This window comes from Xenorhabdus thuongxuanensis, assembly GCF_001908095.1.
Lineage (GTDB): Bacteria > Pseudomonadota > Gammaproteobacteria > Enterobacterales > Enterobacteriaceae > Xenorhabdus > Xenorhabdus thuongxuanensis.
This window is the reverse complement of record NZ_MKGR01000001.1, coordinates 57,672-238,020: the sequence shown is the minus strand read 5'-3', so window position 1 is coordinate 238,020 and position 180,349 is coordinate 57,672. Positions and strand designations below refer to the sequence as shown.

The 180,349-nt window shown below is 42.6% G+C and carries 158 protein-coding genes, 2 tRNA genes, 2 pseudogenes, 1 riboswitch and 2 other annotated features (1 of these 165 running past the window's edge); of the genes and pseudogenes, 92 read left to right on the top strand and 70 right to left on the bottom strand.

The annotated features are described in order from the left end of the window. Positions 1-116 precede the first annotated feature (116 nt). Entirely contained in the window at positions 117-902 is a 786-nt protein-coding gene (locus Xentx_RS01085; protein ID WP_074018422.1) for an AraC family transcriptional regulator, read from the top strand. 112 nt (positions 903-1,014) lie between these two features. Here the strand turns inward: Xentx_RS01085 and Xentx_RS01080 are convergent, their stop codons facing one another. Next, positions 1,015-2,298, bottom strand: a complete 1,284-nt coding sequence (locus Xentx_RS01080; RefSeq protein ID WP_074018421.1) for a citrate synthase — start codon at positions 2,296-2,298, stop codon at positions 1,015-1,017. A gap of 619 nt (positions 2,299-2,917) precedes the next feature. Here Xentx_RS01080 and sdhC point away from each other — a divergent pair. The 24 genes and pseudogenes from sdhC to Xentx_RS00960 all read left to right on the top strand — a co-directional run. After that, positions 2,918-3,307: a succinate dehydrogenase cytochrome b556 subunit gene (gene sdhC / locus Xentx_RS01075; protein ID WP_074018503.1), complete on the top strand. Its 390-nt coding sequence runs from the start codon at positions 2,918-2,920 to the stop codon at positions 3,305-3,307. Then, positions 3,301-3,648 (top strand): succinate dehydrogenase membrane anchor subunit, encoded by a 348-nt coding sequence (gene sdhD, locus Xentx_RS01070; RefSeq protein ID WP_074018420.1) that lies wholly within the window; start codon positions 3,301-3,303, stop codon positions 3,646-3,648. Before sdhC ends, sdhD begins: the two co-directional genes overlap by 7 nt. Further along, positions 3,649-5,415 (top strand): succinate dehydrogenase flavoprotein subunit, encoded by a 1,767-nt coding sequence (gene sdhA, locus Xentx_RS01065; RefSeq protein ID WP_074018419.1) that lies wholly within the window; start codon positions 3,649-3,651, stop codon positions 5,413-5,415. Between the two features lie 37 nt (positions 5,416-5,452). Then, a complete protein-coding gene (locus Xentx_RS01060; protein ID WP_074018418.1) occupies positions 5,453-6,169 on the top strand; it encodes a succinate dehydrogenase iron-sulfur subunit in 717 nt (238 codons plus the stop codon). A 334-nt stretch (positions 6,170-6,503) separates the two neighbouring features. Continuing rightward, entirely contained in the window at positions 6,504-9,311 is a 2,808-nt protein-coding gene (sucA, locus tag Xentx_RS01055; protein ID WP_074018417.1) for a 2-oxoglutarate dehydrogenase E1 component, read from the top strand. A gap of 14 nt (positions 9,312-9,325) precedes the next feature. Further along, on the top strand, positions 9,326-10,537 hold the full coding sequence (gene odhB, locus Xentx_RS01050; protein WP_074018416.1) for a 2-oxoglutarate dehydrogenase complex dihydrolipoyllysine-residue succinyltransferase: 1,212 nt from the start codon (positions 9,326-9,328) through the stop codon (positions 10,535-10,537). Between the two features lie 157 nt (positions 10,538-10,694). Further along, on the top strand, positions 10,695-11,861 hold the full coding sequence (sucC, locus tag Xentx_RS01045; protein ID WP_074018415.1) for an ADP-forming succinate--CoA ligase subunit beta: 1,167 nt from the start codon (positions 10,695-10,697) through the stop codon (positions 11,859-11,861). Then, positions 11,861-12,730, top strand: a complete 870-nt coding sequence (gene sucD / locus Xentx_RS01040; RefSeq protein ID WP_074018414.1) for a succinate--CoA ligase subunit alpha — start codon at positions 11,861-11,863, stop codon at positions 12,728-12,730. Before sucC ends, sucD begins: the two co-directional genes overlap by 1 nt. 644 nt (positions 12,731-13,374) lie before the next feature. After that, positions 13,375-14,946: a cytochrome ubiquinol oxidase subunit I gene (gene cydA, locus Xentx_RS01035; protein WP_074018413.1), complete on the top strand. Its 1,572-nt coding sequence runs from the start codon at positions 13,375-13,377 to the stop codon at positions 14,944-14,946. A gap of 14 nt (positions 14,947-14,960) precedes the next feature. Continuing rightward, complete coding sequence (cydB, locus tag Xentx_RS01030) at positions 14,961-16,100, top strand: cytochrome d ubiquinol oxidase subunit II (protein WP_074018412.1); 1,140 nt, start codon at positions 14,961-14,963, stop codon at positions 16,098-16,100. Between the two features lie 11 nt (positions 16,101-16,111). Then, positions 16,112-16,237, top strand: a complete 126-nt coding sequence (cydX, locus tag Xentx_RS01025) for a cytochrome bd-I oxidase subunit CydX (RefSeq protein WP_074018411.1) — start codon at positions 16,112-16,114, stop codon at positions 16,235-16,237. Further along, positions 16,227-16,514 carry a cyd operon protein YbgE gene (gene ybgE, locus Xentx_RS01020; RefSeq protein WP_074018410.1) on the top strand — a complete coding sequence of 96 codons (288 nt, stop codon included), beginning with the start codon at positions 16,227-16,229 and terminating at the stop codon, positions 16,512-16,514. Before cydX ends, ybgE begins: the two co-directional genes overlap by 11 nt. Before the next feature lie 113 nt (positions 16,515-16,627). After that, entirely contained in the window at positions 16,628-17,032 is a 405-nt protein-coding gene (gene ybgC / locus Xentx_RS01015) for a tol-pal system-associated acyl-CoA thioesterase (protein WP_074018409.1), read from the top strand. Beyond that, positions 17,029-17,718 (top strand): Tol-Pal system protein TolQ, encoded by a 690-nt coding sequence (tolQ, locus tag Xentx_RS01010; protein WP_074018408.1) that lies wholly within the window; start codon positions 17,029-17,031, stop codon positions 17,716-17,718. Before ybgC ends, tolQ begins: the two co-directional genes overlap by 4 nt. Positions 17,719-17,742: 24 nt before the next feature. Next, positions 17,743-18,174: a colicin uptake protein TolR gene (tolR, locus tag Xentx_RS01005; protein WP_074018407.1), complete on the top strand. Its 432-nt coding sequence runs from the start codon at positions 17,743-17,745 to the stop codon at positions 18,172-18,174. 35 nt (positions 18,175-18,209) lie between these two features. Next, positions 18,210-19,223 carry a cell envelope integrity protein TolA gene (gene tolA / locus Xentx_RS01000; RefSeq protein WP_083600839.1) on the top strand — a complete coding sequence of 338 codons (1,014 nt, stop codon included), beginning with the start codon at positions 18,210-18,212 and terminating at the stop codon, positions 19,221-19,223. A 168-nt stretch (positions 19,224-19,391) separates the two neighbouring features. Beyond that, positions 19,392-20,699: a Tol-Pal system beta propeller repeat protein TolB gene (gene tolB / locus Xentx_RS00995; RefSeq protein ID WP_139292405.1), complete on the top strand. Its 1,308-nt coding sequence runs from the start codon at positions 19,392-19,394 to the stop codon at positions 20,697-20,699. A gap of 42 nt (positions 20,700-20,741) precedes the next feature. After that, complete coding sequence (pal, locus tag Xentx_RS00990; RefSeq protein WP_074018404.1) at positions 20,742-21,242, top strand: peptidoglycan-associated lipoprotein Pal; 501 nt, start codon at positions 20,742-20,744, stop codon at positions 21,240-21,242. A gap of 9 nt (positions 21,243-21,251) precedes the next feature. After that, on the top strand, positions 21,252-22,028 hold the full coding sequence (gene cpoB / locus Xentx_RS00985; RefSeq protein ID WP_074018403.1) for a cell division protein CpoB: 777 nt from the start codon (positions 21,252-21,254) through the stop codon (positions 22,026-22,028). A gap of 157 nt (positions 22,029-22,185) precedes the next feature. After that, positions 22,186-22,261 (top strand) — tRNA-Lys (locus Xentx_RS00980). 32 nt (positions 22,262-22,293) lie between these two features. After that, a tRNA-Lys gene (locus tag Xentx_RS00975) sits at positions 22,294-22,369 on the top strand. A gap of 289 nt (positions 22,370-22,658) precedes the next feature. Continuing rightward, on the top strand, positions 22,659-23,360 hold the full coding sequence (gene pnuC, locus Xentx_RS00970; RefSeq protein WP_074018402.1) for a nicotinamide riboside transporter PnuC: 702 nt from the start codon (positions 22,659-22,661) through the stop codon (positions 23,358-23,360). 267 nt (positions 23,361-23,627) lie between these two features. Then, entirely contained in the window at positions 23,628-24,680 is a 1,053-nt protein-coding gene (aroG, locus tag Xentx_RS00965) for a 3-deoxy-7-phosphoheptulonate synthase AroG (protein WP_074018401.1), read from the top strand. A 268-nt stretch (positions 24,681-24,948) separates the two neighbouring features. Then, positions 24,949-25,104, top strand: a pseudogene (locus Xentx_RS00960) (IS1 family transposase); the annotation flags it as partial. Between the two features lie 56 nt (positions 25,105-25,160). On the opposite strand, the gene Xentx_RS00955 reads toward Xentx_RS00960, so the two are convergent. Further along, positions 25,161-26,045 carry an endonuclease/exonuclease/phosphatase family protein gene (locus Xentx_RS00955; RefSeq protein ID WP_074018400.1) on the bottom strand — a complete coding sequence of 295 codons (885 nt, stop codon included), beginning with the start codon at positions 26,043-26,045 and terminating at the stop codon, positions 25,161-25,163. A gap of 219 nt (positions 26,046-26,264) precedes the next feature. Here Xentx_RS00955 and Xentx_RS00950 point away from each other — a divergent pair. Next, positions 26,265-26,448: pseudogene (locus Xentx_RS00950) on the top strand (IS4 family transposase); the annotation flags it as partial. Between the two features lie 106 nt (positions 26,449-26,554). Here the strand turns inward: Xentx_RS00950 and gpmA are convergent. The 4 genes from gpmA to modE form a co-directional block, all read right to left on the bottom strand. Continuing rightward, the gene (gpmA, locus tag Xentx_RS00945) at positions 26,555-27,307 is read right to left on the bottom strand and encodes a 2,3-diphosphoglycerate-dependent phosphoglycerate mutase (RefSeq protein ID WP_074018398.1); all 753 of its coding nucleotides are present in this window, start codon (positions 27,305-27,307) and stop codon (positions 26,555-26,557) included. Positions 27,308-27,533: 226 nt separating this feature from the next. Next, positions 27,534-28,373, bottom strand: a complete 840-nt coding sequence (locus Xentx_RS00940) for a CPBP family intramembrane glutamic endopeptidase (RefSeq protein WP_074018397.1) — start codon at positions 28,371-28,373, stop codon at positions 27,534-27,536. Positions 28,374-28,583: 210 nt separating this feature from the next. Continuing rightward, the gene (modF, locus tag Xentx_RS00935; RefSeq protein ID WP_074018396.1) at positions 28,584-30,068 is read right to left on the bottom strand and encodes a molybdate ABC transporter ATP-binding protein ModF; all 1,485 of its coding nucleotides are present in this window, start codon (positions 30,066-30,068) and stop codon (positions 28,584-28,586) included. 118 nt (positions 30,069-30,186) lie between these two features. Then, positions 30,187-30,978: a molybdenum-dependent transcriptional regulator gene (gene modE, locus Xentx_RS00930; protein ID WP_074018395.1), complete on the bottom strand. Its 792-nt coding sequence runs from the start codon at positions 30,976-30,978 to the stop codon at positions 30,187-30,189. Between the two features lie 176 nt (positions 30,979-31,154). On the opposite strand from modE, the gene Xentx_RS00925 reads away from it, so the two are divergent. From Xentx_RS00925 to modC, 4 genes are all read left to right on the top strand, one after another. Further along, positions 31,155-31,289: an AcrZ family multidrug efflux pump-associated protein gene (locus Xentx_RS00925; protein WP_074018394.1), complete on the top strand. Its 135-nt coding sequence runs from the start codon at positions 31,155-31,157 to the stop codon at positions 31,287-31,289. 220 nt (positions 31,290-31,509) lie between these two features. After that, a complete protein-coding gene (gene modA / locus Xentx_RS00920) occupies positions 31,510-32,286 on the top strand; it encodes a molybdate ABC transporter substrate-binding protein (protein ID WP_074018393.1) in 777 nt (258 codons plus the stop codon). A gap of 17 nt (positions 32,287-32,303) precedes the next feature. Continuing rightward, on the top strand, positions 32,304-32,996 hold the full coding sequence (gene modB, locus Xentx_RS00915; protein ID WP_074018392.1) for a molybdate ABC transporter permease subunit: 693 nt from the start codon (positions 32,304-32,306) through the stop codon (positions 32,994-32,996). Next, complete coding sequence (modC, locus tag Xentx_RS00910) at positions 32,990-34,054, top strand: molybdenum ABC transporter ATP-binding protein ModC (protein WP_074018391.1); 1,065 nt, start codon at positions 32,990-32,992, stop codon at positions 34,052-34,054. The genes modB and modC overlap by 7 nt, the downstream gene beginning before the upstream one ends. Before the next feature lie 62 nt (positions 34,055-34,116). Here the strand turns inward: modC and Xentx_RS00905 are convergent, their stop codons facing one another. Continuing rightward, positions 34,117-34,932 carry a pyridoxal phosphatase gene (locus tag Xentx_RS00905; protein ID WP_074018390.1) on the bottom strand — a complete coding sequence of 272 codons (816 nt, stop codon included), beginning with the start codon at positions 34,930-34,932 and terminating at the stop codon, positions 34,117-34,119. Positions 34,933-35,081: 149 nt separating this feature from the next. Here Xentx_RS00905 and pgl point away from each other — a divergent pair, with 149 nt between their 5' ends. Then, positions 35,082-36,068, top strand: coding sequence for a 6-phosphogluconolactonase (gene pgl, locus Xentx_RS00900; RefSeq protein ID WP_074018389.1), 987 nt, complete (start codon positions 35,082-35,084; stop codon positions 36,066-36,068). Between the two features lie 79 nt (positions 36,069-36,147). On the opposite strand, the gene Xentx_RS00895 is transcribed toward pgl, so the two are convergent. Further along, positions 36,148-36,729, bottom strand: coding sequence for a hypothetical protein (locus Xentx_RS00895; protein WP_074018388.1), 582 nt, complete (start codon positions 36,727-36,729; stop codon positions 36,148-36,150). 515 nt (positions 36,730-37,244) lie between these two features. Further along, positions 37,245-37,925, bottom strand: a complete 681-nt coding sequence (locus Xentx_RS00890) for a nitroreductase (RefSeq protein ID WP_074018387.1) — start codon at positions 37,923-37,925, stop codon at positions 37,245-37,247. 307 nt (positions 37,926-38,232) lie between these two features. Here Xentx_RS00890 and Xentx_RS00885 point away from each other — a divergent pair, with 307 nt between their 5' ends. Continuing rightward, on the top strand, positions 38,233-39,204 hold the full coding sequence (locus Xentx_RS00885) for a LysR family transcriptional regulator (protein ID WP_074018386.1): 972 nt from the start codon (positions 38,233-38,235) through the stop codon (positions 39,202-39,204). 15 nt (positions 39,205-39,219) lie between these two features. On the opposite strand, the gene bioA is transcribed toward Xentx_RS00885, so the two are convergent. Then, positions 39,220-40,488, bottom strand: coding sequence for an adenosylmethionine--8-amino-7-oxononanoate transaminase (gene bioA / locus Xentx_RS00880; protein WP_074018385.1), 1,269 nt, complete (start codon positions 40,486-40,488; stop codon positions 39,220-39,222). 95 nt (positions 40,489-40,583) lie between these two features. On the opposite strand from bioA, the gene bioB reads away from it, so the two are divergent. The 7 genes from bioB (at position 40,584) to Xentx_RS00845 (ending at position 47,472) form a co-directional block, all read left to right on the top strand. Further along, positions 40,584-41,624, top strand: coding sequence for a biotin synthase BioB (bioB, locus tag Xentx_RS00875; protein ID WP_074018384.1), 1,041 nt, complete (start codon positions 40,584-40,586; stop codon positions 41,622-41,624). After that, complete coding sequence (bioF, locus tag Xentx_RS00870; RefSeq protein ID WP_074018502.1) at positions 41,624-42,775, top strand: 8-amino-7-oxononanoate synthase; 1,152 nt, start codon at positions 41,624-41,626, stop codon at positions 42,773-42,775. The genes bioB and bioF overlap by 1 nt, the downstream gene beginning before the upstream one ends. Continuing rightward, a complete protein-coding gene (bioC, locus tag Xentx_RS00865) occupies positions 42,759-43,532 on the top strand; it encodes a malonyl-ACP O-methyltransferase BioC (RefSeq protein ID WP_074018383.1) in 774 nt (257 codons plus the stop codon). The genes bioF and bioC overlap by 17 nt, the downstream gene beginning before the upstream one ends. After that, the gene (gene bioD / locus Xentx_RS00860; RefSeq protein ID WP_074018382.1) at positions 43,522-44,205 is read left to right on the top strand and encodes a dethiobiotin synthase; all 684 of its coding nucleotides are present in this window, start codon (positions 43,522-43,524) and stop codon (positions 44,203-44,205) included. The genes bioC and bioD overlap by 11 nt, the downstream gene beginning before the upstream one ends. A gap of 601 nt (positions 44,206-44,806) precedes the next feature. Further along, entirely contained in the window at positions 44,807-46,834 is a 2,028-nt protein-coding gene (gene uvrB, locus Xentx_RS00855; RefSeq protein WP_074018381.1) for an excinuclease ABC subunit UvrB, read from the top strand. 96 nt (positions 46,835-46,930) lie between these two features. Beyond that, on the top strand, positions 46,931-47,179 hold the full coding sequence (locus Xentx_RS00850) for a type II toxin-antitoxin system Phd/YefM family antitoxin (protein ID WP_074018380.1): 249 nt from the start codon (positions 46,931-46,933) through the stop codon (positions 47,177-47,179). Next, positions 47,179-47,472, top strand: a complete 294-nt coding sequence (locus Xentx_RS00845) for a type II toxin-antitoxin system RelE family toxin (protein WP_074018379.1) — start codon at positions 47,179-47,181, stop codon at positions 47,470-47,472. The genes Xentx_RS00850 and Xentx_RS00845 overlap by 1 nt, the downstream gene beginning before the upstream one ends. Positions 47,473-47,678: 206 nt before the next feature. On the opposite strand, the gene yvcK is transcribed toward Xentx_RS00845, so the two are convergent. After that, positions 47,679-48,587, bottom strand: a complete 909-nt coding sequence (gene yvcK, locus Xentx_RS00840; protein ID WP_074018378.1) for a uridine diphosphate-N-acetylglucosamine-binding protein YvcK — start codon at positions 48,585-48,587, stop codon at positions 47,679-47,681. A gap of 269 nt (positions 48,588-48,856) precedes the next feature. After that, positions 48,857-48,999: riboswitch (molybdenum cofactor riboswitch) on the top strand. Here yvcK and moaA point away from each other — a divergent pair. The 5 genes from moaA to Xentx_RS00815 all read left to right on the top strand — a co-directional run bounded on the left by moaA (position 48,989) and on the right by Xentx_RS00815 (position 52,077). Further along, entirely contained in the window at positions 48,989-49,969 is a 981-nt protein-coding gene (gene moaA / locus Xentx_RS00835; RefSeq protein ID WP_074018377.1) for a GTP 3',8-cyclase MoaA, read from the top strand. (Overlaps the previous riboswitch by 11 nt.) 33 nt (positions 49,970-50,002) lie before the next feature. Further along, on the top strand, positions 50,003-50,482 hold the full coding sequence (moaC, locus tag Xentx_RS00830) for a cyclic pyranopterin monophosphate synthase MoaC (protein ID WP_074018376.1): 480 nt from the start codon (positions 50,003-50,005) through the stop codon (positions 50,480-50,482). After that, a complete protein-coding gene (gene moaD / locus Xentx_RS00825; RefSeq protein ID WP_074018375.1) occupies positions 50,479-50,724 on the top strand; it encodes a molybdopterin synthase sulfur carrier subunit in 246 nt (81 codons plus the stop codon). The genes moaC and moaD overlap by 4 nt, the downstream gene beginning before the upstream one ends. A 2-nt stretch (positions 50,725-50,726) precedes the next feature. Then, complete coding sequence (gene moaE, locus Xentx_RS00820; protein WP_074018374.1) at positions 50,727-51,179, top strand: molybdopterin synthase catalytic subunit MoaE; 453 nt, start codon at positions 50,727-50,729, stop codon at positions 51,177-51,179. 187 nt (positions 51,180-51,366) lie between these two features. Beyond that, complete coding sequence (locus Xentx_RS00815; protein WP_074018373.1) at positions 51,367-52,077, top strand: Bax inhibitor-1/YccA family protein; 711 nt, start codon at positions 51,367-51,369, stop codon at positions 52,075-52,077. A 288-nt stretch (positions 52,078-52,365) separates the two neighbouring features. Here the strand turns inward: Xentx_RS00815 and Xentx_RS00810 are convergent, their stop codons facing one another. The 8 genes from Xentx_RS00810 to Xentx_RS00775 form a co-directional block, all read right to left on the bottom strand. Next, entirely contained in the window at positions 52,366-53,004 is a 639-nt protein-coding gene (locus Xentx_RS00810) for a LysE family translocator (protein WP_074018372.1), read from the bottom strand. Between the two features lies 1 nt (position 53,005). Next, on the bottom strand, positions 53,006-53,776 hold the full coding sequence (locus Xentx_RS00805; RefSeq protein ID WP_074018371.1) for a 2OG-Fe(II) oxygenase: 771 nt from the start codon (positions 53,774-53,776) through the stop codon (positions 53,006-53,008). A gap of 53 nt (positions 53,777-53,829) precedes the next feature. After that, positions 53,830-54,462, bottom strand: coding sequence for an alanyl-tRNA editing protein (locus tag Xentx_RS00800; RefSeq protein ID WP_074018370.1), 633 nt, complete (start codon positions 54,460-54,462; stop codon positions 53,830-53,832). Between the two features lie 253 nt (positions 54,463-54,715). Beyond that, entirely contained in the window at positions 54,716-55,822 is a 1,107-nt protein-coding gene (locus Xentx_RS00795; protein WP_074018369.1) for an ABC transporter permease, read from the bottom strand. 12 nt (positions 55,823-55,834) lie between these two features. Beyond that, positions 55,835-56,995 carry an ABC transporter permease gene (locus Xentx_RS00790; RefSeq protein WP_074018368.1) on the bottom strand — a complete coding sequence of 387 codons (1,161 nt, stop codon included), beginning with the start codon at positions 56,993-56,995 and terminating at the stop codon, positions 55,835-55,837. Continuing rightward, positions 56,992-58,728: an ATP-binding cassette domain-containing protein gene (locus Xentx_RS00785; RefSeq protein WP_074018367.1), complete on the bottom strand. Its 1,737-nt coding sequence runs from the start codon at positions 58,726-58,728 to the stop codon at positions 56,992-56,994. The genes Xentx_RS00790 and Xentx_RS00785 overlap by 4 nt, the downstream gene beginning before the upstream one ends. A gap of 8 nt (positions 58,729-58,736) precedes the next feature. After that, positions 58,737-59,744 (bottom strand): secretion protein HlyD, encoded by a 1,008-nt coding sequence (gene hlyD, locus Xentx_RS00780; protein WP_074018366.1) that lies wholly within the window; start codon positions 59,742-59,744, stop codon positions 58,737-58,739. Between the two features lie 79 nt (positions 59,745-59,823). Continuing rightward, positions 59,824-60,519 carry a transcriptional regulator gene (locus tag Xentx_RS00775; RefSeq protein ID WP_074018365.1) on the bottom strand — a complete coding sequence of 232 codons (696 nt, stop codon included), beginning with the start codon at positions 60,517-60,519 and terminating at the stop codon, positions 59,824-59,826. 370 nt (positions 60,520-60,889) lie between these two features. On the opposite strand from Xentx_RS00775, the gene rhlE reads away from it, so the two are divergent. Both rhlE and dusC read left to right on the top strand, forming a co-directional pair. Then, a complete protein-coding gene (rhlE, locus tag Xentx_RS00770; RefSeq protein WP_074018364.1) occupies positions 60,890-62,236 on the top strand; it encodes an ATP-dependent RNA helicase RhlE in 1,347 nt (448 codons plus the stop codon). A 3-nt stretch (positions 62,237-62,239) separates the two neighbouring features. Then, a complete protein-coding gene (gene dusC / locus Xentx_RS00765; RefSeq protein ID WP_074018363.1) occupies positions 62,240-63,223 on the top strand; it encodes a tRNA dihydrouridine(16) synthase DusC in 984 nt (327 codons plus the stop codon). 55 nt (positions 63,224-63,278) lie between these two features. On the opposite strand, the gene Xentx_RS00760 is transcribed toward dusC, so the two are convergent. Continuing rightward, positions 63,279-64,313 carry an IS630 family transposase gene (locus Xentx_RS00760; RefSeq protein ID WP_139292404.1) on the bottom strand — a complete coding sequence of 345 codons (1,035 nt, stop codon included), beginning with the start codon at positions 64,311-64,313 and terminating at the stop codon, positions 63,279-63,281. An 826-nt stretch (positions 64,314-65,139) separates the two neighbouring features. Between Xentx_RS00760 and Xentx_RS00755 the strand changes: the two genes are divergently transcribed. Further along, complete coding sequence (locus tag Xentx_RS00755) at positions 65,140-66,249, top strand: hypothetical protein (RefSeq protein ID WP_074018362.1); 1,110 nt, start codon at positions 65,140-65,142, stop codon at positions 66,247-66,249. 145 nt (positions 66,250-66,394) lie between these two features. Beyond that, complete coding sequence (locus Xentx_RS00750; protein ID WP_074018361.1) at positions 66,395-71,494, top strand: RHS repeat domain-containing protein; 5,100 nt, start codon at positions 66,395-66,397, stop codon at positions 71,492-71,494. Positions 71,495-71,580: 86 nt separating this feature from the next. Here Xentx_RS00750 and sseA read toward each other — a convergent pair whose 3' ends face one another. Next, positions 71,581-72,420, bottom strand: coding sequence for a 3-mercaptopyruvate sulfurtransferase (gene sseA / locus Xentx_RS00745; protein ID WP_074018360.1), 840 nt, complete (start codon positions 72,418-72,420; stop codon positions 71,581-71,583). A gap of 39 nt (positions 72,421-72,459) precedes the next feature. Continuing rightward, complete coding sequence (locus tag Xentx_RS19065) at positions 72,460-72,615, bottom strand: hypothetical protein (protein ID WP_167366736.1); 156 nt, start codon at positions 72,613-72,615, stop codon at positions 72,460-72,462. 213 nt (positions 72,616-72,828) lie between these two features. Between Xentx_RS19065 and dinG the strand changes: the two genes are divergently transcribed. Next, on the top strand, positions 72,829-74,943 hold the full coding sequence (gene dinG, locus Xentx_RS00735) for an ATP-dependent DNA helicase DinG (RefSeq protein ID WP_074018358.1): 2,115 nt from the start codon (positions 72,829-72,831) through the stop codon (positions 74,941-74,943). A 34-nt stretch (positions 74,944-74,977) separates the two neighbouring features. On the opposite strand, the gene Xentx_RS00730 is transcribed toward dinG, so the two are convergent. From Xentx_RS00730 to rhtA, 5 genes are all read right to left on the bottom strand, one after another. Beyond that, complete coding sequence (locus tag Xentx_RS00730; protein WP_074018357.1) at positions 74,978-75,607, bottom strand: AAA family ATPase; 630 nt, start codon at positions 75,605-75,607, stop codon at positions 74,978-74,980. An 834-nt stretch (positions 75,608-76,441) separates the two neighbouring features. Beyond that, positions 76,442-76,732 (bottom strand): hypothetical protein, encoded by a 291-nt coding sequence (locus Xentx_RS00725; RefSeq protein WP_074018356.1) that lies wholly within the window; start codon positions 76,730-76,732, stop codon positions 76,442-76,444. Positions 76,733-77,495: 763 nt separating this feature from the next. Continuing rightward, positions 77,496-77,720 (bottom strand): alkylphosphonate utilization protein, encoded by a 225-nt coding sequence (locus Xentx_RS00720; RefSeq protein WP_074018355.1) that lies wholly within the window; start codon positions 77,718-77,720, stop codon positions 77,496-77,498. Between the two features lie 189 nt (positions 77,721-77,909). After that, on the bottom strand, positions 77,910-78,416 hold the full coding sequence (dps, locus tag Xentx_RS00715) for a DNA starvation/stationary phase protection protein Dps (RefSeq protein ID WP_074018500.1): 507 nt from the start codon (positions 78,414-78,416) through the stop codon (positions 77,910-77,912). 210 nt (positions 78,417-78,626) lie between these two features. Then, a complete protein-coding gene (gene rhtA, locus Xentx_RS00710; RefSeq protein ID WP_074018354.1) occupies positions 78,627-79,517 on the bottom strand; it encodes a threonine/homoserine exporter RhtA in 891 nt (296 codons plus the stop codon). 235 nt (positions 79,518-79,752) lie between these two features. Between rhtA and Xentx_RS00705 the strand changes: the two genes are divergently transcribed. Next, the gene (locus Xentx_RS00705) at positions 79,753-80,217 is read left to right on the top strand and encodes a GNAT family N-acetyltransferase (protein ID WP_074018353.1); all 465 of its coding nucleotides are present in this window, start codon (positions 79,753-79,755) and stop codon (positions 80,215-80,217) included. Positions 80,218-80,417: 200 nt separating this feature from the next. On the opposite strand, the gene Xentx_RS00700 is transcribed toward Xentx_RS00705, so the two are convergent. Then, positions 80,418-81,425, bottom strand: coding sequence for a Gfo/Idh/MocA family protein (locus Xentx_RS00700; protein ID WP_074018352.1), 1,008 nt, complete (start codon positions 81,423-81,425; stop codon positions 80,418-80,420). 263 nt (positions 81,426-81,688) lie between these two features. On the opposite strand from Xentx_RS00700, the gene Xentx_RS00695 reads away from it, so the two are divergent. Further along, a complete protein-coding gene (locus Xentx_RS00695) occupies positions 81,689-83,284 on the top strand; it encodes an ABC-F family ATPase (RefSeq protein WP_074018499.1) in 1,596 nt (531 codons plus the stop codon). A gap of 94 nt (positions 83,285-83,378) precedes the next feature. On the opposite strand, the gene moeB is transcribed toward Xentx_RS00695, so the two are convergent. Both moeB and moeA read right to left on the bottom strand, forming a co-directional pair. Beyond that, positions 83,379-84,134 carry a molybdopterin-synthase adenylyltransferase MoeB gene (gene moeB, locus Xentx_RS00690; protein ID WP_074018351.1) on the bottom strand — a complete coding sequence of 252 codons (756 nt, stop codon included), beginning with the start codon at positions 84,132-84,134 and terminating at the stop codon, positions 83,379-83,381. Between the two features lie 17 nt (positions 84,135-84,151). Then, the gene (gene moeA, locus Xentx_RS00685; protein ID WP_074018350.1) at positions 84,152-85,408 is read right to left on the bottom strand and encodes a molybdopterin molybdotransferase MoeA; all 1,257 of its coding nucleotides are present in this window, start codon (positions 85,406-85,408) and stop codon (positions 84,152-84,154) included. 241 nt (positions 85,409-85,649) lie between these two features. On the opposite strand from moeA, the gene Xentx_RS00680 reads away from it, so the two are divergent. From Xentx_RS00680 to yeiB, 3 genes are all read left to right on the top strand, one after another. Next, positions 85,650-86,834, top strand: a complete 1,185-nt coding sequence (locus Xentx_RS00680) for a YbfB/YjiJ family MFS transporter (protein ID WP_074018349.1) — start codon at positions 85,650-85,652, stop codon at positions 86,832-86,834. 171 nt (positions 86,835-87,005) lie between these two features. Beyond that, positions 87,006-87,674, top strand: a complete 669-nt coding sequence (gene folE, locus Xentx_RS00675) for a GTP cyclohydrolase I FolE (protein WP_074018348.1) — start codon at positions 87,006-87,008, stop codon at positions 87,672-87,674. 15 nt (positions 87,675-87,689) lie between these two features. Then, complete coding sequence (yeiB, locus tag Xentx_RS00670; RefSeq protein ID WP_074018347.1) at positions 87,690-88,847, top strand: DUF418 domain-containing protein YeiB; 1,158 nt, start codon at positions 87,690-87,692, stop codon at positions 88,845-88,847. Between the two features lie 93 nt (positions 88,848-88,940). Here yeiB and sanA read toward each other — a convergent pair whose 3' ends face one another. The 6 genes from sanA to metG form a co-directional block, all read right to left on the bottom strand. Beyond that, positions 88,941-89,678, bottom strand: coding sequence for an outer membrane permeability protein SanA (gene sanA, locus Xentx_RS00665; RefSeq protein ID WP_074018346.1), 738 nt, complete (start codon positions 89,676-89,678; stop codon positions 88,941-88,943). A gap of 204 nt (positions 89,679-89,882) precedes the next feature. Continuing rightward, positions 89,883-91,580: an NAD-dependent malic enzyme gene (locus Xentx_RS00660; protein ID WP_074018345.1), complete on the bottom strand. Its 1,698-nt coding sequence runs from the start codon at positions 91,578-91,580 to the stop codon at positions 89,883-89,885. Between the two features lie 162 nt (positions 91,581-91,742). Then, a complete protein-coding gene (gene cdd, locus Xentx_RS00655) occupies positions 91,743-92,627 on the bottom strand; it encodes a cytidine deaminase (RefSeq protein WP_074018344.1) in 885 nt (294 codons plus the stop codon). Positions 92,628-92,824: 197 nt separating this feature from the next. Next, complete coding sequence (locus Xentx_RS00650) at positions 92,825-93,520, bottom strand: CidB/LrgB family autolysis modulator (protein WP_074018343.1); 696 nt, start codon at positions 93,518-93,520, stop codon at positions 92,825-92,827. Beyond that, a complete protein-coding gene (locus Xentx_RS00645) occupies positions 93,514-94,011 on the bottom strand; it encodes a CidA/LrgA family protein (RefSeq protein ID WP_074018342.1) in 498 nt (165 codons plus the stop codon). Before Xentx_RS00645 ends, Xentx_RS00650 begins: the two co-directional genes overlap by 7 nt. Before the next feature lie 147 nt (positions 94,012-94,158). Further along, complete coding sequence (gene metG / locus Xentx_RS00640; RefSeq protein ID WP_074018341.1) at positions 94,159-96,186, bottom strand: methionine--tRNA ligase; 2,028 nt, start codon at positions 96,184-96,186, stop codon at positions 94,159-94,161. 183 nt (positions 96,187-96,369) lie between these two features. Here metG and apbC point away from each other — a divergent pair, with 183 nt between their 5' ends. From apbC to asmA, 4 genes are all read left to right on the top strand, one after another. After that, positions 96,370-97,482 (top strand): iron-sulfur cluster carrier protein ApbC, encoded by a 1,113-nt coding sequence (apbC, locus tag Xentx_RS00635; RefSeq protein WP_074018340.1) that lies wholly within the window; start codon positions 96,370-96,372, stop codon positions 97,480-97,482. Positions 97,483-97,830: 348 nt separating this feature from the next. Further along, positions 97,831-98,472, top strand: coding sequence for a uridine kinase (gene udk / locus Xentx_RS00630; RefSeq protein WP_074018339.1), 642 nt, complete (start codon positions 97,831-97,833; stop codon positions 98,470-98,472). Positions 98,473-98,519: 47 nt separating this feature from the next. Next, positions 98,520-99,101, top strand: a complete 582-nt coding sequence (gene dcd, locus Xentx_RS00625; protein WP_074018338.1) for a dCTP deaminase — start codon at positions 98,520-98,522, stop codon at positions 99,099-99,101. 63 nt (positions 99,102-99,164) lie between these two features. After that, on the top strand, positions 99,165-101,033 hold the full coding sequence (asmA, locus tag Xentx_RS00620; protein WP_074018337.1) for an outer membrane assembly protein AsmA: 1,869 nt from the start codon (positions 99,165-99,167) through the stop codon (positions 101,031-101,033). 93 nt (positions 101,034-101,126) lie between these two features. On the opposite strand, the gene Xentx_RS00615 is transcribed toward asmA, so the two are convergent. Together Xentx_RS00615 and Xentx_RS00610 are read right to left on the bottom strand one after the other, a co-directional pair. Beyond that, entirely contained in the window at positions 101,127-104,684 is a 3,558-nt protein-coding gene (locus tag Xentx_RS00615) for a phage tail protein (RefSeq protein ID WP_074018336.1), read from the bottom strand. Between the two features lie 283 nt (positions 104,685-104,967). After that, positions 104,968-106,548: a TerC family protein gene (locus tag Xentx_RS00610; RefSeq protein ID WP_074018335.1), complete on the bottom strand. Its 1,581-nt coding sequence runs from the start codon at positions 106,546-106,548 to the stop codon at positions 104,968-104,970. A gap of 290 nt (positions 106,549-106,838) precedes the next feature. Between Xentx_RS00610 and gndA the strand changes: the two genes are divergently transcribed. Beyond that, positions 106,839-108,245: an NADP-dependent phosphogluconate dehydrogenase gene (gene gndA / locus Xentx_RS00605; RefSeq protein ID WP_074018334.1), complete on the top strand. Its 1,407-nt coding sequence runs from the start codon at positions 106,839-106,841 to the stop codon at positions 108,243-108,245. Positions 108,246-108,336: 91 nt separating this feature from the next. On the opposite strand, the gene Xentx_RS19060 is transcribed toward gndA, so the two are convergent. Next, on the bottom strand, positions 108,337-108,477 hold the full coding sequence (locus Xentx_RS19060) for a hypothetical protein (protein ID WP_167366734.1): 141 nt from the start codon (positions 108,475-108,477) through the stop codon (positions 108,337-108,339). A 290-nt stretch (positions 108,478-108,767) separates the two neighbouring features. Between Xentx_RS19060 and yiaY the strand changes: the two genes are divergently transcribed. After that, positions 108,768-109,919, top strand: coding sequence for an L-threonine dehydrogenase (gene yiaY, locus Xentx_RS00600; RefSeq protein ID WP_074018333.1), 1,152 nt, complete (start codon positions 108,768-108,770; stop codon positions 109,917-109,919). A gap of 233 nt (positions 109,920-110,152) precedes the next feature. On the opposite strand, the gene Xentx_RS00595 is transcribed toward yiaY, so the two are convergent. After that, positions 110,153-110,440 carry an ArsR/SmtB family transcription factor gene (locus Xentx_RS00595; protein WP_074018332.1) on the bottom strand — a complete coding sequence of 96 codons (288 nt, stop codon included), beginning with the start codon at positions 110,438-110,440 and terminating at the stop codon, positions 110,153-110,155. Between the two features lie 120 nt (positions 110,441-110,560). On the opposite strand from Xentx_RS00595, the gene Xentx_RS00590 reads away from it, so the two are divergent. Together Xentx_RS00590 and Xentx_RS00585 are read left to right on the top strand one after the other, a co-directional pair. Next, positions 110,561-111,565, top strand: coding sequence for a permease (locus Xentx_RS00590; RefSeq protein WP_074018331.1), 1,005 nt, complete (start codon positions 110,561-110,563; stop codon positions 111,563-111,565). 88 nt (positions 111,566-111,653) lie between these two features. Continuing rightward, positions 111,654-112,739, top strand: a complete 1,086-nt coding sequence (locus Xentx_RS00585; protein ID WP_244149795.1) for a methyltransferase domain-containing protein — start codon at positions 111,654-111,656, stop codon at positions 112,737-112,739. 198 nt (positions 112,740-112,937) lie between these two features. On the opposite strand, the gene hisIE is transcribed toward Xentx_RS00585, so the two are convergent. The 9 genes from hisIE to hisL form a co-directional block, all read right to left on the bottom strand. After that, positions 112,938-113,573: a bifunctional phosphoribosyl-AMP cyclohydrolase/phosphoribosyl-ATP diphosphatase HisIE gene (gene hisIE, locus Xentx_RS00580; RefSeq protein WP_074018329.1), complete on the bottom strand. Its 636-nt coding sequence runs from the start codon at positions 113,571-113,573 to the stop codon at positions 112,938-112,940. After that, on the bottom strand, positions 113,567-114,343 hold the full coding sequence (gene hisF / locus Xentx_RS00575) for an imidazole glycerol phosphate synthase subunit HisF (RefSeq protein WP_074018328.1): 777 nt from the start codon (positions 114,341-114,343) through the stop codon (positions 113,567-113,569). The genes hisIE and hisF overlap by 7 nt, the downstream gene beginning before the upstream one ends. Further along, complete coding sequence (hisA, locus tag Xentx_RS00570) at positions 114,325-115,062, bottom strand: 1-(5-phosphoribosyl)-5-[(5-phosphoribosylamino)methylideneamino]imidazole-4-carboxamide isomerase (RefSeq protein ID WP_074018327.1); 738 nt, start codon at positions 115,060-115,062, stop codon at positions 114,325-114,327. Before hisA ends, hisF begins: the two co-directional genes overlap by 19 nt. 4 nt (positions 115,063-115,066) lie before the next feature. Beyond that, a complete protein-coding gene (gene hisH, locus Xentx_RS00565) occupies positions 115,067-115,657 on the bottom strand; it encodes an imidazole glycerol phosphate synthase subunit HisH (RefSeq protein ID WP_074018326.1) in 591 nt (196 codons plus the stop codon). Positions 115,658-115,680: 23 nt separating this feature from the next. Further along, positions 115,681-116,763, bottom strand: a complete 1,083-nt coding sequence (gene hisB, locus Xentx_RS00560) for a bifunctional histidinol-phosphatase/imidazoleglycerol-phosphate dehydratase HisB (protein WP_074018325.1) — start codon at positions 116,761-116,763, stop codon at positions 115,681-115,683. Next, complete coding sequence (gene hisC / locus Xentx_RS00555) at positions 116,760-117,872, bottom strand: histidinol-phosphate transaminase (RefSeq protein ID WP_074018324.1); 1,113 nt, start codon at positions 117,870-117,872, stop codon at positions 116,760-116,762. Before hisC ends, hisB begins: the two co-directional genes overlap by 4 nt. Positions 117,873-117,899: 27 nt before the next feature. Then, the gene (hisD, locus tag Xentx_RS00550) at positions 117,900-119,210 is read right to left on the bottom strand and encodes a histidinol dehydrogenase (RefSeq protein WP_074018323.1); all 1,311 of its coding nucleotides are present in this window, start codon (positions 119,208-119,210) and stop codon (positions 117,900-117,902) included. 5 nt (positions 119,211-119,215) lie between these two features. Beyond that, positions 119,216-120,115, bottom strand: coding sequence for an ATP phosphoribosyltransferase (gene hisG / locus Xentx_RS00545; protein ID WP_074018322.1), 900 nt, complete (start codon positions 120,113-120,115; stop codon positions 119,216-119,218). Next, positions 120,082-120,211, top strand: a sequence feature (His leader region). (Overlaps the previous gene by 34 nt.) Then, positions 120,172-120,295, bottom strand: a sequence feature (His leader region). (Overlaps the previous feature by 40 nt.) Continuing rightward, on the bottom strand, positions 120,271-120,318 hold the full coding sequence (gene hisL / locus Xentx_RS18675) for a his operon leader peptide (protein WP_113967449.1): 48 nt from the start codon (positions 120,316-120,318) through the stop codon (positions 120,271-120,273). (Overlaps the previous feature by 25 nt.) Positions 120,319-120,650: 332 nt before the next feature. Between hisL and Xentx_RS00540 the strand changes: the two genes are divergently transcribed. Continuing rightward, positions 120,651-121,490 (top strand): SDR family oxidoreductase, encoded by an 840-nt coding sequence (locus Xentx_RS00540; protein ID WP_074018498.1) that lies wholly within the window; start codon positions 120,651-120,653, stop codon positions 121,488-121,490. Positions 121,491-121,509: 19 nt separating this feature from the next. Here the strand turns inward: Xentx_RS00540 and Xentx_RS00535 are convergent, their stop codons facing one another. After that, positions 121,510-122,130, bottom strand: coding sequence for a glutathione S-transferase family protein (locus tag Xentx_RS00535; RefSeq protein WP_074018321.1), 621 nt, complete (start codon positions 122,128-122,130; stop codon positions 121,510-121,512). Between the two features lie 155 nt (positions 122,131-122,285). On the opposite strand from Xentx_RS00535, the gene Xentx_RS00530 reads away from it, so the two are divergent. Then, positions 122,286-123,491: a serine hydrolase gene (locus tag Xentx_RS00530; protein WP_074018320.1), complete on the top strand. Its 1,206-nt coding sequence runs from the start codon at positions 122,286-122,288 to the stop codon at positions 123,489-123,491. A gap of 91 nt (positions 123,492-123,582) precedes the next feature. Here the strand turns inward: Xentx_RS00530 and Xentx_RS00525 are convergent, their stop codons facing one another. The 3 genes from Xentx_RS00525 to Xentx_RS00515 form a co-directional block, all read right to left on the bottom strand. After that, a complete protein-coding gene (locus Xentx_RS00525) occupies positions 123,583-124,890 on the bottom strand; it encodes an HAAAP family serine/threonine permease (RefSeq protein WP_074018319.1) in 1,308 nt (435 codons plus the stop codon). A gap of 830 nt (positions 124,891-125,720) precedes the next feature. Then, positions 125,721-126,329, bottom strand: a complete 609-nt coding sequence (gene ybjG / locus Xentx_RS00520) for an undecaprenyl-diphosphate phosphatase (protein ID WP_074018318.1) — start codon at positions 126,327-126,329, stop codon at positions 125,721-125,723. Between the two features lie 482 nt (positions 126,330-126,811). Continuing rightward, positions 126,812-127,075, bottom strand: a complete 264-nt coding sequence (locus Xentx_RS00515; RefSeq protein WP_074018317.1) for a GrxA family glutaredoxin — start codon at positions 127,073-127,075, stop codon at positions 126,812-126,814. A gap of 208 nt (positions 127,076-127,283) precedes the next feature. On the opposite strand from Xentx_RS00515, the gene Xentx_RS00510 reads away from it, so the two are divergent. The 3 genes from Xentx_RS00510 (at position 127,284) to rlmC (ending at position 129,348) form a co-directional block, all read left to right on the top strand. Further along, positions 127,284-127,595, top strand: a complete 312-nt coding sequence (locus tag Xentx_RS00510; RefSeq protein WP_074018316.1) for a YbjC family protein — start codon at positions 127,284-127,286, stop codon at positions 127,593-127,595. Positions 127,596-127,678: 83 nt separating this feature from the next. Next, positions 127,679-128,188: a type III secretion system chaperone family protein gene (locus tag Xentx_RS00505; RefSeq protein WP_074018315.1), complete on the top strand. Its 510-nt coding sequence runs from the start codon at positions 127,679-127,681 to the stop codon at positions 128,186-128,188. 26 nt (positions 128,189-128,214) lie between these two features. Next, positions 128,215-129,348 (top strand): 23S rRNA (uracil(747)-C(5))-methyltransferase RlmC, encoded by a 1,134-nt coding sequence (gene rlmC / locus Xentx_RS00500; RefSeq protein ID WP_074018314.1) that lies wholly within the window; start codon positions 128,215-128,217, stop codon positions 129,346-129,348. Positions 129,349-129,434: 86 nt separating this feature from the next. On the opposite strand, the gene artM is transcribed toward rlmC, so the two are convergent. The 5 genes from artM to Xentx_RS00475 all read right to left on the bottom strand — a co-directional run bounded on the left by artM (position 129,435) and on the right by Xentx_RS00475 (position 133,611). Then, on the bottom strand, positions 129,435-130,103 hold the full coding sequence (gene artM / locus Xentx_RS00495; RefSeq protein WP_074018497.1) for an arginine ABC transporter permease ArtM: 669 nt from the start codon (positions 130,101-130,103) through the stop codon (positions 129,435-129,437). Further along, positions 130,103-130,819, bottom strand: a complete 717-nt coding sequence (gene artQ, locus Xentx_RS00490; protein WP_074018313.1) for an arginine ABC transporter permease ArtQ — start codon at positions 130,817-130,819, stop codon at positions 130,103-130,105. Before artQ ends, artM begins: the two co-directional genes overlap by 1 nt. An 11-nt stretch (positions 130,820-130,830) precedes the next feature. Further along, positions 130,831-131,568, bottom strand: a complete 738-nt coding sequence (gene artJ / locus Xentx_RS00485; protein WP_074018496.1) for an arginine ABC transporter substrate-binding protein — start codon at positions 131,566-131,568, stop codon at positions 130,831-130,833. Positions 131,569-131,740: 172 nt separating this feature from the next. Further along, the gene (gene artP / locus Xentx_RS00480; protein ID WP_074018312.1) at positions 131,741-132,469 is read right to left on the bottom strand and encodes an arginine ABC transporter ATP-binding protein ArtP; all 729 of its coding nucleotides are present in this window, start codon (positions 132,467-132,469) and stop codon (positions 131,741-131,743) included. 239 nt (positions 132,470-132,708) lie between these two features. After that, on the bottom strand, positions 132,709-133,611 hold the full coding sequence (locus Xentx_RS00475; RefSeq protein ID WP_074018311.1) for a LysO family transporter: 903 nt from the start codon (positions 133,609-133,611) through the stop codon (positions 132,709-132,711). A 220-nt stretch (positions 133,612-133,831) separates the two neighbouring features. On the opposite strand from Xentx_RS00475, the gene Xentx_RS18415 reads away from it, so the two are divergent. The 3 genes from Xentx_RS18415 to macB are packed head-to-tail and all read left to right on the top strand — an operon-like array spanning position 133,832 to position 137,242. Beyond that, complete coding sequence (locus tag Xentx_RS18415) at positions 133,832-134,101, top strand: DUF2813 domain-containing protein (protein ID WP_083600834.1); 270 nt, start codon at positions 133,832-133,834, stop codon at positions 134,099-134,101. A gap of 34 nt (positions 134,102-134,135) precedes the next feature. Continuing rightward, positions 134,136-135,281, top strand: coding sequence for a macrolide transporter subunit MacA (gene macA / locus Xentx_RS00465; protein ID WP_074018310.1), 1,146 nt, complete (start codon positions 134,136-134,138; stop codon positions 135,279-135,281). A 2-nt stretch (positions 135,282-135,283) separates the two neighbouring features. After that, complete coding sequence (gene macB, locus Xentx_RS00460; protein ID WP_074018309.1) at positions 135,284-137,242, top strand: macrolide ABC transporter ATP-binding protein/permease MacB; 1,959 nt, start codon at positions 135,284-135,286, stop codon at positions 137,240-137,242. A 64-nt stretch (positions 137,243-137,306) separates the two neighbouring features. Here the strand turns inward: macB and cspD are convergent, their stop codons facing one another. Beyond that, positions 137,307-137,534, bottom strand: a complete 228-nt coding sequence (gene cspD, locus Xentx_RS00455; protein ID WP_074018308.1) for a cold shock-like protein CspD — start codon at positions 137,532-137,534, stop codon at positions 137,307-137,309. Positions 137,535-137,860: 326 nt separating this feature from the next. On the opposite strand from cspD, the gene clpS reads away from it, so the two are divergent. Beyond that, positions 137,861-138,181, top strand: a complete 321-nt coding sequence (gene clpS, locus Xentx_RS00450; protein ID WP_074018307.1) for an ATP-dependent Clp protease adapter ClpS — start codon at positions 137,861-137,863, stop codon at positions 138,179-138,181. A gap of 32 nt (positions 138,182-138,213) precedes the next feature. After that, complete coding sequence (gene clpA, locus Xentx_RS00445) at positions 138,214-140,499, top strand: ATP-dependent Clp protease ATP-binding subunit ClpA (protein ID WP_074018306.1); 2,286 nt, start codon at positions 138,214-138,216, stop codon at positions 140,497-140,499. A 143-nt stretch (positions 140,500-140,642) separates the two neighbouring features. On the opposite strand, the gene infA is transcribed toward clpA, so the two are convergent. The 5 genes from infA to trxB form a co-directional block, all read right to left on the bottom strand. After that, a complete protein-coding gene (gene infA, locus Xentx_RS00440; RefSeq protein ID WP_047767507.1) occupies positions 140,643-140,864 on the bottom strand; it encodes a translation initiation factor IF-1 in 222 nt (73 codons plus the stop codon). A 163-nt stretch (positions 140,865-141,027) separates the two neighbouring features. Further along, complete coding sequence (gene aat / locus Xentx_RS00435; RefSeq protein ID WP_074018305.1) at positions 141,028-141,717, bottom strand: leucyl/phenylalanyl-tRNA--protein transferase; 690 nt, start codon at positions 141,715-141,717, stop codon at positions 141,028-141,030. Between the two features lie 8 nt (positions 141,718-141,725). After that, entirely contained in the window at positions 141,726-143,486 is a 1,761-nt protein-coding gene (cydC, locus tag Xentx_RS00430; protein ID WP_074018304.1) for a heme ABC transporter ATP-binding protein/permease CydC, read from the bottom strand. 2 nt (positions 143,487-143,488) lie between these two features. Next, complete coding sequence (gene cydD / locus Xentx_RS00425) at positions 143,489-145,258, bottom strand: heme ABC transporter permease/ATP-binding protein CydD (protein ID WP_074018303.1); 1,770 nt, start codon at positions 145,256-145,258, stop codon at positions 143,489-143,491. A 103-nt stretch (positions 145,259-145,361) separates the two neighbouring features. Then, a complete protein-coding gene (gene trxB / locus Xentx_RS00420; protein ID WP_074018302.1) occupies positions 145,362-146,321 on the bottom strand; it encodes a thioredoxin-disulfide reductase in 960 nt (319 codons plus the stop codon). Between the two features lie 849 nt (positions 146,322-147,170). Here trxB and lrp point away from each other — a divergent pair. The 5 genes from lrp to serS all read left to right on the top strand — a co-directional run bounded on the left by lrp (position 147,171) and on the right by serS (position 154,678). Next, positions 147,171-147,665: a leucine-responsive transcriptional regulator Lrp gene (lrp, locus tag Xentx_RS00415; protein WP_074018301.1), complete on the top strand. Its 495-nt coding sequence runs from the start codon at positions 147,171-147,173 to the stop codon at positions 147,663-147,665. A 133-nt stretch (positions 147,666-147,798) separates the two neighbouring features. Beyond that, entirely contained in the window at positions 147,799-151,239 is a 3,441-nt protein-coding gene (locus tag Xentx_RS00410) for a DNA translocase FtsK 4TM domain-containing protein (protein ID WP_074018300.1), read from the top strand. A 72-nt stretch (positions 151,240-151,311) separates the two neighbouring features. Continuing rightward, positions 151,312-151,923, top strand: coding sequence for an outer membrane lipoprotein periplasmic chaperone LolA (lolA, locus tag Xentx_RS00405; RefSeq protein ID WP_074018299.1), 612 nt, complete (start codon positions 151,312-151,314; stop codon positions 151,921-151,923). A gap of 7 nt (positions 151,924-151,930) precedes the next feature. Further along, complete coding sequence (locus Xentx_RS00400) at positions 151,931-153,274, top strand: replication-associated recombination protein A (RefSeq protein WP_074018298.1); 1,344 nt, start codon at positions 151,931-151,933, stop codon at positions 153,272-153,274. Positions 153,275-153,388: 114 nt separating this feature from the next. After that, complete coding sequence (gene serS / locus Xentx_RS00395; protein WP_074018297.1) at positions 153,389-154,678, top strand: serine--tRNA ligase; 1,290 nt, start codon at positions 153,389-153,391, stop codon at positions 154,676-154,678. Between the two features lie 193 nt (positions 154,679-154,871). On the opposite strand, the gene pflA is transcribed toward serS, so the two are convergent. From pflA to ycaO, 4 genes are all read right to left on the bottom strand, one after another. After that, positions 154,872-155,612, bottom strand: coding sequence for a pyruvate formate lyase 1-activating protein (gene pflA, locus Xentx_RS00390; RefSeq protein ID WP_074018296.1), 741 nt, complete (start codon positions 155,610-155,612; stop codon positions 154,872-154,874). Between the two features lie 150 nt (positions 155,613-155,762). Beyond that, positions 155,763-158,045, bottom strand: coding sequence for a formate C-acetyltransferase (gene pflB / locus Xentx_RS00385; protein WP_074018295.1), 2,283 nt, complete (start codon positions 158,043-158,045; stop codon positions 155,763-155,765). A 54-nt stretch (positions 158,046-158,099) separates the two neighbouring features. Then, the gene (gene focA, locus Xentx_RS00380; protein WP_074018294.1) at positions 158,100-158,957 is read right to left on the bottom strand and encodes a formate transporter FocA; all 858 of its coding nucleotides are present in this window, start codon (positions 158,955-158,957) and stop codon (positions 158,100-158,102) included. Positions 158,958-159,260: 303 nt separating this feature from the next. Continuing rightward, positions 159,261-161,024 (bottom strand): 30S ribosomal protein S12 methylthiotransferase accessory factor YcaO, encoded by a 1,764-nt coding sequence (gene ycaO / locus Xentx_RS00375; RefSeq protein WP_074018293.1) that lies wholly within the window; start codon positions 161,022-161,024, stop codon positions 159,261-159,263. Between the two features lie 147 nt (positions 161,025-161,171). Here ycaO and ansB point away from each other — a divergent pair, with 147 nt between their 5' ends. Continuing rightward, positions 161,172-162,215 carry an L-asparaginase 2 gene (gene ansB / locus Xentx_RS00370; protein ID WP_074018292.1) on the top strand — a complete coding sequence of 348 codons (1,044 nt, stop codon included), beginning with the start codon at positions 161,172-161,174 and terminating at the stop codon, positions 162,213-162,215. Between the two features lie 60 nt (positions 162,216-162,275). Here ansB and Xentx_RS00365 read toward each other — a convergent pair whose 3' ends face one another. Beyond that, the gene (locus tag Xentx_RS00365; RefSeq protein ID WP_083600833.1) at positions 162,276-163,652 is read right to left on the bottom strand and encodes a metallophosphoesterase; all 1,377 of its coding nucleotides are present in this window, start codon (positions 163,650-163,652) and stop codon (positions 162,276-162,278) included. A gap of 501 nt (positions 163,653-164,153) precedes the next feature. Here Xentx_RS00365 and serC point away from each other — a divergent pair. From serC to kdsB, 10 genes are all read left to right on the top strand, one after another. Beyond that, positions 164,154-165,242, top strand: a complete 1,089-nt coding sequence (gene serC / locus Xentx_RS00360; protein ID WP_074018291.1) for a 3-phosphoserine/phosphohydroxythreonine transaminase — start codon at positions 164,154-164,156, stop codon at positions 165,240-165,242. Positions 165,243-165,333: 91 nt separating this feature from the next. Continuing rightward, entirely contained in the window at positions 165,334-166,641 is a 1,308-nt protein-coding gene (aroA, locus tag Xentx_RS00355) for a 3-phosphoshikimate 1-carboxyvinyltransferase (protein WP_074018290.1), read from the top strand. 171 nt (positions 166,642-166,812) lie between these two features. Beyond that, positions 166,813-167,499, top strand: coding sequence for a (d)CMP kinase (cmk, locus tag Xentx_RS00350; protein WP_074018289.1), 687 nt, complete (start codon positions 166,813-166,815; stop codon positions 167,497-167,499). Between the two features lie 195 nt (positions 167,500-167,694). Then, positions 167,695-169,368 carry a 30S ribosomal protein S1 gene (gene rpsA, locus Xentx_RS00345; RefSeq protein WP_074018288.1) on the top strand — a complete coding sequence of 558 codons (1,674 nt, stop codon included), beginning with the start codon at positions 167,695-167,697 and terminating at the stop codon, positions 169,366-169,368. A 74-nt stretch (positions 169,369-169,442) separates the two neighbouring features. After that, entirely contained in the window at positions 169,443-169,733 is a 291-nt protein-coding gene (gene ihfB, locus Xentx_RS00340; protein ID WP_045969974.1) for an integration host factor subunit beta, read from the top strand. A 219-nt stretch (positions 169,734-169,952) separates the two neighbouring features. After that, positions 169,953-172,298, top strand: a complete 2,346-nt coding sequence (locus Xentx_RS00335; RefSeq protein WP_074018287.1) for a ComEC family protein — start codon at positions 169,953-169,955, stop codon at positions 172,296-172,298. Between the two features lie 35 nt (positions 172,299-172,333). Beyond that, positions 172,334-174,082 (top strand): lipid A ABC transporter ATP-binding protein/permease MsbA, encoded by a 1,749-nt coding sequence (gene msbA, locus Xentx_RS00330; protein ID WP_074018286.1) that lies wholly within the window; start codon positions 172,334-172,336, stop codon positions 174,080-174,082. Continuing rightward, on the top strand, positions 174,079-175,074 hold the full coding sequence (gene lpxK / locus Xentx_RS00325) for a tetraacyldisaccharide 4'-kinase (protein WP_074018285.1): 996 nt from the start codon (positions 174,079-174,081) through the stop codon (positions 175,072-175,074). The genes msbA and lpxK overlap by 4 nt, the downstream gene beginning before the upstream one ends. A 127-nt stretch (positions 175,075-175,201) precedes the next feature. Then, positions 175,202-175,381 (top strand): Trm112 family protein, encoded by a 180-nt coding sequence (locus tag Xentx_RS00320; RefSeq protein WP_074018284.1) that lies wholly within the window; start codon positions 175,202-175,204, stop codon positions 175,379-175,381. A 3-nt stretch (positions 175,382-175,384) separates the two neighbouring features. Further along, positions 175,385-176,134 carry a 3-deoxy-manno-octulosonate cytidylyltransferase gene (gene kdsB, locus Xentx_RS00315; RefSeq protein WP_074018283.1) on the top strand — a complete coding sequence of 250 codons (750 nt, stop codon included), beginning with the start codon at positions 175,385-175,387 and terminating at the stop codon, positions 176,132-176,134. A 103-nt stretch (positions 176,135-176,237) separates the two neighbouring features. Here the strand turns inward: kdsB and elyC are convergent, their stop codons facing one another. Then, positions 176,238-177,065 (bottom strand): envelope biogenesis factor ElyC, encoded by an 828-nt coding sequence (gene elyC, locus Xentx_RS00310; RefSeq protein WP_074018282.1) that lies wholly within the window; start codon positions 177,063-177,065, stop codon positions 176,238-176,240. A gap of 168 nt (positions 177,066-177,233) precedes the next feature. Here elyC and cmoM point away from each other — a divergent pair, with 168 nt between their 5' ends. The 4 genes in view from cmoM to mukB are tightly spaced (each overlapping or abutting the next) and all read left to right on the top strand, a layout consistent with a single transcriptional unit that may run on beyond the window. After that, the gene (gene cmoM / locus Xentx_RS00305; protein WP_074018281.1) at positions 177,234-178,019 is read left to right on the top strand and encodes a tRNA uridine 5-oxyacetic acid(34) methyltransferase CmoM; all 786 of its coding nucleotides are present in this window, start codon (positions 177,234-177,236) and stop codon (positions 178,017-178,019) included. After that, entirely contained in the window at positions 178,016-179,338 is a 1,323-nt protein-coding gene (gene mukF, locus Xentx_RS00300; RefSeq protein ID WP_074018280.1) for a chromosome partition protein MukF, read from the top strand. Before cmoM ends, mukF begins: the two co-directional genes overlap by 4 nt. After that, positions 179,319-180,041 carry a chromosome partition protein MukE gene (gene mukE / locus Xentx_RS00295; RefSeq protein ID WP_074018279.1) on the top strand — a complete coding sequence of 241 codons (723 nt, stop codon included), beginning with the start codon at positions 179,319-179,321 and terminating at the stop codon, positions 180,039-180,041. Before mukF ends, mukE begins: the two co-directional genes overlap by 20 nt. After that, positions 180,038-180,349 carry the 5' end (the start) of a chromosome partition protein MukB gene (gene mukB, locus Xentx_RS00290; protein WP_074018278.1) on the top strand. It continues 4,152 nt past the right edge of the window, so 312 of the gene's 4,464 nt are visible here — the first part of the coding sequence; the start codon lies at positions 180,038-180,040; its stop codon lies off the right edge, out of view. Before mukE ends, mukB begins: the two co-directional genes overlap by 4 nt.

Sequence of the window (180,349 nt, the reverse complement as noted above, 5' to 3'; positions counted from 1 at the left end):
CGCGGCATGATGGTGAGGTCTGGTTGTTTTTTGGCGAAAGTAATTATACCAAATCATCATGCTGTCTAATAATCCCTCACAAAACATCAACACGCCCTAAATCAGGAGGAATGAACATGGTATGGCTGCAACAAAGTGATTATTTTGATCCTGATAGCTTGGATATGCCTGTGATAGGGATTGCCGCAGAGATGGGGCAACACGATTCTGGCTTTCATCAACATGATATGGGGCAATTGCTGTTTACCCAGCGGGGCTGTATCAAGATCACATTGGCAAACCAGATCTCTGTTCTGCCCCCAACCAGGGTAGCATGGATACCTCCAAAGACACGGCATCGGGCAGAAATGCGTGGCGCTGTAGGTTACCGTTCTATTTATTTAAATTCTAATTACTTGAAATCTTATGAAATGGCGTTACTTTCGACGCAAAGTGAAGTATTGGAAGCCACACCACTATTACAGGCTCTTCTAGAACGTATCGCAATATCTTCTTTTGACTCTGATTGGGAGCAGGGAAAAGGAGCAAATTTGTTGGCACTATTTTTTGATGAAATTCGTGAGGCGCGTAGGGAACCAACCTTATTGCCGCTGCCATCTGATCGGCGGTTAACACATTTGTCATTTGATCAGTTGCCGTCACCATTACACAGACTGGCTACTTATATTGGTGCCAGTGAGAAAACCATTACCCGGATATTTCAACGTGAAACAGGGATGAACTATCAACAGTGGCGGCAGCAATGGAGATTGGTAAAGGCGATAGAGTTATTAGCGCAGAATAAAACATTATCCTATGTTGCCCAGGAGCTCGGTTTTGCCAACGATAGTGCATTTGTGACATTTTTTCGCAAAATTATGGGAAGACCACCAAAGGAATATATGGCGGGCTCAGAGAAATAAAACAAAACTACACCCCTAATCTCAGAATAAAAACTGGCATAAGAGGTGCAGAAATACACTATTCAACATGTGTCAGAATATGACCAAGATATGAATAGTGTTATTGATCAAATTACTTTTCCAACTGGCTCTTGAAATCGCGTTTCGTGTGACCAGTATAAAGCTGGCGTGGACGTGCGATCTTCAAGCCTTCATCGTGCATTTCATTCCAGTGTGCAATCCAGCCAATAGTACGGGCCATAGCGAAAATCACGGTGAACATGGTTGATGGAATACCCATGGCTTTCAGGATAATGCCTGAATAGAAGTCGACGTTTGGATACAATTTTTTCTCAATGAAGTATGGGTCATGCAAGGCAATGCGTTCTAATTCCATTGCAACTTCCAGCAGACTGTCATTCAGACCAAGCTCATTTAGCACTTCATGGCAGGTTTCACGCATCACTGTCGCGCGAGGATCATAATTTTTGTAAACACGGTGACCAAAACCCATCAGGCGGAAAGAGTCATTTTTGTCTTTGGCGCGAGCGATGAATTCAGGAATGTGTTCAACAGTTTGGATCTCCTCTAGCATCCGCAAGCAGGCTTCATTTGCTCCGCCATGTGCTGGTCCCCAGAGGGATGCAATACCCGCAGCAATACAAGCAAATGGGTTGGCACCAGAAGAGCCCGCAGTACGTACCGTTGAAGTTGAAGCATTTTGTTCATGATCTGCATGCAGAATGAGAATGCGATCCATGGCGCGTTCTAATACTGGATTAACCTTATATTCCTCACACGGTGTTGAGAACATCATGTACAGGAAGTTGGCAGCATAAGACAGATCGTTGCGTGGATAAACGAAAGGCTGCCCAATAGAATATTTGTAACACATTGCCGCAACAGTTGGCATTTTGGACAGCAAACGGTAAGCAGTGATTTCACGGTGGTGAGGATTATGGACATCCAGGGCATCATGATAGAAGGCAGCCAGTGCGCCTGTAACACCACAAAGTACGGCCATTGGATGGGAGTCACGGCGGAAACCGTGGAACAGACGGGTGATCTGTTCGTGGATCATAGTATGGCGAGTCACCGTAGTTCTAAATTTTTCATATTCTTCGGGGGTGGGTGGTTCGCCATATAGCAGAATGTAACAGACTTCCAGATAGGTCGATTCCGTTGCAAGCTGATCGATGGGAAAACCACGGTGTAGCAAAATGCCTTCATTGCCATCAATATAGGTGATTTTCGACTCACAGGAGGCAGTGGAAGTAAAACCTGGATCATAAGTATAGAAGCCTTTTGAGCCGAGGGTACGAACGTCAATCACTTCAGGACCTAGAGTCGGCGTTAGTACGTCTAGTTCGATAGCAGCTGAACCATTTATGTTCAACGTAGCCTTTTTATCAGCCATTTATATCTCCTTAGCGCTTATTTTTATAACCCCTAACAACCAGATAGGCGCAATTTATACTGTGCCAAAGGCATTGTGCTACCGGAGAGAATTTAAAATCAGGCTGGTATCACATTTAACGCTGAAATCTCATTACGGATGACAATGGTTTTCAGGTTGTTAAAAAGTTTCTGGAAGTTATGTTTAAAGTATTATTGACATAAAATGTTATCATTTTGTGCTTATGTGATACTTTTGCATAACTTTTATCTTTCGTTAAGATTAATTTTCCGTCATTTAATGATGGAAAATAATATATAGCGATATATATGTAAGATAAATGTTTAATCTTTGTCAAACAAGATTGTGGATTTCATGGATAATGTTTGAATCGTGATCTTTCTCACTGTTCAAGCTAAATGTTAATAATCATATTGTGTGGGAATTGTAATAACAATGTGAAGTACTTATACTTCTATAAGGTCTCCGGATTATCCTGATGTAGGAGCACCCAGCGTAATCAAATCACAACTTTTGATGAACAGTAAGGATTGTTTAAGTTATATGTTGTGTCTTTGTATCCCCTTAGCGCTGTCTGATTCCCGCTCAGGACCGGAGGATGGAAAATAAAAAAAGCTTTGTGGGCAAAATTGTGAAAAAACAAAGACCTGTCAACCTTGATCTGCGGACGATTAACCAACCCGTCTCCGCGATAGCTTCGATCTTGCACCGTATCTCAGGCGTCATCACCTTTATCGCAGTTGGTATTCTACTGTGGTTATTGGGGATGTCACTGTCTTCGCAAGAGGGCTTCCTGCAATCATCTGAAATCATGACTGGCTTCTTCGCCAAATTTATCCTGTGGGGGATATTGACGGCGCTGGCTTACCACATTTGTGGAGGTATTCGCCATGTATTGATGGATTTTGGTTTTCTGGAGGAAAATCTTGCTACCGGTAGTGCATCTGCCAAAGTAGCAATAGCAATCGCGGTTATTCTGTCTATTCTGGCTGGGGTATTATTATGGTAAGCAACGCATCCGCTTTAGGTCGTACAGGTATTCAGGATTGGCTGCTACTGCGCGCATCCGCAATTATTATTGTTTTGTATGTCCTTTATCTCGTTGGTTTTGTCGCAACAACGTCGGATATTACTTATGAAGTTTGGCGTGATTTCTTTTCTTCATCCCTCACTAAAGTATTCACCGTATTGACTCTGTTTTCTATTCTGGTTCATGCATGGATTGGAATGTGGCAGGTACTGACAGATTATGTCAAGCCACTCGTACTGCGTCTGGTTTTGCAGCTGGTGATTATTGTAGCGCTGTTAACTTATTTAATTTACGGAACAATTGTTGTGTGGGGTGCATAAATGAAACTACCAGTAAGAGAGTTTGACGCTGTTGTTATTGGTGCTGGTGGTGCAGGTATGCGTGCTGCACTACAAATTTCACAAATGGGTTTATCCTGTGCTTTGATTTCCAAAGTATTTCCAACTCGTTCCCACACTGTTTCGGCACAGGGAGGAATCACTGTTGCTTTGGGCAATTCCCATGAAGATAACTGGGAATGGCACATGTATGATACGGTGAAAGGCTCCGATTATATTGGTGACCAGGATGCCATCGAATATATGTGTAAGACTGGTCCAGAAGCTATTTTGGAACTGGAACACATGGGGCTGCCATTCTCCCGTCTGGATGATGGTCGTATTTACCAACGTCCATTTGGTGGGCAATCCAGAAATTTTGGTGGTGAGCAGGCAGCTCGTACTGCTGCTGCTGCTGACCGAACTGGTCACGCTCTATTGCATACTCTGTATCAGCAGAATTTAAAAAACCACACGACTATTTTCTCTGAATGGTATTCGTTGGATCTGGTTAAGAATCAGGATGGCGCCATTGTTGGTTGTACCGCTATTTGTATTGAAACCGGTGAAGTGGTCTATTTCAAAGCTAAGGCGACTATTCTGGCAACGGGTGGTGCTGGCCGTATCTTCCAATCCACAACTAATGCACATATTAATACCGGTGATGGCGTGGGGATGGCATTGCGTGCAGGTGTCCCTGTTCAGGATATGGAAATGTGGCAATTCCACCCAACTGGTATTGCTGGCGCAGGTGTTTTGGTTACAGAAGGCTGCCGTGGTGAAGGTGGTTACCTGCTGAATAAAGATGGTGAACGCTTTATGGAGCGTTATGCACCAAATGCTAAAGACCTTGCTGGTCGTGATGTGGTCGCACGTTCTATGATGATCGAAATTCGTGAAGGCCGTGGCTGTGAAGGTCCATGGGGGCCACATGTCAAACTGAAACTGGATCATCTGGGTAAAGATGTATTGGAATCTCGCCTGCCAGGTATCCTTGAGTTATCCCGTACTTTCGCTCACGTCGATCCGGTAAAAGAGCCGATCCCTGTTATCCCAACCTGTCACTATATGATGGGTGGTATCCCAACTAAGATCACAGGTCAGGCATTGACAGTAAATGAAAAAGGCGAAGATGTGGTGATCCCTGGTTTGTTTGCTGTGGGTGAGATTGCTTGCGTATCTGTTCACGGCGCAAATCGTCTGGGCGGTAACTCACTACTTGATCTGGTGGTATTTGGTCGTTCCGCAGGTTTGCATTTGAAAGAGTGTCTGATGGAACAAGGCTCTAGTCGTGATGCCAGCGAATCTGATGTTGATGCAGCGTTGCAACGTCTGAACCGTTGGAATAATACCTGTTCAGGTGAAGATCCAGTGGAAATTCGCAAAGCATTGCAAGCTTGCATGCAGCATAATTTCTCGGTATTCCGTGAAGGTGATGCGATGGCAAGAGGACTGGAAGAACTGAAAGTGATTCGTGAACGTCTGAGAAATGCTCGTCTGGATGATTCCTCATCAGAATTCAATACCCAACGTATCGAATGTTTGGAACTGGATAATCTAATGGAAACGGCTTATTCAACTGCGGTTTCTGCAAACTTCCGTACAGAAAGTCGTGGTGCCCATAGCCGCTTTGATTATCCAGAGCGTGATGATGCTAACTGGCTGTGCCATAGCCTGTATTTACCGCAAACTGAGAGCATGACTCGTCGTGAAGTGAATATGCAGCCAACGCTGCGTGAAGCTTTCCCGCCGAAAGTGCGTTCTTACTAATTGCATTGCTGATGTTCCAGTTGCGGAGAAATAGATTATGAAACTTGAATTTTCAATTTATCGTTATAATCCAGATGTGGATGATGTACCTCATATGCAGGACTACACACTGGAAGCACAGGAAGGGCGCGACATGATGTTACTGGATGCGCTCATCCAGTTAAAGGAGCAAGATCCAACCTTGTCATTCCGTCGCTCTTGCCGTGAGGGTGTTTGTGGCTCTGATGGCGTGAATATGAATGGTAAAAACGGTTTGGCATGTATTACACCCATTTCAGCGTTGCGTCGTGGCAATAAGAAAATTGTTATTCGCCCATTGCCTGGTTTGCCAGTGGTTCGTGATCTGGTTGTTGATATGGGTCAGTTCTACACGCAATATGAAAAAATCCGTCCTTATCTAATTAATGATGGTAAAAATCCACCCGCACGTGAGCACCTGCAATCACCAGTGCAGCGTGAAAAGCTGGATGGTTTGTATGAATGTATCTTATGTGCTTGTTGCTCAACATCTTGCCCATCATTCTGGTGGAATCCAGATAAATTTATCGGCCCAGCTGGTCTTTTAGCGGCATACCGTTTCCTGATCGACAGTCGTGACACTGAAACAAATTCACGATTGGATAATCTGAATGATGCATTTAGTGTTTTCCGTTGCCATGGAATTATGAATTGCGTCAACGTATGTCCTAAAGGATTAAATCCAACAAAAGCGATTGGTCATATTAAATCTATGTTGCTGAAACATAGTGCATAGCGAAATAAAAATTTGTGCATAAATAACACATAAATAGTGTGTAAATAGTGCATATAATGTTGCCCTCCACAATTTTGAAATAAATATCAAATCAGTGGAGGGCATAAAGAATGAAAAATGATAAATTGCCTGCTGCTAAAGACGAAGTATGTTTCCAAATAAAGGGATCTTTAAAAACTGATAATTAGTTTTTAAAGGTTCCTTGAAGGGTAGGAAAACCCATAGAAGAACATGCATTAAGCACGTCCAAATGAACCTTTTATCAACACCGCTAATTAAGCGGGATTTGTTAACCACGGCGAAAACTAAAGCTTTTAAAGCTTAAGGGATCACAATGCAGAACGGCGCAATGAAGGACTGGCTGGACTCAAGCTTTCTGGCTGGTGCAAACCAGTCTTACATAGAGCAAATCTATGAAGACTATATAACCGATCCTAATTCTGTTGATGCAAGTTGGAGAGAAATTTTCCAACAATTACCAGATGCAGGACTTAGCGGCGAACAACTTCACTCACAGACACGCGATTATTTCCGTCGTCTGGCAAAGGATGCCACACGTTACCACACTTCAGTCAGCGATCCAGCAATGGATGCAAAACAAGTCAAAGTTTTGCAGCTCATCAATGCATTCCGTTTCCGCGGACACCAACATGCAAACCTTGATCCATTGGGATTATGGAAACAGGAACCTGTATCTGATCTTGATCCTGCTTTCCATAATTTAACAAAAGCGGATTTTGAAGAAACGTTTAATGTAGGCTCTTTTGCCATTGGCAAAGAAACTATGAAATTGGCTGATCTGTATAACGCGCTGAAACGCATTTATTGCGGTTCAATTGGTGCGGAATATATGCACATCACCAATACGGAAGAAAAACGTTGGATCCAGCAACGTCTGGAGTCAGTGACAGTAAGTTCACAGTTTAGTGCGGAAGAAAAGCGTCGTTTCCTGAAAGAATTAACATCAGCGGAAGGTCTGGAGCGCTATTTAGGTGCTAAGTTCCCAGGGGCAAAACGTTTCTCCCTGGAAGGTGGTGACGCACTTATCCCTATGTTAAAAGAGTTGATCCGTCACGCAGGTAAACAAAGTACCCGTGAAGTGGTATTGGGAATGGCTCATCGTGGTCGCCTCAACGTTCTGGTCAATCTCTTGGGTAAAAAACCGGTTGATCTGTTTGACGAATTTGCGGGTAAACATAAAGAGCACTTGGGCACAGGTGACGTAAAATACCATCAAGGTTTTTCTTCTGATTTTGAAACCGAAGGCGGTTTGGTGCATTTGGCATTGGCCTTTAACCCATCTCACCTTGAGATCGTCAGCCCTGTTGTTATCGGTTCTGTGCGTGCCCGCCGTGATCGTCTTGATGAAGGTCGAAGTAACATGGTACTGCCTGTCACCATTCACGGTGATGCCGCAGTCACAGGGCAGGGGATTGTTCAAGAAACGCTGAACATGTCCCAGGCTCGCGGGTATGAAGTTGGCGGTACTGTTCGTATCGTAGTGAATAACCAAATTGGTTTCACCACTTCTAACCCGAAAGATGCCCGTTCAACACAATATTGTACTGATATTGTGAAAATGGTTCAGGCGCCGATTTTCCACGTTAATGCAGATGATCCGGAAGCTGTTGCATTCGTCACACGTTTGGCACTTGACTTCCGTAACACCTTCAAACGTGACGTAATGATCGATCTGGTCTGTTACCGTCGCCACGGTCATAACGAAGCTGATGAGCCAAGTGCAACTCAGCCACTGATGTACCAGCAAATCAAAAAACAACCAACTGCACGTAAAATCTATGCAGATAAGCTGGTAGCGGAAGGTTTGCTGGAAGCCAATGACGTTACTGAGTTGGTGAACCTATACCGTGATGCACTGGATCATGGTGAATGCGTTGTCGATGAATGGCGCCCAATGGGGTTGCATTCATTCACATGGGAACCCTACCTGAATCACGAATGGGATGAAGAGTATCCACATAAGATGGATATGAAACGCCTGCAAGATCTTGGCAAAAGCATCAGCACTGTTCCTGCCGAAGTGGCAATGCACTCACGTGTTGCGAAAATCTATGGCGACCGTGCGGAAATGGCGAATGGTCATAAATTGTTTGACTGGGGTGCTGCGGAAACACTGGCTTACGCGACCTTGGTTGATGAAGGTATTCCTGTCCGTATCTCTGGTGAAGATGCGGGACGTGGTACTTTCTTCCACCGCCATGCCGTTATTCATAACCAAAACAATGCTTCTGTTTATGTGCCTTTGGCGAATATCCACAATGGACAGGGTGTATTTAATGTATGGGATTCTGTCCTTTCAGAAGAAGCTGTACTGGCATTTGAATACGGTTATGCAACAACTGAACCTCGTGTCCTGACGATTTGGGAAGCCCAATTTGGTGACTTTGCCAACGTGGCTCAGGTTGTGATTGACCAATTTATCAGCTCTGGCGAACAGAAATGGGGCCGTATGTGTGGTCTGGTGATGCTGCTGCCACATGGTTATGAAGGGCAGGGTCCAGAGCACTCATCGGCTCGTCTGGAGCGTTATCTGCAACTGTGTGCTGAACAAAACATGCAAGTTTGCGTACCATCGACTCCAGCTCAGGTTTATCACATGCTGCGTCGTCAGGCTCTGCGTGGTATGCGCCGTCCGCTCATCGTTATGTCACCGAAATCACTACTGCGTCATCCATTGGCGGTGTCTACTTTGGATGAATTGGCGCACGGCAAATTTGAACCAGTGATTGGGGAAATTGACGCCTTGGAGCCAAAAGGTATTAAACGCGTTGTGCTTTGTTCCGGTAAAGTTTATTACGATCTGCTGGAACAGCGTCGTAAGAACGAACAGACTGACGTTGCTATTGTGCGTATTGAACAACTGTATCCATTCCCACGTCAGCACTTGCAAGTTGAGCTTGAGAAGTATGCCCATGTTCATGACTTCGTTTGGTGCCAGGAAGAGCCACTGAACCAAGGGGCTTGGTATTGCAGTCAACATAATTTCCGTGAAGCGATCCCATTTGGGGCTTCTTTACGTTATGCAGGTCGTCCGGCATCTGCTTCCCCGGCTGTGGGATATACGTCTGTTCACCAGCAGCAACAGCAAGCACTGGTTAATGACGCACTGAACGTTGAATAAATTAAGGATAGAAAATGAGTAGCGTAGAAATTCTGGTCCCAGACCTTCCTGAATCTGTTGCAGATGCCACTGTGGCAACGTGGCATAAAAAACCGGGTGACACCATAGAGCGTGATGAAGTGCTGGTTGAAATTGAAACGGATAAAGTTGTTTTGGAAGTACCAGCAAGTGAAGCCGGTGTTTTGGAATCCATTTTGGAAGAAGAGGGCGCCACTGTTCTGTCCAAACAACTGTTAGGCCGTATCCGTTTAGGTGACAGCACGGGTATTCCTGCCGAAGTAAAAGCCAAAACAGAGGCAACGCCAGCACAGCGTCAGACCGCGTCTTTGGAAGAAGAAAGCAATGATGCACTGAGCCCTGCTGTTCGTCGTCTGATTGCAGAGCATGATTTAGATCCTGCTGCAATTAAAGGCAGTGGTGTTGGTGGCCGTATTATCCGTGAAGACATCGAAAAATATATCTCTGCGAATAAAAAAGAGGGTAATAAGCCTGCTGCCTCTATTGAACAGTCATCCTTATTGCCACACCGCAGTGAAAAACGTGTCCCAATGACACGTCTGCGCAAGCGTGTTGCAGAACGTTTGCTTGAAGCGAAGAACAATACGGCAATGCTGACGACTTTCAATGAAGTCAACATGAAGCCAATTCAGGAATTGCGCAAGCAGTATGGCGATGCATTTGAGAAACGCCATGGTATGCGTCTGGGCTTCATGTCTTTCTATGTGAAAGCGGTCGTTGAGGCGTTGAAACGCTATCCAGAAGTGAACGCTTCCATTGATGGCACAGATGTGGTTTACCACAATTATTTTGATATCAGTATTGCTGTATCTACACCACGTGGTCTGGTTACACCAGTATTGCGTGATGCAGATGCATTGAGCATGGCTGATATTGAGAAAAGCATCAAAGAGCTGGCTATCAAAGGCCGCGACGGTAAATTGACTGTTGAAGAACTCACCGGTGGTAATTTCACCATTACTAACGGCGGTGTTTTCGGCTCTCTGATGTCCACCCCGATCATTAACCCACCACAAAGCGCGATCCTTGGTATGCATGCCATTAAAGATCGCCCAATGGCTGTAAATGGTCAGGTTGAGATCCTTCCGATGATGTACCTGGCACTGTCCTATGACCACCGTCTGATTGACGGTCGTGAGTCAGTCGGTTTCCTGGTGACCATTAAAGAAATGCTGGAAGATCCAACACGTTTGTTGCTGGATGTATAGCATCACTATCGGCGGAGGGTGTTAACTCCGCTAGTCTGAAGTAGTACGACGTTGATGTAAAAATATATGCAGGCCAGCCTTTTTGGGCTGGTCATATCCAGAGCAACAAAATAGAAGGTAATTTACCTTTCTTAAATTAAATTATGGATAGAACATCATGAATTTACACGAGTATCAGGCAAAACAACTTTTTGCACGGTATGGTTTACCAGCACCTGCTGGTTATGCTTGTACCACTCCGCGCGAAGCAGAAGAAGCAGCATCTAAGATTGGTTCAGGCCCTTGGGTCGTTAAATGTCAGGTTCATGCAGGTGGCCGCGGTAAGGCTGGTGGTGTGAGAGTCGTCAATAGTAAGGAAGATATCCGCACTTTTGCTGAACAATGGCTGGGTAAACGACTGGTAACTTACCAGACAGATGCGCAGGGACAACCTGTCCATCAGATCCTGGTGGAAGGGGCAACTGATATTGCCAAGGAGCTGTATCTGGGAGCTGTTGTTGACCGCGGTACACGTCGTGTAGTGTTCATGGCCTCTACTGAAGGTGGCGTCGAAATAGAAAAAGTGGCGGAAGAAACGCCTGAGCTAATTCATAAAGCAATTATCGACCCACTGTCTGGCCCTATGCCGTATCAAGGCCGTGAATTGGCATTTAAACTTGGTTTGACGGGTAAACAAGTTGGTCAATTCACCAAGATTTTCTTGGGATTGGCGAACCTATTCTTAGAGCGTGATTTGGCATTAGTCGAAATCAATCCCCTAGTGATCACAACGCAAGGTGATTTGGTTTGTTTGGATGGAAAATTGAGCGCTGATGGTAATGCTATGTTCCGTCAGGCTGAACTGCGTGAAATGCACGATCCTTCACAGGAAGATCCGCGTGAAGCCCAAGCCGCACAATGGGAACTGAACTATGTTGCGCTGGATGGCAACATTGGTTGTATGGTGAATGGTGCAGGCCTGGCAATGGGAACGATGGACATTGTCAAACTGCATGGTGGTGCACCGGCAAACTTCCTTGATGTAGGTGGTGGTGCAACAAAAGAGCGTGTTACCGAAGCATTTAAAATCATCTTGTCAGATGAAAATGTTAAGGCTGTTTTGGTTAATATCTTTGGTGGTATCGTCCGCTGTGACTTGATTGCTGATGGCATTATTGGTGCGGTGGAAGAAGTGGGTGTTAACGTACCGGTAGTCGTTCGTCTGGAAGGAAACAATGCTGAACTAGGCGCTAAAAAACTGGCGGATAGTGGTTTGAATATCATTGCAGCTACCAGTTTGACAGACGCAGCTAAGCAGGCAGTAGCAGCAGCGGGGAATAAATAATGTCTATTTTAATCGATAAAAACACCAAAGTGATTTGTCAGGGTTTTACTGGCAGCCAGGGTACTTTTCATTCCGAACAAGCGATAGCTTACGGTACTCAAATGGTGGGTGGCGTAACACCAGGTAAAGGTGGTACTGAGCATCTAGGATTACCCGTGTTCAACACCGTACGTGAAGCCGTTGAAGCAACGGGGGCAACCGCTTCTGTCATCTACGTTCCTGCACCATTCTGTAAAGATTCCATTCTGGAAGCGATTGATGCAGGCATTAAACTGATCATCACGATTACAGAAGGCATCCCAACACTCGATATGTTGACGGTGAAGGAAAAACTGGATCAAGCAGATGTTCGTATGATTGGCCCTAACTGCCCGGGCGTCATTACACCTGACGAGTGTAAGATTGGTATTATGCCTGGTCATATTCACAAGTCAGGTAAAGTGGGCATTGTTTCCCGTTCAGGCACGTTGACTTATGAAGCGGTTAAACAAACCACAGATGCTGGATTAGGGCAATCTACTTGTGTTGGTATTGGTGGTGACCCGATCCCAGGTTCAAACTTCATTGATATTCTGCAATTGTTCCAGGAAGATCCACAAACAGAAGCAATTGTCATGATTGGTGAAATTGGTGGTACAGCCGAAGAAGAAGCTGCGGCTTATATCAAAGAACATGTGACTAAACCAGTTGTTGCTTATATTGCTGGTGTGACTGCACCTAAAGGGAAGCGCATGGGCCATGCTGGAGCGATTATCGCAGGTGGTAAAGGAACAGCAGATGAGAAATTTGCTGCCCTGGAAGCTGCGGGTGTGAAGACTGTCCGTAGCCTTGCAGACATTGGCGATGCTGTAAAAGCGTTATTGGTATAACAATCACAAAATAAACTATTTTTATAGAAAAAGGCTGCCTCGGGGTGGCCTTTTGTTTTTATTTATAATATTAACAGTAGGTTACTTCATTCATAAGATAAGTTATTTCCCAATTTAATTGAACTGGATTTTAGGAAAATCTATTTATTTGATTAATTAAATTGGAAATATCGGAAAAATATCTTTTTTAAAGAATGAAAATGAAAAGTTAATTTTCTAACGAATTTTACAGCAAAAAATAAATTACAAACCATTGCAAATAACAATTTATTAACACGAAGTAAACTATAATGAAATAATAACTGTAAAGCTTAACAAAAAAATGAAAAAATTGACTAAAATCAATTTATTACTCTAGATTGTATTCGCTAAACTTGATTAAATTGATCTAGTATATATAGATATTAAACTAAGAATGTATGGTGTTGTTGACCTATATTCAGAATTCTAAGCTGAGTCACGTAAAAGCTATTTATTGTATGTGAATATAAGCGTAATATTATTGTGGTATCTATTGAATTTTTGATTTTGTAATAATTCATTGTTGTGTTTGAGGCATTTATTGCTGGTAGTTACGAGACTTTCGTTTTACGAAGTCGGGTTGCCGCAAGTCGGTGTCTTCCTGCTAGGAGCAAGGAGTCAAGATGTTTGATATTGTCGAACTGTCACGATTACAGTTTGCTTTAACTGCCATGTACCATTTTCTATTCGTACCATTGACGCTCGGTATGACGTTTTTGCTTGCGATCATGGAAACGGTATATGTCCTTTCTGGCAAACAAATCTATAAAGATATGACAAAATTCTGGGGTAAGTTATTTGGTATCAACTTTGCTCTGGGTGTCGCAACGGGCTTGACCATGGAATTCCAGTTCGGAACCAACTGGTCATATTTCTCACATTATGTTGGTGATATTTTCGGTGCGCCTCTGGCCATCGAAGGTCTGATGGCATTCTTCCTCGAATCCACATTCGTTGGTTTGTTTTTCTTCGGCTGGGATCGACTCAGTAAGAAACAACACTTGGCAGTTACTTGGCTGGTTGCATTAGGCTCTAACTTCTCTGCATTGTGGATACTGGTTGCGAATGGTTGGATGCAAAACCCGATTGCGTCTGACTTTAATTTCGAAACCATGCGAATGGAAATGGTGAGCTTCAGTGAACTGGTACTTAACCCAGTTGCACAGGTGAAATTTGTCCACACTGTTGCAGCCGGTTATGTTACTGGTGCCATTTTTGTATTGGGTATCAGCTCTTACTACCTGCTTAAAGGGCGCGATTTGGCGTTTGCCAAACGTTCTTTTGCGATTGCAGCAAGCTTTGGTATAGCTGCGGTACTGTCTGTCATCGTTCTGGGTGATGAATCCGGATATGAAATGGGGGACGTGCAGAAAACCAAATTGGCAGCAATCGAAGCAGAATGGGAAACCCAGCCGCCTCCAGCTTCATTCACGCTGATTGGTATTCCTGATCAGGACAAAATGGAAAATAAATATTCTATCCAAATTCCTTACGTTTTAGGTTTGATTGCTACCCGCTCCACAGATACACCGGTCGTTGGTCTGCGTGATTTGATGACCCAGCATGAGCAGCGTATCCGTAACGGTATTAAAGCTTATGAATTACTAGAAGAACTGCGTGCAGGTAATATTGATCCAAGTGTGCGCAGTGCATTCAATGAAAGTAAGAAAGATCTTGGCTATGGCATGCTCTTGAAGCGTTATACCCAAAACGTGACGGATGCGACAGAAGAGCAAATTCAAGCCGCTGCGAAAGACTCTATTCCACGCGTAGCACCGCTCTACTTTGCATTCCGTATTATGGTTGCTGCTGGCTTTATTATGCTGCTGGTTATCGGTCTGTCGTTCCTGAGTGTTTTGCGTAACCGTATCGGGCAACATAAATGGCTGCTGCGTGCTGCATTGTTCAGTATTCCATTGCCATGGATTGCCGTTGAAGCAGGTTGGTTTGTCGCAGAATATGGCCGTCAGCCATGGGCGATTGGTGAAGTGTTGCCAACTGCTGTCGCGTCTTCAACCCGCAGTGTAGGCGATCTGATTTTCTCAATGGTGCTGATTTGTGGTCTGTACACCTTGTTCTTGATCGCAGAGATGTTCTTGATGTTCAAATTTGCCCGTCTTGGCCCAAGCAGTCTCAAGACTGGACGTTACCATTTTGAACAAAAAATCACTTCTTCAGCAAATAATATTGAGTAAGCAGGAGTCCACTTATGCTTGATTATGATGTATTACGATTTATATGGTGGCTGCTGATTGGTGTGTTACTGATCGGTTTCACTGTGACTGATGGTTTCGACATGGGAGTTGGTATCCTGTTGCGGATCATTGGTAAAAATGATACTGAACGCCGCATCATGATTAACTCAGTTGCCCCGCATTGGGATGGTAACCAGGTTTGGTTAGTTACCGCTGGTGGTGCTCTGTTTGCCGCATGGCCGATGGTATATGCAGCCGCTTTCTCTGGTTTTTATGTGGCAATGATTCTGGTCTTGGCTGCACTGTTCTTCCGTCCGGTTGGCTTTGATTACCGTTCAAAACTGGAAAACAGTAAATGGCGCAATATGTGGGATTGGGGGTTGGTTATCGGTAGCTTCGTACCTGCATTGGTTATCGGGGTGGCATTTGGTAACCTGCTGCAAGGCGTACCGCTGGCGGTAGATTCTTACCTGCGTGTCTCCTATGAGGGTTCATTCTTTGGATTGCTGAACCCTTATGGATTGCTGGCAGGGGTGATTAGTCTGATGATGATTGTGACGCAAGGTGCAACTTATCTACAAATGCGTACAACTGGCGAACTGCACCTTCGTTCCCGTACCGCAACCCATGTTTGTGCAGCGATAACGGCAATTGCATTCCTGTTGGCAGGGATATGGCTGATTTATGGCATTGATGGTTATGTTGTAACGGGGGGATTGGATGTTAATGCAGCATCTAATCCGTTACATAAAGAAGTGATTCAGCAGGCCGGCGCATGGCTGATTAATTTCAATAACTATCCGGTTCTGTGGGCTATACCTGTGTTGGGAGTATTGCTTCCTTTGCTGACTATGCTGACTACTTGGATGGATAAGGGCGCTTGGGCATTCTTGTTTTCATCACTGACAGTAACTTGCATTATCCTGACTTCAGGGATTGCTATGTTCCCGTTCGTGATGCCATCAAGCATTGACCCCAATGTCAGTCTGACTATGTGGGATGCGACATCCAGTCAGTGGACGTTACAAGTTATGTTCGTTGTTGCACTTATCTTCGTTCCTACTGTGTTGTCTTACACCATTTGGTGTTATTACAAAACTTTTGGACGTTTGGATAAGAGCTACATTGATAACAACAAACACTCACTGTACTAAGGAGCATAGGCATGTGGTATTTTGCTTGGATTCTCGGAACGCTCTTGGCTTGTAGTTTTGCGGTCATTGCTGCTTTGGCACTTGAGCATAGCGAATCACAAAACGCTTCTGAGAGTGACAAAAATAATGTTGGCTGATAAATGCTACCAACTTATGGATAAGAGCCCATTGAGGGCTCTTATCCTCATCATTGCTTTAACACTTGCTGTATGTGTATTTTGGGATCCTGCGCGTTTTGCTGCCAATACCAGTTCACTACAAATATGGCAAGGTATTTTATTGATCTGGGCAGTTTGTTCTGGCGTTACTTTTGGTGTTGGTTTTTACCCTAATCGTATTATCTGGCGGTTATTTTTTCACCCATTACCTGCATTTTTTATTCTTCTTTTTGGCTTATATCATTTCTTTAAGTAAACTGGTTGTAATTTTATAGGTCGTCGGCCTATAAATTTTTTTACTGACAAGTCATTCCAAAGCGCTATTGTCTTAAGTATAGTGACAGCGTCAATTCGCCTAATTAGGATTATATGAGTAATATGTTATTCCGTTGGCCTATCCGTGTTTACTACGAAGACACAGATGCTAGTGGTGTGGTTTATCACGCTCGGTATTTGGGTTTTTACGAAAGAGCTCGTACGGAGATGTTGCGTGAAAGAGGCTTCCACCAACAGCCTATGCTAGATGAGCAAGTTGGCTTTGTTGTTAGTCGCATGACGATTGACTACCGGAAACCAGCAAAACTGGATGACCAATTGGTTGTTGAAAGTGAAGTTACGAATATCCGTGGCGCTTCTCTGACATTTATTCAACGAATTGTTGATTGCAATGGCGTAGTTGTCAGCAGTGCGGAATGCCTGGTTGTCTACGTGAATTCATCCCAAATGAAGCCGATTGCGCTTCCAAAGTCTATTGTCGCGGAGTTTAAGCAGTGACTGACATGAACATCCTTGATTTATTTCTTAAGGCAGGTTTCTTAGTGCAGCTGATCATGCTGATTTTGATTGGCTTCTCTATCGTCTCTTGGGCAATCATTATTCAACGGACAAAAATCCTTAATGCCGCAAGCCGTGAGGCAGAAGCATTTGAAGATAAATTTTGGTCTGGCATTGAATTATCTCGCCTTTACAAAGAAAGTCAGTCGCGCCGAGATTCGTTAAGTGGCACTGAACAAATATTCCATTCTGGGTTTAAAGAATTTGCTCGTTTACATCAGGCAAATAACCATGCCCCAGAAGCTGTTATTACAGGGACTTCCCGTGCCATGCGTATTTCACTAAATCGTGAATTGGAAGTATTGGAAAATCACATTCCATTCTTGGGGACAGTAGGTTCTATCAGCCCTTATATTGGTTTGTTTGGTACAGTTTGGGGGATCATGCATGCCTTTATTGCGTTGGGGGCAGTTAAACAGGCAACTCTGCAAATGGTAGCGCCTGGTATTGCTGAAGCCCTGATTGCAACTGCTATCGGCCTGTTTGCGGCAATTCCTGCAGTGATGGCCTATAATCGCCTGAACCAGCGCGTTAACAAACTGGAACAAGTTTACGATAACTTTATGGAAGAATTCCTAGCTATTTTGCATCGCCAGGCTTTTGCTTCCAATACCAATAAGTCGTAATAAATCGTAAGGGGAAATCAGCGAATGGCGCGCACTCGTAGTCGCAGACGTGAGCTAAAATCCGAGATCAATATCGTTCCCTTGCTGGACGTGTTGTTGGTATTGCTACTTATTTTCATGGCAACAGCACCGATTATCACGCAAAGCGTAGAAGTCGATTTGCCTGATTCGGTGGACTCAAAAACAGTTTCTAGTACTGATAATCCGCCGGTCATTGTGGAAGTTTCTGGGATAGGGCAATACAACATGATTGTTAACCAGGAACGTTTGGAATTGTTACCTGAACAGCAAATTGTTGCAGAAGCTCAAACTTTGGTGAAAGCCAATTCGAAAACGGTTTTCCTGATTGGTGGTTCTAAGGAAGTTCCTTATGACGAAATTATTAAGGCGTTGAATATGCTTCGTCAGGCTGGTGTAAAGTCGGTGGGTTTAATGACTCAGCCTATCGGAGCTTGACAATGGCTGTCATTTAAAGTTTCTGGATGTCGAGCGTGGGAAAGACAAGTAAGCAAAATAATAGGCTAAATCGTGCCATTATCATTTCGGTAATATTGCATATTATCCTAATCGGGTTTCTGATTTGGGGTTCTTTGACGCAAAAAACAGAAATGGGGGGGGGTGGACAAGGCGGTACTGTCATTGATGCTGTTATGGTTGATCCGAATGCGGTCGTTCAGCAATATAACCAACAGCAACAGCAACAGGCCAATGCAAAGTTAGCCGAGCAACAGCGGAAGAAGAAATCCGAGCAACAGGCGGCTGAATTGAGGGCAAAGCAAGCGGAAGAACAGGAACGCTTGAAAGCGGCAGAAGAAGAGCGAATTAAGGCACTACAGGAAGCTGAAACGCAGAAAAAACAGTCTGAGGCTGCCGCCGCTAAAGCGCGTGAAGAGCAGGAACAGGCTGATGCTGCCGCTGCCAAAGCGCGTGAAGAGCAAAAGCAGGCGGAAGAAGCGGCAGCAAAAGCACTGGCAGAAAAAGAAAGAATTCTAAAAGAGCAAGCGGAAGCCCGACAGAAAGCGGAAGATCAGGCGAAGAAAGAAGCGGAAGAGGCGGTAAAACGTAAAGCGGCAGCTGAGGCACAAGCTAAAGCAGCCGCAAAAGCTAAGGCAGAAGCAGCAAAGCAGACTCAAACGGTTAATGATCTGTTAGGGGGATTAACATCTAATACACCTAAGCAGGGTGGAGCGGCTGCAGCAGGAAAAGGTGGTGGTAAGAAAAGCGGTCCTTCAGATTCCGATATCAATAATTACAAAGGACAGATACAGTCTGTGATCCAGCAAAATTTTCGCGATCCAAGCCTGTATATCGGTCGTACTTGTGATTTAAATATAAAACTGGCGCTAGATGGATTATTGATTGATATCAAAGCAGGAGCAGGTGATCCGGCATTATGTCGAGCAGCGATTACCGCCGCTAATTTGGCAAAAAAAATGCCGCCTCCTCCAAGCAAAGAGACTTATGAATATTTTAAGAATTTCACACTAGAATTTAAACCGCAGTAAGTTAAGTGTTTGGTGGATAATTGTTATGCTCTAAGCAAACTTTCAAATGATTTATATGTACAAACAAAATTATTAGATTTTATTTAGGTATCTAGTTTTGTTTGTTGGCGTTTGTTAGAATCCGGCGGATTATTGCGGCAGGTAAAAGATCGCGATATGGGAGAGATAATGAAGCAAACTTTTAAGCAGGTGTTTAAAGTCATACTGGGCTTTCTGGTGATGTGGGCAGCACTTGCTCATGCAGAGGTTCGTATTGAAATTACACAGGGTGTTGATTCTGCCCGCCCTATTGGGGTTGTTCCATTTAAATGGACTGGGGAAGGCGAACCTCCTGAAAATATTGGTTCAATTATTGCAGCGGATTTGAGAAACAGTGGGAAATTTAATCCGATTGATCCTACTCGTATGCCGCAACAACCAACGACTGCATCAGAAGTAACTCCTGCTGCATGGTCTGCGTTAGGGATAGATTCAGTCGTTGTTGGACATATTCAACCTAGTGCAGATGGTAAATCTCTAGTTTCTTATCAGCTTATTGACGTTGCTGGTGCACCAGGAACGGTATTGGCACAAGAACAATTCACAATTGAAAAAAAATGGTTGCGCTTCGCTGCACACACGGTCAGTAATCAGGTTTTTGAAAAACTGACAGGTATTCGAGGTGCATTTACTACCCGTATAGCTTATGTCGTCAAAAATAACAGTGCAGGCAAGTATCCATATGAGCTGCGCGTTTCTGATTATGATGGTTATAATCAATCTACCGTACATAGCTCACCAGAACCACTGATGTCGCCAGCTTGGTCACCAGATGCTTCCAAACTTGCCTATGTTACATTTGAAGGTGGTCGTTCTGCGTTAATTATTCAAACACTGGCAACAGGTAATGTTCGTCAGGTTGCTTCGTTCCCTCGCCATAACGGAGCACCTGCATTTTCTCCGGATGGAACTAAACTTGCCTTTGCATTATCTAAAACCGGTAGTTTGAATCTTTACGTGATGGATTTAGCTTCTGGTCAAATTCGTCAGATCACTGATGGCCGCAGTAATAATACTGAGCCAAGCTGGATGCCAGATAACCAGACACTGGTCTATACCTCAGATCAGGGTGGGCGTCCACAATTGTATAAAATCGATATTAATGGCGGTGCTCCACAACGCCTAACTTGGGAAGGATCACAGAACCAAGATGCAGATGTTAGCCCTGACGGTAGTTTTATTGTGATGGTTAGCTCAGCGAGTGGCAGTCAGCATATCGCCAAACAAGATCTGGCAACGGGATCTGTCCAAGTTTTGACAGATACGTTTCTGGATGAAACGCCGAGCATCGCACCTAATGGCACTATGGTGATTTATAGCTCTACTCAAGGGTGGGGAACTATATTGCAGCTAGTTTCGACTGATGGGCGTTTCAAAGCGCGTCTTCCGGCTACCGATGGACAGGTAAAATCTCCTGCCTGGTCGCCGTATCTGTGATGCATAATAATATGTATGGCAAACTATAAAAGGATCAAAGAGATGCAACTGAACAAAGTGCTAAAAGGGCTGATGTTAGCTTTACCAATCATGGCCGTAGCAGCGTGTAGTTCTAATAAAACTGGCAATAATGATCAGTCTGGTGTAGGCACTGTTGATAATTCTTCTAAGACTCTGTCTGCTGAAGAATTAGCACGTCAGCAGATGCAAGAACTGCAGAACAATAACATCGTATACTTCGGTTTCGATAAATATGATATCAACAGCGAATTTGCTCAGATGTTGGATGCACACGCGGCTTTCCTGCGTACTAACCCATCTGTTAAAGTAACTATCGAAGGTCACGCAGACGAGCGCGGTACTCCAGAGTACAACATTGCTCTGGGTGAGCGCCGTGCGAACGCAGTGAAAATGTATCTGCAAGGTAAAGGCGTTTCTGCTGATCAACTTGCTATCGTTTCTTACGGTAAAGAAAAACCAGCTGTACTTGGCCATGACGAAGCAGCATATGCGAAAAACCGTCGCGCTGTGATCGTATACTAAGAGTAATGCATGAACAGTAACTTCAGACGTTATATGTTGGGTCTGTCGTTATTGGTTGGCGTAGCGGCTCCTTGGGCCGCTACCGCCCGAGCGCCAATCAGTAATGTCGGCTCAGGCTCCACCGATGAGCGCCTCTCCCAATTAGAGCGTATTTCTGACGCTCACAGTCAATTATTAACCCAACTTCAGCAACAGCTTTCTGATTCTCAACGTGATATCGATACACTCCGCGGTCAAATTCAGGAAAACCAGTATCAATTAAATCAGATCATTGAGCGACAAAAAGATCTTTATCTGCAATTGGATAAAATCACTAATCCATCAAATGCAGAGGGTTCAGAATCAGGAAATCGTAATGCTGAGTCTTTGGCACAAGCTGAAAATAAACAACCTGCTGCGTCGGCGAGTGCAGGAAATGAAAAAGGTGATTACGATGCCGCCGTCTCTTTGGCTATTAACACCAAAGAATATGATAAAGCGATTGCAGCATTTCAGAACTTTGCCAAAATCTATCCCAAGTCCAAGTATTTAGCGAATACTAATTATTGGTTAGGACAGTTAAATTACAACAAAGGCAAGAAAGACGATGCGGCTTATTATTTTGCCACAGTTGTGAAAGACTATCCTAAGTCACAAAAAAGTAGCGATTCCCTGTATAAAGTTGGTTTAATCATGCAGGAAAAGGGGCAAAAAGATAAAGCGAAAGCGGTTTATCAGCAGGTGGTTAAGCAATATTCAGGCACGAATGCAGCAAAAATGGCTGAGAAAAAGCTTTCTGGAATGTAATAATTATCCCCCGAAAGGTCATATATTGGTCTTTTTGGGGATGGTTGACTGCTTAATAAGCATTTAAACCAGTTTTCTAAAATAAACGTTGCGTCACGCTGAGAAATCAGTAATATATGCCGCCGTTGGCAGGGATAACTGTCAAACAGATTTAGATGGGTCGTTAGCTCAGTCGGTAGAGCAGTTGACTTTTAATCAATTGGTCGCAGGTTCGAATCCTGCACGACCCACCATCTAAACTCTCACTATCAAATATTTCCTCGATGGGTCGTTAGCTCAGTCGGTAGAGCAGTTGACTTTTAATCAATTGGTCGCAGGTTCGAATCCTGCACGACCCACCATCTAAACTCTCATTATCAAATATTTCCTCGATGGGTCGTTAGCTCAGTCGGTGGAGCAATTGGTTTTTAATCAATTGGTCGCGACAGATAACTTAATAATTTGATTACTGGCTTCACATTTTTCCCTTATCGTTTTTAAATCTTCAAAATAATTAAAGACTTTTTTTCCCAAATTAGCTATCTTGTTTAGTATGTAAAACAACAAAGCGCAAAAAAGCCTATTTATCTCATAATTTTATGTATTTTGTATTGATATACTAAACATTTTTTATGGTAAGGATAAGAAAGTATGGATTTTTTCAACATTAATAACATATTAGTGCACATACCCCTGGGAACGGGTGGCTATAATCTTTCATATATTGAAGCGATTGGCACAGTAGCAGGTTTGTTATGTATTTGGCTCGCTAGTCAGGAGAAAATCATTAATTATCTATTTGGATTAATTAATGTCTCACTCTTCGCTGTAATCTTCTTTCAAATTCAACTCTACGCCAGCCTTATTCTGCAAATCTTTTTCTTCGCGGCCAATATCTATGGTTGGTATGCATGGAGCCGAGTCAATGAGCAAAAACAAATAGAGCTTAAAATTCGGTGGCTTAACCCTAAACAGATGGCTATTGTTGCCGCGCTTTCCATCTTTGCCATATTGATCATGACATTTAATATTGATCAAATATTTGGTTATATGGCAAAAATGGTGGTGCTCGCCCTACAGGGAATAGGCTTTAATATTATCATGCCTGATTTACAGCCTGATGCTTTCCCATTCTGGGATTCAGTGATGACAATATTATCCATAGTGGCAATGATACTGATGACGCGTAAACATGTAGAAAACTGGCTAATTTGGGTCATTATCAATGTTATCAGTGTAGTGATTTATTATTACCAAGGTGTTTTGGCCATGTCACTGCAATATATTATTTTGACAGGTATTGCACTGAACGGCGCTCGCCTGTGGATCAAGACAGTGAAACATAGCGGATAACAACTGAAAAAAATGTAAATTAAAAGCGATTATCGGCCATAGATAATTAACGTTCTATGGCCTGTTATTTTGATTTTTTTCTATAAAACATTCTCTTCTTATTAATCTATTTATTTGAATTAACATCATTTTTACTCTCAATAGGATTTTACATAAAAAAGTATTCTATTTTTATTCACAAAGATTATTTACAGAACAACGCCTAACAGTTAGATTGAGATCACAAAATTATTTCAAATGACTGTGAACGTATTAGGTGAAAGGATAATGAATTACCAGAATGACGATATAAGAATAAGAAAAATAACGGAATTATTGCCACCAGTTGCATTACTCGAAAAATTTCCTGCGACAGAAGATAGTGTTATTACTGTTCGTAAGGCTCGTGAATCTATTCATAATATTTTAATTGGTGAAGATGATCGTCTATTGGTAGTGATTGGCCCGTGTTCAATTCATGATCCACAATCTGCATTAGAATATGCAGAGCGTTTGAATAAATTACGTGAAGAATTGCAAGCCGATTTGGAAATTATTATGCGGGTTTACTTTGAAAAACCCCGCACAACTATCGGCTGGAAAGGGTTGATTAACGATCCAAGCATGGATTGCAGTTTTAATATCAATGGCGGATTACGTACTGCACGTAAGTTATTGCTCGATATTAATAATATGGGGTTACCTGCGGCAGGTGAATTCCTTGATATGATCACTCCTCAGTATTTGGCAGATCTCATGAGCTGGGGTGCGATAGGGGCACGCACAACGGAGTCTCAAATTCATCGCGAATTGGCATCGGGGTTGTCCTGTCCGGTTGGTTTCAAAAATGGCACGGATGGAACAATTAAAGTCGCTATTGATGCTATTAATTCAGCTAGCTCATCGCACTGTTTCTTGTCTGTCACGAAATGGGGTCACTCCGCGATTGTTAATACAATAGGCAACCAAGATTGCCATATTATTCTGCGTGGTGGCAAAGAACCTAATTATAGCGCTGAACATGTCAGTGCCGTTAAAGAAGGGCTACAAAAAGCTGGCTTGGCTCCCCGCGTGATGATTGATTTCAGCCATGCCAATAGCGCGAAGCAATTCAAAAGACAAATAAATGTCGGAGCTGATGTTTGTGGTCAGATTGCCGGTGGTGAAAATGCGATCATTGGTGTTATGGTTGAAAGTCATCTGGTTGAAGGAAACCAAAGCCTGGAAAGTGGTAAGCCTTTAGTTTATGGTCAAAGTGTGACCGACGGTTGTATTGGCTGGGAAGATACAGAAGCGTTACTGCGTCAATTGTCTCAGGCCGTTCAGAGCCGCAGAAGCTAATTTATCGTAAAAACGCCATAAAAAGCAGGGTATCGATCTAATACCGCTCGCTTAAGCAAACAGAGATAAGTCATAATCGGCCTCAGAGGATTATCTGAGGCCGATTTTTATATCTGAATTTTCTCGTGAACTCCAAGCCACCGCGGCATTGAATTATCCTGTTTTCCGCCGAACAAGCCGTCTGGTCAGTGCTGGGCATTGGGCTCATGAGAAATCATCCGATCAGTGATGTTTGTGACAAATTAGATCTGGCTTTTCCTGACTCGAATTTACCCAACGTATCGAGGGAACTAATCTCACTCTTCGTATCTGGATAAAGAGACTGAATCGAAAAACGATTCGTTATTCCAAATCCGAAGAAATACACGATAAAGTGATAGGCACATTCATTGAACGTAACGACTATATGTCACAAGCAATCTAACTATTGGATTCATGACCGCGTATTAAACTAGTCTGCTGTCAACACAGCTTGAACGATTATTTAAAATCAAATATCCCTTGAATAGCAAAATGATCTGAAAGATCATTTTCACCATTTTCAACAGGACGAACGATTTGAGAATTGGCCACGGCAGGAGTTTGATGAACCGTATCATTCCAGTAAAACACATAATCAAGTGTGTTTTGTTCATCGTCATCCACCATTTTATTAAGCTGGGAATCCCAAGAATACCGGTAGAAGCCGCTATCAATAACGCGCTTAAGCTCAGGAATAACACTGTATATATTATTATACTCAGATGATCCATCTATAATGTTGAGATCGCCCATAAATATTAAAGGATAGTCAGCGGTCAGAGACATCTTAATGAACGATCTGATTTCACTTAGCTGGATATTCCTGGTGTCATGATTTTTTTCATAAGGCGAAGTGTGAGTGGTCACCAGATAATAATGTTGGCCATCTTTATTTATTTCTATTGCAATAACCCCTTTTTGTTGCCGGCCTAATCCATCATCAAACGTATTGCTAGTGAAAATGTGCTCCCATTGCTTGATGATTGGCCACTTACTTATAAAAACAGCTCCCCCAGAATCCTTAAACAAAAAACTACTTGGGTAACCAACGATATTTGAATGGTATTTATATGAAGAGGATAGTGTTGTTGAGTTTTTAACTATATCCTCATAATAAATTTCAAAGAAGCATTCTTGCAATGCGATAACATCATAATTGTTATTGACTTGCTTTAAGCACAGGCCAATTTTCTTGGTTCTTTCTGGCGATGATGTTCGTGGAGGCGGATATTTAATATTATAAGTAAGGGTATGCAGACGTAGAGGGGTACTACTAACATCTGCCAGAGAGTCACTAATGGAGTGTTTCGGAGAATCAATAATATCAAATTTAGAAATGGTCATTTTCATACCTCTTTTATTTGCAGTAAGATTCCAGCCTGAAGAGGCTGGATATACCCATCGTAATTGAGGATGCTTGATTTTTACTGCGTATCAGATCAAGACCTCGCTCATGAAAATTACTCTGACAGATGCTCAAAAAAATCTATGGTCACCTAATACCGCTCGCTTAAGCAAAGCATTGGCACCCAGTTTAAGGTGCCCGAAATGAGGGATAATCAACAACTTAATACGGCTATCCTGAGAAGCCAGACCCGGGCAGGCATCTATCAGGAATTATGGGGCATATTGATTGCCTACAATTTGGTTCGGCTGGAGATGAGTCGGATGGCAAAGGACTATCGTGTTGTACTTCTTCAGATAAGCATTTATCAATGCGTTACGACTGATACAGGATGAGTTGCTCTGTAGAGCACCACGTTACCCTTATAAAAAAAGAACCGCTCGTACTTAAGCGAGCGGTATTTAGACGTCAATCCGGCTTTTAACATTCTTTTTATGCGATTTGAGGATTACTTCGCCTTACCCTGATTTGCAACTGCCGCCGCTTTTGCCGCGATCTCATCAGCGTTGCCCAGATAGTAGTGTTTGATAGGCTTCATGTTTTCATCAAACTCATAAACCAGTGGTACAGCAGTTGGAATATTCAGTTCAAGAATTTCTTCTTCACTCATATTATCCAGATACTTCACCAATGCACGCAGTGAGTTTCCGTGAGCGGCGATAATGACTTTTTCGCCTTTTTCTACGCGCGGCTTGATAACTTCTTCCCAATAAGGAATAACACGTTCAATAGTAGTAGCAAGGCTTTCAGTGACTGGGAGTTCTTCTGGTTTCAGGCTGGCGTAACGAGGATCGTGGCCTGGGTAACGTTCATCATCTTTGGTCAAATCAGGAGGAGTAATAGCGAAGCCACGACGCCACAATTTAACTTGATCATCGCCGTATTTGGCTGCGGTTTCTGCTTTATCCAGACCTTGTAACGCGCCGTAGTGACGTTCATTCAGTTTCCAGCTTTTTTCAACTGGCAGCCATTGTTGATCAACCTGATCCAGAATGTTCCACAAAGTGTGAATAGCACGTTTTAGAACGGAAGTGTAGGCGAAATCAAAAGTAAAACCTTCTTCTTTCAGTAGTTGACCAGCTTGTTGTGCTTCAGAGCGGCCTTTGTCGGACAATTCAACATCAGTCCAGCCAGTAAAACGGTTCTCTTTGTTCCACTCGCTTTCTCCGTGTCTTACAAGAACCAGTTTAGTTACAGCCATAGCTTAAACTCCTATCAGTACTTTTTAATACAAAATGAAAAGATCGCTGCGGGCATTATATGGCGCGACAGGCTAAAACGGCAAACAATAGTCTCGTATCTCCTGTTTTAAATCATGTTTGGTGATAATTACGGCGATTATATATCTGGAAGGAAGGGGATAACGGGGAGTTTATGATCTGAACTGTCCCCCAATAGGAGACAATTCAGATCAAATGGAATTCAGTTTAGTGCATGACTACTGATCTTATTGGGTAGGTGAAAAATAGCAGATGCATCAGATTGAGTGAAAAGTGGAAAGCAACAGCCACCCATAAACGTCCACTCCACAGCCAGGTCAGGCCATAAATTAACCCTGCCAGCGTAGCAAAAATCACCAGCAAACCACCGCCGGCAAAATGGGCGGCACCAAACAGCAGGGAGGTAATGACCAGGGCTAAGTAAGGATTCATCCATTGACTGAGCTTCTGCTGAATATAGCCACGAAACAGCGCTTCTTCAGCCAAAGAGACAAAGAAAAGATTAGCAATAACAAAGGCAGGGAACCAATTAGGTAAATGGAGTTCAACGGACAATCCACCTAATACGGTTGCAAGCCATAATAATGCTGGAATAGCTGCGATCAATAACGCCCATCCATGAGCAGGTGCATTAACCAAAGGTTTTCTGGTGAACAGAGTCGGCATACAGAATATTAGGATAAATGGCAGCAGCGCTTTGTCAAAGTTGAAATACATTGAAAAAGGTGCGCTGAGAGGGCCTGCCTGCACTTTATCCAGATACTTGAGATTATGGAATCCTGGAATGTAATGTACAAACAGTAAAATACCACCGATGAGTAATAACAGCTCGATGATGATTCTGGGAACAAAATGTTTTTCGCTGTTTTTTTGGCAGTAAACATATGCCATACCTAACAGAGTCATCACTGTCAGCGTGATTATAGCAGGATAGGTAAGTACGTTAGTGTTGATCCCAGCAATGATAGCGAAGAGCGCGAGGAAAAAAGCAATTTTCTGGCGATTCTCTAAAAGAGCCAATGAAATGGCAAGTAATGCCCAAGCCATATAATTCCCTAATATCTTTGAAAAAAACAATGAAATAATCTAAAAATAGACGGTGATTTTATAGTAATGATTAAAAAATTCAAAAATAATAATAAAAAATATCAAAAAAATATGACTTGATTTTATTAAAGAGTGATTGAATAGAGCGATAACATGGAATCCCTCTCTATCAAGAGAGGGATAATTAATATGCTGAACGAAGAAAGAAGATCACAGCGATTCTACGGAAATATTCTCGGTCTCATACCGATAAATATCACCGTCAGGAATAAATCGCAGGCGATGGGTAATGCACTGTGGCGCATCTTCTTGATGATGAGAAACAAACAGAAGCTGCGTATCACCATGAGCAATCATGATATCAATGAAGCTTAGGACTAACTGGCGGTTTAGAGGATCAAGCCCTTGCAACGGTTCATCTAAGATCAATAAAGCGGGATGCTTCACCAGAGCGCGGGCAATCAAAACCAGCCGCTGTTGCCCCCATGACAGACTATGAAAGGGGCTAGTTGCCGTTGAGCCCGATAACCCCAATAAATCCAACCACTCATCCGCTAACTGTTGCTGCCGATCTGAAACGGCCTGATAGAGTCCTATTGAATCGAAGAAACCCGATAGAATGACATTTCGAACATTGGTACTGACACGATACTCCAGATGAATACTGTTACTAACATAACCAATGTGACGTTTGATATCCCAAATCGTTTCACCACTTCCCCGTTGGCGGCCAAATAATATTAACTCATTGCTGTAACCTTGGGGGTGATCGCCCGTAATCAGGCTAAGAAGTGTCGATTTTCCGGCACCATTTTCACCGATGATTTGCCAGTGTTCATTCGGGTTCACTTGCCAGCTTAGACCATGCAAAATGGGTTTATTATTGTATTGGACAATAACATCACGCATTGACACCAACGGTTGATCAGCTGGAAATTGTCCATCAGTCCGGTATTCATCTGTTTCGGGAAGATGAATATTTTTCAGCCCTTCACTGTGTGCTAACTGTGCTACGAGAGATTCTGCCAGAATGCCCTCTTTTTTTCCGGCCAGCGTCAGGTGGCAATCGGCCAATACACCGACTTGTTCGACAAAATCAGGGATTTCACGGAATCGGGTTAAGATTAAAACTAAAGTAATGCCTTTTGCAGCCAGAGAACTTAATAATTGGGAAAGTTGAGCTCGGGCATAACTGTCCAGCCCATCAAAAGGTTCATCAAGGATAAGCAGGTCAGGGTTTGCCATTAATGCTTGACATAGCAGAACCTTACGGACTTCCCCAGTTGAGAGGTATTTGAATCGTCGCGAAAGTAAATCTTTAATGCCAAAATATTCGCTTAATTCAAGGCACAATTCATTATCTTTATGGTGAAGTTGAATAATATCTGCGGCAGTACGCCCAGTATCTTCTTCTCCTTCACTGAGCAAATCTGTATTGTTGCGTTGCCACTCTTCATCAATCAGTTTCTGTAATTGTTCGAAAGATAGACGTATTGGTGTGCGAAACGAACAATGACGGTTACCTGTCAGTTGGATTAATTCATCCGATAGTGCACGAGCCAATGAAGATTTTCCACTACCATTTGCGCCAACAAAAGCCCAACTTTCCCCAGAAATAATTTTCAGTGACGGTAGCCGTAGGATACGGGTGTCACTTAAACGGAAACTACCTTGCGTTATTTGCAATTCAGACATTCCTCTTCCTTTTTAAGCAACATCAACTAAAGGATCACCAGAAATAAGCGGAATAGTGTTTAATGTCAATGTGTAGCTGTTTGTTATTCATTGAGAGTTAATCATTTTTGTAATCAAGTTAACATAAGGTGGCAATAATCACTTTATCGGCATTGAAAAGTGCAGTGACAGAATTGTGAGGCTGGAGCTGCAAACGCGTTACTTCCTGATTAGATAACGTAATGCAAAGGGATTCACCGCCATCAAGTGTCAGGATAATTTCACTGTAATCTGTTCCTGTTTCAATATAGCTAACCTGGCTGGATAGGATATTATCGAATGAAGCAGAAGGAACATGCTCTTTAGTTAAGGTTATCCACGGTGCTTTAATCAACACCAGTACTTCTTTTCCGGTAACTAAATTCAGCCGATTGGCACTTTGTTCCGTGACAGCCGCATAGATTGATGTTTTACCATCTGCTAGCAGAACCCGAACATGTTGTTGAATATTGGCATGGCTACGTTCAGTGATCGTACCAAAAAATTGATTTCGGGCGCTGGTTTGTAAAGAAAAACGAGATATAACCGCAAGCAAGCTATCCAGAGGCAGGGAATCCTCTTTCAAGACATCAAACGCTTTTTGTTGAATTTTCTCCAGCAAGTCATAAAGCTGCAACAGACGTTCACCATAATGAGTCAGTTGGGCACCGCCGCCGCCTTTTCCACCCGTGGCGCGTTCCACTAAGATCTCATCGGCGAGTTGATTCATTTCATTGATGGCATCCCAGGCACTTTTGTAGCTGATCCCAGCCTGCTTTGCACCTTGGCTAATAGAACCAGTGACTTTAATTTGTTTAAGCAACTTAATGCGTCGGGGATCAGCGAACAGGCGTTGTTGCAATTTCAATGTTAACAATATTTGGGCTTGCATAGTGATTTATTTAGGGCAACTATTTGAAAGTTTTTACAACAGAACCATAAGAATCGCACGTTTCGTCGGTTACTGTTACTGTTTTATTGTCTAGAATAACGGAATTAACATCTGTGTTATGTCAGATTCAGATATGACCCAGTTAATTTGTTAGTCACTCAGAATATGAGGTTAGCATGTTTGAATTGCTTAAAAGTATGGGATTTGCGCTGATCATGGTTCCGGTGGTGATGGCGGCTATTTTGGCGTTGATTTACGGGCTTGGCGGATTATTCAATCTTATCTCCAAAACAGAAAATACCAGTCGTTAATCTTGAGCTTTGTAATTTCTATTACCCGGTTATCCGGGTAATCATCAATTCCTGCCTTCTCTTCATATACAACTTTTCATATGTAATTGTTGCATTGAGATCAATATAAAAGCTAAAACTGGCTCACAACTTGCCGATTAATCAAAGAATAGCGTTTTCATTTAACGTTGTATCTTGTTATATACAACGCACCATATTGATGATCTTAAGTGAGTGTAAAATGAAAAATAAAGTTTATCAGTTGTTGGCAGGAACTGCGGTCACTTTTGCGCTTGTTGGGAATGTTTGGGCAGCAGATAAGGTGACGGTTTTTGCGGCTGCTTCATTAACCAATGCATTGGATGATATTGCGGCACAGTATAAAAAAGAGAAACGGGGCGATGGCAATATTGTTGCTTCCTATGCTTCATCATCAACACTGGTTCGCCAGATAGCTCAAGGAGCTCCGGCGGATATTTTTATTTCTGCCGATCAGCAGTGGATGAATTACGCGACTGACAAACAATTAATTGCCGAAAATACTCGTCATACCTTGTTGAGTAACCAGCTTGTCCTGATTGCGCCTAAAGAAAGTAACTTGGATCAAGTTGAGATCAACCGAGAAACAAAATGGAAATCTTTGCTGGCAGGAGGGCGATTAGCAGTTGGCGATCCTGATCATGTGCCAGTTGGTATTTATGCCAAAGAATCGCTGCAATATTTGAATGTATGGGATACGGTTAATCCACTGATGGCGCGTACTAACAATGTGCGTAGTGGTATGGCACTAGTAGAACGAGCTGAAGCCCCGCTGGGCATTGTTTATGGCTCTGATGCCGTTGCCAGCAGTAAAGTGAAAGTTGTGGGTGTTTTCCCACCAGAAAGCCATAAACGGGTGGAATATCCGATGGCAATAATCAAAGATCATGAAAGACAGGCAGTTCGCGATTTTTATGATTACCTTAAAACCCCTGAAGCCGCTGCCATTTTTAAACGTTACGGCTTTAGTCCACTGTAGGAACTGATCTTTTGGAGATGTTAAGTGAATATGAGTGGCAGGCAATTTTATTGAGCTTAAAAATCTCAGCGATTGCTGTGCTATTCAGTTTGCCATTTGGGATCTTAATGGCATGGATGCTGGCTCGTTGCCAGTTTGTTGGTAAATCCTTGCTTGACAGCATTATTCATCTGCCACTGGTATTACCGCCAGTAGTGGTGGGATATCTGTTGCTCATCAGCATGGGGCGGCGCGGGGTCATAGGTGAATTCCTTTATGACTGGTTTGGTGTCAGTTTTGCATTTAATTGGGCAGGGGCGGCATTAGCTTCGGCTGTGGTAGCTTTTCCGCTGATGGTCAGAGCCATTCGGTTGTCATTGGAGAGCATTGATCGGCGTCTGGAACAGGCTGCCAGTACTTTGGGGGCAGGTTCGTTTAAAGTCTTTTTCACCATTATTTTGCCATTGTCATTACCCGGCATCATTGTTGGTGTGGTATTGGCGTTTGCCCGCTCGTTGGGAGAATTTGGTGCGACCATTACCTTTGTTTCCAATATTCCGGGGGAAACCCGAACCATTCCTCTTGCCATGTATACATTGATAGAAACACCAGGTGCTGAAACTGCCGCCGCCCGTTTGTGTGTCATTGCCATTGTTTTGGCACTGATTTCATTAATGCTTTCCGAATGGCTGACACGTTGGGGCAGAAAACGTTTGGGGGCAGCATGTTAGAACTGGATTTTAAGCAGCGTTTGGGTGAGCTGCACATGCAGGTGGATACCACTTTACCAACTGAAAGTATTACTGCCATATTTGGTCTTTCGGGGGCAGGAAAAACCTCACTGATCAATGTGATTGCGGGGTTGAGCCGTCCACAAAAAGGTCGCATTGTTTTAAACGGCGCTACCTTAGTGGATACAGAACAAAATATCTTTGTGTCACCAGAGAAGCGCCGAATTGGTTATGTTTTCCAGGATGCACGTCTTTTCCCACATTATCGCGTGAAGGGAAACTTACAATACGGCATGGCGCCAGAGATGAAACCACAGTTTGACAGCATCATTGGCCTGTTGGGAATTGAACATTTGCTGTCACGTTTCCCCATCACATTATCTGGTGGAGAAAAACAACGGGTAGCGATTGGCCGTGCATTATTGACTGCCCCTGAAATCCTGCTTATGGATGAACCACTGGCATCATTAGATTTACCACGTAAACGCGAGTTATTACCTTACCTTGAAAAGTTGTCCGAAGACGTCAAAATCCCGATCCTCTATGTCAGTCACAGTTTGGATGAAATTTTACGTTTGGCAGAAAATGTTATTGTCATGGACAAGGGAAAAATCAGGGCGACAGGAACCTTAGAAGAAGTTTGGTCGAGTAGTGTACTGCGTCCATGGCTGCAAAAAGAGAGTTTGGGCAGCATACTAAAAGTGTCTGTGATGGAACATTATCAACGTTATCAAATGACCGCAGTCGCGGTGGCTGATAAACTTCTTTGGTTGCCACAGGTTAATGTCTCTCCAGGAACTGATCTGCGTATCCGCATTGATGCATCCGATGTTTCGTTGGTCTTGGAGCCACCAAAAGCCAGCAGCATCCGTAACACCTTGCAAGTCAAAGTCATTGAGTTTTTTGAAGATAATGGACAGGTTGATGTCAAATTAGCACTGAGTGAACATTGCCTATGGGCAAGAATTACGCTGTGGGCGCGAGAAGAGCTTAATCTGCGGGCAGGGCAATGGTTGTATGCACAGATAAAAAGTGTTTCGTTGAATCGTCACTTATAAATATATAGGACGTTATATATAGGGAGCAGGGCAGTGGACTGATTTGCTCCCGTTGAATTGAATTACAGTACGTATTTTCTCAGAACTTCAGCAATGCCGGGTTGAGTATTATCCTGTGTGACAATATCTGCTCGTTCTTTAACGGCATCAACGCCATTACCCATAGCGACGCCCAGTCCAACGTTTTCCAGCATACTAAGATCGTTATAATTATCACCAAAAGCAATCACATTTTTCATACTCATGCCTTGCGATTCCACCCATTGCTGTAACCGCATGCCTTTGCTATTACCTTTCTTGGCGATATCTACCTGATCAAACCATGACCATTCACACTCAAGGCCAACATTTTCTTCAATTTGGTCACTAATCTCACGCAGTTTCACTAAATCGGATGAGCTGGTAGCTAGCTTCCAAATCGAATTTACAGTGTGGATTGCATCGTGAAAATTCTCTGTTTTCTGGATATTAGGGCGTTGGTGTTCAGGCAGAGAATCGGACCATGCAAGGGTTCGGACTACAGTGTGAGGAAATTGATATAAAATGGCATCATCAACATACATCAGATGCTGAATTTCTGTGCCTTGCAGATAGGAAAGTGCTTGAGAGGCTTCTTGAGCGGAGAGCGGATTAGAAGCTAATACTTTCTTTGCATGATAATCATATGAATAAGCCCCATTGCAGCAGATAGCAGGCGTATCGAGTTGCAATGCTTGATAGAAAGGATGGATAGCGACATGATGGCGTCCGGTGACAATCAAAACTTTGATACCTGACTGACGGGCTTCATTTAGGGCTGCCAGTGATTCTGGCAGAATACGTTTTTGTGGATCGAGCAGTGTTCCATCGAGATCCAGCGCGATAACGCGATATGACATGGGTTGGCCTCTGGGTTGTCTATGATATAAACAAAATATTATACGTCAGTTGAATATAGTTAAACCGTCATCTGGGCAGTTTAGCAGTTAGAATTTTTTAAGAGTCTTTGCAGATCAATAAAATGGCAATGAAGTATTAAGGAGAGAACATGAAACAGGTGGTTTATACAGCCAGCCCAAATAGCCGACAAATTGACGTATGGTCGCTGAATGTGGCAGGGGAACTTGCGCTTCTCCAGACCGTAACTGTGCCAGGTGAAGTACAGCCAATGGTTGTCAACCCTGACGGTAAACACTTATATGTAGGAATTCGTCCGCAATTTAGTATAGTAACTTATGCCATTGGAGCAGATGGATGTCTTGAACAGCAGGCCATTGCCCCCTTGCCGGGTAGCCCAACTCATATATCCACTGACAGAGCAGGGCATTTTTTATTTTCTGCTTCTTACAGCTTTAATAACTTAAGCGTTCATCCTATTGATGAAAATGGGATCGTTAAAGCACCAAGCCAAATTGTAGAAGGTCTGCAAGCGCCGCACTCTGCCAATATTGATCGGGAAAATCGTCAACTGCTGGTTCCCTGTTTGAAAGAAGATCATATTCGTATTTTCAATTTGGATGAGCAGGGTTATCTGACAGAAAGCCGGACAGATGAAATTACGACAGCAGCAGGTGCAGGCCCACGTCATATGGCATTCCATCCGGAAAAACAGGCCATCTATTGCATTAATGAATTGGATTCAACCGTTGATGTTCTGCGTCAATGGGAAAAATATCGTATTGTGCAATCAATTGATTCGTTGCCAGCAGATTTTTCCAACGTTCGTTGGTCGGCTGATATTCACATGACACCGGATGGTCGGCACCTTTATACCAGTGAACGTTCAGAGAGCCTGATCAGCCATTTCCGCGTTTCAGAAGATGGTTATCACCTGACATTAGCCGGACATTATCCGACAGAGACCCAACCTCGTGGTTTTGCTATTGATCACAGTGGTCATTTCCTGATTGCATCAGGGCAGAAATCGGATCATATTTCAGTATCGCGTATTGACAAATATTCGGGGGAATTAACTCAACTGGCGCGCTATCCGGTTGGCAAAGGCCCGATGTGGGTTACGGTATTGTCACGGTAAACTTAGATTTCCAGTCACATAGCAACCTATGTGACTGGAGAATACGCCTTTGCCACTTAAGATAAAAAATTAATGCAATTTATTGATGTTGGATCAAATTAAAAGTTCCGATACCAGATAAAACAATAGGATATGTGATTAATATGTGATTCTGTTGTACAGAATATAAATCTCCCAAATAAACATTTCCTTTTAAAAGACGTAATATAATATTTCTTGGGTAAATATAAAGTTGAATATTTAATGGAGTGTTGATAATGGAATAAGGATATTTTACGACGCCGCCAAGATGAATATTATTAAAATTAAGTAGTGGTGTATTATATCCTCCCTGAATATAGCCATTGAAATTGGTTTTTTTACCTATATTTGGTTGATGTCCAATGATGGCAGGGTAAGAAGATATCTGGATAAAGGGATAACTGCCATATTGATGATATGTGTTAATGTTAAAATGCCCACTGATAAATTCTGTTTGTTGTAGAGCAGGGCTGGTTAATGAATCTGGTTTGACAGTTTCTGCAAACAAATGGGCTAATTCAGGCTTTTCTTTTGCCAGATTTTCATAATGTAAAATTTCTTGTTCATACTTGTTCTTAGATAGTTCAAAGACATCTTGTATTTCATTATTGGAAGATGTGATTAAATTTTCTGTATTCATGATATTTTCCTCTTTGTTTAAATAAGCGTGTTTTCATCATGAATATATCAAATAATTTATTTTTAGGTGATGTAATAGCCTCTGTTTTGGTCATTAATATTTGTCAGTGATTGACGTTTGGAAATACATTTAATATGCTAAATAAGAAATCTATAGAACAATGGCATATTTTTGATAAATTCTGGCAACAAATAAAATCCCTGTTGCCTCTGTATAAAATCGGCCCTCTTTGGGATACCACCGTATCTGAGCCGATAACCACGCATCCATGAATACCATTTGCAACAAGTCTATATAAAATGCGTCTTTAAATAAATCTTCGACCGATTATCTCCTACTTTCTCTCCATCTTCTTTTATGAATTTCCTTCTGAGAGTTTAGAAGAATATACAGGTCTTCTCGGATGAAGGGTAAGGTTGTGTCACTAATGGAGTTACAATCATTGGGCAGTTAATCATGTTTTGATAAATCAGCGTATAATCAATAGGTAATCCTTTACCTACTTGTTATCGTCATCAGTTGTGAAGGATCACGCTTTCGTCAACAGGGATGCGTTCCATACGGACGTGATGAGTGAGAGCATTTGGGTCAGCATACCCAAACGAAATACCGAACAGCAGACGGTACTGCCCTGACACATTGAGTATTTTCCTTACCGTATCAGCATGAAAACCTAGCAGCGTCTGTGGGATTCCGGCGTAACCTCTGGCTGTGAGTGACAAAAGGAATGTCTGAGCATACATACCTATGTCTGATGCAACACGAACGTTATCACCAAATGAAGGCATGAACAGAAAGGCTACGTGCGGTGCGCCGAAAAACCTAAAGTTTCGTAAATACACTTCGTGCCGTTTAGCTTTGTCCTCACGTGACACACCTAGAGCTTCATAATAGATTCGAGCCTGTTCCTGGCTTCGGTCAAAATAGTCCCCATAAAAATCAGCGTAGTTAAAGGTGAAATCAGGTGTAACAAGATCTGTCTGATCATTTCGGATCATGGCCTGTTCAAGTGTGTCTTTTGTTTTACCAGATGCAATATGTACATGCCATGGTTGGGTATTACAATTAGATGGAGAATGTTGGGCATCTGTCAGAACTTGACGTATTTGCTCTTCTGTCAAAGGGGTTGGTAAAAACGCCCGAGAAGAAAATCGGTTACGAACTGCTTCATCGAATGCCAATGTTCTTGTACTCATTTAATTCCTCTCTCGTTACTAGGTAATTTAAAAATCAGTGCTGGAATTCACAGAATTTTAGACAATTACTTAAACTCGACTGAAAAGCTACCTTAGATACTGTTAATGCTAATGCGTTGAACTGAGTGGGTTCAGTTGGCCGATAATATTCAGGATTAAATCTTCATCACTGTGGTAGAACCAATAATGATGAAGAGACTATTTACTAGTCTCATGATATTCACTGATTTTAAAAACCATATCTTAGATATGTTAAGTGTTCAAAAAAACCATATAATTCTGCAAACACTTTTGCGAATTTTGCACAATGAAAGATCTGACCCAAATAAATGCTCGTGCGATGCAAATATTTCTCGCTGTTCTTAGCGAAGGTAATTTCTCAGAGGTAGCCAGACGGGAAGGTGTTTCTCCTTCTTCTATTTCGCGCACAATACGGTTACTGGAGTACACTCTCGAAACGCAATTGCTTTACCGCAATACGCGTGCTGTGGTTGCGACGGATGAAGGAATAATTTATGCAGATGCTTTCAGAAATATCCTCCAGCAGTTAGATGACACACAGGCTCTGATAGGTGAAAGAAGACAGATCCCCGGTGGACGCTTTCGATTTAATGCCCCCGTGTCCTTTGGATTGTGTCATATTGCACCATGGATTAGTGAACTCAGCAACCGTTATCCAGCCTTGGTCCTTGAACTGAATTTGACAAATAATTTCATTGATCCGTTGGCTGATACTACAGATTTACTGCTGAGAATATCTCCCATGAAAGATTCAGGTCTTCATGGCCGATTCATCTCCAATCAAACTTGCCATCTAGTTGCCAGTCCGGAATATGTAGAAAAGTATGGAACACCGACAACACCGGAGGATTTGAGTAAACATCATCTTCTGGTCTACAAAGGTGTTATGGGTATACAACGCTGGTTATTTATGCGTGGAGAGGAAAGAATACAGATAACACCTGAACCCCGGATAGTTTCAGATAACGCTGAAATACTAATCCGCGCGGCTGAAGATGGTGCGGGAATTATTCTGTTCCCTGATTGGCGGATAGGAACATTAATAAAGCAAAAAAGATTAACGGAGATTACGATGGATTTTGAGGCTTCAATAGGAGTACCCGATCAATCAATATATATGCTTTATCCGGGGAGTAAGTATCCGTCTTTGAACACCCGAGTTGTTATCGACTTTTTTTTAGAGAAATTTGGCACTCCTCCTTACTGGAAATGTACCCAGATTACAACTGATACATCGGACAGCATTTCGCACAAATGAACACTATCTTATTCTTTAATTTATTGTACCCGCAATGGTATTTGTCAGTCTTGCTAGCTGTTCTGTTTGGATAATATAAGGTGGCATCAGGTAAATTAACCGACCAAATGGCCTGATCCATACGCCATTTTGAACAAAATGGCGTTGCAATGAAGCGACATTGACGGGCTGTTTCATTTCAACCACACCTATCGCGCCTAACACCCGAACATCTTTGACTAAACTGTGTGACTTGAGGGGAAATAGTTCTGCTTTTAATTGAGTTTCAATTGATTGAATACGCTGTTGCCACGGGCTATCAGTGAACAATTTCAGACTGGCACTGGCGACAGCACAAGCCAGAGGGTTTCCCATAAAAGTTGGACCATGCATAAAACAGCCCGCTTCACCTTGGCTGATAGTTTCAGCAACGTGTCGGGTAGTCAGTGTTGCGGACAATGTCATATATCCCCCCGTCAATGCCTTGCCTAAGCACAATATATCGGGTTCGATCTGCGCATGTTCACAGGCGAATAGCCTGCCAGTCCGTCCAAATCCGGTCGCAATCTCATCTGCAATTAACAATATCTGATATTCATTACAAAGCTGACGAACCTGGCGTAGATATTCAGGATGATAAATCCGCATTCCGCCAGCACCCTGAACAATAGGTTCTAAAACCACAGCGGCTATTTCATCATGATATTGCAACAATAATCGTTTAAAAGAATCAATATCTTCTGCTTGCCATTCATCATCAAATTGGCATTGCGGAGCATCGGCAAACAGATGATTGGGGAGATAGCCTTTGTACAAATTATGCATGGAGTTGTCTGGATCGCAGACAGACATGGCTCCAAAAGTATCACCATGATAACCATGACGCAGGGTCAGGAAACGATGGCGTCTTTTCCCTTTGGCTTGCCAATATTGCAATGCCATTTTCAGGGCAACTTCTACGGCAACAGAGCCCGAATCCGCCAAAAAAACACACTCCAAAGAATCAGGTGTCATTGCCACCAATTGTTTGCACAGTTCAACTGCAGGGGGGTGGGTTATGCCGCCAAACATAACATGGGACATCTTATCGATTTGTGATTTTGCGGCCTCATTGAGGGCAGGATGATTATAACCGTGGATAGCCGCCCACCATGAAGACATACCATCAATCAATGTACGTCCATCTGATAAAACCAGCTCTACACCTGTGGTTGAAACTACAGGATAAGTGGGAAGTGGATTCGTCATTGAGGTATACGGATGCCAAATATGGCGCTGGTCAAATTCAATATCTGAAGGAGTCATAATAACTTTGATGTAAACCTTTTCTAGTTCATTTTGGTTGACATGATAACGGTGTTATTTAAACTGACAACATTTTTTACATCGGAGATGTTATTGTGAGCGAGCGTCAACAATGGACAATTAGACAAACACAGGCGTTGTTTGATAAACCTTTTTTTGAATTATTATTTCAGGCACAACAGGTACACCGCGAACATTTTGACCCACAACAAGTACAGGTCAGTACACTGCTTTCGATAAAGACGGGAGCTTGCCCAGAAGACTGTAAATATTGTCCACAAAGTTCCCGTTACAAAACTGGCTTGGAAAAAGAGCGGTTGATGGAAGTGGAAAAAGTCATTGAATCAGCGCACAAAGCGAAAAATGCGGGCTCAACCCGTTTCTGCATGGGGGCGGCCTGGAAAAACCCGCATGAACGTGACATGCCGCATTTGGAAAAAATGGTCAGGGAAGTCAAGGCATTAGGAATGGAAACCTGCATGACGTTGGGAATGCTGAACCAATCCCAGGCACAGCGTTTGGCAGAGGCAGGTCTGGACTATTACAACCATAATCTGGACACCTCGCCAGAATTTTACGGCAATATCATCACCACTCGTAGTTATCAAGACAGACTGGACACTTTAGGCAATGTCCGAAATGCAGGTATTAAAGTTTGCTCTGGTGGTATCGTTGGTTTGGGTGAGCAAATTCGTGATCGGGCAGCATTATTAGTGCAATTGGCAAACTTACCTAAGCCGCCGGAAAGTGTACCGATCAATATGCTGGTAAAAGTCAAAGGAACACCACTGGAAGACAATGAAGATGTCGATCCTTTTGATTTTATTCGTACCATTGCTGTGGCACGGATCATGATGCCAAAATCTCACGTCCGTTTATCCGCGGGACGTGAACAGATGAATGAACAAACCCAGGCACTGTGCTTTATGGCAGGGGCTAACTCTATTTTCTACGGCTGTAAATTGTTGACCACACCAAACCCGGATGAAGATAAAGATCTGCAACTGTTCCGCCGTTTGGGTATCAATCCTCAACAGACAAAGACGGCATTTGGTGACAATCAACAACAGCAGAACTTGACGGAAGCTATTATTCATAATGCTGATAACGAACAATTCTATAATGCGGCAATATGATGAATTGGTCAGACTTTCTCTCCCGACGTTTGGCCGAACGTCGGGGCACCCCGCTATGGCGTAATAGGCAAGTCCATCATGGTTATGATGGACGTTTATTATCCACTTCGGACGGCCAATATCTTAATTTTTCCAGTAACGATTATCTTGGGCTGAGCCAACATCCCCAGATTATTACTGCCTGGCAACAAGGTGCCCAACAATATGGTGTGGGTAGTGGCGGTTCAGGACATGTTACGGGTTACACTGCCGCACACCATATTCTGGAACAGCAATTGGCTGAATGGTTGGGATACCCTTGCGCTTTACTTTTCATTTCCGGTTATGCCGCTAATCAGGGGGTGATTACGGCCTTGATGGAAAGGGAAGATCGCATTATCGCTGATCGCCTGAGCCATGCGTCGTTACTCGAAGCAGCAAAGCACTCTCCTGCACAACTTCGGCGTTTTCTGCACAATGATATGGGATCTTTGCGGCAACATTTGGCAAAAGGGTGTCTCGGTAAAACTCTGGTGGTCACGGAAGGTGTTTTTAGCATGGATGGAGATTATGCACCACTTGGTGCTATTGCACAGCAAGCGAAATCTACGGCAAGTTGGTTTATGGTGGATGATGCCCACGGTATCGGCATTCACGGTGATGAAGGGCGCGGCAGTTGCTGGATGCAAAATGTTAAACCGGAGATTCTGATTGTCACCTTTGGCAAGGCATTTGGATTGAGTGGAGCTGCAATTCTATGCGATGAACAAACCGCAGAATACCTGCTCCAATATGCCAGGCATCTGATTTACAGCACCTCAATGCCACCTGCGCAGGCTGTGGCTCTTTCCGAAGCAGTACGACAAATCAGAGCTGGGGATGAATTGCGTCAGCGGTTGCAAAACAACATCCGTTATTTTCGTCGCGAAGCACAGCATCTGTCTTTTGTATTAATGAATTCAGAAACGGCCATTCAGCCGTTGATCGTTGGTGACAATGAGCGTTGTACTGCACTGTCTCATGTGCTTAAACAAAAAAAAGTGTGGGTTAAAGCGATACTTCCACCTACTGTCCCCCCTGACAGTGCGCGATTGCGTATTACATTGACAGCAAACCATACCCGACACGACATTGATGCATTACTGGAGGCGTTGCATGGATCTGGTTGTTAAATCCGTTGACAAGCAAGCGATTGCCGGTGCTTTTGGCCGTGCGGCTGCTAAATATGACACTGTGGCTAAGTTGCAACAGCAAACCGGTGAGTATTTGATGGGGTTGGCACAAGCGGAAGATACCGGTATGCGGATATTAGATGCGGGGTGCGGAACTGGTTTTTTTAGTGCTCGTTGGAAACAGCAGGGTAAACAAGTTATCGCACTGGATCTGGCTTCCGGTATGTTGCGTCATGCAAAAGGGCAGCAAGTTGCTGATTATTATTTGCAAGGGGATATTGAACATTTGGGGTTAGCGGATAACAGCGTTGACATTTGTTTCAGCAACCTGGCGGTACAATGGTGCAATGATTTGCCATGCGCGTTGCGCGAATTTTATCGTGTTACCCGTCCTGGTGGACTGATTGTGTTTTCCACGCTTGCACAGAGTTCACTAAATGAATTAGCAACTGCGTGGTCGCTCGTGGATGATTATCGGCATATTAATCAATTTCTGCCATTGCAAATAATTATCCAGGCATGTCAACCGTATCGACATAAAGTTATTGATCGGAAATATTACCAGCGCTATCCACAACTGTTGCCCTTACTGAATTCTCTAAAAGGGATTGGTGCAACACACCTTCATCATGGCCGCCAGCAGGGATTGATGACGAGAAAACGTCTAAATGCCCTTGCAGAAGCATACCCGCGAAACAATGGGGATTACCCATTAAGCTATCAAATTGTTTTTGGAGTCATTTATTGTGACAAGTAAATATTTTCTTACAGGAACTGATACTGAAGTAGGTAAAACAGTGGTGAGTTGTGCCCTGCTGCAAGCTGCTAATAAGAAGGGATATTTGACTGCCGGTTATAAACCTGTGGCATCAGGAAGTGAAGTGACATCAGAAGGAATTCGTAATGGTGATGCACTGGCCTTACAGCGTAATAGTACGGTGTCACTAACTTATCAGGAAGTGAATCCTCTGGTATTTATGGAACCGACATCGCCACACATTGTAAGTGCGGAACTTAATCAACCAATAGATTTTTCCGTTTTATCGGAAGGTTTGGCGGTACTGGTAAAAAAATCTGACTGGATTTTGGTTGAGGGCGCAGGAGGATGGTATACGCCATTATCGGAAAATACGACTTTTGCCGATTGGGTGATTCAGGAGAATTTACCGGTAATTTTGACAGTTGGTGTCAAATTGGGCTGTATCAACCATGCTGTATTAACCGTAAAGGCAATTCAACATGCTGGGTTAAAGTTAGCAGGCTGGGTTGCCAATGAAATTGAACCAGCCGGCAAACGTCAGGCTGCCTATCTGGAGACACTGGAGCGCATGATCCCCGCACCTTTACTGGGAATCATTCCTTATCTGAGTGGATCAGATGATAAAAATAACATAGGAAAATATATTACTATCGATTCTCTGGTTAACTAATTGTTTACTTTGGGTTAGTTACAATTGATGCTTAGGGCTGTTCTTTAATCGATGTTCTGACGTAGAAGATGTTTTATTTCAACAACGATTGAGCCATTTTTGATCAACAAATTAGCGTGAATCAATCCCAAAGCAGCATAAAAATATTCCACTATTGAAAAAATTTATCAGTGGGGATAACTCTGCAACCGCCCATGCTTAATAGGTTTTGCTGAGTTATCCACTATTCCTGTGGATAACCTTGTGCATTAGTTTTAGAAAAGTATCCTCGTGCAAGGTAATACGCGGCTTGAGCCAGATTTGCTGTTATTCTCTACTTGGATTTTTTTGCAATTAAAATCAATATATTAAATAAAATCAAATCCTTTTTGCATCTCTTTGCTATTCAGTGCCTTATCATTTCAGTCATTAATACAAAAATAGAAAAAAGTAAGATCATTATCTGGGGATAAAAATAGCCACCTTTAATGTTAATGAAAGGTTAAAACAATAAGATTAATAACATCCGAGCAATAACATTATTTTGCCAACTTACTTGAAGCTGGTTTTTTATCCAGTATGATAAAAAGAATTTTGTCAGTGTATGGATGGCGTGGGGAAAATGAGCAAAGAAACGAGTAAGGTATTCAAGTTACACTCTGATTTTAAGCCGGCAGGCGATCAGCCATCAGCCATTAGCCAGTTACAGGAAGGGCTGGAAGATGGACTGGCCCATCAAACACTTCTGGGAGTAACGGGATCAGGGAAAACTTTCACGATTGCCAATGTTATCGCAAACTTAAATCGACCCACTATGATCCTTGCTCCCAATAAAACACTGGCGGCACAGCTCTATAGTGAAATGAAAGCATTTTTCCCTGAGAATGCCGTGGAATATTTTGTTTCCTATTACGATTATTACCAACCAGAAGCCTATGTGCCCAGTTCCGATACCTTTATTGAAAAAGATGCTTCAGTGAATGAACATATCGAACAGATGCGACTGTCCGCAACGAAAGCTTTGCTGGAACGCCGTGATGTCGTCGTGGTGGCTTCTGTCTCCGCGATTTACGGTTTAGGTGATCCTGATAGCTATTTGAAAATGATGCTTCATTTAACTGAGGGTATGTTAATTGACCAGCGTTCCATCTTGCGTCGTTTAGCGGAACTACAATATACCCGTAATGATCAGGCATTCCAGCGCGGAACATTTCGGGTGCGTGGTGAAGTCATCGATATTTTCCCCGCAGAATCGGATGAACGCGCTTTGCGCGTAGAATTGTTTGATGATGAAGTCGAACGCCTTTCCCTGTTTGATCCGCTAACGGGACAGATAGAGTACCATGTGCCACGTTATACCATCTATCCCAAGACCCACTATGTTACACCACGTGAACGCATCCTTCAGGCAATGGAGGAGATCAAGATTGAGCTGGAACAACGACGCAAGATTTTGTTGGCGTCAGACAAGCTATTGGAAGAACAGCGTGTCACCCAGAGAACCCAATTCGATCTCGAAATGATGAATGAATTGGGTTACTGCTCTGGTATTGAAAACTACTCCCGTTATCTGTCTGGACGTTCTGCCGGTGAACCACCCCCAACTCTGTTTGACTACCTGCCGGCAGATGGTTTGCTGGTGGTGGATGAATCCCACGTTACTATCCCACAGATTGGTGGAATGTACCGAGGGGATCGCTCCCGCAAGGAAACATTGGTGGAATATGGCTTCCGTTTGCCGTCAGCGCTGGATAACCGTCCGTTGCGGTTTGAGGAATTTGAGGCTCTGGCACCGCAGAGCATTTATGTTTCAGCCACTCCCGGCAATTATGAATTAGAAAAATCTGGTCACGAAGTTGTTGAGCAAGTTGTGCGTCCAACGGGGCTAATTGACCCTGAAGTTGAAGTTCGACCAGTGGCAACTCAGGTAGATGATCTGCTATCTGAAATTCGTATCCGTGCGGCAAACAATGAACGAGTGTTGGTTACAACCTTAACCAAACGCATGGCGGAAGACTTGACTGAGTATTTGGAAGAGCATGGCGAGCGAGTGCGTTATCTCCATTCTGACATTGATACCGTAGAGCGAGTGGAAATTATCCGTGATCTTCGTCTCGGTGAATTTGATGTTTTGGTTGGCATTAACTTACTGCGCGAAGGTTTGGATATGCCAGAAGTTTCTCTTGTGGCAATTTTGGACGCAGATAAAGAGGGTTTTCTTCGTTCAGAACGCTCCCTGATCCAGACCATTGGTCGTGCAGCACGTAACCTGCATGGTAAAGCCATTTTATATGGTGACAAAATTACGGATTCGATGGCAAGGGCTATTGAAGAAACAGAACGCCGTCGCGCCAAACAGCAGGCATTTAACCAAGAGCACGGCATCGTACCGCAAGGTTTGAAGAAAAAAATTGGTGATATCCTGAAAATTGGTCAGCCGGTTAATGGCAAAGGGAAGGCCAAAGGAAAAAATAAAATTACCTTGGGGACAGATGATTACCGCAATCTGTCGGCGAAAGATCTGGAGAAAAAAATCCGTGAACTGGAAGAGAAAATGTACCAACATGCACGGGATCTTGAATTTGAACAAGCAGCCAATATTCGTGACCAGGTTCAGGCATTGCGGGCACAATTTATTGCTAATTCCTGAAAATTTATATCCGTGTCTATGTGATCCATCGTGACTTGTTAACTGATCTTTTATGGAATATTATCAGACCGATTAACAGGTCTTTTGGGAGGGATTATGGCTGCTATTATTTTGAGTGACATGAGTGCCAGTGTTAGTGAGTTAAAACGCAACCCTATGGCGACTGTCAGTGCTGGTGGGGGCTCTCCAGTTGCTATATTGAATAGAAATAAACCTGCATTTTATTGTGTTCCCGCGGAACTGTATGAAAAAATGTTGGATGCTTTGGATGATCGGGAATTAGTCAAGATAGTGCAGGAGCGTGAAAATCAGCCTCTAGTTGATGTGGATTTGGATCAATATTGATGATTTATACGGTCAAATTTAGGGAAGATGCTGCAAAAGAGTGGGCTAGACTGGATAGCACTATTCAGCGACAATTTGCTAAGAAACTAAAGAAGTTATGTGAAAATCCACATATTCCTTCTCTTAAACTCAGTGGAATGCCCAATTGTTATAAAGTAAAATTACGTGCTTCTGGTTTTAGGCTTGTTTATCAGGTAATTGATGATAAATTAATTATTGCTGTTGTTGCCGTTGGTAAACGTGAACGGAATGAAGTTTATCGGTTGGCTATTAATCGTATTTCGGAACCATAAATTTAACTAGTTATGATGACTTAATGGTAGTCAGTCTTTTATGGATCGAATTTTATTAAAAGATATTATTTCATCAATTAAATCATGGTCATATTTCTATATTTAAATTAATTACTATTTATCATAATTAATGATGGATGACAGTATTTATCATAAAAAAGACAAACCCCATTATTTTAAATAGAGTTTGTCAGTGGACTGAAATGCTAACCCAATTTTTGCAGAGTATGCTCAATTGCCTGACGCAATAATTCACGATCGTGACGGTAAGGGATATCCTGCGCTTCCAAAACCTGTTGTGTCACAATACGGTTACTGAAAGGGCTAATATCGGTGCGCGGGCCGACAATAAGCGCATTAATCATCTTGCGACCAATCTTGTTCTCCATAATGGCAAGTTTATCTTTTAATGATAGATTGGCCGCAGCGTGGCTGAGTTCTTTCCCTAAGTTACCGATATAAATCATATTCGCATTACTGCGTCGTAAGGATTGGGTTAAATCTTCCAATAGCAACAATGGCATTAGGCTGGTGAAAAAGCTGCCAGGGCCGATCAAAATCAAATCGGCTTGCTCAATGGCATCCAGTGCTTCTTTAGTGGCATTGACATGAGGGTAAAGCGAGAGTTCCTGTGGTACACAATTAAGTTGATCGATATTCACTTCACCATATACGGTATTACCTTGATCATCGACTGCCATTAAATCAACCGGTTGTTCTGACATAGGAATCAACTGTGCATTGACTTTCAGTAAATTGCGGAGCAGGTTAATTGCCTCAAGAGGACGGACACTTAAATGATCAAGGGCTTTCAACATCAAGTTGCCTAAATTGTGTCCAGATAATTCGCCATTGCCACTGAACCGATATTCAAACATGGCAGAAGCAATGGTAGGCTCCGTGATTAACTGATTCAGGCAATTGCGCATATCTCCCCATGCAATCCCGCCTTCCGAGCGCCGTATTCTGCCGGTTGAACCACCATTATCTGTTGTCGTGACAATTCCTGTCAGGCGTGCTCCGAGGGAAGAAAGGGAAGACATAACGCGTCCGAGTCCATGACCACCGCCGAGGGCGACAACGCGATCTAAATCAGCTAGTGTGCGATTTCGCATAGGATTCCTGTTACTGGCTAAACGTAGGGGCTTTAATAAATCTCGTGTAATTTATCATAAAATATGATGCATTCAGAAATTGATGTGATTTTATGCGATTTTTGCGCATGGCAGCTTAAAAACATCGCAGAGACTTTGATATTACCGCGATCAGCTAACTCGTTGTGTAATAAGATATATATCGGATCTGATATTAGCTTTTTGTTATCTTAACGGTTAGAATCTTCGGCGGGCATCCGCCACTCGCGCAATGATTCATATAAAAATTTAACTAATATTAACTCCTAGCCTCTGTGTCTAAGTCACTGTATCACATTGATATGATGCTCTGGCCGTGGCTCCTGAGTCACCAGGATGCAAGGTAGAAATGCCAGCATCTCCCGTACTTGGAAGGTGTTATTGTGGAACAACTTGTAGATGTATTCTCGCGCAAATTCTATTATTTGAGATTGTCTATTACCGATGTGTGTAACTTCCGTTGCACGTATTGCCTGCCTGATGGATACCGGCCTCATGGCCATAAATCATTCCTTTCCCTGCCAGAAATTCGTCGTGTTAGCCGGGCATTTGCTGAACTTGGCACAGAAAAAATTCGTTTAACTGGGGGAGAACCCACCATGCGCCGTGATTTCTGCGATATCATCGCTGCGGTTCATGAAAATTCGCAAATCAAAAAAATTGCTGTCACAACTAATGGTTACCGTATGGAGCGAGATGTTTCCCAATGGAAATCGGCTGGCCTGACAGCGATTAATGTGAGTGTTGATAGTTTGGAGCCTCGCCAATTTTACGCCATTACCGGACAAGACAAATTTTTCCAGATTATGCGTGGTATTGACGCGGCTTTTGAGGCGGGGTTCAACACAGTGAAAGTCAATGTCGTGTTGATGAAGAATGTGAATGATGCCAACCTGCCTGCCTTTCTTGATTGGATTAAACATCGTCCTATCCAGTTGCGTTTTATTGAATTGATGGAAACGGGGGAAGGTCGTACCATTTTTCATCGTCATCACCTTTCTGGAGAAGTGATCCGCCGCCAACTGCTACAACAGGGATGGCAACAACAGCAGCGTGCGCGAAGTGATGGGCCGGCGCAAGTTTTTCGTCATCCCGATTATCAGGGAGAAATTGGCCTTATCATGCCGTATGAAAAAAACTTTTGCCAAAGCTGCAATCGCCTGAGGGTATCCGCAATTGGCAATCTCCATTTATGCTTGTTTGGCGAACAGGGCATTCCATTGCGTGATTTATTGTCTGATGACGCATCACTGGATGCTCTGAAACTCCGTATTCAAGGTGGATTGCGTTATAAACGTGAAACTCACTTTTTACATCAAGGGGACAGCGGTATTACCCCGAACCTTTCTTTTATTGGCGGCTAGCTTGGTTGCAAGATTTATTTTCAGGAGCAAAGAATGTCTCAATTAACCCATATCAATACATCGGGTGAAGCGCATATGGTGGATATTTCTGCCAAATCAGAAACTGTGCGTGAAGCACGGGCAGAAGCCTTTGTTGAAATGCAGGCTGAAACTCTGTCCATGATTATTGCTGGTGATCACCACAAAGGAGATGTTTTTGCTACTGCCCGTATTGCAGGTATTCAGGCGGCGAAACGGACGTGGGAATTGATCCCGCTGTGCCATCCTCTGCTGCTTAGTAAAGTGGAAGTCCGGCTGGAAGCTCAAACAGAACACAATCGTGTCAGAATCGAATCCTGTTGCCGCTTGGCAGGGAAAACAGGTGTGGAAATGGAAGCTTTGACGGCAGTATCTGTGGCTGCTTTGACGATTTATGACATGTGCAAAGCGGTACAGAAAGATATGGTCATCGGGCCTGTGCGTTTGTTGGAAAAAAGTGGTGGCAAATCAGGAAACTTTAAGGTGGAGGCATGATAAAGATACTGTTTTTTGCTCAAGTTCGCGAGCTGGTAGGAACGGATTCACTTGAACTACCTAATGATTACCCAACTGTAGCGCATCTTCGTTATGCACTGACTGAAAAGGGAGAGCGATGGGCATTGGCATTGGAAGAAGGCAAAGTGTTGTCTGCCGTGAACCAATCTTTTGTCCACGCTGAACATACCTTGAATGATGGTGATGAAGTGGCTTTTTTCCCACCTGTTACGGGGGGATAAAAATGGAAAATACGCGGATCAGTATCCAACAGGAGACATTTAGTGTTGGTGAAGAATATCAATGGCTCTCGCAATGTGATGAAGATGGCGCTGTTGTGACTTTTACCGGAAAAGTTCGTAACCATAACTTGGGAGACACCATTGAGGCACTGACATTAGAGCATTATGCTGGCATGACAGAAAAGATGTTGCAGAAAATTGTTGATGAAGCCCGCCAACATTGGTCTTTGCAACGGGTCAGCATTATTCATCGTATTGGCGAATTGTACCCAGGGGATGAGATCGTATTTGTTGGTGTCACCAGTTCTCACCGCAATATGGCTTTTATGGCAGCTGAGTTCATTATGGATTATCTGAAAACTAAGGCTCCATTCTGGAAAAAAGAATCGCTTGTGGAGGGAGAGCGATGGGTAGAGGCTAGGCAGAGTGATCAGGATGCGGTAAGTCGCTGGTGAAACAGCGTTTGGTGGTTCGTTCTGCGGACTATCTCGGAAACTGGACAAATAAATAATATGTCACTGAAATTGCCATTAATTGGCGGATGGTTTTATTAATGTTCTATGCTAATGTATAACTTTTGAATAGATTGTTTATTTTTAAACATTCTTAATCTCTAAACATTGTCATGAAAAGGTAATCATCATGGATCGATATCAACGTTCTAATGATTCGATTGTCCAGAAAACTGGTTCTGGTATACAAACTTACATGGCACAAGTCTACGGTTGGATGACTTGTGGCTTGCTGTTAACCGCATTTGTTGCATGGTATGTGGCAAATACCCCTGAGATTTTATACGCCATTTTCAGTAGCTCTATTGTTTTCTATGGCTTAATCATCGCACAGCTTGCATTAGTATTTGTGCTGTCTGGTTTAGTTCATAAAATGAGTGGGGCAATGGCGACAGGGTTGTTCATGCTGTACTCCATGCTAACGGGTTTGACACTTTCCAGTATCTTTGTGGTTTATACCAGTAGCTCTATTGCCAGCACATTTGTCGTTTCAGCGGGTATGTTCGGTGCATTGAGCGTTTATGGTTATACCACTAAGCGTAGCCTGAGTGGTCTGGGTAGCTTCCTGTTTATGGGGCTAATTGGCATCGTTCTGGCTTCGCTGCTGAATATCTGGCTGAAAAGCCCGGCATTGATGTGGGCAATTACCTATATCGGTGTTGTAATTTTTGCTGGCTTGACGGCATACGATACCCAAAAACTGAAAGAAATGGGTGAACAACTGGATGTTAACGATAAAGAAACTCTGCGCAAGTATTCAATTACTGGTGCACTGACTTTATATCTGGACTTCATTAACCTGTTCTTAATGCTGTTGCGTATTTTGGGTGATCGCCGATAGTCACTGATATATAAATTATTTTTTGATGTAAAAACCCTGCTTTGTCCTGTCTTTTAGTCACATCTCAAATTACGGTCAAATGACCGTAATTTGAAAAAACTATCTATCTGATTTTAAATAAAACATTTTTTAGCACTGTATTGAGAGGTTCAAAATAATTCATATAAAAAACAGCATGATAAAAAATTGTGATTAAAAGACAGGCTTTGTCAGGGTTTTTTAATAGTTATTTCACCTTTATCGAATCAAACAATGATAAGTTCATAATCAATATTGGTCTTGGGAAAATCATATAGACAGAAATAACAACCGGACAGCGAACCCAATCAATACTATTCCCATTATTCGTTCAAACCAATAGCCTTTCTGTATGAATTTATTACGAATCAATGTATTTGAGAAAATGATACTCACCAACACAAACCAGACAGCATTGATTACACACATCCAAAGACCATAGAAGACTTGTATCAGAATAGGTGTATTACTACTCACTACGGTTGTGAAAACGGCTAAAAAGAACAATGTCGCCTTAGGATTAAGGGCATTTGTCATAAATCCCATCAGAAATGCTTTCCATCTACTCTGTGGGGCCAAACCAATTCCTTCACCCTCTAAGGTATCCAAATCAGCAGGTTTACTTCTGATAAATTTGATACCAAGCCACGCGATATAAATTGCACCAACGAGTTTTGCCACTTCCATCAACCACGGAGTGGCATGCATTAATGCACTAACTCCCACTAGTGTATAGATAACATGTATTGATATTCCCGCTCCAATACCTACTGCCGTGCATATTCCTGCCCAACATCCAAATCTTACACTCTGTCGTATAGTTACCGCAAAATCTGGACCTGGAGCAACTACTGCTAGGAAATGAATCACAGCCAGCCCCAGAAATTCACCCCAATAGTTAGACAACATATCAACTCCAGAATGACAATGGATTTTCTGTTCCACGATAGCCTATAAAACAAGACAGACTCAAACGTAGATCATCGACACCAGCAGTCACAGAGTGCATACATCGAGAATTAAAGATCAAAAGATCACCTACATCTGGTCGGATCTCTAGTGCTGGCTCACCAAGCAAATAAGGTTCAATCCCATAACTATCACCACGCATAGCATCAAATTCTTCTGCAGAGAGTTCATCCTTCCAAATTTGTAAGGCTCCACCTTCACTGGGCATAGAAAGATAAACATTAGCTGCAAACTGAGCTTGAAGACTCTTAGCTTTAAAGCTATCAGGGGCATCCTTAGCAAAAATGTCATGGTGTGCAAGAAAAGTGACCCCAGGTATGACTACCCTCGATAATCCCACATACATTTTCTTACCATAAAGTGTTTCAATTTGGGCTCCAGCAGGCCAAAACTCATCTAAAATGCATCTCAGCTTATCTATCGGTGAATAATAAGGTGAGCAACGTTGCCGCAAATCATCAATATTCTGTAGTACACTTTCAAAATAATCTTCTACACGCTGTGGTTTATTCTCCGCTTCATAAAATGCCATTCCGATTCGTCCTATGCTCGGCGCATTTAAATATCTATCAAATCCATGGCCTAATATTTTTTCACCCAACTGCTCAGCTAACAAATTAGGTACAAATTGTTTTACACGTATAACTAAAATTTCCTTATCTGCAAGCTTTTTCAGACATGTCGCATCAAGGTAATCAACTTCTATAATCATAATATCCTTTTATTTTATTTACTGGTGATTTTTAGAAACAATATATTAAATTGTCAGGCTACATCATAATGTACTATTAAATTGCCCTTCTTTATTTTAACCTCCTGCACTTTAATATTTCCTAGTTGTCCTAGAGATGTTACGTGGGTACCACCACAAAGGTAAGGCGTAAAATGACCAAAACTAACTTCTCGAAATCCATCATTTCGTTGAACTACTTTGCACGGTAGATCCTGTCTAATATAATTTTCACATATCGTTTGAATATGCTTTTCCGATACACTTTGAGCATTCACACCCGGCTTAAATACTATTCTTCCTTCACCCGGCCAATGATGAGCTTTAATCGGATGCCACATCATAAACTCAACTACATGCCCAATAAGATGCCCAGCAGAATGCAGTCGCGAATATAATTGGCGTCGTTCAATATCAACACGAGCAAAAGCATTTCCCAGAGCCACAGGTTTTGTCGTTAAGTGGACAATGTCACCACCTTCCACATTCACGTGAACTACTTCTACTTCATTAAGCCAGCCTATATCGCTGGGTTGTCCCCCTCCTTGGGGATGAAATATTGTAGACTTCAACCAAGTGGAATAACATCCATTATCACGAGGAATACAAGCAATCACTTCAACATTATAGGTCAGTGCTTGATTTGATAAATAATTACGTTCCGTCATATTTTATTCTCAGGCATTATTGCAATTTGAATATAGCTTGATAATTATTTCAATTTGAACTATCTAAAATATAGAAGTTGGTTTTCTTATGATTTTCTAAAAAACTAACACTCATCAGAAAAAAAGTAAAGTAATAACTAGTAAGGATATAATAAGAAATCTTGCGATTTCCATTAAAAAATATAATAGAAAGTTATCCCATGTTTTAATGACAAACAATTCAATTAGGTGGTCTTTCACAGCTTTAAATTTATCAGGCAATCTTACTCCGAAATAGCCGGTAAGCGATCCCTCCAGTCGTTGCAGTAATCACCAATAAAGGCCATAAGTTTGGCCAAATAACGGATAAATCAGCCCCTTTCAAATAAATCTGCTTGGTAATATCCGTAAAATGCCGGATTGGGTTAATCCAGGTGATGTTTTGTAACCAAACGGGCATATTCTCGACCGGAGAGATATAACCAGAAAGCAAAATAGCGGGCATCATAAATACAAATACACCAATAAATGCTTGTTGCTGGGTGGAACAGACAGCAGAAATCAACAATCCGAAACCCACCAGGGATAAGCCATAAATCAACATACAGCCATAAAATAGCAGCAATGAACCCGCGAAAGGAATTTGATAGAACAGCGTTCCAATCAGCAAAACAATGCTTGCTTGCATCGTCGCCACAACCAATGCCGGAATGGCTTTGCCAAGGAAAATTTGCCAGGTTGCCAGTGGAGAAACCAGTAACTGATCCAGCGTTCCTTGTTCCCGCTCACGGGCGACTGACAACGCTGTGACAATCAGAACACCAATCGTAGTAATCATGGCTACCAGCGACGGTACGACGAACCACTTGTAATCCAAATTGGCGTTATACCAGTTACGCACAATGAGTTCACTATTATTGAAATTAGGGGCATTTCCCAACAGTTGTTTTTGGTAATCCATTACAATCTGCTGGATATAGTTGGCTGCAATTTGGGCACTGTTTGAATTACGCCCATCCAACAAAACTTGAATTGATGTCGGGTTATGATTGGCAAGATTAGCACTGAAATTTTGTGGAAAGCGTACCAGCAATAGTGCTTTTCGGTTATCCAGAGTAGGGCGGATCTCTTGCGAACTGGTTAGCAAAATAACATCAGGAAATGCTTTTGATTTTGCCAGCCGTTGGGTTAATTCAATTGATGCCTGTCCTTTATCTTCATTATAAATAGCGATGGTGGCGTTTTTGACTTCCAACGTTGCGGCCCACGGAAACAGGATCATTTGTATAATCACGGTCAAAATCAAAATGTTCCGTGTTTGCGGTTCTCTCAGAAGAGACTGTAACTCTTTCATGATGAGTGTATACAGACGATAAAACATGCTCTTTCCTTTTTAATCCAGATGTCGACGGGTTTTCCACGCGGTCAGGCCGATAAAGACAATGGAACTGGCAATCAACAGGAGCAGGTTTGTCATCAACACAGTGCCAATGTTCCCGGCCAGAAAGAGCGTCTGTAGGCTGCTGACAAAGTAACGTGCAGGTATGACATAAGTTGAAGCCTGAATAAGCACAGGCATACTGTCTATTTCGAAAACAAAACCAGACAACATAATGGCAGGCAAAAAAGCGGCATTGAGAGAAATCATCGCCGCATTGAACTGATTACGTGTCAGGGTAGAAATCAATAATCCCATCCCCAGGGCGGTAGCGAGATAAAGGCTGGAAACTAATGCTAATATCCAGAGTGAGCCGCGATAGGGAACCCCCAGCACAAACACCGTGAATAGCATGCAAAGTACCATGACGAAAGATCCCAGCATTTGATAGGGTAATAATTTGGCGAGCAGCAATTCGGTACGGGTAACCTGGGTCGAAAGTAGCGCTTCCATAGTGCCGCGTTCCCATTCACGGGCGACGACAAGCGAGGTAAGAATTGCGCCTACTACGGTCATAATAATTGAAACAGCACCGGGAATAAGGAAGTGCTGGCTAATGGCGGCGGGATTAAACCAATAGCGGATTTGTGTATCAATCAAGGGAGTAGTTGCAACCCCAAGATTTTGCCCTCGCTGTTGTAACCAGATTTGCCAGATACCTTTGGTATAGCCCTGCACAAAATTGGCAGTGTTAGGTTCACTGCCATCGGTAATAACCTGGATGGGGGCATGGCTGTCTGCGCGGGCAAGCTGAGCATCAAAGTTGACAGGGATGACGATAATGCCCCGAATTTGGTTTTCCTGCATTTTTTTGATTAAGAGCTGGCGATTGTCGCTGATGGTGGCATCAATATAGGGCGATCCCGTAAATACATGCACTAGTTCTCTGGCGTCCTCGCTCTGTTGTTCCATGAGAATACCAAGGCGAAGCTTGCTGGAGTCCAGGTTAATGCCGTAACCAAAAATAAATAGCAACATCAAAGGGATAACTACGGCAATCAAAGCACTGCTGGGATCACGGACAATTTGCTTAGTTTCCTTGATACAGAGTGCTTTCAATCGGCGCCATGAGAAACTGACGGCTTTCTGAGGTGTTGTATGTTCAGGATGACTCATTGCGGCTCCTTATCGTAGTTCAACACGAGATCGATAAAAGCATCTTCCATGGAAGGGTTAGGGAGCTTATCCGTGGCAACCAGTTGTTTCAGTTCATCGGGCGTTCCGGCTGCAATCAATTTACCTCGAAATACCAGCCCGATACGATCACAATATTCTGCTTCTTCCATAAAGTGAGTTGTGACCATCACGGTGACACCTTTGTCCACCATGCCGTTGATATGCAGCCAAAATTCGCGGCGGGTTAGTGGATCAACTCCCGAAGTGGGTTCATCCAAAAACAGAATATCAGGTTCGTGCATCAAGGCGCAGGAAAGGGCAAGTCGTTGTTTAAACCCGAGTGGAAGGCTATCCGTCTTTTGGTGTAAGATTGGCCCAAGATTGAAAGCACGGATCATGTCAGACATCTTTTCTTGTTGATGACGACCTTTCAGGCCGTAAACGCCAGAGAAAAACTTAAGATTCTGCCCAACAGTCAGGTTGCCATAAAGTGAGAATTTTTGCGCCATATATCCAAGGCGTTGACGGGCCTTGCCTGAACCGGTTTTTAAATCCATATCCAGAACCAAGGCCTTGCCTGAAGTGGGGATCATCAAACCACACATCATTTTGAAGGTTGTTGATTTTCCGGCACCATTTGGCCCTAATAGGCCGAATATTTCCCCTCGTTTCACCTGAAAATCGACCTGGTCAGTGGCAGCAAAATCGCCAAATTTTTTAGTCAGGCTACGGGCTTCTATCACGGTTTCCATTGGGTTTGGCGGGATTTGCGGCATTATCTCCGCTAATTCAGAACGATGGGATGGACCTCCACCCAATAAATCGATAAATGCATCTTCGAAACGGGGTTCGGCCTCGAAGAGACTGGCTTCAGGCAACCCTATTTGTTGGAATAATGCGTTCTTATCCGCTTCTTCTTTTAAGATCAGGCGAACATATTTTCCCTGAATCACACCATCAGTCACTTGGGGCAAGGTGAGAGCATGTTGCAACATTTTGCGCCGTGCATCTTGTTTGACATCAAGCAAAAAAGATCGACCCGCAATATTTCGGGTTAAGTCTTGTGGCTGGCCACGATAGAGCAGCTTACCTCGGTTCATCAGCAAAACATCACGACATAATTCGGCCTCATCCAGATAAGAGGTGCTCCATAAGATCAACATGCCGTCAGAAGCGAGTTCATGGACCATTTGCCATAATTCACGACGGGCGATGGGATCAACACCCACACCAGGCTCATCCAGTAGCAAAACTTTCGGGCTACCCAATAAAGTACAAGCAAGCCCCAGTTTTTGTTTCATGCCGCCGGACAATTTCCCCGCTAACCGTCCGGTAAAACGGGTCAAATCCGTGAAGGTGAGTAATTTCTGAAAGGTGGTTTTGCGCTCTTCGCCAAGTACACCACGCAGATCGGCATATAAAGTGAGATTTTCCATTACGGTTAAATCTTCATACAAGCCAAATTTCTGCGGCATGTAACCGAGGTCAGAACGTACTTGAACACTGTCTTTGATGGGATCAAGTCCCATAATTTCAATATTGCCGCTGTCAGGCTTCAATAATCCGGCTAACATTCTTATCAGCGTGGTTTTTCCAGCACCATCTGGACCGACAAGACCCGTCACTGATCCACCCTGAATTTCTGCTTGTAGATGGGATACAGCAGGAACGTCCAATCCTGGAAAAGTTTTCTCCACGCCGTTCAGTTTTATCGTATAAGCTGAACTGGTCATGTTATCGCCTACTTATTTGTTTCAGTAAAATTTGTTTCAGTAAAACGCAAGGTAACAGGCATGCCTTGTTTCAGCCCTTCATCGGGATCAAGGACAATGATGCGCAGGCGATAAACTAAGTCTGTTCTTAAATCAGGTGTTTCGACATTTTTGGGAGTAAATTCGGCAGTGGGAGAAACAAAACCGATTTTGCCATGATAGGGTTGGTTTTTCCGCCCGTCGGTATAAATCAGAACTTCCCGTCCGGCAGTAGCCTGATTGAGATGAGGTTCATCAATATATGCTCTGATCCAAACGGGATTGGTAAGGGACAGGGTAAAAACCGTGTTGCCAGCCGCTAGCATGGTGCCGGGTTCAATGGCTCTGGTCAGGATCATCCCTGCCGATGGAGAAGTGAGTTGAGTATCTTTCAGGTTAAGTTCCGCCTGTGCTACTGTCGCTTCTGCCTGAATAAATTGGGCTTTTGCTGCCGCAATTTCTTCTATGCGATAACCCGTCTCGAACTGACGCAATTTATCTTTTGCCGCCTGGTAAGCCGCCAGTGCTTGATTGCGTCCAGTTCTGGCATTTTCCAGATCATTATCAGAGATAGTTTTGCTTTGCCACAAGCCTTGCTGACGTTTCAGGAAACTATCGGCAAAATGGAATGCTGACTCTTTTTGTTTTACTTCAGCACGTACTTGGGCAATTTCTTCGCTGCGATAACCCGCTTCAGCTTTGGCAAGATTGGCCTTGGCGACATCACGAGCCGCTTTGGCCTGATTCAAGGCATTAATAAAGGGGATATCATCAAGGCGACCAAGTGTCTGGTTCACAGTTATGGCATCACCTTCATCCACTTGTAGATCAGCTAGTTTACCGGCAACCCGAAAACCGAGGTTGACAGTCCTGACATCGACATTGCCATACAGGGTTAGCTCCCTGCTATTTTGTTCCTGATAATAGTAGATACCGACAATAGCACTGATAACAATAATGAGTGCCAATAGGGCAAGAGCAAACTTTTTACTGTTCATACCATCCCTTATGCCTTGTTCAATTTATACCCTCTATCTTTCAAGTGGTGGCTTCGTTGGTTATGCCATTGCTTAAGAGCTATTGGGTATGCATTTTTGATTTCTCTCTTAACCCATCAAGCAATAAATTGATGTGTTGAGATAAAACCTGATTGATTAATTCGTATTCTTTGGCGCCAATATTGTCCCATCCGGTTTGGCGCAATAAGGCTTCCCTGGCCAGACGGAAAGAAAGGATCTCACCCAATAAAGCATGGGTGTGAATCTGAGTTGAAATTTGGCGCTCATCGGCTCCGATATAATTGGCGATGAGTTTATTCAATCGAGAATAAATTGGAGCCAGTCCCTGTTCATGCATGACACTGTAAGCCTCTGTTGGCGTCAATTGTTCATGGGACATGATCCGGCTGATATTGATACTGCTTTTCTCGAAAATCAGGCGGTTATAGCTCACCATTCCCTGATGAATAAATGCCAATATTGGATCTTTTGGATAGGGTTTCGGTGTCTTCTCAAAAAAATGATCAATGGCTTCAATGAGAGGTGAAAACTCTGCTTTTAGCTTATCAGCAATATGTTGCACAACGGCGAGGTATAATCCTTCTTTGGAACCGAAATAGTATGCAATAGCTGCGATATTTTGCTGTGCATGTTGGGCAATGTTGCGGGTAGTAGCACCATCCAGACCTGATTTGCCAAAAATTTCTATTGCTGCTTCCAGAAGTTGTTGTTTGGCGTGCTCGCCTCGTAGTGTCTGGGCCTTCTTTGCTACCATGTCAAAATGTTTCCTGTGACAAAGAATTTTCGGGAGTGCCGAAAACTATATCAATCGTATGATTAACTTTAAAACTAAAGTAATTAGATGTAAAGTTGCTACAAATTGTCTTTTTAATAGACACCCATAAAAAATAATCGTCCAGTTTTGGCTTATTTCCCTTGGCTAAAGAGATTTAGTCAATTTTAGACAAATTTATTGCTCTCTTTGGCCTGCGTGGAAAGACATATCTGTTATAATCACGCCCTATTTATATACGGTGCATTGCAGTTTGTGTAGTTTCTTTGCGTTTTACCGCGTCTGTTTTCTTCCCATAAAACTGCCCCTGAATTGATATCAGGCATGGTGAAGTCTGGAGTATTTCTTATTTATGAATTTTGAGTCACTCGGCTTGAAGGCTGATATTTTGCGTGCCGTTGAAGAACAAGGCTACGTGGAACCTACCCCTATTCAGCAGCAGGCCATTCCTGTTGTGTTATCCGGCAAAGATCTACTGGCCAGTGCCCAGACAGGTACGGGAAAAACCGCAGGGTTTACTTTGCCTATCCTGCAACTCTTGAGTGAATCCCCGATTCAGGCAAAAGGTCGTCGTCCAGTCAGGGTGTTGATTTTAACCCCAACCAGAGAACTGGCGGCTCAGGTGGGGGAAAATGTACGTAGTTACAGCAAATACCTCAGATTACGTTCGTTTGTGGTATTCGGTGGTGTCAGTATCAACCCGCAGATGATGAAACTGCGCGGTGGTGTGGATATTCTGGTAGCAACGCCGGGGCGCTTGCTGGATTTAGAGCACCAAAATGCGGTAGATCTTTCTCGCGTAGAGATCCTGGTTTTAGATGAAGCTGACCGCATGTTAGACATGGGCTTTATTCACGATATTCGTCGTGTGTTGAACAAGCTGCCAGCAAAACGCCAAAACTTGCTCTTTTCTGCAACATTCTCTGATGAAATTAAAAACCTCGCCAGTAAATTACTGAAAGAGCCAGTCAGCGTAGAAGTGGCACGGCGTAACTCAGCTTCTGAGCAAATTGAACAAGCAATCCATTTTGTAGACAAAAAGCGCAAGGGTGAATTGCTCTCTTACATGATCGGCAGCCAGAACTGGCAACAGGTGCTGGTATTTACGCGTACCAAACATGGTGCAAACCGGTTGGCGGAGCAATTGAATAAAGATGGTGTAACTGCTGCGGCGATCCACGGTAACAAAAGTCAGGGGGCAAGAACCCGTGCGCTGTCTGATTTTAAGACAGGGAAAATCCGCGCGTTGGTAGCAACGGATATCGCTGCCCGTGGACTGGATATTGACCAATTACCCTATGTTGTCAACTATGAGCTGCCAAATGTTGCCGAAGATTATGTGCATCGAATTGGCCGTACAGGGCGTGCAGAAGCTACAGGGCAAGCAATATCGCTGGTGTGTGTCGATGAACATAAGCTCCTGAAAGATATTGAGCGCCTGTTGAAGCGGGAAATTCCACGCATTGCTATTTCGGGTTATGAACCTGATCCTTCTATCAAAGCTGAGCCTATCCAAAACGGCCGCAATAGCCGTGATAATAACTCTCGTGGTAATAACTCTCGCGGTAATAATCCACACAGTAATAACCCGCGCGGTAATAACCCACATAGAAATGGTAAACCAGGCCATTCCAAACAAAATCGGGTAAATAAAGGCCGGGCAAGCAAAACTCCACGTGCTTCGGTGACGGGAGAGTAATTCATGCGCGTTTTGCTGGCTCCTATGGAAGGGGTTTTGGATTCTCTGGTTAGGGAGCTGTTGAGTGAAATCAATGACTATGACCTCTGTATCACTGAATTCCTGCGTGTAGTTGACAGCTTACTGCCGGTAAAGTCCTTTTACCGGTTGTGCCCTGAACTGCATCATCAGAGCTGTACACCAGCGGGAACGCCTGTCAGGCTCCAGCTCCTTGGACAATATCCAGAATGGTTGGCAGAAAATGCTGTCAGGGCGGTTGAATTGGGATCATGGGGTGTCGATTTAAACTGTGGTTGTCCGTCCAAGGCAGTCAATGGCAGTGGTGGAGGCGCTAGCTTATTAAAAGATCCCGAACTCATTTATCAGGGAGCTAAAGCCATGCGTGAAGCCGTGCCTGCCCATTTGCCGGTAACGGTAAAAGTACGTCTGGGATGGGATTCTGCTTCACGCCAATTTGAGATTGCGGATGCCGTCCAGCAAGCGGGTGCAACCGAGCTGGTTGTGCATGGACGAACCAAAGAGGATGGTTATAAAGCAGAGCATATCAACTGGGAGGCGATAGGGGAGATTCGGCGTCGCCTCGCTATTCCTGTCATTGCCAACGGTGAAATTTGGGATTGGCAGAGCGCCCAGGAGTGTATCAAAACGACAGGATGTAATGCCGTGATGATAGGCCGTGGCGCCCTGCATGTGCCAAACTTGAGTCGTGTCATTAAATATAACGAACCAAAGATGCCGTGGCGTGGTGTACTCAAGCTACTGCGAAAATATACTTATCTGGAAAAACAGGGTGATACAGGGCTTTATCACGTTGCCCGTATCAAGCAATGGCTGGGGTATTTGCGCAAAGAGTATAATGAAGCGGATGAGTTATTTATGCAAATCAGAGTATTAAAAACATCTGCTGAGATCGCTAACGTTATCTCTTCTGCTGTAGATAAATGTTTACTGCGGCATTTTACCCAAGAGTCTCAAATCTTCTGTTAGCCGGACTTATTCCCTCCAGTGATATAGTGACATCGCATATTATATATATACCAATCTAACTTGAAGATGCCGGTTTTAAAATCTGAAAATTGTCAGTCAGTCGAGTCGTCAGTTCTTTCGCTTTTTCTGGCAAAGTGACATGAAAAAAGTGACGAAGGGTTTCACGGAACGTCTTCGCATTCGGGAAATAGACATTATTACGCACCTGCTCATTCATATACTTCCACAATCGCTCTATCGGATTGAGGTTTGGGCTGTAGGGCGGGAGGTAATGCAATTCAATATTCAGGACATACGCAATATCTTTCACCCACTCTGCCCGGTGATAACCCGCCCCATCCAGAATAATATGGATCCTTTGCGAAAGCGGGTAAGTTTCCCGGATTGCCCCGAGGAAATACGCGATTTTAGCATTGATGCTCGGATATTCACGGATCACGGTGTCTTCAATGCGTTGTAAATTGAGCGCACCCAGAATATTGAGACGGGTACGACTGCCGGTGGTTTCGACCACTTTGACCTGATTTTTTCCTGCTTTCATCCAGCCATAGCTGAGCTTTGTGGACTGGGTAGGATGCACCGCATCAATAAATAGGATAGGTTCACTCTGACCCACTCCGTTTTTCAGCGATTGGTAATCATCAATAAATTGTTGCTGTTTATCCGCATCAAATTTATGCGGAACGCCCTTTGGTTTCTTGTAGCTGAAACCCTGGCGGTGAAGCCATTTTGTCATTCCGCCCACGCTGAAAGACACCTGCCAACGGGCTTGGACATAGGCCACAATTTGAGTGGTCGTATGCATCAAATTGGCCGTCAAATAATCAATCAGATCGGTGGTTTGTTCGGCAGAGAGATGGCTTTCAGACCCGCCATTTTCCGGGGTGAGCTTTTCCTGAGCGATGAAATCTTTCAGGTGACGGCTGACCGTACTTTCATGAATACGCAAGGCCTGTGCAATCATCTGAGCAGTCCAGCCTTCAGAGGCCAAAAGCACGGCCTTGATGCGATCACAGACTCGACTGTCACGAGTGGTATCATGCATCAATTCGAGGGCACGTTTTTGTTCTGGTGTCAGATGAATTTTCATGGTCGTAAGCATGATCTGGTTTGGGGGATAAATCAAGCATCTTCAATGGCGATTGGTATAGTGTCTCTATATTTATGGGGGAATGCGTGTTTTTGCGACTAAGCCATAACTTGAAAATTATCGGGTATAATAAAATATATACCGTTTTTTTATAAATTATGAATGATACATATCAAACCCAATTTTTATTAGATATGATTTCTTATGTGTTTGTCAGGATGGCATGGCAATAATTTAATTTTTAGTTTGATTATACAGGTAATAAATAAAGTCATCCATATCCATGCTTTATTTTTATTTAAATGAAATAATGTGTTTATTATTTATAGGTGCAATGAAGATAAAATATATTTATTGAAGATTATAACCAATAGTATATAGATAAGTCATGTGTAAGGTGGATGTTGTTATTTTTTTCTGGAAAATTTGGATATTTTGGTTATATTGGTATTATAAAATTTATTATGTGGGGATTTTAAAGGTTTTAGATTAAATCCTTTAAGGAAGTATAAATATATTTACATATTTTTTCATATGTATTCATTATATAAACATAAGTATTAAGTGATTGAAAATCTAATTAATGTAACGCATTTTATTTATTATAAGTTAAATGATAGATTTAAAGTTTTTATTATTATATATGTTTTAATAATTTATTGTTTGATAGCGGTTCTAAATAACATTCCAAAATAATGCTTCACCTTGTGCAACATAAGCACTTTATATTCAAATGGTTGAAGGTACTATGTATAGCAGCATTATGAAATCCTATTTAGCTTTAGAAATAATTTGATTAACTTAACTTAACTTATAGGAAACTCATATGAACAACTGGCAAGATAACGATAAACTCGCTAAAGACTGTAAAGATGACGATCCAACCTGGCATGGGGTAATTGAGTTAAAGATAAAACTACCTCAGATAAGTCGTGAAGCTAGGATCTTTGCTAACGGAAAAAATAGGGTGGCGATCGATATTTATATTCAAGCAACTAATTGTAACAATAAAACGATATTAGTCCCAAGAGATTTGCTTTTGCAGCATGTCTGGCTGGTTGATTATGACACACAAGAAAAGCTTCTCTGGAATGCAAGAGAAGGAGACAATTTTACCTGGTCTTATATAGATATACCTAATGAATTTACGAACACGCCCAAAATCCCATCGTTGATTAATAAAGAAGAAAATAATGGAGATAATAATATAAATCTAAGTAGGATAACTTATTATGTATACTGCTCACCTGCGGCAGTAGATAAAACCAAACAAATTGCTGTATTGGTTACGACGCAAACTGGTAAGACAGCAACAACAGCCTTTGGAGTAAGTGCTACATTTGATTCATTTGTCCAACTTACGTCGATGCCTGAAATGCATTATAAGCTTTCTGATATACATTGGCATACCAAAACAATCCAAACAAAATACGCTGATATTGAAGGTCATCATATGGTTTCCTGGAATCAGGATAATACCTATGTAAAGTTGAATCGAGGGGATAGATATATTGTAGCCTTATCTTGGAGTGGGAATAATCCTCTCACTGGTGACAATATACCTTCTAATTGTATACATCAGCGTTATCATGCGGACTTCGATGACGTTTTGCCCGATTCTGGTTACTATTGTGTACATTTCATTTGGGCCTTGGGGGGAAAAACGAACGTTGCCATAGGTAATACCACGTGGTGGGAAGTGCCTGTTAAATATGAGATAAATATCGACATTAGACAAGAAGGAGATAAGGCCATTTGTTTTACCGTAATGAAGGTCTGGGTGGAAAGGCATCCTATGTTACATGATACTTGGTTTGGGGATTTTACTGTTTATTTTTATGATCAGTATGGAAATAAAGGAATATTTGGGATAGTGCCAAATAATAATAACGACGAAGAAAAAAACAAAGACCATTTTATAGATGTTGAAGAATGAGTTTGGAATGGCTACGGATTAAAAAACGAGGATGCATACGCTATATATAATGTTTTTCTCAGTCGTCGTCGTGGATTTTCTTTTGAGCATCCTCTGGTTATGAAATGAAAAGTTTTTTCATCAAATAAAAAAGTGAGGCGCCAAAATGCAGAATAATTTTTTCTCTCATGCCCACAATTTTCAAAGTGCGGCCACGGGTAGCGTTGATCCCCGTACTGGCCTGTTTACTTATATGATGCTGGTGGCTCAGTTAACCGGTAATAACCATCTCGGTCCGACCCAAACGATAGCACTGTCATATAACCCGCTTAATATTGGAAACATTGGCTTTGGTATTGGCTTTTCCCTTGGGCTGACTCAATATGATAGCCAGCAACGGCAGTTAAGCCTCTCAACCGGTGAACACTATAAAGTGGATGAATACGAGGATACCGTCTATCTGAAACAGTATAAACAGGATGTGGTGCGGTTTGAAAAGGATGTCGCTCAGAATGTCTACAGGGTGATCCATAAATCTGGCATGGTTGAAATTTTAACCGGACCGGACAATGCCTATCACCTCAAAGTGCCCACCCAGATATTTACCCCCCTTGGTCATTCTCTGAAACTGGACTGGGAGAGTGATTTCGGTCCTGTCCTGTTTCTGACAGCGATCACGGATGATACAGGGCGAGTGTTGTTAAAAGTGCACTATGAACACGGCAGTTATACCCGTTTCACGGTCTGGCCGGGCACGACTGAAGCTTATGAGATTCAATTGTTGTTCGCGAATGACTATGTGACTCAGGTTCAGAAAGATACCATTACCGGCAAAGCGTTAACCTGGGAGATAGGTTATGACATAGAGAGCCAGTTTTTGAATCGGGTGGCCTCCCCGACGGGGTTGACGGAGAAGGTGAATTATCATCTTGATGGTCACCGTTTTCCCGACGGGGCGCCCTTGTCCTCTTTACCCTATGTCACCCAATACACGCAATCGCCCGGTCACAGCCCAGATTCAGATATTGTACGAACCTATCAATATACTGCGGCGAACTTTCTCGGTTATGGGGCTCAGGGGCGCTGGCATCCGGATGAAGACTATCTCTACGGTGTCCTAAGTGATTACCAGTATGGTTCAACCGAACACTGGGACAACGGTACAACGCAACGCCATATTACCCGCCGCTATAACAAATACCATTTGCTGGTTGCCGAGATGACGGAGCAGAATGGATGCAAGCGGGAACATAAGACCAGTTATTATGCCCAAGTGGGTTTGTCGTTTGAAGAACAATCCCCTCAATTCCAGATGCCAAAAATGGCAGATATCAGCTTTAATGATGTTTCTGACGTGGAGGTTGTCCAGACCGAATTTGATGAGGCGGGTAACCCGACCATGCAGATTGCCCCAGATGGCACCCGTACTGACTGGGTTTATTATCCGGTTAAGGGGGAAGAAGGCGCCTGTCCGGCTTCCCCGCATGGCTTCGTACGTTTTGTCAAATCCAAGACTGTTACACCCGGCAAATCTTCTCCCGAAGGTACTTATGATGATGCACCGATACATCAGGTGGTTTATCGCTATGATTTATTACCCACACTGGCCGGTGCTCCCGGTACTCATGCTGTAGTCTGCACCTATCAGGGCTGGTATAGCGCCGGCCAGTTGTTGCATGAAAGCCAGACCCGCTATATGAATGATGTGAATTCCCCCGATCATGGGCGCATTCACCGTATTGATGAAACGATATATGCCAGATCAGGAAAGGAACTGGCTGCCGGCAAGACATGGAAAAGTTATCAAACCTTCAGCTATACCCTGCAAGGTGAGGCGCTGATAAAAAGCACCGAATGGACAGGGCATGACCAGCTTAGTTTCACGACCCAGGCCACCCAATCACAGGTCAGCGACAAGTTATGGCATGAAGTGGATGCGCAGGGACGAACTGCCGATTATACCTATGATGATATCGGGCGTATTTCAAATCATATCAGTAATGCCCATACCGATTATTGCCAAACGGTGCAGTATGACTATGCCATTGAAGAGACTGGGGTGATGACGACAATGAAAACCGATGTGTGGGGCAATCAGGTGCGTATTCGCTTCAATGGGCTGGGGCATGCCTATCAGCAGGAAATACTGGAAAAGGGGCAGCCCGATCAGGTCTGGCAGTTAATATCTGAAATGGAGCGGGATCGTTGGGGGCGTGTGGTGACCCAAACGTGGCACGACTGGCTGCCCGCGGAAAATGGCACGGACAGTGCACCCCGTGTGGTTCAGGTTTCCTCCCATCAACGCATTGAATATGATGACTGGGGGAAACCTCACCGGATTAGCAGGGATACAGGCGGGAGTGTCCAACACGATTATGATCCGGTGACCCGCACCGCGCGGATCACCCGACAGGCGGAAGGGCTAACTTTTAGTCACTGTACGGTGGAATATAATAAACGGCATCAGCCTGTCACGATGACGCTCTATGATAGCCAGGGCAGGCAGTATAGCCAGCAGCACAGTCACTATGATGGCTTGGGACGATTACGGGCCACCATTGACGCATTGGGGCAAAAAACGGAATACACCTACGATTTATTGGGACGGTTGTTGACTATCAGTCACAGTGATGGCACGGTGGTACGAAAATCTTATGCCCCGTTTACGACAGACAGTTTAGTGACGCAAATTGCGGTTGGCGATAAGGTGCTGGGAACCCGTAACTTCGACAGCCTGCACCGCCTGATTGTAACCACCAGTGGCGGGCGTACCTACCGTTCGTCCTATCAGGGGAAAAATCCCTATCCCAGTCAGGTCACTGATCCGTTGGGACAAACGACGATGTATACCTATGAACCCTTGCTCGATCATGCCTTGACACAGGTGGAGGCGGGGGAAATACAGCAGCGCTTTACCTATGATCCCAAGACTGGGATGATGACGGAGGCCAGTGCTGCACAACGGGCTACACATCGTATGGGATATACCGCTTCCGGCCGTTTGCAGCGGGAAACTTTCCATTTTGAGGATGCCAAGGCAGGGGCAGCACGGGAGGCGCATTATACCTATTCCCCTATCGGCCGGCTGACCGCCTATCAGGACGTGACAGGAAAAAAATGTCATGTCAGTTTTGATGAGTTTGGCCGTCCGATTGCCACGCGGGATGCTGATATTGACGTGGTATTGACCTATGATGCGGCCAGTCGGGTCAAGTGTTGGTGTGTTCACGATAAACAGCATAACCAAACATTAACCACCACGCTTAGTTTTGATGATTTTGAGCGTGAGACCCAACGCCAAATCCAGACAGAAACGGATACGCTGACGCTTGAGCAAACTTATACGGTCACAGGACAAATAGCATCACGCCTGACCCGTTCACAGAATGCTGGCTTGTTACGTCAGGAAACCTATACGTATGATCCCGCCCGGCGTTGGCTAACAGAATATCACTGTACGGGTTCAGAATGCCCCCGTGATGCTTATGGCTTTAGTATTGCCAGTCAGCGTTTTACTTATGACCTTTTGGGTAACATCCTTACCTGTATAACGACCCTCAATGATGGAAGCCGTGATACAGCGACATTTACCTACAATGCGTCAGATCCCTGTCAGTTGCATACCATTACCCATACGCACCCGAATTATCCGGCCACGATCACCCTGGTATATGACGCTGCGGGTCGCCTGATAGACGATGAGGCTGGCCGGCATTTAACCTATGATGTCCTGGGGCGGCTGATGTCTGTCCGTTTCAGTGACAGCACCAGTACCTATGCTTATGATGCAAGCAACCGACTGGTGCTGCAACAAATGGGGACAGACAAGACCCATGAACTTTATTATCAGGGAACGGTGCGCGTGGCCGAAATCCTGCGCGAAAGTGGCACGGCGACGCGGCTGTTACGTACCCAGGGGGAACTCGTTGCGACCATTACGGATACCCAGACGAATTTATTGGGCACTGACAGCCATAGCAGCGTGTTGGTGAGCCATAAAAATGATGGTACCCAAACCCGCTATCGTTATTCGCCTTATGGGCAGCAGGCCGCAGAGGAGAGCAACCCGGATATTCCGGCTTATAATGGTGAACGGGTTGATCCCGTGATGGGAACTTATCACCTGGGTAATGGCTATCGGGCTTATAATCCAGTTTTAATGCGTTTTAATGCGCCTGATAGCCTGAGTCCGTTTGGTGCCGGGGGTCTCAATGCATATGCCTACTGCCTCGGTGACCCCATTAATCGTATTGACCCTACTGGTCATCTGAGTCTGGGCAGCCTGTTTGGAATTATTGGCGGAGTCATCGGACTGATTGTTGGCTTGGCTATGGCTATTCCCACAGGCGGGGCATCACTGGCTGGCGATGCGGCCATTATTGCGGGACTTGTTGCCGATGTTACGGGGATTGCCAGTGCTGCTACAGAAGACAGTAATCCCCGTGCCTCGGCAACGCTTGGATGGATCTCTCTGGGGTTTGGGGCGCTGAGTCTGGGAGCTGGTGCTATTGGCGGTATTGCCAGAGGTTTGCGGCGGATGGGACAACAGTCAAGCGAGTTTAGTGAAGCGTTTGGTGTAGGGTTCAGTAGTGGGGGAGGAAGAAGAATGAACCTGGCTCTTCCAGGAGAATTACAAGGACGTATGAGTAGCGATCATGTAGTCGCATTTAGGCGAGCTATAAATGAAGAGAGGATTGTGCGAGTTGAAAACCCTACAGGGAGCGGTATTTATACTGTAGGACTAGAAACTCAAGGATTATTACCTGCTGAGGGAGAAGTGGAATACTTGAGAAGGGCATTCTTTAAACCAAGAGGAGATAATTCCACTATAGAAATTATTGATAATACCATTCCATTAGGAAATGGAGTTGTACATTCGTTAGATATATCGAGTGAACAATTTGAAGCATTATATCTGCATTTTATTGAAGCTGGAATATTAGATGTTCGTAATATATCTGATCGTGTGGTTTCCTCTGTCAATACACTTCGTCTTATAGTGCAATCTCATATATCGCGGGTGGAATTAATGAGTGGCAGCACTATAAATATAATGGAAAATTTATGGCACACAGCCGAATTTTCTCATTTTGATATCAATAACTGGCTGTATCATGTGATGCGACAGTCATTGCCTAGCTTAGAATTCCCGTCCAATATTTTATTAAATAATGGAGCCTTTCAATTTTTTAATAATAATTTAATTCCAGATATGAGGAGAGCATTGGCGGGATTCTTAAGTAATATAGCTCAGTTTAGCCATTAAGAGTTTAATTTTATTTTATGTTTCATACCACAACAGGCCGAACTGTGATCGGCCTGTTTTCATCGCTATTTATTCTTTCTAATCATCTATTTTTCTAATGGAAGTGAATCATCGGCTCCCCATTCAGCCCAGGAGCCATCATATAATCCTGCTTCTTTATGACCAATCATATCAAGCCCCAGGACTAAAATAGCGGCTGTCATACCAGAGCCACAACTGGCTATGATGGATTGGTCTAAATCAATACCTTGCTTGCGGAATATTGTCGTAATTTCTTCTACTGGCTTATAACGTCCATTATCAATCAGAGCTGTCCACGGAACATTTTTAGCGCCGGGAAGGTGTCCCATTCTTAGACCTGGGCGGGGTTCTGGCACTTTTGCCTGAAAACGGTCTTCTGCTCTGGCATCCACAAATTGTACTGCTACATCATTACGGAGAGCATCAAGGATTTGCGTCTGAGAACAGACTTTTTCAGGGGTAAACTGAACATTGAAAACTTCAGGTGAGCGGGTAACTTTTCCTGATTCGGTTGGATAACCAGCTTGTTGCCAGCCTTGTAAGCCTCCTTCGAGGATACGGATATGACGGGCACCAAAGATTTTAAATGTCCACCATGCCCGTGGGGCGGAAAACATATTGCCTTGATCGTAAATGACCACCAGATGATTTTCACTGATGCCCATTTTACTAACGGCCTGACGGAAAGTTTCCGGCTCCGGCAGCATGTGTGGCAGGTTGGTTTGTAGATTGGCGATTTTATCAAGATCAAAAAATTGTGTGCCTGGAATGTGCTTCTCTAACCAGAATTGGTGATAATCAATGGATTGGGTGGGCATTGGGGCACTGGCATCAATGACAATAACATTCTCATCATGGAGATGTTCGTTTAACCATTGTGAACTGACAAAATATTCATTTTTCATGAGCTTCCTCATCTGGTGTTACGATACAAACCAGCGTATTTATTGTTGCCCTGTTGGCGTATTTTCCTGCTGAGTCTGTTGTGGCGCTTCTGCTGGTGTGGTTGAGCGGGTATATATATTCATCCCTGCCAGAAAGATCCCACCAATTGAGCCGATGGAAAATAATATAATGATAATAAGCAGGATTTTTTTCATCTCTGTGTCCAATAAGGTTTTAATAAAAAGAGGATAACAATCATCAAAATCCAAAAGATAGAAAGCCAAAAGTATATCGGCTTCTAGAGGCAAGACAAGCGATAAACTATTTTTGCAAAAGCTGGAAACTGTTTCCCAGTAATGGCCTTATAAGGCTGATCTGAGATTCACTCTATGAGAGAATAGTCCCCTCATTTTTAAGCAGCAAAATTCATGGCACTTTCCAATTCAATAAAAAATCAGATCAGTCAGTGGTATAAATCATTGTCTACCCATATTGATGGTTTCATTCCACGCGCGCCGCAACGCCAAATGATCGCTGAGGTTGCAAAGACATTGGCGGATGAAGAAGGTCGGCATTTGGTGATAGAAGCACCAACAGGAGTAGGAAAAACGTTGTCATATCTGATCCCTGGGATTGCCATCAGTCGGGCAGAACAGAAACCATTGGTGGTCAGTACAGCCAATGTTGCTTTACAAGATCAAATCTACAGCAAGGATTTACCGCTGCTGCGTAAGATTATTCCTGATCTGAAATATACGGGCGCTTTTGGTCGGGCACGTTATGTTTGTCCGCGTAACTTGGAAGCTATTTGCGCCGCAGAAGGGGAGCAGATTGACTTGATGTTTCTGGTTGAAGACCAGACTGAAATAGCCAATAGTGAAGAGCGGGAACTATGCCGTCGATTGCGCAGTGATTATACGACATTTGCATGGGATGGTTTACGTGATCACCATAAACTGGCACTGGCAGATTCTCTATGGACAAAAATCAGTACGGATAAAATGAACTGTCTGGCACGCAATTGTCAGTTTTACTCCCATTGTCCATTTTTTCTTGCCCGTAGGGAAATTGAAGATGCAGATGTTGTTGTCGCCAATCACTCTTTGGTTATGGCTGCGTTGGAAAGTGAATCTGTTTTGCCGGAAGCAAAAAATCTGTTGTTAGTTCTGGATGAAGGGCACCATATTCCCGAAGTAGCAAGGGATGCCCTGGAAGTTGAAGGAGAAATAACCTTATTCCAGCTTAATGGGCAGTTAGATGCATTTATCCGTCATGTAGAACAATACCTGGTTCAATTCCGGCCGACAAAACCGCCTGCTTTGGCAAATATTCCTCGATTGCAGACTCATTGTGCAACAATCCGTGAATACTTTACGGAATTGTCGGAGATAACACAGGCATTATTGCCTGAGCGTGGTGAAGCGGAAGAATACCTATTCGAATTGGGAAAGTTACCGGATAGTTTACTGCTATGCTGTCAGCAATTATTTAAACTCACTGATGGATTGCGTGGTTTGGCGGAAGCGATTTTAAATAATTTAGGTGATCAGACAGCCAAACAAGATATTGTCCGCTTGCATCGTGCTATTTTGCAATCCAGCCGGACATTAGGTTATTTTGAGAATATGGCAAAACTGTGGCGTTTGGCTTCACAAGAAGAGTCTTCCCATGCGCCGATATCAAAATGGTTAACGCGCCGCTATGAGAAAAACCAATCACATCTTTATTTTCATTGTGCCGGAATTCGAGTCAGCGAACAATTAACCCAGCTACTATGGCGCACTATTCCTCATATTGTAGTGACATCGGCCACGCTACGTTCACTAAATAGCTTTTCCCGCATTCAGGAACTTACCGGATTACATGAAAATTATGGTGATCGTTTTGTCAGCCTGTCATCACCTTTTGAACATGTGCGACAAGGGCGTTTGATCATTCCTCAAATGACATTAGAACCGACCATTCAAAACGAAATGCAACATCTTGAGGAAATGTCACGTTATTTTCGCTCCCAACTGATGGCAGGGAAACATCGGGGAATGTTGGTACTTTTTAGCAGCCAGCGAGCAATGGAAGGGTTCCTGACTTTTGTTACGGACTTGCGGTTGATGTTATTGGTACAAGGTGATCAGCCTCGTTATCGATTGGTAGAAACGCATTGCAAGCGTATTGATGAAGGACAAACCAGCGTTCTAATTGGGTTGCAGTCATTTGCAGAAGGGTTGGATCTCAAAGGTGATTATCTTTCACAAGTTCATATCCATAAAGTTGCATTTCCTCCTGTAACCAATCCGGTGATTATTACTGAAAGCGCATGGCTGAAATCTTTGCAACGTTATCCATTTGAAGTACAGAGTTTGCCTAGTGCGTCTTTTAACTTGATCCAACAAGTGGGGAGGCTAATTCGTAGCCATGAGTGTTATGGTGATGTCGTGATTTATGACAATCGTTTATTAACCAAACGTTATGGTTCACGTTTATTGAATTCTTTGCCTGTATTTCCAATTGAACGGCCAAAGGTGCCGTCGAAAAAGGATAAATAACTCAAGGATGGGTTATTTATCCAATCGCATTGCATCAATGTTCCATCTTGATAACTTGGTTTTGATGTATCTTATAATCATTGATCATTAACCCTTGCAAGAAACTCTCATCATGAGAGCTTAAAATAAAAATTTTTTTGTCGGCAAAGGATTTGATCATCTTCCTAAAAAAAGTGATTGATTTTACATCAAGACCATTAGTGGGTTCATCAAAAATATAAACATCAACATCAGACATTAATGCTGATGTCAGTAAAAATTTCTTTTTAGTGCCTAAAGACATATTGCCGAATTCTGTATATAAGTAATGAGAGATACCAAGACCTGTTAAATAATCTACCAAATGAGCGTTATGATTTATCTTTTTATAACGTTTGGTTAAATTAATGATATCAAGGCCAGTAAGAAAATGGTAAAAATTAACTTGGTCAGATAGATAAAAACCTTGCTTTTGCAAGTTGAATAAATGATTTTTATGATCTTTGACAAAATTGATTTTACCTTTATTCATCTTTTTAATGCCAGAAAGGCAAGAAAGAAAGGTTGTCTTGCCAGAACCATTGATGCCAGTGATACGATTTATACCAATATTAAATTGACAATTAACATTTGAGAATATTTTTCTACTACCAACCGTCGTCTCCAGTTCAATGATATCAAGCATAAATATATCCTCCTAAACAAGAAAATAAAACTATGGAACATAATGTGAGTAATTTTGTATAGTGTGTCTTTGATAGGTTCATTAGTGCAGTGAAAACAGATATTACATAATAATAAAGAAATAAAACTATATACAATGAATTTGTCACAAAGAGAATGAATACACAACATGAGATAGTAAAAACAGAAAGGCATATACAATAATGAAGAAACCGAAGTTTTTTTGTTGATAGAAAATTAATTAGTTGACAAAGGTGATTTTTATTGGTGTGAATTAAATTATAGAATAATCTCATTGAGATATAGAGCATGAATCCAAAATAACCTATTGTAATATAATTGATTTTTTTAGGTGCTTGTTGACAAGCTATATAAGCAGTGGAATATAAAACAACTATTGATGTGATTATATTCACAATAAACGTTTTGTTAGTTGAGAGGAAATAAGATAAATCTATAATATAAGGAGATAAAAGTTTATTAGATAAAACAACACCATTTTTTTGATAATTTTTTTTATCTTCTTTCTCATGAATAAATATCTGAAAAGGAATGGTTAAAATAATAAAGATATAAATTAAATTATGTAGTGGACTATATCTGAAAATAGATAGGAAAATAAACAAAAATGATAAAATTATGGTGTGAGATAATTTTAATTCTGACAAGGAAAATCCAATTACGGCAAAAGATATGATCAAGAATAATACAGAAGTGACTTGTGATAATGGATTGACACTACCAGATAATAATCCTATAAAAAAGAAAATAGAAATAGGTATAGCACTATAAGCCATAAAAATAATTCGGCATATAAAGAAAGTTCTTTTGTCTATTAATGATGAAATAAGACTATTTGAGTTGAGTATTTTAATGGAAATAACGGTTTTTGTACTGAATAAAAGATAACATATGCCAGCAGGAATATTGATATCAAGTAAAGGGAAATTATCGTTTTATTTGTGGTTGTTACATATTGTGATAAATGTATCAATCCGATAAAAATCCCTCCCGCTTTTGCTGGAATAAATAAAAAACATAAAAATAAAATAAGATTTTTATTCCCTGATGCAAATTGTTTTATTTTACCTTTGTATTCTAATATATCTGCAATAAGTAAATTCATTTTTCCTCCTAAAACCAGATTCTATATTACTTCTGGTGATTTTATGGATTAATTTTATTTATGTATTAAAATTTATTTATCTACTCTTTTAAAGATTAATTTAATTAAGGTTACATATACCCATCGTTATTAAAGGCACTTAGTCACTTAATAATGACGGGTATACATACACCCCAACAGTTTAACTTACGGGTTTTTAAGAACGCACTTATTCAATAGAATTGAAGTTATATCGTATCTATTGGTGCATACATTCGCTATATACCTCTTTAAGGCAAAATTGGTATTTTTTATGATGTTTAATATGCTTGGCACATATAGTACGTGCGCGTTCCTGGCATTTTTCAGATTTATCATTCAATTTTGCTTCTGTTGCAAATGTATTCCAGGATATTAATAGCAGAATAGCTGTGCATAGAGTAAGTGAAGTCTTCATCTTGTAACCTCTATATAAATTTTAATATTTTCAATATCTTTACTCTGTATCAGAATAAAAACATATTTATCATAAATTCTCTTGGTTGAAATTCCAATCTATTTAGTGTTTTTCTAAGGCTTGATTTATGAATTATGTATTTAATGGATTGATTTTCTAAGTGATATTGCTATTTTTTGGCGGCAAAACTTCATTGGCAGTGGTAATAATGAGTTGCCTGACTCAATATGAACGATACTATTCGATTTTAATCCCGTTAATAAAAAAGGATAAATAATATAAAATTTAATATTATTTATCCTTTAAGCAGTAATAGGATTGTAACTGTTATTTATCTATTTTTTTCAGGAAGCAAGTTTTCAGGACTAATCCCTTAATTTTATCGGCATTGCATTCAATCTCATCTTCGCGGTGAGTCAGGCGGATGTTTTTGATCAGCGTGCCGCGTTTCAGTGTCTTAGAAGTCCCTTTGACTTTCAAATCTTTGATAACCTGAACTGAATCACCGTCGTTCAGCAATGTGCCGTTAGAATCTTTGACTTCGATATCCATCTTATAGAATCCTCATGTTTATTTTTAAATCAAAAAAGGATTATAGAGAGAAAAATGATTTTTTTAAAGGTTTGCGGGGTTTTTAAGGTTATAACTTCTTTTTTTAATATTTTTTCAATCAACGTTCATTGTTGATTGAAAAAAGGCCACAGATGTGACCTTAACTTAATGAAGAATAATATTTTTATTTTATTGCTCAATATTTGCTTCGATAAACCATAAAAATTTGTCGAGATCACGGGATGCCGCGGTAAACATATCCGCAGTGTCTTCATCTTCCGTATCAACAATCGCCTGACGGATATCATTAGCAACGACAGCATAACGATCTGCCAGTGCCTTTAAATGATCCTGTACACTATGAATACCTGTTGGGTAGCTTTCCAGTGTGGTACGTTTATACACTTCTTGAACAGTGCCTAGCGCCGTTTCACCTAATTGAACAGCTCGCTCTGCAAATGTGTCAAGATGATCCGTAATGGAATTACGAAAATCATCCAGCATTTCATGAATAGCGATGAAATTGCGGCCACGCATGTTCCAGTGAGCTTGTTTAGTCAACATGGATAGATCGATAAATTGGGTTACCATATGATTTAAGGCAGTAATCGTTCTCTGTTTAATACCTTCATCAAGATTATTTCGGGTATAAATCAGGCCGGAAGGTTGGGTTTTGATTAATTTTGCTGTATTCATCATAATGCTCCCTTAATTCTGAGTAATGAGTTATCTCATTAGATAGAATAAATTTAGTTGATCATTTGCCGGAAGTCATGTTGCTTATATCTATCAAATTGATAGTTATTATATTGGTCGATAACATATTGATAATTTTTGAAAATAAAAAACCAGAGAATAAAATTCTTTCTCCGGCTTCAATAGATCATATCAATATTTTTAAAGTCATTATTCTACTTTTTCTATTTTAGTTTTTCGCTTAATAGTCGAGGTGGAGCCTATAGAAGCACAAATAATGCAAAAGAGAGCAATCCATTGAGTCTTTGTCAAATGCTCATTAAGGAAGATGATGCCTGATAATGCTCCCAACGCAGGTTCAAGGCTCATTAATGTTCCAAATGTTTTGGCCGGCAGGCGAGTAAGGGCAATCATCTCCAGAGTGTAAGGAAATGCGGTGGATAAAATAGCGATCCCCAGGGCAATAGGCAGCAGAGAAGTATCGAACAGGAGTTCAGTCCCAGTCTGTATTAATCCAATTGGGAAAAAGATAAAGGCAGCAATGAGTGAACCGATAGAGACCGTTGCGGCACCGTAGCCCGCCCCAGCACGTTGCCCAAAAATAATATAAAGTGCCCAAAAAACACCGGCTCCCAGTGCGTACACAATACCTATAGGATCGAGGGCATTGACGCTATTCCCGATTGGCAGCAGGAAGCTTAATCCGGCAATGACCAAGGCAATCCAGAGAAAATCCAGAGGGCGGCGGGAAGAAAACATGGCTACCGCTAAAGGTCCGGTAAACTCAAGCGCAACGGCAATGCCGAGCGGAATTCGGGATAAGGATAGATAAAACAGATAGTTCATTGCTCCCAAGGAAATGCCATAGGCGAAAAGGGGGAGTAATGAAGAACGCTGAAATTTTAGCCTCCACGGTTTAAAAATCAGAAATAGAATAATCGTTCCTAATGCAAGTCTCAGAGCTGTGACACCAGGCGCACCAATGACAGGAAATAATGTTTTAGCCAGTGAGGCTCCAGCTTGAATTGATGTCATTGACAGTAACAATAAAATCACAGGAAACAGTGGAAAAGAAGCTGCCCGATGTTTGGAAAGAGACATTTTAAAAAAACCTCAGTTACAACGTGTTATTTAAGAGATGCCATCTTCGCAGTGAAACAGATATAACTCAACAGTATTATCAGTTGCATGTTTGTTAATAGGGAGTGTTGTGGCTTTGTCGGGGGATTTTGGCACATTGGAGGTATTCAGTGAGGGGACTTGATCGTTTTAATAATCATATTATCCTGTTGGTGGAAATTCATACTGACTCATTAAAAATAATCGAGAGAATATAATGATAATAAGGACGGCTACTATGCAGGATATTGAGTCTATTTTATCTCTTTATCGTGTATTGTTCAGTGAAATGGCTGCATTGCAGCCGGATAGGATGCAAGTGGCTGAACAAGACAGAGATTTTATTGCTTCCAATATCAATAATGATAAGTTTCATTTGTTAGTTGCAGAAGATGAGAATGGCAGCATTAGAGGTTTTGCTATTGCTCAAGAGCAAAAGACGCCTCCCTTTAATTGCCTGGTTCCGAGAACTTATGGTTATGTTTTTGACTTAATAGTGAGTCAGGATGCCAGAAATCTTGGAATTGGTCAGAAATTACTGGCTGGTATGAAAAAGTGGGCGCAAGAAAACCATTATTCACACCTTGAACTGAGCGTATTATCTCAGAATGTTGATGCGATACGTTTTTATATCAGGGAAGGGTATCAAGAAACCAGCAGAACGATGGCGCTTACCTTGTGATCAGGAATGATATATTAAAACCATCAAAGATATACTTTGATGGTTATTGTAGTCGTTAAGGTAGTCAATCTACCCTTCATATTTTTAAGCAGCAATACCAGACTTATTCATCTGATCCACTACATAAATTAAGGTAGTTTAAAAAGTTATACAAAATTTGTTATTTTTAGGTTTTTTACAATATTGTATCTAGCTAGTGACTACTTGTGGAAAATAGTGTTTGAAGCAGCCCGATACTCTTTTAATACTTCATTAATAACCCAACTGGTGCGGGCGGCAGATTCACCCGTGGATGGGCAACTGCCATTACCTTGTATGTTATTAATAACCGTCTGAATGAATGGCATTTGGATATGTTTGGGATTTTCGAAATGATATTGGTGTAGTTGGTTATTTTCGTCATAGTGTGAAATGGGGGAATCACCAAATGTGGCAAAAACTATTTTGCCTTTTGTACCGATAATTTCGACTTTATCCTCACGAGAACTGGCGACAAAATTCCAAATGCCAACTCCTTGAACATGATTCTCGAACATAAATGACATGGAAACGCAGTCTTCGGCGGGATAGGCTTTTGCCTGTGAGTGGGCATGTCCTTTAACTGAAATAATTTTACCCAGTAGAAAATCCAATATATCGAGTGTATGACAAGCTAAATCAACAAATAAACCACCACCAGATATTTCAGGTTTAACAAACCAGGGCAAATTATCAGGATCTTGATAAATAGACGCCATTTCCCTGAATTGCATGCAATTGACAATTCTTGGTGTACCAATTGCTCCAGAATCAATTAATGCTTTTATTTTAATAAATCTCGGTAATGCTCTGCGATAATAAGCGACGAACAGTGGAACTTTTTGAAATCGGCAGATGGCAATCATTTCGTTGCATTCTTCAAATGTTAATGCCATTGGTTTTTCGACATAAACACTTTTGCCGGCCTGTGCTGCCAAAATGGTATATTTCTTATGGGTAGAAGGTGGGGTAGCAATATAAACGGCATCAACTTCCGGATCATTAATCAAAGATTCGGCATCCGAGTACCATTTTCGGATATTGTGCCGTTTGGCAAAATCTTTGGCTAAATCCGCATTGCGACGCATGACAGCGACTAATTCTGAATTCTCTAATTTATAAAAAGCAGGGCCACTTTTTACTTCTGTTACATTACCACAACCTATAATACCCCATCTTACTTTTTGCATTGCATTTTTCCGATATATCAATTTGTTGATTTGTAAAATATAGAAAAAAGTTTATAACAGTATCGTTTTTTGTTCTATATTTCACGCTTCAATATGTTAAATTTTTTATAAAAAATAATTAACATTCAGTATGTTATTTAAGGTATTGCCCTGACTTTAAAAGTGAGTAACGCATTCTGGCGATACTTTTCTTCTGTTGTGGCATAATGCGCGGCTATCGGTTTTATCATCTCCCTTTTTATTCACTTATAAGAGCAACAGTTGTGTTAAGTACAAACAACATCACTATGCAGTTTGGCAGTAAGCCACTGTTTGAAAATATTTCTGTCAAATTCGGCAACGGTAACCGTTATGGTCTGATTGGGGCGAATGGGGCAGGTAAATCTACTTTCATGAAAATCTTGGGCAGAGATTTAACCCCAACTTCTGGTAATGTCAGCCTTGATCCTAATGAGCGTCTGGGTAAGTTGCGTCAGGATCAGTTTGCTTTCGAAGAATATACCGTGTTGGATACTGTCATCATGGGGCACTCGGAGCTGTGGGAAGTCAAACAAGAGCGTGACTGCATTTATGCGATGACAGAAATGAGCGAAGAAGATGGCTACCGTGTCGCGGATCTGGAAGTCGCTTATGGTGAGATGGATGGTTACAGCGCAGAAGCGCGTGCTGGCGAATTGTTGCTGGGTGTCGGCATTCCTGTTGAGCAGCATTATGGCTTGATGAGTGCAGTAGCTCCGGGTTGGAAGTTGCGTGTATTGCTGGCACAAGCCCTGTTTTCCGATCCTGACGTCTTACTGCTCGATGAGCCAACCAACAACCTGGATATCGATACTATCCGCTGGTTGGAGGAAGTGCTCAACGAACGTAACAGCACTATGATCATCATTTCCCATGACCGTCATTTCCTGAATACGGTATGTACCCATATGGCTGATTTGGATTATGGCGAACTGCGTTTGTTCCCTGGCAACTATGATGAGTATATGATTGCCGCAACGCAAGCCCGTGAACGTCTGCTGGCTGATAATGCCAAGAAAAAGGCTCAGATTGCTGAATTGCAGTCATTCGTTAGCCGTTTCAGTGCTAATGCTTCCAAATCTAAACAGGCAACTTCTCGTGCACGTCAGATTGATAAGATCCAGTTGGAAGAAGTGAAAGCTTCCAGCCGTCAGAATCCTTATATTCGCTTTGAACAAGAGAAAAAACTGTTCCGTAATGCACTGGAATTAGAAGGTTTGACCAAGGGTTACGATAACGGGCCACTGTTCAAGGATCTGAATTTGCTGATGGAAGTCGGCGAAAAGATGGCGGTAATCGGTGAAAACGGTATCGGTAAAACGACACTCTTGAAGACTCTGGTGGGTGAAGAAACACCAAATAGCGGCACAATTAAATGGTCTGAAAACAGCACGATTGGCTATTACGCACAGGATCACGCTAGTGATTTTAACTGTGATATGACCGTATTTGAGTGGATGAGCCAATGGAAGCGTGAAGGAGATGATGAGCAGGCAGTACGCAGTATTCTCGGCCGCTTGTTGTTTGGGCAAGATGATATCAAGAAGAAAGTCGGTGTACTTTCTGGTGGTGAGCAAGGCCGGATGCTGTTTGGTAAACTGATGATGCAGAAGCCTAATATTTTGGTTATGGATGAACCAACTAACCACCTGGATATGGAATCTATCGAATCTTTGAACCTTGCGCTGGAACTCTACCAGGGAACACTGATTTTCGTCTCCCATGACCGTGCCTTTGTTAGTTCACTGGCTAGCCGTATTTTGGAAATTAAATCCGATCAGGTTATTGATTTTAAAGGTACTTATGATGAGTATTTGATAAGTCAAGGTATTGTCGGGTAAGCCGGATTTATATTGGAAGAGAAACATCCCGCTAAATTTGGCTGGATGTTTCTTTAATAAAACTTCCAACGGACATAGTTATTGCCAGACATGGTTACTGCGATTGGCAAACCTCACACAAGGGATCTTTCAGCAACGTTATTTGGCGAAATTGCAGGGTCATTGCATCGAAAAGTAATACTTTGCCACAACAGGTTTTCCCGTATTGGGTTAGTAGCTTAATGGTTTCCATTGCCTGCAATGAACCGATAGTTCCTACCAATGGCGCCATGACACCTGCTTCAACACAAGTCAGGCTGTTTTCACCAAACAAGCGGCTCAGGCAACGATAACAAGGCGCTTTCGGTTGATAAGTAAAGACAGAAAGTTGGCCTTCCATGCGGATTGCAGCACCCGATACCAACGTTATTTTGCGTCTATAACACAGGCGATTGAGTTGTTCACGAATGGCAACATTATCTGTACAGTCGAGCACAATTTCGTGTTGGCTGATTAGCTCATCTAACGCCGGATCATCCAGTAAGCCTTCAATGGGGTTGATGGTGATGTGTGGATTGATTTCCCGCAGGGTCAGCGCCGCGGAATGCACCTTTGCCATACCAATACGCCCATCACGGTGGAGGATTTGCCGTTGCAGATTGGAAAGGGAAACCGTATCAAAATCCAGCAGGGTAATTGTCCCAATACCCGCCGCCGCAAGATATTGGGAAGCTGCACAGCCAAGTCCCCCAGCACCCACTATCAACACCTTGGCAGATTTTAATGTTTCCTGTCCGTCGAAATCGAAACCGCGTAAGACAATTTGTCGGTTATAACGCAAGGTTTCTTCATCAGTAAGTTCGACTGCCATTTTTCAGTATCTTCTTATTATTGGTTTTTCAGTAAGTAGTTGAAAAACTCTATTTGCACGGTTTCACCAGCAGCAACATGCCCACGTTCCCGTTCCAACACAATAAAACAGTTGCCGAGGCTATATGAACTAAAGATATGGGAGCCTTGATGCCCCGTAGTTTTCACTTCTAATTCACCATATTCATTCAGTGAAGCAATACCGCGTTGGAAATCCAATCTGCCAGGCGATTTCTTCAAGGGTGTTGTCGTCTTGGCTGTGAGACGCATAGGTGATTGCCATGCAGTAAAACCCGATAAATGGGCAATCAATGGTTGTACTAATTGGTAGAAGGTGAGTACGGCAGACACCGGATTACCGGGTAAGCCGCAGAACCAGGCATTTTCCAATTTACCAAAGGCGAAAGGCTTACCCGGTTTAATGGCGAGTTTCCAAAAACTGATTTTTCCTGCTTCTTCTAAGATTTGCTTGGTGTAATCCGCTTCACCAACAGAAACGCCACCGCTGCTGATCACTAAATCAGCATGTTTATCTGCTTCGATAAAGGCCTGGCGCAATGCATCGGGATCATCGCGGATTACGCCAAGATCGATGATTTCACAATCCAGTTTTTCCAGCATCAGGCGAATAGCAAGTCGGTTGGTATCGTAAATTTGGCCTGCCTGTAAGGGTTCACCGATGGCCTGTAACTCGTCACCGGTAGAAAAAATGGCAACTTTCAGTTTGCGGACAACATTAACCGTTGCAATGCCTAGTGAGGCAATTAGCGGTAATTGTGCTGTGGAGAGTTTGATCCCTTTTGGTAATACCACCGCATTTTGGCTGATATCTTCTCCAATGGTGCGAATGTTCTGCCCCGGTTTTACCGGACGTGTAAAGTGAATTCCTGTTTCTATAACCTCCGTTTGTTCTTGTATAACAACGGCATCAGCGCCAGAAGGAATAGGAGCGCCGGTCATAATGCGGATGCAACTGCCAGTCGGCCATTCCTGCTGAAACGGTATACCCGCCAGTGCCTTGCCTGCTACAGGTAAGGTTTGGTTTTCGTTAAGATCTGCAAGGCGAATGGCGTAACCATCCATTGCTGAATTATCAAAAGAGGGTATGTTGAGCGGGGAAATGATATCAGTGGCGGTAATTCTGCCCGCAGCTTCAGTCAGGTTAATGGTTTCTGTCGTGATCAGTGAGGTAGCAGTGAGGGAAATGGTGTGTGTCAGTAATTTTTCTAATGCTTGATCAAGTGAGATTAAGTCTGATGTATGACAGTGATCCATAAGAGACTCCCTAATATGTCACAAATTGCAATTATTGCAGATGGTGGACAGCTATTTGTTCTTAAGTGGTTATGCTTGTATCGGATGCATTATGGCAAAGATTGCATTGATGGGGAATGACAAGAAATGGTGACTGTCACAGAGAAAGGAGTTGTTAGGAAAAGATGTATATTATATTCATGATTTGTTATAACTTAATGATTCCTACCAAATCAATTAATTTTATTACTATTTAATCACTATGAAAAATAAAACTGTTACATCTGGTAGTCGTAACTATCAAGCTTTTCAGATTGCATTAAGCGGTTTTCTCGCTTTGGTTGTTGCAATGGGAATAGGGCGCTTCACTTTTACACCACAAGTTCCATTGATGATCGCTGAGTCACAACTCACATTAACGGGTGCGGGGATAGTCGCAGCATTCAATTACCTCGGCTATCTGGCGGGTTCTTATGATGCTATGCGGGCGCAGCGTTTTGTGGAATACCGTTTGTGGAGTGGTTTGTGGGGAGCCGTCATTATCACCCTGCTTTCCGCATTGTTGGATGGACCAGTATTGCACAGTATTGCCCGCTTTTTTATTGGCTGGGCAAGTGGCTGGGCGTTGGTTTTGGTGGCCGCATGGGCGAATGATGAATTAGCAAAATTGAATCGGCCAGGGTTGAGTGCGGCTGTTTTCTCTGGGCCAGGAATGGGGATCTTTATCAGTGGCATGGTAGCAATTGGGGTTCAATCCTGGCAGATGAGCGCCGCCAGTGCGTGGCTGTTATATGGCATGCTGGCGCTGTTACTCAGTATTTATGTCAGTCGTTATCTGCCTCGCAGCGGTGAATTACACCGTCCGCAGACGGCGATCCAAACATTGAGCATGACACCGGAAATCAAGCGATTGGTGTGGTGTTATAGTCTGGCCGGGTTTGGCTATATTTTGCCTGCGACGTTTCTTTCCCAAATGGCGACAGAGCGTTTTCCTGATAGCTTGTTTGCCCAATTTGTCTGGCCAATATTTGGCGGTGCTTCGGTCATTGGTATCATGCTGGGAATTTTGCTGCGTAATGTATCAACATCCCAAATTCGTCTGGCGGTTACGTTATGGCTTCAGGCAGTGGGTATTTTGATTGCCGAAATGTTGCCGGATATTGGTGGTTTAATGATTGGGGCATTGCTAGTAGGCGGTGGATTTATGTGTGTAGTACAGCTTGCTTTGCAGTATGGGCGTGAATTGGCTCCCAATCATGCCCGATATATGGCGGGATTGCTGACTACGGGTTATGCACTAGGACAATTGGTAGGGCCAATGTTATCAGCTATTTCGACATGGCTGACAGGCAAATTGGAACCTGCTTTGTATATCGCATTTATTGGGTTGCTCATTGCCGGATTGCTGGTATTTTATCGCACCAATACCCACCGTGAACCATCCTGATTTGGTGCATTGAGGATGTACAGGTATAGTTATGCGCCTATTCGCGTAGACGAATATATACGTAGAACAAGATAAAATAGATTAGTGTGGTATTACATTTGCTGATATCTGCGTAAAATAAGTGTCCCGATTTCCCGTCAAGTAACGGAAATATTTACCTTGGAGAAACTGATGTCATCCCTAAGTACAGAAGCTGCGCTGGTGCATTCGGCACTGGTTGACCGTGGTCTTGAAACCCCATTGCGTGGATCAACTTTAGCGCCAGAGGAGCGTAAAGCACGCATTGAGGAACATATGACAGAAATTATGAAACTGTTAAATCTCGATTTACGTGATGACAGTTTGGCAGATACGCCCGGTCGTATCGCGAAAATGTATGTGGATGAGATATTTTCAGGGTTGGACTATAACAATTTCCCGAAAATTACGCTGATAGAAAATAAAATGAAAGTGGATGAAATGGTGACAGTGCGTGATATTACGATGACCAGCACTTGTGAACACCATTTTGTTACTATTGATGGCAAAGCCACGGTTGCTTATATTCCTAAGGACAAAGTCATTGGTCTGTCAAAGATTAACCGCATTGTCCAGTTTTTTGCACAGCGCCCACAAGTGCAGGAGCGTTTAACACAGCAGATTTTGATTGCACTACAAACCCTGCTTGGCACAAATAATGTCGCTGTTTCCATTGATGCTGTCCATTATTGCGTGAAAGCGCGTGGTATTCGCGATGCGACCAGTACCACAACGACGACTTCGCTGGGTGGGTTATTTAAAACCAGCCAGAATACACGACAGGAGTTCCTGCGTGCTGTGCGTCATTTGCACTTATCATAATGAATTTCTATTACCATGAAACACAGTTGTAATGGGGTAATGTGTCAGAGAATTGAGATACTTGATAGCGTGCGCGGTTTTGCCATTTTGGGAATATTGCTGCTGAACATTTCCAGTTTTGCCTTGCCATATGCAGCCTATATGAATCTGTTTTATAAAGATTCAGTCTCGTTCTCTGACGTGATGACATGGTCTGTATTGAATACCTTTACTCAGGGAAAATTTTTGTTCATCTTGACGCTGTTGTTCGGAGCATCACTCGAATTGCTTCGGCAGCGGGGGCGTGATTGGAATATCCCCAGGTTACTGGTTTTGGCTGTTATTGGTTTATTGCATGGTGTCTTGCTATGGGATGGTGACATTTTGTTGTCATATGGCGTTGTTGGCTTATTAGCATGGCGTTTTATCGATAATCGTCAAAAATTGTTTGGTACAGCGGTGACTTGCTATTTATTTGGCGTAATGATGTTTTACCTTCTGGGGCTCTTTCCCTTAGGGGAAAATAATTCATTCTGGCAGCCTACACCGGAAGATATTTCTTATGAAAGCTACTGGAAAACGTATGGTGGATTATTGGCCATAGAATACCGTATTCGTCAGATAAGTGGTGCGATGATTTTGGTGATTGTGCAATATGGCTGGCAAATAATGGGTGTCATGCTTTGTGGTGCTATGTTGCTGCGTAATGGTTGGTTAAAAGGGGAATTCAGTCGTAAACATTACCGCCGATTAGCATTATGCCTGATCCCCGTTGGTATGACGATTCAGGGTATTGCCTTGTCGATACAATATTTATATCCCTATAGTTATTTTGCATCCTGGACTGTCCGTTACACCATTACTGAATTGGCAACACCGTTGCTGGCATTGGCTTATATCGCATTGATTTATGGGTTTTGGCCTGCCATTTCGCGTTGGAAAATCACGTTTTGGCTCCGGCAGGTCGGGAAAATGGCACTGAGTAGTTACTTGTTGCAAACACTGGTTTGTACCACGCTGTTTTATCGCTTTGAGTTATTTGGACAGTTTAGCCGTTTGGAGTTAATGGCATTTATTCCCTTTATCTGGGCATTGAATATTTGGTTTGCTTGCTGGTGGTTGAAGCGTTATTCTCAGGGCCCGATGGAAAAGCTCTGGCGCAGTTTAACAGTAAAGTTGGCAGGTAAGGTTTAGGAACGTTTTGCTAACCATTTTACCTCTGACAGATTTTAAGAAATTAATAGGTTTCAGGTTTCAGGTTGCAGTTTTGTCGGTAAACTGCAACTTTTATCCATTCTTATTGCCTTTGCTTTGCGGCTTCCTTTCTAATTCTTGTAACTCCTCTGGTGATACCGCAGGGTAACCTTGAATTCCTGTTGGTACAGTATGTGGGGCAGGGATCGGCATTAATGGGCCTAAAAAGCGAGGTTCACGTTTTAAAATATAGAGATCAGTCAAGGCACCGAGACGAGCCAATACTTCCCTGAAACGGATCGTCATCATATTCTTGGGGGAGGGAACCGCATAACATTGTGCTTCTATGCCAAAATGCATAGCGATAAACAAGGCACGTTCACAATGAAAGCGCTGAGTGATTATAGTAAAATCGTTGGTATCAAATACCTTGCGGGTTCTGACAACCGAGTCCAATGTTCTGAAACCAGCAAAATCCAACACAATGTTACTGGCTGGAATTCCTGCTTTGATCAAATCCTTTCTCATAGTAATTGGCTCATTATAACTATGCTGGGCGTTATCCCCACTCAATAGCAGGTATTTGACTTTACCGCTGTTGTAAGCATTAACCGCTCCTTGGATCCGATAGAAATAATATTGGTTATATGTACCGGTTTTATAATATTTGGATGTGCCGAGTACCATACCGACTTCTCGCTCAGGCAATTGTCTAACATCATCAAAAATGGAAGGAGCAGTTTTCCAGCTAACCCAACGATCAAGCATAATGGCTGCCAGTATAAGGACAGCAATGATAAAAATGAGACCAGTAATCAAGCGCTTCCACATGATTTTTGTGTGCCTTATATGTGCAGATGAGCCAATGCCCTAAAGGCTACTTGACTTGAAATATTGAAGCAAGTTTTGGGGGAGAATATCGGAACCTAAACGGATTCAATTTAAAAAATATAAAGCAATTATTTATGAGTTACTTGGCTGGATGATTATTTTTCAAGCCTGCCAATCATATTGGCAGGCTTATTACCAATATTATCAGAATGAAGTGCGTTTATAGATGCGATATTCTGGTTTCCAGAAATTGCGCTCGATCGCCTCATCCAATGCATCTTCTGATGTAACAATCGCTACACCTTGAATTTGGGCTTTTTTCGCCACTTCTTTGGCTATTTTGCGGGAAACGTCCTGGATATCATCAATCAGCGGCAACAATGGACCAGAACCTGTTTGTGCCAGCGGTGAACAATCCGCTAATGCGCGGCTGGCAGCCATCAACATATCATCGGTAACACGTTTAGCGCCGGCAGCGATAACGCCTAAACCGATCCCTGGGAAGATATAGGAGTTGTTACATTGTGCGATTGGATATTCCTGACCGTCATATTTTACTGGTGCAAACGGGCTTCCTGTGGCGACCAATGCTTTGCCTTCTGTCCATCTGATGATGTCTTCTGGACGAGCTTCCACACGTGATGTTGGGTTGGAAAGAGGCATCACGACTGGACGTTCACAATGTTTGTGCATTTCACGGATGATCTCTTCGGTGAACAGACCCGATTGACCAGAAACACCAATCAGGACTGTAGGTTTGGCGTTTCGAACCACGTCCATCAATGAAAGAGAATCGCTGGTAGCATCCCACGATTGTAAGGCGGAGCTTTTCTGTACCAATGCACTTTGGAAATCCAACAAGTTTGGCAGCTTGTCAGTAAGGAGGCCAAAACGGTCAACCATAAACACGCGAGCACGTGCCTGTTCATCACTCAATCCTTCAGATTTCATTTGAGCAATGATCTGTTCTGCAATACCGCAGCCAGCAGAGCCGGCACCAAGGAATGCCACGGTTTGATCTTTTAATTGGCGGCCTGCGGCACGGCTGGCAGCAATCAGGCTCCCCAAGGCAACGGCTGCGGTGCCCTGGATATCATCATTGAAGCAGCAAAGCTCATCGCGATAGCGGTTCAACAGTGGCATGGCGTTGTTTTGGGCAAAATCTTCAAATTGCAGCAGTACGTTAGGCCAGCGACGTTTCACGGCCTGAATAAATTCATCCACAAATTCATCATACTCTTTGCCAGTAATACGTGGATGACGCCAGCCCATGTATAGTGGGTCATTGAGGCGCTGTGGGTTATTTGTCCCTACATCCAGAACCACAGGCAGGGTATAAGCAGGGCTGATCCCGCCACAGGAGGTATACAGTGACAGTTTACCGATAGGAATACCCATGCCTCCGATTCCCTGATCACCCAGACCAAGGATGCGCTCACCATCGGTAACAACGATAACTTTTACATTCTGCTTAGTGGCATTTTGCAGCATGTCATCAATATAAGCCCGATTTGGGTAGGAGATAAACAGACCACGGGCACGGCGGTAAATGTCAGAAAAGTGTTCACACGCTGCACCAACGGTTGGCGTGTAGATAATAGGCATCATTTCGCTTAAGTGGGCATCAAGGAGGCGATAGAACAGCGTTTCGTTGGTGTCTTGAATATTCCTTAAATAAATGTGTCTATCGATATCGTTTTTGAAATCGACATATTGACGGTAGGCGCGTTCCGCCTGCTCTTCTATTGTTTCAACGGCTTGTGGCAATAAGCCATGCAAGTTGAAATTACTGCGTTCTTCTTCTGTAAAGGCACTGCCTTTATTCAGCAGAGGAAATTCCAACAAGATAGGGCCAGCGTAGGGAATATAGAGAGGACGTTTACTTTCGTGTTCCAGTTCCATGATGCTTACTCTTTGAACTTATCAATAACAAAATCGGCTACAGATCCTAAGAAGATAAAAACAATAAGTACAGTAAATGTTACTTAGATATGATTATCATGAGTAAAAATGAGAGATAACAGACAGAATTAGCTAATAAAATGTTATTGGATGATGTACATGTCAAAATGTATACCGTTCTACTTTTGTACAACCGAGAGCAGTTAATGTGCATTTTGTAGCATTCCATTGTGATAAATAGCTATTTTCACCCTCCACCAATACTGCCCGTTTGATGGATTGACAATTGCTTCCTGCCATATTCATGAAAATCAGTGCTGCCTGTAATGGGGGTAAGCTTGGGTTGAATGCAGCATTTTCTGCATAACGGCCGGTATAAATTTTCCCTTGTTCATCTTGCAGAGCAACTCCAGCAGGGGATTTGCTATAAGGTGCATGGCTGCGGTTCGCTGCATCCAATGCTGCTTGCACCAATTCGTCACTGGTTGCTAACTGATAGCCGTGATTAACCTCATCAAGCAACAATGGTGTATCGGCTAAATCGTGTGGGCCAAAAGCTTCTGGTAGGTAGTCGGCCAGAGTTAATGGTGGACCATTGGGGAGGTAAACCTCCAATTGTGTTCCACTATTCAGTTCATTCATAAATTGTCGGCAATGGCCGCAAGGTGAATAGTTGACAGTGATAGCAACCAGCTTCTTCTCGCCACGCAGCCAAGCATGAGTGATGGCTGATTGTTCTGCATGGACGGTTTGCTGCAATGGGACGCCAGCGAATTCCATATTGGCACCGAAATAGAGATTACCACTTTCTCCCCGTGCAACTGCACCAACATAAAAATGGGAAATAGGGGCAAGGGAATAGGCGGCAGCAAGTGATAATAAAGCCAATGCTAGTGTTTGATCATCAAATCCGCTGAGCTGTTTGACTGACTCCACTTGCTCTGCTGTCAGCATGGCTGGAAAATCGTCGTTGCCAATATAAGGTAATAGGGCTTTTTGTAGTTCAGGTGTGATTTCTGACCAGATAGCGTGAAAACGAGTTTGCATAGAATGATCTCCAAATTAATTGAAGGTCATTCTAGGACGTTTGTTCAGGTTTGCAATGTGATAAGGATTATATAATTAATGAAATTGTGCAATGGAGGCATTATTTAAGTAACTTATGTCAAATTTTTGCTATCTTAGTTTGTTTGCCTTTTATGGCTATCTTGTAACTTCTGAGGCCATGGTTATTCATAAAATGGCTAACCAAACAGATGCAGTAATATTGGAAATAGAAAAGGTGCAATCAGTGAGGTAATAATGCCGCAGGTCATTAAGGCCAGTGAACTGTATGCACCTTCAACATGATCCATTTCTGCACAGCGAGCTGTTCCTACCGCATGGGATGCTGTGCCCATTGCCAATCCCCGTGCCGCCTGGGTTTTTATTTTTAGAACGTTAAATAGATTGTGACCAAAGATAGCTCCCAAAATACCGACCAAAATGACACAAGCTGCGCTAATGGCAGGAATGCCACCAATGGAATCGGCTACAGCCATAGCGATTGGGGTCGTCACGGATTTGGGGAGAATAGAGGCCACAATCTCAGGTGTAGCACCTGCCCATAATGCGATGGCAGTCCCTGTAACCATTGCAACAATGCTGCCCACAAAACAGATGCTAATAATGGATTTCCATTGAGCCCGGATTTGATGTAGCTGTTCATACAGGGGAAAAGCCAGAGCAACAACGGCAGGTTGCAGCAAATCGTTCAGTATCCGGCTACCGGCAAAATAGTGTTTGTAAGGGGTATGAGTCAGCAGCAGCAAGGGAATGATAACGGCCATTGAAATTAATAACGGATTAAATATAGGCAATTTGAGTCGTACTGACAGCTTTTTAGCGCAGTAAAATACAATCAGGGTTAACGGTAGTGACCACCAAATATGGCTTAACATTTTTTTTTCTCTTTCGGTTCTTGTGATAACTGTTGTGATGGATTCGTTGGTGTTGAGGTGGGTTCTTGCTGCTTAGTATTCGTCTGACTAGTATCCATTTGTTGAGTCCCAATAATGGTACGTTCACGATGAATATAGTGGGAGCTGTAAGCAACGACGACCATAACAATCACTGTGCTAACGATACAAGAAAGGAGTATGGGGAGCATTTGTTGGCTAAGCTGTGGGTAATAATCCATGATCCCAACCCCGATGGGCAAAAAGAGCAGTGTCATGTTTTTCATCAATAAGCTACAGCCTGGTTTTACCCAGTGTGAGGGAATAATTTGGGATGCGAGTAAACCAAACAGGAGAAGTAAGCCAATAATACTGCCGGGGAGAGAGAAGGGAAGCAGTGCCGAAATAATATTCCCCGCGATCAGGCACAAATAGAGCAGCGCAAATGCGCGCAGATATTGCCAACCTATTATCAGCACATTTTGGAAAGACATAATCAATAATTCCTCAATACAACGAGGGTCTTATCATACGACTAACATTGTGAATGTGCCATACATCACATTAAAAAGCGGGTCTTTTTTGGAACCCGCTTTATTATTTAATTGATAATTAAAGATTCTATCAAAGGTACATAACTATCATTTAACCTGCATACCTGGCTGGGCGCCACTATCTGGGCTTAGCAAGAAAATATCTTTTCCACCAGGGCCAGCCGCCATCACCATGCCTTCTGAAATACCGAAGCGCATTTTGCGTGGAGCAAGGTTGGCAACCATCACAGTCAGACGATTTTCCAGCGCCTTAGGATCAGGATAGGCTGAACGAATACCAGAGAAGACCTGGCGAGTCTCACCACCGAGATCAAGTGTTAGTTTCAGTAACTTATCTGAACCTTCGACAAAATCAGCTTGTTTGATTAGGGCGATTCGCAAGTCAACCTTGGCAAAGTCATCAAATGCAATGGTGTCCTGAATTGGATCATCCGCCAATGGGCCTGTTACGGTTTTTTGCGGTTCGATGCTCTCTTTCGAATCAGCAACCATTGCCTCAATTTTAGCCATTTCGATGCGGTTGAACAGCGCTTTGAATGGTGAAACGTCATGGTTTAATAGAGGCTGTTGGATGCTATCCCAAGTCAGTTCAGTATTCAGGAAGGCTTCTGCTCGTGTGGCCAAACCTGGAAGAACAGGTTTCAGGTAAGTCATCAGCACGCGGAACAGGTTAATTCCCATTGAGCAGATTGCTTGCAGATCAGCATCACGGCCTTCTTGTTTCGCCACAACCCACGGTGCTTGCTCATCAACATAGCGGTTAGCCAGATCAGCCAGTGCCATAATTTCACGGATTGCCTTGCCGAATTCACGGTTGGTAAAGTCTTCTGCAATACCCTGTGCAGCTTCGACAAACTTCTGGTATAGCGCAGGATCAGCGAGTTGGTCTGCCAGTTTGCCCCCAAAGCGCTTGTTGATAAAGCCCGCATTGCGCGAAGCAAGATTAACCACTTTATTAACGATATCGCTGTTTACGCGCTGAACAAAATCTTCCAGATTCAGATCAATATCATCAATGCGGGAAGAGAGTTTTGCCGCGTAGTAATAGCGCAGGCAGTCTGCATCAAGGTGTTTCAGGTAAGTACTCGCCTTGATGAAGGTGCCCCGAGATTTAGACATCTTAGTGCCGTTAACTGTGATGTAGCCGTGGACGAACAGGTTGGTTGGCTTACGGTAATTACAGCCTTCCAGCATGGCAGGCCAGAACAGACTGTGGAAATAAACGATATCTTTGCCAATAAAATGGTAGAGATCGGCTTTGGAATCTTTCTCCCAGAATTCATCGAAATTCAGGTCATTACGTTTATCACACAGATTTTTGAACGATCCCATATAGCCAATTGGAGCATCCAGCCAGACATAGAAATATTTACCTGGCTGATCAGGGATCTCAAAGCCAAAATAAGGTGCATCACGGGTAATATCCCATTGTTGCAGCCCAGCTTCGAACCACTCCTGCATTTTATTTGCCACTTGTTCCTGCAAAGTGCCAGAACGTGTCCATTTTTGCAGCATATCGCTGAAAGCAGGCAGATCGAAGAAAAAATGCTCTGTATCACGCATTTCTGGCGTTGCTCCAGAAACAACAGAACGAGGATTAAGCAATTCCGTCGGAGAATAGGTAGTTCCGCAGACTTCACAGTTATCACCATACTGATCTTCTGCCTTACATTTCGGGCAGGAGCCTTTGACGAAGCGGTCTGGCAGGAACATACCTTTTTCTGGATCATACAATTGAGAAATCGTCCGGTTTTTAATGTAACCGTTCTTTTTCAGTTCCAGATAAATTTTGGAGGCAAGAGCTCTGTTCTCTTCGCTATGTGTAGAGTGGTAATTATCATAGCTAATGGCAAAACCGGCAAAATCCTGCTGATGCTCTAGGCTCACCTTGGCAATCATCTCTTCTGGAGAGATACCACTCTGCTGGGCTTTCAGCATAATTGGTGTACCGTGGGCATCATCGGCACAGACAAAGTGAACCTCTTTGCCGCGCATTCGATGATAACGAACCCAAATATCAGCCTGAATGTGTTCCAGAATATGACCGAGATGAATTGGACCGTTAGCATAAGGTAACGCACAGGTCACCAATAATTTGTTCGCGACTTGAGACATAGTTAGGATCTGACTTCCATAAAGTGAAAAGGGTTTTTGATGTTACCTGATAAGGAGCGTTGCCGCTAGGGTAACGCAAGATCTTCATCACTTTTACTCGTTGCCTTTATCCTAAGTGGTTAGCTTCTGTTATGATGACCAAAACAGTTTTAGGTTGAAAAAGATAAATCAAAAGGAGCTGGGATGAACTCACAATCCCCCGAGCAGACCAATCCTGACCTGCTGAAAGAACATGTTGTAAAAATATTAACAACATTCAAACATCCGACCTTAGAACAAGATTTGATTGCCCTGAAAGCATTGCATCATTGCACTATGCTAGATGGGATACTGCATCTTGAATTAACCATGCCGTTTGTCTGGAAACGCGCCTTCGAAATCTTAAAAAAAGAAACTACCCAACCTTTGCAATCTGCGACGGGGGCAAAATCCGTTGAATGGCGATTAACCCACGATATTAGCACATTGCGCCGCGCCAATAATCTGCCTGGTGTTAATGGCGTGCGCAATATCGTGGCAGTCAGTTCAGGAAAAGGTGGCGTAGGGAAATCCAGCACAGCGGTGAATCTGGCGCTGGCGCTGGCACAGGAAGGTGCAAAAGTGGGAATTTTGGATGCGGATATTTATGGCCCATCCATCCCCAATATGCTTGGTACAGCCAAAGAGCGCCCGACTTCCCCTGATGGGCAGCATATGGCACCAATTATGGTTCACAGCATTGCAACCAACTCCATTGGCTACCTTGTTACCGATGATAACGCGATGGTATGGCGTGGCCCGATGGCAAGCAAGGCCTTGATGCAAATGTTGCAAGATACGCTGTGGCCAGATCTGGATTATCTGGTGATTGATATGCCGCCAGGGACAGGAGATATTCAACTAACGTTGTCCCAGAATATTCCGGTGACAGGGGCTTTGGTTGTTACAACCCCGCAAGATATTGCCCTGATCGATGCGATGAAAGGCATCGTCATGTTCCAGAAAGTCAATGTGCCAGTGTTGGGGATTATTGAGAACATGAGTGCCCATATTTGCAGTAATTGCGGTCATCATGAGCCAATTTTCGGCACGGGTGGGGCGGCAAAACTGGCAGAGAAATATAATTGCCAGTTACTGGGGCAGATCCCGCTGCATATTTCACTGCGTGAAGATCTCGATCGTGGTGAACCAACGGTAATTAGCCAGCCTGACAGTGAATTTGCAGATATTTATCGTGAAATTGCTGCCAATATTTCTGCTAAGATGTATTGGCAGGGCGAAAAAATCCCAACTGAAATTTCTTTTCGGGCAGTTTGATTAATGAATTTAACCGTAGTAACAGCGGTTGTGTAGGAAATGTTGATCAATGGCTCTGCTGATATCGAGTCATTGATCAGGGCTCAATGTTTTCTATATTTTTACTACAACATGACATCTCAATCACCAGAGAGCCATTGCTCATTTATGTGAAAATTATTTATGGGATATTTTCCACTAGATGAATAAAATTGCGGAACTTTTACCCGAAACATATCAAAAAAAACGAGACTTATCTTGTTTACTCTGGAATAGAAGTCATTAACTCCCTATAATCTGCCAAACATGGTGTTAGTGAATACCATATTTCTACTTTATTTTTTCTTTTTTTAACCAGGTTATTTTAGTATGGCTGATGAAGCACATAAGTGTACAATCGTAGGTATTTCAGGTGCCTCCGCCTCAGGCAAAAGCCTTATTGCCAGCACACTTTATCGAGAATTACGGGATCAAGTTGGTGATCACAATATCGGCGTTATTCCAGAAGATTGCTATTATAAAGACCAAACTAACACCCCGATAGAAGAACGTTATAAAGTCAATTATGATCACCCAAATTCAATGGATCACAATTTACTATTCGAACATCTTCAGGCATTGAAAGTGGGAAAATCCATTGAATTGCCACAATATGACTACGTTGAGCACACCCGCAAACCTGAATCCATCCATTTTGAACCGAAAAGAGTTATTATCCTCGAAGGTATTCTACTATTAACAGATAAGCGTTTACGTCAAGAACTGGATTTCTCCATTTTTGTCGATACACCATTGGATACTTGTTTAATGCGCCGTATCAAACGTGATGTGAATGACCGCGGGCGTTCATTAGATTGCGTGATGGAACAGTACAAGAAAACCGTGCGCCCAATGTTCTTGCAATTTATTGAACCATCGAAACAATATGCCGATATTATTGTGCCTCGTGGTGGTAAAAATCGCGTGGCCATTGATATATTAAAAGCCAAGATTGGCCAATTTTGCGAATAATCTGTTGTTCAGGTATTCATAAGTATCATCGTATTTGAGAGGAAATAATGCGACTCTGTGACCGTGACATTATTAAATGGCTAGATGAAGGTAAGCTGGTAATTACTCCTTGTCCCCCTGTTGAACGCATTAATGGGGCAACTGCTGATGTGCGCCTTGGGAATCAGTTTCGTGTTTTTCGTGGTCATACTGCCGCCTATATTGATCTGAGTGGTCCTAAGGCGGAAGTCAATGCGGCACTTGACCGTGTCATGAGCGATGAAATTACTTTGTCGGATGAAGAAGCATTTTTCCTCCATCCTGGTGAATTGGCTTTGGCAGTAACGTTGGAATCTGTCACACTGCCTGATAATTTGGTCGGTTGGTTGGATGGTCGCTCATCTTTGGCACGCCTCGGTTTGATGGTTCATGTTACTGCGCACCGCATTGATCCAGGCTGGCACGGGCAAATTGTTCTAGAATTCTATAATTCAGGCAAACTGCCTTTAGCCTTGCGTCCTGGTATGGTGATAGGGGCATTAAGCTTTGAACCGCTTTCTGGCTCTGCTGAGCGGCCTTATAACCGACGTCAGGATGCTAAATATAAAAATCAGCAGGGAGCCGTAGGTAGCCGAATCAGTGAGGATTAATCTTTTCTGGTAAGGCTTTCTGGTGAAAAATAGTCTTCTTGTGAGCATGGAACTGGGGAAGTCATGAAAAGATTGTTGACGACACTCATTATTTTGCTGGTAGTCATTGTTGCTGGCTTAACTACATTGGTTATGCTAGTTAACCCAAATGATTTTCGTGGCTACATAGTCAAACAAGTACAAAAGAAGAGTGGTTACCAGCTCGTGTTGCAGGATGACTTGCGTTGGCATGTTTGGCCAAGGTTAAGCATTCTGACCGGTGAGGTTTCTTTGACCGCTAAGAATGCTAAGATGCCAACAATTGTGGCAGAAAATATGCGTTTGGATGTGGAGCTGCTACCACTGTTATCTCATCATCTTTCAGTCAAAGAGGTGATGATGAAAGGGGCCGTCTTGCGGTTTACACCGGATAGCCGGCCGCAAGAGCAGCCAGAAGCCCCAATTGCGCCGGAAGGCGATATTCATTATCCAATTGTTACGGGAAGTCAAGCCTGGAAACTGGATATTGCCAGAATCAGGTTAGCGGACAGCTTATTGATCTGGCAAACCAACGCGCATTCCCAATTAAATGCCCGTGATCTCAATTTATTGTTGGAGCGGAGTGATCAAGATCACGTTAGCCTTAGCCTTAGCAGTAAAATCAATAAAAATCAGCAAGAGCTTTCATTTGAACTCAATTCGTCGATAGATATCTCTGATTATCCACAGCAGCTATTGGCCGATATTAATTCCTTTGAATACCAATTTCAGGGAATTGGGTTACCGTCTACGGGTATCCAAGGAACGGGGAGTGCCATAGTGAAATATCGGGCTGCACCTGAATCAATCGCGCTGCAAGAAATGGCATTGACGGTAAATGATGGGAATGAGCTTAAAGGGGATATTACTGCCGTTTTGCAAGATAAGCCGCGATATTTCATCAATCTGAGTTCGCCAAAGTTCAATTTGGATAACTTGTTGGGGTGGGATACGTTACCGAAAAAGACACCTCAGGCAAAGCATGATTATCGGGTTGAAAATAATTCCTTAAAACCGGTGATTGCAACGTCGGTTTCGGTATTATCTAACTATGATCTTACCTTTTTGCAAGGATTTGATGCTGATATCTCATTTACGGCAGATAAATTCATTTATCAGGGCATGGATGTTAATCATTTTGGCCTGCAAGCGAGTAATAACAGTGGCCTGACGGAAATCACAAAACTGAGTGGCAATGTGTTTGGTGGACATTTTGCGCTACCGACTTCAATTGATGCCACGGTTGTTCCTGCAAAACTGCACACAAAGCCGCTCTTGCAAGGGATTGAGATACAACCTTTATTAACTGCATTGGCATTACCATCGATATTCAGCGGTCAGCTTAATGTCGATGGTGATCTTTTGGGAGAAGGTTATGACGAGTATGCTATTTCTCATTATTGGCAAGGTGATTTGAATATCGACTTAAAAAACGCGCGGTTGGAAGGATTGAATATTCCTCAGCTTATTCAACAATCTTTTGCACGGGCAACAGATCAAGTCAGCCAACCTACAAATACAGATGATTTTACTGAAGCTAAGAGCATGTCAGTAAACGCACAACTGGAGAGTGGTGAGATTAAAATCAGTGAACTTGCGGCAACTTCAGGCATGTTCAATATTAAAGGGCAGGGGAAAGCTAATTTACTAAAACAAAACACCGATGTTTCATTATGGGTGCAATTAACCAGTGGATGGGGCAAGCAGAATGAGTTTGTACGTCGTTTGGCGCAGTTAAAAATTCCACTGAGGGTTTATGGTGACTGGAATAAGCTGCAATATGAGTTGAATGTAGAATCCATGTTGCGCGATGAATTACAGAAGAAGGCCAAAAAATCTATCAAAGATTGGATCGAAAATAACATCAGCAATGAAAACATTAAAGTGCTGGAAGATCAATTGAATAAAAAATAGGTGATCGCTTTGGCGATCACCTATTTTACTGAGGGTTATAACGAAACTATTCCATTTTAAAATGATGGATTAGTGTTGAACTTACTGTTTCTATTAGTATCCTACAACCTGATAATAGAAGTTCGGAACCCAACCTGATTGAGGCGTCGTGATAGATATTGTTAAGGTATCCTTCGACAAACCATCCCCGTTTGAATTGCCTCGTTGTGTTTTGACATCAGCCAGATAACTGGGGCGTTGATTATCAAAATTATCTCCGACAACACTTGCCTGGCATGAGATAATGCCGTTTGGCAAGGTAGTGGGCAGTTTGATTTTGTAGAAGTGGGTATAATAAGTTACACCGCCGATCTCGGATGCATGAGAATCCCCAATAGGTTCACTACCGACCGCGACTCCATTTATCACGAATATCTCACCCAGCTTGATGATGGTGTGCTCATCCATGATTCGACGTGACTCAATACCTAATCCAAGCAGATTACCCAGGCCTAAATTTCTTACAAAGGCCGGTTTATCAGGAATATCCGCCCCGTTTTTACTTTTCGCCAGTCGGCTATCAGCATCAGCTTTTGCTGCTATTGCATTGGCATTGGCATCACTCGCTAATGTTTCAACTTTGCTAATGCGAGTATCAACCTCTACTTTGCTATAAGCCCCTACATCAGAAGCGGTAAGTTTAATATCGGATAATAGGGCTTTGCCATTCACAGTGCGTATGAGTGGGACTCGGCTGTCAGCATTGTTATTAGCTTTATTTGCCAGATCCTTAATATCTTCAAGGCGATTTTCTACCTCTACTTTAGTATAAGCATTTACATCAGAGGCAGTCAGATTAATATCGGAGAGCAGGGCTTTGCCATTCACAGTGCGAGTCAATGGGACTTTGTGCTCGGCAGTGTTATAGGCATTATTGGCTGTCTCCTTAACTTCATCGATAAGGATGTTGATCTCCGTCTTGTTATAGGCATCTACATTGGCGGCAGTGAGTTCAATATCTGTTGACAGTTCTTTGCCGTTTACTTTACGGGTTGATGGCACTTTGCTGTCAGCAAGTTGAACAGCAGAATTCGCTGTCTGACTGGCGGCATCAGCCAGTTTTTCAACTTTGCCAATATTATCATCGAGTTCCGATTTATTGTAAGTACCAACATCAGCGGCATTTAGCTCAATATCAGTTGACAGTTCTTTGCCATTCACTTTACGAGTTGATGGCACTTTGTTATTGGCATCTTTACTCGCTGTCTCGGCTTTGTTATAGGCAGATTCTGCCAGCTTATCAACCTTACCGATACGATCATCGATTTCCACTTTGTTATAAGTACCAACATCAGCCGCAGTCAGCTCAATATCAGTTAACAGTTCTTTGCCATTAACTTTGAGAGTTGATGGGACACTGTTACCAACACCTTTAAGGGCGTCATTTGCACGCTGATTGGCAATATCTGCCAGGGCCTTGACATCCTTAATTTGGGCGTCAGTTTCGCCTTTGTTATAGGCATCAACATCCTCAGCAGTCAATTGAATATCTGCTGACAGTTCTTTTCCATTGATTTTGCGGGATGCTGGGACTTTTTTGTCAAGCTCTTTAATGGCGGTATTAGCGTTATTATTGGCAGAGTTAGTCAGTTGTTGGACATTGTCGACTTGTGCCTTAACGCCGTTGATAAGATCATCCGTTTCCTTTTGATTGTAAGCATGAATATCGGATGCCGTCAGTTCAATATCCGTTGTCAGTTCCTTGCCATTGATTTTACGGGTTAACGGGACTTTGCTATTAGCATCTTTAATAGCAGTATTGGCATTGCTATTGGCAGTGTCTGCCAGTTTGTCAACTTTACCGACACGGTCATCGATTTCCACTTTGTTATAAGTACCAACATCAGCCGCAGTTAGCTCAATATCAGTTAACAGTTCTTTGCCATTAACTTTGAGAGTTGATGGGACGCTGTTATTAACACGTTGAAGAGCGTCATTTGCCTGCTGATTGGCAGTTTCTGCCAGTTTGTCAACCTTGCTAACACGGTCATCAATCTCGGCTTTGTTATAGGTATCAATATCCGCTGCGGTCAGTTGAATATCTGCTGACAGCTCTTTACCATTGACCTTACGAGTTAACGGGATCTTACTCTTAGCGTCTTGGGCTGCGGTACTGGCATGGTTATTAGCGCTTTCAGCTAGGTTATTAACATTATCGATCTGTACTTTGACATCTTTGATGATGGCATCAGTTTCTTCTTTGCCATAGGCACCAACATCAACTGCGCGTAATTCAATGTCAGAAAATAGCTCTTTGCCATTGATTTTGCGGGATTCAGGGACTTTGTTCTTAGCATCTTGAATAGCCGTATTGGCGTTGTTATTGGCCGTTTCCGTTAGCTTCTCAACATTACCGATACGATCATCGATTTCTACTTTATTGTAAGTACCGACATCAGCCGCATCCAATTCAATATCGGTTGTTAACTCTTTATTATTGATTTTGCGGGATTCTGGAACTTTTTTGCCAATCTCTTGAATAGCAGTATTGGCGTTGTTATTGGCAGTGTCAGCAGCTTGCTGAACCGTGTTGATTCGATCATCAATTTCTTTCTTATCGTAAGTACCAACATCATTTGCTGTTAATTGGATGTCTGTTAGCAACTCTTTGTTGTTGATCTTGCGGTTTGATGGGACTTTCTTATCCAACTGTTTAAGGGCTTCGTTGGCATTCTCATTAGCCGTGTTAGCCGATTTATCAACGTTTGAGATAAGCCCATCGACCTCCTGTCTGGTGTAGGCATTCACATCATGTGCGGTAATTCCGATATCGGTTATCAGCTCTTTTCCGTTGATTTTACGGGATAGTGGAACCTTAGTGTTTACCTGATCAAGTGCTTTATTGGCCGTTTGATTGACTCCATCGACAAGGGAGTCTGTTTGAATTTTGTCATAGGCACCGACATCCGTTGCTGTCAGTTCAATATCTTTGGACAGCTCCTTACCATTAACTTTGCGCGTTGATGGTACATATTTATTTGTCGATAGTATCGAATTAACCGATTCATTGGCGTGATTGGCTAATTCATATGCTGTTTTTATTGCCTTGGGCGTTGCAGCATGAACTTCGCTGTCACTGTCTACTTCATTACTTAACGCAACAAATCCTTTTTTTCCTAAGGTAGCGCTTGGGTGGTCACGGCTTTCGGCGTGTTCTTTAATTTTTTCTCTCACATAACTGCGAGATGCAAAACCGGAAAGCAGTTCTTTTATCCATCCTGTCAGGCCACTGTTGCTAACCGTTAGAGCCATGCGGATAGCTTGTTCCTGAGATTCTGGTTTGTAGAGTTCGGCACAATTTCCTACCGCAATCAATGTGCCATCTTTATCGAATAGGCCAATTTCACGAACCCACCAATTACCTTCACCTTCAGGAAGTATTTGTTCGGCGATAACTTGGCCGGGTGTTTGGGGATTGACGAGTAAGGCATCAAGTTCAGCGCGATGTTTTTCGTTAACCAATCCGGACTGGTTGACATTGGGTGTGGGTGAACTGCCACCACCATCACCTACAGCCATATGGGTAATTTCAAGTTTGATACCTGATGAAGCCGCTTTTTCCAGTTTTTCTGTGCCGGCCTGTGTCAATAATGCAATATATTTTGTACTCATATAAACCCTCACTGTATCAACAATAAATAGGTGTATTGCTAACCCAGCCACAAGAGATATTTTGTAGAGCTCTTGGGCCATATGAAGGCGGTGTGACATCTCCGCTAACTACTATTGAACGGGTTTATTGTACTTAGGGTAATCATGAACAAATACTTTAAAAATTAAATGAAACTGATAAAACTTATAGGAATAAAAAAACCGGCCTTATGCCGGTTTTTTCTCAGTAGCTAATATAGTTCGTAGCTAATATAGTTCGATGGTGTTGTTTTAAGATCGTGGATTATATTTCCACCTCTTCTGCCACGGTTAGTGGGGTAATTTTCACTTTATTGATGCGGTGGCTGGTGATTTCTAATGCTTCAAACAGATAGTCACTAATCTTCAATTGCTCGCCTTGTTGTGGAATGTGTTGCAGATGTTCCATCAACAAGCCTGCTAGTGTCTGGTATTCCCGTTTTTCATCCAGTGGCAGTGGCACATAAAGCACCAAATCTTCCAGTGGCATAAATCCATTGGCGATCCAATATCCCTCTTCCATAACCTGAATATCATGGCGAGCATCGATATCTCCGCTACCTACAGGAAGATTACCTGTAATGGTTTCCATCACATCAGTTACCGTAACCACCCCTTCAACAGAACCGAATTCATCGACAACAAAGGCAAAATGAGTTTGCGCTTTACGGAACTGTTCCAGTGCCTGTAGCAAGGAGAGCGATTCTGGGAAAATCAACGGTTGCTGGACTAACTTCTTTAAATCGAAAGTATTGTGAGTCAGTTGTTGATTAAGGATATCAATCACATGTACCACGCCAAGTGGTTCGTCACCACTCTGTTCATCTGTAACTACAATTCGCGTATGTGGTTTTTGTTCCAGTAAGGTAGTCAATTTTTCCGTAGGGGAATGGACATCAAGATAAATCACATCATGGCGTGAAGTCATGATGCTACTGACGGTACGTTGTGCCATGCTGAGAACGCGGGCAATCATCTGGCGTTCCTGGGGCTCAAAGATTTCTTTGTTATCTGTATGATCTGCAATCAGGTCAGAAGTATGGTTATCCAACGCAGCGTTTTCACGTTTGCCATTTAAAATGTGAAGAACAGCTTCTGCGGTTCTTTCGCGCAGGGAGCGGGAAGCGCTCAAGAATTTGCGGCGATTGAACTGAGCGAACTGGTTCAGTGCTTCAATCATGATGGAGAAGCCGATGGCAGCATAGAGATAGCCTTTCGGAATATGATAGCCAAAGCCTTCTGCAACCAGGCTAAAGCCGATCATTAGCAAGAAACTGAGACACAGGATCACGATTGTGGGATGCGCATTGACAAATTTTGTCAGCGGTTTGCTGGCCCATATCATCAGGATCATGGCAATGGTTACAGCCGCAATCATGATACCAATGTGGTTGACCATTCCTACGGCGGTGATAACGGAATCCAGAGAAAATACCGCATCTAAGACGATAATTTGCACAACAACCGCCCAGAAGCCAGCTTCTTTGCGTTGTTGGTTAGTATGCAAGGTTTTTCCTTCTAACCGTTCATTCAATTCCATTGTTGCTTTGAACAGCAAGAAGATCCCCCCTATCAACATAATTAAATCACGGGCACTGAAAGGGTGTTCCCATAAAGTAACCAATGGATTAGTCAGGGAAATGAGCCAGGATAAGCTGAATAACAGCAGTATCCTCATAAGAAGGGCGCAGGAAAGCCCTGTCAGGCGAGCTTTATCTCTCTCTTTTTCAGGTAGTTTATCTGCCAGAATGGCGATGAATATTAAGTTGTCTATTCCGAGAACAATTTCTAAAACGATAAGTGTGGCCAGACCTGCCCATATCGTCGGATCAGCGATCCATTCCATATAATTTGTTTTACCTTTTAGTGGGACGGCATTTGCCGACTATTAAATAATGCGTATTGAAGTGCGAAATATCAATAGTTGATTTGTCTCAGTTGGAAATTTTTTCAGCAAAAAAACGTCACGCCGATATCGATTGCATCAATAACTACCGTCAATGGCCATTCCTGAGTTAACATGTGACTTCATTAACAAATTGCCTGCTCTGTTTTGTTGCATACGGTATGTATTACATTTGGTATTACGTATAGCATCTTGGGTGGGTGGTAGTCATTATTAGACGGGAGTTATTCATGTCCAAACAGCAGATCGGTGTTGTCGGTATGGCGGTAATGGGGCGCAACCTGGCGTTGAATATTGAAAGCCGTGGTTACTCTGTATCTATTTTTAACCGCTCCAGCGATAAAACAGATGAAGTTATTGCTGAAAATCCAGGGAAAAAATTAGTTCCAAGTTATTCCATTGAAGAGTTTGTCGATTCGCTGGAAAAGCCACGTCGTATTCTGTTGATGGTTAAGGCGGGTGAAGCTACGGATAAAACCATTGCATCACTGATGCCACATTTGGATAAGGGTGACATTCTGATCGATGGTGGCAACACCTATTTTCAGGATACTATTCGCCGTAACCGTGAGTTGTCTGCTCAGGGCATTAATTTTATCGGTACGGGAGTTTCTGGTGGTGAAGAAGGTGCATTGAAAGGCCCTTCAATTATGCCAGGTGGTCAAAAAGAGGCTTATGAGTTGGTGGCTCCAATTCTGAAAGAGATCGCTGCTCAGGCTGATGGCGAACCTTGTGTGACTTACATCGGGGCAGATGGTGCAGGTCATTATGTGAAGATGGTTCACAATGGTATTGAATATGGTGATATGCAGTTAATTGCAGAAGCCTATTCTCTGTTGAAAAGCGCATTGAACCTGAGCAATCAGGAGTTGGCTGAAGTGTTCAGCGATTGGAACCAAGGTGAACTCAGTAGCTACTTGATCGAAATTACTGCCGACATTTTCCGTAAGCAAGATGAAGACGGGAAATATCTGGTTGACGTGATTCTGGATGAAGCGGCCAACAAAGGCACCGGTAAGTGGACTAGCCAAAGCTCGTTGGATCTGGGTATTCCGGTGACACTCATCACGGAATCTGTCTTTGCACGCTATATCTCTTCCCTGAAAGATCAGCGCGTAGCTGCATCCAAAGTTCTGTCAGGCCCAGAAGTTCAGCCATTCAATGGAGATAAGGCTGAATTTATCGAGAAAGTCCGCCGTGCTCTGTATTTGGGTAAGATTGTTTCTTATGCGCAAGGCTTCCAGCAGTTGAAAGCGGCATCGGATGAGTACAACTGGGATCTGAACTATGGCGAAATTGCTAAGATCTTCCGTGCTGGTTGTATTATTCGCGCGCAATTCTTGCAAAAAATCACCGATGCATACAATGAAAACTCAGCTATCGCTAACCTGCTTTTAGCGCCATACTTCAAACAAATCGCAGATGAATATCAGCAAGCTCTGCGTGATGTTATTTCTTACGGTGTGCAGAATGGTATCCCAACACCAACATTCTCTGCTGCAATCTCTTATTACGACAGTTATCGTTCTGCTGTATTGCCGGCTAACCTGATTCAGGCACAACGTGATTACTTTGGTGCGCATACTTACAAGCGTACTGATAAAGAAGGTGTTTTCCACACTGAATGGTTGGACTAATCATTAAATATCTTTATAAGATATAAAATATTGCCAAAGTAAGGTGCTGAGTTTTCAGCACCTTTTTTGTGAAATGACGTGAAGTAAAATATCAACTTGGAGGTTGCCACTTAAGTAATCGTTGGGCAAATCTCTCTAACCAGTGTGCTATCTCTGCATCGTGGAGATAAAGAAACAGAGCGAGGCTGAGGATAGCGAGGCTGAGTATTACCAGAACAAAAATATTATTCATATAATAATCACCCATTTTCATCTGGTTAAATTATAGCAAAATTTAAGTTGCCTTTAATTTATTGGGCATTTTCTTAAGGCTAGATTTAATCGATTATTTTCCGAAAGGTAATTAATTCTGGTATATTCTCCTGTATAAACTCAAAGTAAAAATTAATACCTATTTTTTCCGTCTTGCATCAGCAATTATTGATTCTGGTCAAAATTACTGGGGTAAATAAGTGTCACATTGTAATTCCAGTTTTTTACACTAAGATTTGAAATACTTCAGTAAAATCTAAGGAGTTTCAAATGGCAGCATCAACTTTCTTTATCCCACCAGTGAATAAAATCGGTATGGGATGCATGACTGAAGCCGTCGAATTAATGAAAAATTATGGCTACAGACAGGCTTTGATTGTCACTGACCGCGTGTTAAACGAGATTGGTGTTGTTGGAAAAGTTCAGGCTTTGCTGGCAGATGTTGGGATAAAAAGTGCAATTTATGATGGAACAAAACCAAATCCAACTACGATTAATGTTGGGGAAGGTTTGGAGATTCTGCGCCAGCATAACTGTGATTGTGTGATCTCTTTAGGTGGTGGTTCACCGCATGACTGTGCAAAAGGTATTGCGCTGGTGGCAGCTAATGGCGGAGATATTCGTGATTATGAAGGAGTTGATCGTTCGGCTAAACCACAGCTACCTTTGATTGCCATCAATACTACAGCGGGAACAGCTTCTGAAATGACACGTTTCTGTATTATTACGGATGTTGAACGTCATATCAAAATGGCCATTGTGGATAAAAATGTAACGCCTATTTTGTCAGTCAATGATTCTGCACTGATGGCAGGGATGCCAAAAGGATTGACAGCCGCAACAGGAATGGATGCATTGACTCATGCTATTGAGGCTTATGTCTCTACAGCGGCAAACCCTATCACTGATGCTTGTGCCTTGAAAGCGGTGACAATGATTAGCAATTATTTGCGCCGTGCGGTTGAAGATGGTCATGATATGGAAGCGCGCGAGAATATGGCTTATGCCCAGTTCTTGGCTGGCATGGCATTTAATAATGCCTCTTTGGGATATGTCCATGCTATGGCACACCAGTTAGGTGGATTTTATGATTTGCCACACGGTGTCTGCAATGCGGTTTTATTACCACATGTACAAAGATTCAATGCAAAAGTTTCTGCTGCTCGTCTGAGAGATATTGCGGCGGCTATGGGCGTTGAGGTTGGTGCTTTAAATGATACGCAAGCTGCTGAAGCTTGTATCCATGCAATCAGTGAATTGGCAAAAGATGTGAATATTCCGTCAGGTTTGTCTGAGTTGAATGTAAAAGAGGAAGATTTGCCAATATTAGCAACTAATGCGTTGAAAGATGCCTGTGGTTTCACCAATCCCATTCAGGCATCACATGAAGAAATCGTTGCTATTTTTAAGGCGGCAATGTGATTCACTGAGTAGTGGTTTTAAGCACTGAATGTTCTAGTCACATCATGATCCACTGACAAGCCCTATTATTTTCTACAGGATTTGTCAGTGGGTTGAAATATTTCTTAATGAAATGTCATGTTCTTCATTTCAGGCCTACTGTGGCTTTATCCATATACTGGATGAAAATATTGTCTTCTACTATCACCATTATGCTTTACATAATCCATATGATGGTTCGCGAAGTGTTCGAGTTAAATCCCTACGCAACATTCTTCTTGTAAGAAGTTGATCAGATTTCCCAAGTGCTGATAATCAGGTATACATACGATAGTCCGGCTGTGTTTCTCTTGACGGATTAGTCCGACCTTCACCATACGGTTGAGATGATGTGACAGCGTTGAAGGGGGAATATCTAAAGCTTTCTGAATTTCCCCTACCGAGGCTCCTTTATGGCCAGCCTTAACTAAAAACCGGAATATAGCTAATCGGTGACAATTCCCCAGTTCCGCCAGACTTGCTGCGACTTCTTCGTGTTTCATACGTATCTCTAAATCTAAAATTCTATGTTTCTAGAAATATACTTGACAGAAATTACAATGGCAATCTATCATCCCCAATAATTCCATATTACTAGAAATATAGATATATAAGGATCTGGTATGTCTTCTCAATTACAAGAAACCCTAAACATGTTTGCCTTCCTCGCCATAGAATTATCAGCTTTGTTTATTGGTATCAGTTTGTTGGTCGGTATTCTCCAGCGGCATATACCTCCATCCAGAGTAGAAGCGTTATTGAGTGCTAACCGGAAAAGGGGATATTTTCTGGCTGCTGCCCTCGGATCTATCACTCCTTTCTGTAGTTGTTCGACTATTCCTATGTTGAAAGGGCTAATTCGTGCCAAAGCTGGTTTTGGTCCAATGATGGTATTTTTATTTTCTTCCCCACTATTGAACCCCATCATCGTTGTATTGTTTGTTGCTACTTTTGGTCTGACGCTAACAACTATTTACGTACTATCTGCCTTTCTGGTCTCATTGGGTGCCGGATGGTTGTTACAAATATTGGGGTTTGAACGTTATGTACGCCATGAAGAGACATCTGATTGCGGAGTTTCTGGGAGTAGTTGTAATGTTAATCCAGCGATATCAAACAGTTGTGAATCAATGGCAGCTCCCTGTTGTTCTGCTACCCAGATGATTACGCAATCTACAGGTTGCTGCGATAGTCAAACCACTAAAGAGGTTCGTCCAAAAAGTAAGTATAGCGGTCTGTGGCAGGAAGCTTGGGCAGATTTTAAGAACGTACTACCTTATTTATTCATCGGTATAGCAATAGGTAGTGTGATCTATGGTTATGTTCCTACTAGTCTGCTTGAAAAACATGCTGGCTCGGATAATCCGTTTGCTATCCCAGTTGCTGCTGTCATTGGAATACCACTGTATCTTCGCGCCGAAGCTTTGATACCGCTTTCAGCAGCTTTGATGACGAAAGGGGTCAGTGTCGGAGCGATTCTGGCGTTAATTATCGGTGGTGCTGGCGCCAGCCTGACCGAGCTAATTTTATTACGCTCCCTATTCACATTTAAGCTTTTGGCTGCCTTTGTCGCTGTTATCCTTGCGATGGCAATGATAGCAGGTTATGTGGCTTTACTATTTTTCTGAATGTTCACCAAATAAACGTATTAGGTCGATCGTTATTAGAGTTATGTTAGGACTAAGGTTGGGTTTTATTAGAGGTTATAGGAATAGCATGATGAAAACCAAAGAACAACAATTGTCTCAGCGAATTGAAAATGTACAAAATTACTACGGTACAACGCTTTCGACCAAGGAAGACCTGGTAACTAATGTTTGTACTGTAGATGAACCACCTTCTGATGAGATCAAAGCTATATTAAAGGCAGTCCACCCAGATGTGCAGCAGCGTTTTTATGGCTGTGGTACTCCTTTTCCTCCTTTACTAGCTGGATCAACCGTGTTGGATTTAGGTTGTGGTAGCGGGAGAGATTGCTTCATTTTATCTAAGTTGGTAGGGCCAGAAGGGAAAGTTATCGGTATAGATACGACTCTTAAGCAAATTGAATTTGCCAAGAGTTATATCGAATATCACCGAGAAGCCTATGGCTATAACGAAAGTAATGTACATTTTATACATGGTAATATTGAATCCTTGGATCTACTCAATTTACCGCAGAATAGTGTCGATGTCATAATCTCCAATTGTGTCATTAACTTAGCTGCTGCAAAATCTGATGTGCTTCAGGGCATGGTTCGGTTGCTCAAATCTGGTGGAGAAATTTATTTTGCTGATATTTTCTCTGATCGCAGACTTTCCCAAGAGTTGAAAAATGATCCATTGCTGATTGGGGAATGTATTGGTGATGTATTGTATTATGGCGACTTTGTGCGAATAGCACGTGATGCAGGTTTTCGGGATATACGAATTGTTGTAAGCAATCTGAAGACTATTAGCAACAAATCCATTGAAGAAAAGCTGGGTGGTGCAAGACTGTATTCAATGACTCTCAGGTTATTCAACATTGATCTAGAAGATAGTTGTGAAGATTATGGTCAAGTCGCTATATACAAAGGTAATCTCCCCGATGACCCTATTCGCTTTATGTTTGATCAAGAACATGTATTTGAAACAGGGAAAGCGGTGCCAATATGTCGGAATACGGCAGATATCATTTGTAAAAGTCGATACCATAACTTATTTAGTGTGATTGGTGAAGGCCGTACGCATTATGGAGTTTTTAATTGTGGAACAGCTTCAAGCAACTCTGCTGTCTCAGTTGAGGTTCCCATAAGCACACCAAGTGGTTGTGGCTGCTAAATAGAGTAAATAGGATTCTCTAATTATCACTGACAATGGATTTACAATTTGCTTAGGTGTTTTGAGTAGCAGAATTTGAATAGCCACATTATTGTTGTGACGTCCTATCCCCAGATATAAAAGGTTATCCAATAAAACAGTGAGAAGCCACTTCGTACATATAGCTTGGCGAAGTGGCCGTTATTCTTGTACCAAAAATTATTCCTTGGCTGAGTGCCGTTCCTGCAATCGACGAATGATATGGCTGAGATCGAGCTTTTGATCCTGGAGTAAAACCAGCAAATGATAGAGCAAATCTGCGGCTTCGTTAGTCAACTCTTCCCTATCATTTACTGTCGCTGCTAATGCGGTCTCGACGCCTTCTTCGCCCACTTTTTGGGCGATGCGTTTTGTTCCGCTGGCATATAAACGAGCCGTATAGGAACTGTCTGGAGAGGCATTTTTTCGGCTTGCCAACAATTGTTCCAATTCATAGAGAAAACCCCAGTCAGTTTGTGCAGGAGCAAAACAGCTTTCATTGCCTGTATGACAGGTGGGGCCAATAGGATCTACTAAGGCCAGCAGGGTGTCGTTGTCACAGTCGGGATAGATATCGACCAGATTCAGAAAGTGGCCAGAGCTTTCACCTTTTGTCCATAACCGCTGTTTAGTGCGGGAAAAAAAAGTTACTTTGCCTGAATTGAGCGTAACATTCAGTGCCTCCTGATTCATGTAACCCATCATTAACACGGTTCCTGAGGTGGCATGTTGGACGATGACGGGTATCAGATTATCTACTTTTTTCCAATCCAGTTTCTCAATTTCTTGGGTTGTTAATTGTCGTGCTGTCAACATGTTCTAACCTCGATACCCTGTGTAGCAAGATATTGTTTAAGTTCACTGATGTTAATGATCTGCTTGTGAAAAACTGAGGCTGCCAAAGCACCATCAACCTTTGCCAATTGAAAAGCATCGAGGAAATGTTCCAGTGCTCCAGCTCCTCCAGACGCAATTAATGGTACAGAACAGACATCACGCACTAATTTCAGTTGGGTAAGATCATAACCATTACGGACACCATCCTGGTTCATCATATTCAGGACGATTTCACCCGCACCGCGTAGTTGGACTTCTTTGATCCAATCCAATGTTTGCCAGCGTGTTGCGGTTGTGCGTTTTTCATCCCCTGTAAATTGGTAAACTTGATAACTGTTAGTATTCTCATCAAACCATGTATCAATACCCACGACGACACATTGCACCCCGTAGCGATCAGCCAGACGGTTAATTAAACTTGGATCAGTCAAAGCTGGGGAATTGATGGAAATTTTATCTGCACCGAATGCTAAAATTTGTCCCGCTTCTTCGACGGTTTTAATACCACCGGCTACGCAGAAAGGGATGTCGATAACTTCAGCGACTTTTGCCACCCAGCTTTTATCTACCATACGACCATCGGAGGAAGCGGTAATATCGTAAAAGACTAACTCGTCAGCCCCCTCCTGAGCATAACGCTGTGCGAGAGGAACAATATCACCAATAATTTCATGGTTACGGAATTGTACGCCTTTGACGACTTGTCCATCACGGACATCCAGGCATGGAATTATGCGTTTTGCCAACATTGGATAGCCTCCGTCAGAGTAAATTTTCCTTCCAGTAATGCGCGTCCAACAATGACACCTGCCACACCAGAAGCAGGCAGGGGAGAGATATCGGTGAGGCTACCAATGCCACCAGAAGCTTGAAATTGGATTTGCGGATATTGCTGGCTGATTTCCTGATAGAGCACAATATTAGAGCCGCTTAATGTGCCATCACGGGAAATATCGGTACATAAAACATGTTTTAGCCCAACAGGGAGATACTGTTCAATAATATACTCAAGGGTAGTGTTGCTGTTTTCTTGCCAACCACTAATAGCGACTTGTTTTATCCCATCTGCATTGATGCGGATGTCCAGTGCCAGCACAATTGCCTCTGCACCATAGTTTTGCAACCATTGTTTGACTAATTCAGGCTGTGTAATTGCAGTGGAACCAATGACAACTCGGCTTGCACCTGCTTCAAGCAAGGTTTTTATATCTGCCTCTGAACGAATTCCGCCACCAACTTGAACGGGCACAGTAACACCTGCCAGTAACTCTTTTAAGAGTACAATTTGGCGTTTGGCAGGATCTTTTGCACCAGTCAGATCCACTAAATGCAGTAACTTAGCGCCTTCCTGTTCATATTGCTGTAAGTGAGAGAGTGGAGAGTTGCCATAATCCCGACGTTGGTCATAATTTCCCTGATGCAAACGCACCACATTGCCATCGATTAAATCTAATGCAGGTATAATCATGTGATTACATCTCCAAAAAGTTTTTTAGTAGCTGTGCGCCTGCTGTTCCTGAACGTTCAGGATGGAATTGCACTCCAAAGAAATTGTCTTTTGCAATGGCGCTACTAAATGTATAACCATATTCAGTTTGGGCAATCGTATATTCACCGACAGGCAGGGCATAACTGTGAACAAAATAGAAACGGGAGTTATCTGCAATATGGCGAAACAGTGGATTATCTGTCTGCGTTTGCACTTGATTCCAGCCCATATGTGGCAATGGCAAATCTGCGGTCATCATTTTTTTGACAGGCGCGTCAATGAGCTGCAATAGAGGAATGTTATCTCCTTCCTCACTGATACGAGCTAGCAATTGCATGCCGAGACAGATACCTAATACGGGTTGGGTAAGAGAATTAATCAAGGGAATTAATTGTCGTTGTTCAAGTTGTTTCATCGCGGCAGTCGCCGTACCCACTCCCGGTAGAAATAGTTTATCGGCTGCTTGAACAATATCCGCGTCTAAACTCACAGTTGGCTCATAACCTAAGCGACGGATGGCATAGGCAACAGAAGCGAGGTTAGCACAGCCTGTATCTAGAATAACAACGTTCATCATGGCCTCCTTTATCGCCTCTCCTATAAAACACCTTTGGAACTCGGCAAAGTATCGCCTTCTACGCGAATAGCTTGGCGCAAAGTTCGGCCAAAGACTTTAAACAGGCTTTCTGCCCGATGGTGATCGTTCTTGCCTTTGGTTTTTAGGTGCAAGGTACATCCCATGGTGTAAGAGAGGGAACGGAAAAAATGTTCGATCATTTCTGTACTCAAATCTCCAACCCGCTGGTGTTTAAATTCAGCTTTATATTCAAGATGTGGGCGACCGGAAATATCCAGAGCACAGCGAGCAAGGCATTCATCCATTGGCAGCATAAAGCCAAATCTGGCAATACCGCGTTTATCACCCAATGCCTGCTTTAAAGCTTCTCCCAGTGCGAGGCCGGTATCTTCAACCGTATGATGATCGTCAATATAGAGATCACCCTTGACCTGGATATTCATGCGGAAGCCACCGTGAGTTGCGATCTGATCCAGCATATGGTCGAAAAAACCGACGCCTGTATTAATGTGACTTTCTCCTTCACGATCCAACCAAATTTCAATGTCGATAGCGGTCTCTTTGGTTTTTCGTTCGACATGGGCATGGCGATCTTTATGGGGCAATTCTTTGCCGATCAATTGTTCACAAATGACTGACCATCCCAGTGATGCGGGCTGGTAGCGAATGCCCTTGATACCCATGTTTTGGGCTAATTGCAGATCGGTTTCCCGATCACCGATGACATAACTGTTGTCAGTATCGATAATATTGTCTGCCAAATATTTTTGTACCAACCCAAGTTTGGGTTTACGGCAGTGACAATTATCTTCTGGTTTGTGTGGGCAAATGAGCACTTCTTCAAAATGAATACCTTGTGAGGTGAAAATTTGCATCATCAAGGCATGGGGTGGTTCAAAATCTGCTTGCGGAAAACTGACCGTACCTAATCCGTCCTGATTTGTGATCATAACTAACTTATAATCGGCTTTTTGCAGGGCGAGTAAGGCGGGGATCACATCGGCTTCAAAAGCCAATTTATCAAGGCGATCAACTTGATAATCACAGGGTGGCTCGGTGATCAATGTTCCATCGCGGTCAATAAAAAGCATTTTTTGGCTCATGGATTTTCAGTTTCCTTGATTTGTTTAGATTGGTTGGAAAGCGTACTAATAGCACGAACTAACTGCTCACATTCATTCCGGTTGCCGATGGTAATGCGCAGGCAATTCGCTAATCCTGGTTGTTTACGCTGGTCACGTAGGATGATCCCTTGTTCCCATAGCGTTTTGAATACAAGTTCTGCATTAGTAAATTTCACCAAAATATAATTGGTTTCGCTTGGAAACACGTTTTCAACCAACACCAAGTTACTGAGAGCTTGCTGGAGATAAGCCCGATTGTTGGTGATCTCTGCCACACGATTTCTCATTGTTGCAATGCCTGCTTCGGTTAATGCTTGTGCAGCGATATCAGCAACAGGCGTCGCCAGTGGATAAGGGGCAATCACTTTTAGCATCAGTGCGATGATATCGGCAGAGGCCAGCGTAAATCCACAACGTAATCCAGCCAAAGCAAAAGCTTTCGAGAGGGTTCGCAAAATAACTAAGTGAGGATAGTCTTGTAGCCAACGGGTAGTAGTATGGATGCGTTGTGGGCAAAATTCGATGTAGGCCTCGTCAATAGCAACGATGGCACGGTTACGGGCTAATTCAAGGATCTGGCGTAATATCTCAGGATCAATCAGGTTGCCTGTTGGATTGTTGGGACTACAGATATAGATCAGCTTGACGCGATCCAGATTATTTTTGATAGCGGCAATATCAGGTTGCCAGTCGGTGCTGGCAGGGATTTTTTTCTGCTCTACACCGAAGGTTTCGGCACTAACGCTGTACATGCCATAGGTTGGTGGGCAAAACAGTACAGCATCGCGCCCTGGCTCGCAAAAAACTCGGATTAGCAGTTCGATAGATTCATCGGCTCCACGGCTGACAAGAACTTGCTCCGATTGCAGGCCAGAATAATTGGCATAACGTTGAATGACTGTTGTTGGTTGGCATTCAGGATAGCGGTTGAGCGTTTGTTCAGTGAGTTGGAAATTGGGTGCGATAGGATATTCATTCGCATTTAACCAAATATCACCACGACCACCCAGACGACGGGCGGACATATAAGGGACTAATTTGCGAACGTTTTCTCTTGCCAATGAATTGATATCAAAAACCGTACTCATGATTGTTCCTTAATTTTTTTATGGTTATCAGTCTGCGTTATTCAAGGCTGCCATACGTAACGTAACAGCATTTTTGTGCGCAATAAGTTGTTCTGCCTGTGCCAGTGTTTCGATAGTGGGAGCAAGTTTTTGTAATCCTTGTGGAGTGAGCCGCTGGACGGTCATTCTTTTCAGGAAATCAGCCAGACCGAGGCTGGAATAGGTTGAAGTATAGCCGTAAGTAGGCAGAACGTGATTGGTACCGGAAGCGTAATCTCCGGCGGATTCAGGTGACCAGTCACCGAGAAAAATAGAACCGGCATTAGTAATCTGCTCAAGTAATTGCTCTGGCTGACGAGTTTGAATGATCAAGTGTTCTGGACCATATTGGTTGCTGATTGTCACGCACTGGTCGAGATTTTTAGCAATGATTATCCGGCTGGCTTGCAAAGCCTGGATTGCGATCTGCTGACGTGGCAAGGCCATAAGTTGGGTTTCAATTTCATGGATAACCTTTTTAGCTAAATTTTCATCGGGGGTTAGCAGTATCACTTGGGAATCAGGGCCGTGTTCTGCTTGTGAAAGCAGGTCTGCTGCCGTAAATACAGGATTGGCTCCGCTGTCAGCAATAACCAGTACTTCGGATGGACCTGCGGGCATGTCGATCGCAGTACCGTCAATCTGTTGGCTGACCTGACGTTTGGCTTCTGTTACCCACGCATTTCCTGGACCAAAAATTTTGTCTACTTTGGAAACGGATTCTGTTCCGAATGCCATTGCAGCAATCGCCTGAGCACCACCGATTTGAAATATTTCGCTTATCCCACATAGTTGCGCAGCATAGAGTATTTCATCGGCAATAGGGGGAGGGGAACAGAGGATAACTTTACGGCAACCTGCAATGTTAGCAGGTGTACCTAACATCAATACCGTTGAGGGCAGGGGAGCAGAGCCGCCGGGAATATAGAGTCCAACAGAATCTATTGGGCGTGTAACTTGTTGGCAGCGAACTCCTGGTAGTGTTTCGATGTCAACTGCTGCTGGTTTTTGTGCCTCATGGAATTGACGGATATTGTTCATAGCCTGTTGCATAGCTTGCTTGATTTTTGGGGTCAGGCGAGTGGCCGCTGCATTCACTTCATTGGCAGAAATCTGGATGGTTTCAACAGTTGTTTTGTCGAAGCGTTGGCAGAACTCTTGTAATGCCTGGTCGCCCCGTGTTTTTACTGTTGCCAGAATCTGTTTCACTGTGCCGGCAACATCGTCGGATGCGGCAATAGCCGGACGGGTCAGCAATATTTTTTGTTGTTCTGGCGTACATGATTGCCAGCGAATGATGGTTTTAAAATTAGTGTTCATCCGGGTTACTCCATCATTTTTTCAATTGGCAGAACCAAAATAGAACTGGCACCTAATGCCTTAAGTTTCTCCATTGTTTCCCAGAAAAGGGTTTCACTACTGACCATATGCATGGCTACACGATTTTGTGCTCCTGCCAATGGCAAGATAGTGGGGCGTTCTGCGCCTGGCAGCAGAGATATAATCTCTTCCAATTTGTCGCTAGGAGCATGCAGCATGATGTATTTGGATTCTCGTGCTTGAATGACGCCTTGGATGCGGAGCATCAATTTGTCAATAAGCTGCTGTTTGGCTTCTGGCATTTCTCCATCACGCTGGATCAAACAGGCTTTTGAGCGATAAATAACTTCTACTTCCCGCAAGCCATTGGCTTCCAACGTGGCACCGGTGGAAACTAAATCACAGATAGCGTCTGCAAGCCCTGCACGGGGGGCAACTTCGACTGAACCATTGAGAAGACAAGGTTTGAAGAGAATGCCTTTTTGGTCTAAATAACGTTTCAATAAGTGTGGGTAAGAGGTTGCGATACGGGCATCTTGCAAGCATTGCACACCGGTATAATCGCAATCAAAAGGCGTTGCCAGGGAAAGCCGACAATAGCCAAAATCGAGGCGGCGCAATGTCAGATAGCGAGGATCTTCTCCTTGTGCTTGGCGAGTCAGTAGTTCTTCTTCAAGTACGTTTTCCCCAATAATGCCTAGATCGACAACCCCATCCATCACTAGGCCCGGAATATCATCATCGCGGACACGCAGAATGTCGATAGGCATGTTTTCAGCGAATGCGATCAGGCGCTGTTGCTGTAAGTTAATTTTGATGCCGCAACTCGTCAGCAAAGTTCTGGAGTCATCACTCAAACGGCCTGATTTTTGAATGGCGATACGTAATCGTGTTTTATCTAGCATGTTATGTTTTGTCCTATCTCAAGATTTAGTCAGTAATTAATTCGCAGAAATCAGACATAAAAAAACCCTCGGAAGATCTTCCGAGGGTTTTTTTATCGTATTCATTCCACCGGAAGACGGGTTAAATGTCTTCCAGCACACAGCAGCCTGAAAGACTAGTCAGGATGATGGTGGTGGTGATGGTTAAATTGAATACGGTTCATATATATGGGTTCTCTATTTTTTCTACAAAGTAGTTTTTTATATAAAGTTTTCTACAAAAAACTTTATATAAGAAACGCGCTGTACTAAATAAATAATGGTTGTACGTGACGATATGTTTATGATTAAGGGTTGGTTGCTTGTTGTTTAACCTATACGATCTTGTGTATGAAAAGCAAACTTTTTTTTAAAGAAGATGTTTGTTTTGTATTAACATGTTGTTTTCAATATTAAATGTGTTTAGTTGCTATTAGACAAATAGGTGAGTAATGTTAGCTGTGGTCACATAATGGCCTAAAAATCATCAAAATAGTATCGCTTTTGGGAGGATATGGTGAGAAAAGTTTCCATTATTGGATTAGGCTGGTTAGGAATGCCATTGGCACAAGCATTACAAAGCGAGGGAATGCAGGTAGTTGGTAGTAAAACAACACCAGATGGTGTTGACGCGGTTTGTATGTGTGGGGTGGATTGTTACCAGCTAAACTTGGAGCCTCAGATTGTTTGCGATGCGGATGATCTTGATAAACTGATGTCTGTTAATGTGCTGGTTTTAACACTGCCTGTTGGTGGTGTTACTGGTGGTGGGAAGGGATATGTAAAAGCAGTACAACTGGTTGTTGATACTGCACTTTCGTATTCGGTGCCACGGATTATTTTTACCAGTTCTACTTCAGTTTATGGTTCATCTACTGGTTATCTCAATGAAGATAACCCCGTGTGCCCCGAAACTGAATCAGCTAAGGCACTGGTTGAATTGGAAAACTGGCTACATCAATTGCCCAATACGTCGGTTGATATCTTACGTCTGGCTGGCTTGGTAGGCAGTGGACGCCATGCAGGACGTTTTCTCGCTGGAAAGAAGGCACTCAGCGGAGGAGAAAGTGCGGTCAATTTGGTACATCAAGATGATGCCATTTCTGCTATTAAGCTTCTTATTCAACAACCAGAAGGTGGGCATCTTTTTAATTTGTGCGCGCCGATCCACCCGAAAAGAGCAGAGTTTTATCAGTCAGCCAGTCGCCAGCTCTATCTGACGCCGCCGGAATTTTTACAGTCAGAAAGTGCAGAAATCGGAAGTAAGGTAGAGAAAATCGTTGATGGTAGCCGCATCTGTCGGGAACTAGGGTTTGAGTATCAGTTCCCAGATCCCGGCAGAATGCCAATGAGTTAATAAAATATCAAGTAAAACCTCAGCTTATTTCTATCATAACAATCTTTCTGAAAGCAGGTCTTTCGATCAGCAATTGATACCAGCGCTCTAAGTTTGGTAGGGATGGGCGCTCTATTTCTACGTTTAACCATAAGTAAGCCAGCGGAGCTAGAGCAATATCAGCCATACCAAATTTATCACCGGAAAGGTATTGCTGATTACTTAGAGTGTCATCGATAATTCTCAGCCATTTTTCAATTTCTGCTAACAATTGGCCGATAATTTTAGGGTCACGTTGATCTGCTGGTGTTCTGACAAAGTTGATCATAAATTGTTTAATCGGAGGGAAGAAGTTGCAACCAACCCAATCCATCCATTTTTCAACACTGGCTCTTTCTTGAAGATCGGCTGGGTAAAGACTGTCTTTGCCATATTTTGCAGCAATGTAACGAACAATTGCATTGGATTCCCATAAGATAAAATCGTCTTCTTGCAAACAAGGAATAACTGCATTGGGGTTCATACGCAGGTATTCAGGATCGTTGAGTTTGCCAAATTTACCACCAACATCAATTTGCTGATATGGCACATTCAGTTCTTCCAGACACCAAAGCACTTTTTTCACGTTTGATGAATTTTTACGGCCCCAAATTGTCAACATCATTTTCTCCTTAATGTCAGTCTATTTTTAACGATTGATAATATGGCAATAAAACGAGTTGAATGACAGAAAAATCTTTACGTTATTGGGTTGGAGTCTTCTCTTATAACATCCTATATTAATAGAGTTTTAGCAGAGAAAAAGGGCGAGCAATAATGAAAAAAAGACAGCAGATACCGATAATTAAATCTTTTACCTTTGGCCTAAGTGTTTTTTGGTTGGCGAGTATCAATGTATATGCAATAGAACAACCCGCCGCACCTGAAATTGATGCAAAAGCCTATGTATTAATGGATTATGTCAGTGGAAAAATTCTGGCTTCAAATAACGCGGATGAGCGGTTAGATCCTGCCAGCTTGACGAAGATAATGACCAGCTATGTCGTAGGGCAAGCGATCAAGTCAGGGAAAATTTCTACAGAAGATATGGTAACTGTTGGCAAAGATGCCTGGGCTACTGGGAATCCAATACTTAAGGGCTCATCGCTGATGTTTTTGAAGCCTGGTGACAGGGTTAAAGTGATTGATCTGAACCGCGGTGTTGTTATCCAATCCGGTAATGATGCCAGTATTGCACTTGCCGATTATGTCGCAGGCAGTCAGGACGCTTTCGTTGATTTGATGAATAAGTACTCAGAAACACTAAAATTGACGAATACTCATTTCAAAACAGTACATGGTTTGGATGCAGCAGAGCAGTATAGTACTGCCCATGATATGGCGCTTTTGAGTCAGGCCATGATCCGTGATGTGCCGGAAGAATACGCCCTGAATAAAGAAAAAGAATTCACTTTTAACAATATCCGCCAGCCTAATCGTAATCGCCTGTTGTGGAATAAAAACATGAATGTGGATGGTATCAAAACCGGACATACCAGTGGTGCAGGCTATAATCTTGTTGCATCGGCAACTGAAGGGCCAATGCGTCTGATTTCAGTGGTATTGGGTGCCCCTAGTGATCGCGTACGTTTTTCTGACAGTGAAAAACTTTTGTCATGGGGATTTCGTTTTTATGAATCGGCGACTCTGTTGAAGGCCAGTGATACTTTAGTGACAGAGAAAGTATGGTATGGGACTCGTTCAGAAGTCGCATTGGGAGTGGAAAAAGATGCTTCCGTGATAGTTCCTCGTGGACAAGGAGGTCATTTGAAAGCAAGTTTTACCCTGAATAATACCTCGCTTGAGGCGCCACTAGCTCAGAACCAAGTGGTGGGTACAGTGAACTTTCTGCTAAACGATAAAGTCATTGACCAGCGCACACTGGTTGTTAAAGAAGCAGTGGAAGAAAGCGGTTTCTTTGGACGTATATGGGATTTCGTTGTAAAAACGGTTAGTGGCTGGTTTAACTCGATCTTCGGTTAATATATAGCGGTTAACATCTAAATGAAAAAATGCCAGTCGATTTTTTGATAACTGGCATTTTTTAGATGCTACTGTCGAAAGAAGCTTTTGATTACATAACTGAGTAAATTGCCGCTGAAATAGCAATTGAGCCGGTGACAATGACAAAAATATTGCTTGGCTTACCTGCATATTTGCGCATAGCTGGAACTTTTTTGATTGCGTACATTGGCATGATAAACAGGATCATCGCAATAATTGGTCCACCCAGTGATTCAATGATGTTCAGGATGCTTGGGTTAAGTGTAGCGACGATCCAAGCACTGACCAGCATAAAGAGACTAGTGATACGATTCAGCGTCTTGTGCTGAATCGTCTTGCCACTCGTGTTCATCATTGCTTTGTTCACAATGCCGTTAAAGCCTTCACGGGCACCCAGATAGTGGCCGAGGAAAGACTTGGTAATGGCAATAAAAGCGATACATGGAGCAATATATTCAATAGTTGGTACACGGAAGTGGTTAGCCAGATAGGACAGAATAGTGATGTTCTGTGCTTTTGCTTCTGCCAGGTTTTCCGGTGATAAGCTCAGTACGCAACTGAAAACAAAGAACATGACTGTCAGCACCATCATGATATGGGCATAGGCCAAAATGCGTGAACATTTTTTCTCTGCATGCTCACCATATTCTTCACGTTTCGCAACTGCGAATGCTGAGATGATTGGGGAATGGTTAAAAGAGAAAACCATAACAGGGATTGCCAGCCACAAGGTAAATAGCAAGCCGTTATTGCTTGTGACAGACATGGCACTGTCCTGTGACAGGCTATCGAAAATGGTAGTGTTCCAGTGAGGAATTAAGTACAAGGCCAACAGCATCAAAACGGTGACGAATGGGAATACTAATACACTCATAGCTTTAACGATGGCTTTCTCACCAAAACGGATAATGCTCATTACACCAAGAAGCAATACCAGTGCTAGCAATGCACGTGGCGGGGCATCAATCTGTAGCTGATGCACAAGAAAGCTCTCTACCGTATTGGTCAGTGCAACACTGTACACGAGCAGAATAGGATAAATAGCAAAAAAATAGAGAACGGTGATCAGAAAACCAGCCACTTTACCAAAATGTTCTTCTACCACGCCGGTGATATCATCACCACTGCTTTTGCCAGATAAAACAAAACGGCACATTCCACGATGCGCAAAAAATGTCATGGGAAGAGCAAGAATTGCCATAATAATGAGTGGAATTAAACCACCAATACCTGCATTGATGGGAAGAAACAAAACTCCGGCACCAATCGCTGTGCCATATAATCCCAGCATCCATACTGTGTCTGATTTACGCCAGGTAGTGTGATTGCTTGTGCTGGAAGCAGAGGATGCTATCGAACCTGCTTGAGATGTGTCCATAAGTATCTCCGAAATAACGCGGTAAAGTAAAATTTAAAAACTACTAAACCCGCACATTAATTAAATGCGCGAGTTGGATTTTATATGAATAATAAGTTGTCAGATATTGTGTTGGTGTTTATCTAAACGTTTTTATTACTACATCCAAAAAACTTAACCCCAGACTTTTGGTAGGGGAAATATAATTATTTTCAGTGAAATGTACCGTGATCACTCTCGCAATTGCAAGATTTATATAGAGAAGGAAGATTGTTAAAAATATTTGTCTAAATGTTGACTAAATATTAAATAAAATAAAATGCAAATTTTATTAAAGAATGTATCATTATTTTTATTTTAAACTCCAATATCTATCTGGATTATTGCTTAATTATATTTACATATTAATGATACTTTCTTGCTTGGTGTTTGAATAACCTGAAATTGAATTATAAGTGCCAATATTTTTATCTTTATATATCTTTATTTGTGATATTTTTTTATTAACACTATGATAAATAATGGAATTTTTAATTTGTTGCATATAGTGTTCAGTCTTTGACTGAAAATGTGTTTAGTATTGATCACTCTTTAATAAGAGCTTTAAGGATGATCAATTGTTGTGTATGAAATTTGTTCTTTAATCCTGTGTTTATGAAGTAATGGTAATCATTTTGTAGTTATATGTTGTTAAATATAACGAAGGATTTTGTTCTGATATTTAAAGCTACTATGAAGAATAGAATAAATGCTAAAAAATTTCCTGAACAAAATAATGCCATGATTTTTTTATGGTTATCAGTTACACCAGCCATATGGATATATATGGCTGGTGCATATATTAGACTTGATTAATTCTTTACCCACCCTTTTTTGATAAAAAATGCGCAGAAGAATTGGTAGAGTCGGGTCAATTTGTTTTGTAAATATTCTCCGTACTGGTTCCAAAATATTTGGGAAAAAGCACATCCCAACAGGCTTACTAAAAATGCTCCAACCATATCGATTGGCCAGTGAACGCCCACATAGACACGAGACCAGGCAATAGCACAGGCGATAGCTATCAGACATAAACCTGACCAAATGCGATGCCAAAATATAAATGCCAGAGCGAAAGTAAAGACTGCTGTGCCGTGGTTACTAGGAAAAGATTCTGTAGGAGCATGGTAGAGAAAATTATAGCCAAAACCTTCAACAAATGGTCGGGCATGTGGAACAATCACCCCGATGATATAAGAAGTTGCCATACCAAAGGCAAAAGCAATGCAAGATTTACTGACAACGGTGCGTTGAGATGTAATGGCTCTTTCTTGTCCCCAAAGCCAGCAAATGGCTAATGTAATGGGATAAATAAGTACGCAATATTTCGCTATAAAGATGGCAAGCGAGATCATTGCTGGCGGTGAACCAGGGGTTGCATTGATGAAAGTAAACAGATTGTGGTTAAGTTGTTCTAGCAAAGTGAGCCTCACAAGCGAGATATTTACGTAGACAGGGTGATTTTATTTTATCAACTTGTTGTTAACAATTTTTATTTTACATAAAAAACGGATTACATTGATTCATAATTTTATTTAATGCTCGTTGATGTTGCATGTGTAAATAATATAGGGATCATAATAGTAATGGAAGATAATCACTATCTTGCAAGTCATTCGTGACTAATAAAAAACCCGATAGTCTTTAACCAAAGTGGATGATGACTATCGGGCTCCTCAATATGGGGACATCAAAGAAAAGCAGTGGCAATAATTAAGACTGCATTATGATGTGAAAGTTCTCGTCCTTGAGAAAAAATCGCAAAATTTTTTTCAAGAAGGTGAAATTTTTTCGAAGGCTAATATGGTTAAGGCGCCCGCTATCCAGCAGGGGAATGGTTTCTGCCTGGATAGCGGTTTTTTTTGACGACTGATTTTATAACTAATTATTTTATTGGGTTCGATTATTTGTACAGTTTCAGATTTTCTTTAGAGTAAGCTTCAAAATCTGTACAGCCACCGATATGTTTCTCGTCAATGAAGATCTGGGGAACAGTCTCAACAGGTTTACCCACCGTTTTTGATAAGTCGTTTTTGGTGATGTTTTCAGCCCATATATCGACATAGCGATAATCAAAATCGTCGCGCTCGTTTTTAAGTTTCTCAGCGAGTTCTTTGGCACGAACGCAGTAAGGACAACCAGGGCGGCCAAAAATGACAGTGTACATACAAACTCCTTAGTGGTAATGATCATGAACTTCATAGAATGTCATCTGGAGTTACTATGCCTGTAAGTATTAATAAAAAAAAGCGGGAATTACCTTTTGTTGTAATCAGTCCAATCAATAATCGGGATTCAGGTATGATAGACTTACCCAGTAACAGAAATCTATTGAATAACAGAAAGTCTATTTTTAGGCCGAAACAGATTAAAGAATGAAAAAGAACCCACTAAAAGAGATGCGCTCATTGGCTGACATGCCTAACTTAGTCATTTTATTAGAAGTATTGGGTGTGGGGATGTTGGTTCTGGCTTACTTATCAATAACTGATAGTATAATTCTTTCACCTTTATTAATGACGACAGAAGCACACATTGCTATGATTTTATTGGGTATCGGCTGTTTGATACCAGCGGCTATCCATATTATCTGGCGTGCAGTCTATAATCTTTCCTTTTTGGGAATTGATCATAAGAAAGCGGATAAAAACCATCAGATTGTCACTGATGATGAAAAAAACAAATAGTTTAATTATTGTACATGCGGCTACTTGCTGGGGAGTTCCCTTAGGTAGCATGTGTAACTTCTCGGTCATATGAGGTTAATTCGATGGATTCTATGGTTATTCCCGATTTGTCAATTTTGCGCACGTGGCTTGAACAGCTCAAAATTTCTTATTTTGAGAATGATTCGGGCTCAGTCTTGCATTTGCCTCATATGCAGAATATCGATGGTTTGTTTGATGCCAAGATCGATCTGTTGGGTGATGTAGTATTGTTTTCTGCTTTGGCCGAAGTCAGGCCAACTGCGATAATTCCATTGGTTGCTAATTTGAGCCAGATTAATGCTTGTTCTCTTACTGTGAAGGCATTTATTGATGTTCAGGATGAAAGCTTACCTAAGTTGATTGTTTGTCAGGCTTTCCCTATTGCTGCCGGAATGACTTTCAAACAATTCTCCAATTTTATGCAGCAAGGTGAAGAACAAATTGCGAATGTGATTTTTGAAATTCACAGCAATAGTCTTCTCTATGTCAATAATGATATAGAAAGTGAGATGGAAGTTGAAGATGAAGAATCCTTAACTTCAACGAAAACATCAACATTTACTTTGCATTAATATTTTTTTGATACGGTTTTTTTACGATGCAATGTGCGCAGTATACCGCGGGGCATTGTCACTCCTGCCAGTGGCTCGATAAGTCCTATTCACAGCAATTATTTGATAAACAAAAACATTTAAAGCAACTTTTACAGGAAGGATCAGTAGTACATTGGTTGTCGCCAGTAACTAGCAAAACAAGTGAGTTCCGTAATAAAGCCAAGATGGTAGTAAGCGGCAGTGTTGAGCGTCCATTGCTTGGTATGTTGCATCGTGATGGCAGAACGGTGGATCTTTGTGACTGTCAGCTGTATCCAAAATACTTTCAGATGGTATTTGCAGTCATAAAAACATTTATTGGCAGAGCTGGCTTGGTTCCGTACAACGTTGAACGTAGGAAAGGGGAATTAAAATATATTCTTCTGACGGAAAGTCGCGCTAATGGTGAAATAATGCTGCGTTTTGTTTTGCGTTCGGAAACAAAGCTGGCTCAATTAGAGCGGGCTTTGCCTTGGCTGAAGGAACAATTGCCACAAGCAACAGTGATTTCCGCTAATATTCAGCCAACCCATATGGCGATCCTGGAAGGTGAGAAGGAAATCATTTTTACCGAACGTAAGATGTTGCAGGAAACTTTTAACGGCATTCCGCTGTACATCCGCCCGCGTAGTTTTTTCCAGACAAATCCAGATATTGCCTCAGAGTTGTATGCAACAGCGGGGCGTTGGGTTAGGGAATTGAACATCAGCAATATGTGGGATCTGTTTTGCGGTGCTGGCGGTTTCGGTTTGCATTGTGCAAATAAAGAGACCCGACTGACGGGAATTGAGATCAGTGCTGAAGCGATTAGTTGTGCTAAAAGTTCTGCCAAAATTCTGGGTCTGGAGCAGGTGGATTTTCAGGCACTGGATTCCACTCATTTTGCTCTTGATAAATCACAACTACCTGAGTTAGTGCTGGTAAACCCTCCTCGGAGAGGAATTGGTAAAGAGCTATGTGAATACCTTAGTCGGATGGCACCTAAATATGTGCTTTATTCGAGCTGTAATGCTCAGACGATGGCAAAAGATATCACTATGCTTAAACAATATCGAATAGAAAAAGTGCAATTATTCGATATGTTTCCTCATACCGAACATTATGAAACATTGGTACTGCTAGTTCTTAATGTAAACTAATAACTTTATATCTTGGTTATTCCGTGATAACGATGAGTTATCACGGGCAGGAATAGTGAAATCAGATAATTGAGTGTGGATGCTGATTAATTGCGCTGTTCAAATGATAAGGCTCGGTGTTCAATTATACGCATCAACAGTGTCAAAAGACCATTTATGCAGAGGTAAATAATACCCGCGGCAATAAATACCGTTGCATCATAACTACGCCCAAATTGAAGCTGACTATATCCCATGATGTCTAATAATGTGATGGTACTGGCTAGTGAAGTGCTCTTGAAAATCAGCACAATTTCATTGGAATAGGAAGAGAGCGCTCGCTTAAAAGCATAAGGTAGCAGAATGCGCATAGAGTGCGCTTTGGACATACCGAGAGCCTGACAAGATTGCCATTGTCCGACAGGAATTGCTTTGACAGCACCGTAAAATAGCTGGGTTGAGTAAGCTGCACTATTCAATGTAAGTGTGACCATTGCACATAGCCACGGTTCTGATATAAGTTGCCATAACCAAGGATATTCTTTGAGCGATGGAAATTGCCCTGGTCCGTAGTAAATCAAGAAAAACTGAACGAGGAGTGGGGTTCCGGTAAATAGTGTGATATAGCTTTTTACCAATTGAGAGATCACAGGCAATTTCATTGTCAGGATCATGGTCAAGACAATAGATAGTATAAATGCAGCCAGCAATGCTGAGAAAGTCAAACTAAGGCTGGTTTGTAAGCCAGGTAAAATTTCTTTGATATATTCAAACATCATGAAGCACTCCGTTCAAAATGAGTGGCGCGTATTTCAAGCTGTTTGAGAATAAATTGGCTGACTAGGGTGATTATCAGATAGATCATAGCAACAATCATATACCATGTGAACGGTTCCTGAGTTCGGGTTGCAATACTTTTTGTTTGTAACATCAGATCATTAACGCTGATTAATGAAACCAATGCAGTATCTTTTAATAAAACCAGCCATTGATTACCAAGCCCTGGCAGGGCATGGCGCCACATTTGAGGCATAATCAAGCGAAAAAAGATGCGACTTTGACTTAACCCCAGCGCCTGGCTAGCTTCCCATTGCCCTAGCGGAACCGCTTTTAATGCCCCCCGTAGCGTTTGTGAAGCATAAGCAGAATAGAGCAGAGACAGGGCAATAACGCCGCACAGGAAAGGGCTGACATCAAAGTTGTCAATTTCTATCTGTATTTTAAAACGCCAGACAATAAGATTGATATCAAAACCTTCAGACAGCGTAATGAGGAATTGTGAACTGCCAAAATAGATGAAGAGAACAACTAAAATTTCAGGTAATCCTCGGATCAAGGTAACCCAGCAGGAGCCCAAAAAAGCAATAGGTTTCCAGCGAATGGATTCCCATGCAGCCAAAAACATTGCCAGAACTAAACCGACGACAAGAGAAGAAACGGCAAGGCCGACGGTGACTCCGGCGGCACTGATTAAAGAGTGAAGTTCATTCATTAGGATTGAGTTTATTGTTTAAACCATTTTTTGTAGATGGTGTCGTAAGTACCGTCTTGTTTAACTTCCATTAGTGCTTTGTTCAGTTTATCCAGCAACTCAGTATTACCTTTGCGAACTGCAATACCTAAACCGATACCAAAGTAGTTTTTGTCTGTCACCTTATCGCCAACCGTGCTTAATTCTTTATTCTTTTTTAGCCATTCATTGACGACGGCAGTATCACCGAACAACGCATCAATTCGACCATTTTTTAAATCGAGGATTGCATTTTGATAGCTGTCATAAGGCACGGTCTTCAGCTCCTTATGTTGCTCCATCAAATACTTCTGGTGTGTAGTGCCATTCTGGGTACCTACTTGCTTACCTTTGAGGTAGGCAACTTGAGCAAACTTCCCTTTGGTAGCAACGAAAATGGCAGAGTTATCATAATAAGTTTGGGTAAAATCAACTTGTTTTTGGCGATCTGGAGTGATGTCGATACCCGCCATCAAAACATCAAAACGACGGAATTTTAAGCTGGGAATGAGGCTATCGAAAGCTTGGTTGGTGAATGTACATTCTGCGTTGAGCTTTGCACATATGGCATTCGCCAAATCGACGTCGAATCCTTGAATCTTATTGTTTGCATCAATAAATTCAAATGGAGGGTAAGTTGCTTCCGTCGCAAAACGGAGAGTTGATTTCTCCGTTGCGGTTGCTGACAAGGTCACTGCACTTAATAAGGCCGCAAACAATAATTTCTTCATAGCAATATCCTGTTGTTTATGAACTTTATGGTTGATAACTGCTTTGATGTTTGTTTTGTAATCGATTATCGATATATCCACTTCATCTTTCAAGCTGCTATTTTACAGGGGGGTAGTAGCTTGAAATCTATCGAGTTTATAGATCCAATATGATGTTTCAGTGTGATAAATTTCAGTGTGATAAATAGTGAGCAAAGGCTTTTGTTTGAGGATGCATAAAATGTGTAGCGTCACCTTTTTCGATAATGCGTCCCTGTTCCATGTATACAACTTGACTTGATGTTTTGCGAGCAAATTCCACTTCATGAGTCACTATAACCTGAGTGATACCAGTTCCTGCTAGCTCTTTTATAATATCAATGACTTGGGAAGTGATTTCGGGATCGAGTGCAGCAGTGGGTTCATCAAACAATAGAACCTGAGGTTCCATCATTAATGCACGTGCAATGGCAACCCGTTGTTGTTGTCCACCGGAAAGGTGCAGTGGAAAACGGTTGGTGAATTGGTCCAAACGAAGTCGGGAAAGGAGTTTTGCCGCTTTTTCCCGTGCTTGTTGTTTGGATTGCTGTAATACTCGACAAGGTGCTTCAATTAAATTATCCATCACGGTTAAGTGTGGCCATAGATTATATTGTTGAAAGACCATGCCAACTTTTTGGCGCAATGCGAGAATTTCTTTGTGGTTAGGTTGTTGTTTGAAATCAAATTGGTGCGTTACCACATTGAGTAACCCAGAACGAGGCATCTCCAGTAAATTCAACACACGCAGCAAAGAACTCTTTCCAGCCCCACTAGGCCCCAGCAACACAACAGTTTCTCCCGAATCACATTCAAAATTGATATCGAAGAGAGCCTGATGTGAGCCATAGAAACAATTTACGTTTTTTAATTGAATGCTCATGTGAAAAATATGAATAGTTAATTGATTGGTGCGATATTAATCCCATAAGAATAATTATGCAATGATATCTGCATAAAATTGTTATTTTAATCGAATTAATAAGTTAACTAATCAATTTTCCGACATTTTTCAGATCTTCTTTCACTCTTTTTATTAGCTATATAGCTTAATTTTTATATTAAAAATTTTTTTATTCAATTTATATACTAATCTAGGATTACTTTTTATGCGTAAACCATTTATTGGGTAAACAATGCGATGAACAAAGGAGTTAGTAAGCTCAATATAAAACCATGAACGATGGCTGTCGGTACGATATTGACACCACCACAGCGTTGTAAGATTGGTAAGGTAAAGTCAATTGAGGCTGCTCCTGTTAAACCTAATGCGGTTGAACGGTAGCGATTTATTAGCATGGGAATAAGCATAATGGACGCCAATTCACGAGCTAAGTCATTGAAAAATGCAGTGCTACCAAGCACAGGCCCGTAAGCGTCGGAAATTAAAATACCGGAGAGGGAATACCAACCGTATCCTGATGCAATGGCAAGGCCAGTTTTAGTCGGTAATCCCAGTAAAAATGCAGCCAGTACACCACCTAACAGAGAACTAATGGCAACCACGATAGCGATAATCGTACCACGACGATTCAACAGTGTTTGCTTTAAGCTCATACCGTTATTGCGCAGTTGAATTCCAACTAGAAAGAGTAAAAAAATCAAGGCAATTTCGCTAGCTCGGTTGGAAAAATGAAACACTGACCAGCCTGTTAATCCAATCAGAAATCCCAATACTAATGCACCGCATAATTTGACAGAATCCAGAGCCATATGTAATCGGGAAGGGGGTTTTTCCTGTTTATGTGTATTAATAATCCACGGATCTCGTTTATCCAAGAGGAAAAGCATTAGCATATTAATTATAAAAATGCACAGGAAAAATGTTGTTGCATACAGCAAGATGGAAAGTAAATGATCGCCCAGGTTTTCTAGCATCGCAAGGCTGATCCCCATCAGAATGAGAATGATATAAACCATGACATTGAGTAGCTGATGAACGAGGGTTAGCGTCGATTTATTATTCAGATGAATAACGTAGCCCAGAGCCAAAGGCAGGAGAATAATTAATAATCCTGAGTACATGATCCACATCCTTATCCAATAAAAAACATTTCTTATCTGATCTTAATAACGAAAACGAGACGAAAAGGGCAATAAATATACAGAGAAAAAATTTACATTGAAATAACAAGTAGGATAAAGGGAAACATACTGAAACTCAACGCACTTTTTAATCTCCCATAGAATAGGAGTGATAAATAAAATTAAGTAAATCCGATATAGAAAAGGGGGAATGTAGGAGATAAACCGATTATCACCTAAACCGGAACTCTATCGTTTTAATGAGTTTGATTTTTATCACTCTAGGGATGAAAACTCTGCAAGAAAACGTGATTTACAAATTATTCTACCATTCAGTGAAAAACAGATTGGAGGGTATCATACAACCCGTTTGCGTAATTTACGTCCCTTGTGGGTTGGTTCTGAGCGGATATCCGCAAGTTTTCTTATCAGAAATATCCCGTTGATAGGGTTTGTTTATGTTTTTTACAGTAAAGTGCAAGTGAAGTAATTAGATAGCATATTTTAATGGTGGGTATTTGTTGATGAAACTTCTTTCTACCAAGTATCGCAGGATTGGAGCTGGGCTTGTTCTCATAGCTATTGTCTCTGTATGGTGCTATTTTTTCTATCTGCCAAAGCCTATCACATATCAGACCAGTGCAGTGATAAAGGGAGATTTTGGAAGAAATGTTCTGGCGGTGGGTAAATTGGATGCGGTCAGTAAAGTTGACGTAGGGGCTCAGGTTAGTGGTCAGTTGAAAGAGCTCTATGTGAAATTGGGGGATAAGGTTAAACAAGGCCAATTACTGGCATTGATTGATCCACAGACAGCAAAGAATGCTGTGGAGGAAATTCAGGAAACAGCAAAATCACTGGAGGCTAACCTCCGTGGGGCGCAGGCTGAATTAAAACTTGCGCAGCTCAAAGTAAACCGCCTGAAGCATTTGTTTAAACTACATTTAACATCCCATCAAGAATTGGACTCCAGCATAACAGATATGCAGTCTAAGGCTGCCAGAACTGACGACTTGACAGCACAAATTAAGCAAAATAAGGCCAAACTTGATACGGCAAAAACGAATTTGCAATATACCAGAATTACTGCCCCAATAGAGGGCATTGTGACAGATATTAAAACATTCCAAGGACAAACCGTGATTGCTGCACAGCAAGCACCGACCATCCTGACACTTGCAAATCTCGATACCATGATTGTTAATGCAGAAGTATCGGAGGCTGATGTCATCAATTTAGAGCCCGGACAGAAAGTCTCATTTACCATTTTAGGGGCACCAGGAAGGCAATTTCACAGCGTCCTGAAAGATATTTTACCAACACCGCAAGCTGTAAATAACGCTATTTTCTACTATGCCCGCTTTGAATTACCTAATCCCAAACATATTTTGCGTTTGCAGATGACTGCCCAAGTAAAAATAGAGCTTCAGACTCTGCATAATGTATTGATGATCCCAATTTCAGCTTTGGAGATATCTTCTCACCAATATACGTCTTCAGCTCAATCTTTATCTTCTACGCAATATGAAGTGAGTGTCTTGCATAATGGCAAAGCAGAAAAACGTAAAATCACGATAGGAGCCTTTGATAACGCTAATGTTCAGGTGCTCTCTGGATTGAAGGAAAGTGAACGTGTGATCACCGGTCGCAGCGATAGTAGCGTAGAGGAGTAATAATGAGCACGTTACTGGAACTAAAAGGCGTTAGTCGTAGCTATCCGGCTGGAGAAGAACAAGTCACTGTTCTGGATAATATTTCATTATCTATACAGACCGGAGAAATGGTGGCTATTGTTGGAGCTTCCGGTTCAGGTAAGTCTACTTTAATGAATATACTTGGCTGTTTGGATAAACCTAGCAATGGAGAATATTGGGTTGCAGGAAGAAATATTGCTGACTTGGATAATGATCAGTTGGCAGAGTTACGCAGGGAATATTTTGGGTTCATTTTTCAGCGCTACCATTTATTGACTCATTTGACCGCTGAACAAAATGTTGAGATTCCGGCAATTTATTCCGGTATTTCCAAAATACAACGTCGTAAGCGGGCTATTGAATTGCTAAAGAGCCTTGGATTGGCAAATCGGATTAACTATCGACCAAGCCAACTTTCAGGTGGACAGCAACAACGGGTCAGTATTGCCAGGGCACTTATGAATGGTGGCCAGGTCATTCTTGCAGATGAACCGACAGGCGCATTGGATAGTACTTCCGGCCGTGAAATGATGGATATCTTGAAGAAACTCTGTCAACAGGGACATACGGTTGTTATTGTTACTCACGATCCCAATATTGCGGCACAGGCGCAAAGAGTGATTGAAATTAAAGATGGGCGTATTGTTAGTGAGGTGCGCTCTTCTAAACATCAAACATTGTCTCATATCTCTTCGGCTGTAGATACAGAAACTGTTAATGTAAAAACCTCTCCAGTGCAACAAATCTGGGGACGTTTTAATGAAGCTTTATTGATGGCATGGCGCGCCATGAGTGTGAATAAGCTACGTACTCTGTTAACAATGCTTGGAATTATAATAGGCATTGCTTCTGTCGTAACGATCTTAGTGATTGGTGATGCAGCAAAATCGATGGTGTTATCACATATTAAATCTATTGCCACTAACTCCATAACGATTTATCCGGGAAAAGATTTTGGCAGTGATAACGCTTTGGATATGCAGGCATTGAAACTTACTGATATTCCGGCAATAAAATCTCAGCCCTATGTTCAGGCTGCTTCTCCCGAATTTGTGAATAGCGGGCGTTTGCGTCAAGGGAATATGGATGCTAAAGCACAAATATCGGGAGTAGGAAGTGATTTTTTTCAGGTATATGCCATGAAGCTTTCTCAAGGCATCCCTTTTACTTCAGACATGATTGAGCGTCAGTCTCAAGTGGTTATCATTGATGAGAAAACACGTAAGAAGTTCTTTTCTTACCAGGATAATGTGATAGGCAAAAAGTTACTGTTAACAAATATGCCCTTGACAGTGATAGGGGTAATTGCTAGCGGGCAAAATCTTTATGGCAGTGATGCATTACAAGTTTGGGTACCTTACAGTACGATGAATAGCCGTTTGATGAATCAAAGTTACTTGAATTCGATCGTTGTCAGATTGAAAGATGGCTATGAGTCCAATGCAGCGGAAGAAAAACTTAATCAGTTGTTGATGTTCCGCCACGGTAAAAAAGACTTTCACACTTATAATGTGAATAACACTATTAAAATAATGGATAAAACAACACGGACGATGCAAATATTTTTAACGTTAGTTGCGGTAATATCCTTGGTTGTCGGGGGAATTGGTGTCATGAATATCATGTTGGTATCAGTTACCGAACGTACAAGAGAGATTGGTATTCGTATGGCAGTAGGAGCCAGAACCAGTGACATTATGCAGCAATTCCTTATTGAAGCCGTTTTGGTTTGTTTAATAGGGGGGATACTGGGGATTATTCTGTCATACAGCCTTTCTTTTATGGCGCAATTAATGTTACCGAACTGGAATTTCGTTTATAACATCACTGCATTTATCATCGCATTTGGTTGTTCAACGGCAATAGGGATAATATTTGGTTTCCTGCCTGCAAGAAATGCTGCTCACCTCGATCCTATAGAGGCTTTGGCAAGGGAATAAATAGCACGCCACAAATAAGCTTATTGTCTATTTGTGGCGTGGAAATTACGAATTTATCGGGTCACTATTTTTTTGATTTTGAACCATTTTCCAGGGGTACAATGAGACTGGCATGGTTACCTTTAGGGCCTTGATGAACGCTAAAGTTCACTTTTTGTCCAGCTTTCAGCGTCCTATAACCATCCATCTGAATGGTTGAATAGTGAGCGAATATATCCTCGCCCCCGCTGGCTGGGCAGATAAATCCAAAGCCCTTTGCATTATTGAACCATTTAACAGTACCTGTTTCCATACTTCTCTATCCCTCGTATCACGATTTCGGGTTTAGGAGTCACTAAAAAATTCAAAATATGAACAAACGCCCAGACAGGAAGCGGTGTTCATAAAATATACTGTAGTGAAATTCATTATGTCGTCAAGCATATAAACAACATCAGGTTGTCTTAAATGACTAAAGTTTGATATAGGTAACGGTATCCGATTTTTAGGTAAAATTCTGCTCCGCTAATCAAGGAGGGAGGTAAGCAGAGTACTTTATGAGGTGATAAAATATATAACAGTAGGATGAATTAGTTCATACTAAAATCCAGTGGACAGTTAATACCCAGCGGAAGAATAATGACTGAGTTTTATAACAATTTGAAAGTTGAAGAATTTATTGAGGATGATGCAAAACAAAAGTTACAACCACCATCCATGTATAAGGTTATTCTTAACAATGATGATTATACCCCTATGGAGTTTGTGGTTGACGTACTGCGAAAGTTCTTTTCTTATGATGTTGAACGAGCAACGCAACTAATGCTGGATGTCCATTACAAAGGGAAAGCAATTTGCGGAATTTATACGGCAGAGGTCGCAGAAACTAAAGCTGCGCAAGTGAACATGTATGCTAAGGAGCACGAGCATCCGTTACTTTGCACGCTGGAAAAAGTCTGATCTGGCTTACTGAAATTTAGGAGGAGGTGCTTATGCTCAATCAAGAACTGGAACTTAGTCTCAATATTGCTTTTGCCAAAGCAAAGGATAACAGACATGAATTTATGACTGTAGAGCACCTGTTGCTGGCGTTGTTAAGTAACACATCAGCGCGGGAAGCACTGGAGGCTTGTAAAGTCGATCTGGCAATGTTACGCCAAGAGCTAGAAAATTTTATTGCAGAAACCACCCCCCTACTATCTGAGAATGATGACAGGGATACACAACCTACACTAAGTTTTCAGCGTGTTTTGCAACGTGCGGTGTTTCATGTTCAATCTTCGGGGCGTTCGGAGGTTTCAGGGGCGAACGTCTTAGTTGCTATTTTTAGTGAACAGGAGTCCCAGGCTGCTTATTTATTGCGTAAGCACGACGTCAGTCGTTTAGATGTTGTGAATTTTATCTCTCATGGCACGCGTAAAGATGAATCAGATAATGATGCCCATCATAGTATCAATCCGGTTCCGGAAGAACAGGTAGTTAGTGAAGATCGATTGGAGAACTTCACAACCAACCTGAATCAATTGGCACAGAAAGGGCAAATTGATCCGCTTGTTGGCCGTCATAGTGAATTGGAGAGAACTATTCAGGTACTCTGTCGTCGCCGTAAGAATAATCCTTTGTTTGTTGGAGAATCGGGAGTTGGTAAGACGGCCATTGCTGAAGGGCTTGCATGGTGTATCGTGCAAAAGAATGTTCCCGAAGTTATGCAGGATTGTACCATCTATTCTTTGGATATTGGCTCGTTGTTGGCAGGTACAAAATATCGCGGCGATTTTGAGAAGCGCTTCAAGTCTTTGTTAAAAACGTTGGAGCAGGATAGTAAAAGCATTCTCTTTATTGACGAAATCCATACTATTATTGGTGCGGGTGCTGCCTCAGGTGGGCAGGTGGACGCAGCTAATCTTATTAAACCGCTGTTGTCCAGTGGGCGTATACGGGTAATTGGCTCAACGACTTACCACGAGTTTAGCAATATTTTTGAAAAAGATCGGGCTTTGGCTCGTCGGTTCCAAAAAATTGACATTCTTGAACCTTCTTCTGAAGAAACGGTACAAATTATCAATGGGCTGCGTACTAAATATGAAGCACATCATGACGTTCGTTATACAGCGAAAGCTATTCGGGCAGCAGTTGAATTATCTGTGAAGTATATTACCGATCGTCATTTACCGGATAAAGCCATTGATGTTATTGATGAGGCTGGAGCAAGGACCAGGTTAGTGCCAGCTAGTCGCCGTAAGAAGACTATTAATGTTGCCGATATTGAGTCTGTTGTTGCTCGTATAGCCCGTATTCCAGAAAAAACTGTGTCAGCCAGTGATAAAGATGTATTGAAAACACTGGATGAGCGTTTGAAAATGTTGGTCTTTGGTCAAGACAAAGCAATTGCCGCCTTGACAGAGGCCATTAAGATGAGCCGTGCCGGATTGGGACAGGATCATAAGCCAGTAGGATCTTTCTTGTTTGCAGGACCTACGGGGGTGGGGAAAACAGAAGTCACAGTCCAACTTGCCAAGGTAATGAATGTCAAATTATTGCGATTTGATATGTCAGAATATATGGAACGCCATACAGTCAGCCGTTTAATCGGTGCTCCTCCGGGTTATGTTGGGTATGATCAGGGAGGATTATTGACCGATGCAATCATCAAACATCCTCATTCTGTACTGTTATTGGATGAGATTGAAAAGGCTCATCCTGATGTATTTAACCTGTTATTACAGGTTATGGATAATGGTACATTGACCGACAATAATGGCCGTAAAGCGGATTTTCGCAATGTTATTTTGGTGATGACAACCAATGCAGGGGTACGTGAAACACAGCGTAAAGCCATTGGGTTCACTGAACAGGATAATAGCACGGATGGTATGGAAGAGATAAAACGGATTTTCACACCTGAATTCCGTAATCGTCTTGATAGCACCATTTGGTTTGATGCACTCTCTTCTGAAGTTATTCAGCAAGTTGTTGATAAATTTATCGTCGAGTTACAAGCCCAACTGGATGAAAAAGGTGTTTCTTTGGAAGTCAATGCAGATGCCCGCCAATGGTTATGTGACAAAGGTTATGATAAGGCGATGGGAGCACGTCCTATGGCCCGTGTAATTCAGGATAATCTCAAAAAACCACTGGCGAATGAGTTGCTATTTGGCGCTTTAGTGCATGGAGGCTCAGTCAAGATTAAACTTGATAAAGTTAAACAGGCATTGGTATACGATTTTAAGAGTGCCCAAAAATCGAATAAAAAGAGAGCAGAAGATGCTGTGCTGTAACGTTATAGACGGTATAAAACGGAATAAGTATAAGCGATATTAGTGATAGAAACTGGTAACTGACTGGTGATAAAAAAGTTTGTAATCACACCACAGGTGAATTCTGAAAAATGCCGATCACCTGTGGTGTTAAGGTAACTTAATCAGCGGCTACGGAAAGTGATGCGTCCTTTTTCCGGATCATATGTAGTTAGCTCAACTGTAACCTTGTCCCCTGTCAGGATGCGAATATAGTTTTTACGCATTTTTCCTGAGATGTGAGCAGTGACAATGTGTCCGTTGTCTAATTCAACGCGAAACACAGTATTTGGCAGTGTTTCTAAAACAGTACCTTGCATTTCAAAATTAGTGTCTTCTTTGGCCATCTAATCCTCTAAGTGTAACAACCATAGTTTTTAACCGGCAAGATAATGCCGAAAAACCATCATTATGTAAAGGAATGTCGTATTTTAAGCCATCATTTTACATACGATAATATGCTGGCTAATGACATTCCCACCATGAACAGCATTTATTTCTAAGAGATGATTATAAATCCAGCTTTTGTGCAGACCAGCAGCCTGGTTGCAATGACTGTTTTCTTAATTGATAAAGATGCTGGAGAAACTTTTCTCTCGAAATATTTTTAGCACCCAATGATTCTGTATGGTGGTTTAATACCTGACAATCAAATAGATGACCACCATGACGTAAAAAATGGTGATAGAATGCGATAAAAGCACACTTGGAAGCATTCTCCATTTTGCTAAACATCGATTCACCACAAAATAGTGTACCGACACAGACACCATATAAACCACCTACAAGTTGATGGTCATGCCAAACTTCAATTGAATGGGCTAAACCTTCTTTATGTAAGGCTTGATAACCTTTTTGAACACCTGGCCCAATCCAGGTGCCTTCTTGTCGTTGGGCACAATTATATATCACTTCATCAAAAGCATAGTTTACCGTGATTTGGTAAGTATGCTTGCGAATAAATCGACGTAGTGTCCGGCCAATATGTAATTCTCCTGGAATCAACACGGCCCTAGGATCGGGAGACCACCATAAAGGCGGCTCATCAGGCGAATACCACGGAAAAATCCCCTCATGATACGCTACCTGTAAACGTTCTGCACTTAAATCTCCTCCAAATGCCAATAAGCCATTTGGTTCAACTAGCGCATTGGTAGGATGGGGGAATTCATATGAGTTACCCAGTTGAGCTATCGACATAAGTTGAATCACCTTTGCTCAGAATAGCTCTGTAGCTGATGAAACTGTTGTCGCTGATAAAATTGGTAGTAACGCCCTTGTTGAGCTAGTAACGCATTGTGCTTACCTTGCTCGATAATGCGCCCTCCATCCATAACGCAGATCCGATCCATGTGTTGCAAGCCTGTGAGTCGATGGGTAACGATAATCAACGTCTTATGTTGACAACTACGGTGTAGCAGCGACAGAATTTGTTGTTCTGTATCAGTATCAAGTCCTTCAGTGGGTTCATCCAACAGTATTAAAGGGGCATTGTGCAACAATGCTCTGGCAATACCCAAGCGACGCTGTTCTCCACCGGAAAGCTGACGCCCGCCTTCACCCATCCAACAGTTTAGCTTTTTATCAGTGTCTAGCAAGTACCCTAAACCTACTTGTTGCAGTACGGTTGTTAATTCATCGTCATTAGCATCTGGTTTTGCCAATAAGAGATTTTCACGCAAAGTATGGCTAAAGACATGTATCCGTTGCGGAACGATAGACATCATTGAACGTAATGTTGACTCATCATAGTGGGAGATAGGGTTCTGATTGAGTTGAATCTCACCGCTATTGACGTCCCAGGCACGTGTTAATAATTGCAAAAGCGTTGATTTACCACATCCTGTTTTCCCCAGTAAAGCAATATGTTCGCCTGATGTCAGGGATAGAGATATATTTTTCAATACTGGCTGTGGCTGGTCAGGGTAGGTGAAATCAACATTTTTTATTTCAAGGCTGAGCTTGTCATTTGCTTGCGGTCCATGGGAAGGGAAGGTGACTTCCGGTTTTTGGTGCATCAACTGAGAAACACGAGTCGCAGATGCAATGACTTGCCCCATGTGTTGGAATGCCACTGTGACTGGCCCAAGTGCTTCGAACGCAGCAAGGGTGCAGAATGTAAACAGTGCTATTAATGCTCCTGCCTGACTATTGTCTCCCACACTTGCCGCCGCCAGCCACAAGATCAGTGTCACCGTCATACCAGTGGAAAAAATCATGATGGCTTGTGAGAGTCCGGTCAAATTGGCTTGTTTTTGCTGATTTTTTAGCCAATTATTTTCAATCTCTGTCATGGATTGACGGAAGCGCTTGAGTGCGCCAAATACGCTTAACTCAGCTTGCCCCTGCAAGGCGCTGGTAAGTAATATACGATACTGACTGCGTTGTTGGGTAATGTTTCTGCCATAAGGTTTTCCTGCGTGGTAAAACACACAAGGTAATATCAGCAGCAGCCCTAGCATAATACCGCCAATAGTATAGGCGAGGGTGATATCAAGGAAGCCCAGGCCGAATGTCAGAACGAGAATGACGACGAATGCGGCGAGGACAGGAGAAATAACTCGCAGATACAAGTGATCCAGTGTTTCGACATCCGCAACAAGCCTATTTAACAACTCACCTTGACGAAAACGAGCAATGCCTCCAGGAGAAAGGGGCAGTATTTTTTGAAATGCGAAAACACGTAAATGTGCTAATACCCGGAATGTTGCATCATGGCTGACAAGCCGTTCACCATAACGGCCAGCAGTTCGAAAAATAGCTGCACCACGAACACCGGCAGCAGGTAGCATATAGTTGAACGTATATAACCCTGCGAGTCCAGCCAAGGCTGTGCCAGCAAGGAACCAACCAGAGAGTGTTAGCAACCCAATACTGGCTAGCAGCGTCACAATTGCCAATACCATACCTAAACTAATGAGAAACCAATGGCGGCGGTAGAGCGCGAAAAATGGGAGTAATACACGCATGATTAAAGCTCCACACTACGGTGAGATAACAAACGAGAAAATACACTTTGAGACTGGCTTAAAGTTTGATAATCACCTTGCTCAATCAGCAATCCATTTTCCATTACCCAAATCTGGTCATACGATAGCGTTTCTTCTAATAAGTGAGTGACTAATAATGTGGTTTGTTGATGTGAGGCCTGATTTAAAGCCATCATCACACGCTGTTCGCTATGGGCATCAAGGCTGGCGGCTGGTTCATCCAATAGCAATAATTGGCAAGGATTTAACAACGCTCGTGCTACCGCAATACGCTGGGCTTGTCCAACAGACAGGCGAGCAGCGTTGTCACCTATCACTGTATTGATTCCATCTGGAAGGTCGTCAATAAACTCACTAACATAAGCCCGTTCCATCACATCCTTGATTTGTTCTTGCGTTGCGTCATATTGACCAAGACGAATATTATCAAGTAGTGTTTGTTCTGGCAGATGTGGGTTTTGCCCAACCCAGCTTAAATGTTCGCGCCATTTGGTGAGATTGAGTTCACGCAACTCAATTCCATTGATTTTCAAGGAACCATGATAAGGTAAGAATCCCAGCAATACATTGATCAACGAACTTTTGCCTGCACCACTTTTTCCAACTAGAGCAATTCGTTGGCGCTTATCAATTGTAAAATTCAAAGGACCAGCAAGACGATGTCCATCGTGGGACATAATTTCCAGACCGCGGGCCTCAATAGTAACGGGTTTTTTATCTGATAGTGTTTTCTCACCGCTACTTGCGACTTGTTCTCCATCGCTGTTAAGTAAGGTGAAGAGCGATTCTGCCGCTCCGACTGCCTGGGCTTTGGCGTGATAAAACGTACCTAAATCGCGCAGTGGTTGAAAAAACTCAGGTGCGAGGATTAACGCGAGGAAACCTGCAAACAGCGTAACACCGATGCCATAGCTACCAAAGTGCAATTCTCCCAAATAGGAAAAGCCAAAATAAACAGCAACAACGGCAATGGAAATAGCGGCAAAAAACTCTAAAACCGCTGAAGATAGGAATGCCATGCGCAGAACTTCCATCGTTCTGCGACGAAAGTTCTCTGTCGACTCCGTGATTTGTTCAACTTCCGCATCCCCTCGATGAAACAGGCGCAAAGTTTCCAAACCCCGTAAACGATCGAGAAAATTACCGCTTAATCGGCCGAGAGCAACAAAATTGCGCCGATTGGCATCTGCGGCTCCTAATCCCACCAATGCCATAAACAGAGGAATCAATGGAGCGGTGACAAATAAAATCAATCCTGCGGCCCAATTAATTGGAAACACAGTAATTAGGATTAAGATAGGGATCATCGTAGCAAGAGCAATTTGGGGTAGATAGCGAGAGTAAAAATCCTGCATGTCTTCTATCTGCTCCAGGATAATGGTTGCCCAGCTTCCGGCAGGTTTCCCCTTAACCCACACTGGACCTAGTTGTTCGAGTTTATCTAGCACCATATTGCGAATTTGTTGGCGTACAACTTTGCCACAAATAAACCCGACACGCTCCCGAACAGCATTGATAATTGCTCGTAATGTAAAAATAGCGGCCAACATTAGAAATTGGTCGATAAGGTTTTCACGGGGAACATTGTCCATAATCAGGGCTTGGAGGATTGTCGCCAAGAGCCAGGCCTGAGAAATAATCAGCAATCCACTGATTAAGCCAAGTAGCATTGATAAACGAAGCCACCGACGGGCAGGAGCAGTTTGCTGCTTCAGCCATCGAACAAGTTCAGATTGTCTTGTTTTGTCCATAAGAAAAATTTCTGATTAGTGGGTAATGATACGGAATATCAAAACAGGCTGTATGTTACCTATTAAAAAGCGCTATCGAAATAGCGCTTTGGGGAAAGATAGATTATTTGGTTGCCAATCCGTCAAGAAAACGTTCAGCATCCAATGCAGCCATACAGCCTGTACCAGCTGAAGTGATAGCTTGGCGATACACATGATCCATAACATCTCCGGCGGCAAAGATACCTGGAATAGAAGTCTGGGTGGCATTACCATGCAAGCCAGATTGGACTTTGATATATCCGTTTTCCAATTCTAGCTGACCATCAAAGATGCCAGTATTTGGACTATGGCCGATGGCGATGAAAACGCCAGTAACATCCAGTTCTTCGGTGTTGTCACTTTTCGTATCACTAATGCGGATGCCAGCAACACCCATATCATCACCCAGAACTTCATCCAATGTACGATCAGTATGCAGAATGATATTACCGTTCTTCACTTTCTCCATCATGCGGTCAATCAGGATTTTCTCTGAACGGAAAGTATCACGACGGTGAATCAAATGTACTTCAGAGGCAATATTCGCCAAATACAGTGCTTCTTCAACGGCAGTATTACCCCCACCGACTACAGCAACTTTTTGTTTACGATAGAAAAACCCATCACATGTTGCACAGGCAGATACACCTCGACCTTTAAAAGCCTCCTCGGAAGGCAATCCGAGATAACGGGCTGAAGCACCTGTCGCGATGATTAAAGCATCACAGGTATATTCCTGATCATCACCAAATAAACGGAATGGTCTGTTTGAGAAATCAACTTTCTGAATATGGTCAGAAATGATTTCTGTTTGAAATTTTTCGGCGTGTTGGAACATACGATCCATCAAACCTGGGCCAGTCAGCCCTTCAGGATCACCGGGCCAGTTTTCAACCTCAGTCGTGGTGGTCAATTGGCCGCCTTTTTCAACCCCAGTAATGAGGACAGGATTTAGATTAGCGCGGGCTGCATACACAGCAGCGGTATAACCAGCAGGACCTGAGCCAAGAATGATAAGTTTACTGTGTTTGGCTGTGCTCATGAATACCTCATTTCCATTATCGCATATTGCAGATTTAGGGATTGTAGGAGAAATAATAAGTTAAAAAAAGCGATTATCAGATAAAATATTCACGTTATTAACGATATTACCGATAGATAGCAATTATGATGTAATCGTATTGTAAGAGACGATAGTTTAATTTTTTGAATTGAACATCATTTATACATATTTGACATAAAATAAGCTATCAAAACGATTTATTGAAAATTTGTTTGGTAGGTTGTTCTGATTTTTGTTCATTTACTTTGACAATCGGCTGTGCATTTGCGAAAACATCTGTGCAAGAGATAATTATCTACCTCGCTAATCAATTGTTTTTATAAAATAGACAAATTAGTGGGGGAAATTTTCTCATAGAATATAAAAATTGCCGTTAAGTTGTTTCTGAAAAGCTTAGTGTTTTAGGAGCTAGTATCTTGAGAGATAGTGTCCTGGGAAATGATGTTTCTGAGAGGCGATATTCTGGTAAATCGTGTTGTATCCCTAATGGATTCAAGTTGCAATGCGGCGGCAAGGGAACAAAACCTCAAGCGCATAGAAACTAATATGAGTGATGAGTGGCTGATATGTGGATAACTGAGTGATTGGGGTGAGTGAGCACAGCAACATAACAGCAACTTGGAAAGTCAAAGGGATAATTAATCGAATTCTAGGAAATTGTAGTCTAGAAGATTGTATTTTTGGAGATTGTTTCTAGGAATTGTAGTAGTCCTCAAACCTTGGTTACAGATTACACTTTAACCTTTGTAGACATCTTTTCCAGCTCAACCGATTGAAAGAGATAGGGAAAATGTTTTAGGTGTAGGAATATAAAGAGAGAGCAATAAGATGATAGATAATAAGAAGCGTCCAGGAAAAGATCTTGATCGTATAGATCGTAATATCCTTAACGAGTTGCAAAAAGATGGCCGTATTTCTAATGTGGAGTTATCCAAGAGAGTTGGTTTGTCACCAACACCTTGTCTGGAACGTGTGCGTCGCTTAGAGCGTCAGGGCTTTATCTCTGGTTATACGGCTTTGCTGAATCCTCATTATTTGGATGCATCATTGCTGGTATTTGTTGAAATTACGCTGAACCGAGGTGCAGCAGATGTATTTGAACAATTCAATACTGCTGTTCAGAAACTAGAAGAAATCCAAGAATGTCATTTAGTTTCTGGTGATTTTGACTACTTGCTGAAAACACGTGTGCCAGATATGTCTGCATATCGTAAATTGCTCGGCGAAACTTTGTTACGTCTTCCTGGTGTTAACGACACCCGTACTTATGTTGTAATGGAAGAAGTGAAACAAAGTAACCGTTTGGTGATTAAGCTTCGTTAAGCTTTCATCTAAAATGTACAGATGCAAAACAGGCAAAACTTAGGTACACTCCTGTTTATGTATACAGTTTCAACGCTGAGCTACCCTCAGCGTTGTTCCATTTTAATCAACAGAAAAACCTGGAGAGTCTTTCTTGAACCAGGAATATACAGAAGACAAACGTGTTAAGTTAAAGAAGATAAGCAGTGGCCGCCGGCTTCTGGAAGCCGTTCTGTTGGTTATTGCTATCTGTGCTGTGTACTTGATGGTAGTGCTTATCAGCTTCAATCCATCTGATCCCAGTTGGTCACAGACATCATGGCATGAACCTGTCCACAATTGGGGCGGCAGTGTTGGTGCTTGGTTATCTGACACACTATTCTCGGCATTTGGTATTCTTGCCTATGCAGTCCCGCCCTTTATGTTGTTAGGTTGTTGGAATGCTTTCCGTCAGAAAGATAGGCAAGAGTACATTGATTTCTTCACACTTGCATTACGCGTCATTGGTGCTTTAGCCCTGATACTGACGTCATGTGGTTTGGCTGCACTCAATATTGATGATTTAAATGATTTTGCTGCTGGTGGAGTCATAGGCAATTTATTCAGTAATGCGATTTTGCCTTGGTTCAACATCTTGGGGGCAACATTGGCTCTGCTTGGCATTTGGGCCGTTGGATTCACATTGTTTACAGGATGGTCATGGCTCACGATTGCAGAAAAAATCGGTGCAGTTATTCTGGATTCACTGAGTTTTGTAGTCAATCGTGGCCGCAATAATGTTGAATATGACGAAAATGATTTAGAAACTACGTTAGTTTCCGAACACTCAGCCAGTGAACAAAAACATGCGGAGCATGTAGATAAACATGAAATGGTTGAATCTGTGGTTGCTACTGAAACGCCAGACGCAGATGAAGATGACGTATTACTGACAGCCCCAACATTAGTCGAATTAGCTAATACAGATCCGATATTACAGCCTGCACCCGTTTCTCCGGTTATGGAAGAAAACGGTTCATCCGAGAAAACTGAACATTCGCTTGATCTTGAGGATACACCTCAGCCAGCTATATCGACAGTAGCAACCTCTCCAGCATTTGATCAACCTCAGGAACAGGAACCCGTTCGCTATTCTTTTGAATTGCCGGATGATTACCAATCAGATACAAATCCACAATCAGATGATTTTTCTCAGGTTATTTCAAATCTATCCACGAACAGTTTTGCTGGTACGAATACGAATTCACAAGATGATGTAACAGATGCATTTACGCTTCCTGAAAATGATAATGCCAATTTTAAAAATACAGCAGCGGATATTGCGAGCTCTGCTATAGTGGCGAGGAATCCACAGATTAAACAAGGTATTGGTCCTGAAATGCCGCGTCCTAATCCTGTTAGGATCCCAACACGTCGCGAATTGTATGGTATCAAAGTGCCTTCTCACCGTTTGGCAGAACACATGCAGCGGAAAGAGAAAGAGAGGCAGAATGAGCTGATTGCAGAAGCTAATGAACACCGAATGGATGCCCAACAGCAAGACATGTTGCGTCAGCAATTCCTCGAACAGCAACGTGAGCGCTATGGTGCTGATTTTGAGGCAGGAAATAGAGAGTCAGAGTCTCGTGAAGAAAGTACGCCGATAGATAAGCAACCAACGGTAGCTGATGAGTTGACGAAAAATAGTGCAGATAAACAGATCATAGACGAACAGCCAATAGATGAACAAAAAGCGCAGGAAGAAGCGTTGCGGATAGCGTTTGAGCAACAGCAACGTGAACGTTACCAACTAAATCAACCTGAGCCTACTGAATTTGTATTCATGTCAACAGAGCCAACGGCTCAACAAATTCAGGAAAAAAATACAGCAATTGTTCTTGATTCTTACGTATCGAAAAATCAGCATATTTTTGCGCAGCAACCGCAGCAACCGCAGCAACCGCAGCAACCGCAGCAACCGCAGCAACCGCAGCAACCGCAGCAACCGCAGCAACCGCAGCAACCGCAGCAACCGCAGCAACCGCAGCAACCGCAGCAACCGCAGCAACCGCAGCAAGATAGTTTGTTCCACCCATTTTTGATGCGTAATGATCAACCATTGCCAAAACCAACGACGCCGATGCCTTCTTTGGATCTTTTGGCTGAACCACCGGCGGAAGAAGAACCGGTTGATATGTTTGCACTTGAGCAAACCTCGCGTTTAATTGAAGCGCGTTTGAACGATTATCGTGTTAAAGCGGATGTTGTTGGGTTCTCTCCAGGGCCTGTCATCACACGATTTGAATTGGATTTAGCTCCTGGGGTGAAAGCTTCGCGTATTTCTAACTTATCACGTGACCTCGCTCGTTCGCTTTCAGCGGTAGCCGTCCGTATTGTGGAAGTTATTCCGGGAAAACCTTATGTTGGTTTAGAATTACCCAATAAAAAACGCCAAACAGTTTATCTGCGGGAAGTTTTGGACTGTGATAAATTCCGTGATAACCCTTCACCGTTAACTATCGTTTTAGGAAAAGACATTGCAGGGCAGCCAGTTGTAGCTGATCTGGGTAAGATGCCTCACTTATTGGTAGCAGGAACTACTGGTTCGGGGAAATCGGTAGGGGTCAATGCGATGATCCTTAGTATTCTGTATAAAGCGAAACCAGAGGATGTACGCTTTATTATGATTGACCCGAAAATGCTTGAGTTATCGGTTTATGAAGGCATTCCGCACTTATTGACTGAAGTTGTTACCGATATGAAAGATGCAGCCAATGCATTGCGTTGGTGTGTAAATGAAATGGAGCGACGCTATAAGCTGATGTCAGCTTTAGGTGTGCGTAACCTTGCGGGCTATAACGACAAGATCAAGCAAGCCGAAAATATGGGGCGGCCTATCCCTGATCCGTTTTGGAAACCAGGTGACAGTATGGATGTAACTCATCCTATGTTGAAAAAAGAACCTTATATTGTTGTTATGGTTGATGAATTTGCTGACTTAATAATGACAGTAGGGAAAAAGGTAGAAGAATTAATTGCACGCTTGGCTCAGAAAGCACGAGCGGCAGGTATCCACTTAGTATTAGCAACTCAGCGTCCTTCTGTTGATATTATCACCGGGCTGATTAAGGCAAATATTCCGACACGTATTGCATTTACAGTATCCAGTAAAATAGATTCTCGTACCATTCTTGATCAAGGTGGTGCAGAATCATTGCTTGGCATGGGAGATATGCTTTATTTGGCGCCAAACTCCTCCATTCCTGTACGTGTTCATGGTGCATTCGTGCGCGATCAAGAAGTGCATGAAGTAGTGAATGACTGGAAAGCCCGTGGTCGCCCTCAATATATAGATAGTATTGTCAAAGGAGGAGAAGACGGTGAAGGCAGTATGGGATTTGATAGCGACGAAGAGCTAGATCCCCTGTTTGATCAAGCGGTTGAATTTGTGGTCGAAAAACGTCGCGTCTCTATTTCGGGTGTGCAACGTCAATTCAGGATTGGATATAACCGAGCGGCTCGGATTGTCGAACAAATGGAAGCACAACAAATAGTTAGTGCACCTGGGCATAATGGCAATCGTGAAGTTTTGGCACCTCCGCCGCATGAAAATTAATTATCGCTGTGAAATGTAAACAGTATCGACAATTGATGGCTGATAATAAAACGAATTGAAGGTATCTTGCACATGAAAAAACTGATGTTGATTGGTTGTCTGATGATGGGTATGAGCATGGGTTCTGCTTGGGCTGATGCGATGCAGGATCTGCAAGGGCGTTTGGGAAAGGTGAATAGTTTTCATGCCAGTTTTACTCAAACAGTAACTAGCAATGATGGTTCAACAATCCAACAAGGAGAGGGAGAACTTTGGATCAAACGTCCTAATTTGTTTAACTGGCATATGATGTCACCTGATGAGAGTGTTTTGGTTTCTGATGGTAAGACACTGTGGTTTTATAATCCTTTCGTCGAACAGGTGACTGCAAATTGGTTAAAAGAAGCGACGGGAAATACGCCATTTATGCTGATTGCACGCAATGATCCTGCCGATTGGAAACAGTACAAAGTTATGCAAAACGGCAATAATTTCGAACTGATTCCCCATAATACCAATGGCAATTTAAGACATTTTTCAATTACCGTGACACCAGAAGGAACAATCCAAAAATTTACTGCCGTTGAACAGGATGGGCAAAAAAGTGCTTACCAATTGAAAGGGCAGCAAAATATAAACGTGGATGCGGCAAAATTCAAATTTACCATACCGGAAGGTGTCACGCTGGATGATCAGCGCCAGTGAGGTTTAAGTGAACAATCTTTCTCTCGATTTTTCACAAAATGAATTTCAGCCACTGGCCGCAAGAATGCGGCCAGTCACATTAGATCAGTATATTGGCCAGCAACACTTACTGGCGGAAGGAAAACCTTTGCCGCGAGCCATCCGAACTGGTCACCTTCATTCCATGATTTTGTGGGGACCTCCCGGAACAGGAAAAACAACACTAGCTGAAGTGATTGGTTATTATGCACAAGCTGATATTGAACGCATTTCGGCAGTCACTTCTGGCATAAAAGAAATTCGTGAATCCATAGAAAAAGCACGACAAAATCGTAATGCAGGGCGTAGAACTATCTTATTTGTTGATGAGGTTCATCGATTTAATAAGAGCCAGCAGGATGCGTTCTTGCCACATATTGAAGATGGTACGATCACGTTTATTGGTGCAACCACCGAAAATCCCTCCTTCGAATTAAATTCAGCCTTATTGTCGCGGGCTCGTGTCTATTTATTGAAATCACTTTCGACGGCAGAAATTGAACAGGTTCTTATTCAGGCCATGAACGATACAGAGCGTGGCATTGGCGGACGAAATATCGTATTACCGGATAATACTCGCCAAATGATAGCTGAGCTTGTGGCGGGAGATGCACGCCGCTCACTGAATTTGCTGGAGATGATGTCGGACATGGCAGAAACCAATGCGCAAGGGCAACGGGTTTTGACGCCGGAATTATTGAAAGAAGTGAGTGGGGAAAGGAGTGCCAGGTTTGATAATAAAGGTGATCGGTATTACGATTTAATTTCTGCTTTGCATAAATCAATCCGCGGTTCAGCACCTGATGCAGCACTTTATTGGTACGCTCGAATTATTACCGCAGGCGGTGATCCTCTTTATGTTGCCCGTCGGTTACTGGCAATTGCTTCTGAAGATGTGGGTAATGCTGATCCACGCGGAATGCAGATAGCTATTGCTGCATGGGATTGTTTTACGCGTGTCGGAGCGGCTGAAGGAGAAAGGGCGATCGCACAGGCCATTGTCTATCTTGCATGTGCACCGAAAAGTAATGCTGTTTATACCGCATTCAAGGCAGCTATGGCAGATGCGCAAAACAAACCGGATTATGACGTTCCTGCCCATTTGCGTAATGCCCCGACTAAGCTGATGAAGAAAATTGGGTTTGGTGAAGATTATCGCTACGCTCATGATGAGGCAAATGCGTATGCCGCCGGTGAAGTCTATTTTCCGCCAGAAATGCAACAAACACGTTATTATTATCCGACTGCCAGAGGGCTGGAAGGTAAGATAGGTGAAAAGTTAAACTGGCTAATGGAACAGGATCAAAATAGCCCAATAAAACGCTATCGTTAATTTTCCTGATACGGTAAGGTTTATATCCAACAATGCCAAATTACAGCTTTTAAGCTGTAATTTTTGACGATTTTTCAATAACCATTTTTCAATAACAACAAGCACAGGACTAGCATGCTCGATCCAAATATACTGCGTAATGAGCTAGACGCAGTCGCCGAAAAACTGGCTCGCAGGGGTTATACCCTTGATGTGGAGATGCTGCGCAAACTAGAAGAGCGCCGCAAAGTTTTGCAAGTTGAAACTGAAACCCTGCAAGCAGAACGTAATTCCCGATCGAAGGCTATTGGTGCAGCGAAAGCCCGTGGTGAAGATATTGAACCACTGCGTCAGGAAGTGAATCAGTTGGGAGAAAAGCTGGATTCAGCAAAAGCTGAACTGGAAACCTTACAGGCTGAAATCCGTAATATTGCATTAAGCATGCCGAATATTCCTGATGATTCTTCTCCTGACGGAAAAGATGACAGTGATAACCTGGAAATTAGCCGTTGGGGTGAACCACACCAATATGACTTTGAAATCAAAGACCATGTATCACTGGGTGAACTGACTGGCGGCCTTGATTTTGCGGCTGCGGTTAAATTGACTGGCTCACGTTTCGTAGTAATGAAAGGGCAGATCGCTCGTCTGCACCGTGCCATCACCCAGTTCATGCTGGATCTGCATACAGAGCAGCATGGTTATCTGGAAACTTACGTCCCTTATCTGGTTAACCATGATTCTTTATATGGTACAGGTCAGTTACCTAAGTTTGGTGAAGATCTGTTCCATACCAGACCATTGGAAGAAGAGTCTGGCAGCCATTATGCTCTGATTCCAACTGCGGAAGTTCCGGTCACTAACTTAGTGCGTGATGAAATTCTGGATGAAAGCGCGTTGCCATTGAAGATGACGGCGCATACCCCTTGCTTCCGTTCTGAAGCGGGTTCTTATGGTCGTGATACCCGTGGTCTTATCCGTATGCACCAGTTTGATAAAGTTGAATTGATTCAGATTGTTCATCCGGAAAAATCCATGGAAGCATTGGAAGAACTGACTGGGCACGCTGAGAAGGTATTACAGTTACTGAATCTTCCTTACCGTAAGATGCTGCTGTGCACAGGTGACATGGGAGCAAGTGCAAGAAAAACTTACGATCTGGAAGTTTGGTTACCAGCACAAAATACTTATCGTGAAATTTCCTCTTGTTCTAACACGTGGGATTTTCAGGCTCGCCGTATGCAAGCGCGTTTCCGTGGTAAAGATGACAAGAAAACCCAGTTGGTGCATACACTGAATGGTTCTGGTCTTGCGGTAGGTCGTACCTTGGTTGCTGTGATGGAAAATTATCAGCAGGCAGATGGTCGTATTGAAATCCCAGAAGTATTGCGTCCTTATATGAATGGATTGGAATACATTGGTTAATACCCTCTTTTCTTAATAAAAAAGCGCCGAATATGGCGCTTTTTTTACGAGTAACTATCATAAATTAACTTGTCTTATGGCTACCCTATCTTTCTAAAAACAAGGAAATAATCTGCATTTGTTAATAATATGGTTGATGTCCAAGAAACAACAGTACCGTGATGGTCAAAAAGGTCTTTGGGCAGGAATAAATCTAATAGATCACATGATGCCCATAGCCACTTAAAATTTCTTTTACTCTCTCCATTGTCTCTTTTGATGGGGGCTTAACACCTTCCAATTTATATTCCTCCCCCATGGCAATCCATTTATGTTTACCGAGTTCGTGATAAGGTAATAGCTCTATTTTTTCAATATTTTTCATGTTCTTGGTGAATTCACCAAGTAAATGAACTGATTGATCGTCATCCGACCAACCGGGAACAACAACATAACGGATCCAGGTTTTCTGATTGCGTTTTGCCAGATAACGTGCAAATTCGAGAGTCCGATGATTGGACACACCAATTAATTTTTGGTGAATATCATCATTAAGCTGTTTTAAATCCAACATAACCAAATCGGTAGCATCCAATAGTTCATCTATCACCGGATCATAACGGCGAACAAAGCCATTTGTATCCAGACAGGTATGAATGCCTTCTTCATGGCAAGCTCTGAACCAGTCACGAACAAATTCGGCCTGAAGAATTGCTTCACCACCGGAAGCCGTGACTCCACCACCGGAAGCATTCATAAAATGGCGATAGGTTGTTGCTTCTTTTATTAATTCTTCGACTGTTACCGTTTTTCCGCCATGGGTATCCCAAGTATCGCGGTTATGGCAATAGAGGCAGCGCATAAGGCAACCTTGGAAAAACGCGATAAAGCGGATACCGGGACCATCTACGGTTCCGCAAGATTCAAAAGAGTGGATACGGCCAAGTACGGACATGAAAGGACTTCTCCAAAACTAGCAAGCTAATAAAGGCCCCCAAGGATTAAAGAGCCTTTATTGTGAGTTATTTCAATAGAAATAATGAAATGTTACGTTAACGCGATTCTCATTGACTCTATTTCAAGTAATTACACTATATTTTAATAATTACATGGTTTGAGTAAATGTACGGGTGATAACGTCCCGTTGCTGTTCTTTAGTCAAAGAATTAAACCGCACAGCGTAACCAGATACGCGAATAGTCAATTGCGGGTATTTCTCAGGATTTTCCATGGCATCCAACAGCATTTCGCGGTTCATCACGTTAATGTTCAGGTGTTGACCCCCTTCGATATCTGCTTCGTGATGGAAATAGCCGTCCATCAGACCCGCCAAATTTGCTTTACGCACTTCATCATTTTTGCCCAGTGCATTAGGTACAATAGAGAATGTGTATGAAATACCATCTTTGGCATAGGCAAACGGTAGTTTAGCGACCGAAGTCAATGAAGCAACGGCACCTTTTTGATCACGTCCGTGCATTGGGTTAGCGCCTGGTCCGAATGGTGCGCCAGCACGACGTCCATCAGGTGTATTACCCGTTTTCTTACCATAAACCACGTTTGAGGTAATAGTCAGTACAGACTGGGTTGGAACAGCATTACGGTATGTTTGCAGCTTCTGAATTTTCTTCATGAAGCGTTCAACCAGATCACAAGCGATATCATCGACACGTGGATCGTTGTTACCAAATTGTGGGTATTCACCTTCAATGTTGAAATCAATTGCCAGGCCATCTTCATCGCGGATTGGGGAAACTTTCGCGTATTTAATGGCAGATAATGAGTCAGCGGCAACGGATAGACCTGCGATACCACATGCCATAGTACGGTATACATCACGATCGTGCAGTGCCATTAATGAAGCTTCATAGCTGTATTTGTCATGCATGTAGTGGATAATATTCAGGGCAGTGACATACTGTTTTGCCAGCCAATCCATGAAGTGATCCATTCGCTCCATGACCTTGTCATAATCTAGTACAGCGTCTTTCATTGGCTCTTCTTTTGGGCCAACTTGCATTTTCATTTTTTCATCTACGCCGCCGTTGATGGCATACAACATGGTTTTTGCAAGGTTTGCACGGGCGCCGAAGAATTGCATTTGTTTACCAACAACCATTGGGCTGACGCAGCATGCGATAGCGTAATCATCGCTGTTGAAGTCAGGGCGCATCAGGTCATCATTTTCATATTGCAGGGATGAGGTGTCGATAGAGACTTTTGCTGCAAACTTTTTAAAGTTAATAGGCAGTTTTTCAGACCATAGGATGGTCATGTTAGGTTCTGGGGATGGCCCCATGGTATATAGCGTATGCAGGAAACGGAAACTGTTTTTGGTTACAAGGGTGCGTCCATCTAAACCCATACCTGCCAGTGATTCGGTTGCCCAAATTGGGTCGCCAGAAAACAGCTCATCATACTCTGGAGTACGCAGGAAACGCACCATGCGCAGTTTCATGACCAAATGGTCGATCAGCTCTTGAGCTTGTTGTTCAGTTAATTTACCGGCCTGAATATCACGTTCGATGTAGATATCCAGGAAGGTCGAAACACGGCCAAAGGACATTGCAGCACCGTTTTGGGATTTAACGGCTGCCAGATAGGCAAAATAAGTCCATTGCACGGCTTCTTTGGCATTGGTAGCAGGATTGGAAATATCATAGCCATGTTTAGCAGCCATCTCTTTGATTTGACCAAGAGCACGATGCTGTTCAGCGAGTTCTTCGCGCAGGCGAATGGTAGCTTCCAAATCTTCGCCATTTTCCAATTTTTCCTGTAGGGAAGTGAATTGGGCAAATTTTTCGTCACGCAGGAAGTCGATTCCGTACAATGCAACGCGACGGTAATCACCGATAATACGACCACGGCCATAGGCGTCAGGCAAGCCAGTCAATACACCAGATTTACGACATTTCAGGATATCGGGGGTGTAAATATCAAATACGCCCTGATTATGCGTCTTACGATATTCAGTGAAAATTTGTTTCAATTTCGGATCCAGCTCGCGATTGTAAGCTTTACAAGAACCTTCAACCATTTTAATGCCACCAAATGGAATAATGGCACGTTTCAGTGGTGCTTCGGTTTGCAGGCCAACGATTTGTTCCAGATCTTTTTCAATATAACCCGCATCATGAGAGGTAATTGTAGACGCAATGTCAGTATCAAAATCTATCGGTGCATGGGTACGGTTTTCGATTTTGATACCTTCCATAACTTTTTCCCACAAAACATTTGTTGCTTCTGTGGCACCCGCGAGGAATGATTCATCACCTTCATACGGGGTATAGTTTTTCTGGATGAAATCACGGACATTGACTTCATTCTGCCAGCTACCCTCGTTAAAGCCTTGCCATGCTACTGAGAATTTTTCGTTTAACTCGGACATGATACTTCTACCTTTTAACAGTGGAACTTTTAAGAGATCTGATGCAGAGGCGAATTAATGATTTTTGCCGCCACGTAAATAAATCAACCAATAAGTCAATCCAACCAATACCGCACCACCAATGATGTTACCGATCGTGACAGGGATCAGGTTATCGGTAATAAAGCTTGAAACATTAAGTTGAGGAAATCGTTCAGGAGTTGTTCCTACTTTCAACCAGAATTCATCTGGTGCGAAGTTTTTGATAATGATCCCAAACGGAATTAAAAACATGTTAGCGATACTGTGTTCAAAACCACTGGCGACAAACATGCCGATTGGCAGGATCAGTGCGAATAATTTATCGATCAGACTGCGGCCGGCATAACTCATCCAGACAGCAAGACATACCATCAGATTGGCTAAAATACCTAGGCATATCGCCTCGATAAAGGAATGGTGCATTTTATGATCAGCTGTCTGTAATACATTCAGTCCCCAGGTTCCATTGGCAACGGCATATTGGCCGGAGTACCAAACCAAGGCCACGAAAAACAGGGCGCCAATCAGATTACCGATGTAAACGTTAATCCAGTTTTTGATCATTTGAGACCAGGTAATACGCCCAGTGGCTTTTGAAATAATTGTCAACACAGTGGAAGTGAAAAGATCGACGCCGCATATAACCACCAGCATCAAACCGAGGGAAAAACAGATCCCGCCAGTTAATTTAGCTAACCCATAAGGAATGGAAGAGATTCCTGTCGTTGCCGTAATATAAAAAACAAAAGCAATGGAAATAAACACACCTGCCATGATTGCTGATAAATAAGTCACTGTAGGATGTTTATTGACTTTATATACACCAATGTCATCAGCGATTTGTGCCATTACAGCAGGTGAAAATAAATTGAAAGGGCTGTCAGTTTTCATCCTAACACTCTCTTTATCCTTAATTAATCATAGCACGCATTGATAGTAACAAACGGGGATCGACCTGAATTTGATATGGATCATATTAGACCGAAAGTCTAATGAAATAGGGTAGTCTAAATTTGGTGAGATAAAATTAATTTATTGATTTTTAAGGATAAATTTTTTTATATAAGCAGTTTTGGCCTTTTAGATATTAAAAGTAAAACAACAGGTTAAATTGTCGTTTATTTGTTATTTCAAAATAAATTATATTTAACCTGCATTTTACTTTTTACGATGAATAAACGTTAATGCAACAGTTTATTTATTGGTCCAAAATTCACGCTTAGCTTTTTGCAGTTTATCATAAGCACTTAATAATGCTTGATGGGCAGGCAGTGCTTTTAATTCTGAATCAATAGTCCATAGACCATAGAAGCAATTTTCTCCGGCAATGGCTGCTGAAGCAGCATCAACAGTGCCTTGACCGTACATTTTTACAAATGCCTGATAATATTGCTCTGGTTGGCGATCTTCTTCTTGGGTTAACAGTAACAGAGTTTGCAGGCAGCGATAATAGTTAGCTCGCTCAGCGGTGAAAACAGAAGCATTGAAATCCTGTGTCCATTCAACCCAAATCAGTGCTTGTTCCAAATCCTTGCCTGCCAGTGCCAGCATAGATTTTAATTCACCGATACGCAGGTTGCTCCAACCGTTATCTTTACCTGCCGCAACTCCCAGTAATTCACGGACACGGGTGAAGTCATCTAAACCTTCATCATCTAGCTGTTCGAGAAAAGCCAGATACTCTTCTGACTGCCATTGACTTTCCGGCAATGCCAAAATGGTATCACGCAGATGAGTTCCCATGGTGTTATTGGCAATGTGCAAATCTTCCACCGGATAAATATCTGACATACCGGGAACCAGAATGCGGCAGGCGTAAATGCCAAGGTGCTCATAATCAGCGATATAGACTTCGGCATCCAGTTTATTGAAGATCCCCATCAAAGTGGTGAACTCTTCTTCTGTCGTTCCGCTGAAATTCCAGTCAACAAACTCATAGTCAGCATCTTGCTTGAACAGATCCCAACTGATTACACCACTGGAATCAATAAAGTGAGTTTCCAGATTGGTGTGCTCAGAAACTTCTTCATTATCAAAGCTTGGTGGGGTGAAAACATCCAGATCTTTCAGGCTCCGGCCTTGCAGCAGTTCTGTGACTGTGCGCTCCAGTGCAACACCAAAATCAGGATGGGCGCCAAAGGAAGCAAAACAAGTGCCATTATTAGGATTGAACAGTACGACGCAAATGACCGGAAACTGCCCACCAAGTGAAGCGTCGTAACAATAGATCGGGAAGCCTTCTTCCTGCAATTTATTGACTGATTCAATGACGCTTGGGTAGCGGCTCATAATATTTTGTGGAATTTCAGGCAGGCTGATGCATTCTGCGATAATGCGGTTTTTCACATAGCGCTCAAATACTTCAGATAATCCCTGTACACGTGCTTCGTTCATGGTGTTGCCGGCTGACATGCCGTTTGAAACATACAGATTTCCGACAATATTCATTGGAATATAAATCGATTGATTATCTGACTGACGAGCAAATGGCAGGGCGCAGATCCCCCGCTCTTCATTACCAGATTGCAGATCCACTAACTGGCTAGCACAGAGCGTGTTATCTGGATTGTAAAAACGATGCAGACGTTCGTCTAAGATACCTTCTGGCAGAGAGTCATCTTCTGGCAACGGGAACCATTTTTCATTTGGGTAATGAACAAACTCACTATTAGCAACGGTATCACCCAGATAAAAATCAGCAAAGAAATAGTTTGTCGATAGACGCTCAAAATATTCTCCTAATGCAGAGGCCAATGCAGCTTTCTTGCTGGCACCTTTGCCATTGGTAAAGCACAGTGGGCAGTCGCGATCGCGAATATGTACTGACCAAACATTTGGAACAGGATTCAGCCATGAGGCTTCTTCAATATTAAAACCAAGGGACTTCAGTTTGTGCTGAAAGCGGTTAATGGAGTCCTCTAACGCGGCGTCTTTGCCTGGGATATAGGTTTGCGTCATCGTGATTCACTTCAATTTGTGTTAAAGGCGCATATCATACGGCGTTTTTTTTATCCGCTCTATCAGTTCCCAAAAATTATTGTTAATTAGAGTTTATTTATTCTTGGTTTACATAATAAAATAGCTTTTTTTACAAGAGGTTGAATAATGAAAAAGACTAAAATAACAGCAATAGCCGGTTTTCTGGCTTTAGTTAGCGGTTCTGCTTTCGCTTTACCGAATATTACTGTTTTGGCAACAGGGGGTACAATTGCTGGGGGTGGTGAATCTGCAACTCAATCTAGTTATACCGCAGGTAAAGTGGGCATTGATTCGTTGCTGAATGCTGTACCAGCAATTAAAAACATTGCTGATTTGAAAGGTGAGCAGGTTGTCAGCATCGGTTCTCAGGACATGAATGATCAGGTATGGCTGACTCTGGCGAAGAAAATCAATGCAGAATGTGACAAAACCGACGGTTTTGTTATCACCCACGGTACTGACACCATGGAAGAAACTGCTTATTTCCTCGAATTGACTACCCAATGCCAGAAGCCTATCGTGATGGTTGGCGCAATGCGTCCATCTACAGCACTGGGTGCTGATGGTCCGTTGAACCTGTATAACGCTGTTGTTGTTGCGGCTGATAAAAACTCAGCAAACCGTGGTGTGCTGCTGGCGATGAATGATTCCGTGATCCATGGTCGTGACATTAGTAAACTGAGCACAACTGAAGTTCAGGCGTTTCAGGCTGTGAATGCTGGTGCACAGGGCTTCGTTCACAATGGTAAAGTGCGCTACTATTCTGCGGCACCTGTAAAAGCAAGCAAAGCTGTTTTTGATGTGAGCGAATTGGATAAATTGCCGAAGGTTGGCATCGTTTATAACTACTCCAACGCTTCTGATCTGCCAGCAAAAGCTTTTGTTGAAAATGGCTATCAGGGTATTATCAGTGCAGGTGTAGGTAACGGTAATATCTATAAGTCTATTCTTGACACATTGGCTAAAGCAGCTAAAGAGGGTGTTGTTGTTGTTCGCTCCAGCCGTATTCCTTTCGGCTACACTACCCAAAATGCTGAAGTTAACGATAGCAAATATGGCTTTGTGGCTTCAGAGCGTTTGAACCCACAGAAAGCTCGCGTTCTTCTGCAATTAGCTCTGACGCAAACTTCTGATGTAGAAAAAATTCAGGAAATGTTTGGTAAGTATTAATTCCTGATTTAACTATATAAAAAGGCGCATTTGATGCGCCTTTTTATATTTTTTTAAATTCTATTGATTCAGTTGGTGTGTTAATTTTCCACAAGTGCCTTGAAAATCTTGAATTTTTCTAGGTGTCCCATCACGGCCATTATAGACTGAAACATCAATACACTTATTTCTTACATTCATCAACAGAAAATCACCTTGGAATAAGGCACCACTATTATATATCCTGGCATTACCAAAGATAGGATCTCCTCCATTTTTATTAGATTCGTTAACCTGATGAGTATGACCAATAAATACTGCCATAACGTTATATTTTTCAATTAAATTTTTGAATTCTTTTTTCTGTTCATCTGTACTGTTTTGAATAAAATTTTGCGTGCCATCATGAAAATTAAGAATACTTGCTTTTCCTCTGGAATAGGCTTTTGTTAAATCGGTTTTTAACCATGCCATAGAATTTTTTATATATATTGTTGGGGCGGCATAGTGATCCAATGTAACCCAATAAGTTGGATAGTTCTGTAGTTGAACATAATGAATATTACCGAAATCCCATGAATAGGCTAAGCTACCGCTATGTTTATCGTTATTATAATCACTATTGAAATTTAATAGCAGCTCATTCTGATAGTTATCATTTATCTCTGATGCCATATTATCGACAGACCACCTCGCACAGGCATTTTTACTAAAATCAAAATGCCAAGATTCCGTACAATCATTCACATTGTTTTGGTAATCATGATTACCAAGGCCAAAATAAAATGGAAATAATAATTTATTGTATATTAAATAAAAATCATCTCTGGTGTTCTGGCGACCAAACTCAGTCATATCACCATTGATAATACCGAAATCTACTAATCCTTGTAAGTGTAACTCGTTAATGCTTTTTACAACATTGCGGTTTCTGTTTTTCCAAGGTTCCTCATTTGCAAAAGCGTTTGGATCTCCGGTTTCTAATCTCCATGGCTGCGGATCAGACATCACAATGACCTTATAATTTCTAGTTAAGTGTTTTTTAAGAAATGTGACTCTTATTCCGGTATTCTCTCCATGTATTAAAGAATATCCCGTTAAATAGCTATCTTGTTTATTCGTGGTGATATCATATGAATTTTTTCCACGAAAGGGAATGTTCCAATATATAGTTATTTTGGCGCCATCTGAGGCCTTGTATACAGTGGTGCCTTCGGTGTTATTCATACGCGAATTGTCAAACATAAAATTCACTCTTTCACTCGTTAATATTTTTGGGGGAGGTTTGGTACTCCATGTGCCATTTTTTAGGGATGATGAATCTAATTCCAGAATAGAATCGGTGCTGTTTTTAATACTAATAAATGTTGAGCTAAATGCACGAATGGAAAATGTAGATAAAAACAATAATATAATAAACATTAGGTGGGATAATGTAGATGGATTTATTTTTTTCATGTTTTATCTCCTTTGGTATGATGGTAACTTTTTGATATATCTTACTGATTAATTCAATTAATGAATAATTCAATTGTGAAGAATGAAGGTGAGTTTATGTTGAGACATTTTTTATTGTTTCGAGAAAAGGGTATATTTGAAAATCTCGATTTGTTTTGTCAAGAATTTATTTAAATAAGTGATGTGGTTTTGATGTAATAAGTTGTTTTTTTTGATTTTATGATTTAAATCTTTTCAGTACGTGGTGTGTTTTATAATTAATATTATAAGTTTGTTTTTATTTTGAGTGTTAAGCAAAGGTCGATATTATCTAGGCTTTATTTTTTGTTATTTGGATTATAGTTTATTGCGTTATTTGTAATAAGGTGACCTATTAGAGAGTTATGTTGTAGTTGACAATTGTAGTTTACAATAAATGTTTAATAATTATTGCAGCAGCAAGGCGGGAGTGATAAAACCAATGTGTCCGATTTTATTGTATCCATTGATAGGGTGAAGTTAATGAGTCAGGTATATAATTTCAGTGCTGGCCCAGCTATGTTGCCAGCAGAAGTGTTACGACGTGCAGAGCAGGAACTTTGCAACTGGCACGGTTTGGGGACATCTGTAATGGAAATTAGTCACCGTAGCAAAGAGTTTGTGGCTGTTGCGGCAGAAGCAGAAAAAGATCTCCGAGATTTATTAGCAATACCTGAGAATTACAAGGTGCTGTTTTGTCACGGCGGTGCCCGTGGGCAGTTTTCGGCGTTACCACTGAATTTACTGGGTGATAAACCGACAGCAGATTATATCGTTAGTGGCTACTGGTCTGAATGTGCAGCAAAAGAAGCAGAAAAATATTGCACTCCAAATGTCATTGATATCAGGACAGAAACGGACGGTGTCAAAGGTGTGAAGCCGATGAGCGAATGGGCATTGAGCCGTGATGCTGCCTATGTCCATTATTGTCCTAATGAAACTATTGAAGGCGTTGCCATTTTTGAAGCGCCTGATTTCGGTGATGATAAAATTGTCATTGCCGATTACTCTTCAACTATCCTCTCTGCACCCATTGATGTTAGCCGCTATGGTGTTATTTATGCTGGGGCACAAAAAAATATTGGGCCAGCAGGGATTACTGTCGTCATTATCCGTGAAGATCTACTAGGTAAAGCACACCAGCATACGCCATCTATTCTGGATTATACTGTGCAGGTTCAATACGACTCCATGTATAACACGCCACCGACATTTGCATGGTATTTGTCTGGCATGGTATTCAAGTGGTTGAAAGAGCAGGGAGGGCTACAAGAAATCAGTAAACGCAATCATGCTAAAGCCGAACACCTGTATCATGCCGTTGATAACAGCAAATTGTATATCAACCGTGTTGCTCCCCAAAACCGTTCTATCATGAATGTACCCTTCCAACTGGCTAACCCAGCGTTAGATGGCCAGTTTTTGGAAGAAGCCTATGCACACGGACTACATGCATTGAAAGGGCACAAAGTTGCAGGTGGCGCTCGTGCTTCAATTTATAACGCTATGCCTTATGAGGGTGTGAACGCATTAGTTGAATTTATGGCTGATTTTGAACGCCGCAACGCATAATTTTTTATTATCGGGAGGGATAAAACCTCCCGATCTCAAAATCCTCGATTTATCCTAAAAATTAAAATCATATCTGGAGATTCCTCTCTTTATGCAATCCCTGACGTTACAACCTATTTCCCATATTAATGGAACAATTAACTTGCCTGGTTCTAAAAGCGTTTCTAACCGCGCTTTGTTACTTGCTGCTCTTGCTAAAGGAACAACCCGATTGACCAATTTGTTGGACAGCGATGATATCCGTTACATGCTTAATGCTCTGGCTGTATTGGGTATTTCCTATCGCCTCTCTGCCGATCGTACTATCTGTGAAGTAGATGGCATTGGAGGCCGCATTACGGGTAAAAGCGATATTGAACTGTTTTTGGGCAATGCAGGTACAGCAATGCGCCCATTGGCCGCGGCTCTATGTTTAGGGGACAGCAGTTTGGGAGACAGTGGTATGAGTGTGGTATTGACCGGTGAACCTCGTATGAAAGAACGCCCAATTGGTCACTTGGTCGATGCATTGCGTCAGGGAGGAGCAGAAATTGATTATCTTGAGCAGGAAAATTACCCGCCTTTACATATCAAAGGGGGATTTTTAGGCGGAAAAATTACCGTTGATGGCACTGTTTCCAGCCAGTTCCTGACCGCTCTGTTGATGGCAGCTCCATTGGCAAAAAACGATACGGAAATTCACATACAAGGTGATTTGGTTTCTAAACCTTATATTGATATTACATTGGCACTAATGAAAAGTTTTGGTGTAACGGTAGACAATGAACAATATCAGGTTTTTCACATTCAAGGTCAGCAGCAATATTTGTCTCCGGGGCAGTATCTGGTAGAAGGCGATGCTTCATCGGCATCTTATTTTCTGGCTGCGGCGGCAATTAAAGGTGGAACCGTTCGTGTCACGGGCATTGGCAGAAATAGCCTGCAAGGGGATACCAAATTTGCCAATGTGTTGGAGCAGATGGGGGCAACTATTCGTTGGGGAGATGATTTTGTCGAATGCGAACGCGGTACATTGACAGGTATTGATATGGACATGAATGCTATTCCTGATGCGGCAATGACGATTGCGACAACGGCATTGTTTGCACAGGGAGAAACCGTTATCCGCAATATCTACAATTGGCGGGTAAAAGAAACCGATCGGCTAAATGCAATGGCAACTGAATTGAGAAAAATAGGTGCCGAAGTGGAAGAGGGGCATGATTATATTCGAATTTCTCCGCCAGAAAAGCTCAATCATGCTGAAATTGAGACCTATAATGATCACCGCATTGCGATGTGTTTCTCGTTGGTAGCCCTGTCGGATACTCCAGTCACCATCCTTGATCCAGGCTGTACCGCAAAGACATTCCCAGATTATTTCAACCAGCTTGAAAAGCTCAGCCAGTACACTAAATAGATGGAGAAGCAAAAGTAGGTAGGGATAGAAATAAATGGGACTTGCCTGTTTCTCTCATTTGCTGAGCGCGTATAATAAGACAGGTTTTTATTGCTTGCTAATTAAGCAATTTTTTGCATTCGGTAAATGACCTGTCTGTTATACGAATGTTATGCGAAAAGGAGGATAATGATGGCGGCGATAGCCCCAGTAATAACCGTTGATGGGCCAAGTGGTGCTGGCAAGGGAACACTATGTCAGGCATTGGCGGAAGCGTTAGATTGGCAATTGCTTGATTCAGGTGCCATTTATCGTGTATTGGCACTGGCTGCCATCCATCATCAGGTGGATATCCAGTCTGAAGACGCACTGGTTCCTCTGGCTGCAAACCTGGATGTTCGTTTTGTGCCTGCAAATGGTAAACTCCGGGTTATTCTGGAAGGCGAAGATGTCAGCAACGAAATTCGTACTGAAACCGTTGGAAATACGGCTTCACAGGCGGCGACATTCCCACGTGTCCGTGAAGCACTCTTACGTCGGCAGAGAGCTTTCCGCATTGCCCCTGGGCTGATAGCCGATGGACGTGATATGGGAACAGTCGTATTTCCCGACGCGCCAGTGAAAATATTTCTGGATGCAAGTGCGGAAGAACGCGCCCGCAGACGTATGTTGCAGTTGCAGGAGAGGGGTTTTAGTGTTAACTTTGAAAATCTTTTGTCCGAGATACAAGAACGGGACTTCCGTGATCGCAATCGGGTCGTTGCGCCTTTAGTGCCTGCACAAGATGCATTGATCTTGGATTCGACCAGCATGTCTATCGAAGAAGTGATTGATAGAGCACTGGCTTATGTGAGAAACGCGCTGGAAATACCCGCATAGTCGTTAATTTTCTCAAATACACTATTGCAGTAGTGTATCGAGAAGATGTATATAGAATTCTGGTGTATTGGTAGTGAAATATTCTGGTACACTATAAAACACCTTGTAACAGGGAAAAGTTGCGAGGTATGTAAAACAACCCCATTCGGCTGGAAGCTAAATGGACGTTAATTAAAAATCTTGAAGATCATAAACATGACAGAATCTTTTGCTCAACTCTTTGAAGAATCCCTACAGGCTATCGAAACTCGTCCAGGCGCCATCGTTCGTGGTGTTGTGGTTGCTATCGATAAAGACGTTGTATTGGTTGACGCAGGCCTGAAATCAGAATCTGCAATTCCTGTAGAACAATTCAAAAATGCTCAAGGTGAGCTGGAAATTCAAGTTGGCGATGAAATCGACGTAGCTTTGGATGCGGTAGAAGATGGTTTCGGTGAAACTATCCTGTCTCGTGAGAAAGCGAAACGTCACGAAGCATGGCTGATGCTGGAAAAAGCATACGAAGAAGCTGAAACTGTCACTGGTATTATCAATGGCAAAGTAAAAGGTGGCTTCACTGTAGAACTGAACGGTATCCGTGCGTTCCTGCCTGGTTCACTGGTTGACGTTCGCCCAGTTCGTGACACTGCTCACCTTGAAGGCAAAGAGCTTGAGTTCAAAGTCATCAAGCTGGATCAGAAACGCAACAACGTAGTTGTTTCTCGTCGTGCAGTTATCGAATCTGAAAACAGCGCAGAACGCGATCAACTGCTGGAAAACCTGCAAGAAGGCATGGAAGTTAAAGGTATCGTTAAGAACCTGACTGACTACGGTGCATTCGTTGATCTGGGCGGCGTTGATGGCCTGCTGCACATTACTGATATGGCTTGGAAACGTGTTAAACACCCAAGCGAAATCGTCAATGTGGGCGATGAAATCACAGTTAAGGTACTGAAATTCGACCGTGAGCGTACTCGCGTATCTCTGGGTCTGAAACAACTGGGTGAAGATCCATGGGTAGCAATCGCTAAACGTTATCCAGAAAGTACTAAACTGACTGGTCGCGTAACTAACCTGACTGATTACGGCTGCTTCGTTGAAATCGAAGAGGGCGTTGAAGGTCTGGTACACGTTTCAGAAATGGATTGGACCAACAAGAACATCCACCCATCCAAAGTTGTTAACGTTGGTGACGTTGTGGAAGTTATGGTTCTGGATATCGATGAAGAACGTCGTCGTATCTCTCTGGGTTTGAAACAGTGCAAAGCTAACCCTTGGCAGCAATTTGCTGAGACGCACAACAAGAACGATCGCGTTGAAGGTAAAATCAAGTCTATCACTGACTTCGGTATCTTCATCGGTCTGGAAGGCGGAATCGACGGTCTGGTTCACCTGTCTGACATCTCCTGGAACGTTGCAGGTGAAGAAGCAGTTCGTGAATACAAAAAAGGCGACGAAATCGCTGCTGTAGTTCTGCAAGTAGATGCAGAGCGTGAGCGTATCTCTCTGGGCATCAAGCAACTGGCAGAAGATCCATTCAACAATTACCTGTCTGTAAACAAGAAAGGTGTAATTGTTACTGGTAAAGTCACTGCAGTTGACGCAAAAGGTGCTACAGTTGAATTAGCTGACGGCGTTGAAGGTTACCTGCGTGCATCAGAAGCTTCTCGTGACCGCGTTGAAGATGCAACTCAAGTTCTGAACGTTGGCGATGAAGTTGAAGCTAAATATGTTGGCGTTGATCGCAAAAACCGCGTAATCAACCTGTCTGTTCGTGCAAAAGACGAAGCTGATGAAAAAGACGCTATCGCTTCTGTGAACAAACAAGAAGACACAAACTTCGCTAACAACGCAATGGCTGAAGCTTTCAAAGCAGCTAAAGGCGAATAATCTAAGTCAATAACGGCGGGTAATATTCTCTATAAAGAGAATATTACCCGAATACGGTAGTTTAGGGAGGTACCATGACCAAGTCTGAATTAATCGAAAGACTTGCAGAGCAGCAATCTCACATGCCGGCCAAAGCCGTTGAAGATGCAGTGAAAGAAATGCTTGATCATATGGCAGAAACACTAGCCGCAGGTGAACGTATTGAAGTTCGCGGATTCGGCAGCTTTTCTCTTCACTACCGAGCTCCGCGTGTGGGCCGTAATCCAAAAACAGGTGATAAGGTGGAATTGGATGGTAAATACGTTCCTCACTTTAAACCCGGTAAAGAATTGCGTGACCGCGTGAATATCTATAGCGATAGCTAAGATATCAGTTATTACTTAATTAAATTAACGGCGCCCTAGGGTGCCGTTTTTTGTGTTTCTGGTTTTTGTGAGAATAGATGTATTTTTTTGAATCGTTTCTTCTGCTTAAAAGTTAATTTGCGAAGCGACTCCACAATAACATTTCTCTAACTAGCGATAAGAACTACTGTGTAATAATCTCTCTTGCGTGAATGGAATATCAGCACAGAGACATAATGGATGCAGCCTATAATATTTTCTCTTTTTACCTATTTATTCACCACTTGGCGAAAACCGACGCCACTTATCAGTCTAAATTTGGCTGCATTAGCCATTATATTGGGAATTTTTCCCTTATTATTCCTTGCAGAGCTTCCTCAACAAAGAGTCGTCCAAAACCTGATTATCATTGCATTTTGCTTGTTATTTTTTCCTAATAACATTATACGACTAATATCATTAGGATTATGGGCGTTTATTTTTGGATGTTGGCATGGTCATCATATATTGGCACAAGTCACTTATTTCAGTGAAACTTCCCGCACTGCAATTGTTATGATTGATAGTGTATCGTTGGAAAATAACACGAAGGAGGATGATAAAAAAGCACGCTATCGTATTAAGCTGATTGAGAGTGATGGAAAATATATTACTCCTGCCTTATATGCGTCAGTATTATGGAACTCTCAAGAGTTGTTATGTGCCGGTCAGAAATGGCAGGTGACAATGAAACTCAGGCCTGTTCATGCTCAATTAAATCATGGTAATTTTGATAGCCAACGATATTCACTTTCTGTTCGCCAGCCATTGAATGGAAAAATTATTGAGGCAAAACCACTCGATAAAAACTGTAACCTTCGGCAATATTTCATTAATAAGTTATTACCAAACATTCAGTCGTTAAAACAGGCTGGTATTGCATTAGCACTTTCGTTTGGTGAAAGGGCATGGTTAGATAAATCCACTCGCTTGCTATTACAGCAGACAGGTATTGCTCATTTGATGGCCATTTCAGGGCTGCATATTGCAATGGCCAGCTTATTTGGCTGGAGTTTTGCAAGAATGACGCAATTTTTCTTTCCTGCAAAATGGATTGGGTTTCGCTTTCCATTGATCATGGGCTGGTTAACCGCAATGCTGTATGGATGGTTGTCTGGTTGGGGGATTCCAGCCGTTCGGGCAATATTAGGATTGACCTTGTGGATTTATTTACGGTGTAAAAGCCGACTTTGTTTTTCATGGCAATGGGCTTTATGGAGTGCCGCACTTATTTTATTTTTCGATCCTTTGGCAATACTTTCTGACAGTTTCTGGCTCTCATTTACTGCAGTGATGTCACTGTTATTTTGGTTTTATTGGATGCCTTTGCCAGGAAAAATACGTCAGGGTTGGCAGTGGTCATGGCTGCGCGGGCTGCATATGCAGTTGGGCATGTTGCTAATGTTGTTACCGTTGCAGCTTTTGTTATTTCAGAGCGTTAATATTGCATCATTGGTGGCTAATCTATGGGCCGTACCGATTATCTCTTTTTTATCTGTTCCATTGGTTATGTTGGGGATAGTTTGTATATTTCTTCCGGTTATCCAACCATTTTTATGGCAACTTGTTGATTACAGCATTTTATTTGCTTTGGCACCTTTACCTATCTTGGCGCATTCATGGTTTGAAACAGGGCACTACCCTATTGTCACTACGTTAGTAGGCTGGTTTTTTGTTGTGATTTGGCGCTTAGGTTGGTGGAGATCTTATAAATGGTTGTTGGGCGTTTGTATTGGAGTTATTGCGTGTTATTCCAAGCGTCCCAATGATTTTCAATGGCGTTTTTCAATGCTGGATGTGGGGCATGGATTAGCTGTGGTCATTGATAAGGGAGAAAAAGCGATTGTTTTTGATACAGGCAATCGTTGGGAAACGGGCAGCATGGCAGAAAAAGTTATTGAACCTTATTTACGTTGGCATCGGTTAACACCAGAGCAAATAATTCTGAGCCATGATCATTTGGATCATATAGGAGGAATGGAATATCTCATTGAAAAGTATCCTGATAGCCAAATTAGAAGCCCTTCCTCAACTCAGGCGCATTTACCTTGTGTCCGTGGTGAACAGTGGACATGGCAGGGATTAAATTTTGCCGTTCTCTGGCCACCAGAAAAGACGGCTATAGTTGGCAATGATCAATCTTGCGTGATCCGTATTGATGACGGTAAGTACAGTCTATTATTAACAGGAGATTTGGAAAAGCGGGGTGAATACCGCTTATTGGAGCTTGAAAAGAATCATTTGCATACAACAATATTACAAGTACCTCATCATGGGAGTAACACCTCCTCTACTTCGGCATTTATACGCAGAGTTATGCCTCAATATGCTTTGGCTTCAGTTGCACGCTATAGCCCGTGGAGACTGCCTTCTGTGAAAGTGAAACAACGCTATAAAAATGCTGGAATTGAATGGCATAGTACAGCCGTTTCTGGTCAGATAACCGGCTATTTTTATCGCGATGACATTAAATTAAAAGGTTATCGACAACAAATAGTATCACGGTGGTATCATCAGTGGTTTGGTATTCGTGGCGATCATGAGTAGAATGACTCGCTATTTCTTTTGGTTTTGGTAACTCAATAATGAATGATAAAGACCTTTCTACCTGGCAGACCTTTCGTCGATTGTGGCCGATCATCACCCCTTTTAAAATCGGCCTGATAGTCTCGGCGGTTGCGTTAGTCCTTAATGCTGCCGGTGATACATTGATGCTTTCCTTGTTGAAGCCTTTGCTTGATGAGGGTTTTGGTAAGGCAGACATTAGTGTATTAAAGTGGATGCCACTGGTTGTCATCGGATTGATGTTGTTGCGTGGCATATCTGGTTTTATATCAAGTTATTGTCTCTCTTGGGTATCAGGCAAAGTGGTCATGCAGATGCGTCGGCGTCTGTTCAATCATATGATGGGAATGCCTGTTTCCTTCTTTGACCAGCAATCCACGGGAACCTTGCTTTCCCGTATTACATACGATTCAGAACAGGTTGCTTCTTCTTCTTCCGGTGCATTAGTGACGGTTGTTAGGGAAGGGGCATCAATTATTGGCCTGTTTATACTGATGTTCTATTACAGTTGGGAACTCTCCCTTATTTTGATTGTCATTGCGCCGATAGTTGCGGGGGTTATTCGCCTTGTTTCCGTGCGTTTCCGTAATATCAGTAAAAATATGCAGAGCAGCATGGGGATGGTGACAACCAGTGCTGAACAGATGCTGAAAGGGCATAAAGAAGTTTTAATTTTTGGTGGTCAAAAAGTTGAAACTGAACGTTTCAACAAAGTCAGCAATCATATGCGCCAGCAGGGTATGAAGATGGTATCTGCTGATTCCATTTCAGACCCGATTATCCAGCTTATTGCTTCTTTTGCGCTGGCGTTTATCCTGTATGCGGCCAGTTTCCCTGAAATTATGGGTGCCTTAACCGCAGGGAAAATCACCGTTGTATTTTCATCCATGATTGCCCTGATGCGCCCATTGAAATCTCTGACTAATGTTAATTCCCAATTCCAACGTGGTATGGCTGCATGCCAGACCTTATTTACTATCTTGGATATGGAACAGGAAAAAGACGAAGGTAAACTGGAGATCAAAAAGGCAAAAGGCAACATTGAGTTCCGTAATGTTACTTTCTGTTATCCAACCAAGGATCATCCGGTACTGAAAAATATTTCAATGACGATACCGGCGGGAAAAACGATTGCATTGGTTGGGCGTTCAGGATCAGGTAAATCGACAATTGCCAATCTTCTTACTCGTTTTTATGACGTAAATGAAGGGAAGATAGTCTTAGATGGTCATGATCTGCGTGAATATACGCTGGCTTCATTGCGTAACCAAATCGCGTTGGTATCGCAAAATGTCCATCTATTCAATGATACGGTTGCCAATAACATTGCTTACGCCAGCGAAGGATGCTTTAGCCGTGAAGAGATAGAACGGGCGGCAGAAATGGCTTATGCAATGGACTTTATCAAAAAAATGGATAACGGCCTTGATACCATGATTGGTGAAAATGGTGTTTTGCTTTCTGGGGGACAGCGTCAGCGTATTGCCATTGCCCGTGCTTTATTGCGTGATTCTCCGATCTTAATTTTGGATGAAGCAACCTCTGCATTGGATACAGAATCTGAACGTGCGATTCAGGCTGCATTAGATGAATTGCAGAAAAACAGAACTTCATTGGTCATCGCTCACCGTCTTTCTACTATTGAAAATGCCGATGAAATTATCGTTATTGAAGATGGAAATATCATAGAAAGAGGTAATCATGCGACTCTGTTGCAACATGATGGCGCATATGCACAGTTACATAGGATGCAATTTGGCCAATGATTGAACGCATATGGTCAGGCCGCTCATGGTTTTACATCATATTATTACCATTATCAGCCCTTTATGGGCTATTAAGTGGTTTGCGGCGTTTAAGCTATAAACTAGGATTGAGCCGCTCCTGGAAAGCACCAGTGCCTGTTGTTGTTGTCGGTAACTTGACAGCAGGGGGAAATGGCAAAACCCCGGTTGTTATTTGGCTGGTTGAACAGTTGCAGCAAAAAGGCTATCGGGTTGGCGTTGTTTCGCGTGGTTATGGCGGGAAGTCGGAACATTACCCGCTACTGGTTACCGATGAAGTAGCAACGGTACAAGCAGGAGATGAACCTGTTTTAATTCGTCGTCGTACTGGTGTACCTGTTGCGGTGGCACCAAAACGAGCCGAAGCCATTCAGGCATTATTGGCACACGCTCCGGTTGATATTGTCATTACCGATGATGGCCTTCAACATTATGCCTTGCAGCGTGATTATGAGATTGTGGTGATTGATGGCGTTCGTCGTTTTGGTAATGGCTGCTGGCTACCTGCTGGCCCTATGCGAGAATTGGCGGGGCGCTTGAATAGTGTTAATACCATCATCGTTAATGGTGGAACACCAGAAGCCGGTGAATTACCCATGACCCTCAAAGGCAATTTGGTAGTTAATTTGCTGACAGGGGAAACACGAAAAGTCACTGATATTCCCAATGGTATTGCGATGGCTGGGATTGGTCATCCCCCGCGTTTTTTTGCAACATTACAGCAATTAGGGGCTAATTTACAGAAAACACACGCTTTTGCTGATCATCAGGCGTACGAAAAATCTCAATTATTGGCTCTGGCAAATAGTGATCAAAATTTATTGATGACAGAAAAAGATGCGGTTAAATGTTTCCAATTTGCGCAACCTAACTGGTGGTATTTACCTGTACACGCTGAATTTCCAGAGGAAAAAGGGCAAAAGGTATTGGATGATATCTGTAACTTACTTCCAGAATTAAATGCTCGCCAATAATACTGGGCTATTCTCACCATACTAAACAAAATAAGGGAAATTAAACAAAGCAACAAAGTTAACGGTGATACATTGCTTATGGTATTCTGAGCCACATCAAATTTAGGACCCGTTACTTGGGGGATATATGGATCACCGTTTACTCGAAATCATTGCTTGTCCGCTATGTCACGGCAAGCTCAGTTATGATAAAGAAAACTTTGAACTGATTTGCAAGTTTGATCGTCTCGCTTTTCCCTTCCGTGATGGCATCCCTGTGTTGTTAGAGAATGAAGCACGTGCCTTGCCTACAGAGGAAAATCAATAATTCATGTTTACCGTTATCATTCCGGCACGTTTTTCCTCAACCCGTTTACCTGGAAAACCATTGGCTGATATTCATGGTAAGCCAATGGTTGTGCGTGTGATGGAACGGGCTGCCCGTTCTGGTGCTGATCGGGTTATTGTGGCGACAGATAATCAAGAAGTTTTTGATGCAGTGACTGCCGCAGGCGGTGAGGCTTGCATGACACGCGAAAGTCACCATTCAGGTACAGAGCGTTTGGCTGAGGTTATCGATAAATACCAATTTGCTGATGATGACATTATTGTGAATGTTCAGGGTGATGAACCCCTTATTCCAGAACAGATCATCAAGCAGGTGGCTGATAATTTGGCTAGCAGTAATGCAGGGATGGCAACGCTTGCCGTGCAGATCCAAGATGCGGAAGAGGCATTTAATCCTAATGCTGTCAAAGTTGTAATGAATTCGCAAGGTTATGCTCTCTATTTTTCTCGCGCGACTATCCCGTGGGAACGTGATCGTTTTATGCAATCAACAGAGAGTATTGGAGACCACTTCTTGCGTCATATTGGAATTTATGCGTATCGGGCAGGGTTTATTCGACGCTATATTCAGTGGGAACCGAGTCCATTGGAAAGTATCGAAATGCTCGAACAATTAAGGGTGCTTTGGTACGGTGAAAAAATTCATGTTGCAAAAGCACTGCAAGCGCCTGGTGCAGGTGTTGATACACCAGAAGATCTGGAAGCTGTCAGAAAAGTTTTTGCTACGCTCTGATTTTCTTGTCTAATATGGCGATCAATTGGGTATGATTTAAAAGAGAATGCGGTAACGTTAATACCGCATTCTCTTTTCTTACGTTTCATTTCCAATGCTGATGTTATTTCTCATTAGCTTTTTTCTGAAAATCCTCTGAGTTTTCAATGCGCATATCCTGACTTACAGGTTTAATAGCCTGCCAGATGCGCCCTAATGTCTCATACCAGGCACGCTCAGTGTGTGATAGATAGTAGGAAGAAGGAAGATATTTTTCCCACGAATATAAAGGCGTTGTGACAGCCAACTGATTGGCAGGGCCTGCAATTGGATGCAGACCTCGTTGTGCAAAAAACTTGAGAGATCTTTCCATATGACTGGCAGAAGTAACTAGAATGAAAGGTTGTTGCCCGATGACTCTTTCAACTTCAGCAGCTTCTTCTTCTGTATCCAAGGGTTTTTTTAATGCTATGGTGTCTTCTACAGGAATTCCCATAGATTGTGCTACCATAGCAGCAATTTCGGCACTACTAATGGCATTTACGCCTTTACCGCCAGTAAAAATCATTTTAGCACCAGGATTGAGATGATATAACCGAATCCCCTCCGTCACTCTGGGCAAGCTATTATTGATAAGGTTGGCGCTGGGAGCCCATTGGGGGTTATAAGTAAAACCTCCCCCAAGAACCACAATATATTTTACGGGAGTGATAGGTGTTGTGCCTGGTTCATAGCGCTGAACATATTTTCCCTCGACAGGGAGTAAGAGTTTATCCGCGATGGGCTGTAAACTAAATAAAAGTAATGCCAACCAACTGAGTGATAAAATGGTTTTTCCTGTTTTTTGCCAGCGGGTGAACCATAGTAATAGCAGGGCTGCAAAAGAGACGATAATAATCAGCGGTAAGGGCATTAATAGCGAGCCGATATATTTTTTTAGCAAAAATAACATTGATTGGCCTTGGGTTGGTTAAATTGCAATCGCGCAATGGCGAATTTAAGGCTAAAAGTAGTTAATTAAACGGTTATTGTGCCAAAATAATAGTAGTAAAAATAGCGGTAGATAGCATAACTACTCAATAGATAAATTAAACTTAGCTTATAAATGGGGCGGTTTTTCATGCGGGATCGCAATTTCGATGATATTGCAGACAAATTTTCGCGTAATATTTACGGCACAACCAAAGGTAAAATCAGGCAGGCCGTTGTCTGGCAGGATATTAACGAATTGCTGAATCATTTGCCTCAACGTCCTTTGCGCATTTTGGATGCGGGGGGAGGTGAAGGTAATATGGCCTGCCAATTAGCTGAATTGGGACATCAGGTCATACTTTGTGATTTATCAAAAGAGATGATCCAGAGAGCGGAACATAACGCCGAAGAGCGGGGTGTTCTCGATCAGATGCAATTTATCCAAAGCCCGGTACAGGAAATTCACCAGCATATTGAACAGCCCGTTGATCTGATTTTATTTCATGCTGTATTGGAGTGGATCACCGACCAAAAAGAGGCAATAGAAACATTGGAAAAGATAATAACGCCCGGTGGTGCACTTTCATTAATGTTTTATAATGCTAATGGGCTGGTCATGCGTAACGCTATCTTGGGTAATTTTCATTTGGCGACACCTAATATCCAGCGTCGTCGAAAACGTTCTCTATCGCCACAAAACCCATTAATACCGGAACAGGTATATCAATGGCTAACTGAACTTAAGATGGAAATAACAGGTAAAACGGGCGTGAGAGTTTTTCACGATTACCTGCAAAGTCGTCAATTACAAGACACAGATTTTCCAGCGTTGCTTGAACTTGAACAGCGTTATTGCAGGCAGGAGCCCTATATTAGCCTGGGACGTTATATTCATGTGATGGCGCGCAAGCCTACCTTAAAGAGCGAATTATGAGTGAATATTCCCAGACGGTTCCTGAACTTGTGTCCTGGGCCAGAAAAAATGATTTTTCAATTTCGTTGCCACCAGAACGGTTGGCTTTTTTGTTGGCTATTGCCGTATTGAACAGTGAACGGCTTGACGGTGAAATGAGTGAAGGGGAGCTGGTGGATGCCTTTCGTGAAGTATGTAAAGGTTTTGAGCAGACTTCGGAAGCGGTATCTGTCAGGGCGAATAATGCTATTAATGATATGGTTCGCCAGAAGTTACTTAACCGTTTTACCAGTGAATTGGCGGATGGCAATGCCATTTATCGCCTGACTCCACTGGGAATTGGCATCAGTGATTATTACATTCGCCAGCGTGAATTCTCCACGTTGCGTCTTTCTATGCAGTTATCCATCGTTGCTAACGAATTGCACCGAGCGGCAGAGGCAGCCGAAGAAGGGGGTGATGAATTACATTGGCACCGCAATGTTTTTGCTCCTCTCAAATATTCTGTAGCTGAAATTTTTGACAGCATCGATATGTCCCAGCGCTTGATGGATGAACAGCAAAACAGCGTAAAAACCGATATCGCCGCACTACTTAATCAGGATTGGCAGGCTGCTATCGCTAATTGCGAACAATTGCTGTCTGAAACCTCCGGCACACTGCGGGAACTTCAGGATACGTTGGAAGCTGCGGGCGATAAATTGCAGGCTAATCTATTACGCATCCAGGCCGCGAATATGGACAGCAGCGGTTCTGAGCTGGTGGATAAACTGGTTTTTGACTTGCAAAGCAAACTGGATCGCATTATTAGTTGGGGGCAGCAAACCATTGATTTGTGGATAGGTTATGACCGCCACGTTCACAAATTTATCCGAACCGCCATTGATATGGATAAAAACCGCATTTTTGCCCAGCGTCTTCGTCAATCCATTCAACACCATTTTGACAGCCCGTGGGCTCTGACTGTCGCTAATGCAGAACGTTTTCTGGATATGCGTGACGAAGCGCTAACTCTACGCAATGAAGAGGTAATGGGAGAATTACCGCCAGAAATGGAATACGAAGAGTTTAGTGAAATCAATGAGCAATTAGCTGAAATGATAGAGCAGGCGCTGGCAGTTTACCAACAGGCAAAACTTCCTCTGGATTTGGGGGCTGTACTGCGTGATTACCTTGCCCAGTATCCACATAAACGCCATTTTGATGTGGCACGTATCTTGGTGGATCAAGCAGTAAGGTTGGGCGTCGCAGAAGCGGATTTCTCTGGTTTGCCAGCGGAATGGTTAGCGATTAATGATTTCGGAGCCAAGGTACAGGCACATGTCATCGACACATATTGAACAATTTATGCCAGTGAAACTGGCTCAGGCATTATCCAATACACTTTTCCCTGAATTAGACAGCCAACTGCGATCAGGGCGTCATATCAGTCTGGATGATCTTGATAATCATGCTTTTTTGATGGACTTTCAGGAAGAGTTGGAAACGTTTTATGCGCGTTATAACGTCGAGTTAATCCGTGCACCAGAAGGTTTTTTCTACCTGCGTCCCCGCTCAACGACGCTGATCCCGCGATCTGTGCTGTCTGAATTGGATATGATGGTAGGTAAGATCTTGTGCTACCTCTACCTTAGCCCTGAGCGCTTGTCCAACCAGGGAATATTCACTTTTCAGGAATTGTACGAAGAATTATTGTCACTGGCAGATGAAAATAAGCTAGTGAAATTAGTGAACCAACGTTCGACAGGTTCAGATCTGGACAAACAGAAATTGCAGGAAAAAGCGCGCACTGCCTTAAACCGCTTACGCCGTCTGGGTATGGTTTATTTCCTGCAAAACGACAGCAATAGATTTACGATTACCGAAGCGGTATTTCGCTTTGGTGCAGATGTACGCAGCGGTGATGACCCACGCGAGGCACAATTACGGATGATCCGTGATGGTGAAGCCATGCCAGTAGAAGGGGAAACATCGCAGGAAGATAATGAACATGAAGAAGCATCAGGGCATTCAGCAGAAGGTGCGGAGGATGAGCAGTCATGATTGAACGCGGTAAATTTCGCTCACTGACGTTAGTTAATTGGAACGGTTTTTTTGCCAGAACGTTTGATCTTGACGAACTTGTGACGACCTTATCCGGCGGTAATGGTGCAGGTAAATCAACCACGATGGCAGCGTTTGTGACCGCATTGATCCCTGATTTAACACTGCTCCATTTCCGTAATACGACAGAAGCGGGTGCAACCTCGGGTTCACGTGATAAAGGGTTGCACGGTAAGTTACGGGCAGGTGTTTGCTATTCCACGCTGGATGTTGTTAATTCACGCCATCAGCGGATTATCACCGGAGTC

Coding starts and splice junctions, on each gene's coding strand:
- Xentx_RS00725 (WP_074018356.1), bottom strand. CDS start 76,732: ATGAATTTACTTATTGCAGATATATTAGAATACAAAGGTAAAATAAAA.
- Xentx_RS00365 (WP_083600833.1), bottom strand. CDS start 163,652: ATGAAAAAAATAAATCCATCTACATTATCCCACCTAATGTTTATTATA.
- Xentx_RS00535 (WP_074018321.1), bottom strand. CDS start 122,130: ATGTTGACAATTTGGGGCCGTAAAAATTCATCAAACGTGAAAAAAGTG.
- Xentx_RS00760 (WP_139292404.1), bottom strand. CDS start 64,313: ATGAAAATTCATCTGACACCAGAACAAAAACGTGCCCTCGAATTGATG.
- Xentx_RS00955 (WP_074018400.1), bottom strand. CDS start 26,045: ATGACCATTTCTAAATTTGATATTATTGATTCTCCGAAACACTCCATT.
- artQ (WP_074018313.1), bottom strand. CDS start 130,819: ATGAATGAACTTCACTCTTTAATCAGTGCCGCCGGAGTCACCGTCGGC.
- tolR (WP_074018407.1), top strand. CDS start 17,743: ATGGCGCGCACTCGTAGTCGCAGACGTGAGCTAAAATCCGAGATCAAT.
- Xentx_RS00590 (WP_074018331.1), top strand. CDS start 110,561: ATGTCTTCTCAATTACAAGAAACCCTAAACATGTTTGCCTTCCTCGCC.
- Xentx_RS00790 (WP_074018368.1), bottom strand. CDS start 56,995: ATGAGTCATCCTGAACATACAACACCTCAGAAAGCCGTCAGTTTCTCA.
- ihfB (WP_045969974.1), top strand. CDS start 169,443: ATGACCAAGTCTGAATTAATCGAAAGACTTGCAGAGCAGCAATCTCAC.
- ybgC (WP_074018409.1), top strand. CDS start 16,628: ATGAGTAATATGTTATTCCGTTGGCCTATCCGTGTTTACTACGAAGAC.
- clpS (WP_074018307.1), top strand. CDS start 137,861: ATGACTGAGTTTTATAACAATTTGAAAGTTGAAGAATTTATTGAGGAT.
- yiaY (WP_074018333.1), top strand. CDS start 108,768: ATGGCAGCATCAACTTTCTTTATCCCACCAGTGAATAAAATCGGTATG.
- bioC (WP_074018383.1), top strand. CDS start 42,759: ATGGATCTGGTTGTTAAATCCGTTGACAAGCAAGCGATTGCCGGTGCT.
- modB (WP_074018392.1), top strand. CDS start 32,304: ATGTTAAGTGAATATGAGTGGCAGGCAATTTTATTGAGCTTAAAAATC.
- cydX (WP_074018411.1), top strand. CDS start 16,112: ATGTGGTATTTTGCTTGGATTCTCGGAACGCTCTTGGCTTGTAGTTTT.
- bioA (WP_074018385.1), bottom strand. CDS start 40,488: ATGACTCCTTCAGATATTGAATTTGACCAGCGCCATATTTGGCATCCG.
- hisG (WP_074018322.1), bottom strand. CDS start 120,115: ATGCTAGATAAAACACGATTACGTATCGCCATTCAAAAATCAGGCCGT.
- rhlE (WP_074018364.1), top strand. CDS start 60,890: ATGAATTTTGAGTCACTCGGCTTGAAGGCTGATATTTTGCGTGCCGTT.
- cydB (WP_074018412.1), top strand. CDS start 14,961: ATGCTTGATTATGATGTATTACGATTTATATGGTGGCTGCTGATTGGT.
- yvcK (WP_074018378.1), bottom strand. CDS start 48,587: ATGCGAAATCGCACACTAGCTGATTTAGATCGCGTTGTCGCCCTCGGC.
- folE (WP_074018348.1), top strand. CDS start 87,006: ATGTCATCCCTAAGTACAGAAGCTGCGCTGGTGCATTCGGCACTGGTT.
- Xentx_RS00925 (WP_074018394.1), top strand. CDS start 31,155: ATGTTTGAATTGCTTAAAAGTATGGGATTTGCGCTGATCATGGTTCCG.
- ycaO (WP_074018293.1), bottom strand. CDS start 161,024: ATGACGCAAACCTATATCCCAGGCAAAGACGCCGCGTTAGAGGACTCC.
- artJ (WP_074018496.1), bottom strand. CDS start 131,568: ATGAAGAAATTATTGTTTGCGGCCTTATTAAGTGCAGTGACCTTGTCA.
- Xentx_RS00815 (WP_074018373.1), top strand. CDS start 51,367: ATGGATCGATATCAACGTTCTAATGATTCGATTGTCCAGAAAACTGGT.
- Xentx_RS00515 (WP_074018317.1), bottom strand. CDS start 127,075: ATGTACACTGTCATTTTTGGCCGCCCTGGTTGTCCTTACTGCGTTCGT.
- Xentx_RS00785 (WP_074018367.1), bottom strand. CDS start 58,728: ATGACCAGTTCAGCTTATACGATAAAACTGAACGGCGTGGAGAAAACT.
- Xentx_RS00885 (WP_074018386.1), top strand. CDS start 38,233: ATGAAAGATCTGACCCAAATAAATGCTCGTGCGATGCAAATATTTCTC.
- dcd (WP_074018338.1), top strand. CDS start 98,520: ATGCGACTCTGTGACCGTGACATTATTAAATGGCTAGATGAAGGTAAG.
- modC (WP_074018391.1), top strand. CDS start 32,990: ATGTTAGAACTGGATTTTAAGCAGCGTTTGGGTGAGCTGCACATGCAG.
- Xentx_RS00720 (WP_074018355.1), bottom strand. CDS start 77,720: ATGGATATCGAAGTCAAAGATTCTAACGGCACATTGCTGAACGACGGT.
- artP (WP_074018312.1), bottom strand. CDS start 132,469: ATGAGCATTCAATTAAAAAACGTAAATTGTTTCTATGGCTCACATCAG.
- metG (WP_074018341.1), bottom strand. CDS start 96,186: ATGTCTCAAGTCGCGAACAAATTATTGGTGACCTGTGCGTTACCTTAT.
- pnuC (WP_074018402.1), top strand. CDS start 22,659: ATGGATTTTTTCAACATTAATAACATATTAGTGCACATACCCCTGGGA.
- Xentx_RS00320 (WP_074018284.1), top strand. CDS start 175,202: ATGGATCACCGTTTACTCGAAATCATTGCTTGTCCGCTATGTCACGGC.
- Xentx_RS00645 (WP_074018342.1), bottom strand. CDS start 94,011: ATGTCTTTCCAAAATGTGCTGATAATAGGTTGGCAATATCTGCGCGCA.
- sseA (WP_074018360.1), bottom strand. CDS start 72,420: ATGAAAAATGAATATTTTGTCAGTTCACAATGGTTAAACGAACATCTC.
- modA (WP_074018393.1), top strand. CDS start 31,510: ATGAAAAATAAAGTTTATCAGTTGTTGGCAGGAACTGCGGTCACTTTT.
- bioF (WP_074018502.1), top strand. CDS start 41,624: ATGAATTGGTCAGACTTTCTCTCCCGACGTTTGGCCGAACGTCGGGGC.
- Xentx_RS00650 (WP_074018343.1), bottom strand. CDS start 93,520: ATGTTAAGCCATATTTGGTGGTCACTACCGTTAACCCTGATTGTATTT.
- macA (WP_074018310.1), top strand. CDS start 134,136: ATGAAACTTCTTTCTACCAAGTATCGCAGGATTGGAGCTGGGCTTGTT.
- mukE (WP_074018279.1), top strand. CDS start 179,319: ATGTCATCGACACATATTGAACAATTTATGCCAGTGAAACTGGCTCAG.
- Xentx_RS01080 (WP_074018421.1), bottom strand. CDS start 2,298: ATGGCTGATAAAAAGGCTACGTTGAACATAAATGGTTCAGCTGCTATC.
- hisD (WP_074018323.1), bottom strand. CDS start 119,210: ATGAACACTAATTTTAAAACCATCATTCGCTGGCAATCATGTACGCCA.
- Xentx_RS00595 (WP_074018332.1), bottom strand. CDS start 110,440: ATGAAACACGAAGAAGTCGCAGCAAGTCTGGCGGAACTGGGGAATTGT.
- dinG (WP_074018358.1), top strand. CDS start 72,829: ATGGCACTTTCCAATTCAATAAAAAATCAGATCAGTCAGTGGTATAAA.
- aroG (WP_074018401.1), top strand. CDS start 23,628: ATGAATTACCAGAATGACGATATAAGAATAAGAAAAATAACGGAATTA.
- modF (WP_074018396.1), bottom strand. CDS start 30,068: ATGTCTGAATTGCAAATAACGCAAGGTAGTTTCCGTTTAAGTGACACC.
- macB (WP_074018309.1), top strand. CDS start 135,284: ATGAGCACGTTACTGGAACTAAAAGGCGTTAGTCGTAGCTATCCGGCT.
- cydA (WP_074018413.1), top strand. CDS start 13,375: ATGTTTGATATTGTCGAACTGTCACGATTACAGTTTGCTTTAACTGCC.
- ansB (WP_074018292.1), top strand. CDS start 161,172: ATGAAAAAGACTAAAATAACAGCAATAGCCGGTTTTCTGGCTTTAGTT.
- aroA (WP_074018290.1), top strand. CDS start 165,334: ATGCAATCCCTGACGTTACAACCTATTTCCCATATTAATGGAACAATT.
- uvrB (WP_074018381.1), top strand. CDS start 44,807: ATGAGCAAAGAAACGAGTAAGGTATTCAAGTTACACTCTGATTTTAAG.
- infA (WP_047767507.1), bottom strand. CDS start 140,864: ATGGCCAAAGAAGACACTAATTTTGAAATGCAAGGTACTGTTTTAGAA.
- modE (WP_074018395.1), bottom strand. CDS start 30,978: ATGCAAGCCCAAATATTGTTAACATTGAAATTGCAACAACGCCTGTTC.
- tolB (WP_139292405.1), top strand. CDS start 19,392: ATGAAGCAAACTTTTAAGCAGGTGTTTAAAGTCATACTGGGCTTTCTG.
- odhB (WP_074018416.1), top strand. CDS start 9,326: ATGAGTAGCGTAGAAATTCTGGTCCCAGACCTTCCTGAATCTGTTGCA.
- clpA (WP_074018306.1), top strand. CDS start 138,214: ATGCTCAATCAAGAACTGGAACTTAGTCTCAATATTGCTTTTGCCAAA.
- rlmC (WP_074018314.1), top strand. CDS start 128,215: ATGCAATGTGCGCAGTATACCGCGGGGCATTGTCACTCCTGCCAGTGG.
- Xentx_RS00795 (WP_074018369.1), bottom strand. CDS start 55,822: ATGTTTTATCGTCTGTATACACTCATCATGAAAGAGTTACAGTCTCTT.
- pgl (WP_074018389.1), top strand. CDS start 35,082: ATGAAACAGGTGGTTTATACAGCCAGCCCAAATAGCCGACAAATTGAC.
- moeB (WP_074018351.1), bottom strand. CDS start 84,134: ATGGCAGTCGAACTTACTGATGAAGAAACCTTGCGTTATAACCGACAA.
- Xentx_RS00705 (WP_074018353.1), top strand. CDS start 79,753: ATGATAATAAGGACGGCTACTATGCAGGATATTGAGTCTATTTTATCT.
- hisC (WP_074018324.1), bottom strand. CDS start 117,872: ATGAGTACGGTTTTTGATATCAATTCATTGGCAAGAGAAAACGTTCGC.
- trxB (WP_074018302.1), bottom strand. CDS start 146,321: ATGAGCACAGCCAAACACAGTAAACTTATCATTCTTGGCTCAGGTCCT.
- Xentx_RS00475 (WP_074018311.1), bottom strand. CDS start 133,611: ATGTACTCAGGATTATTAATTATTCTCCTGCCTTTGGCTCTGGGCTAC.
- aat (WP_074018305.1), bottom strand. CDS start 141,717: ATGTCGATAGCTCAACTGGGTAACTCATATGAATTCCCCCATCCTACC.
- elyC (WP_074018282.1), bottom strand. CDS start 177,065: ATGTTATTTTTGCTAAAAAAATATATCGGCTCGCTATTAATGCCCTTA.
- Xentx_RS00800 (WP_074018370.1), bottom strand. CDS start 54,462: ATGACGGAACGTAATTATTTATCAAATCAAGCACTGACCTATAATGTT.
- Xentx_RS19060 (WP_167366734.1), bottom strand. CDS start 108,477: ATGAATAATATTTTTGTTCTGGTAATACTCAGCCTCGCTATCCTCAGC.
- Xentx_RS00505 (WP_074018315.1), top strand. CDS start 127,679: ATGGATTCTATGGTTATTCCCGATTTGTCAATTTTGCGCACGTGGCTT.
- Xentx_RS00940 (WP_074018397.1), bottom strand. CDS start 28,373: ATGGCTTGGGCATTACTTGCCATTTCATTGGCTCTTTTAGAGAATCGC.
- mukF (WP_074018280.1), top strand. CDS start 178,016: ATGAGTGAATATTCCCAGACGGTTCCTGAACTTGTGTCCTGGGCCAGA.
- cpoB (WP_074018403.1), top strand. CDS start 21,252: ATGAACAGTAACTTCAGACGTTATATGTTGGGTCTGTCGTTATTGGTT.
- Xentx_RS00775 (WP_074018365.1), bottom strand. CDS start 60,519: ATGGTAGCAAAGAAGGCCCAGACACTACGAGGCGAGCACGCCAAACAA.
- lpxK (WP_074018285.1), top strand. CDS start 174,079: ATGATTGAACGCATATGGTCAGGCCGCTCATGGTTTTACATCATATTA.
- udk (WP_074018339.1), top strand. CDS start 97,831: ATGGCTGATGAAGCACATAAGTGTACAATCGTAGGTATTTCAGGTGCC.
- gndA (WP_074018334.1), top strand. CDS start 106,839: ATGTCCAAACAGCAGATCGGTGTTGTCGGTATGGCGGTAATGGGGCGC.
- Xentx_RS00845 (WP_074018379.1), top strand. CDS start 47,179: ATGATTTATACGGTCAAATTTAGGGAAGATGCTGCAAAAGAGTGGGCT.
- Xentx_RS00615 (WP_074018336.1), bottom strand. CDS start 104,684: ATGAGTACAAAATATATTGCATTATTGACACAGGCCGGCACAGAAAAA.
- lolA (WP_074018299.1), top strand. CDS start 151,312: ATGAAAAAACTGATGTTGATTGGTTGTCTGATGATGGGTATGAGCATG.
- dusC (WP_074018363.1), top strand. CDS start 62,240: ATGCGCGTTTTGCTGGCTCCTATGGAAGGGGTTTTGGATTCTCTGGTT.
- Xentx_RS19065 (WP_167366736.1), bottom strand. CDS start 72,615: ATGAAAAAAATCCTGCTTATTATCATTATATTATTTTCCATCGGCTCA.
- Xentx_RS00805 (WP_074018371.1), bottom strand. CDS start 53,776: ATGATTATAGAAGTTGATTACCTTGATGCGACATGTCTGAAAAAGCTT.
- kdsB (WP_074018283.1), top strand. CDS start 175,385: ATGTTTACCGTTATCATTCCGGCACGTTTTTCCTCAACCCGTTTACCT.
- Xentx_RS00510 (WP_074018316.1), top strand. CDS start 127,284: ATGAAAAAGAACCCACTAAAAGAGATGCGCTCATTGGCTGACATGCCT.
- moeA (WP_074018350.1), bottom strand. CDS start 85,408: ATGGATCACTGTCATACATCAGACTTAATCTCACTTGATCAAGCATTA.
- Xentx_RS00525 (WP_074018319.1), bottom strand. CDS start 124,890: ATGGACACATCTCAAGCAGGTTCGATAGCATCCTCTGCTTCCAGCACA.
- apbC (WP_074018340.1), top strand. CDS start 96,370: ATGAACTCACAATCCCCCGAGCAGACCAATCCTGACCTGCTGAAAGAA.
- Xentx_RS01085 (WP_074018422.1), top strand. CDS start 117: ATGGTATGGCTGCAACAAAGTGATTATTTTGATCCTGATAGCTTGGAT.
- cydD (WP_074018303.1), bottom strand. CDS start 145,258: ATGGACAAAACAAGACAATCTGAACTTGTTCGATGGCTGAAGCAGCAA.
- cmk (WP_074018289.1), top strand. CDS start 166,813: ATGGCGGCGATAGCCCCAGTAATAACCGTTGATGGGCCAAGTGGTGCT.
- Xentx_RS00730 (WP_074018357.1), bottom strand. CDS start 75,607: ATGCTTGATATCATTGAACTGGAGACGACGGTTGGTAGTAGAAAAATA.
- Xentx_RS00750 (WP_074018361.1), top strand. CDS start 66,395: ATGCAGAATAATTTTTTCTCTCATGCCCACAATTTTCAAAGTGCGGCC.
- serC (WP_074018291.1), top strand. CDS start 164,154: ATGAGTCAGGTATATAATTTCAGTGCTGGCCCAGCTATGTTGCCAGCA.
- sdhA (WP_074018419.1), top strand. CDS start 3,649: ATGAAACTACCAGTAAGAGAGTTTGACGCTGTTGTTATTGGTGCTGGT.
- Xentx_RS00810 (WP_074018372.1), bottom strand. CDS start 53,004: ATGTTGTCTAACTATTGGGGTGAATTTCTGGGGCTGGCTGTGATTCAT.
- sdhD (WP_074018420.1), top strand. CDS start 3,301: ATGGTAAGCAACGCATCCGCTTTAGGTCGTACAGGTATTCAGGATTGG.
- rpsA (WP_074018288.1), top strand. CDS start 167,695: ATGACAGAATCTTTTGCTCAACTCTTTGAAGAATCCCTACAGGCTATC.
- Xentx_RS00895 (WP_074018388.1), bottom strand. CDS start 36,729: ATGAATACAGAAAATTTAATCACATCTTCCAATAATGAAATACAAGAT.
- gpmA (WP_074018398.1), bottom strand. CDS start 27,307: ATGGCTGTAACTAAACTGGTTCTTGTAAGACACGGAGAAAGCGAGTGG.
- dps (WP_074018500.1), bottom strand. CDS start 78,416: ATGAATACAGCAAAATTAATCAAAACCCAACCTTCCGGCCTGATTTAT.
- sucD (WP_074018414.1), top strand. CDS start 11,861: ATGTCTATTTTAATCGATAAAAACACCAAAGTGATTTGTCAGGGTTTT.
- moaC (WP_074018376.1), top strand. CDS start 50,003: ATGTCTCAATTAACCCATATCAATACATCGGGTGAAGCGCATATGGTG.
- hisH (WP_074018326.1), bottom strand. CDS start 115,657: ATGAACGTTGTTATTCTAGATACAGGCTGTGCTAACCTCGCTTCTGTT.
- pal (WP_074018404.1), top strand. CDS start 20,742: ATGCAACTGAACAAAGTGCTAAAAGGGCTGATGTTAGCTTTACCAATC.
- sucA (WP_074018417.1), top strand. CDS start 6,504: ATGCAGAACGGCGCAATGAAGGACTGGCTGGACTCAAGCTTTCTGGCT.
- cmoM (WP_074018281.1), top strand. CDS start 177,234: ATGCGGGATCGCAATTTCGATGATATTGCAGACAAATTTTCGCGTAAT.
- Xentx_RS00755 (WP_074018362.1), top strand. CDS start 65,140: ATGAACAACTGGCAAGATAACGATAAACTCGCTAAAGACTGTAAAGAT.
- pflB (WP_074018295.1), bottom strand. CDS start 158,045: ATGTCCGAGTTAAACGAAAAATTCTCAGTAGCATGGCAAGGCTTTAAC.
- artM (WP_074018497.1), bottom strand. CDS start 130,103: ATGTTTGAATATATCAAAGAAATTTTACCTGGCTTACAAACCAGCCTT.
- Xentx_RS01060 (WP_074018418.1), top strand. CDS start 5,453: ATGAAACTTGAATTTTCAATTTATCGTTATAATCCAGATGTGGATGAT.
- Xentx_RS00850 (WP_074018380.1), top strand. CDS start 46,931: ATGGCTGCTATTATTTTGAGTGACATGAGTGCCAGTGTTAGTGAGTTA.
- cydC (WP_074018304.1), bottom strand. CDS start 143,486: ATGCGTGTATTACTCCCATTTTTCGCGCTCTACCGCCGCCATTGGTTT.
- pflA (WP_074018296.1), bottom strand. CDS start 155,612: ATGTCCGTACTTGGCCGTATCCACTCTTTTGAATCTTGCGGAACCGTA.
- Xentx_RS00890 (WP_074018387.1), bottom strand. CDS start 37,925: ATGAGTACAAGAACATTGGCATTCGATGAAGCAGTTCGTAACCGATTT.
- focA (WP_074018294.1), bottom strand. CDS start 158,957: ATGAAAACTGACAGCCCTTTCAATTTATTTTCACCTGCTGTAATGGCA.
- moaE (WP_074018374.1), top strand. CDS start 50,727: ATGGAAAATACGCGGATCAGTATCCAACAGGAGACATTTAGTGTTGGT.
- lrp (WP_074018301.1), top strand. CDS start 147,171: ATGATAGATAATAAGAAGCGTCCAGGAAAAGATCTTGATCGTATAGAT.
- yeiB (WP_074018347.1), top strand. CDS start 87,690: ATGAAACACAGTTGTAATGGGGTAATGTGTCAGAGAATTGAGATACTT.
- Xentx_RS00335 (WP_074018287.1), top strand. CDS start 169,953: ATGCAGCCTATAATATTTTCTCTTTTTACCTATTTATTCACCACTTGG.
- hisIE (WP_074018329.1), bottom strand. CDS start 113,573: ATGTTGACAGCACGACAATTAACAACCCAAGAAATTGAGAAACTGGAT.
- hisA (WP_074018327.1), bottom strand. CDS start 115,062: ATGATTATACCTGCATTAGATTTAATCGATGGCAATGTGGTGCGTTTG.
- hlyD (WP_074018366.1), bottom strand. CDS start 59,744: ATGAACAGTAAAAAGTTTGCTCTTGCCCTATTGGCACTCATTATTGTT.
- Xentx_RS00610 (WP_074018335.1), bottom strand. CDS start 106,548: ATGGAATGGATCGCTGATCCGACGATATGGGCAGGTCTGGCCACACTT.
- moaD (WP_074018375.1), top strand. CDS start 50,479: ATGATAAAGATACTGTTTTTTGCTCAAGTTCGCGAGCTGGTAGGAACG.
- rhtA (WP_074018354.1), bottom strand. CDS start 79,517: ATGTCTCTTTCCAAACATCGGGCAGCTTCTTTTCCACTGTTTCCTGTG.
- Xentx_RS00700 (WP_074018352.1), bottom strand. CDS start 81,425: ATGCAAAAAGTAAGATGGGGTATTATAGGTTGTGGTAATGTAACAGAA.
- sanA (WP_074018346.1), bottom strand. CDS start 89,678: ATGTGGAAGCGCTTGATTACTGGTCTCATTTTTATCATTGCTGTCCTT.
- hisB (WP_074018325.1), bottom strand. CDS start 116,763: ATGAGCCAAAAAATGCTTTTTATTGACCGCGATGGAACATTGATCACC.
- sucC (WP_074018415.1), top strand. CDS start 10,695: ATGAATTTACACGAGTATCAGGCAAAACAACTTTTTGCACGGTATGGT.
- ybgE (WP_074018410.1), top strand. CDS start 16,227: ATGTTGGCTGATAAATGCTACCAACTTATGGATAAGAGCCCATTGAGG.
- Xentx_RS00660 (WP_074018345.1), bottom strand. CDS start 91,580: ATGGAACTGGAACACGAAAGTAAACGTCCTCTCTATATTCCCTACGCT.
- asmA (WP_074018337.1), top strand. CDS start 99,165: ATGAAAAGATTGTTGACGACACTCATTATTTTGCTGGTAGTCATTGTT.
- cspD (WP_074018308.1), bottom strand. CDS start 137,534: ATGGAAACAGGTACTGTTAAATGGTTCAATAATGCAAAGGGCTTTGGA.
- cdd (WP_074018344.1), bottom strand. CDS start 92,627: ATGCAAACTCGTTTTCACGCTATCTGGTCAGAAATCACACCTGAACTA.
- serS (WP_074018297.1), top strand. CDS start 153,389: ATGCTCGATCCAAATATACTGCGTAATGAGCTAGACGCAGTCGCCGAA.
- Xentx_RS00530 (WP_074018320.1), top strand. CDS start 122,286: ATGAAAAAAAGACAGCAGATACCGATAATTAAATCTTTTACCTTTGGC.
- Xentx_RS00680 (WP_074018349.1), top strand. CDS start 85,650: ATGAAAAATAAAACTGTTACATCTGGTAGTCGTAACTATCAAGCTTTT.
- Xentx_RS00585 (WP_244149795.1), top strand. CDS start 111,654: ATGATGAAAACCAAAGAACAACAATTGTCTCAGCGAATTGAAAATGTA.
- Xentx_RS00905 (WP_074018390.1), bottom strand. CDS start 34,932: ATGTCATATCGCGTTATCGCGCTGGATCTCGATGGAACACTGCTCGAT.
- hisF (WP_074018328.1), bottom strand. CDS start 114,343: ATGTTGGCAAAACGCATAATTCCATGCCTGGATGTCCGTGATGGACAA.